The sequence below is a fragment of the Kitasatospora sp. NPDC001175 genome (assembly GCF_053598215.1).
In genome coordinates, this window is sequence record NZ_JBSFJU010000003.1 from 40,776 (window position 1) to 241,394 (window position 200,619).

Here is a 200,619-nt window from a genome sequence, read left to right on the forward strand (position 1 = left end):
TCCGGCGTCTCCGGCGTCTCCGGCGTCTCCGGCGTCTCCGGCGTCTCCGGCGTCTCCGGCGTCTCCGGCGTCTCCGGCGTCTCCGGCGTCTCCGGCGTCTCCGGCGAGGAGCATCCCATCCCGGTGCCCCGCTGTCGCCGGTCCCGGCGCCGCCGCTACTGCCGGCGCACCAGGCCGCGCAGGTACGCCGCCTGGCCGGCGTGCTGCAGACCGTCGGAGATCACGCTCACCAGCCGCACGGCCAGGGTGACCGGCGGGGTCCAGCTCTCGTCCACCACCCGGCGCAGGTCCGCGTCGCGCAGCCCGTCGACGAAGGCGATGGTGCGCTCGTGCACGGCGTCGTGGTAGTCGGTCAGCAGCTTGCGGGAGTTGACGCGTACGGCGGCCACCTCGTCGGCGCTCTGGCCGTAGCCGGTTGCCGACGCGGGGAAGGGCAGCCCGAACCGGTCGTACCAGCCGTCGGCGGTCCACAGCTGATCGGTTCCGGCGGCGTCGGCGACGTGGTCGTCCTGAATCCTCGTCAGATGCCAGATCAACCAGGCGATCGTGTTGGAGTGCTCGTCCGGGCGCACGGTCAGCTGAGCGGCGGCGAGACCCTTGACCGCTTCGTGGACGGTCTCGTTCACTCGGTTGAACGCATCGGCCAACAGGTCCGTCGCACTGGTCATCCGGGCCTCCGTACTCGGTGCTGGGCACCGCCGTCCGACGGTGCGACGCTCCGATTGTGCCGCTCCGACAAGTCGGTGCAGCGCAATGACGGTGCGGAGTCGACACGGCGTGCCCTGCGGAGAACGCCGTTCCGGAAAAGGCGATTCCATGCGGCCGGGCCGCCCCGCACAATGGGGTCCGAGCGGCACGACGGAACGGCGGGAGGACCCCCGGCATGGACCACCAGGAACTCCGGCAGCGATTCGCGGCACTGACGACCGCTCATGTGGCGGACGCCTGCATCCGCGCTCGGCTCCCCGTTCGCTGCGCACCCGCGGGGCTGCACGCCGCGGTGCCCGGCGGCCGGGTCTTCGGGCGGGCGTGTCCGACGCGGCATGTCGGCAGCGTCGACATCTTCCTGGAGGCCTTCGAGGGGGCGGCACCCGGTGACGTGCTGGTCGTCGACAACGGCGGCCGGCTCGACGAGGCGTGCGTCGGCGATCTCGTGGTGCTGGAGGCCCGGACCGCCGGGCTGGGCGGAATCGTGATCTGGGGGCTGCACCGCGACACCGCCGACCTCCGCGCGCTCGGGCTGCCGGTCTTCAGTCTGGGCGCGATCCCGACCGGGCCGCAGCGCCTCGACGAGCGGCCCGAGGACGCACTGGAATCCGCCACCGTCGGTGAGTGGACGGTGAGTTGTGACGACCTGGTCCTCGGTGATGACGACGGCGTGCTCTTCGTACCGGCCACCCGCGCCGAGGAGCTCCTCACCCTCGCGGAGTCGATCCGCGACACCGAGCGCCGCCAGGCCGAACGGATCCACGCGGGCACCTCCCTGCGCAGCCAGGTCGGGTTCGACGCCTACCTCTCCGCGCGCCGGGACGACCGGTCACTGACCTTCCGCGACCACCTGCGGTCCGTGGGCGGGGCGATCGAGGAGTGAACTGACGTACCGCCAGTCATCGTAGGTCGGGGGTTCGGGCGAGCGGGGTCTCATCGATGGGCGCCCGAACGCGCCCTCGCGCGGGGCCACTCAAGCATGCGCCCGCGCGCAGGCCCCCGGCGGTCGGACTGAGGCATACGCCCCTGGCATCCCGCTCCGCGCGCCGTTGGTGTACGCCCTTTCGGTGGCCGCCGCCACCCAGCAGACTCGACGGCGCCGCCGGGCCCCTCCCGGCCGTCGATCAGAAAGGGACAGCCGCCATGCGCCGTACCGCCAAGCTCGCCGTCACCCTGACCACCTTGCTCGCCGCCCTGAGTGCCGGGCCCGCCGCCACCGCCGCCACCGAGCCCGGACCGGCCACCGCCACGTCCCGCGGCCTCTCCTCGTTCAGCTGCGATCCCGGGCACTTCTGCATCTACAGCGACTGGAGCGGGGGCGGAACCCGGTGCCAGTGGACGGAGAGCAGGAATCCGAACACCGCGGACGACTGCTCGTTCATCCGGAAGGGCTGGCCGGTCCGCTCGGTCTGGAACGGCACCGGGCATCGCGTGCAGTACTACACCCAGACCAACTACAAGGCGCGCGTGGGATCCACCGCCGCCGGGAGCGGCGGAAACCTGATGGGCAACTACCAGATCCGCTCCTTCCAGCCCCAGTAACCGCCCCGCACACCGTGGCGGCCGTACGGAGCCCGACCCCCTGCGGCCGCCCGCGCGCCGTTCCCGGACCGCGGGCCCGGCGGGCAGCACCCTGGTGCAAACCGGTCGACGGTACCCCGAGACCGGACACCCACGGCGGCCCGTCTCCCACCACGGGTGGAGAGTCCGGCGGCCGCTTCTCCACGCACCTCTCCCCCCGTCGGCCGATCCCGCCCGCCGGGCCCGTTCCTAGCCTTTCGGTCATGACAACTCAGCAGACCGTCATCGGCACCGGCACCGAAACCGCCACCAGGGCCAGGATCATCGGACTGGCCTGCGATCTCGGGCTCTCGCCCGCCGTCTTCTACGGCACCCAGGCCGCCGGGTGCACGGTCACCACCTCGCTGTTCGCCGCCGCCGGAGCCGCCGGCACCCGGCTGCTCCGGACGTCCGTGCGCAGTCGGCGGGTCGACGCGCCGGCCGGCCTGATGCTCGGCACCTACGCGCTGATGCTGGTCATCGCGCTGCTGGCCCGGGACGAGCGGATGCTGCTCGCCCGCGACCCGGCCACAAGCGGACTGACCGGGCTGGTGTTCCTCGCCAGCTGCGGCACCCGTACGCCCGCGCTCGGCTACCTCACGCGGCGCATGCACCCGGGCCGCGCACCGGACCCTCCTCGGGTGCGGCGCGCGGTACGACTGCAGACCGCGGTGTGGGGCGCCGCGCTGACCGCCGAGGCCGTGATCCGGCTGGCACTGCTCTGGACCCTGCCGATGACGGCGGTGGCCGGACTGTCCACCGGGGTGGAACTGGCCGTCGTCGCGGTGCTGCTGGCATGGACGGTGTGGTACCGGCGGCGGCTGCGGACCGTCTGAGGACGGGCGGCGACACGGTGTGCCGCCCCCGGTCAGAGGACCCGCTGCCCGGCCTCGACCCGCTCGACGGCGGTACGCACCGCGTGCACGAAGGACCAGAACAGCGGCAGGGTGTTGGCGGCCCGTCCGACCAGGTTGTTCCTTCCGTCCGCGAACATCGCGGCGCGCAGCTCGGTGGTGATCTCCAGCTGGGCACCCATACCGAGCAGGGTGCGGTTGCAGATGTTCTCCGGGGAGAGGCCGGCGATCTCCTCGTCCCCCGAGGCCGCCACCGCCCGGATGCCGGCCGCGGTGAACTCGTCCATCAGATGCTGCCGCAGGGTGGCGTTGAGCCCGCCCACCAGCACCACCGCGGCCCCGGCCGGCAGGCCCGCCCGGGCGGGCGTACAACCGTGCAGCGAGACCACGTTGAGGCTTCCTGCGCAGAGCGATCGGGCGATGGTGTCGTCGCAGTGTGTCGAGGTGACGTGCAGTGCGCTGTTCCCGGTGGCGCGCAGGCCCTCGAACATCCAGTAGTCGTGCAGCGGTCCGGCGGCCGTGGTGGTGGAGGCCGGCTCCGCCGGGTGGTATCCCGCTATCGCCAGGCAGAGTTCGGAGGTGCCGCCCTCGATACCGCCGCCGTGCGGGGCGATCACGGCGGTCCGTACGAGGGCCGAACGCCCGGACGAACCGGTGTCGTCGATCGGATGTCGCCGGTAGCGCCGGCGGTAGTCCACGCCCTCCACCAGTGCTATGTCCGCGTAGAGGGCGGTGTTGGAGGCGTAGGTGTCGCCTGCGGCCCTGGCCGGAGAGCTTCCCACGACACCGGATGCCGTGCTCAGAACCGGTGCCGTCGCCAGCGCCGTGATCAGTGTGCGGCGATTGAGGATCATGTACAACGAGCATGGCAGGGGCAGACCCTTCTGACAATCAGGTTCACCGGCGAGCCCTAGTCGGACAGCGCCACGGTGCTGACCTGCCTGCCCGCCTTGAGCATCAGCCCCAGCAGGAACTTCCGGTTCAGCAGCCCGTTGCGGATCCGCAGACCGGCCGCCCCGGGAGCGAGGAACCTCCCGGTCCGCTCGCCGCCCTTCTGGCAGCCCCTGGCGTAGTCGCGCAGCAGCCGCTCGTACCGGGTGAACGCGGCGCGGTGGTCACCACCGGAGCAGGCAAGTTCACCGGCCAGTACGTAGGCGGCCACAATCATGTGCGCGGCATCGTTCAGCAGAGCCGAGCGGCGGGCGCGGCGAGCGGGCCGGAGGCGCAGTTCCTCGCCCCGCTCGCCGAGTTGATGCGGACCCACGGCGCGGACTACCCCGCGATGACGGCCGCGCTGGCCTCCACCGCCGAGACCGGCGGGCAGGACCAGGCGCTGGACTTCGGCCTGGACCGGATCCTCGACGGACTGGGCGCCCTGATCGCACAGCGTGCGGACCGGGCCTGACCTCCGGTCGCGACGCCGCGGGGGCGGTCGCCGACCGCGTGATCGGCCCCGCCCCCGCGACCGACCGCCCGCCCAGGGGTCAGTAGGCCCTCAGGAAGCGGTCCAGGACGCGGAGCCCGAAGCCGAGGCCCGCCACCGGGACCCGTTCGTCGACGCCGTGGAACATCCGCTGGTAGTGCAGGGTGGCGTCGAGACGCAGCGGCGCGAAGCCGTAGCAGTCGATGCCCAGCTGGGAGAAGGTCTTGGCGTCGGTCCCGCCGGACATCAGGTACGGGACGGGGTGCCCGGCGGGGTCCTCGGCCCGCAGTGCGGCGGCCATCGCGGCGAAGGCCGGGCCGGTGTGGTCGCCGGTGGCGGCGTCCTCCAGGTTGATGAACTCACGTGTCACCCGGGGTCCGAGGAGTTCCGCCACGGTGGCCAGGTACTCCTCCCGGGTGCCGGGCAGGAAGCGGCCGTCCACCAGCGCCCGGGCGGTGCCCGGCATCACGTTGATCTTGTGGCCGGCCTGCAGGACGGTGGGGTTGGCGGAGTTGCGGACGGTGGGGGCGAAGAGGTCGCCGGCCCGGCCGAGGCGGGCGGCCTCGGCTTCCAGCCGGTCGCGGTCGATGGTGGTGCCCAGGATGCGTTCGAGCTCGCCGAGCAGGGCCTCGACCGGCGGGATCAGCCGGGTGGGCCAGGGGTGGGCGGCCAGCCGGGACAGGGCGTGGACCAGGGTGGCGACGGCGTTGTCGGCGGCGGCCCTGGAGCCGTGCCCGGCGGGGCCGGTGGCGGTGAGCTGCATCCAGGCCGTGCCGCGCTCGCCCAGCGCGATGGGGTAGAGCCGCAGTTCGGCGCCGTCCGCGCCGGGCTGCGGCCGGATCGGCACCGAGAAGCCCCCGGACTCCCCGATGGCCTCGGCGCAGTCCGCGAAGTGGTCGCGGTGCCGCGCGGCGACGAAGCGCGAGCCGAGCTCGCCGGTGGTCTCCTCGTCGGCGAGGAAGGCGAGCACCAGGTCCCGGCGCGGGCGGCGGCCGGTTCTGGCCCAGGAGCGCACCAGGGCGAGAGTGGTGGCGACGGCGCCCTTCATGTCCACCGCTCCCCGGCCCCACAGGCAGCCGTCGTGCAGTTCGCCGGAGAGCGGGTGCCGGGACCACTCGGCGGCGTCGAACGGCACGGTGTCCAGGTGCCCGTGGACGAGCAGCGCCGGGCGGCCCGAGGCGGTGCCCGGGACGCGCGCCAGCACGCTGGCCCGGCGCGGCGCCGACTCGGTGATCAGCGCTTCGATCCCGGCCTCGGCGAGCCGGGCCGCCACGTACTCGGCGGCGGCCCGCTCGCCCGGCCCGCTGTCGTCGCCGGGATTGGTGGTGTCGATCCGCAGCAGGTCCTGGCAGATCCGGACCACGTCGGCTCCGGCGTGTGCGTCGTCCGGGTGCGGGGTGTCTCCGAGGACCGAGGAGGGCGGGGTGACGGTCATCGACGTGCTTCTTTCGGGTGCGGTGGAAAGCCGGGCGAGGCAGGGTCAGCGCAGCTTCGGGTCGTAGGCGTCGCGGACCGCGTCGCCGATCAGGATGAAGCTCAGCACGGTCGCGGACAGGAACAGCGCCGGGAAGAGCAGCAGGTGCGGGAAGTCGAGGAAGTAGCTCTGCGCGGCGTTGAGTTGCAGCCCCCAGGAGAGCGCGGGGTACTGCAGTCCGACGCCGAGGAAGTCCAGGGTCGCCTCCCCGGAGATGACGTTCCCGATGTTGAGCATGGCCACCACCACGACCGGCGTCACGGCGTTGGGCAGGATGTGGCGGACCATCAGCCGTAACGGTCCCGCCCCGGTGGAGCGGGCGGCGTGCACGTAGTCGGCGTCCTTCAGCGCGATCACCTGGGCGCGCATCACCCGGGTCATGGTGGTCCAGCCGAGGCCGACCAGGACGAGTGTCATGGCGCCCAGTCCGTGTGAGGGGAAGGCGACCAGGATGACGGTGGCGCCGAGGACGAACGGCAGGCCGAAGAACACGTCGGTGACCCGGGACAGCAGGGAGTCGACCCAGCCGCCGTAGAAGCCCGCGAGCAGCCCGAGCAGCACGGACAGCAGCAGCGCGCCGCAGGTCACCGCCAGTCCGATGAGTAGCGACGGGCGGCTGCCCCGCACCACCTGGGCTAGGTAGTCGCAGCCCTGCAGGTCGAATCCGAAGGGGTGGTCGAGGCTGGGGCCGACCCGGGAGTCGGCGAGTTCGCAGCGTCCGCTGTCGTGGGTCAGCAGGGCGATGAACGGCCGGGGTACGGCGGCCATCAGGACGATCAGGAGCACCACGCCCGCGCAGAGGGCGACCAGCGGGCGGGAGCGCAGTTCGCGCCAGGCGTCGGAGGAGAGCGAGCCGGAGGCCTTCCGGCCGCGCGGCTCGGGCGGGGCGGCGGGCGGTGGCAGGACGTCGTCGACGCGGGGGGTGCCCGGGCTGTCGTCCAGGTCAGTCATGGCGGATCCTTGGGTCGAGTACGCCGTACAGGACGTCCACCACCAGGTTGGCCAGGCAGAAGACCAGGACCAGCACGGTGGTGATGCCCACCACCGTGGGCCCTTCCCGGAGCTGGATGGACTGGAACACCTGCTGGCCGATGCCGGGCAGGTTGAAGATGTACTCGGTGACGACGGCCCCGGCCATCAGCGAGCCCAGTTCGACGCCGAGGAAGGTCACCACCGGGACGAGCGAGTTGCGCAGGGTGTGCAGGACCACCACCCGGCGCCGGCTGAGGCCCTTGGCCTCGGCGGTGCGGACGTAGTCGGCGCGGAGGTTCTCCAGCAGCGAGGAGCGGGTGAGCCGGGCGACGTAGCCGACCCCGAACGAGGCCAGCACCAGCCCGGGCAGGACGTACGCGGCGGGCCAGCCGTCCTGGTCGCCGGAGACCGGGAACCAGCCGAGCCGGACGCCGAGGATCAGCTGGGCCAGGTAGCCGACGATGTAGACGGGTACGGCGATGGCCAGTGTTGTTCCGGCGAGGACGATCCGGTCCGCCCACCCGCCGCGGCGCAGTCCGGCCAGCACGCCGAGCGCGATGCCGAGCGCGGTCTCCAGGAACCAGGCGGTGAGCCCGAGCCGTACGGTCACCTGCCAGCGTCCGGCGAGGACGTCGGCGACCGGTTCGCCGGTGAAGGTCCGGCCGAGGTCCCCGGTGAGCAGCCCGCCGAGGTACTTGGCGTACTGGACGGCCAGCGGGTCGTCCAGGTGGTAGCGGCGGTGCAGTTCGGCGAGGACTGCGGGCGGGACCTGGCGGTCGCCGGCCAGGCCCTGGATCGGGTCGCCGGGCAGGACGAAGACGAGCGCGTGGATCAGGAAGGTGGTGGCCAGCAGTACGGGTAGGGCGTACAGCAGGCGGCGGGCGATGAACCGTCCCATCGGACCTCCGTTTCTGGTGTCTCGCTTCTCGTTCCGGCCCTCTCGGGGGCCGTGGCGTCAGTGGCGTACGGTCACCCTGTCCAGGTGCAACCCGGCGACGTACGGATCGGTCACGATGTTGCCGACCCGGCTGCTCCAGACGGACTGGTCCTGCCAGTTCCACAGCGGGATCAGCGGCAGTTCGGCGAGGGCGATGTCCTCGGCCTGCTGGTAGTAGGCGGTGCTCTGCTGCCGGGTCAGGGCGGCGTCGCCCTTCGCGAGCAGCTCGTCGAAGCGCGGGTTCCGCCAGCCCATGCGGTTGTCGTGGTTGTAGAGGCCGGCCAGGTAGTTCTGCATGCTGGGGTAGTCGATGACCCAGTTCTGCCGGTAGGGGCCGGTGGTCTTCCGGCTGTTGAGGATCGGGCCGAGGTCGGCGGCGGCCATCTTGCGGAAGGTGACGTCCCGGATGCCGAGGTTCTGGCGGAGTTCGTTGGCGACCGCGGTCATCCACTGTTCGTACGTGGGGTCGGAGTTGGCGAAGTAGAGCTCCATCGGTCCGCTGAATCCCCCGGCGCGGTCGAGGAGTTCCCTGGCCTTCACCGGCTGGTAGCCGCAGGTCTCGCCGCAGGCGCCCGCCCGGTGGCCCGGGATCATCGCGGCGACCACCGAGTCGGCCGGGATGTGCACCTCGTTGTAGATGGCTCGGGTGATGCCCCCGCGGTCGATGGCCATCGAAATGGCGCGGCGCACATCGGGGTTGGCGTAGCGGTGGTCCCACAGCGGCAGGCCGAGGTAGTCCATGGTGCCGCTGGGCCGGACCGAGTAGCGCTTGCCGAAGGTGCGCTTGGCCTCGTAGGCCCGGGCGGCCGGGACGGTGCTCATGAAGTCGAGGTGTCCGGCGCGCAGTTCGGTGAAGGCGGTGTCCTTGCTGGTGAAGATCCTGAAGTGCACGGCGTCGGCCGTCGCCGGGCGGGTGCCGGTGTAGGAGGCGGCGCGCACCAGGTCGATCCGCTGGTTGTGCTGCCAGTCGCCGTCCATCGCGAAGGGTCCGTTGCCGACCGGGTGCCGGTCGTAGCCGTCCGGGTCGGTGAACGCGGCCCTGGGCAGCGGTGCGAAGGCGGGGAAGGCCAGCAGCATCGGGAACTGGCTGAACGGGGCGGCGAGGGTGACCTGGAGGGTGGTCGGGTCCAGTACGCGCAGGCCGGAGAGGCGGTCGGTGGCGGGCCGCCGTCCGTCGGCGGGGTTGAGGGCGGCGTAGCCGTCGATCTGGGCGAAGTAGGAGTTGGCCTCCCAGCCGTTGGGCCCGTAGGCGGCGGCGTCCCAGGCGTCGGCGAAGCTCTGTGCGGTGACCGGTTCGCCGTTGTGGAAGGTCGCCCCGGGGCGGAACCTGAGGGTCCAGACCCGCTGGTCGGGAGACTGCACCGAGGTCGCGGCCTGCGGGATGACGTGGCCGTCGCCCGGGTCGAGGGCGACCGGGGTGTCGAACAGGCCCTGGAGGACCTGGAGTGCGTAACTGCTGGTGGTCCGGCCGGGGGTGAGGTGGTCGGGCTCGGTGAGGCCGACCGAGAACGCGCCGCCGGGCACCTGCGGGACCGGGCTGTCGTCGCCCTCCCCGGCGCGGGTGCACGCGGGCACCGCGAGCAGGACCAGTGCTGCCAGCAGGGCTGCGGTGCGGACGGACCGGTGGTGCGGCATCGTCGTCATGGGAATCCGTTCCGGGTGAGAACAGCCGCGGGGTGGACGGGTACGTGAACGACCGGGCACTTCGGTGGAGCACTTCCCACCCGCCGGCCGTACGACTCACCTGCGGGGCGGCGACGGGTCAGTCCCAGCCGTGGGGAGCGCGGCCGGGGTGCCCACCTGCAGCCGCCCGGGTGCGGTCGCCGAGCAGGCGCAGGACGAAGGCGTCGATGACCGGGCGGGGGCCGGCGCCGGCGAAGTTGTTCAGCAGGACGGTGAAGACCAGCCGGTGCCCGTCCGGGCGGTCCAGGTAGCCGGCCAGCGCGTCGACCCCGGTCATCGAGCCGGTCTTGGCGTGGAGCCGGCCCTGGGCCGCGGTGCCGCGCAGCCGGCCGGCGAGGGTGCCGCCGACCATCCGGCGCGGGTCACCGGCCACCGGCAGTGCGTCGTACCAGGTGCTGAACCAGGGTCGGCTGCGGGCGAACTCCAGCAGCTGGCAGAGCCGTTGTGTGGTCATCAGGTTGTGCCGGGACAGACCCGAGCCGTCGGCCTGACGGGCGGGGGTGACGTCCAGTCCGTTGCGGTGGACGAAGGCGGTGATCTGGTCGAGCCCGGCGGACCAGCTGCCTGATCCCGCCCTCACCCGGCCGATCTCCTTGACCAGGTGCTCGGCGATGCCGTTGTTGCTGAGCTTGAGGAACGGCACCAGCAGCGCGGACAGCGGCGCCGAGTCGTGGTGCGCGAGGACCGCGGCGTCCGCCGGAGCACGGCCCGCCCGTACCTGGCCCCGTACGGTCACTCCGTGGCGCGCGAGGGCGGCGGCGAAGACCGTGGCGGAAACCTCGGCCGGGTTCTCCACGGCGACCCACTCCTCACTGGTGCCGCCGTCGGACGGGACGCTGCCGGTGAGGACGAGGTCGTTGGTCCCGGGCTGCCTGCCCACGTCCACGCTGCGCTCGCTGCCCGCCGAGCCGGTGTCGATCCGGCCGCTCAGCCGTACCGGGGCCTCCTGAGGGGTGAGCCGCACCGCGGCGGGCAGGCCGGCCTGCCCGCCGGGCGTCAGGGTGAGCCGGACGGTGCCCGGGTCGTAGTCGGTGTCGGTCGCCAGCGTGAGTGCTGAGATCTGCGGGCTGTAGTAGGCGGCCTGGTCGTCCCAGGCCCAGTTGGGGCCGAGCGGCACGCCGTCGTAGCGGGAGGCGTCGGCCAGCAGGGCGCCGGAGACGGTGGTGATGCCGGAGTCGGCCACCCCGTGGGCGAGCGTGTCCAGGTCGGCGGGCAGCAGGCTGGGGTCTCCCCCGCCGCGCAGGACCAGGTCGCCCTCCAGCGTGCTGCCGGCGTGACGGCCCGCCGCGAGCACGTCGGTGCCGAAGCGGTGGCCGGGTCCCAGCAGTTCGAGGGCGGCGGCCGCCGTGACGGTCTTGAGGGTGGAGGCGGGCAGCAGCAGCGCGCCGGGCGAGCGCCGGTAGAGCACCTGGCCGGTGGCGGTGTCGGTGACCAGGGCGGAGGCCTGGGCGCCGGTCAGTCGCTGGTCCTCGAACAGCCGGTCCAGGTCGGCGGAGAGCGATTCCGGTACCGTGGTGCGGGACCTGCCCTCGGCCAGCGGCCCCGAGCCGGTGAGCAGCAGGGCGGCGAGAACGGCGGCGAGCGGCACGCACAGCCGCCGTACCGGATGGCTACGCACAGGACCTCCACAAGGCGGGTGGGCGACCACCACCTTGGCGCCGGAAGGCCGCGGTCGCGGCTGGTGACACGCCCGCGGCCGGAATTCCCCCGTACGGAGCACGGCCCGTGGTCCGGGCCGCGAGGGTGCCCGTTCTGACTGACCAGCCGTCGAGTCGCTAAGGTACGTCAGCACTCTTGTCTAGCAGTCACCACATCGGGGGAAACACCGTGGCTACTCCGCCACCGCCCAATCCGTTCGGAGGCCCGCCACCCGGCGGCCCGACGGGCCCGTACGCCGCCCCGCCGGCCGCGCCCTTCGGGCAGCCGCAGCCAGGGGCGCAGCCGTACGGGCAGCCGCCGCAGCCGGGCCCGGGGGCACCGGGCTTCCCGCCGCCGCCCGGCACGTACCCGCCGCCCGCGCCGGCCGCCCAGGAGAAGCCGCGCACGGGGTGCGGGCTCTGGGTGCTGTGGGGTGCCGTCGGCCTGGTGGTCCTCGTGGCCATCATCGCGATCTTCGACAACAAACCGGAGAAGGCGCGCGTCGGCGAGTGCGTGACCAACCCCGGCAGGGGTGTGTTCGCCAAGGTCAACTGCTCCTCCGCCAATGCGGAGTTCGTCGTGACCAAGCACTACAGCGGCACCTCGACCCTCTCCTGCGTGCTCAGCAGCGCCGCCAGCAAGTCCTACAAGGGCACCAGCCGCGTGTTCGGCATCAGCAGGCACTACGTTCTGTGCCTCGGTCCCCACCGGCCCGGCGACCCGACCCCGTCGGTGACCAAGCCGCAGACCTTCCACTGAGCGGCGCTCCCGGCCCGCAGCACCAGCTTCCGCACCGTCACCAGCCAACAGGATCAGAAACTTGAGCTCGCCCTACCCGCCGTCCAACCCCTACAACTCCGCGCCCCCGCAGCCGGCTCCGGGCTACGCGCCGCCCCCGCCGCCCCCCGGCGGCTACGGCTACCCGGCCGCGCCCCCGCCGGCCGGCGGTTACGGCTACCCGGCCGCCCCGCCGCAGCCCGGCCCGTACGGCGCCCCGCCCCAGCAGCCGGCGCCGTACGGTGCGCCCGGCTTCGCCCCGCCGCCGCCCGGCGGGCTCACCTGCCGCTTCTGCGGCGGCTTCCCGGCCGTGGACGTCACCGTCCGGGGCCACCAGGGCATCATCGTGATCATGCGGTTCCTCCGCCAGCCCGGTCCGTACTGCCACACCTGTGGTATCGCGATGGTGCGTGACATGTCGGCCCGCTCGCTGGTGCAGGGCTGGTGGAGCTACTGCTCGGGCATCATCAACATCATCACGCTGCTGCGCAACCTGGGCGCCTACAACAAGATCAAGGCACTGCCGCCGGCCGCGCCCGGTCCGCTCGGGCCGCAGCTCAACCCGGGCGTTCCGCTGACCAAGCGTCCGGCGATGCTGATGTTGCTGTTCCCGATCCTGTCGTTCGCCCTCGTCTTCGCCCTGCTGCTGGTCGGCGCGCTCGCGGACAAGCACACCACGGACTACCACTACGGCGGCAGCGGCTCCAGCACCTCGTCCGGGGCCGACCCGCAGACCGGCGACTGCCTGCACAACGACGGGACCAGCTTCACTCCCAAGATGAAGGTGGTCGGCTGCTCCGACCCGACCGCCGAGTACAAGGTGGAGGCGCGGGTCAACGGCACCACCGACGACCACACCGCCTGCGAGGCCTACCCGGACGCCGAGAACACCTTCGTCCACATGGAGACCGGCAAGAACTACGTGCTCTGCCTGAAGTCCACCAAGCCCGCGGACGACGGCGGCGCCTCCTCCGCCCCTTCCGCGGCCGCTCCCTTCGGCAGCTCCTGACGGCCGGTGGCCCCGGCCGCCCTCCGGTCCGAGGACCGCGAGCGGTGGCCGGGGCCACGGCTTTCTTGGAGCGTGCCCGCCAAAGCGGGTCAGAACGTGCCCTGGGTGAGCGCCACGCTGTCCGGGACGGCGACCACCTCGGGGACGGTGAGCGGAATGAAGCCGAGGATCTGCTGGGTGACGAAGTGGGCCGACATCATGGCGCCCTCCTGCCAGCCCGGCAGCGGGGAGATCTGGTCGCCGGTGACGTAGAAGACGTCACCGCCCTCGGGCTGGAGCAGTTGCCGGTAGGCCTCTTCGTGGTCCGGGTTGCCCGGCTCCCAGTGGGCCCAACCGCCCAGCTGGTAGGGCACCTTGTGCCAGGCGATGGTGACGCCCTTGCTCGCCGGCACCAGGTCGTCGTTCTCGAACTCGGGGTGCAGCTGGATCGCACCCTCGCGGGCCAGCTCCAGCCGCTCGTTGACCGGCAGGTCGCCGAGCTCCTCGGCCTCGTCGCCGAAGTTGTAGGCGCCGGTCAGGGTGCCCTTCTCGGTGAAGTAGTCGTTGGAGGGGTACCACAGCTGGGTGATGTTGTGGGACGTCCAGCTGATGCCGCCGTAGATGCCCTCGAGGTCGTTGCCGCCGTCGAAACCGCCTTCCCAGAAGCGCTTGTTGGCCTGCCAGCCCACCTTGCAGGTCTTGTCGAACTCGACGACGTCGATCACGGCCTCGAACTCGTCCGAGAAGCCGTCCCGGCCGATCTGCTTGAGCGCCGGGATCGGGATGTTGCTCACGCAGTAGCGGGCCTCGGTCTCGTACGCCTCGCCGTCCTTCCAGTAGGTCACGGTGACCCCGGGCCCGTCCGGGTCGATCTCGATGTCGGTGACCTCGGCCTCCAGCAGGATCTCCGCACCGGCCAGCCTGGCCTCGCGGGCCAGCGCGTCGACGATCCTGTCCATGCCGCCCACCGGCTGGAACATCGTGGCCTGCCACAGGTAGTCCACCGGCTGGTAGAACCGGGCCCGCCAGAAGCCCGACTCCACCAGGTCCTCGAAGTCCAGCGGCGGCGCCGGCTCCGGGGCCGGCTCCTCGATCACCGGGTCGTACAGGTATCCGGAGCGGGTGGAGCCCTCGTACTTGCCGTTGGTGTCGAGCTTGCCGAACGCCCGCAGCAGGTCGCGCAGTTCACCGGTGAACCGGTCCTTGGCCGTCAGCGTCTCGGCCAGCTTCGCCGCGATGTACCCGCGGGTGTCGTTGGCCACCCGGCGGTTGGGCCAGGTCACCTCCAGCCCCGCCGGCCGGACCAGGTTGGCCGTGGTCTCCATGACGTACGGTTCGAGCGCCACCTTGAAGTCCCGACAGTACTTGAGCACCCGCCGGTGGTGGTACGGGATGCGGCCGGGGCCGAGGTTGAGGTACAGCCCGTCGTCGAAGCGGCAGGTGTGGGTGTGGACGATCTCGCCGGTCTCGTCGTCGATCTCGTAGAGCTTGTCGCCCTTGCGGGCGGTGCGGTTCCGCCCGCCGACCCGGTTCTGGGCCTCCAGGACGGTGCAGTCGAAGCCGAGCAGGCTCAGCTCGTACGCGGCGGTCAGGCCCGCGACGCCGGCGCCGAGGATCAGGACCTTCTCCCCCGGTCTCGGCGGCGGCGCGATCTCGAGCGGACCGGTCCACCCGGTCGCCGCCGGGCCCGTGCCGCCGATCATGGCCTGGTACAGCGCCTTCGCCGCGCCGCCCTGGGGCGTGGTCGCCGACGCGGACGGGCCGCTCCTCTTCCTGCTGGTCTTCTTGGCCGGCTTCCTGGCCTCTTTACTGGTCATCTGGGTGCCCTGTTCTGGTGGTGGTGTGGATCGTGACCCGGGTACCTTCGGCGGCCTGGCCGGCATATCGGCGGGGTGCCGTGACCGGTCCGTGCCGGCCACGAGCCGGGGCGGGCCGGCGGCGCTGCGACGGGAACGGACGGCGCTGGGCCGGGACGGGGGCGAGGGCGCGCGAGGACGGGGCCGCCGTCGGTGCCGGCGTACTGTCGATCTCCCGGACCGAGGACGCGCTGACGGCCCGAGGCGCGCCCACACCCGCGGACAGAACCCCGCACAGTCACACCCCTCATGAGGATCCGTATGCGAAGCCCGAAACTACCGGCCGCATCCCGGTTTCCCCCCGCACCACCCCATGCTCGAACGGGTGAATCCCCTCAACCAGCCGTGGCGGTACGGATGTTCCGTCCGCCGCCGGGAGCGGGGTGCGGACACACCAGGTGGATCCCATCCGGCATTTGTGAACAACCGTACTTCGCATGTCAGTTGGGGATCACGGAGAGCCGGCTGGGGGTCATCTGACCGCTCCGGGGAGAGATCATCGGCGGGTCCGTCCCGGGAGGCCCCGCCGTCCGGACGGCGGGGCCTCCCGGATGCACGTCCGTCCGCTCCGCCGGCACCGATCGGGACGCGGCCGCCGTCGGGCACTGATCAGCACGGATGAATTACCGGGGGTACCGGACCCCCTCCGGTGTGCCCGGCCGACCGATCGGGTACCGGTGCCAGGTCCACCCCGTCCGTCTCCCGATCCAGCCCGCACAGCCCAGACCGGAGATCCTCATGTCCACCGGAGCCAGCGCACGGAACTGCCCATTCGACTTCGCCGAGGCCCTCGAGTTCGACCCGACGCTCAGGGAGCTCATGAACGACGCACCAGTGTCCCGCATCCGCCTGCCCTACGGCGACGGCGAGGCCTGGCTGGTCACCGGCTACGAGGACGTGCGTACGGTGACCACCGACCGTCGGTTCAGCCGCCACGCCGTCATCGGCCGGGACTTCCCGCGGATGACCCCCGAGCCGATCGTCCAGGCCGAGGCGATCAACGTCATGGACCCGCCGGCCAGCAGCCGCCTGCGCAGCCTGGTGTCCAAGGGCTTCACGCCCGCCAACATCGAACGCATGCGGGTCCGCACCCAGCACGTGGTGAACGGCCTGCTGGACGCCATGACGGAGCACGGCACCCCGGCCGACCTCATGGAGCACATGGCCCACCCGCTGCCGCTGATCACCATCTGTGAGGTCCTGGAGATCCCCGAGCCCGACAGCGCACAGCTGCGTGCCCACGCCCGGACCATGATGAACGTCAGCCTGGAGAACAAGCCCGACGCGGTCCGGGCCAAGGCCGACCTGCGGGCGTACTTCGCCGACCTGACTGCGCAGCGGCGCAGGAACCCCGGCGAGGACCTGATCAGCGCGCTGGCCACGGCCCGTGACGGGGACGAGCTCCTCGACGACCAGGAACTCACCGTGATGGCCATGGTCCTGCTGATCACCGGCCAGGACACCACGACGTACGAGCTCGGCAACCTCTCCTACACCCTGCTCACCCGGCCCGACGTGCTGTCCGTGCTGCGCGAGCGGCCCGAGATGCTCCCGCAGGCGCTCCAGGAGATGCTGCGCTTCATTCCCTTCCGCAAGGGCGTCGGCATCCCGCGGGTCGCCCTGGAGGACGTCGAGCTGAGCGGGGTGACGATCCGGGCGGGCGACATCGTGCACGTCTCCTACCTGACCGCCAACCGGGACGGCGACAAGTTCGACCGGCCCGACGAGCTGGACCTGGACCGGACCAGTCCGCCGCACATGACGTTCGGCTGGGGCGCGCACCACTGCCTCGGTGCTCCGCTCGCCATCACCGAGCTCGAGGTCGCCTTCGGCACGCTGCTGGAGCGCTTCCCCCGGATCGCCCTGGCGAAGCCCGCCGAGGAGATCCAGTGGAACACCACGTCGATCTGGCGCTATCCCCTGGAGCTGCCGGTGACCTGGTGACGGAGGTCGCCACGGCCGGGGAACACGGCCGGAGGGGCTCCGGCGGCAGCACGTGTCGGCCCGCGCACCCGGTGGGTGTGCGGGCCGACGTGCGCGATCGCCCCGGTCCGCTTAGGCTGGGTTGACCTGGCCCGAGCCGACTCGTGGCCGGCAAGACCGCCCGCACAGCGAGCATCCGATCCTCAACTGTCGGCCCGTCTGCCTTCCCCTGGTGAGTCCCACCGCCGCGCCACCTCCGCGCGCCCGGTCCGCAGCGGCTGCCGTCGACTGGTGAATCCCCTCGATCCCCCGGGATCGCACCGGGAGCACCGCCCGTCAGGAGGAAATCCCCATGGCAGTTCTGTGCAAACCGGCGATTGCTGTCCCCGACCATGTCATCACCAACGAGGAGACCCTCGACCTGGCCCGGAGGCTCCATGGCGACCATCCGCAACTGGAGCTGGCGCTACGTCTGATCAAGAACACCGGAGTGCGGAAACGCCATCTGATCCAGCCGATCGAGGTGGTGCTGGAACACCCGGGCCTGGCCGAGCGGAGCCTCGTCTTCGAGGCGGAGTCCAAGGCGCGCGTCCCGGCCGTGGTGTCCAGAGCCCTCGACCAGGCCGAACTGGAGCCGCAGCAGATCGACTTGATCGTGTACGTGTCCTGCACCGGCTTCATGATGCCGTCGCTGACGGCCTGGCTGATCAACAAGATGGGTTTCCGGTCGGACACCCGGCAGCTGCCGATCGCCCAGCTCGGCTGTGCCGCCGGCGGTGCGGCCGTGAACCGGGCGCATGACTTCTGCGCTGCGTACCCCGACGCCAACGTGCTGATCGTGGCCTGCGAGTTCTGCTCGCTCTGCTACCAGCCCACCGACCTGGGCGTGGGATCGCTGCTGTCCAACGGTCTGTTCGGCGACGGAATCGCCGCCGCGGTGGTCCGGGGCGAGGGCGGCACCGGAATGCGCCTGGAGCGCAACGCCTCGTACCTCATCCCCAACACCGAGGACTGGATCTCATACGCGGTCCGCTCGACCGGCTTCCACTTCCAGCTGGACAAGCGGGTGCCGGGGACGATGGAGCCCCTCAGCCCGGCGCTGCGCGCACTGGCCGAGCAGCACCAGTGGAACGTCGGCAAGCTCGACTTCTACATCATCCACGCGGGCGGTCCCCGCATCCTGGACGACCTGAGCCACTTCCTGGAGGTGCCGTCCGAGGCGTTCCGCTTCAGCCGGGCCACCCTGACCGAGTACGGCAACATCGCCAGTGCGGTCGTGCTCGACGCGCTCGCCCGGATGTTCGACGAGCAGTCGGCCCTCGACGGCCACCACGGACTGCTGGCCGGCTTCGGCCCGGGCATCACCGCCGAGATGTCCCTGGGCAGCTGGACCGCTCCGGAGGGCTGAGCCCTGGCGCACCGCAGGCAGCGGAACACCGCTCCCGGGGGAGCGGGATGCCCCTCGACCGGGTGTCCCGCTCCCCCGAGCCGTGCCACCGTACGCATCTGACGCTCCATCACATCGCGCTGGTCGCTCCGGAGGGTCACCGGCGCCCCCACCGCCGTGGCTACGACGCGGGAGGTCGTTCCTGTGTTTGCATCGGCCCCTGGAGGTGTGCCCGTGACGACCGGAGACGACTACCGCGAGAAGCCCGCCCGGACCGGTGTACCACGACGCCGGCTGCTCACCACGGCCGGGCTGACCGTGGGCGGCCTGGGACTGGCCGCCTGCTCCGCATCGACCGACCACCACGACATGGGCAGGGGGCAGAAGCTCAGGCCGGTACCCACCAGCGAGGAGCACTGGAAGGACGTCGTCAAGGCACTCGGCCGGCCGGGGAACCTCATCCGCGGGACGTACCATCACACGCCGTTCCCGCGCGGGGACCTGCATCTGGTCTCCCGTGGCGTCCCCGTCAGCACGGGACTGGCACTGGGCTCGCACGCGTCCTTCGTCCGGTACGACGACGGCATGGTGATGCTGATGGGCGACCTGGTGGTGACCGAGGGCGAGCTGCAGGGGATGACCGATGCCCTGCAGGCCCAGGGCATCGCGCAGACCGCCATCCACAAGCACCTGCTGTCGCACACACCCGAGGTCTGGTGGACCCACGTCTGCGCCCACGGCCACGACGCCGGGGAACTGGCGCGCGGCCTGCGCGCCGCGCTCAACCACACCGCCACCCCGGCGCACGTCGCGGCCGCCGCTCCGCCCAAGCCGCTCGAACTGGACACCGCCGGAATCGACGCCGCGATGGGCGCCAAGGGTGCCAACAGCGGCGAGGTGTACACCACCGTGTTCGTCCGCCGCGAGACCATCGTCAACGACGGCCGCGTGCTTCCACCCGGCCTCGGAGCGACCTCGGCCTTCAACTTCCAGCCGCTGGGCGGGGGTCGGGCCGCACTCAACGGAGACCTCGTCATGGTCGCCGGCGAGGTCCAGCGGGTGCTCTCGGCGCTGCGGCACGGCGGGATCGAGATCATCGAACTCCACAACCACGGCCTGACGGACGAACCGCGCCTCTTCTTCACCCATGTCTGGGCGGTGGGCGACGCCGTCACACTGGCCAAGGCGGTCCGTCCCGCGCTCACCGCCACCAACGTCGCCGCGTCCTCCGCCTGAGCCCGGGCCGGCGGTTGCTCCCAGCCCCGGGCGTGACCCGGCAGTACCCCTGCTGCGCCGCCCGCCTTTCGACCGCGGGCGGGGAGGCGGACGATCGCGGTCGATACGGCGGCGGCCGAAAGCGGTAGCCGGTCCCCAGCGGTGGCGGCTACAGTCTTCGCAACAGGCAACTCGGATCCGAGTAATTGCTTCCTAGTAGTCGTTTCCGAGCCGAAGACCGTATGGAGTGAGATGACCGTCAAACGACCCGCGAACCCCATGGCCCTCGCGGTAATGGGCCTGCTGCTGGAGCAGCCCATGCACCCCCACGCCATGGCGATCACGCTGCGGGAGCGGCAGCTGGACCTGGCCTTCAAGCTGACCACCGGATCGCTGTACGACACGGTGCGGGCGCTGGCCCGCGACGGCTGGATCGAGGCGGCCGACACCGAGCAGGTGGGCGGCCGCCCGGCACGTACCGTCTACCGGCACACGCCGCAGGGGCAGCGGCATTTCACCGAGTGGCTGGACGAACTGATCCGCGAGCCGTCCCAGGAGTACCCGAGGTTCCTGTCCGCCATCAGCTACCTGGGCGCGCTGGGACGGCAGCGGGCGGCACAGGCGCTGCGCGAACGGGCGGCGGCGCTGGAGGTGCGGATCGCGGCGGGTGAGCGGGCGTACCGGGAGGCCAGGGAGCAACACAAGGCGCCCCGGCTGTTCGTGATCGAGGCCGAGTACGCGCAGGCGATGGCCCGGGCGGAGCTGCAGTGGGTGCTGCACACGGCCGAGGAGATCGAGCAGGGCGGCCTGGAGTGGCCGGAGGTCTCCCCCGATGCCTGAGACTCCTGTGACCGCGCCGGTCCCGGCCGGGCGGCCCCTGTCCGACGCGCCGTCGTCCGCCCCGTACTCGTCCGGAGCCGGCGAGGACGCCCAGGTGCTGGTGGCCGGCGCCGGGCCGGCGGGATTGATGCTGGCCTGCGAGCTGGGGCTGACCGGGGTTCGCACCCTGGTGCTCGAACGCCACCCGGCCCCGCCCGGCTACTGCCGCGGCTTCAACCTCAACGCCCGCAGCCTGGAGCTGCTGGACCTCCGGGGCCTCGCGGACCGCTTCCTGACCGAGGGCCCGACCGTGCCGGCCACCGCGTTCGCCGGTTCGGCCCAACTCGACCTGACCGCCATGCGCACCCGGCACCCGTACGTCCTGGGGATCCCGCAGACCCGGGTGGAGGAGCTGCTCGCCGAGGCTGGTCCGCCCGGACGGCCACGCCGCCTGGGTGGGCACACCGTCGGCGTCCCCCGCCGCCGCTGCCGCCGGGTTGCGTGCGGCGCTGGGTGACTGGTTCGGGCCGCAGCACCCGGTGGCACCGGTGCGAGCCGGGCTCGGCGGCTGACCCCTCGGCCCGGCGGGACGGTGCCGCCCAGCGGTTGCAGGGGGCCCGCGGCCGGGCCGACGCTGGCTGAGGGGCGCGAAGACGCGTCCCGGGAACCTCGGCGTTAAGGACGCAGGCCATGTCCAGGATCACCACTTACCGCGAGGGCGTCCCGTGCTGGACCGACCTCACGACGCCGGACGTCACCGCCGGCAAGCAGTACTACGGCGAGCTGTTCGGCTGGAAGTACGAGGACACCGGCGAGGCGGGCGGCGGTTATCAACTGGCCACCCTGCACGGCCTGCGCGTCGCCGGCATCGGTCCCCGGCAGCCCGGGGACCAGGCTCCGCCCAGGTGGACGGCCTACCTCGCGGCCGACGACGTCGACCAGGTCGCCACCAGGATCCGGGAGGCGGGCGGCACCGTGCTGATGGAGCCGACGGACGTGACGGACCAGGGCCGGATGGCGATGGCCGCCGACCCGGCGGGCGCGGCCTTCGGCCTCTGGCAGGGCAAGTCGCACGGCGGCTCCGGGCTCGCCAACGAGCCGGGCACCTTCACCTGGAACGAGAACCTGTCCACCGACCCGGCCACCGCCCGGTCCTTCTACCAGCAGGTCTTCGGGTACGAGTACGAGGCCATGCCGGACATGGACTACACCGTCGCCAAGGTGGCCGGGAACCCGGTCGGCGGCATCGGCGAGCAGCCGTCGGGTGTCCCGGCGGGCGCGCCGTCGTTCTGGAACACCTACTTCTCGGTGGCCGACACCGACCGGTGCTGCTCACGGGTGGTCGAGCTCGGCGGCCGGGTCGAGGTCGAGCCGTTCGACACCCCCTATGGCCGGGTGGCCGTCGTCCGGGACGACCTCGGCGCGGCCTTCTGCCTCATTTCCCAGCCGGAGAAGTAGCCTGCGGCAGCCGCACACCGCCCCGGGCGGAGCCGTCCGGGGCGGTGCGGCGGTCACTGCCCGGGGAGCGTCGGGATCCGGTCCAGTGCCAGGCCGAAGTGGTCCCGGTAGGCGGCGAGCAGCGCGGCCTCGGCGAGCTCCTCCTCTTGGCGCTCCCCCGCGACGGTGGTGACCAGGGTGCGACCGGAGAGCGTGATCCGGCCGTGCTCGGTGAGGCGGGAGCAGACCAGGGAGCGGCTGAAGTGCGACTTCGGGGAGGTGCGCTGCCACCAGCAGGTGGGCTCGAAGTCGGCCAGCACGCGCGGGCGTTGTTCGAGACGGTACTGCGGCTCGCCGTCCCGGTACACGTCCAGGTCCCCGGCGGCGGTCTCGGTGATCCGGAAGACGCCGCCGGGGTCGGCCTGGTCGTCCCGGCGGTCCAGCCGGAGCGGGAACTCGGTGTGCCGTCCGAACCCCACGTCCACCAGCCACGGTTCGGGGGTGTCGACCCGCAGCGCGAGGTGGTCGAAGGGCGGCCCGTACCCGCCGTTCTGGAAGACCCGCGCGGAGAGCAGGCTGACGGGGTAGCCCAGTTCGCTGAGCAACGCGGCGAAGGCGCCGTTGAGTTCGTAGCAGAAGCCACCGCGCCGCGCCACGGTCACCTTCTCGACCAGCGCCTTCGGCTCCAGCACGATGTCCTCGCCGAGATGGATGCTCAGGTTCTCGAACGGGACGCTGCGCAGGTGTCGTTGGTGCAGTTCACGGAGGGCGTCCGCATCCGGCCGGGACGGGCGGGTGGCACCGATGCGGTCGAGGTAGGCGTCGGCCGATGACGCGTCGATCCGGGTCTCACTCATGGATCTTTTCTGCCAGTCCGCGGGAAGCGTTGTCATCGGGCCGGGGACCTACGTCCTCGGGCGGTGGGACGGGGTGGACCACCCTTCCGGCGCTACGCAGCAGCACCGCCGCCAGGCAACCGCCGACCAGCACGGCGGCCGCGCCGAGGAGTTGGCTGGTGGAGATCCCGGCCGTGAAGGCCTCCAGGACGGCGGCGCGGTCCGCCTCCGTGCGGGCGGCCGCGAGTGCGGCCGGCAGGGAGCCGGCGCCCGCCGCGGCGGCGGGGAGCAGCGCGGCGAAGCGGGCGTTCAGGACGGCGCCCAGGGCGGCGACTCCGAGGCTGTTGCCGATCTCGGCCATGGTGCCGTCGACGCCGGCGCCGGCGCCCGCCCTGTCCGGGGGGATGGCGCTCATGACGGCCTCGACGATGGCCGGGTTGGCGAAGGCGCAGCCGGTGCCCATCAGGAGCAGGCCGAGCAGCAGCGGGCCGTAGCCGGCGGAGAGTGCGACGGCCACGAAGCCCCCCGCGAGCAGGCTCATGCCGGAGGCGATGGCGAGCGGGTGTCCCAGTCGGCCGACCACCCGGGCGGTGAGCCCGGTGGCGTTGAGGACGACCACGGTGAGTGCGAACGGCGCGAGGTGCAGTCCGGCCGCCAGCGGCGAGTAGCCGTGGACGAACTGGAGCTGCTGGGTGAGCAGGAAGAGCACCCCGGCGCTGCCGAAGGTGATCAGGACCACGCCCACCACCGCGCCGACGAAGCGGCGGTCCCGGAAGAAGTGCGGGTCCAGCATCGGGTGGCGGACGTGGTGTTCCCACCGTGCGAAGGCGGCGAGGACGAGCAGCCCGCCCGCCGCCGGCAGCAGCACCCGGGGCGAGGACCAGCCGGACTCCGGGCCCTGGGTGATCGCCAGGACCACCGCCGTCATGCCGACGGTGGACAGCAGTACGCCGAGCAGGTCGGGCGGACCGCCGCCGGGTGCCCTGGACTCGGGGACCAGCAGCCGCACCGCCAGGAGGGCGAACACCACCACCGGGAGGTTGGCCAGGAAGAGCGCACCCCAGTGGAAGTGGGCGAGCACCAGGCCGCCGATCGGCGGCCCGGCGGCGAAGCCGAGGGCGTTGACCGCGCCCCAGACGCCGATCGCCCGGGGGCGCTCCGCGGCATCGAAGACCTGGACCACCACGGCGAGGGTGGTGGTGAGCAGCAGTGCGCCGCCGATCCCCATGCCCGCCCGGGCAGCGGTCAACTGGCCGGTGGTGTCGGCGAGTCCGGCGGCCAGTGAGCCGGCGCCGAAGACCGTGAGGCCGGCCAGCAGCAGCCGTTTGCGGCCGTAGCGGTCGGCGGCGCTGCCCGCGGCGAGCAGCAGCCCCGACTGGACCAGGGAGTAGGCGTTGACGATCCACTGGACGTCGCTGGTGGTCGCGTCCAGGTCCCGGGTGAGCGAGGGGATCGCCACGTTCAGGACGGTGTTGTCGAGTACCGCCGCGAACTGGGCGAGGCAGATGACGGCGAGGATCGCCCACCGGGCCGGGGACCGGGTCTGTCCGGTCCCCGGCCCGGCGGTGGTGCCGGTGGTGAGCGTCACGGCGTCGGGGCGAACCGGGCGATGGGGTTGCGCAGGGTGCCGACCAGCTGGAGGGCGCCGGACGGGTCCGCGAGGTCCACCATCTGCTGGTTGTTGCGCAGTTGCAGCCGGTTGAGGCAGGAGAGCGGGAACTCCTCGGCGAACAGGTCGTACCTGGCGAGGCGGTCGGCGAGCTGCGGCACCGAGGCCCGGTAGTCGGCCGCGCACTCGGCGACGGTGCGCCAGAAGGTGTCCTCGTCCAGGGTGCCCCCATCCGCCAGGATGGCGTTGAGGTAGCGGAAGAAGCAGTCGAAGACGTCGGTGAAGACGGAGAGCAGCTTCATGTGCTCCGGGACGTCGGCCCTGATCCGCGCGACCTGCGGGGGCAGGTCGGCGTCCGGGTTCATCACCACGATCTCCTCGGCGATGTCCTTGAAGATCGCGCGCTGTACCGTGCCGTCGGCGTCGAGGACGAGGATGACGTTCTCGCCGTGTGGCATGAAGGCCAGGTCGTGGGCGTAGAAGCAGTGCAGCAGCGGCGTGAGGTAGGCGTCCAGGTAGCGGCGCAGCCACACCTCGGGGGCGAGGCCGGACTGTTCGATGAGCGCGGCGGCCAGCGAGCGGCCCTCGCGGTCGGTGTGCAGCAGGCTGGCCATGGTGGCCAGCCGCTGTCCGGGCCGCAGGCCCGCGACGGGACTCTCCCGCCAGAGCGCGGCGAGCATCTTGCGGTACGGGGAGTACCGGTCGGTGGCGGCCTCGAACTGGGGGTGGCGGTAGCCGATGGCGGCCCTTTCGCGGATCACCGTCAGCCTGGTGGCGCGCAGGACCTCGTCGCTGGCGATCAGTTCGGCGAGCCAGTCGTTGATGGCGGGGGTGGCCTCCATGTAGGCGGCCGAGAGTCCGCGCATGAAGCCCATGTTGAGGACCGAGAGGGCGGTCTTCACATAGTGCTTCGACGGGTCGGTGGTGTTGAAGAAGGTGCGGATGGACTGCTGGGCCAGGTACTCGTCGTCGCCGGGGCCGAGGCAGACGATCCGCCGCTGGGCGACCTCGGCGGCGAAGGTCACCGAGAGCTTGTTCCACCACTGCCAGGGGTGGACGGGCAGCAGGTGGTAGTCGGCGGGGTCGAGGCCGAGGGAGGCCATGGTGCCGGCGAAGCGGCCGAGCACTTCCTCGCCCAGCTCCTGCCTGACGAGGGTGTCGTAGTCGAGGTCGGCACAGGAGGTGAAGGTGGAGTGGTCGCGGTGGGCGGCGAGCCAGATCAGCCGGACCGGGCGGGCGGCCTCGGGCGCGTAGGCGTGGTACTCGTGGATGCCGAAGCCGATCCGGCCGTTGTTGGCGACGAAGCCCGGGTGGCCCTCGGTCATCCCGGTTTCGATCGCCTGGAAGCCGGCCTTGGCGAGTTCGGCGGCGCAGGTCTGCGGCTTGCCGAGCTTGTAGGCGCTGCCGGCGAGGGTGGAGGCGATCTCCTCCAGGTAGACCGGCAGGATCTGCGGGGTGAGGCCGAGGGTCTCCTGCAGCTCGATGATGAAGTCGGTTGCGTCGAGCGGGAGTTCGGCGCCTTCGCGGTTCCGGGTGATGCTTCCGGCGTCGATCTGCCAGTGGTCGAGGGAGAGCAGCCGGGCGGTGAAGCGGTACTCGACGGCGCCGTCGTCGCTGCGGACGCCGTACCGGCCGTCGGCCTGCTGCCGCGGGGTGAGCAGGCGCTCGTGGGCGAACTCGGCGAGCGCCTTGCGGACCAGCATCCGGTTGGCCAGGGCCCAGTGCTCCGGCGTCAGATGGGCGACGGCGTCGATCGGGCCCGGAGTGCGGGGGTCTGCCCCCGGAAGGTTCAGCACGGGGTCACTCCTTGGATAGCGGCGAGGAACTGCTCGCGGGTGCAGACGCTGAGCAGCGCCTCCTTCTCGGGCTTGGTGACCGGGCCGACCACCTCGAAGCCGACGGCGGCGTTCAGCGCGTGGACCGCCGTGTTGCGGACGTCCGGCTCGACCACCACGCGGCGGGCGGCCGGATCGGTGAGGACGAACGCCATCACGGTGGTGATCACGGCCCGGGTGAAGCCGTGCACCGGTTGGTCGGTGGGTGCGCAGAGGAAGTGCATGCCGACGTCTCCCGGCTGGGCGTCGTACAGGCCGACGAGTTCCAGCCGGGCCGGGTCGTAGCGTTCGACGAGGAAGGCCGCCTCGCCGTCGACCAGGCCGATGTAGGCGTCGTGGCACGGGTGTTCGGCTATCTTGCGGTACTCGCTGCGGACCTCGGACACATCGGCGTCCTGCATCATCCAGAACGCCGCCTTGGGGTGGGTCACCCAGCCGTGCAGCAGCTCGGCGTCGGCGTCGGGGTCGAGCGGGCGCACCGCCATGGTGCCGAGCCGCGCGTCGGTGCGGGAGAAGAGGATGCCACTCATGCGACCAGCCCCTCCGGCGCGCCGAACTCCTGGAAGGCGATGGACTTCTCTATCGGGTAGACCTCGCGGCCCAGCAGCTCGCGGATGATCCAGGAGTTGCGGTACGGGCCCATGCCCAGGTCGGGTGAGGTGATGCTGTGGGTGTGGGTGCCGGCGTTCTGCAGGAAGATCTCGCGGCCCGTGGTGTCGATGCTGTAGTTGCGGGCGACGTCGAAGCGGCCGTGCCCGTCCCAGCGGATCCGCTCGTGCAGCGGCGCGAGGAAGGCCGGGGTCCGGTAGCGGTAGCCGGTGGCCAGGACCAGTCCGTGGGTGGCGAGGCGGAAGTCCCGACCCTGCTCCTCGTGGCGCAGTCCGAGGGTGTAGAGGCCGGTGGCGGGGTCGTGGACGGCGCTGTGCAGCGCGGTGTTGGTCATCAGCCGCGTGGGCACCGGGCCCTTGACGCTCTTCTGGTAGAGCAGGTCGAAGATGCCGTTGATCAGGTCGGCGTTGATGCCCTTGAACAGGCCCTTCTGTTCGGACTCCAGCCGGTGGCGGGTGTCCTCGGGGAGGGCGTGGAAGTAGTCCACGTACTCGGGCGAGGTCATCTCCAGGGTGAGCTTGGTGTACTCCAGCGGGAAGAACCGCGGCGACCTGGTCACCCAGTTGAGCCGGTAGCCGTGGGCGTCCATCTCGGACAGCAGGTCGTAGTAGATCTCGGCGGCGCTCTGGCCGCTGCCGACGACGGTGATGCTCTCCTTCGTCTGCAGGGCCGTCTTGGCCTCCAGGTAACCGGAGTTGTGCACGGCGTCGCCGGCGAGGCCCTGGCAGGCTTCGGGAACGTACGGCGGGGTGCCGGTACCCAGGACGAGGCGCCTGGCGCGGTACGTGGTGGTCTCGAAGGTGCCGGGCCGCACCGCGTGGACGAGGTACACGCTCGCGCGCGGGTCGTACTCGACCGAGGTCACCTCCTGGTCGAAGCGGATGCCGCGCAGCTTGGCGGCCGCCCAGCGGCAGTACTCGTCGTACTCGCTGCGCACCGGGTAGAACATCTCGCGGATGTAGAAGGGGTACAGCCGGCCGGTCTCCTTGAGGTAGTTGAGGAAGGAGTACGGCGAGGTCGGGTCGGCCAGGGTGACCAGGTCGGCCATGAAGGGGGTCTGCAGGGTGGCGGACTCCAGCAGCATGCCGGGGTGCCAGTCGAAGTCCGGCTTGCTCTCCAGGAACAGGCCGTTCAGCTCGTCGAGCGGCTCGGTCAGGCAGGCCAGGCCCAGGTTGTAGGGGCCGAGCCCGATCCCGATGAAGTCGTAGGTGGTCATGCGCGTCTCCGGGGTGGGTGTCGGGGGTGGGCGGGGGTCAGCCGGCCTGGCGGCAGAGCTCGGGGGCGGCCTTCCGGCTCAGGTAGTCCTCTGCGTGGCCGGCCAGCAGGTCGAGGACGTGGGCGATGTCCGCGAGCGTGGTCTCGGGGTTGAGCAGGGTGAACTTCAGGTAGTGCCGGTCGTCCACCTTGGTGCCGGCGACCACCGCCGCGCCGGAGGCGGCCAGCGCCTCGCGGGCGAACAGGTTGGCGTCGTCGGCGAGTTCGCGTGCCGGCCCGGCCTCGGGCAGGTAGCGGAAGACCACGGTGCTCAGCTGGGACCTGGTGACCACCTCGAAGCGCGGGTCCTCGGTGAGCAGTTCCCAGGCCTGCGCGGCGCGGTCGACGACCTCGTCGAAGAGTTCGCCGATCGCGTCGGCGCCCATGATGCGCAGGGTGAGCCAGAGCTTGAGGGCGTCGAACCGGCGGGTGGTCTGCAGGCTCTTGTCGACCTGGTTGGGGATCTTCTGCTCGGCCATCCGGGCCGGGTTGAGGTAGTCGGCGTGGTAGGTGGCGTGACGCAGCACGGCGGCGTCGCGGACCAGCAGCGCACTCGAACTGACCGGCTGGAAGAAGGACTTGTGGTAGTCGACGGTCACCGAGTCGGCCCGCTCGATCCCGTCCAGCAGGTGCCGCCTGGTGCGGGAGGCGAGCAGTCCGCAGCCGTACGCGGCGTCCACGTGCAGCCAGGCGCCCGCGGCGGCGCACAGGTCGGCGATCTGCGGCAGCGGGTCGATGGAGCCGAAGTCGGTGGTGCCGGCGGTGGCGACCACGGCCATCACCGTCAGGCCCTCGCGGCGGCAGCGGTCGAGTTCGCGGGCGAGGACGGCGGGGCGCATCCGGCGGTCCTGGTCGGTGGCGACCGGGATGACCGCGTCCGGGCCGAGGCCGAGGAGCTTCGCGGACTTCTGGACGCTGAAGTGGCCGGCCGCGGAGGCGAGGATGCGCAGCTTCGGGAGGAGCTCGGCCCTGGTCGGCGATGTGTCCGAACCGGCGGCGGCCCGGGCACGGGCCTCCTCGCGGGCGAGCAGCAGGGCGTGCAGGTTGGACTGGCTGCCGCCGCTGGTGAACACGCCGTCGGCCGCCGGGCCGAGGCCGATCCGCTCGGCGGTCCAGTCGATCAGCCGGCGCTCGATCAGGGTGCCGCCGGCGCTCTGGTCCCAGGTGTCGAGCGAGGAGTTGACGGCGCTGAGGATGGCCTCGCCGAGCAGGGCCGGGATGACCACCGGGCAGTTGAGGTGCGCCAGGTAGCGCGGGTGGTGGAAGTACACGGCGTCCCGCAGGTAGACGTCCTCCAGCTCGGCGAGGGCGGCGGCGGGGTCGTGCAGCGGCTGTTCCAGGTCGACGGCCGATATCTCGGGTGCGAGCCGGTCGGGGGTGGTTCCACTGAAGGGGCGTTCGGTGCGGGCGATCCGGGCGGCCACCCGGTCGATCCCGGCGGTGAGCGAGTGCCGGTATCCCTCCACCGTACGGCCGTTGAAGAGGTGCTCCCTGGCGCCTGCCGGCCGGGTCTCGACGGGGTGTCCCTGGAAACTCATGAGTGGTCCTCAACAGTCGCTGCTGCCATTGCTTAGGTAAGCCTATCCTAACTTTTACCAAGAGTTCGACCACGTTCGTGATGGATCGTCACGATTGACCGATCCGGCGTCAGACATGCGTGAGGGGCGCCGTGCGGGCGACCCGCCGCCACCGCAGCAGGGTTGCCCACACGGCGCCCCTCGGAAGAGAACTAGGCTCGTGCCTCGACCCGGAGGTCCTCCTCGGAGACGCCCTTGCGCCAGTAGCCGGAGAAGTTGACCAGCCGCCGGTCGATCCCCAGCTCGCCCACCAGGTACCGCCGCACCGCCTTCACCAGGCCGGACTCGCCGGCGATCCACGCGTACGGCGAACCGTCCGGGAGTTCGGCCGCCCGGATCGCGTCCGGCAGTGTGCTCCGGCCGTTGCGGATCAGCCAGGTGATCTCCACCTCGCCCGAGCTCGGCAGGTCCTGGATGTCCTCGGGACTGGGGACCTCGATCCACACCCTGGCCCTGGTCCCGGCCGGCAGCCAGTCCAGGATCCCGCCGACGGCTGGCAGGCCGGTCTCGTCGGCGGCGAGCAGCACCCAGTCGGTGCCGGCCGGCGGACGGAACCCGACACTGCGGTTGTCTGCCATCGCCGGGCCCAGCAGGCAGACCCGGTCGCCGGCCGACGCCCGCGCGGCCCAGCGGGCCGCCGGCCCCGCCGCCGCACCGGCCGCCGGCCCCTCGGCGCCGTGCAGCGCGAAGTCCACGTCCAACTCGGCGAGTTCGGGCCGCTGCGCGCGGATCGTGTACGAGCGCATCACCGCCCGCCGCTCCGGGTGGATGGCCCGCCAGTCGGCGTACCAGCTCTCGCCGAACCGCGCCGGCACCACCGGCTCGCGCTGCCCGGGGCGCGGCAGGAATAGCGAGAAGCTCTGGTCCCGGCCGCCCGAGGCGAAGTCCTTCAACTGCTCACCGCCGAAGGTGATCCGCGTCATCGTCGGTCCGAGGCGGCAGGTGCGCACCACCTCGGCCGCGAAGAGCCGGAACTGCGAGGTCACCGGGGCGAGTTCGGTCGCCATCGGTCAACTCACCTTCTTGGCAGCCTCGATGGCCTTGGCCAGGCTCTCCAGCAGCGGCGCGGCACCCGCGTAGGAGAACCGCGGCACCGAGTTCCACGGGGTGATCTGCCCCGCCCGGACGGCGGGCAGCTGGGACCAAGCGGGCTTGGACGCGAGGTCGGACGGCTGCAGCGCGGTGTTGCGCTCGTCCAGCAGGATCAGGCCCGCCGGGTACTTGCCGGCGTTCTCCCAGCTGAGGCTCTCGAAGTAGCCGCCCTCGTCCAGCTTGTCCGGGACGATCAGGTCCACGCCGAGTTCGGCGAAGTACATCAGATCGGTGCTGATCTTCGGGTTGGAGGCGTAGAAGACGTCCGAACTGCCGGACGCGGCGAGCACCCTGAGACCGCCGTTCGCCTTGGCCGCCTTGCGCACGCGCTCCGCCGCCGCCTCGAACCGCGCCTTGGCGTCGGTGACCTTCCTTGCGTTCAGGTCCGCACCGAGCGCGGCGGCGAGCTCGGCATAGCGCTTGATCGGCTCGGTCATCGGCAGCCGGGCGGTGGCGATGGCCACGCTGGGGGCGAGCTGGAGGATCTTGTCCTTGCTCTCGTCCGGGACGTACCAGAGCGCGTCCGGGTTGTACATGTGGGTCACCAGCAGCTCGGGCCGCAGGCTCGCGTACTTCTCGATGCTGAACTCGCCCCAGACGTTGCCGAGGACCGCCACCTTGTCGACGTCGAGGTCGCCGGCCTGCGGATCGGGCTTGCCGTCCGCCAGCTTGGTCTCGCCGAAGACGCCGACGATCTGCCGGTCCAGGCCGAAGTCGACCAGGGCGGCCGCCGTACCGGTGAAGGCCACGATGCGGATGGGGGTGGTCTTGGCGGTGACCTCCTTCTTCCGGTCGTCGGTGAAGGACCACGGGCCGGAGGATCCGCCCTTCGCGTCGGTCGAGTCCTTCCCCGCCGAGCTCGAACTCCCCTTCCCGCCGCAGGCGGTGAGCAGGGTTCCGACGGCGGCGGCACCGCCGGCGGCCAGCAGGCCGCGACGGGAGAGGCGGGCGGAGGTGGTGGAACGCGGCATGACGGACTCTCGCTCGTGTGATTGAAATACGGTCAGAACCAGACGGCAGGATTAGGTTAACCTAACCTAAGTCCCTGTCCAGTGGGAGTGCCCGTCACCTCCCCGTCCGCTCCGGAGCCCTCCTGTGTCTGCCACCACGTCACTTCAGGCCCGCCGGGACCCGGAGATCCCGCAGTCACCTCGCGGGCGCCCGCCGAGCCGGCGCAACACGGTGCGGGCCGCTGGACTGCTCGGCTGCCTGCTCGCCCTGCTCCTGGTCCTGCTGCTCAGCATCGCCTTCGGCGCCAAGCAGCTCCCACCCGGCGAGGTCTGGCACGGGCTCTTCGACAGCGACTCGCCCGGGTACACCGCCGTCCACCGGATGCGCCTGCCGCGCACCCTGCTCGGACTGCTGGCCGGCACCGCCCTCGGGCTGGCCGGCGGCATCATGCAGGCGCTGACCCGCAACCCGCTCGCCGACCCCGGGCTGCTGGGCATCAACGCCGGTGCCGCGGCCGCCGTCGCCGCCGCGACCACCCTCCTCGGTGTCACCGGCTTCACCGGCTACGTGTGGTTCGCACTGGCCGGGGCCGCCCTGGTCTCGGTCCTGGTCTACGCGGTCGGCGGCGGACGCGGGGCCACCCCCGCCCGGCTGGCCCTCGCCGGCTCCGCGCTCAACGCGATGCTCTACTCGTTCGTCAGCGCCGCCATGCTGCTCGACACGGCCTCACTGGAGCAGATGCGGTTCTGGACGGTCGGCTCGCTCGCCAGCGCCCAGCCGGCCACCATCGCAAGGCTGCTGCCCTTCGTCGCCGCCGGAGTGCTGCTCGCCCTCGCCCTGGCCCGGCCGCTCAACGCCATGGCCCTCGGCGACGACTCGGCCCGCGCCCTCGGCGCCCGGCCCGCACTGGTCCGGGCCGCCGCGATCCTGGCCGTCACCCTGCTGTGCGGAGCGGCCACCGCCGCCTGCGGCCCGATCGTCTTCGTCGGCCTGATGGTCCCGCACCTGGTACGCGCCCACACCGGCCCGGACCTGCGCTGGCTGCTCCCCTACTGCGCGCTGCTCGCCCCCGTCCTGCTGCTCGGCGCCGACGTGCTCGGCCGCCTGCTCGGCCGGCCGGGCGAACTCCAGGTCGGCATCGTCACCGCCGTCCTCGGCGGCCCGTTCTTCCTCTACTTCGCCCGACGCGGAAAGGTGGCGCGAGCATGAACGAACGCGAACTCTCCATCAGCAAAGGCGCGTTGGCCTCGCGCCCGACGGACCAGGCCGGGAGGGCCGGATGAGCGTGCTACGGATCGGCGACACCCTCTCCCTGCGCTACCGGCCCCGGGCACTGGTGGCCGGGACGCTGTGCGCGCTGCTGGCGCTCGCGGTGGGCGTGGTCGCCCTCGGCAGCGGCGACTACCCGATGAGCCCGGCCGAGGTGCTCGCCACCCTCACCGGTGGCGGCTCACCCGCCCAGGACTTCATCGTCAACGAACTACGGCTGCCCCGCCAGGTCACCGCCCTCGCCGTCGGCGCGGCGCTGGCACTGGCCGGAGCGCTGTTCCAGTCCCTGGTCCGCAACCCGCTGGGCAGCCCCGACATCCTCGGCTTCACCCAGGGCGCCTCCACCGGCGCCCTCGTCGTGGTGGTCACCGGCGGCAGCAGCCTGGCACTGGCCACCGGAGCGGTGGCCGGCGGCCTCGTCACCGGTGCCGTGATCTACGCCCTCGCCTGGCGCGGCGGCGTGCACGGCAGCCGGCTCGTCCTGGTCGGCATCGGCAGCGCCGCCATCCTCACCGGCGTCAACGGCTACCTGCTCACCCGCGCCCAACTCATGGACGCCGCAAGGGGAGTCCTCTGGCTCACCGGCAGCCTCGACGGCCGCGGCTGGGACGACGCACTGCCCGTGCTGGCCGCACTCGCGGTGCTGGCCCCCGTGGTGCTGCTCGGCTGCGGACGCGCCCTGCGGATGATCGAGATGGGCAACGACGCGGCCGCCGGAGTCGGCGTCCCGGTCGAACGGCTGCGCCTGGTCCTGCTGGCAGCCGCCGTCATCCTCGCCTCCCTCGCCGCTGCCGCCGCCGGCCCGGTCTCCTTCGTCGCACTCACCGCACCCCAGGTCGCCCGCCGGCTCACCCGCAACCCCGGGCCCAACCCGCTCGCCTCGATGTGCGTCGGCGCGGCCCTGCTGATCAGCGCCGACCTGGCCGCACAGCAGCTGTTCACCGGACGCCAGCTGCCGGTCGGCGTGGTGACCGGCGTACTCGGCGGCGGGTACCTGATCTGGCTGCTCGCCACCCAGCGCAGGGCGGGCCGGATATGAGCGACACAGGGCGGAACCGGGACGGGCGCCGCCGCACCCACCGGCCATGAGCGACACACCTACGCACCGAAACGGAGCACCTGCCTTGGAGCACGATCAGGCGCCGGACCCGGCCCGGCTGACCGGCCGGGAGCTGACCCTCTCCTACGAGCAGCGGGTCATCGCCGAGGACCTCACCGTCACCATCCCCGACCGGTCCTTCACCGTCCTCGTCGGCCCCAACGCCTGCGGCAAGTCCACCCTGCTGCGCGCGCTCTCCCGCACCCTCAAGCCCGCCGCCGGCACAGTCCTGCTGGACGGGCAGGACATCCACACCCGGCCGGCCAAGCAGGTAGCCCGCACCCTCGGCCTGCTCCCCCAGTCCTCCGTGGCGCCCGGGGGCATCGCGGTGTCCGAACTGGTCGCCCGCGGCCGCTACCCGCACCAGAGCCTGCTACGCCAGTGGTCCGGGGAGGACGAACGCGTCGTCGAGGAGTCGATGGCCGCGACCGGCGTCGCCGAACTCGCCGACCGTACGGTGGACGAGCTCTCCGGCGGACAGCGCCAGCGCGTCTGGATCGCGATGGCGCTGGCCCAACAGACCCCGCTGCTGCTCCTGGACGAACCGACCACCTACCTGGACATCGCCCACCAGATCGAGATCCTCGACCTGTGCGCCCGCCTGCACGAGGAACAGGGCCGCACGCTCGTCGCCGTGCTGCACGACCTCAACCACGCGGCGCGGTACGCCACCCATCTGATCGCCATGCGCGCCGGACGCATCGTCGCCTCCGGAGCCCCGAAGGACATCGTCACCGCCGAGCTGGTCGAGGAGGTCTTCCGCCTCCCCTGCCGTGTCATCGACGACCCCGAAACGGGCACACCGCTGGTCGTCCCGGCGGCCAGGACGGCCAGGACGGCGCGGACGGGCGCGCCCGCCTCGACCTGGCAACGCCTACGTCCCGCCCACGGAGCAGAGTCGAATCACCATCAGGAGAACCGTTGAGCATCGAGGTCTACCGCGACCCCTGGGGCATACCCCACCTGCGCGCCGGCAGCCCACTCGAACTCGCCCGCGCCCAGGGGCGGAACGCCGCCACCGACCGCGCCTGGCAGCTCGAGGTGGAGCGCCACCGCGCACAGGGCACCAGCGCCGCGCTCCTCGGGCCGGAGGCCGTCCCGTGGGACCGCTTCGCCCGCCGGGCCCGCCTGGCGGACACCGCCCGCCGCTGCTTCGACGCCCTCGACGCCGACACCGCCGCGTGGGTACGGGCCTATGTCGACGGCGTCAACGACGCCCTCCCCCAACAGGCCGATCACGCACCGGAGTTCGCCGAAACCTCGGTCGAACCCGGCAGCTGGCGACCCTGGACCCCGCTGGCCCTCTGGCTCTCCCACCACATCCTCTTCGCCGGCTTCCCGGCCAAGCTCTGGCGCGACCTGGTCGCCCACCGGCTCGGCGACCACGCGATCGGCCTGTTCGCCACCGACGGACCGGCGACCTCCGGCAGCAACGGCTGGCTGGTGCCCGGTGACCGGACCGCGACCGGCGCGGCCCTGATCGCGGGCGACCCGCACCGCTTCATCGAGGCACCGGGCATCTACCAGCAGATCCACCTGGTCTGCCCCGAGTTCGACGTGGTCGGACTGGCCGTGCCGGGCGTGCCCGGCATCGCGCACTTCGGCCACACCGGCAAGGTCGCCTGGGCGATCACCAACGCGATGGCCGACTACCAGGACCTCTACCGCGAACGCCTCCGGCGCACCGGCGACCGGACCGAGGCCCTCGGACCGGACGGCTGGCGGCCCGCGGCGACCCGCACCGAGACCATCGAAGTGGCGGGCGCCGACCCGGTCACGGTGCGGATCGTCGAGACCGAACGCGGCCCCGTCGTCGCCGGCGCGGACACCGAGGACGGCGAGGCGATCAGCCTGCGGTACCCACCCAGGGTCCGCGCGGACCTGGGCTTCGCCGCACTGCCCGCACTGCTGCGGGCGACCACCGTGGCCGACGTCGACCGGGCCTTCGACCACTGGGCGGAGCCCGTCAACGTGGTCCAGGCGGCCGACACCGAGGGCGGCATGCTGCACCGGGTCGCGGGCACGGTACCGCTGCGGCACCCGGACAACCGCCTTCGCGTGGTGGACGCCTGGCGGCCCGGCCACCAATGGCGTGGCTGGTACGGGCCGATGCCGCGCGAGGTGGTGACGGGCGTCGCGGTGATGGCGAACCAGCGCGGCATCGCCGAGCCGCTGGGCGTCGAGTTCGCCCCATCGCACCGGGCCGATCGGATCGGCGAGTTGCTCGGCCGGCACTCCGCCTGGACGGGTCCGGACATGGCGGCCGTCCACACCGACACCCACCTCGGTTCGGCCCGCCCGCTGCTCGACCCGCTGGCCGCGCTCCCCGGCCTGAGCCCGGAGGCCGCCCGCCTGCGGGACCGTCTCCTCGCCTGGGACCGGCGGATGGCGGCGGACAGCACCGACGCCACGTCATACGCACGCCTGCGCAGCGCGGTGGTCCGCAGACTGGCCGCCCATCCCGCGCTGTCCGCGCTGTCCGGCCCGGTGCCGTACCCGGAGGTCTTCCTACCCTGGCTGGCCCTCGTCCCGCGCGTGGCGTACGGCCTTCAGGCGCTGCTGGGCAGCGACCTGCTGCCCGAGTCCGACCGGGCCGAGCTCATCCGCGCGGCCGTCGAGGAGGTGGCCACCGCCGGGGAGCCGGACACCCCCTGGGGCATGCTCCACCGGCTCGCGCCCTGGCAGGCGCTGCCCGGCGGTCCACCTGAGGGCGCCTGGCCCGCCCTGGCCGGCGACCACGACTGCGTGCTCTCCACATCGAGCGTCCCCGGTGTCACCGACCTCAGTGCCCGAGGGCCCGCCGCCCGCTACGTGTGGGACCTGGCCCGCCGCGAGGACAGCCTCTGGGTGGTACCGCTCGGCGCCAGCGGCAGACCCCGAAGCGCCCACCACCACGACCAGTTGCCGCTCTGGCTGCGCGGCGACCTCGTCCCCGTGATCACCGACTTCACCCTGCTGACCGAGGAACGAACATGACTGACCCCCTGGCCCACCGTCGCACGGCCGTCCACGAGCGGACCGTCGAAGGCTTCGGCACCGTCCGCGTCCTCCCGCTCGACCCCGCGACCGACGCCGAGGTGGTCCACGGCTGGGTCACCCAGGAGCGGGCCCGGTTCTGGGGCATGCTCGACGCCGACCGGGCACGCGTCCAGGAGATCTACGAGTACGTGGACTCGCTGAGCACCCACCACGCGTACCTGATCCACCACGAGGACCGGCCCGCCGCACTGTTCCAGACCTACCAACCGGAGCACGACCCGGTCGGCGAGTGCTACCAGGTCCGGCCCGGCGACTTCGGCATCCACCTGATGATCGGCCCCGTGCTCGGCGACCCGGTGCCGGGCTGGACCGGCACCCTGCTCTCCGTCTTCCTCGGCCACGTGCTGGCGGACCCGGCCCGGCTGCGCCTGGTCGCCGAACCCGACGCCCGGAACGACCGGGCGATCGCACGGCTGATCCGGACCGGTTTCACCCCCGGGCCGGAGATCCAACTGCCGCACAAGCGCGCCCGCTTGCTCTTCCTCGACCGGGCCGACTTCACCGGCGCGGGCTGACCGACGGCCCGGGCCACCGGGTTCCACGACCGCCTACCAGTAGCGCGCCGCGCGCGGGCGCGTGGCGGACCGGGCATCCGCCGCGGCGGGGCTACCCGGTCACGGCCAGGGACTCCAGGGCTGACAACCGCCCCTCAGCGGCCGGCCGTGGCAGCACCCACCGCCGGCCGCAGAAACTCCAGGACCACCTCGGCGAACTCCTCGGGCATGGTGTTGTGCACCATGTGTCCGGCCTCCAGAGTGACGATCCGACAGTCCGGCAGCCGCCAGGCCAGTTCCGCGATCCGGTCCTGCGGCACATGGCTGCCGGACCCGCCGGCCACCACCAGGGTGGGCACCGTGATCTCCGGCATCCGCGTGAGCCACCCCGAGTCGGGGCTGTCCACCTGCCCCCTGATCGCCGGGACCACCGCCCAGTCGAAGACCGTTGGCTCCTCGGGCTTCGTCGGGGTGGACGGCTCACGCGGGAACGGTGGCGGTACGTCCTCCAGTACCAGCCGCCGGATCCGCTCCCCGTGTTCCTGGGCGAGCAGATAGGCCACCACCCCGCCCATCGAGTGCCCGACCAGATCCACCCGGTCGAGGCCCAGCTCGTCCAGGAACCCGAGCACGTCCTCCCGCATCAGCTCGAAGGAGTACTCCCCCGGCTGGTCACTGCACCCGTGCCCCCGCAGGTCCAGCGCATGGACCCGCCAGTCCCGCGCGAACGCGGGCACCACGCCCTCCCACCCCGAGGCCTCCTCTCCCAGCGCGTGCAGCAGCAACAACGCCGGTGCCCCCGCCGGCCCGGACACCTGGTAGGCCAGCCGGAGCCCGCCACTCACAACCACCTCGTGACGCTCAGTCATGTCGCCGCACCTAACCCGGTCTGCCCGTCGGCGGCCACCTGTCCGCATTCAGCCGTTCGCGTTCATCGACCGGCGTGCACGCCGTCGACGCCCACGGTTCGGTGCCACCCGTCAGTGTGCGCTCGCCGCGCCCGCCGGTGCTGCGCCCGCCGTGACCGACGGGGCGAAGGCTGGCAGTTGCTCCAGACTCTCCGCGACCGCCGCGAAGCCGTACTCGAGCATCTCGCGCTCGTACCGCTCGACGGCCGGCAGCAGCTCCGCCTCGCCCCGCTCGACCGCGGTGAGCGCGCGGCAGAGCCCTGCCGCGTCCCGGAACGCGGTGTTGGCGCCCATGCCGCCGCTCGGCGGCATGACGTGGATGGCGTCGCCGAGCAGGGTGACCCGGCGGGTGCCCCAGTGCGGCACCGGCTTCGCGCAACGGACCGTCAGCACGGAGCTGTTCACCACGTCCGACTGCCGTACCAGCTCCACCAGGTCGGGGTGCCAGTCGGCGATGCCGGCCAGCAGCAGGTCGCGGACCGCCGGCCAGTCGGCGGGCAGCGGCCTGATGTACTCGGGCAGGAACGCAGCCCAGCGCAGGTAGCTTCCGGTTTCCGGGAGTTCGACATCGGGGGCCAGTTCGGCGGCGACGAGGTGCGGCGGGCGGCGGAACTCCATCTTGCCGAGCAGCATCCGCACCTCGGGGCCGTGGACCACGGTGCCGAAGCCCGGGACCAGGCCGGCGAACCGCTCGGTCAGCGGCGTGCGGCCGAGCAGGCCGTTGCCGTCCAGGGTGACCACCTCGGCGTCGGGCAGGAGTTGCCGGCGCACGGGGGAGTTGCCGCCGTCCGCACCCACCAGCAGGTCGCCGGTGGCGCTGCTCCCGTCGGCGAACTCGGCCCGGACGGTGCCGTCGGTCAGCTCGGTGTAGCGGATCAGCCGCTTGCCGAACTCGATCCGGTCGGTGAGCCCGGCCAGCAGCAGATGCCGCAGGACGTGCCGGTCGGTGGCCGTGCCCCCGTGCAGCGCGCCGAGTTGGCGGATCTCGCGCAGCTGCTCGTCGACCACCCGCCGCTCACCCGAGAGCTCTCCGGTGCTGGCCTCCAGCAGCGGGTGCAAGCCCTGCGGCAGGCATTCGCGCAGCGCGGCCAGTCCCGGGCCGCCGATGCCGATCCGGAAGCCCTGGTACCGGGCCCGCACGCTCGCCTCGCGCTCGTAGATCCGCACGTCGATCCCGGCCTGCCGCAGCCCCTGCGCCAGGCACAGACCGCCGATTCCGGCGCCGATCACCAGAACCCGCATGTCGATCCCCCGAACTTGGACACCGTAACTTGAACACCGTTCACTTGGTCGCCGTTCAAGTTACTTGGCCGGTGTTCAAGTGGCAAGATGCTCCGGTAGCAGGAAGGGATACGAAAGGGGGACCCGATGCCGCTCCGGCAGGCCGATGTGCTGCAGGGCGCGATGGAACTGCTCGACGAGGACGGCCTCGACGAGTTGACCACCCGTCGCCTGGCCCAGCGGCTCGGCGTCCGCGCCGGTGCCCTGTACTGGCACTACCCGAGCAAGGCGGCACTGCTGGACGCGCTGGCTGACCGGATCATCGGCGAGATGCTCACACAGCCGCCCGCCAGTGGCCCGGGCGCCGCCCCCGTCGCCGAGCAGGACTGGCCCGACCGGCTCCGGGACCTGGCCACCCGGGCCCGCGCGACCATGCTCGCCCACCGCGACGGCGCCCGGCTCGTGGTCTCCTTCACCGCCCCGCCGCCCAACGCCCTCGCCTACTTCGGTTCCCTGGTCGACGCCCTGCGCTCGGCCGGTGCCGACGACTCGGCCGCCCACCTCGGCGCGGACGTGATCACCAGCTTCGTCAACGGCTACACCCTCGAGGAGCAGGCCCGCCAGGCTGCCCTGATCCCCCTGGACCAGCGCGACGCGACCTTCCGCCTGGAGCTGGACATCGTGATCGCGGGCATCCGCGCGCGGCTGCTGCGCGACTGAGCGGAACTCGCCGCCGGTCGGTCGCCATGCGGGTCGGCGCGGCCACGGACCCCGCTCGTTCGGACACGTGGCCGAAATTCCGGGTGAACGTGCCAGGCGCCCGGATCGGAACAGCTAGGAGGCCACGCAGATGGGCGCGGTGGTGCGTCCCGGCAACCGCCGGCTCCATCACCGGAGCCCCGGGCGGTGGTGATGTCGCAGGGCGGTCGCCGGTCGATCGCGGTGAACAGGGCTTGGAACGCTCCGGCATGACGGATGGTTGTGGAATCCCGTTGGGTCGCGTGCTGGCCGGAGACGCCCGAACCGCCGTCCATGACAGGCGCCGACCTTTGGGCCAAGCCGGGCATCAACCAGCCCGATGCGGTCGCGGCACCGCTGACCCACTCGGCGGTGTTCCCGACACTGGCATCGGATCGGCTTCCGTCCTTGCCCGAGGCGGTGCCCCCCGGGCGCGGCCCCACACCTCTCGCGCGTTCACTGCTTCAGGAGTTCAGCGAAGCGGTCCAGCGCACGATCGGTGCGGTGGCGGTCGCCGGTGGCCGTGAGATCGAACAGTAGACCCCGGACAACGGCCATGACCAACGTGGGCGTGACGGTGTCGTCAGGACCGGTGGAGACGTCGCGGAATGCGGCACCGAGAGTGTCGAACCAGTCCGTGATCGCCTCGCCCTGGTCGGGGTAGTTCTCGGGGTGGACCAGGCCGTCGGCGTGCACCTCGAAGAACAGCCGGACGAACGGCGCACGTTCGTCTGCGCTGATCCACGCCCAGATGCCACGCAGCCGCTCCTGCACGGAACCCGTCTTCGGCGGAAGGTGCTCGGCCAGGCGCACCGCACCTCGGCGGCGGGCCTCGGCGAGGACCGCCGCGACCAACTCCTGTTTGCTGCCGAAGTCGTAGAGCAGCATCCGTGGGCTGGTATCGAGGGCCTCGGCCAGTGGTCGCAGGCTCAGCCCGCCCAAGCCGTGTGCCAGCACGTAATCGGTCGCCCGCGCCAGCGTGCGCTCGCGACGGGCGGGATCTGCGGGTCGCCCCACGGTGGATCTCCTCTCAGCGACTCGGAAGTGAAACAGTATTAGCGAGTATATGGTACGACTGTTTCAACAACGAGGGGAGACCACCATGCACACCTTCGACCGAGTACTAGTCCTGGGTCCCGGGAGTCACGTTGGCACGGCCTGGATGGCCGGGCTGGCCTACGGTTTGCGCCGCGACGGCGTGGATCTGGGCGAGGCCGACCTGATCGTCGGGACGTCGGCCGGCGCGATCGTCGGCGCACTACTCGCCACTGGGCAGGACCCGGGGCGGCTCGCGACTTCGGCTCGCCCGGCCGCTCACCGGCTCGAGGCGGCCCCCGGGCGGATGGGCGCGGTGTTCGCCGTGCTCGGCGACCGCAGCCTGGAACCCGGGGAGGCCAGGCGTCGCGTCGGCCGCCTCGCACTCGAAGGCATCGACCCCCAGGCCGAGGAGGCGCTGATCGCGGGGCGCGCTGCCTTGATCGGTGCGGACGCGTGGCCGGAGCGACGACTGCTGATCACCGCCGTTTGCGCAACCACCGGTGAGCCCGTGGTGTGGGACCGCGACAGCGGCGTGCCGTTGGTGCCCGCGGTGGCGGCGAGCAGCACCTTCCCCGGGGCCGCGCCGCCGGTTGTCATCGACGGTCGGCGGTACATGGACGGTGCGCTGCGGGCGGGCACCAACGCCGATCTCGCGGCCGGAGCCCGCACGCTGGTCGTGGTCGAGCCGATGGCCCACCTGTTTCCCCGCGAGCCGCTCAACCAGCAGTTGGCGGCAGTGGGGGCGGACGCCGTGGTGACCATCGGCCCCGACCCGGCCTCGGTGCGCGCTTTCGGCTCGGACCCGGGCGACCTGGCAGCCTGGGAACCGGCCTACCGGGCGGGTCTTCGCCAGGCCGGCGACGTCGGCGCGCAGCTCCGCTCCGCGTGGAGGACAGAAGCAGACGCGGGCTGACCGCCGATCAGGTCAGGCCGACCGCTCGGGCAGCCCAGCGCCGAATTGACCCCGAGGCGGTTCGGCCAGCCATGCTGGAAGTACAGGCACAGGTCTCCCCGGTGATCACAGAGCGTCGCAACTCCATGATCGCCAAGACCTGTGCCTGCGCTGCTACTGGGGTGCCATCGCCGCGCCCATCTGCGCCACCTCCAAGTAGCCCCACTACGACGAAGCACCCCGGCGGGTCGGCCGGGCGGCACGGCGACGGAGGCGCCCGGCGCACCCTGCCGCTCGCGCAGCTCCCAGCCCAAAAAGCCGTCCGCAGTGCGGGGCGGAACTCGCCTCGCACTGCGGACGATCGGCCGCTGCGGACAGCCGGCGGTCGGCCAGGTGGCCGGCTAGCGGGGTGGATCTGGTCTCCGCCGACAGCTGGTCACACCGGAGGCTCGCTCCAGCAGCTCACACCGGTTGCTCACACCGAGCCGGCCGGCACCTCCTCCGCCACCGGCTCACTGTCCAGCCACGCCTGCGGCCGTCGGCCGTCGCCCCGCCCGGGCAGGATCAGCAGCACCAGCACCGCACCGGCCGCCATCACGATCCCGCCGATCAGGCTGGTGTGGGCGACGGCGTCCGCGAAGGAGCGGTGGGCGGCGGCGACCAGTTGCGCGGCCGCCTGCGGTCCGCCGGCCGGGTCGGCGGCGACCCGCTGGGCGACCGCGAGGGCGCCGCCGACCGAGTCCTGGGCGAGGTGCAGCGCGGCGGGCGGCAGGTGGTCGCCGGCCGCGGCAGTGAGATTGTGGCGGTAGGACGTGGCGAGGATCGAGCCGAGCACGGCGATGCCGAGCGACCCGCCGAGTTCGAGGGCGGTGTCATTGAGGCCGCCGCCGACACCGAGTTCACTCTCCGGGAACAGGCCCATGATGGTGTCCGTGCAGGGGGCGACGCTGAGGCCGATAGCGAAGCCGAGCAGCAGGAACGGGGCCAGGAAGTCGGCGTAGGTCGAACCGGCGTCGATCCGGGTGAGCAGCAGCACGCCGGCCGTGCCGATCGCCATGCCCGCCACCACCATCGGCTTCATCCCGAGCCGGGGCGTGGCCACACCTGTCAGCGCGGCGCCGGCGAAGACCGCGCCGGCCAGCGGCAGCAGCCGCACCCCGGTGGCGAGCGGGGCGTAGCCGAGCACGAACTGCAAGTGCTGGGTGGCGTAGTAGAGGGCGCCGAAGGTGCCGAGGAAGAACATCAGCACGGCGAGCATCGAGCCGCTGAACGCGCGGAGGCGGAACATCCGCACGTTCACCAGCGGCTGCGGGTGCCGCAGCTCCCAAAGGACGAATGCCACCAGGCCGGTCCCGGCCACCGCGGCCGCGGTGACCGGTCCGGCACCCCAGCCGAAGTGCGGCCCTTCGATGATCGCGTAGACCAGCGAACCGACGGTGGCGATCGACAGCACTCCGCCGACCAGGTCGAGCCGGCCCTGCCGCTCGGCACGGGACGGCGGCACCAGGAAGAGCGCGGCGACCAGGGCGACGGCCGCGATCGGGATGTTGATCAGGAAGGTGGCGCCCCAGGCGTGGTCCTCCAGCAGCCAGCCGGCCACCAGCGGGCCGACCGCGACCGCGAGTCCGGAGGTGGCGGTCCAGGCCGTGATCGCACGGGCCCGCTCGACCCGCGGGAAGGTCGCGACCAGCAATGAAAGGGTCGCGGGCATGATGGTGGCCGCGCCGACGCCCATGACCGCACGGGCGGCGATCACCGCGCCCGCGCTGTGTGCCGCGGCGCCCAGCACCGCGCCCCCGGCGAACACGGCCAGCCCGGCCAGTAGCCCGCCCCGTCGGCTGTAGCGGTCGCCGACTGCGCCGAGCAACAGCATCAACGCGGCGTACGGGACCGTGTAGCCGTCGATCACCCACTGCAGCTGACTGCTGTCCAGGCCCAGGTCACGGGTCATGTCGGGGGCGGCGACGATCAGTGAGGTGTTGGCCATCACCACGATCAGCAGGCTGAGGCAGAGCACCAGCAGGGCCCACCAGCGGCGTGGATAGGGGCCGTTCATCCGGTCGACGGGTGTGGAGGCGAGGACGGGCATGGGTCGCTCCTTCGGGAGAGCGCGAGCACTGGTGGCGAGGACACGGACGGGAAGGGCACGGGCAGAGAAGCGGCGCCGGACGGGCCGAGCACGGGTCGGGGCGGGTACCTGCCGTGGCAGGCCCCGACCCGAGTTACTTGCTCACTCATGTGCAGGTTAGCTACTTGCACATTGGCGTGCAAATACTGCTCCGGCCTCCGGCTCGCGATCGCATAGGCTGACTCCGCCCCACCCCACCGCATTTCCTGAGAGGTCCCTGGCATGGCGGATCCCGCCGACGGCACTCCCCAGCGGAGCCACGCCCGCTCCAACCGGGCCCGCATCCTCGAGGTCGCGCGGCGCGAACTCGGCGCCCGGCCCGATGCCACGCTGGACGAGATCGCCCGCGCGGCAGGGGTGGTCCGCCGCACCGTCTACGGCCACTTCCCCGGCCGCGCCGCACTGCTCGACGCGCTCGCCGAGGAGGCGGCGACAGCCCTGCGGGAGGTGCTGACCACCGCCGGAGGTCCCGCACCGGGCCCCGAGGAGGCGTTCGCCCGGTTCCTGCTGGCGCTCTGGCCGATCGGCGACCGCTACCGGATGCTGCTCTCGCTCGCCCGCCGCGACCTGGGCGAGGAGCGCGTCGCCGAACTGCTCGCCCCCACCTCCGCTTACTGCACCGCCATCCTGGCGCAGGGTCAGGAGAGCGGGGCCTTCCACCGCCAGCTGCCCGCACCGGTCCTCTCCAATGCCCTCCAGGGCCTGACCTTCTCGCTACTGGAGAGCGTCAACCTCGGCGAATGGCAGGACGACGGGACCAGGGCCACCACCGCCACCCTGATCGCGGCGGGTGTCAGCCCCGACCGTGCCGCCACCGTGGTACGCGAGCTGAACTGTCCCGGCACATAGGGACGTTCGCCCCGTCGGACGGTCCGTCGAGGCGGATGCGAGGCAGCCGGAGGCGGCGCTCCACCGCGCCGCGCACCCGGAGCACCGCCGCTTCGAACCCCGGGCAGGCGCACCCCTGACGCCGCTCCGGCACGGACCCCCGAGCACAGCGGAGGGAGTTCATCCCGATGCAGCATCCCGCCGATCCCCCACAGCCGGGCATGTCAGCCGCGATCCATCCGCTTGAGTGACTTCTCGTCATCCACTCCGACTCCCTGCTGTAACAGCCTCCTGACTCACCGTCTGACGATCACAACTCCCGCCCACCGCCTTCGCAGAATGTTTCTGCCACGTTACGCCGCGGGACTTCATCAGCCTCCTACCTGTCGGTAATATCCGCCCGGGCCGACCCTGCTCGGCCATTCGTTCGAGTGGACCCGGGTGTGCCTCCTGGTACTGCCGGGCCGTCAGGAGGGGTTTCGATGCCTGCAATGACCAGACGGGCCTTCGTCGGCGGGGTCTCCGCCACCGCCGCCGGGGCCGCACTGTCCCTGGCTGGTGGGACGTTCGCCTCGGCGGCCGCGCGCGACCGCGCGCTGGCGGCGACGGCGGCCCGCGCCGTCCGGGTCGAGGGCACGACGCTCGAACAGGCCGCCGCCCCCACCGGGGGCTCCGGCTACCAGCGCCTGGCCGCCGGCCCGGGCTGGCCGCTGGTGGTCCGCGGCGAGCTCGCCGGCCCCCAGGCCGGGCGCGACGACCGGCGCACCGCACTCACCGGGTTCGTCCAGTTCACCGACCTGCACCTGATGGACACCGAGTCGCCGTTCCGGTTCGAGTACCTGGCCCGGTGGAACGGCAGCGCCCACCGCCCGCAGGAGACGCTGACCGTCCGCGGCGCCTCCTCGCTGGTCGAGCGGGTCAACTCGCTGTCCGCCGGCCCGTACACGGGCAAGCCGCTCGACCTGGTGATGACCACCGGTGACAACACCGACAACCACGAGCAGATCGAGCTCGACTGGTACCTGAAGGTCCTGAGCGGCGGCCGGATCACCCCCAACTCCGGTGACCCGACGCGCTACGAGGGCGTGCAGAACTCGGGCAGCTCCGCGTACTGGAACCCCGAGATCTCCTTCCTCGACGACTACAAGGCCAAGGGCTTCCCGCAGGTCCCGGGCTTCCTCGGCGCCGCCGGGCGTCCGTTCGACGCGCCGGGGCTCAACGTCCCGTGGTACAGCACGGTCGGCAACCACGACGACAGCCTCGAAGGCACCCTGCCCGACCTCGGCCTGCTCGACGCGCTGTACACCGGCAGGCACAAGCTCGAGGGCTGCGACGACGCGGACGCGGCGAAGATCATGGAGGCGCTGCGGCGCGACCCGGCCGGTGCGGCTGTGCTGCTCGGCCACCTGTTCGCCGACGGCAACTTCGTCCGTGAGATCACCCCGGACGAGCGCCGCCGCCCGTTCAACCTCAAGGAGTTCGCCAAGGCCCACCTGGACCCCGCCGTCACCGGCCCCGGCCCGCACGGCCACGGCTTCACGGCGGACGCGGTCGCCAGCGGCAAGCTCTACTACACCTTCCGCATCGCCGACGGCGTCCTGGGCATCAGCCTGGACACCACCAACCAGGCCGGTTTCGCGGACGGTTCGATCGGCACCGCCCAACTGCGCTGGCTGGAGCAGACCCTGCAGGCGCACAGCGGCCACTGGTACGACACCGACGGGCACACCGTGCGCGGCGGCCAGGGCAACGACCTGATCGTCATCTTCAGCCACCACACCAGCACCACCATGGGCAACCTGGTCCTGGACCCGCGCAACATCTTCGAGAAGCGCCACGACGGCAACGAGCTGGTCGCGCTGCTCCAGCGCTACCCGAACGTGGTCGCCTGGGTGAACGGCCACACCCACGAGAACCGGATCACGCCGCACGGCCACGCGGTCCCCGAGCGCGCCTTCTGGGAGATCAACACCGCCTCGCACGTCGACTTCCCCCAGCACGCCCGCATCATCGAGATCGCCGACAACCGCGACGGCACCATCTCGCTCTTCACCACGCTGATCGAGTCCGCCGCCCCGTACGCGACCGACTTCAACGACACCTCGGACGCGGGCCTCGCCGCCCTCTACCGCGAGCTCTCGTTCAACGACCTCTACGGGCACCCCACCGCGAAGCTCGGCGACCCGGTCGACCACAACACCGAGCTGCTGCTCACCAAGCCGAACGCCTGACCCGCGTAGCGCGCCATGCGCACGCCGCCGGTCCGGGCTCCGCACTCCCGGACCGGCGGCGGCGCGGCCGATGGGTGACACGGCAGGTCCGGCGGCGCGGGCTGCGACGCCGGGGTGCGCCCGGCGGCACTCAGCGGGTCGGCTTGTGGAGCCGGCGGTAGGTGGGCCGGTGCGCGCCCTTGCCCGAGGTGAGCTGGCGAACCAGCTGGTGAAGGGAGACCAGCGCGGTGATCGGGGGCAGTCCCGCGACGATCACGTCGGGGAGCGTCGGCGCGACGTCGGCGACGCACAGCCCGGTCGCCACGCTGGAGAACACCACCACCACGACCCAGGAGTGCACCGGCCGGCGCCCGTCCAGGGCGGCGCGCAGGACCGACAGGCAGCCCACGATCCACGGGCCGTAGACGATGAGCGGCCACAGCTGGGACAGCCCGTGCGGCACCCGGGACTCCGCCAGGTCCTGCAGCGGGTGGTAGGAGAGCGCCCAGCCCAGCAGGCACATGGCGGTGACCGTCACGGCGGTGAGCACCCCGAACAGCGAGCTCAGGATCTGCGACCAGGTCGCCGCGGGCGGGTGGTCCCGACGGCGGTGCCGCGGCACCGGTGCGACGGCGGACTCGGCGACGACCGTCCCGAACTCGTCGGCGGGGACCCGGGGATGGGGGACGAACAGGCCCTCGGGATCCCAGCTGCCCATCGCCTCGACGGTCGGGTACGGAGCCCCCGCACCACCGGCGGCGACCCCGCCGTACCAGCCGCCCTGCTCGTACGCGTCGGCCACCGGGTGGTCCTCCGGGCCGCAGTACACGGTGGCCCCGTAGGACGGGAAGAACTCGCCCATCGGGTCATACATGACGGCGGGCCATGCCGGTGTCGGCGCCGCAGCGCGCGGCGAAGTCCTCCTCGATCCGGCGGATCGTCCGGACGAAGTCGGCCAGCAGGCGGGAGCAGTGCTGCAGGACGACCCGCTCGCCGTTGCACGACAGGTAGCCGGTCCGTACGTCGCCCGCGAAATTCCTCCGGTCGGGGACGAAGAGCCACTTTCCGAGACTGGTCACCGGATCGTGTTGCGGGAGTGGTACGGCCATTGGCCGGCGCATTGAACTCATGCCCCGTCAACGAACGTCGACCCGCCGCGCATGTGCGACAGACGGGCGTCCTTCCATATTCAGCATTCCCGATGCTCGGCGAAATTACCCGAAGCGGCGAGGCCGGCGGGATTCGGCAGTCCACTGGCGTTCCCAGGGCACGGGGTCGGCGCGGCGGGCGCCTGGCCGGAGTGCGGGAACCACCCCTCCGAGCCGATCGGCTGCTCTGTCGGATCAAGGAAACCACCCATCCGGCCCCCAGCCCGACCCCCGTCCGATCCGTACTAATTTCTCGCCATGCTCTGCGATTTTCCCCAGTGGCGCGGGGGGTGGCGCAAGCCGCGCCACGGTGGCGCTGCTCACTGAAATTCCCCAGAGGTGCGCCATGGACGGACCGCCGCTTTCCCTTATTTGATCTTTCCGGCATCGTGTAGCATTTGCCGCCGCGTGGGGTTCGTGACCATTTGCGCACCCGCACGTGAACTGTGTCTGGGGCGTGAGGGGAGCCGATGCTCACCAGGGAGGAATACTCGGATGCACAGGAACTGCGTCGTCAGGGGTGGTCCATCTCGGCGATCGCCAGACAGTTGGGGCGCGACCGCAAGACGGTGAGGGCCTACCTCGACGGGGACCGGATCGCGGGGGTCCGCAGCCCTGTCCAGGACGAGTTCTCCCGGTTCTTGCCGTACTCCCGGCAGCGCCTGACGGACGATCCGCACCTGCCGGCGTCCGTCCTGTTCGGCGAGGTGGTCGCGCTCGGCTACCCGGGCGGCTACTCCACCTTCACCCGCGCGCTGCGAAGACGCGAGGTCCGGCCGCCGTGCGGGCTCTGCCGCCGCGACCGGCAGCAGGGCGACGGCGCCTGGCCGCCGGCGGACGAGGAAATCCGCTTCGAGTGGCTCAGGCTGCCCGACCCGCCCGCGGGATGGGACTGCGGAGGCCACGCGTTGCTGCTGACGGGCTCGCTGACCCGCCAGGGCCGCTGGCGCGGGGTGCTGGCGGAGAGCACGGACCTCCCCGAACTGGTCGAGGCCATGGACCAGGTGATGAGACGTCTGGGCGGTACCGCGGGACGCTGGCGGTTCGACCGGACGCCGACCGTGTGCTGCCCGACCACCGGCCGCCCGACGCAGGCGTTCGCGGAGGTGGCCAGGTACTACGGCGTCGCGGTCGAGTTCCCACCGCCCGGCCGGGCCGACCGGGCGGACGGGACGGGGAGCCCCCATCACCAGGCCGTCCGGCGCTGGTGGCGCGGAGTACCGGACGGGACCGGCCTCTGGGACGCGCAGGACGGTCTCGACCGGCTGGCCCGCCGGATGGACGCCCGCCGCAGACCGGTCGACGAGGAGGGCGCGCCACCGGATGCCCGGGAACTGCTGGATCTGCCGGACACCCCCTTCCCCGCTCGGCTCCGAACCCGCAGAACCGTCACTTCTCAGGGACGGGTCTCCTTCCGGGGCAACTGGTATCCCGTCCCCGCCGACCTGTCGGGCGCCGTGGTGCAGGTCTGCCGCCGCCTTGACGAACCGTTCCTGTCGATCACCACCGGGGGCGGAGCGGTGATCGCCCGCCACCCGCTCGCGCCCCAGGGAGCGGGGCTGACCCTGACCGGCAGCGGAGGGGCCATCGTGCTGGAGCGCCCCGCCCGCACGGGCCGTACCTCCCACCCCGACATCCCGCCCTGCCAGCGGGAGACCGGCGCCCGTCCGCTGTCCCGGGAGGCACTGGCCGAAGCCGCCGCCCTGCGCGAGCCCCGCCCGGCGCCGGCGGCCGGCAGGGATGAGCCGGACCACCCGGCCGTGGCACGGCCCGTCGGCGACACCGCTCCTAGACTGGACGAAGGGGTGCCGAGGCTTGCGAGGAGTACGCCATGCGTCGCCGCCACAGTTACCACCGGGACGAGTACGGGCACTCGGTGACCGTGAACGTCCGCTCCGGGCGGCTCACCGAGACCGAACTGCTCGTGGACGGCAAGGAGGTCGGATTCCTGCGCGAGCGCGGCACCGGCCGGCTGCCCCGGCTGCTCTCCGGCGAACTGCCCGGCTTCCCCGCCCGGCCGTTCACCGTCCGGCTGGAACGCCCGAAACGGGGCGCGCGCGAGACGGCCTGCGTCCTGGAGCTCGATGGCCGGGACCTGCCGATGCCCGACCTGGTCGCCCACCCGGCGCCGAGCCGCTTCCTGTCGTGAGACGCACGGCCGGCCGGCCTCCCGGCGGCCGAGCGCGAGCGGGCGGCCCGGCGCAACGAGTGCACCCGGTTCACCGACCGCACGATCAGCGACGCCGCCGCCCCGGTCGCCGAGCTGACCCCGGTCGCCGCACAGGGGTACGCGGTGGACGACACCGAGCACGAGACCTTCCTGCGTCGCCGCGCCGGTGCGCGACGCCGGCGGCGGCGTGGTGGCCCGGTCCTCCCTCTCGGGTACCCGATGTGGTGCTCGACCGCGCCCGGCCCGGGTCCTGCTGCCCGGGCTGCACCGGACCGCCCTGGAGGTCTCGGCCGGCTGCGGCCACCACGGCGCGAACGGCCCGGCCGACGGCGGTGCTTGAGAACGACTGCGACGTTCCGGGCCCACGGCGGCGCTTGAGGCCGAGGCCGGCGCGCGGGCGGTACGGGCGCGCTCTCACCGGGCGCCGCTTGCCGGGCTAAGCGCCCGTCTCTGCCTACCCTGGTCCGTGACGACCTGACCTACCGTCACCGCCGAGGAGAGCAGCCGATGGGCACCAGCGCACAGGCACGCGAAGTCTTGCAGACCGTCCGCCGGGAGCTCGCGCCGGACGAGCGGCAGAACCGGCTGCTCCCGCTGATCGCCGAAGGACGGGCCCCGGTCGCCGTCCTGGCCGAACTCGCCGCGCAGCAGCACCGGATCATCACGAGTGACCGCCGCAGCCTGCTGGTGCTGGCCGCACGCTGCGCCGACGGCCCGCTGGGCACCTGGTTCGCCGAGGTCGCCGCAGGTGAGAGCCAGGCGCTGCGGGCGCTCGGCCCGTTCTCCAGGCGTTGCGGCCTGACGCCCAACGGCACGGCCGCCCGCGAGCCGCTCCCCGGCTGCCAGGCCTATCCCGCCTTCCTCGCCTGGCTCGCCCTCAACGGCGAGCCGGCCGGCACCGTACTCGCGCTCGCCGCCAACTTCGCCGCCTGGGGCGGCTACTGCGCCACCGTCGCTCAGGCACTGCGCGACCACTACGACTTCCCCGACGAGGCCTGCGCGTTCTTCGACTTCTTCGCCGAGCCCGCGCCCGAGCTGGAGGAACTCACCGTCGAGGTCCTCGCCGCGGTCGGCCTGGACACCGAACGGATCGACGGCGGCCGCCGCTTGGGACGCCAACTCCAGGCGTACGAGCAGATGTTCTGGAACTCCCTCGCCGACGCCCACCCGGTCGACTGACCGGCCCCGGCGCAGCCGCACCCACGACCCTCCCGCCGCCCGACCGGCAAACCGTCGATGGGATCCGGCACTTGGCCCGACGCCCGTACCGTCACCGCCCAGCTCCCCCGGGTGCGTCCACCCGCCTGCGCACCGCCTCGACCGCCCGGGCAGCCGGGCGGTGCCGGGCCGAACGCTGCTCTGGAGGCCCTGTCAGCGGGGCAGCGGCGGGCGGCCGCCGAGGACCTCGACTGCGGCGGCGCCGGTGCGGCAGCCCGCCTCCGTGGCCTCGACCAGGTCGGCGCCCGCGAGGCGGGCGGCGAGGAAGCCACCGGTGAAGGCGTCGCCCGCGCCGGTGCTGTCCACCGCCCGGGCGGCGACGCCGGGCACCCGGGCCAGCAGGGTGCCCTCGCGGGCGGCCAGCGCGCCGGCGGCGCCGAGTGTGACCACCGCCTCGCCGTGGCGTGCGCTCAGCCGCTCGGCGGCGGCCACCTGGTCCGGCGTCCCGGCGAGCAGCCGGGCCTCCGCGAGGTTGGGCAGGATCAGTCCGACACCGTCGACGGCGGCCAGGAAGACGAGCAGGCCGAGCCGTTCGATGAAACCCGTGGACGCCGGGTCGACACTCACCGGTATGCCCGCCTCACGGGCGGCCGCATGGACGGTGGCCGCCAACTGCCGCCCGCGTTCGGTGAAGTAGAGATAGCCGGAGAGGTGGACGTGGGCGGCACCGTCCAGCAGCGCGGCATCCCAGTCGCAGCGGCCGAGCCGGACGGCGGCACCGCTGTCGGTGACCAGGGTGCGTTCGGCGGCGGCGTCCACCAGCGAGATCACCACCGCCGTCGCGGCCTCGCGGTCCACCACCAGGTGCGCGCCCACCCCGGCGACGCGCAGCTCGTCCCGGTGCCAGTCGGCCGAGTTGGCGCCGACCCGGGCCAGCAGCCGCACCTCGGTACCCGAACTGGCGGCCCAGGCTGCCGTGTTGGCGCCGGAGCCACCGGGCCGGAAGGCGATCCGGGCAGCGGTGTCGGTGTCCGGGGCGAGTGCGTTCGCATGCAGGGCGACGATGTCGGTGACCACGTCCCCGATCACCAGCAGGGCACCGCCCAAGGCCTGCCCGCTCATCGCGCGGCCCCCTGCCCGGCCCAGTGGACGGCGATCTCCGCGCCGAGCCGGACGTTGCCCCGCACCGCCGCGACGTTGGCCTCCAGCGAGGCGCCGCCGGTGTGCTCGACCAGATAGGAGAGCAGGAACGGTGTGATGGCCTGGCCGCTGATCCCCGCCCGGTCGGCCGCCGCCAGCCCCTCGGCCAGGACCCGGTCGTGCAGGACCGGGTCGAGCTGCTCCGCGGCCGGCACCGGATTGGCCACGATCACCGCCGAGTCGAGTCCGCCCAGCGCGTCCTGGGCCGACATCACGGCCGCCACCTCGGCGGGCTCGCTCACCGTCCAGTCCACCGGCCGACCCGAACTGGTCAGGTAGAAGCCGGGGAACTCGGCCGTGCGGTAGCCGAGTACCGAGATCCCGAGCGTCTCCAGCCGTTCCAGGGTGGCGGGTACGTCCAGCACGGACTTCACGCCGGCGCAGACCACGGTGATCCGGGTGCGGGCCAGCAGGGCGAGGTCGGCGGACTCGTCCTGGGTGACGGTCCACTGGCGGTGCACACCGCCGAGCCCCCCGGTGGCGAAGACCCGGATCCCCGCGCGGGCGGCCAGGAACGCCGTCGCCGAGACCGTGGTGGCCCCGCTCGCTCCGCTCGCGAGCGCCGGGGCGAGGTCGCGGAAGCCCAGTTTGCGCAGCGACCGGTCGCTGGCGACCCGCTCCAGGCCGTCCTTCGCCAGCCCGATCCGCGGCACCCCGTCCAGCACCGCGACGGTCGCGGGCACCGCACCGGCCGCCCGGACCGACTGCTCCAACTCGATTGCCACGTGCAGGTTACGGGGCCTGGGCAGACCGTGGGCGATGATCGTGGACTCCAGCGCAACCACGGGCGCGGCGCGCTCAAGGGCCTCCCGCACCTCGTCGGAGACCCGGACCGCAGGCAGCGAAGATTCCGTCATCTCCGAATCCTGGCGTTCGTTCGGCCGGTTCAAACCCGCCCGGAACCATCGGACTCCTGACTGAAGGCTCGAGAAGTCCGTCCGCGACGGTCGAACCCCGCAGAGGCCCGGCGAGCGCTCGGAGGTCGCCCCGGCCCGCGGCGCTCCGAATCGCCCCCGTCCACGGGATCACCCGAGCGCGCGCAGTAAGGTGTCGAATGTGCCCGAAGAGCCTTCCGCCACCGAGGTGTTCCGCGAAGTCACCGCCGTAGGGCCGTACTTCGCGGTCGAGGCCGCGGTCGGGCCCGGCCGGCCAACCGGTTTCAGGCCGCTCGGCGAGTTGTACGACGGCGGCCCGGAGGGCTTTCTGGCCGAGCGGATCGCGACCGTCTCCGCACGGCTGGGCACCGCGGAGTCCCGGGTCGCCGCCTCGATCAGCCAGCTCGGCCTCGCCGCCCGGCTCTGGTCGGTCACTCTCGGTGCGGCCGTGCTCACCGGAACGGTGCCGGACCTGGCCCCCGACCGTGCTTACTGGCACCACCCGCCACACGGCATGCTCGAACTCCGCCTGCCCGCCCCCGTCCGCACGGCGGACCTCGCCGGCGCCCTCCGGGACGGCGTCGTCACCGGGGCTCTCGCCCCGCTCGCCACCGCCGTCCGTGCGGCGACCCCGACCCCCGTCTCGGAGCGCCTGCTGCGGGGCAACGCCGCATCGGCCCTGGTCGGCGCGGTACGCCAGCTCGCCGCGCACCGCCCGGACGCGGGTCGTACCGCCTGGTCACTCGCCGGTGAGCTGCTCGGCCACGCCCCGCTGGCCGGCACGGGCACGCTGCACCAGACCTCGTTCCGCCGCTCCACCTGCTGTCTGTACTACCGCCTGCCGAACGGCGGCCTGTGCGGCGACTGCGTCTTCCGCACGCCGCCCGCACGCCCTTGACGTACGCCGCCGACGCACGGGGCACCCATAACCCGTCGGTAACCTCTTGTCACGCTCAATTACGTAAAGCTTCCGTGGTTACCAGGGCAACAATTTGTGCCTAAAGCTTCCGTTGGTCCGTTTTAGTAGCTACGTTTCGACCCAACGCGTGGAACCTGTCCCCCCTCTGTCATCGCAGACCGAGAGCCCGCGCGTTGGGAAGGCAGTCACACCTGATGAGCATGGAAACCACCAAGGTGCCTCAGCAGACAGGCGAACCAGGCCAGGGCCCGGCGACCCCGGGCGGCCACGGCGGAGGCCACGGTCACCTTCAGGCAGGCCTGAAGAACCGGCACCTCTCGATGATCGCGATCGGCGGTGTGATCGGCGCCGGGCTCTTCGTCGGCTCGGGCGCCGGTATCGCGTCCACCGGCCCCGGCATCCTCCTCTCCTACACGCTGGCCGGCGCCCTGGTCGTCATGGTCATGCGGATGCTCGGCGAGATGTCCGCCGCGGACCCGCAGAGCGGCTCGTTCTCCGCCTACGCGGACCGGGCGCTCGGCCGGTGGGCCGGGTTCTCGATCGGCTGGCTGTACTGGTTCTTCTGGGTCGTGGTGCTGGCCGTGGAGGCCACCGCGGGTGCCAAGATCCTCAACGGCTGGATGCCGGGGGTGCCCCAATGGGCGTTCGCACTGATAGTGATGACCGTGCTCACCGCGACCAACCTCTTCTCGGTCTCCTCCTACGGCGAGTTCGAGTTCTGGTTCGCGGGCATCAAGGTGGTCGCGATCATGGCCTTCATCGTGATCGGCGCCCTGGCGATCCTGGGCGTGCTGCCGGGGACGCACTCCCCGGGCATGACCAACCTGACCGGTAACGGAGGCTTCCTGCCGCACGGCATCGGCGCCGTCTTCACCGGCATGCTCACCGTCGTCTTCGCCTTCATGGGCAGCGAGATCGTCACCCTCGCCGCGGGCGAGACCGCCGACCCGAAGACCGCCGTCCGCAAGGCCACCAACAGCGTGATCTGGCGTATCGGCGTCTTCTACCTGGGCTCGATCGCCATCGTGGTGACCCTGCTCCCGTGGAACTCCGCCGCCGTCAAGGGCAGCCCCTACGTCGCCGTCCTCGACCACGTCGGCATCCCGGGCGCCGGCCGGGCGATGGACGTCATCGTCCTGACCGCCGTGCTCTCCTGCCTCAACTCGGGCGTGTACACCGCCTCGCGGATGGCCTTCTCGCTCAGCCAGCGCGGTGACGCCCCGCGTGCCTTCGCCAAGGTCACCGACCGTGGCGTGCCGCGCACCGCGATCCTGGTCTCGACCGTCTTCGGCTTCCTCGCGGTGTTCTTCAACTACATGTGGCCGGCCACCGTCTTCCAGTTCCTGCTGAACTCCTCCGGTGCGGTGGCGCTCTTCGTCTGGCTGGCGATCGCCGTCTCCCAGCTGCGGATGCGCCGGATCCTGGAGCGTGAGGAGCCCGAGAAGCTGTCCGTCCGGATGTGGCTCTTCCCGTACCTGACCTGGGCCACCATCGGGATGATCACCTTCGTCATGGTCTACATGTGCACCGACCCCGACGGCCTCACCCAGATGATCCTCTCGCTGGTCGCCGCCGCCGTGGTGCTCGCCGCCTCGTTCGTGGTCGGCCGCCGCCGCAAGGCCGCCGCCGTGGAGGCGCCGGCCCAGGCCTGATCCCCTCACCCCCCACAGCTTCGCCCGCTGCCGCCGAGTGCGGCGGCCACGATCGACTCGAGTCGCCGGTGATGAGCACCGTGCCAGTAGACGTGGCCGCAGTCCCGGCAGCGGGCGAAGCTGTCGTATGTCCGCCTGGTACCCGGGCGCAGCGCCGACGCCACCTCGGCCTTGGCCGCCGGTTCCAGCAGCCCGTTGCAGGCGGTGCAGCGGGTCCACGGCGCGGCCCGCGGCGCGAACCGGTCCAGGACGTCCACCAGCTGGGCCTCCACCCCGGCGCCCCGGACGTAGCCGCCGAACCAGAGCGCCCGGCGGCGCAGCAGTCCCCGGTCCTGGGTGAGCAGGATCCGCCGTTCCGCGTTCGCCCGGCGGACCAGCTCGTCGTCGTCCAGGTCGTTGCGGTAGGCGGTGTCCACGCCGAGCAGGCGCAGGCGCCGGGCGAGCGCGCCGAGATGGACGTCCAGCAGGAAGCCGGCCGGCCCGCCCGGCACCGGTTGCGGTCTGCCGACCGCCGCCACCCGGATCACCTCGCCACCGCTCGGCCGGTACCCCGGAGGCACCGGCCGGCCCGCCGTCTCCAGCGAACCGACCTCGGTCAGCGGGACCCCGAGCGACTCCACCAGGTGCCCGAGCGAGGCGGTTCCGTCGTGCGCCACCCGGACCGGGTCGCAGCGGTTGCCGCTGCGCAGGAACAGCCACAGCTCGGGGGCGAAGCGCAGCGAGACCACCGGCGTCGGCGACTCGGTCACGGGACCAGTCCAGCACACCGGGCCGCCCGCCGGTCAGCGGGTCACGGCTTGCGGGCCGCACCCGCCCAGTAGTACGCGGCCTGCGGGTCGGCGGGCGGCTCGCCGTCCGGGCGCCGGGCCAGCACCGGGGCCACATCCGCCTCCACCGGTTCCACCGGTTCCCAGCCGGCGAAGTACTCCTCGATCTCGGCCCGGGCGCGCGGGACCAGCGTCACATGGCCGTCCTCGGCCATGCCCGCGACGGCCTTCACGACCTCGGCGGCCGTCAGCCCTCGGCGGCCGCCGGACCCGCCGCGGTCGGCAGGTGCTCCGCGAACCACTCCGCGGCCAGGTCGGCGGCGGCGGCCAAAGTGCCCGGTTCCTCGAAGAGATGGGTGGCGCCGGGCACCACGGAAAGCCGGTTCTCGCAGCGCAGTTGGAGCTGCGCCTCGCGGTTCAGCTCCAGTACCAGCTGGTCGTCACCGCCGACGATGAGCAGTGTGGGAGCCGTCACCTCGGGCAGCCGCCCGCCGGCCAGATCGGGGCGACCGCCCCGGGAGACCACTGCGCCGACCGACGTCCCGGACTCGGCGGCGGCGACCAGCGCGGCGGCCGCGCCCGTACTCGCCCCGAAGTACCCGACCGGCCGCCCCTCGGCCCCGGGCTGCGCGCGCAGCCAGCGGGTGGCCTCGGTCAGGCGCTCGGCCAGCAACGGGATGTCGAAGACCTTGGCGCGGTCGGCGGCCTCACTCTCGGTGAGCAGATCGAAGAGCAGGGTCGCCAGTCCGACGCGCTGGAGGCGCTCGGCGACGAAGCGGTTGCGCGGGCTGTGCCGGCTGCTGCCGCTGCCGTGCGCGAACAGCACCACACCCGCCCCGGAGTCGGCCGGAAGCGTCAGAGTGCCGCCTGACCGGCCACCGCCCAGCGGAAGTTCGACCTCCCGGGGCCCGGTGGAGCCAGTTGTGGCAGGCGGGTCGTCGCTTCCACCCGGGTCATCGCCACCGTTCGAGTGCCCGTGTGAGCTCTGGTGCGTTCCCAGCCTGAAGCGGCCGTGGCGGGTGGCCGGAGGATCGTCGGCATCACTCTCCGGCCCGCCGAAATGGCCGGCCGGACCTCGTCCGGAGCGACCGTGGTGCGCCTTCCCGCCGTCGTCCTCGCCTCCTGCCTCGTCCTCACCGCCTGCGGCCACCGCCGCCCACCGGGTCGCGCGGTCCAGGCAGTCCGCGACCTCCCGGTCCGAGGTCTGCTCGAAGTCCTCGTAGAACTGCCCGATCGCGTAGAAGGCCACCGGAGTACGGACGCACACCAGCTCGTCGGCGTCCTCACCCAGCCGGGCCACCCAGTCCGTCGGCGCCACCGGCACCGCGAGCACCACCCGCGCGGCGCCCAGGCGCCGGACGATCTGGCAGGCGGCGCGCGCGGTGGAGCCGGTGGCCACGCCGTCGTCGACCACCACCACGGTCCGCCCCGAGAGCGGGATGGGGGGGCGGTCCTCCCGATAGCGGGCCACCCGTCGGGCGAGTTCGGCCCGCTCGCGCTCCTCGACCGGCGCGAGCTGCTCCTCCCTGACCCCGGCGAGCCGCATCACCTCCCGGTTGAGCACCCGTACGCCACCCTCGCCGATCGCGCCCAGCCCGAGTTCGGGTTGGAAGGGCGCACCCAGCTTCCTGATCACACAGATGTCCAGCGGTGCGCGCAGCGCCTCGGCGACCTCGGCCGCCACCGGTAGGCCGCCGCGCGGCAGGCCGACCACCACCACGTCCTGGCCGCGCAGCTGCGTCAGCCGGGCGGCCAGCTGCCGGCCGGCGTCCCGTCGATCGGTGAAGTACACGGCCCGACCTCCGATCCGCTCGTTCTCCCCCTTCCAGCCTGCGCCTGTCCGCTCCCGCCGGCGTACGCGACCCTCGTGCCCGGCTCAGGGCCCCCGACGCGCGCGGGACCGCGTCGCTACACAGGGTGGCGAGTTGGAGGTGAGCCGGCCGTCCGACACAGCGGTTTCGACGTCCGTCCGCCGAGCAGCGCGCTCAGGCTGAGCAGCGGCGGTACGGCCCTGTGCCGTTCCCGCTCCCCGTGCCACCCGCCGGGCGCACAGACACCCGGGCCAGCCGACGCCGGACGTGCCGCGCACCGGCCAGGTATCAAAAACCGCCGACTCCCCTGCCAGTGTCAACCGGGTTGACTGACCTTCAAGTTGTTTTTCTTATCTTGCAATTACTCACGGACTGAACGAGATTCGGACTGACGTGTGATCAGTATCCCGCGTACGACCGCGAATCGCGGCAGGATGTCGAAGCACCGAACAGCTTGAAATCGAAGCAGCGGCCAACCGCGCCAACTCGGCGATTCCGGCGTGCGCACTCCTCCATGGCCGCGGCTGCTCGGACCTGTTCGGGTTCCGGCCACCGTCCCACTCGCCGTGCACTCCACGCACGATCGGCAGCCGAACAGGCCTGCAATCGGCCGATCACACTGCGCAAGCACTGCCGTGCGCCCACTGTGAGGCCGCCCACACCCGTCCTGCCGACTACTGCCCTCGATAGTGGCCGGGCCGGCGACGGCCGGGTCGCCCCACCTGCCGGAGTGTCTGCCCGCCACCCGACCGTCGAGAACGTTGCTGGTCAGGGCCATGATTACGGGCTGTCATCACATCCTGGTTCCGGCCGCGCGGCTTCCGGGCTCGACACCCTGGCCGTCCGCCGGATGCTCCGCCGTCCTACGATCGCCGGTAGTAGCAACAGCCGTTGAAACGGTCGAAAGCCTCTGCAAAGAATGTCCCGGTCGCAACGCAGTGTCGTCGGACCGTGCCGCAAGGCTGATCCGTCGCGCCGCCCGCCAGCTCGCTCCCCCGCCAGGTGCGAGGCCGTCCGGCACGGTACGCGGGCTGTTCTCCCCGAGCACGCTTCGCGATACCCGTGCGTCCGCGCACGGTGTGTCCACGCACGGTCCCACCGACGGAATGAGGTCAGTTCCTCCATGCAGCTCCCGAAGCTCCCGCAGCTCTCGCAGCTGAGCAAGAACCACCGCAACGCCATCGTCACCGGCGTCGCCACCCTCGCCGTCGCAGGCTCCGCCACCCTCGCACTGGCCCTGCCGCAGGACGCCACCTCCGCCTCAGCCGCCGCACCGAACGCCGCCGCCAGCGGCGCCGCCGGAACCCAGCAGCCCGCCGACGCCCAGGCCAAGGCTGCCGCCGCCGCCAAGGCCCAGGCCGACGCCCAGGCGAAGGCACAGGCCGATGCCCAAGCCCAGGCGCAGGCCAAAGCCGCCGCCGACGCCAAGGCCCAGGCCGACGCACAGGCCCAGGCCCAGGCCAAGGCGCAGGCTGAGGCCCAGGCACGGGCGGATGCCCAGGCCAAGGCCGCCGCCGCATCCCGCTCCGAGCAGCGCGGCAGCCTGAACACGACCTACTCCGGGGCTCCGCAGCAGATCGCCGCGCAGATCGTCCCGGCGAGCCAGCTCCAGTGCTTCGACAACATCGTGGCCCACGAGAGCAGCTGGAACGTCACCGCCACCAACCCGAGTTCGGGCGCGTACGGCCTGGTGCAGGCACTGCCCGCCGGCAAGATGGCCTCGGCCGGCGCCGACTGGCGCACCAACCCGGCGACCCAGATCAAGTGGGGCCTGAACTACATGAACGAGGTCTACGGCAGCCCCTGCGACGCCTGGTCGTTCTGGCAGGTCCACCACGCGTACTGAGCCCCTCGGGGCGCGCGGGACGCTCCCCGCGCGGGCGCCTGCGGACCTCGACCCGCCCCGGGGTGCGACTGCCGAAGCTCCGGGCGCGAGCTGCACGGCGACCTCCGCGACACCCTCGCGCTCCGCGCGCGGGCGCGCGGACGTCGCTGACTGTCTCTCAGGTTCGCAGGGCCTGGTGGCAGCCTGGTGAAGATATCGCGCACACCAGCCGCACTTTGATCGGTTTTGGGTGGTTTAAGGGTCATTTTGACCCTTGCTCGGACGTGTACACGCCTTTAGCCTCCCGCCCATGCCCTCCCCACTGTTCTCCGTCGTACTCCCCGCCTACGACCAACACCAACAGCTGAAGGACTGCCTGGACTCGCTCCTGTCGCAGTCCTTCCGCGACTTCGAGGTCGTGCTGGTCGTGGACAAGTCCCCGGACGCCCCCGAGCGCCTCAGCGAGGCGTACGAGATGCGCGATCCCCGGGTGAGCGTGCTGCGGCTGGACGCCGCCGTCGGCGTCGGGCGCAGCCGCAACGCGGGGGCCGCGCACGCCAAGGGCGAGTACCTGCTCTTCCTCGACAGCGACCACGTGGTGCAGCCCGAGGCGATGCAGGCGCTGGCCGACCGGCTGGACGAGACCGGCGAGGTAGACGTCCTGCTGTTCGGGCACTCGCGCGAGTACCGGGAGCGGGTCTGGCCGGGCGGTGCGGCGAAGACCCTGGCCTCGCTCGGGTCCGAGGTCTTCGCGCCGCAGGACCGCCCCCAGGTCTTCGGCGCGCCGCCGCTGATCTGGGACCGCCTGCTGCGCCGGGAGGCCGGGCTGCCGGGCTTCCCCGACGGCCACTACGACGAGATCCCGGTGGTCCACCAGTCGCTGCTCACTGCGAAGCGGGTCGCGGTGCTGGAGCAGGACTGCGTACGGATCCGCCGCCGGCACACCCTGCACCCGACCGGCTCCCCCGGCAGCAGCCACTTCGACATCTTCGACCAGTACGGCCGCAGTTTCGAACTCCTCGACGAACACCAGGAGTTGGCCGTAGCCCGGCCGTTCCTGTTCACCCGGATGATCCGCAACTTCCTGTTCGTCTTCGACCTCGCCGGCTGCGTCCCGCGCGCCGAGCGCCCGCAGTTCTTCCACCGCGCCAACGAGTACTACCGCTCGTACCTGCCCGAGAACTACCACCGTCCGGAGGGCCGCGAGGGCATCAAGTTCTCGCTGCTGGCCAGTGGCGCCTACGCCGCCTTCGAAGTGGCCAAGCTCTCCCAGATCGCCCGCAACGCCGTCGCCCGCTCATGACCCCCGGTCCGGCCGCCCCGCTCGGGGGCATCGGGCGGCCGGACCACCCGACCTCGGCCTTCCCGGCCCAAAGCGTTGGACGCTCCGCTCCGGGGTCGGCTAGCGTTCCGCAATGACCAACCTGGAAGAGCTGCTGCACCAGCGGCTGACGACGGCGTACGAAGCGGTTTCGGGACTCTCGATCGACCCGCTCGTCCGACGATCGCAGCATGCGCACTTCCAGTCGGACGCCGCTCTCCCGCTCGCCCGCAGGATCGGCGGGAACCCACGCGAACTCGCCGCCGCGGTGGCGGCCGAGGCCCAGCTGGACGATCTCTGCTCCTCGGTCGGGATCTCCGGCCCCGGCTTCGTCAACCTGACCGTCTCCGACGCCGCGCTGGGCCGGCTGCTGGCCAAGATCGCCGACGACGACCGGCTCGGCGTCCCCCTGGTCGAGCGGCCCGAGACCGTCGTCGTCGACTACTCCGGGCCGAACGCCGCCAAGGAGATGCACGTCGGCCACCTGCGGTCCACCATCATCGGCGACGCCGCCGTCCGGCTGCTGGCGTGGCAGGGCCACACCGTCATCCGCCAGAACCACATCGGGGAGTGGGGCACCCCGTTCGGCATGCTGGTGGAACACCTGCTGGACCTCGGCGAGTCGGAGGCCGCGCACGAGCTCTCGGTCGGCGACCTCAACGGCTTCTACCAGGCCGCCCGCACCAAGTTCGACGCGGATGACGCCTTCAAGGACCGCTCGCGCAGGCGGGTGGTGCTGCTGCAGGGCGGCGACGAGACCACCCTGCGGCTGTGGCGGACCCTGGTCGAGGAGTCCAAGAAGTACTTCATGACCGTCTACGGGCTGCTGGGCGTCCGGCTGACCGCGGACGACTTCGTCGGCGAGAGCCGCTACAACGACCAACTCCACTCGGTGATGGACGAGTTGGAGGAGCAAGGTCTGCTCCGCGACAGCGCGGGCGCCCGCTGCGTCTTCCCCGGTGACCACCGCAACCGGGACGGCGAACCGCTGCCGGTCATTGTCCGGAAGAGCGACGGCGGCTTCGGGTACGGCGCCACCGACCTGGCCACGATCCGGCACCGGCTGCGGAACCTGGCCGCCACCCGGCTGCTGTACGTGGTCGGGCTGCCCCAGCAGCAGCACCTGGAGATGGTCCACCAGACCGCCCGGGAGGCCGGCTGGCTCGCGCCGCCCGCCCGCGCCGAACACATCGGCTTCGGCTCGGTGCTGGGCAGCGACGGCCGGATGCTGCGCACCCGGGCAGGCGCCTCGGTCAAGCTGGTCGACCTCCTCGAGGAGGCGGTGGCCCGGGCCTCGGCCGTCATCGCCGAGAAGAACCCCGGCCTGGACGAGGAGACCCGCTCCCGGGTCGCCCGCGCCGTCGGGATCGGCGCGGTGAAGTACGTCGACCTGTCCACCGACCGCCGCAAGGACTACGTCTTCGACTACGACCGGATGCTGTCCTTCGAGGGGAACGCCGCGCCGTACCTCCAGTACGCGCGGGCCCGGATCTGCTCGATCCTGCGCAAGGCCGGAACCGACCCCGTAAGCGGCCCCGACCGGCTGGTCATCACCGAACCGGCCGAGCGCGCCCTCGCGCTGGAACTCCTCGGCTTCGGCGGCGTGATCGCCGAAGTGGGCGAGAGCCTGGAGTTCCACCGCCTGGCCGGCTACCTGTTCGGCCTGGCCAGCGCCTTCACCGGCTTCTTCGAGAACTGCCCGGTCCTCCGCTCCGAAGGCGCCGTCCGCGAAAGCCGCCTCGCCCTCTGCGACCTCACCGCCCGCACCCTGGCCCTCGGCCTCGACCTCCTCGGCATCGAGTCCCCGGACCGGATGTGACGGACCCGCCCGCGACAGCGCCGCCCGGCCGGATCCCCGGGCCGGGCGGCGCTGCACAATGCGGGGCGCAAGGCTTGCCCCCGTCACTCGGGACCCAGCACACCCAGCCCGACCTCTTCGAACACCCTCGACCACCAGGCGTCCTCATCACCGAACGCGGCTGGATCTTCCTGCTGGGCCCGGTCCAACAACTCGGCGACGTAGTCCTCGTAGTCTTCATCGTCCTCGCTGCGGCCGGACCGGACGAAGGACTCCCACAGCCGGAGCAGACGTTGGAGCCCGTCGACCGAGGAGTTGACCAGGGCGAACCGTTGCGGACCGCCTTCGTAGCCGTAGGCCATCCACACTTCGCCCGAGTCGATCAGCACCCAGTAGGAGTTGACTCCGTCCTCGAAGACGCCGAGGCAGACGGCCTGCCCACAGGGCAGATCACGAACACGGAGCTCCAGCGCGGAGTCACGCACGAACATGCCGGTGCAGTTGACCGGAAGCCCCGGATCCACCAGCGCCCGCCCCACCTCGGGACTCACATCCGCGGAGCGAACCGCCTCCACCTCGTAGGGACGCCACGACACGGCCTCGGTGTGCTGCTCGGGACAGTCGGGCTGACCAGGCCGCTCGCTCGCACGCCATGGCGATCAACTCCGGATGCCCCAGAGCGTGTGCGGCGGTGTGAGCGAACTTGCAGCAGATCGCGTAGATGGCGAATGCTTCCTCCCGCTCCCGGCCGGTCGAGACCTCAGCCAGCGCGCGGGTCTCCCGGAGCAGATCGGGCAGTACCTTCAGGAGGGCGACGTTCGCGGCGCCATCACGTAGGCGGTGCAGCCGAACCGTCTCCTGCCACAGCTCCATGGTCGGGCGCGGCCGTCCGTCGAAGACCGGCGCAGGTCGTAGCGGCGCAGCTCTCGGAGGATCGCCGCAGCCGACACCTGCCACTGGTTCTCGGACGCCTTCCCGGCCACGTACGGACGCTCTATCAGATCGTTCGGGTGGCAGTGCAGTACGGCGGCCAACTGGTTGATGATCCCAGCGCGGTCCAGCTCCACCCTGCCGTTCTCGACCTTGGACACCCATCCCTGGGTCCTGCCCATCGCGACGGCGAGATCGGCTTGTGCCACCCCAAGGCGTAGCCGCTTACGGCGCACCCGCCTACCGATGGTCTAGCGTTCCTCCAACACGGCGCCCTCCCTGCTGTTGCCGACTAAGAGGGACGGGGTACCCCCATTGTGGCAGTGCTCGGTTGACGCGGCCGCGCAGGCAGATCGCGCTGCTCTGAACTGGGCTCACGCCCCTCGGCGCGAGTACGGTGCCACTCCAGCAGCATGGGTTCGATGAGCTCCTACCGGCGCCGTTCCGTCACAGTCGACCAGTACTGCTGACACCGAACCGGCGAGTAATTGTCAAGAGTTGTGGATTGAGTGACGTGCGATCAGCTGCAGCGGTCGTGGGACGCTCGATCAAGCGGCGGTTCTCCGACCTGGCGGCGGGGCCGACGTGCGACCAGCGGTGATGTGAAACGGTTCGCCTGGGGTCCCCCGCGCGGGGGACTCGATGCCCATCGCAGAGATGACCACCGAACCCGTCTTGAGTCGGATCCCGGGCGTTCACCGAGCAACGAAGATCGACTCATGAGAATCAAGACGCTTCATCCCTCCCCGCCGGTCGGTGACACCGCGCGGCCCGTCCCAAGGTGGGCTATCCGCTGCGCCCAGCTCATACCCCTCGTCGTCCTCCCGTCGTGCCTGTGGCGTCTACCGTTCGCATTCGACTACGAGATGGGCCAGGTCTACGCGGTCCACAAGACATGGCACTGGTGGGTGATCCTGTACGTCTTCGGACTCAGCCTTCTCTCCGAGGGACTGGCCTATCTCTCCTTCGGCCTGGTGGCCCGGTGGGGCGAAGTGGCACCCTCATGGCTCCCGGTCATCGGCGGCAAGCGCATTCCACCGCTCGCTGCGATCATCCCGGCCACTCTGGGCGGTCTGGCGCTGATCGCGCTGTGGGATCCGCTGCCTCTTGGCTTCCTCCACATCGGTGGGGTGGCCCAGGTCCCGTACTCGAATGGATGGTGGAAGGCGCTTGCAGCAGTGGCCACTCTCCCACTGACTCTGTGGGGCCCTCTTCTCCTGGCCGTGACGTACGCGTACTACAGGCGCCGCCGCGGAGAAACAGTCGCTTGACACGTGCCGATGCCCAAGCGCGCCCGCGAGGCGCTGGCCGTCGCGGGCCAACGAAGGTTCCCGTTCACGATGGACCAGGGCTTGTGGACTTCTTGGCTCTGTCGCGGGCAGGTCGGACAGGTCGGCTGCGGAGACCCGCTCGGCCGCGCAACGGCGTGGATAGGCTCTGACCTGGCGCGGGTCAAGTTCGAGCTCGACCTGTGATCAGGCCGCGGCGGCCTCGGGACGTTCGACCAGGATGCCGTTCTCGAACCTGGCGCCGGCGCGGACCACGGGCACGAGGGGGGCACCGGTGATCGCGCGCCAGCGGGCCTGGGCGGACTCGACCAGCTTGAACACCATCGCCAACGCGGCGGCGAGGCTGCCGGCCCCGCGGGTGACTTTGGTCCGCAGCTTGACGGTGGAGAACGTGGACTCAATCGGGTTCGTGGTCCGCAGGTGGATCCAGTACTCGGCCGGGAAGTCGTAGTACGCCAGCAGTTCCTCCCGGTCCTCGGTGATCTTCGCGACGGCCTTGGGCCACTTCGCCCCGTAGGTGCGGGCGAACACCTCGATCGCCTGCTCGGCGTGCGCCCGGTCCTCAGCGTTGTAGATCTCCCGCATCGCCTTCGTCGCGCCCGGCTGCGCGGACTTTGGCAGGGCGTTCGCGACATTCCGGGCCTTGTGCAGCCAGCACCTTTGATGCCGGGCGGCGGGGAACACCTCGGCCAGCGCCTTCCGGAGCCCCGTCGCGCCGTCGCCGACGACGAGTTCGGGGTCGTGCATGCCCCGGCGGCGGCAGTCGCGCAACAGATCCGCCCACGACTCGGTGCTCTCCCGCAGGCCCTCCGCAAGGGCGATCAGCTCCTTGGTTCCGTCCAACCGCACCCCGAGCAGGACCAGCACGCACGAGTGCGCCTGCCCGAGGCGGACCTTGGGGTGCACGCCGTCGGCCCACACGTAGACGAAGTCGCGGTCCGACAGGTCACGCTCCTGGAATGCGGCGTGGTCGTCGCCCCACTGCTTCGTCAGCCGGGTCACCGTGGCCGGCGACAGCCCGACCGCCGAGCCGAGGAACTGCTCCAGCGCCGGGACGAAGTCCCCGGACGACAGTCCGTGGAGATAGAGCAGCGGCAGCACCTCGGAGATCTTCGGCGACTTACGGCACCACGGCGGAAGGATCTTCGAGGAGAACCGCTGTCGCTCGCCCGTGGCCTCGTCCACGCGGCGGTCGTTCACGCGTGGTGCGGTGACCTCGACGGGGCCGGCCGCGGTGACCACGGTGCGGGGCCGATGGTGGCCGTTGCGGACCACGAGGCGTCGGCCGGCCTCGTCGGTCTCGGCTGCCAACCCGGCTATGTACTGGTTGACTTCCGCCTCCAGCGCGGCGGCAAGCATCCGTCGGGCGCCCTCGCGGACGATCTCGTCGATCAGGGAGCCGGACTGGGTGGAGCCGTCATCGGTGACTACGCCGAGCACGGGCGCACCTTCCCGACCCGCGCTGCAACGCGGGCCTACTCGGTGACCGTCGAAGGATCATTCGGGAAGGTACGCCCTCCGCGTGCCCTCTCGGAACCGATCCACAGGTCTTGAGCATTGCTCGCGAACCGACCGCTACAGGGTTCTGGAGTCGAGTCCGTGCCGCAGCAACAAAAGCCGGGTAGTTGGGGAGATTCCCCTATCGGATGCCCTCCCATGCGCCGCCTCACGAAAAGGATGCCTGTATGACGAACGGCGGCCGGATCTTTCGCGAGGCATGGATCGCCGGAGTGACCAAGCACTACCCCGGCGAACCCAAGCCCGGCTACGTCGCACCGTGGGACGATTCCCCGGACTGGGAACGGCAGTGCGCTGCCGCCGTGTTCGGCCAGGTCCGGGACTTCGTCCGGGTGAGCGCGGGCAACACCGCGAAACTCAGCCGCGAGCAGAAGGGGCGCTTTGTCGCGCTGTGCTGGATTGCGCAGATCCACAAGCACATCGAGGCGCCGAAGCCGGGCTATGTCGCCAACTGGGACGACCTGCCGAAGTGGCAGCAGGAGACGGACGCGGACATCTTCGAGCACATCGAGCGGACTGTCTGACCCTGCCGCGCTGGCCACGGCAGGAAACCCGGCCGGCCAAGTCCCCGGCGACGCCTGCCGATCCGGGTCGAGCCGTCCCCAGCTGCCTCGCTACCTGCAGGAAGGACGCTTCATACGCGTGGGTATCACGGTCACCGCGGGCTGAGCGGCGAGTTGGAGCGACAGGTCCGGCGCCCGCTCGACCAGGAGGTGCGCGAACTGGCCTCCTTCGGGCTGACGGCAGTGTCCTGCGTCGCGGACGGCCCGGACACCTGGCTTGCCGAGGCGGTGCCGGCCCGTGGCGGGAGGCTGGAGGTCGTCGTCCCCGCCGCCGAGCCGTGATCTCGCTGGCTGGCGAGGTGCTGCTGGTGGAGACCGTCCGCCAAGGCGGCCTGGATGCCGCGCTGTCGGCGGCACTGGAGCCGCGGCGCAAGCCGGCGGAGGGTCCACGGCCCGGGCGGGATCTGCTCAACCTCGCGCTCGCGGGCGCACTGGGCGGGGACTGACTGGCGGGCGTGACGACAACTGCCTTCCCAGCCCGGCGCGTTCGGGCCCGCCGTGTACGACCCGACCGTCTCCCCCCGTCGACACGCTCGCCGCGGCCAGTCCCCGCGTGCTCGCAGCCGTGCATCGGACTCGAATGTCGACGTGATGCTTCACAGCCGCCGGACGCGCAGCACGCCGGTCAGCATCGGCAGAATGAACTCGCCGTGGGCGGTCTCCGGCCTGCTCGCGAGGAATGCGCGGATCCGGTCCAGCGTGGCCTCTTGTTCCTGTTCTGGCATGACGAGCATCCCCGCGCGCGTCGCGATGGTCGCGACGAGGGAGTCGGCGGTACGGCGCTGCCCGTGCGGGAACTCGGCCTGCTCCGGCGAGCCGAACCGGGCGGCCACGGCGGACTTTGGAAGGTGCATGTCCGCCGTCTCGGCGCGCCAGCTGGTGGGCGTGTCGCGCGGGCCGATGGCCGCGCTCCCGCTGACCCGCGCGAGCCCGGCAACCCACTCGACCTGGTCGTCCATGAGGTTCCACAAGCCGGCCAGGATGCCGCCGGGTGCGAGGACCCTGGCGATCTCAGGTCCCGCGACGGCCATGTCGAACCAGTGCATGGCGTTGCCGGCCAGCACGGCATCGACGGAAGCGTCCGGCAGCGGTATCGCCTCGGCACTACCCGGCAGGGCACGGACAGCCGGCAGCGAGCGGCGCAGCTCGGTCAGCATCGCCGGGTCGGGCTCGACTGCGATGACTTCGACACCCAGCGCGACCAGCGCGGCGGTCAACTTGCCGGTTCCGGCGCCGAGGTCAAGCACACGCGGGCCGGGCGCGGGTTCAAGCGCCCAACGCACCGCAGCCTGAGCGTAGTTGGGGCGGTGCTCGGCGTATGCGACCGCCGCTGCGCCGAACGACGAGGCGTGAAGTAGCCGTTCATCCTGATCCATGCGGTCACGCTATCGGTGCTGCCGGCGATCAGCGACCCCCTCACCACTTCGACGGCCCGCGTCCGATGCACTGCGTGCGTCGGCCTGGGCGAAGCAGGGCGGTGAAGACTCGTTCCCACGAGCCGTCGATCGCCCACGAACGCGGCCTTCCCGTGCCGGTCGATGCGCTCGCGATTCGGGCCGTCCGGATCGTCGACGCTCACGCCGATGCGGACCTCGCGTTCGGCGATGAACTCGCACCACGCGTCGGTGACGAGCGTAGCGATGGCCTGCATGTAGTGGTGGAGCCGCCTCACCTGGCGCAACTGTTCCTGCCAATGCGAAGCTTCCGGGCATTTCGCGTCATGCACTTGGCGACGAATACGATAAAGCTGATCAAAACACTGTTGGTTCGAGTCGGGTGCGATGCCCTTCGCCCAGGTGCACTACCCGTTCGAGAACGCGCAGTGGTCCGCGAACAGATCTGGCGCGGGCTCACCGGCGGGCGTTCGGTGCACCTGACCGACTGGCCCGCTGCAGGCGAGCTGCCGCACGACCCCGGCCTGGTCGCGGCGATGGACCGGGTGCGGCAGGCCGCGTCGGCCGCGCTGTCGCTGCGCAAGGCCTGCGGCCTGCGGGTCCGCCTGCCGTTGGCGAAGCTGACCGTCGCGGCCGCCGATGCGGCCCTGTTCGAGCCGTTCGCCGACCTTCTGCACGATGAGGTGAACGTGAAGGCGGTCGAGTTCACCACCGAGGTCAGCACGCACGGCCGCTTCGAACTGGCGGTCAACGCGCAGGCCTGCGGGCCTCGCCTCGGCCGGGACACCCAGAAGGTGATCCGGGCGGTCAAGGCGGGGGAGCGGTGCCAGGACGCCGAGGGTCGCGTGATCGCGGCCGGGATCGAGCTGCTGCCCGGCGAGTACACGCAGCGGCTGGTGGCCTGCGACCCGGACGAGAGCGCCGCGCTGCCGAACAGCAGTGGGCTGGTCGTGCTGGGCACCGCGGTGACGCCGGAACTGGTGGCCGAAGGCCTGGCCAAGGATGTCATCCGATTGGTGCAGCAGGCCCGCCGCGACGCTGACCTCGACGTGTCCGAGCGGATCGCGCTCGCCCTGGAGGCCTCCGACACCGTGCTGGCGGCGGTGCGGGCGCACGAGGAGTTCCTGGCAGGCGAGGTGCTGGCGACGTCCGTCACCTACGGCGCGGCGCCGGAGCCGACCCTGTTCGGCGCGGTGGCGGACGGCGCCAAGGTGAAGGTGCGGCTCCAGCCGGTGCAGCTTCAGCAGGACTGATCCGCCCGGCGGCCCGGGACACGGCTCCGCACGCCTCGGGCCGCCGGTCGCGTCCGACGCCGCGTCCGGCGCGGGCACTGCGGGTGCCTACAAATTCGCGATGGTCAGGGACGCTTCGCCGCCGGGGACCACTACGCGGTGGCTCCGGCGGCGGTCGAGCGGCGCAGTCCGCGGGTGGTGACGTAGGCGGCCACGGCAAGCGCGGGGACGGGGAACAGGGTGAGGGCGACGTCGTCCAAGCCCCGGCCGCTCAGCAGGAGGTTCATCAGCAGCGAGAGCACCATGTTGTTGCCCGCGTGGGCCAGTGCGGCCGGCCAGATGCTGCCGCTGCGGGTGCGCAGCCAGGCCAGCAGGCACTCCTGGCAGAGGATGGAGGCCGTCCACACCACCAGCCCGGCAGCCAGATGGGCGAAGTGCAGATAGCCGAGCAGTGCCAGCGGGTAGTGCCAGCCGGCCCAGATCAGGCCGGTGAGCAGGACCGAGAGCAGCGGCCGATCGGGCAGCAGCCGCAGTCGCAGGTAGCCGGTCCATCCGAACTCCTCGCCCCAGTAGAGCGGTGTCAGCACGGCGGCCAGCACGGTCAGCAGCAGTGGAATCGACCAGCCTGGCAAACCCGGTGCCGCGCCGGCGAGTTGGCCGAGGTCCGGACGGTGGCCGAACACTGCGGCCAGGCCGACGGCCGCACCGGCGAGCAGCAGCGGGCCGAGCCAGGCAGCCAGGTAGTACGGCCATGCCTGGCGTAGCCGTAGCGCCAACGCCGCGTCCCGGAACCCCTCGTGGGTGACCCAGCGGCGGACCACCACCGCGGCCACGGCCGGCAGCAGGGCGAACGGCAGTTGAGCCAGCGGGTTCACCAGTGAGAGCCGGAGTATCAGCCGGGCCAGCAACAGCCAGGCCCAGCCGGCGCCGAAGGTGAGGGCCAGAAACACCGCCACGCCCCTGTTCCGAGGGTTCATCAAGCATCCTTCCGTCAGTCGTTCCGGCACGATCCTGGTTCTGGAAGGCGCGGACGACATCGCGGAATGGTGGGAGATCCCGGTCCCCCGATCGGGGGAGGTAGGCCGCCCGGGCCGTGGCGATACTGGCTCCCATGGTGAGGGGAATCCGCATTCCAGGATCGGGGGCGTTGCTGCGCGGCACCACCTACAGGGGGGCGCTGTTCGCGCTGGTCGCCGTGCCGGCGAGCGTTCCGCTGATGGTTCTGGCGCTGGTCCCGGCCCTGGCCTGGCACCGTGGGCCGGATGCCGTGAAGGCGCTGGTCTTCCTGCTGCTGTGGGCGGCGCTGCTCGGCGTGCTCGGACTGGCTGGCGTCACGCGGCGGGTGCTGCTGAGGGCCGGACGGCGGCTGCTCGGCGTGCCGCTGTCGGCCCCGGCCGGCCGGCCGCGCGGGGCGGACCGCTGGCGCACCCCGCTCTGGGTGCTGCTGCACGCGGCCCTGGGCTGGGCGACCGCCCTGCTGGCCGGGATGCTGCTGCTGGCCGGACTGGTGCCGGTCGGCAGCTGGCTCGGCCTGCTGGGCAAGCCGGTAAGCGGCGAACAACTGGTCTGGTTCGGCCAGGTGGTACGGGTGCGCCAGGGCTGGCCGGGGGCCTGGGTCTGGCCAGTGGCCGCCGGTTGCCTGCTGGCGGCCGTGGCCGTCTGCGCCAAGGCGGCGGCGGTGCTGCGGCTGCTGGCACCGCGGTTGCTCGGGCTGTCGGCGGCGGAGCGGCTGGCCGCGGCGGCGCAGCGGGAGTTGCTGCTGGCCGGCCGCAACCGGCTGGCGCAGGAGCTGCACGACTCGATCGGCCACACCCTGACCGCTGCGACGATCCAGGCGGCGGTGGCCGGCGAGCTGCTGTCGGCGGATCCGGCGGCGGCCCGGGCGGCGTTGCTCGGCATCGAGCAGTCGGCCCGCGCCGCGCTGGACGATCTGGACTATGTGCTGGGCGTGCTGCGGGCGGAGGCGGCCGGTACGGCGCCGGCGCGCGGTCTGGCCGACCTGCCCGAACTTCTGGACCGGTTGCGCCACACCGGGGCGGTGGTGGACTCGGAACTGTCAGGGGACTGGGCACGGTTGCCGTGCACCTTGTCGCGCGAGGCGTACCGGATCCTGCAGGAGGGCCTGACCAATGCGCTGCGGCACGGCGGTGGCGGGCCGATCGCGGTGCGGGTGGTGGCCGGGCCCGGCGAGTTGGTCCTGGCCATCGTCAACTCGCTTGCTTCAGGGAATAGTTCCAACGGCCAACGCGGCCAACGCGGCCTGCTCGGGCTTCGGGAGCGGGTGCGGCTGCTGCAGGGCGAGTTGACGGCCGGCCCGGACGGTTCGCAGTGGCAACTGGCGGTCCGGCTGCCGGTACGGAGGTCGGCGTGACCGACCGGCCCGTCTCACTGCTGATCGCCGACGATGACGAGGTGACCCGCAACGGCCTGGGCACCCTGCTGGGTGCTCAGCCCGGTATCACGTGGCAGGCTGCCGACGGGGTCGAGGCCGTGGAGCTGGCCCGACTGCCGTCCCGAGGTCGCGTTGATGGACGTCCGGATGCCGCGCCAAAACGGCATCGAGGCCACTCGGCAGCCGCTCCAGGCCGACGGCCCGGTGCCGAAGGTCGTGGTGATCACCACGTTCGAGAACGACGGCTACGTCACCGCCGCGCCGAGCGCCGGGGCGAGCGGCTTCGTTCTCAAGCGGCTACCGGTCCGCCGTACGAAGAGCCGCGACGCCGTGACCGACGCACGTGCGGCGGCGGGCGGCGGGCTCCACGCCCGACTGCGCGCCCTCACCCGGGTGAACCCCCACGCGTCGGCCGCCCTCCGCTGCCACTCGTACGGCTCCCCGGTGTGTGCGAAGGCGCCGCCTAGGGGTGTCCCGGAAACGCCCCTGAGAGCGGCCGACGTCCTCTCCGGGGGATCCCTTACACCCCTGAGTTGACGTCAACTTCGGTGTCCGTGGCCTACCGTCCTAGCCATGACCGGAATTCGTCGTACTGCCGCGGCGGCGCTCTTACTCGCCCTGCCGTTGTCCGTCGTCGCCGCAGCTCCCGCGCTGGCCGCGCCCGGCACCTCCACCGCCGCGGCCTCCGCGCCCGCCTCGGCCACCGCGCCGGCGGGCGTCCACGTCGATCTCCCGCGCCCGAGGGGACCGTACGCGGTCGGCCGGGAGATCCTGCACCTCGTCGACCAGCACCGGCCCGACCCGTGGGTCCCGTCGGCGGGCCCGCGCCAGCTGATGGTGTCGATGTACTATCCCGCCAAGGCCGGGACGGGCGGCCCCGCCCCGTACATGACCCCCGAGGCCGCCCGGCTCATGCTGGACACGAAGTTGCCCGGCAACACCATCCCCACCGAGGTGGTCACCGGCACCCGGACGTGGGCCAGGTCCGACGCGCTCCCGCAGCACGGCCGGTTCCCGCTGGTGGTGCTCTCCCCCGGCTTCACCATGCCGCGCACCGAACTGACCAGCCTCGCCGAGGACCTGACCGGTCGCGGGTACGTCGTCGCGCTCGTCGACCACACCTACGAGAACACCGGAACGACCTTCCCCGACGGGCAGACGCTCACCTGTGTCATGTGCGGCAAACTGAAGACCAAGGAGGCCTGGGCGGCCCTGAACGAGAGCCGGGCGAAGGACGTCTCCTTCGTCATCGACCGGCTGACCACCCACCGGAACCCGGCCTGGCGCTACGCCCGCATGATCGACCGTGACCGAATCGGCATGGCCGGGCACTCGGTTGGCGGCGCCGCGACCGTTCCGTCCCTGCTCACCGACGACCGGATCCGGGCCGGGGTGGACCTGGACGGCTCCATGGACTTCCCGGTGCCCGCCACCGGGCTCAACGGCAAGCCGTTCCTGATGATCGGTCACCCGTTGGACGACGGCCAGGAGGACCCCAGCTGGACGGAGAGCTGGGCCAACCTCGACGGCTGGAAGCGCTGGCTGACCGTCGCCGGCTCCGATCACGGCACGTTCACCGACAACCCGCTGTTCTTCGAGAAGCTCGGCCTCCCCGAGCCTCCCGGCACCACGATCGGCGCCGAGCGCGGGGTGCAGCTCACCCGGGAGTACGTGGCGGCCTTCTTCGACCTGCACCTGAAGGGCATCGACCAGCCGATCCTCGACGGGCCGACCCCGGACAACCCCGAGATCAGCTTCCACCCGTAGCCATGCCTGTACGAGGCCGCCGGCTTGCCGCCGGCGGCCTCGTCGGCGTTCGGGGTCCCGCTACTCGGCCTCGGCCGCCGAAGCGATCGGTCCCTCCCGACGCTCCGGCCAGGTCGGCGTGGCCGCCGCACCCGCCCGGTCGCACACGTGAACCCGCGGCGGCGTGGCGCGAGGCTTCCGGGTGACGGCAAGTCAGCCGCCCGCCGTGGCGCCCCCTCCCCCTTCCGGGCTGCCGCTGCGATGATCCCGCTATGGCGATCACTCCTGCTTCCGACGGTCTCGCCCGGGCCCTGCGGGAAGAGCTCCGCAGGGCCGTCCGCGGTGAGGTGCGCTTCGGCGCGGCCGAGCGCACGGTCTACAGCCACGACGCGTCCAACTACCGCCACCTGCCGCTCGGCGTCGTCAAGCCCGCCGATGCCGACGACGTCCGGGCGACACTCGCGCTCTGCCGGGAGTTCGGGGTGCCGCTGGTGCCGCGTGGGGCGGGTACCAGTGTCGGCGGGCAGGCGATCGGGCCGGGGGCGGTGGTGCTGGACTTCCGGCGGCATGTCGACCGGGTGCTCGAGGTGGACCCGGAGACCAGGACCGCCCGGGTCGAGCCCGGTGCCGTGCTGGACGATCTGCAGGCGGCGGCCCGCCCGTACGGGCTGCGGTTCGGGCCCGATCCGTCCACGCACAGCCGCTGCACGCTCGGTGGCATGATCGGCAACGACTCCTGCGGCGCCCACTCGGTGGCCTGGGGGCGCACCTCGGACAACCTGCACTCGCTCGACCTGCTGCTCGCCGACGGCACCGAACTCACCGTCACCGGGCCGCTCTCCCCCGCCGAACGGGCCCGGCTGCGCGAACGTCCGGGCCGCGAGGGCGAACTGCACCGGGCCCTCCAGGACCTCGCCGCCGCCAACCTCGGCACGCTGCGCCAGGGCATGCCGGATCTCCCCCGGCGCACCTCCGGCTACGCCCTGGACGCGCTGCTACCCGAGCGCGGTCACGACCTCGCCCGTGCCTTCACCGGAAGCGAGGGCAGCCTGGCACTGCTGCTCGGGGCCACCGTGCGGCTGGTCGAGGCGCCCGCCGCCCGGGCACTGGTCATCGCCGGGTACCCGGACGAGACGGCGGCCGCCGATGCCGTGCCCGCCCTGCTGCCGCTGCGCCCGCTCACCGTCGAGGGCATGGCCGCCGACCTGATCGCCGCGCTGCTGGCCGCAGGCCGCCGCCCGCCCGCGCTGGACCGGCTGCCGGCCGGCGAGTGCTGGCTGTTCCTGGAGGTAGGCGGTGCCGACGAGCCCGAAGCCCTGGGCAGCGCGAGGGAGTTGGCCCAGGCGGTGCGCCGCGAGCGGTCCGCCGCCGTCAGTGTGGTGCTCGACCCCGGTGAGCAGCGTCAGCTGTGGGCCGTCCGGGAGGCGGGGGCGGGGATCGTGACCAGGCTGCCCGGGGGCAAGGAGGCCTGGCCGGGGTGGGAGGACTCGGCGGTCCCGGTGGAGCGGCTCGGCGGGTACCTGCGCGAACTGCGCGCCCTGCTCGGGCGGCACCGGCTGCACGGCGTCCCGTACGGGCACTTCGGCGAGGGCTGCATCCACATGCGGCTGGACTTCCCGCTCACCGAGCGCGGGCGGTTGCCGGAGTTCCGGGAGTTCATGGTGGAGGCGGCCGATCTCGTGGTGGCGCACGGCGGTTCGCTCTCCGGTGAGCACGGTGACGGGCAGGCCCGCTCGGAGCTGCTGCCCAGGATGTATCCGGCCGAAGTCATCGACCTGTTCGGGCGGTTCAAGCGGATCTGGGACCCGGCGAACCTGCTGAACCCCGGCGTCCTGGTCGACCCGCGCCCGCTCGACGCCGATCTGCGCTTCACCGGCCGTGACCTGCCGCTCGCCCTCCCCTACCCGCAGGACGGCGGCAGTCTGCTGAAGGCGGTGCACCGCTGCGTCGGGGTGGCCAGGTGCGTGGACACCAAGAGCGGTGTGATGTGCCCGAGTTACATGGTCACCGCGGAGGAGCGGCACTCCACCCGGGGCCGGGCGCGGCTGCTCGCAGAGATGCTGCGCGGCGCCGTGCCCGGGTCGGACGGCGCGGTGACGGACGGCTGGCACTCGGAGGAGGTCCGGGAGGCGCTCGACCTCTGTCTGAGCTGCAAGGGCTGCGCCGCCGACTGCCCGGTCCATGTCGACATGGCGACCTACAAGAGCGAGTTCCTGTACCAGCACTACCGCCACCGGCCACGGCCCGCCTCGCACTACTCGATGGGCTGGCTGCCGCTCACCCTGCGCGCCGCCGCGCTCGCCCCACACCTCGCGGGCCGCCTGCTCGGCTCACCGCACAGCTCGGCCGTACTCAAGCGCCTCGGCGGCATCGACTCCCGGCGCCGGCTGCCCGACCTGCCGGGCGAAACCTTCGAGCGCTGGTTCCGCCACCGGGTGCGCCGTGCCCGGCGCGGGGCCGCACCGGTGTTGCTCTGGCCGGACACCTTCAGCAACCTGCTGGACCCCGAACCGGCCAAGGCCGCCGTCGAGGTACTCGAGCACCTGGGCTTCGCGGTCCGCCTCCCGCAGGGCCCGGTCTGCTGCGGGCTCACCTGGGTCTCCACCGGCCAGCTCGGTGTCGCCCGCCAGGTCATGCGGCGCAGCCTGCGCGCCCTGCCGCCGGGCCTGCCCGTGATCGGCCTCGAACCCAGCTGCACGGCCGCACTCCGCGAGGAACTGCCCAGACTGATCGGCCGGGCGGCCGGAGACGTCCCCGGCCGGGTCCGTACCCTCGCCGAGTTCCTCGACCAGAGCGGTGTGGAACTGCCCGCCCTACGGCCGCCGTTGCAAGGGCTGACCCAGGTGCACTGCCATCAGCACGCGGTCCTCGGCACTGCCGCCGACCGCCGGATCGAGGCCCGGATCGGCCTGGCCAACCAGGTCCCCGACTCCGGCTGCTGCGGCCTGGCCGGCAACTTCGGCTTCGAACGCGGCCACTACGAGGTCTCCGTCGCGGCCGCCGAGCGCGTCCTGCTGCCGGCCGTCCGGGCCGCCGGCCCCGACACCGTCCTGCTCGCCGACGGCTTCAGCTGTCGCACCCAGATCGCCCAACTCGCGGGCGGCCGCCGGGCGATCCATCTCGCCGAGCTGCTGCGCCGGGCCATCCGCGAGCAGTCCAGGCCGGAGCGCACCTTCCGGTAGCCGCTCCGGGCGCCCGCGCCTCGGTGACCGGGCCGATTGGAGCGAAGGGCTGGCGACAGCAGGGTCTCCTGACGGCGGCCGGCTCCGGCCCGGCCCGCGGCCGGACATGGCGACTGTGCCGGTGCGGCCCGGTCGGGCCCGGGTTCACACCGACCCGACCGGGCCCGGGTTCACACCGGCCCGCTGGGCTCCGGCGGCCAGACGCCCGGCGCGAGGACCCCCGTCACATAGGCGCGCGCGACCAGGGCGGTCCGGTTGGCGGTGCCCCAGCGGCGAGCGAGGCGGCCCAGGTGGTAGTTGACCCCGTCGACGGTCAGCCCCACCCCGGCGGCGATCTGCGCGGTGGTGGCGCCGCCCGCGGCCAGGGCGAGGATCCTCGCCTCCACGGGGCTCACCCGGGCGGTGGCGGTGGCGGGCGGTGAGGATTCCTCCAGTACGCGCAACAGCAGGAGCAGGTGCGGCGGGGCGTCCGGGGTGTCGCTGACCAGGTCGACGGTGAGCTCGCCGTGCCGCTCGGCGCCCTTCCCGGTGGACCAGGACACCTCGATGGGGTAGCGCGACCGGCGGCGCAGCCGGACCGCCTCCACGATCGGGTGCAGCCGGGTCGGGGTCTTGAGCTCGAAGAGGTCCAGGGCGCCCCGGCCGACCAACCGGCCGGGCAGGGTGCCCCACTCGGCGGCCATCGCGGGGTTGGCCAGCAGCACGGTGCCGTGGGCGTCGCACAGCGCGGTCGGTATCGGAAGGTGGTCGAAGAGCAGCAGGGCCCAGTTGCGCCAAGTGACCGCCCGGTCGCGCTCCGGCGGCCGGGGGGTGTCGCCCGGTCCGCCCGGGCACTGCCCGGCGGGGTCCGCCTGTCCTCGGGAATCCACTCCGTGCCCCTGCTCGTACTGCTGCTACACCCGGGAGCCGGGCGGTGCAAGCCCGACACTCCGGCAGCCACTACACAATCATGTAGTACGGACCGGTCGCACGGAAGCCCCGCTGCGTCAGGGTGGAGACAGCCGCCTGCACCGTGGCGGCGGCAGCCCGGAATCCCATACCCCGGAGGGCAGTTCACCCATGACCGAGACCCTGCTGACAGCGCGGGCCGGCGGCGGTGACGACGTTCCCGTCATCGATGTTCCCTCTCTCGGCGTCCCCGTCGTCGACCTCTCCGCCGCCGGCCTGACCGACACCCCGGTCCTGCGGCTCATGGAGCTGGCCCGGCGGCACGGCCCGGCCTTCGTGCAGCGCCTGCACGGCCACGACACCCTGTTCGTCAGCAGCCTGGACCTGGTGACGGAGCTGGCGGACGAGCGGCGGTTCACCAAGGCGGTCGGCCCGGCGCTGGAGAACGTCCGCGAGTTCACCGGCGACGGCCTGTTCACGGCCTACAACGACGAGCCCAACTGGGCCAGGGCGCACGACATCCTGATGCCGGCCTTCGCCCTGGGGTCGATGCGCACCTACCACCCGGTGATGCTGGAGGTCGCCCGCCGGCTCATCGCCTCCTGGGACCGCCACGCCGCCGACGGGACTTCGGTGGACGTGCCGGAGGACATGACCCGGATGACCCTGGACACCATCGGGCTGGCCGGGTTCGGGTTCGACTTCGGCTCGTTCCGGCGGGACGAGCCGCACCCGTTCGTCGCCTCGATGGTGCGCTGCCTGGACTGGGCGATGACCCGGCTCAGCCGCGACCCCGGGCTCGACCACCGCGAGCGCGACGAGGCGATGCGCGCCGACGCCGACTACCTCGCCTCGGTGGTCGACGAGGTCATCGCCGCCCGCACCGCCACCGGGAGCACCGAGCAGCGGGACCTGCTCGGTCTGATGCTCACCGCGACGCACCCGGGCGACGGCACCACCCTGGACCTGGCCAACATCCGCAACCAGGTGATCACCTTCCTGATCGCCGGGCACGAGACCACCTCGGGCACTCTGGCCTTCGCCCTGCACAACCTGGTCAAGCACCCGGCCGTACTGCGCCAGGTGCAGCGCGAGGTGGACGAACTGTGGGGCAGCAGAGCGGAGTTGGCGCCGACCTTCGAGGACGTCGGCCGGCTGCGCTACACCCGTCAGGTGCTGAACGAGACCCTGAGACTGTGGCCGGCCGCCCCCGGCTTCGGCCGCGAGGCCCGCCAGGCCACCCTGCTGGGCGGCCGGATCCCGGTGCACGCGGGGCAGGTCATCGGCGTGGTCATCCCGATGCTGCACCGCGACCCGGCCTGGGGCGACAACCCGGAGCTGTTCGACCCCGCCCGGTTCGCGCCGGAGGCGGAGGCGGCCCGCTCCCCGCACGCCTTCAAGCCGTTCGGCACCGGTGAACGCGCCTGCATCGGCCGCCAGTTCGCACTGCACGAGGCCACCATGCTGCTGGGCATGCTGGTCCACCGGTACCGGCTGATCGACCACACGGACTACCGGCTCGCACTCAAGCAGTCGCTGACCATCAAGCCGAACGGTTTCACCCTCACCCTGCTCCCGCGCACCGACCGCACGCCCCGGGCGGCGTCCGCCCCCGCCGACCGCGCACCGGGCACGGACACCGCGCTGCCCACCCGGGCCCGCCAGGGCACCGGCGCACTGCTGCTGCACGGCTCCAACTACGGCACCTGCCGCGGCTTCGCCTCTTCACTCGCCGAAGAGGCGGCCGAGCTCGGCTTCGGCACCGCCACCGCACCGCTCGACGCGTACGCCGGCGGCCTGCCCACCGACCGGCCGGTCGTCATCACCGCCGCCTCCTACAACGGGCAGCCCACCGACGACGCCGCCGCCTTCGTCCAGTGGCTGGAGAGCGCCGGGCCCGGGGCCGCACAGGGCGTCAGCTACGCCGTCCTCGGCGTCGGCGACCGCAACTGGTCCGCCACCTACCAGCGCGTCCCGACCTTCATCGACGAGCGGCTCGCCGCCCTCGGCGGCACCCGTCTGCTGGACCGGGCCGAGGCCGATGCCTCCGGCGATCTGGCCAGCAGCGTCAAGGAGTTCGCCGGCGCGCTGCGCACCGCCCTGCTGCGGGAGTACGGCGATCCCGACACGGCCGGCGCCCGGCCGCGGGCCGGGCAGGACGGCCCCGCGTACACCGTCACCGAGGTCACCGGCCAGGCACTCGACGCACTGGCCGCCCGGCACGGCATGACGGCGATGACCGTGACCGAGACCGGCAGCCTCACCCGGCCGGACTATCCGCGGGTCAAGCGGCTGGTCCGGCTCGCCCTGCCGGAGGGGACGGACTACCGCACCGGGGACCACCTCACCGTGCTGCCCGCCAACGACCCGACCCTGGTCGAACGCGCCGCCCGGCTGCTCCGCACCGACCTGGACACCGTGCTGAACATCGTTCAGAACCGGCCGCGCCGCAACGGCCTCGCCGTCGACCGTCCACTGACGGTGCGCCAATTGCTCACCCATCACGTTGAGTTGCAGGACCGACCGACCGCCGAGCAGCTCACCGTACTGGCCGAGCTGAACCCCTGCCCGCCCGAGCGCTCCGCACTGCGCTCGCTCGCTGAGGACTCCCACGCCCGGGCCGCCGACCACCGCAGCCTGCTGGACCTCGTCGAGGATCACCCGGCCCTGGCGGTGGCGCTGACCTGGCCGGTGCTGCTGGAGCTGCTGCCGGCGATCAGGCCGCGGCACTACTCCGTCTCGTCCTCGCCGATCACCGACCCGCACCACGTCGACCTGATGGTCTCGCTGCTCCAGGCTCCCGCACGCTCCGGCCGCGGCACCTTCCGCGGCACCGGATCCGGCTACCTGGGTTCGGTCAGGCCCGGAGACACCGTGCTCGCCCGGATCCAGCCGTGCCGCGAAGCCTTCCGGATCCACCACGGCGCCGGCACCCCGGTGATCATGATCGCTGCCGGAACCGGCCTGGCCCCCTTCCGCGGCGCCATCGCGGACCGCCGCGCCCACCTGGCGGACGGCGGCCGACTCTCCCCGGCGCTGTGCTACTTCGGCTGCGACGCGCCCGACGCCGACTACCTGTACGCCGCCGAACTGCACGCGGCGGAGCGGGCCGGGGCCGTCTCCATGCGTCCCGCCTTCAGCGCGGCCCCCGCCGACGGCCGGCGCTTCGTCCAGGACCGGCTGGCCGGCGACGCCGACCGGGTCTGGGAGCTGCTGACCGCCGGCGCCCAGGTCTACGTCTGCGGCGACGGCGCCCGGATGGCACCCGGTGTCCGGGACGCCTTCCGGGCCCTGTACCTGGAACGCACCCCCGGCGCCGACCTCGCCGACGCCCAGGGCTGGCTGCAGACCCTGATCGCCCGGGGACGCTACGTCGAGGACGTGTACGGCGGCTGACTTCCCCTCACCTCGCCGGCCGGGGCTGCCGAGGCCTCGGCCGGCCGGAGCACCGGACCGGCGACCCGGCCCCCCTCGTCCTGGCCTGCTGATCCGTCCGGGTGAAGCCCCGGTGTGAAGGTGGAACTCGCGGCGCTCGCGAACCGGGCTCGGCTAGCTTCGCGCTGTGGATCGTCTCGTCTCGTTCTCCCAGCTGCTGCAGCGCCCACTGGTGGGGCGCGGCGGCGAGGTGGTGGGCCGCCTGTCCGATGTGATCATCCGGCTACGGGGTCGCGACTACCCGCTGGTGACCGGCCTGGTCGTCCGGATCGGCAGGCGCGAGGTGTTCCTGCCCATCGAGCAGGTGGCCTCCTTCGACGGTGGGAGCACCCGGCTCACCAGCGAGGTGGTGGACCTGCGGCCGTTCGAACGGCGCGAGGGCGAGGTGCTGTTGCGCGCGGACGTGCTCGGGCACCGGGTGATCGACGTGGTCGGCGTCGAGTTGGTCCGCGCCCACGACCTGGAGCTTCGCGAGCGGCCGGACGGCTGGGTGGTCGACCGCCTGGACACCCGTCCGCACCGCCCCCGCTGGTTCTGGCCCACCCGGACGGAGCCGCACTGGCGGGACTGGAAGTCCTTCGAACCGCTCATCGGACACGCCCAGTCGGCCCGGGTGCGCGGTCCGTTCGGCCGCCTCGGCCGGCTCAAGGCCGCCGATCTCGCCGACCTGCTGGAGGACGCCAACCGCACCGAGTCGGAGGAGATCCTGGAGACCGTCCACTCCGACCCCGAGCTGGAGGCTGACGTCTTCGAGGAGTTGGAGCCCGACTCGCAGACCCGCCTGCTCGCGGAGAAGGACGACGCCGAGATCGCGGCGGTCCTCGCCCGGATGCGGGCGGACGACGCCGCCGACGCCATCAACGACCTGCCGCAGCGCCGCCGGCAGCCCGTCCTGGACGCGCTGCCGGCCGGACAGCGCGCCAAGGTCCTCACGCTGATGGGCTTCAACCCGTCCAGTGCGGGCGGGCTGATGGCACTGGACACCGTCACCGCGTCCCCGACCGCGACCGTCGCACAGGCGCTGGAGCTGGTCCGCGCCGCCCGTACCCTGCAGCCCGAGGCGATCACCAGCGTCTACGTCGTCGAACAGGCCCGAGCCACGGCCCGGTTGATCGGCACCGCGACCCTGGTGGCCCTCTTGCAGAGCGATCCGGGCGCCCGACTGGAGCAGGTGATGGCCACCGAGCCGGTCCGGGTGCTCCCGGACACCGACGTCGAGGACGTCACCCTGCTGATGGCCGACTACAACCTGCTGACCGTACCGGTGGTGGACGAGCAGGACCGCATCCTCGGGGTCATCACGGTCGACGACATCCTGGAGACGGTGCTCCCCGAGGACTGGCGCCGCCGTGAGCCCGCGCCGCACCCGGCGCGCCGTTCCGACGACAGTACGGCTCCGGACGCATGACCGGCGCCGGGAAGCCGCCGGAACGACCGGAGCGGCCCGGACCGGACACCCCGCCCGAGCCCGGCCCGACCCCGCCGCCGTCCCCGGCACCGGCACCGGCACCGGCACCGGCGGCGGAACCCGCACCGCGCGCGACGCCCACACCGCCTCCGGGACCACCGGCTGTGACGCCGACGCCGACGCCGTCCGGGCCGGCCGCCGGCCCCGCGGCCCGGCCCAGGCCGCGCCCGGCCGCCTCCCCACGCCCCGGCACCGTCGCCGACGAGGCCCGACTCGGCGACATCGAAGGGGCGTTCGGGCGGATTCCCCGGGAACGCGTCGAGGAGCGTCCGGGTCTCAGGGCCCGGCTGCTGACCCTGCTGGCGATCGTCGGTCCCGGCATCATCGTCATGGTCGGCGACAACGACGCGGGAGGCATCGCCACCTACGCCCAGGCGGGGCAGAACTACGGCTACTCGCTGCTGTGGGTGCTGCTCCTGCTCATCCCGGTGCTGATCGTCAACCAGGAGATGGTGGTCCGCCTCGGCGCGGTCACCGGCATCGGCCACGCCCGGCTGATCAACGAGCGCTTCGGCCGGTTCTGGGGCTGGTTCAGCGTCGGCGACCTCTTCGTGCTCAACTTCCTCACCCTCGTCACCGAGTTCATCGGCGTCACGCTGGCCGCGGCCTACCTCGGCGCCTCCAAGTACCTCGTGGTGCCGATCGCCGCGCTGCTGCTGATCGCGGTCACCGCCGGCGGCTCGTTCCGCCGCTGGGAGCGGGCCATGTTCGCGCTCATCGCGATCAGCCTGCTGCTCATCCCGCTCACCCTGCTCGCCGAGCCCCACTGGGGCCGCGCCGCCCACGACTTCGTCGTCCCGAGCATCCAGGGCGGCATCACCGGCGACGCCGTCCTGCTCATCATCGCGATCGTCGGCACCACGGTGGCGCCCTGGCAGCTGTTCTTCCAGCAGTCCAACGTCATCGACAAGCGGATCACACCCCGGTTCATCAACTACGAACGCGCCGACACCGTGATCGGCTCGGTCGTGGTCGTGATCGGCGCCGCCGCGCTGGTCATGATCGCCGACTTCGCCGCCCGCGGGACGCCGTTCGCGGGCGCGTTCACCGACGCGGCGGGCGTCGCGTACGCCCTCGAACAGCACAGCCAGGTCCTCGGCGTGATGTTCGCCATCGTGCTGATGGACGCCAGCATCATCGGCGCGGCGGCCGTCACGCTCGCCACCAGCTACGCCTTCGGCGATGTGTTCAACCTGCGCCACTCACTGCACCGCGGCTTCGGCGAGGCCAAGCAGTTCTACGCCTCCTACAGCCTGATGGTGGTGCTGGCCGCCGCGATCGTGCTCATCCCCGGCGCCCCGCTGGGAGTGATCACCGAGGCGGTCCAGGCGCTGGCGGGCCTCCTGCTGCCCTCGGCGAGCGTCTTCCTGCTGCTGCTCTGCAACGACCCCGAGGTACTCGGCCCCTGGGTCAACCCGCGCTGGCTCAACCTGGTCGCCACCCTGATCATCGCGGTCCTGCTGCTGCTCTCCGGCACCCTGATGCTCACCACGCTCTTCCCCGCCGTCGACGTCAGAACTCTCACCGTCTGGCTGGCCGTCACCCTGGTGACCGGCCTGACCGTGACCGGCGCCGTCCTGTGGCTGGCTGGCCGCCGCCCGGGCGCCCGGCGGGCGCCGGTGCCGGTCCTCTCCACCGCCGAGAAGCTCGCCTGGCGGATGCCGCCGCTGGCCCTGCTCAAACCCGTCCGCTGGTCACCGGGTCTGCGGCTGGGGATGCTCGCACTGCGCGGCTATCTCGTCCTCAGCACCGTCCTGCTCCTGGTCAAGGCCATCCGCCTCGGCAGCGGCTGACCACCGACCAGCAGCACCGCGAGCGCCGCGAGAGTGAGCAGTCCACCCGCCAGGAAGGTCTGCCGTACCGCCGTGCCGTGAAGGACCAGCCCACCGAGCAGGGCGCCGGCCGCGATACCGGCGTTGTAGGCACCGGAGTTGGCCGCCAGCGCGATCTCGGTGCGGCCGGGCGCACAGCGCAGCATCTGGTTCTGGGTGGCCGTGAACACCGGTCCGAGCGAACCGCCCAGGACCACCAGGGCCGCGACTGCCGCCGGTCTGGACCCGCCCGCCGTGTACAGGCCCAGCATGCCCACCGCCTGGGTGGCCACCGGGGTGATCAGGGTGCCGCGCGGGAAGCGGTCCAGCAGCGGCCCCACGGCGCTCACCCCGAGCACCCCCGAGACGCCGGAGACCAGCAGCAACGCGCCGACGGCGCTGTCGGAGAAGCCGCTCGTTCCGAGGAGGTCCACCAGGTAGGTGTAGCCGGTGAACGCTCCGGTGACGGACAGTGCGGTGGTCGCCAGGACGATCGCGAACCGGCGGGTGTCGCGGGTGGCGGCGTAGGCGGCGTGCCCCTGGTCCGGGCGGGTGGTCGGCAGCAGCAGTGCGATGACCAGCAGGGAGACCAGGCCGAGTCCGGCCACGACCACGAGCGGAAGCTGCCAGCCGCCGCGCCGGCCCAGCCAGGTGCCCGCGGGGACGCCGAGGACCAGGGCCAGCGACCCGGCGGCCGACAGCACCCCGACCACCCGCCCGCGGGCCTCGGGCGGGAACAGACCCACCGCCACCGGACCCATCACCGCCCAGAACAGCGCCTGGGCGAGCGCGGTCACCAACCGGGCGGCCAGCAGCAGCCGGTAGGAGGAGCCCGCCGCCGGCAGCAGGCTGGCCAGCGCGAGCGCCGCCAGCAGCGCGCTGAGCACATGCCGGCGCGGCACGGCCCGGGTGGCGTGCGCGAGCGGCAGCGAGGCCACGGCGACCGTCAGCCCGTAGCCGGTGACCAGGTACCCGATCGCCGGCAGTGACACCCCGAGGTCCGCCGAGATCAGCCTGAGCAGCCCGATCGGCAGGCTCTCCGTGGTGTTGAAGGTGAAGGCCGCCAGCATCAGGGCCGCCAGTACCGCCACTGCGCGCCGGCGGTCCGGCTCTGCCGCCGCCATACGGTCCCCTCTCTGCGCCGGACGCCGGTTCGCTTCCAACGTACCCACAAGTCGGCGCTCTCCCAGGGTGTTCTACCGCCTCCGGGCGGGTCGGCACGGCGGTTCACGCCCCGGCGGCGCCGTCCCGGCCGAACCGGGTTGAGGGCACATGACACGCACGCCACTGCACCGCCGCCCCGCCCGTAACAGGTACGCGTCAAGCCGGCCGGCACCCCCACCCGGTGTACAGGCAGTGGGTGACGTCCAGGAATCCGGGATCGTCCAACATCGCCAAACCTTCGGCCAATTGGGCTTCGGTGAGCCGGTTCTGGGCGATCAGCTCTGGACCGATCTGCTCGAAGAACAGCCTCATGAAGGCGTCGACGGCTCCGCCGTCACCGACGATCAACGGGTGCACGGCCAGGCCGAGTTCGGTCAGCCCGGCCTCCGCCAGCGCGGCCGTCTGCCGACGGCGGGCCCAGGTCAGATCGCCGCCCTGGGCGGCCAGGATCTCCTCCAGCGCGCGCATCGCGCGCCGCCAGGCCGGATACGGCGAGGAGTCCGTGGTGAAGTTGACGGGATCCTCCAGGACCAGCCGGCCGCCCGGGGCCAGCCAGCGGGCCGCCCTGGCGATCATGCGCTCGGGGTCCGGCAGATGCATCATCAGCGCGCGGGCGTGGACCAGGTCGAAGGAGCCGGGCGGGAACTCGGCCTCCCGCAGATCCCCCTGGACGATGTCGAGGTTCCCGAGCCGGCCGGCATCCAGAAAGCGCGTGTCCACATCCAGGGCCACGACCCGGCCGTCCGGACACTGCCCGGCCAGCCAGCGGGCGATTCCCCCGGCCCCGGCCCCCAGTTCCAGGCACCGCCAGTCGCCGCGCAGCCCCCGGTCGGCGAGGACCTGCCGGGTCCACCCGTCGGACATCCGCTCCAGCGCCTGCAGCCTCTTCAGCTCGGTCGGCCGCTCATGGCTGAGCACCCCGGCGCTGTACCTGTCGAGCGCGGCCGCCTCGCCCACCGGGCGCTCGGGACCGCCGTCGGCCTGACTCATCGCCACCTCCGTTGCAGGAAGTCCGGTGCCGGCCGCCACCACGGCCCGCGCCGGGGAACACCGTCCCGGAACCCGCTACGCCTCGCCCATCCGGAGGCGGGCTTCTCCGCCGCCCGTGTCGTTCGTGCGGCAAGGCTGCGGGCCGGGGCCTGAGGACGTTCAGGGGTGTACCCACCGGGCTAATGTACCGCCGTACCCCTCGGGGCCGGCCGACGCGGCGAGGAAGGAGGAGCGCGAAGGCGACTACCGGTCAACTGTCACCAGTCGGAGTGCGGAGTGCGAGGATGGCCGACGTGATCGAACCGCAACTCGACATCCGTATCGCGCGTCCGGTACTCGACCTGGACGCCAGCGAGGACTTCTACGTCCGGGGCCTGGGTCTGGATCTGCTCTGCCGGATCGCCGGACGGCCCGAGGCCGGTGAGCGCGACCTGCTGATGGTCGGTCCGGCCGATGGCTTCTGGCACCTCGAACTCACCGCGAGCAGCGCCGACCCGGTGCAGCCCACACCGACCCCGGAGGACCTGCTGGTCGTCTACCTGGGCCGTCCTGTGCCCGAGGAGGCCGTCGCGCGGGCGGTCCGGCACGGCGGGACGGTCGTCCCCTCGCACAACCCGTACTGGGACCGCTGCGGCGTCACCTTGGCCGACCCGGACGGCTACCGGGTCGTCCTCACCGACCGGACCTGGCGCTCGGTGACGTCGGACCGGACGGCCACCGGGTCCTGAGTCCGGCCCGACGCCCCGGACCGGCAGGCCACTGCCCTCTTCCCGACCATGCCCCCGGGCCGCCCGCGGGCCCGCCGCACGCCTTCGGCCGACGGACCCGCGGATCACCCGGCCCGACCGACCGGGAGCCACAGTTGTCCGTACCGCTCACCACCACCGCGGCCCAGCCCGCCCGGCTCGCCCAACTCGCCCAGGCCATGACGGAATCCGGCGCTGACGGGCGGGCGAGAGCCGACGGGGCCGCCGCATGAACCACGACCTCGCCCGACTGGCCCGGCTGCTCGGCGCACCGACCGGGGCCCGGCCCAAGGACTGGCCCGCCGTCGCCCGCCGACTGGGCATCGAACTCCCCTGGGACTACCGGGAGTTCATCGACACCATCGGCGGCGGGCACCTCGACGACCACCTGTACGTCCTGGAGCCGGACTGCGCCAACGAGAACTACGATCTGGCGGACAACATCGAGGAGCGCGCCGAGGCCCTCGAGTACCTCTGGGACGGTTCGGAGGATCCGCCCGCCCAGCTGGACGAGCCGGGCGCACGCCTCATCGCCTGGGCGTCGACCGACAACGGGGAGTTCCTCTACTGGCTGGCCAGACCCGGGCAGCATCCCGACGACTGGACCGTCATGGTCAACGAGGCCCGCGGCGACTGGTGGGAGCACTTCGACCTGGGCTTCGCCGAGTTCCTGCTGTCCACCCTCGCCGGGAACGTCCGATCCGAGATCATCGCCTACGCCTTCCCGAGAGATCCGCACAGCTTCCGGCCACTACACGGCGGCGGATAGCGGGCCGCTCCGGGCTCCAGCCACTCCGTAATCGATTGCGCATCCGGATACAGATCTGTATTCATATACGCAGCTGCATACGAGTCTGCCCGAGGGAGGAAGCCGGACGCGGGTGCCCGCCGGTCGGCGGACCGCCGCGTTCTGCCGCGAACATGGACACCGAACTGTGGAGACTGAGCGCGACGGCGCTCGCGGGGGCCGTCGCCGACGGCGAGGTCAGCGCCCGGGAGGTGACCGAGGCCCATCTGGAGCGGATCGCCTCGGTGAACCCGGCCCTCAACGCGATCACCGGCCCGCTGACGGAGAGCGCCCGCCGGGCGGCCGCCGAGACCGACCGCCGCCGCGCGGCCGGCGAGCCGCTGGGGCCGCTCGCCGGCGTGCCGTTCACCGTGAAGGAGAACATCCACGTCGCCGGCTCGGCGACCACCTTCGGCGTGCCGCGCTTCCGCGACCTGGTACCCGCCTCGGACGCCCCTCCCGTGCGGCGCCTGCGGGCAGCGGGAGCGATCCCCATCGGGCGAACCAACCTGCCGGACATGACACTTGGCGGCCTGCACACCGTCAGCACCCTGTACGGGGACACCCGCAACCCGTGGGATCCCGCGCTGACTCCCGGCGGGAGCAGCGGCGGCGACGCCGTCGCGGTGGCCGCCGGGATGGCACCGCTCGGGCTCGGCAACGACTCCGGCGGCTCACTGCGCATCCCGGCCGCGTTCAACGGTGTGGCAACGCTCAAGCCCAGCTACGGCAGGTTCCCGATGGACCACCGGATCGGCCCTCAAGATCCCTCCCTGTCCTCCCAGTTGTTCCCCGTCGACGGGCCGATCGCACGGACGGTGGCGGACCTGCGCGCCGTCTGCGAGGTCCTGTCCGGCTCCGACCCGCAGGACCCGCGAGCCGTCCCCGTACCGCTCGACGGCCCGCCGCCGGCCCAAGGGGTCCGGGTCGGTGTGGTCCTCGACCCGGCCGGGCCCGGTCCCGCCCCCGAGGTGCTCGCCGGGCTCGACTCGGCGGCCGCCGCCCTGGCGGACGCCGGGTACCGGGTCGAGCACGTCGAGGTGCCCCGGCTGCAGGAGGCCGTGGAGGGCTACCGCGACCTGATCTACACCGAGTTCGCGCTGATCTGGCCGGCCGTGCGGCAGTTGCTCACCGACGACAGCAGCCGGCACATCGAGTACTCGCTGGCTGAGCGACCGCCGGTCGGCCTCTCCGAGTACATCGCGCTGCCCGGCCTCCGCCTCGGCATCCAGCGCGACTGGGCCGACCTCCTCGAACGGTTCCCGCTGCTGCTCGGCCCGGCGTACGCCGGGCTGCCGCCCGCGCCGAAGACCCTGCTGCGCGACGTCGAGGACAACACCCGGACCTTCGCCGCGGCCCGGCTGTGCCGGGCGAGCACCTTCGTCGGGGTGCCGTCGGTCGGGGTACCCGTCGGCATCGCAGGCGGGCTGCCGCTGGGCGTCCAGGTGATCGGCGGGATGTACCGGGAGGACCTGTGCCTGCGGGCCGCGGCCGCGATCGAGGCACGGCTCGGGGTACTCACACCCGTCGAACCACGGTCCTGACGGAGCCGGCCCGGGAGGGGAATCCCGTCGCGGCGGGCGGCCTGGACAACCGCCGCGCACGGCAGCCGCCCGGAACCCGGTCACCCCGCCGGCCGCCCCTGCCAGGCCGCCGCGCACAGGGCGGTGGCCAGCTCCTCCTGGTAGCAGGCTGCGGCGAGCCATGACAGTGCGAAACCGACATGGTCGTCGGCGCGCAGCCGACCGAACACGTCGCGCTCCTGTTCCGCCGCCGCCGACCGGAGTCCGGCGAGGAGCTGCTCGCCCGTACCGAGCCCGGCCTCGCGCAGCAGGCGGGCCTCGGCCGCGCCCTGGGTGAGGTTTGCGGTCAGGGCCCGGCGGCCGCTGGTGACGACCTGTTCGAGCCGACGGGTGAGCAGGTGGACCGGCGGCTGCGAGGCTTCGAGGGCCTGCGACGGCGTCGGCCGCTCGGCGTCGGCGTCCGGCGGCAGATCCGCCCGTTGCAGCCGCTCCAGTCCGAGGCTGACCCGGTGCTGACGCTCGTTCGACAGGCCGAGCGTCGGGGCGTCCTCCCCCCGCGCGGTACCGACCGCCAGCAGCCTGATGCGCGGGTGGGCGGCGCGCTCCAGGCGTCCGATCACACGCAGGCGCAAGCCGGGCGCGGCGGCCAGCAGCGCGAGGTTGCTGCGGAAGGCGAGCTTCGGATGGTCCTGGGCGGGGAGCAGGGCGACCGTCAGCCCTGCGCAGTCCGCCAGCAGCTGCGGGGTGGTGAAGCCCGGGACCGCCCCGGGGCCGAGCAGGGTGACGTCGAGGAAGAGCAGTCCGGTCCCGGCGGGGCGCAGTTCGTACGGTGTCCGTTCGGCAGCCAGGGCACGTTCGGCCTGGACCGCCGGCGGCTGCTGCCAGAGCCCGGCGACGGGCGGCTGGTGCCAGTCGGCACCGGCCGCCCGCACCGCGCGGACCTTGGCACCCGCGCCGAGGCGGCCGGAGACCGTCCGGGTGGCGCCCTGGACGACCAGGCCGGCCCGGGCCAGCTCCCGGTGGGAGAGCGTGGCGTCGCCCAGCCGTACCGACCGGGTCGCCGCTGCCTGGGCGAGCTGCGCGGCCTCGACCGGATCGCTGTGCGGGGTGATGTCGGAGACCGTGGAGAGCCGGCCGTCGGCGTCCACCGTCCACACCGTGACTCCGGCGTGGGTGGCGCTCACCAGCGGTTCGGCGAACAGCCCGTAGAGGCGCAGCGATCCGGCCTCCTGGTAGGTCTGGCGAGCCGTACCGCGCAGCTCGCCCCCGGTGCCGATGGTGGTGACCGCCAGCAGTTCGCGGTAGGCGGTGGCCAGGTCGGCGAGCCGGTGATCGGGTTCGCCGGCGCGGGCCGCGCGCAGCCGGGTGACCACGGTGGCAGCCAGGACGGCGGGCCGGTGCAGGCCGAGCAGCCGGGCCTGGTAGGCGGTGCGCAGCAGCTCGGCCTGCGGGACACCGCCGGCTCCGCTGACGCCGGCCGCCAGCGCGGCTGCAGCGGAACGGCGCAGCCGCTGGACGGCTTCGGTCTCGGCCGGGGTGAGCCGGTCACCCGGGTCTTCCCCAGGGCGCTCACCGGTCGCCGGGGTGGGGGTAGCTGCTGCCTCGTCGGGCTTCGCGGTACCGGTCGGCGGTGTGTCCGGGCCCGGTGGCGCACCCGTGGACGCGGTGGTTCCGGGGCCGGCGCCGTCGCCGTCGGGTTCGGCGGCGGGGCCGGGTTCGGCGAGGTCGGTGTCGGCTGCGGCGAGCGGTGCGGCCGTGACGACGGCGGCCCGGTGCAGGCAGGCGGGGGCCAGCAGGCAGCTGCAGCGCACGTCGGCGGCGGTGCGGATCACGCCGTCCGGGGCGTGCAGGACCAGTACGACCTCCTCGTCGACCTGGATACGCCACTCGTCGCGCGCCGAGTCGCCCGTCCCATCACCCGTCCCGTCCTCCGCGCGGACGGACGACCGGACCGCCGGCCGGTCGGCGAGCTTGGCGGCGGCGCCGTCCAGCCGCTTCTGCAGCCTGGGCGACAGCGCGGAGACCAGCTCCGCGACCGCCTCGGCCCGTACGGCGGGCCACTGTGCCGGAGCAAGCGTCTGAGAGTCTGTCAACGGATCTTCTCCCCCACCCAACGGGCCAGTTCCAACGGGCTAAGCGCCGCCACCGGCATTCCGGCCGCGACGAGTTGCCCGGCCACCGCCTTCGAGTAGCGCGCCTTCCCGGTGTCGTCCAACGCGGCGCAGCCGAGCAGGTGGCATCCTTCGCCGATCAGGGCTCTGGTCTCGGCGAGCAGGCCGCCGAGCGGGTAGCCCTCCTCGAAGTCGCTGACCACCGCGATCAGTGTCCGGGAGGGCACGGTGACCAGCTCCCTGGCGTGCCTGAGGCCGGCCGCGATGTGCGTGCCGCCGCCGACCCGTACCTCCAGCAGCAGCCCGAGCGGGTCGTCCACCCGGCCGCTGAGGTCGACCACGCCGGTCGAGAACGCCACGAAGTGGGTGGTCAGGGACGGCACCCCGGCCAGGACGGCGGCCGTCAGCGCGGCCCAGACGGTCGAGGCCTCCATCGAGCCGGAGACGTCCACCACCAGGATCAGCCGCCAGTCGTTGGACCTGGCGGCCCTGGTCCGGAAGACGGGCCGCTCCGGGACGATGACGGTGGAGCCGTCCGCGCCGGGCCGTGCGGTGGCGAGGTTGGCCCGGATGGTTCGGGCGAGGTCCAGCCGGCCGCCGGGGCGGCGGCCCGCCCGGGGCAGGGTGAGGCCGGTCAGGGCTGGCCGCAGGGCGGTCGCGAGCTGCCGGGACAGCTCGTCCACCAGGCGCCTGACCAGCGGGCGGAGGGCGGCGAGCCGCGACTCGGGGAGCCCTCCGGCGTGCTGGAGCACGGTGCGGAGCAGTTCGACGGAGGGCCGGGCGGCCTCCGGGGAGAGCGTCGCGAGTACGTCGGTGCGGCCCTGGCCGGCGGCCGCGGCGAGCACCTCCTCGCGGATCCCGGGCCCGAACAGCGCGGCCAGTTCCTCCGACCACTCCCGCACCCCCGGGTACGGCGCCTCGCGGCCGCCTCGCCCGCCGCCGGTCAGTTCGGGGCCGCAGCCCTCACCCCGGCCGGTGCCGTACAGCTCGTCGAGCGCCGTGGCGAGGCGGGCCGCACGCCCGGTGAGGGCGCGGCTGCCCGGGCGGCCGAGCACCAGCCGCCAGCGGTCGGCGGGCGGGAGCGCGGGGGCGGACGCGGGGTGTCCGGACTCCTGGGGTGAGCGGGGCGGTGGCTCGGGCGCCGGGCGCAGCACGGCAAGGGACGACGGCAGGGCGGGTGTCGGCACGTGGGCCGCGGCCTCCATCGGCCCCTCGATCGCACCGTCGGCCGACATCGGCGGCAACAGGCCCTTTTCGGCGAGTATTTGACGCACCGTCATGTCAGCCCGGGCCCAGGCGGCGAGGGCTGTCGGCGCAACCTCGATGGGCAGGGTGTCGACCTGTTCGCCGAGGCGTTCCTCGATCAGGGTGAGCAGCCGGTCGCGGGCGGCGGGGCTGAGCGTGTCGAAACCGGCGCGCAGGGCGGGCAGCCGGTCCAGGAAGGCGTCGTCGGGGAGTTCGGTGACGCGCCCCAGCAGCGGTTCGAGCGCGGCCGGCGCGGTGGCGAGCAGGCCCTCGGCGGCGGTCAGCAGACCGGTCAGGGCCCGACCGAGGGCCGCCCGGCCGTCGGGTATGGTGGCGGCGTCCGTCCAGGAGGCGACCCGTTCGCCGAACCGGGCGGTCCCCTGGTGGCCCAGCAGCACCCGGACGGCTCCGGCTGCGCCCCTGACCAGCGGCGATCCCTGGTCGGCGAGGCGCCGCAGGGTGTGGTCGAGGCGGATCCCGCCGTGGGTGTCGGCCCGGCGGGCGAACTCCACCAGTGCCCGGGCGTCGGCCGGGTCGTCGGAGCCGGTGAGCCCTTCCAGGCCCCGTACGGCGGCGGTGGTGAGCAGCTCGGTGGCCTCGGCGGCCGGGCCGAGCAGGTCTGCGACCGCCTCTCTGCCTGCGATGTGCCCGGCGGTCAGCCGGTCGAGCAGGGCGAGGCCGTCGAGGAGTTCGGTGAGAGTGGCGACGGCCGGGAGCACCTCGGCCAGCTGTGCCAGCCGGGTGGCGGTCAGCGTCGCGAGGGCGCATCCGGCGGCGTCGGCGAGGCCGTCGATGATCTGCCGGGCGGTCGGACCGCCGGCCTCCTGCTCGCGGCGCAGCCGTTCGCCGAGGACGCCCTCGGCGGCCTGGTCCGGCGTCACGCCGCGCATGCCGGCGACCGTCAGCATGGCGGCGACGGCGGGTGTCCACTGCACGCGCCAGCGCGATCCGAGTGCGTCGGTGCCGCCCGCACCGCTGACCGCAAGCCGCTCGCCGTACGGCACGCCGCAGACCTCGAGTCGGCGCAGCAGCAGCTCGCGGCGGGCGTCGAGCGGTGAGCGCAGCGGGTCGAGCCGCAGCTCGCGCTGGGCCTGCCCGGGGGTGTCCGCCGGGCCCGGCAGGCCGAGTTCGGCGAGCAGGGCCTCCACGGCCGGGCCGAGGCCGGTGCGCGGGGCGGCCGGGGTGGGGCTGCCGGTACGGGTGCCGACCAGGACCCGCTCCAGGGCCTGGGCGACGGCCCTCCCCCGGCCGAGCGGCTCGCCCTGGGTGAGCACCGTCTGGACGGCCTCCACCAGTTCGCCGCGGCCCGCTGCCGGCAGGCCGCGCAGCCGGGCCAGGTCGCCGGCCAGCCGCACGATCTCCCGGGCGTCCGCGGGTCCGGCCGGGTGGCCCTGGCCGCGCAGCGCCTCGCAGATCCGGACGGCCGTCCGGACGAGCTCCTGGGCCAGGAGCTCCGGATCCCCGGCGGCGGCCAGCACGGTGTGCTGCCACTCGGGATCACGGATCCCGGCGGGGTAGCCGGAGCGGGCGTCGAGCAGCGGGTAGGTGTACGGGATCAGGGAGATGACCTGCCGCGCCGGGCCGTCGCCCGGCGACGGCCGCTCGCCGGGGCCGGGACGCTCGGTACGCCGGGGCTCCGCGCCGCCCGGGCCGGGGCTGCTTCCGGCGGACGCGCCGGGCTCCGGGCCCCGGGCCGGGCCGTCGAGCAGGGCGGGTGCGTGGAAGGCCCCGATGACGGCGGCGACGCGTTGTCCGTCCGCCGACGCGGCGCGGATGCGGTCGCGCATCCAGGCCTCGCGGCGCAGGTCCAGCGGATCGATGCCGGTGCCGGCGTCCTGTCGCATGGCCCAGCCGACCAGCAGCGCGGCACGGCGCACCTGCTCGGGTGTGCAGCCGGGAGCCGGGGCCTCGACCAGGCGGTCCCAGAGGTCCTCGTCCGGCCTGCCGGTCAGCCGGCGGCGCAGCGCCTCGGCGAGGCCGCGCGTCTCCCGGCCGCCGGTGCGGGCCTCCGGTCCGCGCCGGGCGAGCGGCAGGTCGCAGGCGACGGCGGGCACCCCGTGGCGGGCCGCCCAGCGCAGGGCGGCGAGCTCCGGCGAGAAGTCCGCGAAGGGGTAGAACGCGGGGGCCGCGCTCTCCTCCCCGGTGGCGGCGGCGAGGGCCACCGGCGCTGTGGTGCGCTCGTCGGCCAGCAGGCCGAGCCAGGGCTGGAAGTCCTCGGGCAGCTCGACCAGCAGCACCTGCGGGCGGGCCGCGTCGAGCAGAGCGGGGACCGCCGCGGCGATCGAGGGCGCGTGGTGGCGCACCCCGATCAGGTACGGCCCGGGGGTGCCGAGGCCGGAGGAGGCGAGCCTGTCCCGGCCTTCCCTGGTCTCGGCCTCGACCAGCGGGCGGACGTCGGTGGTCACGGCGCTCAGCCCTCCAGCGCCGAGCGCAGGTCCCACAGGGTGCGCCAGGTCGCGGCCCCCTGCTCGGCCCGGCGGCGGACCGCACCGTCCCAGTAGCCGAGCAGCCGGGCGGTGTCGGCCGGATCGTCCTTGCGGACCACGCCGATCAGCTGTCCGGGCAGCCGCCCGAGCAGGTCGCCGTCGCCGTCGAGGTAGGCGGCGGTGACGCCGAGCGCGGTGGCCACCGAAACGGCCTCGGCGGTGCTCATCACGGTGGACGGCCGCTCGACGTCCCAGCCCTCGACGGACCGGCCGGTGCGCAAGTCCCGGAAGGCCGTCACCAGTGCCTCCAGCACGGTGTCGTCCACCGCGTAGGGCGCGCCGGCCCGGGCGACGGCGGCGGTGGACTGGCGGCGGACCAGCTCGACCTCGGCGGCGAGGTCGGCGATCGGGCCGACCGTCTCGAAGTTGAAGCGCCGCTTGAGGGCGGCGGACATCTCGGAGACGCCCTTGTCGCGCAGGTTCGCGGTGGCGATCAGGGTGAAGCCGGGTGCGGCGTGCAGCTGGCCGTCCTCGCCGGCGGCCAGCTCGGGGACGGCGATCCGCCGCTCGGAGAGCAGCGAGACCAGCGCGTCCTGCACCTCGGGCAGGCAGCGCGTCACCTCTTCGATCCGGGCGACCGCGCCGGTGGTCATCGCGGTGAGCACGGGCGAGGGCACCAGGGCCTCGCGGCTCGGGCCCTTGGCGAGCAGCAGGGCGTAGTTCCAGCCGTACTTCAGCTGGTCCTCGGTCGTGCCTGCGGTGCCCTGGACGGTGAGCGCGCTGGTGCCGCAGACGGCGGCGGCGAGCAGCTCGGAGAGCATGGACTTGGCGGTGCCCGGCTCGCCCACCAGCAGCAGGCCGCGCTCACCGGCCAGGGTGACGACGCAGCGCTCGACGAGCGCCCGCTCGCCGACGAACTTCGGTTCGATGGCCATGCTCTTCCGGCCGCACCTGAGCTTCCCGCCGTCACTGCCGAGGACGAAGGTCACCACGGCGCGCGGGGTGAGCCGCCAGCCGGGCGGGCGCGGGCCCGAGTCGTAGGCGGCGAGGAACTCCAGTTCGGCGGCGTACTTCTGCTCGGGCGGGACGATCTGGCGGTCCCGGGTGGCCGCCCCGTCCGCCGGAGCGGCCTTGGCCGTCCTGCGGTCGGACGGGGCGGTCCTGGCGGTACTGCGGTCGGACGTGGTGGTCTTGTGGTCGGACGGGGTGGCGGGGGTGCTCATCGGCGGCCTCTCCTGCGGTTGTCGGTCTTGAGCTCTTCGTAGCCGGGCAGGTCGCCCTCGGTGATCCGCTGCCAGGCGCGGACGAACAGTGCCGGTGCCGTCAGGTGCGGCAGGATCGCGTGGTTCGCCGGCAGGTCGTACAGGCCGGACTTCCAGGTCTCCACCGGCAGCCCGGGGGCCTTGGCCTCCTGCCAGCCGCCGGGCAGGAAGAGGCTGCGACCGGCCCGGGCCCGCTTGGCCTCCAGGACCAGGTCGGTGGCGGCGAGTTCGGCGCGGGCCTGCTTCAGTCTCGCGGGCTTCCAGCCCGTCCAACGGGCGGTGTTGCGGTCGGTCGGGTCGGGGAGGGCGAGCAACTGGAGGTAGAGGGCGGCGGCGTCCGCGCCGAGCCCGCGGGCCTCGGCCACCTCGGTGACCAGTGCCGGCGCGCTGCGCTGCGGGTCCTGCGCCCAGCCGGCCGGCTCACCGGGCGGGAAGTCGGCGGCCACCAACTGCGCCAGCTCGTCGTCGAGCAGGGCGCGCAGGGCGGGAAGCTCCTGCCTGACGTAGTAGCCGCCGACCAGGCCCGAGAGCAGGTCCACCAGCGGGTCACTCGCGCCGGTGAGCGCGGCCGGACGCAGGAAGGCGGTCTCGCCGTAGCGACTCGGGGCCAGGACGATCGCCTCGCCGCAGGCCACCAGGCCGTCGCTGCCCGCACCGCCCTGCTCGGGCAGCCCTGCGTGGGCGCGCAACACGGCCGCGAGCGGCTTGCCCGCGGTGAAGTGCAGTTCGAGGTTGAGCAGCAGCTGCGGGTCGGCGAGCCGCTTGCGGATCGCCGCCAGCGCGGCCGGCAACAGCGGGCGCAGCCCGTCCCCGTACGGAAGGTGGTAGGCCAGCCAGCGCAGGGCGCTGACCGCCTCGGTCATGCTCTGTCCGTCGGGCATGGCGTGCGGGTCGTCGGGCAGCAGCTCCTGGCCGTCGTCCACCTGGCGCAGCCGCATGGTGGTGGTGCGGGCCAGCCATGGGGTGGTCACCGCGTTGAGCATGTCCTCGATCGCGCCGATGGTCGTCCCGTTGACGGTGGCCTGGGCCTCGTCGGGGAGGGTCACCAGCCGGCCGCGCCGCCGCGTCCAGGCCTTCGCGGCGGCGGCCGTCGCCAGGCCGGTGCGCCACAGCTCGGCCGGCTCGGCGGGCAGCAGGGCCGCCGAGGCGGCGTCCCGGTCCGCCCGGTCGACCGCGCGCAGCCACTGCCGGGCGGCCTTGGCCTGCGCGGTCTTCAGCCCGAGCAGGCCGAGCTGCTCGGCGCCGAGGAAGTCGCCGGACCAGCCGTACAGGCCGGGCGGGTTGGCCAGCAGCAGGGCTGCTCGGGCCCGGCCGATCCCGGTGGCCGCACCGAACTCCTCAACCTGCTCGGGCCGCCAGGCGAGCGGGCCGTGCTGCTCGAGCCGGGCGGTGAAGCCGGTGACCCAGTCGGCCGGCAGGTCGTCGCTGACGCGCTGCTCCTCGCACGCGCCGAAGTGGGCGACCCGGGTGAACTCGCCGGACGGGTCGTGGTCCAGCGCGAGCCAGTCCACCTGCCGGCCCTCGCCGTAGTGGCGCTGGCAGGCCACCACGACCACGGTGCGCTCGCCGCACCGCAGCACCTGGCCCACCCGGGCGGAGCTGTCGCGGGTGCCTTCCTGCTTCTCGGTGAGCGTCACCTGGCGGAGCGCCGGGCCCCGGTCGGCGAGCCAGCCGCGGGTCAGCTCGGTCAGCAGCAGGGCGAGCGCGGACCTGGCCGGCTCGCCGGTGGTGGGTGAGGCGGCGGCCAGCACCAGCGGAGCGGTACGGCCGAGTAGCTGGAGCCAGCCGTGGTGCCGGCTGTCGCCGTGCAGCTTCAGGCGCTCGGGCTCGGCCGTCCATTCGGCCGGGCCGGCCTCCCGGCCGGCGGCCAGCAGTCCGGTGACGGCCCTGAGGTTGGCGAGCACGTGCCAGTGCCGGGACTGGTTCCCGCTCCAGCTGTTGCCGAAGCCGTCGACGGAGCCGAAGACGCCCTGGAGTGCCTCCCGGAGCAGCTCGTCGTGCCCGTGCTCCGGCTGGTAGGCGGCGGGCATCGCGCTGTCGGCCGCGTCGGCCCGGGTGGACGCCGCGGGCTGTGGCAGCGGCGTGTAGCGGGCCGCGCGGGTGGCGGTGTCGGTGGCCAGCCGGGCGAGGCCGGCCACGCCGAGGACCAGCAGCGGATGGGTCAGGCCCGGCAGCACCCGGGCGACGGCCTCAGCCGGGGTGGCCTCCCTCGCCCTGGCGCCCGCGACCTGCCGGGGCTTGCCCTGGATCAGCAGCAGCTCGGGGTGGTGCGGCGGGGTGGCGTCCTCGTCGTCCACGGGCCAGGCGGCGTCGACCAGTTCGGCTGCCTGCCGGTCCGTCACGGCGCGCAGCAGCCGGGAGCTCTCCACGTCGCGGGGACGCAGCGCGTGCCAGTGGTCGAGCGGCGGCACCAGGGACGTGCCTGCGGCATGCAGCTGGCCGGGGCCGCCGCTGGTCAGCTCGGTGTACACCTCGCTCTGTGCACCGGTGCCGTCGGCCGGGCCGAGGGCGAGGTCGCGGTTCTCCGCGATCAGCGCCGGACAGGCGCCGCCGGGCAGGACGAGGCGGCCGGCCGGGTACCGGTCGTAGCGGGAACGGGTGACCGGCAGGGTGACCGTCCGGCCGTCGGTGCCGTGGAAGGTCATCGTGCTGCCGTCGCCGCGCACCGAGCCGCCGAGCGTGGTGCCGTCGGTGCCCAGTGGGCTGTGTTCGAGTCCGGGCTGGAGCGGGAGCAGCCGGGAGAGCTCCGGTCGGAGCGGGCCCGCCTGGTCTCCGGCGGAGGCGAACGCGGGCGGGACGCAGCTGCGGCCGTGGCTGCCGGTCGCCGGGTCGTACTCGGCCAGGGCGAGGCGGTCGCCGGTGCGGTGGAGCGTCCAGTACCCGGTACCGTCGCCCATGATCGTCCGCTCGTGCGGCAGGGTGGTGTCGCCGGCGTGCAGGGCCCGGGCGCCGGTGGCCCGGCCGCCGCCGGGCAGCGGCAGTGAGGTGGGAGCGAGTTCGCGGACGCCGTAGTAGCCGCCGACCAGGCGCTCGCCGGTCAGGGTGAGGACCTCGGCGGGCCGCCCGGACCAGTAGCCGCGCTGCTCGCCGTCCTCGTACCAGGCGACCAGGAGTTCGCCGTCGACGTAGCGCAGCCGCGGGTGGTTCCACTTGGGCAGGTCGGCGGGCAGGCGCAGCTCGTGCTCCAGGAGGACGCCGTCCGGGCCGACCACCACGGCCTTGCGCCCGCGGGAGAGGATCAGCGCGGGCCAGGCGTCCTCGATCTGCAGCTCGTTCTTGGCCGACCGGCCGGGGGCGGCCCCGGGGAGGTCGTAGCCGAGCCGGTGCAGCCCGTCCTCCAGGGCGGGCCAGCCCAGTTCGTCGAGGATGCCGGCCCGCAGGGTGCGGCCGAGCAGGGCGGCCACGTCCAGTCGGGCGATCCTGGCGGCGGCGGCCGGGCTGGCGTCGATGATGGCGTGGCGCACCGGGCCGAGCGAGAGCAGCAGCTTGTGGGCGCCGGCCAGGCCGCGCGCGGTCAGCAGTTCGTCGGCCCGGTCGTCGGCCCAGCGCACGAACTGCTCCTGCAGCACCGGGTACCGGGTGATGAGCCCGCTGAGCTTGCCGGCGTCGGCCGATCCCCAGACCGGCGCGATGGCGTCCTGCAGCATCCGGCAGAAGCGCGGGTCGGCCGCCACGGCTGCCAGGTCGCGCCGGCCGGGGCCGCCGTGCGCCAGCCAGACACCGAGGTTGACGGACATGGCCGACGGCGGGTCCGCGACCGGCACCCGCTCGGCGAGCAGCAGGTCGAGCAGGTTGAGCGCGGTCGGGTGGCTCTGCGAGATCTCCACCGGGACGGCCTCGGCGCGCAGCCGGTCCGCCATCTGCGCGGCGAGTTCCAGTGTCGCCGCGCAGCTGGGGCGGGAGTGCCAGCCGCGGTTGAGGTGGGTGAGCCATCGCTGCAGCCAGCGGGCCGCGGGCTCCGCCGCCGCGGCCGCCGGGTCGGTCAGGAGCCGGTCCGCGCCGCTCTCGCGGAGGATCGCCAGCCAGCCCTCGTCGACGGCGGCATGGTCCCCGCCGCCGGGCGGGGTGGGCAGGATCTCCAGCAGCCGGGCCCGGACCGTCTCGTCGCGGCGGGCCAGCTCGATCAGTGCCGGCCGCCAGGACTTCCAGAGGGCGGCGGGGGCGCGGACGACGGCGGGGACGGGCAGCAGCTCGGCGAGCAGTGCCTGCTCCTGCTCGCGCTGGTCGAGCCCGGCGGCCTTGATCAGCGCCCGGGCGTCCTCGGCGATGCCCGCGTAGGGGGCCATGCCCGCACCGGAGCGCTCGGCGCACAGCTGACGGAACCGCTGCCAGGCGGTCATCGCGTCGAGCCGGCCGGCGAGGTCCTTGACGTACTGGCGCAGGGCCTTGACGGTGAGTGCGCCGCCCAGGGCGAACTCCAGGAAGACGGCGCGCAGCCGCTCCTCGTCGATCTCCAGGCTGAAGGTGCGCTCGGCCTCGCGGGCCTTGCCGAAGAAGGTGGCCGCGTACGTCTGGTTGCCCTGCTCCAGGAAGATCCGGCCGACCTGCTCGCAGTACGTCGGAAGGAAGTGCGGCACCGCGCGCCCGAGGCGGACGGCCAGCCGCTCGAAGCCGTCCTTGGCGTTGCCGGGCTTGGACCTGGCCTGGCGGGCCAGGCGTTCCATCTCCTTGACCACATCCAGCGCGTGGTGGCCGTTGGCGGGGTCGTGGACCAGGGCCCAGGCCGGGAAGCCGAGGGCCTCCTGGCGGACCTGGCCGACCTCGGCCGGCTCTTCGGCCGGCGTCAGGTCGAGGAACTCCAGGGCGAGGTCCTCGGCCTGGCCGAGTGCGCCGGGCACCAGCCGGACCACCGTGCGCCCGTCCAGGGCCGGGTGCCGGTAGGCGCGGGCGGTGAGCACGTCCACGGTGCTCTCGGGGTGGCCGGTGTCCGCCGGGGTGCCGGCCGGGAGGATGCCGCCGCTGTCGAGCAGGCCCTCCCGGTAGCGGTCGTCCGTCGGCCGCGTGGTCGTCGTCCCTGTGGTCGTCATGCCGATCCCTCCCCTTCGATCGTGCGGCCGGCGTACAGCGCGGCGGCCATCCGCATGCCCTCGGACCAGGCCACCGGGCCGACCTCGGCGAGCGGCACCGGCCGCCCGTCCGGGGCCGCCCAGCAGAGCGGGCCCGTCTCGCACTCGTCGTACTCGTAGTAGTCGCCCACCCAGAGGCGGGCCTCCAGCGCCCGGCCGTCCTCGACCAGGGAGGCGACCGCGTAGCCGCCGCGCACCCGGTACCCGAACCGGGCACAGCGGGCGACCAGTTCGCGCAGCTCCCGGTAGCGGCCGCCGGCGTAGGTGTCCGTCTGGACCGCCCTCGGGTCGAGGTCGGCGGGGCGGTGCCAGACCTCCCGGTGCAGCTGCTGGAGTTGCTGGGATACGCCCAACTCGGCCGCGAACTCGCGCAGTTCGTCCAGGTCATCGAGCAGGACGGGGTGCGGTATGCGGATCTCGGGGCCGGCGAGGCGGACCGTGTCGCCGTCCAGGTCGACCACGCCGATGCCGCGCTGCGGGTCCGCGCCGCGCAGGAAGCCCGCGAGGGCGCCGTCGGCGCTCGTCACCACCAGGTCGCGGAGCACCGACTGCCAGGCCTCGTCGGCCCAGACGGCGGTGAGCACCGCGGCGGGCACCGGGAGCGAGCGGACCATCCACCGCTCCGCCTCCAGCAGGCACTGCCGCTGGTGCGCGTCGAGCCACTCGGCCAGCCGGCGCAGCCCGGTGACGGCCGGGTCGTCCTTGAGTTTCGACGGCACCGTCTTCAGCCGGCGGCCGGCCGCGTTGCGGCACGCGACCTTCCCGTCGGATTCCAGGGTGACCTCGTAGCCACCCGCTGCCAGCCATGCCACGACCGTGCCCTCCCAGCTGCCGTTCCTGAGCTGGGTGAAACGTAGCGAGCCGTACTGACAATCGATCACCGTCCCCAGGCTGCGGCCTGCGGAGGACCTGGGTACCGGGCGGCACGGGTACTTCGGCGATCTCCCGGCGGCCCGCGGGCACACCGGTCCGATGGCCGGCCGGGGCGTCACCGCCCGCGCGGCGGTGTGTTGTCCGCGCGGCCGCGGCCCGGACCCCGGAGGCCGAGGTCGCCGGGCTCCAGCCGGAGTGTTGTCCGCGCGGCCGCGGCCCGGGTAGGCCAGGCTGGAGGCCGCGAGGGCGCGGCGTGCCCGCCGCCGACCCGTGCGCCCCAGGCGCACGCCGCCGGCCCGTCGGCGCGCGGGCGGTACCCGAAAGATGGCAGTGCTTAAATGAGCATATGGTCCGGTTTCTGGGCCGCTGGGCCCAGTCGGCCCCTTCTTCCGCCGGCCTGCGGCCGAACCGTCGGCGCGCGCGTCGACGTCCGGGGAACGCTTCCGTGGACGCTCGGCAGCCGCAGGGTGAGTACGGCGGTGCCGGTCCGCCCGCACGGCCCCCGGCCACGCTGATCGGCGTGCACAGCATCGCCGGCCAGGTCTTCGTGCTGCAAGTGGTGATCGTGCTGCTGCTGATCGTCGCCGCAGTGGTTGAGTTGCTGGCGCAGGCCCAGCGGGACAGCACCCAGGAGGCCCGCAACCGGTCACTGGCCGTGGCCCAGACCTTCGCCCACTCGCCGGGGATGCTGGCCGCACTGGCGGCGCCCGATCCGACCGCGATCCTGCAGCCGCGGGCCGAGGCCGCCCGGCAGGCGTCCGGGATGGACTTCATCGTCGTCATGACACCGGAGGGGATCCGCCTCACCCATCCGAACCCGAGCGAGATCGGGAAGCACTACATCGGCACCATCGCGCCGGCAGTGGCTGGCGGCACCGTCACCGAGACCTATGTCGGCACCCTGGGCCCGTCCGTACGCTCGGTGGTCCCGGTGGCCAGGCCGGGCGGCTCGGTCGCGGGGCTGGTCTCCGCCGGCATCACGATCAGCAAGGTGAGCGGAGTGGCCGACCGTCAGCTGCCGCTGATGCTCGGCTCGGCCGCGGCCGCGCTGGCGCTGGCCACCGGCGGCGCGGCGCTGGTGAGCAGGCGGCTGCGGCGGCAGACCCGCGGCCTCGGTCCCGCCGGGATCACCCGGATGTACGAGCACCACGACGCCGTGCTGCACGCCGTCCGCGAGGGTGTGCTGATCGTCGACGGCGAGCGCCGGCTCACCCTCGCCAACGACGAGGCGCGGCGGCTGCTCGACCTTCCCGCGGACGCCGAGGGCCGAGCCGTCACCGACCTCGGGCTCGACGCCAGCATGGCCGGACTGCTGATGTCCGGGGAGACCGCCACCGACCAGGTATACCCGGCCGGGAACCGGCTGCTGGCCGTCAACCTGCGGCTCACGAAGCTCGGCGACGGGCCGCCCGACTTCGTGGCCACCCTGCGGGACACCACGGAACTGCAGGAGCTCGCCGGGAGGGCGGACGTGGCGCGGCAGCGGCTGAAGCTGCTGTACGACGCGGGCGCGGCGATCGGCACCACCCTCGACGTGGTGCGGACCGCGGAGGAACTGACGGAGTTCGCCGTTCCCCGCTTCGCCGACTTCGCCACCGTCGACCTGGCGGATCCGGTGCTGCGCGGTGACGAACCGACCGGTACGAACCTGGACATGCGGCGCACCGCCGTCCACGGCCTCCGTCCGAACGCGCCGCTGTACCGGGTGGGCGACCTGATCACCTGGTCCCCGGCCACACCGCAGGCCCGGGGCTTCCGGACCGGGCACGCCGTGCTCGAGCCCGACCTGCGCCTGGCGCCCGACTGGCAGGCGCAGGACCCCGACCTGACCGCACGGATGATGGCCTACGGCTTCCACTCGCTGATCACCGTGCCGCTCCAGGCGCGCGGAATCATCATGGGCATGGCCAACTTCTGGCGCTCCGCCAAGCCCGAGCCGTTCGAGGAGGACGACCTGTCGGTGGCCGAGGAGCTGGCCACCCGGGCAGCGCTGTGCGTCGACAACGCCCGCCGCTACACCCGCGAGCACAGCATGGCCGTCACCCTGCAGCGCAGCCTGCTGCCGCGCGACCTGCCCGCCCAGGACGCCCTGGACATCGCCCACCGCTACCTCCCGGCGCACTCCAGAATGGGCGGCGACTGGTTCGACGTCATCCCGCTGCCGGGCGCCCGGGTCGCGCTGGTCGTGGGCGATGTGGTGGGCCACGGCGTGCACGCCGCCGCCACCATGGGACGGCTGCGGACCGCGGTCCACAACTTCTCCGCCCTCGACCTGCCGCCCGACGAGCTCCTCGGGCACCTGGACGAACTGGTCCACCGGATCGACCAGGAGGAGACGGCCGCCGGCGACCGCACCGCGGTCACCGGCGCCACCTGCCTGTACGCGGTCTACGACGCGGTCTCCGGGGAGTGCGCGCTGGCCCGGGCCGGCCACCTCCCGCCCGCGCTGGTCCGCCCCGACGGCACCGCGGAGTTCCCCGAACTGCCGGCCGGACCGCCGCTCGGCCTGGCCGGACTGCCGTTCGAGACCGCGCACCTGCGACTGCCCGAGGGCAGCCGGCTGGTGCTGTACACCGACGGGCTCGTCGAGCGCCGGAACCACGACATCGAGACCGGACTGGAGCTGCTGCGCCGGGCCCTCGCCGAGCCCGGCAGGTCGCCGGAGGAGATCTGCGACGCGGTACTGGACGCCCTGCTGCCCGCCGAGCCGAGCGATGACATCGCCCTGCTGGTCGCCCGCACCCGGGTGCTGGCGGACGACCGGGTCGCCAGCTGGGACGTGCCGACCGACCCTGCCGCGGTCTCCCACACCCGGGCCGCCGTCACCCGGCAGCTGGACGAGTGGGACCTGGCCGACCTGGCCTTCAACACCGAGCTCATCCTCAGCGAGCTGACCACCAACGCCATCCGGCACGCCGGCGGCCCGATCCGGGTGCGCCTGCTCCGCGACCGCCAGCTGACCTGCGAGGTCTCGGACGCCAGCAGCACCTCGCCCCATCTGCGCTACGCGGCCAGCACCGACGAAGGCGGGCGCGGGCTGTTCCTGGTCGCGCAGTTCGCCGAGCACTGGGGCACCCGCTACACCGCCACCGGCAAGGTGATCTGGGCCTCGCAGACACTCCCGCAGCCGTAGGGCGCCGTCCGTACCCGGGGCCGTCCGCCCCTGGCCTCTCGGGGGTGGCCCGCTTCACGTGGTGCCGATGCGCCGGCCCGTGGTCCGCTCCGGCCGGATCCGGACCCACAGCGGGTGGCTCCCGCCGGCCCACGACTCGGCCCCGGGCAGCCGGGAGATGCGCGCCACGGTGTCGGCGTCCTCGATGTACTCGGCCGTGCCGGTGATCAGCACGCTCCAGCCCTGGCTCAGGCGGTCGTCGATGTGGTCCGCCTCGAAGGACATCGCCGTGCCCGCCTCGGGGGCGGAGCCGCCCGGCCGGTCCGCGGGGTAGACCACGGTCCCGGAGTCGATGGTGTAGTTGACGGGGTAGATCGCCGGGCCCGGCCGGACCGGCAGGGCGATCCGGCCGACGCCGTGGGTACCGAGCTTCTCCCAGCACTCGGGTTCGGCGAGGTGGATCAGGACCGGGCGCGGCGCCGGGCCGGTCTGCCCCGGCGGGGCGTCGGTCCGCCCTTCGACCAGCTCCCGGTACGTCAGCCGCAGCGCCGCGGCGATCCGGAGGAAGCCTCCGGGGTCGAAGTCGGGCCCCATCCTGATCAGGTGCCGCAGATAGCCGGGGGCCATCGCGGCATGGTTCGCCAAGTCGTCCTCTGTCAATCCGAGTTGACGCATCCGATCGGTGATGCGCTGTGCGACGGCAACCCGATCGGCAGACCGGACGTCGGCGACTTCGGACTCGGTCTTCTCGTTCACCGTGGCCTCTCTCCCTCTGCGGGGCGACGCGGCCGGGTCCACTCGGCACGGTCAGACCCGCGGTGGCCGGGTCGGAACCCGCCGTGGCCGGTCCGTCCCGGTCGGCCTCACTCCGCGCGGACGATCACCACCGGGCAGGTCGCATGCAGCGCGCACTGCTGGCTCACCGAACCCAGCAGCGCACGGGCGAAGCCGCCGCGCCCCCGGCTGCCCACCACCAGGAGCTCGGCACCGACCGCCGCGTCGAGCAGTACGGCGGCCGGGTTGCCGAGCACCAGACGCGGATGCACCTGAACCGGGCACTCCTCCCCGAGCACTTCGCGCAGCTCGTCGGTGAACAGCCGGCGAGCGTTCTCCTCGTCGAGACTGGTGTCGACCACCGGCGCGTTCCAGCCGTACGCCACCGGCGGCTCCCAGGCACTCACCGCGTCCACCGCCCCACCGATCAGCCCGGCCTGCTGGACGGCCCACCGCAGCGCGGCACCCGACGACGGCGAACCGTCGACGCCGACCACGACACGGGGAGCCGCGTCACGGGGAGCCGATTCGTTCCCGTTCACAGGGCACCACCTCACCGCACTCGCGGACACTCTCCACGCTGCGCCCCCGGAGCCCGATCCGCGAGCCGTGCGCCTGGGTCCAACCCGGCGCGGCTGCCGAGGCGGACCTCAGCGCGCGGGCGGGGCCGGGTGCCAGGGAGCGTCGGGCCGGGTCGCCACCGGGGATCCGGTGATCCGCAGCGCGAACAGCCGCTGCTCGTCGTCGAGCGGGCCGAGGTATGTGTGGCCGGTCATGTGGCACCAGGCCGGCAGGTCGAGCGGTGCGGCCGGGTCGGTCGCGATGACGTGCACGATCGTTCCTGCCGGGGCGCCGTCGATGGCGGCGCGCAGCCGGAGCAGGAGGGCGACGCACAGCAGGCCGGTGCCGTCGACGGTGATGTCCGGCCGGGGCCGGGGCCAGGTGTTCATCGGCTGCTCGCGCTCGTGTCGCCGGCCGAGGCGGCCGCGGTCAGAACGTCCGCCGCGGTGGCGACGTCGCCTGGCGTGGCCCAGCGGCCGAGCGACAGGCGCAGGGCTCCCAGCGCCCGGCCGGTGGCCATGCCCATGGCGGTCAGCACGGGCGAGGGCGTGTGGGTGCCGCTGTGGCCGGCGGATCCGGTGGAGGCCGCGATGCCGGGTGCGGCCGGTCCGCCGGCCAGGCCCGGGCGGCCGGGCGAGGGCTGGATCATGCCAGGGCCCCGGTGGCGACGGGGAGTTCGGCAAGGCGCCACTCCAGCATGCCGTCGTTGAGGCGGATCGCGCGGCGCCCCCGTGCGGCCAGCAGCCGGACGGCGTCGTAGGCCAGCACGCAGTACTCGCCGCGGCAGTAGACGACGATCTCGGTGTCCCTGGGCAAGTCGTCGACGCGGTCGGCGAGTTCGTCGAGGGGGACGGAGAGGGCACCGGGGATGTGGCCGGCCAGGTACTCCTCGACCGGGCGCACGTCGAGCACGACGACGTCTCCGGCCGCCGCGCGGGCGCGCAGTTCCTCGTTGCCGACCTCTGTCGCGCCGTCCTGACCGAGGTAGGCGTCCAGAGCGGCGGGCACGGCGGCCTGGTGGCGTTCGGCGACCTTGCGCAGCAGCACCAGCAGCTGGCCGACGTCGTGGCCGGAGAGCCGGTAGTGGATGCGCACGCCCTCGCGGCGGGTGGCGACGAACCCGGCCTGCTTGAGCGCCTGCAGGTGCGCCGAGGCGGTGGTCAGATTCAGCCCGGCCGCCTTCGCGAGCGCGTCCACGGTGCGCTCGCCCTGGGCGAGCAGGTCGAGCAGTTCCAGGCGCTTCCCGCTGGCCAGGGCCTTCCCGCTGGCCGCGAACGCCTCGTACAGCTGCGCCTTCGCGCCGTTCTGGGGCATGGCGTCCTCCACGCTTTAATCCATGAATCCATGGAATATCGTAGCGCAGGCGCGGCAGCGGGCGAGGAAGGCGGCAGCCTCGATGACCAGCCGAGGGGAACCAGGACCTGCTCCGCACCCTCCAGGTCGGCGAACCTCCACCCCCAGAGCCTGGGATGAGCCCGCAGCTGACGCAGCGGCCGCCGGCCGCCGTCGACACCCAGGCGAACACCGGGGAGGCGCGGACGACAACCCTGCAACCCCGACTCGCGCCGGCGTGCGCACCGCGCGTCGACAGGGCGCGGATGGGGCCCTCACCCCATCAAGCCGGAACAGAGCTTCCCGACGGCAGCGCACGGCAACCGCGCGAAAACCCGCAACACTGCCCCAACCAGGGGGAATACCTCACAGAGAGGCTCCCAACCCCTGCCCTCTAGGCATTCTCCACAAATCCATGGAATATCGCAGATAGAACGGGCGCCGAACCCGGATGCAGACCGCACCGGGGTCTCATGGAGGACTGAGATGGGCTTCACCGACGAACACCTGATACCGCTGGTCGACCAGGGGCTGGGCAACAGTGCCTACCTCGTCGACCTGGGCAACGGCAGCGCCCTGGCCGTGGACGCGAGCCGGGACCTGCGCACCCTGCGGGCCGCGGCCGAGCGGCGCGGCCTGACCGTCGCCTTCGCCGCGGACACGCACCTGCACGCCGACTTCCTCTCCGGCGCGGTCCAGCTCGGCCACGACGCCGCGGCCACCGTCCTGGCCTCCGCGGCCGGCCACCGCACCTTCCCCCACGTCGCACTGGCGGAGGGCGACGAGGTCGACCTGGGCGGGCTGACCCTGCGGGCGCTGGCCACCCCCGGCCACACCGACGAGCACCTGTCCTTCCTCCTCCTCGACGGCGCGGTCGAGCTCGGCGTGTTCACCGGCGGCTCGCTGATCGTGGACTCCGCCGCCCGCACCGACCTCCTCGGCCCCGAGCGCACCGAGGAACTGGCCCGTGCCCAGTACCGCTCCCTGCGGCGACTCGCCACCCTGCCCGACCACCTCCCGGTGTGGCCCACCCACGGGGCGGGCTCCTTCTGCGCGGCCCCGCCCGGCGCCGCGCGCACCACCACCATCGGCGCACAGAAGCAGTCCAACCCCCTTCTGGCAGCCCCCACCGAGGACGCCTTCGTGGCCGAGCTGCTGGCCGGCCTCGGCACCTACCCCGTGTACTTCGCACGGCTCGCCGAACGCAACCGCACCGGACCTCGTGTACTCAGCGGCCCCCCGCTGCTCCCGCTGCTGGACGCCGCCCGCATCAAGCAACTCCTCGCGGACGGCGGGCACGTCGTCGACGTGCGCCCGGCCGTCGAGTTCGCCGCCGGGCACATCCCCAAAGCCCTGTCCATCCCGCTGCGCGACCAGTTCGCGACCTGGCTCGGCTGGCTCCTGCCCGACACCGCCCCGCTGGCCTTCGTCACCGGCGCCGGCCAGGACTTGAACGAGCTCGTCTGGCAGGCGTACAAGATCGGCTACGAGCGCCTGGCCGGACACCTGGACGGCGGCATGCGGGCCTGGCGCGACGCCCAAGGCCCCGTCACCGCAACCACGTTGGTCACCGCCGACCAGACCGGCAGCCGCCCCTACCTCGATGTCCGCCAGTACGCGGAGTTCACCGCCGGTCACGTGCCCGGGGCCGCCCACATCGAACTCGGCGACCTGGCCGGCCTCGCCGCCGAGGCCCCGCACGGAGCACTGGTCGCCTGCGGCCGCGGCGAGCGCGCCATGACCGCCGCCAGCATCCTCGAACGCGCCGGCCGTACGGACCTGGCCGTCCTTTCGGGCGGGCCCGCCGACTACGCGCGTGCCCACGGCCGGCCCCTGGTCGACGGCACGGAGGCCGCGCACTCATGAGTACGACGTCCTACGCCGCGCCGGCGAAGCCGTCCCGGCCGGTCCGGCTCGGCCTGCGGGAGAACCGGCTGCAGTTCACCCTCCCGGTCATCGTCAACACCTGCGTGGGCGGCCTGGTCGGGCTCGAGCGCACCACCGTCCCGCTCATCGACGCCGACACCTTCCACCTGGCCAGCGACCTGGCCGCCTTCACTCGCCTCCGGGCGCTCTGACCCGGCGCCGACAGTCGTCGCTCCCGCGCTCCCTCCCTCGTCGTCCGCGACACCGCCGCGCACGTCGCCCTCGAACTCGCCCAGCACCCCAGGCCCGCAACCGGGGAGCAGGGTCCCGGCCTGCGGCCGACCTTCGTCCGCACCACGTGGCGCAACCGCTCCCTGCGCGGCGCCAGCCAGGCCGGGCTGGTCAACAACCTCAACGACGGTCTCACCTGGGGCGTTTTCCCCCTGTTGTTCACCCAGCACGGCCTCGGACTCGCCGCCGTCGGCCTGGTCAAGGGCCTGTACCCGCTGCTGTGGAGCTTCGGTCAGATCCCCACCGGCCACCTCACAGACCGCATCGACCGCAAGCCGCTCACCGTCACCGTCACCGTCACCGGCATGCTGGTCCAGTCCGCCGGCTTCGCCCTCGCCCTCGTCCTGCTCGACCGGCCACTGCTCGCCGGCATCGCCGCCGCCGCCCTCCTCGGCATCGGCACCGCGATGGTCTACCCCGCGCTGATCGCCTCGGTCTCCGACCATGCCCACGGCATGGTCACCGCCGAGGCCCGCCCCGGCTCACCGGGCCGGGCGGCTCGCGGCCAGCAGGTCGTGCAGCAGCGGCAGCAGTTCCCCCGGCTCCGCCTCGGCCAGTTCACCGAACGCCCCGCTGGAGCGGGCCAGGACCACTCCGGCGAAGGCCGCCGCCGCGAGCTCGGCCCGCAGCCGGGGTCGGTCCACCTGCTCGGCGGCGAACCGGTCGCACAGCGGCTGCACCAGCCGCTCGTCGAGGTGACCACGGGCGGCCTGCTGCACCTCGGTGTTGTCACTCGGCAGCACAGCGGCCTGGAAGGAGGGTCCGGGACCGCGCCGGTCGAACCGCTCCAGCAGGCCGCGCAGCCGGTCCTCGTCCAGCAGGTCGGCCGGCACCGCGTCCCCCTGCTCGACCCGTACGGCGGCCAGGTAGAGCTGCATCTTGCTGCCGAAGTAGCGGGCGATCAACGCCGGGTCGACGCCCGCCCGTTCACCGATCTCCCGGGTGGTGGTGCGCTCGAAACCGCGATCGGCGAAGAGCTCCATCGCCGCCTGGACGAGTAGTTCCCGGCTGCGGGCGGCGTCGCGGCGCCGGCCCGGCGCGGGCGCCTTCCCACCGTCCGCGGCCGCCCCGTCGCGCCCCCGTCCCGCCTCGGTCACCGCTCGGCCCGGGTGTGCAGGACCGGCACCTCGGCCTCGCCGGGTGCGATGTCCGCGATGCTCTCGTCCACCATCAGCTCCTCGTCCACGCTGGCCCGGTCGGCCGCCGGGGCGCTGCGCCGCGGCAGGACGATGGTAACCAGCCCGATCACCACCCACACCGCGCAGCTCAGCAGGGCGGCATCCCGGTAGCCGCTGTCGGCGGGCAGCAGCCGTCCTGGCGCGGTGTGCGCCTGCAGCACGGCGCCGCACAGGGCACTACCGGTGGAGTAACCGACGTAGCGCAGCACCTGGTTGAAGCTGACCGCACTGCCGACCTCGTCGGCGGGCACCGCGGCGACGATCAGTCCCGGCATCACCGCGAAGGTGCAGCCGACGCCCAGCCCGGCGACCGCCATCACCACCACGAGTTCCCACAGCCGGCTGCGGGCGGACAGGAAGAGCAGCACCGAGACCAGCGAGACCGCGCAGCCCAGCGGCAGCACCAGGGCGGTGGAGGTGCGCCGGGCCAGCACCGGGACCACCTTGCTGGAGAGTACGGAGAGCACGGAGAACGGCAGCAGCACCAGGCCCGCGACCACCACCGATCCGCCCAGGCCGTAGCCGGTGCTCACCGGGGTCTGCACATACCGGATCACCAGCGACATCAGCAGGTACATCCCGACGCCCGCGACCAGGCCCGCCACGTCGGCGGTCAGCACCGTCCGGTTGGCCAGGGTGCGCAGCTCCACCAACGGGTGGGCGGTGCGCAGTTCGTGCCGGATCCAACCGGCGATCAGCAGCACCGCAGCGGCCGCGACCACCCACAGGCGGCTACTTTGCCCAGCCCCAGGTCTCCCCTTCGCTGAGCACCAGCAGCAATCCGGCGAGTGCCAGGCCGAGCAGCACCGCGCCCGCCGTGTCGAGCGGGTGCCGCACGCGCCCGGTGGCCGGGGGCAGCACCAGGGCGGCCAGCACCAGGGCCAGGGCGCTGATCACCGCGCCGAACCAGAAGCCGGCGTGGATGCCGAAGGACTGCGCGATCAGGCCGGTGATCGGGTAGCCGAGGCCTACGCCGGCGACGGTGGTGATCGAGAGCAGCGCGACGGCCGAGCGGGAGGCCGCGGCGGGCAGGCTGTCCCGGGCGGTGGCGATGGCCAGCGGGGTCAGTCCGAGCCCGACGCCCTGCAGCCCGCGGCCCGCGACCAGCCATCCGAACCCGAGCGGCAGCGCGGCCAGCACGCTGCCCAGCACCACCACGGCGGCCGCGACCAGCGTCACCGTCCGACGCCCCGGCCCGTCGCCGAGGCGGCCCAGCACTGGGGTGGCGACGGCCCCGACCAGCATGGTGATGGTCAGTGACCACTGGGCTTCGGCGAGCGATACGTGATCGGCGGTGGCGATGGTCGGGATCAGCGGGGCGCCGAGGCTGCTGATCACCGCCACCACGGTGCCGAGGAAGACCAGTACGGGCACCAGAGCCCGCTGCCGTCGCGTCGGCCGGCCCGTCTGGGTGTGCATGGACGCGCCCTCCCTTGTCGGAGATCGAGTTGTCATCAAGTGATGTCATCAGACGATGTCTTCAGATGATGACATACTCGCACCGCGCGACAGAAGCCGTCCGGACCAGGCGAACCCCCGGACGCCCGACCCAACCGCACACCGTCAGCGACCAGTTGGTGACTCTCCAGAGTCGACCCAGGGCAAATGGGAAGCGGCCGACGCCCGTTCGGGCATCAGCCGCTTCCCCTGCACCGGCGGCGGGCCGGTCGAGTGCCGTGCCGTCGTCGACCGACAAGGCATTGAACGTTCCCACCCCGGCCGTACGGGAGCCGGGCTCGGCCTGGCCACCCTCCGCCTTCGACCTACTGGTCCCGCTTCGCAGTTCGAAGAAGCTGCAGTGGCTTTGACATCCTCCCCCGGCTAAACCCGGGGGAGGATGTCAACGACGGATCGCGACCGCCCCGTAGCAGGAGGCCTCGGCATCGCTGACCGGATCGGCGGCGGAGGCCTCGTCCGGCCGCCACCTCGGAGTGGAGACGACACCCGGATCGAGGAGTTCCCAGCCGGTGAAGAACCGGGCGAACTGTTCCTTGGTGCAGGCGTGCACCGGGGTGCCGGCCGAGGTGTAGACCTGGATCAGCCGCGCGGCTTCCTCCGGCGCGAAGTCCGGCGTGAAGTGGCTGATCACCAGGGCGCTTCCGGCGGGCAGTTCGGCCTTGATCTCCTCGGCGATCCGGTGCGCCCGCCCCGGGACGAAGTGCAGCAGCGCGTTCATGCTGAGCGCGATCGGCCGGGAGAAGTCCAGCAGTTCCCGGGCCGCGGCCAGTACCCTCCCCGGCTCGCGTACGTCGCCGGGCACGTACGCGGTACGGCCCTGCGGGGTGCTGAGCAGCAGCGCCTGCGCATGAGTGAGGACGATCGGGTCGTTGTCGGCATAGACCACCCGGGCCTCGGGGATCTCCCGCTGGGCTATCTCGTGCAGGTTGGGCGAGGTGGGGATCCCGGTGCCGATGTCGAGGAACTGCCGGATGCCGGACCGGGCCAGCGCGCGGGTGGAGCGGTGCATGAAGGTGCGGTTGGCGCGGGCGGCGGCGCGCGCCCAGGGGAAGACCGCCAGGGCCCGGCCCGCGGCCTCCCGGTCGGCGGCGAAGTTGGTGGTGCCGCCCAGGTAGTAGTCGTACATCCTCGCCGAATGCGCCACATGCACGTCGAGGTTCACCTCGACATCCGATTCGGTGCCTGCTCGCACGGTGTCGTCCGCCACCCACTCCCCCAAGTGTCCGTGGTTCCCCATGTCCCGCGCCCGTCCCCGCGCGCAGGTCCGCCCCGCCGAGCCGGCCTGGCGAACCCTGGCGGACCCTGGCGCGACCCCTGCCACTATGCCCACAACGGGCCCCGGAGAATCAAGGGCCGCATCGACACGAACGATGTGCACAGGCACGGTTGATCAGGAACGAGGCCCGATGGGACACTTGGTGCGTCGGTATGACGAAGTATCAAGTGATGATCAATCAGTCCACCGTTCGCAAATGTCTTTGTGTGATCACTTTCACAACAGCCCTCCAAATGAGCTCCAATGGTCTCGAGGGAACTCCGGTTCCCCTTGAACCGGCCGCACGCCGGAGCACCACGCGGCCAAAGGAGCAGCGGACCGGGCGGCCATCGGAGGGCCCGCCGGGGAGGATCGGGACGTGAACGAAAACGACTGGGCCGTACGGCCGAGTCGGCCCCGCCTGACGTTCGAGGCGTTCTGCGAGACACACGAGCGGGCATGGACGGGATTCGCCCGGGCGCGACTGCGCGACGGGGCGGACGCGGCCAGGGCGGTCGCGACGATGAAGGACCACCTGTGGAGCCACTGGGATCTCGCCCTGCGCCAGGCGGTTCCGGCGTGCTACGCCTGGATGCTCATCAAGGAGCACGTGGCCGACGCCCTCGCGGACGCCGTGCTCAAGGAAGCCCGGCTACCGCCGGAGTCCACCGTGCCGGACTGGGCGAGGGTGGTGCGCCACTTCGCCGACCAGGCCAGGATCAGCCTGGAGTCGCTGGAGGAGCGCGAGGATCTGTACGAGGCGATCCGGCGCCTGCCCGAGCGGCAGCACGACGTGGTCGTCCTGCGCTACCTGCTCGGTCTGCAGGACGCCCGGATCGCGGACTACCTCGGGATCACCGAGGCGAACGTACGCTCCACCGCGAGCCAGGCCGTCAAGCGGCTCGCCCGGGTCCTCGGCCGCGAGGCCGGGTGGGGGGAGGTGCGGTGAACCCCGGATCGGACCGCCTCGCGGGACGGGATCGCCCGGTGCGCGAGAACCGGCGGCCCGCACCTTCCCCGGCCGGCCGGGACGCGCCGGCCGGCCTGCCGCCGAAACAGCCCCCCGGCGCCTCCGGGTTGGCCTGGCGGCGGCTGATGACGGCGCCGGCACCGCTGCCGTCCGAGCACCAACAGGCCGCGCACGAGCTGGACTTACTGGCCTCACTGGTGCTGGCCGCCCCGGCGGCGGCGGCCTCGCTCGACCGGCTGGTCAACGACCGGCGGGTCCACCCCGAGGGCGCGCTGGTCCTCGGGGCGCTGCTGCTGATCACCGGGAACCGGGATGCGGCGCAGTTCTGGCTCCAGTTCGCGGCGGGCGGCGGCAACTACACGGCGGCGTCCTGTCTGAACCTGCTGCACCGCAGCCGTGGCGAGATCGAGGACGCCGACTTCTGGCGGCTCCAGGCGGAGGAGCTGGCGGCCCACCCGCGTCCCCGGCAGCGGGTGCTGGACGCGCCGTACGAACTGCTGCCCGCGCAGGTGCGCGCGGACATAATCGCGCGCTGCTACCACGGCCTGGACGTGCGGCTCCCCCCACGGCTGGCCGCGGTGATCAACCAACTCACCGTGGACGGCGACGACGAGGACCACGGCGAGATCCCGCAGCTGTCCGCCGATCTGGTCCGGAACCTGGCCTCGGCGGCGGGCTGAACGGACCGGCGTGGGGGCGGACCGACGCACGGGCGGTCAGGCGTGGGGGCGGACCGGCGTGGGGGCGCTTCGGACGTCGGCGACGCCGTCACCGCGCAGATCGAGCGGTTCGCACCGGGCTTCCGAGACCTGGTGCTGACCCGGCGGGCCGCCACCGCGGCCGAGGCCGAGCGGTACAACCGCGACAATGTCGGCGGGGACATCGCCGGCGGGCCCGAATTCGGCTACCGCACAAGGAGTCTGATCGACCGGGACGGGCGGATGTCCGGAAGTTCAGGCCTCGGCGGCCACGGGCGGGTGCGGCTCCGTACCGCCCCGGTCCATCCTGAGCGGCGGATACTCGTCCGTCAGCAGGAAGGCATAGGCAAGGACCCTGATCAGCCAGCGGTCGAACCCGACGAGCGCGTCGAACTGGCGCTTCGGATAGCGCCCGGTGCACAGCAGGACCACCGCGGGGCTGGTGAACACCATGGCCACGAGGGCGGCCAGGGCGAGGACGGGGAGGAACCCGCCGATCCACCACAGCAACCGGAAGCTGCCCAGGGAGAGCACGATCAGGAGGTACTGCGGGGTCGCGCGCAGCCACCACTTCACCAGCGCCGCCCCGCGCGGCAGCCGTCGCGGGTAGCCGATGTACAGACGGGCGGGGTAACCGGGCTCGGCGCCCAGGCTGAGCGGCGGATAGCGGTCGGTGGCGAGGGCCCCGTACGAGTAGTACGCCACCCGCCAGGTCCAGCGCAGCACGCCGGTGGCGAAGTGGAACAGCCTGCGCGGATAGCGCCCGGTGCGCAGGACCACGACCGAGGCGACCACGCCGACCGGGACGAAGGCGAGCCAGAGGATGCTCAGCGCGATGTGATGCGGGACCAGGAGGAGCCACTTCACCAGCCACAGCCAGCGGGACAACGGCTCGTCGAGCACCGCCTCGACCCTGATCGGCCGGTCCGCCGCTGTGGTCGTCGCCATGGCCCTGGGCTCCTTCTCGGTCACGAGGGCCGATGCCCGCGCCCGACGGGCCCCGTCTCCCCCGCCGCACTTCCTCGGCCGTGCCGCCGCGGACGCACGGCACCCGGCTCGGCATGACGCCGTACCGGACCGCGCCTCCGGGGTTCCTCTCCGTCCACCGTCTCACGCACGGCATCCAAGCTCCACCGCTCCGGCCGCCGCCAGGAGCGCGGGACGGCCGTGCCGCGGCCGGGGCGCCACTCCGTGTACCGAGTTCCGGGCGTCGATGCACCCGGGCTCCGGCATCGGCGCACCCGGGCTCCCGGAGGTGCTACCGCGACCTGGTGCGGAGCGTCGCCCCCGGCCGTCCTAGACTGCATCGGGTCAATGAGCGGATGGTCATGTCATGTGATCGCCTTTCGGGGTGTCCTGAGGAGCTGATCGGCCAGCCGTGTGATCTCCGGCCCGCTGAGAAAGCAAGCGCATGTACACACCCACATCCCCGGCCGGCCCGCCGCCGACCTTCCAGGCGCTGTCCGCGGACGACCCGTCGGAGGTGGGCGGCTACCGCCTGATCACCAGGCTGGGCGCGGGCGGGATGGGCCGGGTCTACCTGGCCCACACCCCGGGCGGACGGCCCGTGGCGGTCAAGGTGGTGCGCCCCGAACTCGCGGAGGACGCGGAGTTCCGGCGCCGGTTCGCCCAGGAGGTCGCCAACGCCCGGCGCATCCACGGTCTCTACACCGCCCAGGTGGTGGACGCGGGTGTCGACGCGGCCACCCCGTGGCTGGCCACCGCGTACGTGCCGGGTCCCTCGCTGCAGCAGGTGGTGCAGTTGCACGGTCCCCTCCCGGAGCGGACGGTGTTGCTGCTGATGGCCGGCGTCGCCGAGGCGCTCCAGGTGATCCACGACGCCGGCGTGGTGCACCGCGACCTGAAGCCGGCCAACGTCCTGGTCGCCGCCGACGGTCCGCGCGTCATCGACTTCGGCATCGCCCGCGCCGCTGACGCCAGCGCGCTCACCGGCACCGGCATCCAGATCGGATCGCCCGGCTTCATGGCGCCCGAACAGGCCATGGGCGCACCCGCGACCTCCGCCACCGACATCTTCGCCCTGGGCGCACTGGCCGTCCACATCGCGGGCGGCACACCGCCGTTCGGCAACGGCCCGGCCTCCGTCTCGCTGTACCGTGCGGTGCACGAGGAGCCGGACCTCACCCGGGTACCGGCGTCCCTGCATCCGCTGCTCCGGCACTGTCTGGCCAAGCAGCCGGAGCATCGGCCGTCCGCCGCCGAGGTTATCGAGGCGGCTCACCGCCACCCCGCGATCTCGGGGCAGCTCCTGTTCACCGAGGACTGGCTGCCGTCACAGGTCAGCACCGAGATCTCCCGCCGCTCGGACCTGCCGACCGCCCCCGACGCACCGCCCACCGCCCCGGCCGCGCCACCCACGGTCCTCGACGCGGCGCCCACCGCCCTGGCCGCGCCACCCACGGTCCTCGACGCGGCGCGTTCCCTCGCCGACGCGCCGACCGCGCGCGCCCACCCGCTGCCGGCTCCGGCCGCGCCCCCCGAAGCCGCCCCTGCCGGGCGGGCCGGATCCAGGCGCCGGGGCGGCCGCGTGATCGCACTGACCGCCGCCGCGGCGCTGCTGCTCGGCGCCGGCGGCGCGTACGTCCTGCTCGACCGGGCCGGCAGCGACACGACCGCCGCCACCGACTCCTCGGACGACCCGGCAGAGCCGGCCCCCGGGAACTCGGCCGCCGACCCGGACGCCGACCCGGCCGAAGTACCGGGATACGCCGAGGACTACACCGGGGCCGAGTTGGCCTCGCCGGACCACACCTACGAGTTCGACCTCAAGGCCGGCAAGGTGCTACCCGCGGGCGCCGCCACCTGGTACCTCGGCCGCTCCGCCACGGAGTTCTCCCTCGCCGAGGAGAACGACGCCTACATAGCCCGGGGCGACCAGCTCACCCTCGCCGGCTGCATCAAGGGCATCGAGACCCAGCCGGTCACCAAACTGCCCTTCAGCGCCCTGCCGTCGGGCCGGGCCTTCTGCGTCCGGGCCGAGGCCGACCTCGGCATCGCGATCGTCAGGGTGATCTCGACGACCACCGACGACGGGCCCGTCAAGGTCTCCATCGACTACTACCGGAGCGGCAGTTGAGCCGGTGAACCGGAAGGGGTGACGCGGGATCACCGAGGCGGCCCGCCGCGGGCGTTCCGGCCCGGCTCACGGCCGTCGTCACGCGGGGCCTGGCGTACGCCGACGTGTCCCGGAGCCCGGCCGGCGGATCCGGCGACGCCCACCGGCGCGAACAGGCGGGCGCGCTGCCGACGGCGTTGCTCCGGAAGGCTCAGTCCTCTGGCGCGGCGGTGCCGCCGTGGCCACACTGGTCCCCGTGGCGCCCCGGCCGGGCGCGAGTCCATACGACTGAAGGACGCCTCCATGCCCACGGACAACCACCCCGGCCCGCTGCGGGTCCTGGTCTTCGGTGCCTCGCTGCGGGCGGGGTCGGCCAACGCCCGCCTCGCCTCGCTGGTGGCTCGACAGATCTCCGACACCGGTGCCACGGTCGACCTCGCCGCCATGCACGAGTTCGACATGCCGCTGTACGACGGCGACGTGGAGGCCGCCCACGGCCTGCCGTCCGGCGCCCTGGCGCTGCGCGACCGGCTCGAACGGAACGACGCCTTCGTCATCTCCTCCCCCGAGTACAACGCCTCTGTCCCCGGTGTGTTGAAGAACGCGGTCGACTGGGTCTCGCGCGTCCAGCCGCAGCCGTTCAAGACCAAGCACGCGATGCTGGTGTCCGCGTCGCCCTCCCTGGTCGGCGGCAACCGCGGGCTGTGGGCCCTGCGGGTCCCGCTGGAGCACCTCGGCACCCGCGTCTACCCGGACATGTTCAGCCTGGCCAACTGCTACCAGGCCTTCGCCGAGGACGGCACGCTGAAGGACTCCGGCCTGCAGCAGCGCCTCACCGAGACCGTGTCGGGCTTCCTCAGCCTGGTCGAGGCCGACATGCGCTACGTCTGCCTGGAGCGCCGGTGGTACGAGTTCCTCGGGGACCGCACCGATGCGCCCATCACCCAGCGGGCCGAGCAGTAGCGGCAGGCGCCGACCAGCCGACCGGGGCGCCGGAACCCGCGGACCGCCCCGGGCACGCCGCCGTCTCCCGTGCACGCCGGGCGAGTTCGAGCAGCGGGCCGAAGCCGACGCTGTCGTCCGGAGTGCGCTCGGCGCCGTAGCGGATCCGGGTCCGCTACGGCGGTTTTCGTGCTGCACCACTCCCGGCTCCCGCTCCCGTCCTCTGCGCCCGTCTCCCGCACCCCCGCTTCGCGCGCGCCCCCGGGCGCACGGGTTCGCGCACGGAGTGCTCGCGCGCCGTCCGGTGCGACACCTTCACCCGCGCGCCCCCGCCGGCGCCGATCCCCGCGCGCCCCCGCCCACCTGCAGCGCTCGCGGAAACGCCTGGCAGAATCGCCCCGCACTGCTGACCGAAAGTCGCGCGATCCCATGGAGGACTGATGCAGCGTCGGGCCCGTACCGTTCTGGCCGCCGTAGCTCTCGTGCTGGCCGCCACCGCCGGGTGCTCGTCGAAGACCGGGCACACCGCCAAGTCCGGTGATCATCACACCGCACCGCCCCCGACAGCGGCCTCAGCTCCCGCCTCGGGTGCCCAGGCCGGGGGAGCCGTCCCGGTCGGGGCCGGGCCGCAGCCGAAGTACACCGCTGCGGCGCAGCCGACAGCGGGCAGCTGTCACTACCGGTACACCTCGGACCGGCAGCCGCTGCCGGACCCGGCGTGCACTCCGGGTGCGGTGAGCCCGGCCGTGACCCAGGCCGACCTCAAGGACACGATCTGCCGGACGGGCGGGTACACCTCCACGATCCGGCCGCCGGTGAACATAACCGGCAAGGAGAAGACCGACAACGCCAAGTCGTACGGGTACACCGGCCCCATGGGCGACGCCGAGTACGACCACCTGATAAGCCTTCAGCTCGGTGGTGACCCGAACGATCCCAGGAACCTCTGGGTCGAGCCGCCGTCGCCGGACCACGTCGCGGGCAAGGGCCCGAACAACCCGAAGGACAGCGTCGAGACCCACCTGCACACGGCCATCTGCAAAGGCAAGGTGACCCTCGCCGCGGCTCAGCAGGCCATCGCCACGGACTGGACGACCGCGGAGACGAAGCTCGGCATCAAGGACACCGACCCCGCCGACCCGGTCGACTCCGACTGACGGCTGCGGCGCCGCTGCTCGTGGGCCGGTTCCCCTTCCCCCCGTCGCTCCAAGTCCTGCTCCCACCGGACGAGTCGGCCGTTCGACGGCAACGGGTGCTGCCACACCGGCGCGAACCGGTGGCAGGGCCCGGTCGGAACCGGCCGACCGCCTCGGCCGCCCAGGGCCGTCCCGGCACGGCCAGTACGCTCAGTCGTATGCGCAGTGATCACCTGTCAGCCCGCCGCTGGCGCCGTCAGCGCCGCATCTGGAGCAGCGTCGCCGCCCTGACGATGCTGTCGCCTACGGTCATCGCACCGCTCGGCGCACTGCCGCTCGCGGTCGCGGCCGGTGCGGCGGTGGCCGGTGCTCTGCTGCCCTGGCCGTCCGGGCGGGTGCGGCTGGCCACGGTGGCGAGTGCGGTCGCCGTGGTGTCGCTGCTGGTCGACCTGGGGTACGCGTGGCAGCAGGGCCCGGTGCTGGTCTGGTTGCCGTTCGAGTGGGCCGCCCTGCTGGTGCTGCTCCACCGGGTGGTCCGTCGGGTGCCGGGCCGTCGGGTGGCGGGGTTCTCGGTACTCACCGGGGCCGTGGCGGCCGTGTTGCCGCTGCGGTTCACGCTCCGGGCGCCCGTGCTGCATCCCGGGCCGTCGGCGGTTGCGGTCGCGCTGTCCCTGCTGGGCGTCGCCGGTGCGGCCGGGGTCGGTGCCTATCTGCGGGCCCTGGACGGGCGCAGGGTGCGCGCGGTGGCGCGGGCCCGGCGCGAGCAGCGCCTCGAAGTCGCCCGCGATCTGCACGACTTCGTCGCCCACGAGATCACCGGCATCGTGCTGGAGGCGCAGGCCGCCCAGCTCTCCGGCGACGACCCGGCAGAGACCCGCGCTCTGCTCCACCGACTTGAGGAGGCCGGGCTGCGCGCCCTGGACGCGATGGACGACACCGTACGGGCGCTGCGCGAACCGGCGGACGCCGACGGCACGGCGGGCGCGGCGGACACGGCCACGCACGAGCCGCCACCCACCCGCGTCTACGGGCTGGCCGACCTGGCGGACCTGACCAGCCGGTTCTCCACCACCGGCACGACCCGCGCGAGTCTCGACCTCGAGCCCGGTCTGGCCGGCGCGCTCCCGCGCGAGACCGAGGGCGCCGCGTACGCCGTGGTCCTGGAGGCATTGACCAACGTCCGCCGTCACGCCGCCGGTTCGCGGCGGGTGGCCGTCCGGGTCGAGCGCGCCACCGGTGCGGACGGCCGCCCGGCCGTCGCCGTGAGCGTCACCGACGACGGCGGGCCCGGCGCTCTCGCCCGGCGCCCGCGCAGCGGAGGCGGCACCGGACTGGCCGCCGCCGCCGAGCGGATCGCCGCCCTCGGCGGCACCTTCGTGGCCGGCCCGGTGAACAGGTCCGTGGCCGGAGCGGCTGCGACGGACGCGGGGGCGACGGAACCGGCCGGAGCGGGACCGGCCGCGGACGGCCGGACCGCCGCACCAGGACGGACGGGCTGGCAGGTCAGCTGCCTCCTGCCGCTGCGGGCCGACGCCCAAAGAGTCCGGCCCCCGATCGCCGACACCGAAGATGGCCGGCCGCCGATATCTGCCGAAAGGTAGATGGCAGCGAGCCCGTGACCGACGAAGCTGACGGGCATGCCTCACCCCATCACCACCGCATGGCAGCCGTCGCCCACTGCGGCCGACACCGTGCTCGAACTGTCCGACATCACCAAGGTCCACCGCGGCGGCAAGCGGGCCGTCGACGGCGTCACGCTGCGGCTCGGCCCCGGCATGCTGGGCCTGCTCGGCCCCAACGGCGCGGGCAAGTCCTCGCTGCTGGGCATCGCCTCGACCGCCACCCGTCCGACCTCCGGGCAGCTGCGCTTCGCGGGCAACGACGCGCTGGCCCACCCCGACCTGCTCCGCCGCTCGCTCGGCTACCTCCCGCAGGACTTCGGGGTCTACCCGAACCTGACCTCGCGTGAGTTCCTCGGCTACCTGGCCGCGGCCAAGGGCGTGGCGGCCCGCGCGGCCCGTACCCGGATCGACGAGTTGCTCGAACTGGTCAACCTCACCGAGGCGGTCCGGCGCCCGCTGCGCGCCTACTCGGGCGGCATGCTGCGCCGGGTGGGCATCGCCCAGGCGCTGCTGGCCGACCCGCGGGTGGTGATCGTCGACGAGCCGACCGCCGGGCTCGACCCACAGGAGCGGGTCCGGGTCCGCAACCTGCTCAGCAGCCTCGCCACGGACCGGGTGGTGATCTTCTCGACGCACATCGTCTCCGACATCGAGTCGGTGGCCGGTGACATCGCGATCATGACCCAGGGGCGGCTGCGGCGCCGGGGCACCCCCGACGAGCTGCTGCGCGAACTGGCCGGCCAGGTCTGGGAGGTCGTGGTCGGCCCGGCCGAGGTGGCCGCCGTCCAGGCCCGCCACCTGGTGAGCCGGCAGGTGCGCACCGCCGACGGCGTCCGGGTACGGCTGCTCGCGCCCGCACCGCCGTACCCGGGCGCGGTGCAGGTGGCTCCCGGCCTGGAGGAGACGTATCTCGCCGTCGTCAACCAGCAGGCGGACCAGACGACTTGGGCGGTGCGGTGATGACGCCCCGGGCGCTGCTCACGCTGGCCCTCGGCGACTTCCGCTACCGGGCACGCCGGCCCGCGTACGCGATGACCCTGCTGGCGGCCGTCGGCCTCGGCGCTCTGGCGGTTCCGGCCGTCGGCACCCGCTGGTCGGTGCTCAACCTCGGGGACTACCGGGGCGTCTACAACAGCGCCTACGTCGGCTGGTCGACCGCGCTGGCCGGCGCGCTCTGGCTGACCCTGGCCGGCTTCTACGTCGTACGGGGCGCCGTGGCCCGGGACGAGAGCACCGGGGTCGGCCGGCTGCTCGCCACCACTCCGCTGCGCTCCACCGCTTATCTGGCCGCCAAGTTCCTCGGCAACCTGGCGGTCCTGGGCTCGATGGCGGCCGCACTGGCCGGTACCGCCCTGGTACTGCAACTGACCCGAGGGGAGTCGACCGACGTCGACCCGGTCGCCCTGCTGACCCCGTACCTACTGGTCACGCTGCCGCTGCTGGCGGTCACGGCCGGCGCCGCGCTGCTCGTCGAAACCGTGCCGGGACTGCGCGGCGGTCTCGGGAACGCGCTCTGGTTCTTCGTGGCGCTGGCGGTGGCGCTCGGCGGGCAGTCGCCGACCGCCCCGCTCGGCGGGCTCGGGGTGCGGCCGTTCGTCGCCTCGATGCGCGATGCCCTGGTGGCCCGGAACGTCGACCTGAGCGATGCCGAGTTCAGTCTCGGTCTGACCTCCCGTGCCCACCCGCTGCAGACCGTCCAGTGGAACGGCATGGGTGTCGACCCGACCTTCGCCGCCGACCGGCTGCTGCTGGTCCTGGTCGCGGTGCTGCTGGCCCTGCTGCCCGCGTTCTGGTTCCACCGCTTCGACCCTTCGCGCGGCGCCGCTCCCCTCCGGTTGACGGACCCCGCCCCGGAGCCGCTCGCCGCCCCGGTCCCGCACCGGCCCGCGCCCCCGTACACCGCGCTGACCCCGCTGCCGCAGGCCGCCGTCGTACCGGGCCGGACCTTCGGCCGGCTGCTGGCGGGCGAGGTGCGCATCCTGCTCCAGGGCCTGCCACGCTGGTGCTGGCTCCTCCTCGCGGCACTGGTGCTGCCCGCCCTCGTCCTGCCGTACCCGGCGGGCACCCGGGGCGTGCTGCTGCTCGCCTGGCTGCTGCCGCTGCTGCTCTGGTCGCGGCTCGGCACCCAGCGGGAGGAGTACGGCGTCGACACGCTGCTCGGCGCATATCCGGCGCCGCGCGGCCGGGTGCTGGCGGAGTGGGCGGCCGGGGTGGTGCTCAGCGCGCTGACCGGCGCGGGTCCGGCGGTGCGGATAGTGCTGGCCGCGGACTGGCCGATGCTGGCCAGCTGGGTCGGCGGGGCGCTGTTCGTGCCCGCGCTCGGCCTCGCCCTGGGCCTGGTCAGCCGCTCCCACCGGCTCTTCCAGATGCTCTACCCGCCGCTCTGGTACCTGGTGCTCAACGGCACGGCGGCGCTCGACTTCATGGGCGTGGTCCGTCGGCACGGCCACCTCGCCGGGCCCGGACCGCTGGCGGTCACGGCACTGACCGCCGCCCTGCTGGCCGTCGCCCTGGTCGCCGACTCCGCCCGGCGGACGGTCCGGCGCTGACGGTCCGGCGACCATGACGAGACGGTGAGGGCGGCACGGTGACGGCCGGGAGGTGACGGCGGCTCGGTTGCCCGGGCAGGCATGGCAGACTCACCTCCCGTGACGATACGTGTGCTGATCGCCGACGACCAGGAGATGGTCCGCCGAGGGGTGCGCCGCATCCTGGAGACCCAGCCGGACATCGAGATCGTCGGAGAGGCCGCCGACGGCGCCACGGCGGTCGAACTGGCCCGTCAACTCCGGCCGGACGTCGCGCTGGTGGACATCCGGATGCCCCGGATGGACGGCCTGGAGGTGACCCGTCGGCTCGCCGGACCGACCGCCGCGGATCCCGTCCGGGTCGTCGTGCTGACCACCTTCGACCTCGACGAGTACGTCTACCCGGCTCTGCGCCACGGCGCGTCCGGCTTCCTGCTCAAGCGGTCGGGGCCCGCCCTGCTGGTGGAGGCGGTCCGGGCGGCGGTGGCCGGTGACAGCCTGATCAGCCCGTCCATCACGGTACGGCTGCTGAGCCATCTCACCCCCGGCCGGTCCTCCGCCGCCCGCCGGACCCCGCCGGGCGGAGCGCTCACCGAGCGGGAGATCGAGATCGCCGGACAGGTCGCGGCCGGCCGGACCAATGCCGACATCGCCGCCCAGCTGTTCATCTCGGCGGGCACCGTCAAGACCCATGTCGCCAGCATCCAGCGGAAGTTGGGCGTGCAGAACCGGGTCGGGATCGCGGTGCACGCGTGGGAGATGGGCTACGCCCGCAGGTAGCCCGTACGGACCGTACGGACCACCTGCGGGCCGTCGGCGCGGGTCCTGCCGCCGGTTCAGGCGCGCAGGCCGCCGTCGACCCTGAGGACCGTGCCGGTCACGTAGGAGGCCCGGTCGCTGAGCAGCCAGGCGGCGGCCTGGGCGATCTCATCGGGGTCGGCCGCCCGGCGCAGCGGGGTATTCGCGTTCAACCGCTCGATGACGCCGGGCGAGTCCTCGTCCCACTGGCGCAGCATCTCGGTCAGCGTGGTGCCGGGGGCGATGGCGTTGACCCGGATGCCCTCGGGGCCGTAGGTGACGGCGGCCGTCTCGGTGAGGCTGTTGACCGCACGCTTCATCGCGGCGTACGCGGGCAGCTCGGGGTTGCCCATCAGACTGCCGACGCTGGAGGTGTTGACGATGGCCCCCGTCCCGGCGGTGGCCCGGATGGCGGCGACCTCGGCGGCCATGGCCAGCCAGGTCCCCTTGAGGTTCACGGCGTAGACGTGGTCGAAGTCGGCCTCCCGCACCCGGTCCAGCGGTCCGGGCGGCGTGCCCGTCGCGCCGTTGTTGAAAGCGACGTCGAGCCTGCCGTACAGGTCCACGGCACGGTCGACGGCGGCGCGCACGCTCGCCGCGTCGGCCAGGTCGCAGACGACGTGGTCCGCGATGCCGCCCGACACCCGTACCTCCTCGGCCACGGCCTTCAACTGGGCCTCCGTACGGGCCGCGAGCAGCACCCGGGCGCCCTCCCGGGCGAACAGGCGTGCCGCGGCCGCGCCGATGCCGCGCCCGGCACCGGTGACGAGGGCGACCTTGCCGGCCAGCAGGCCCGGGCCGGCCTGGGTGGATGTGCTGGTGTTCTGCGTGTTCTCCATGACGACGAGCCTGCGCCCGACCGCGGAACCCATCCAGGTACCGGCAGTACCTGGATGGTGGCGGCGGCTCCCGTTACACACTGGGGTGTGGACAGACGAGAACTTGCCGGTTTCCTGCGCAGCAGGCGCGAACGGATCACCCCTGCGGACGCGGGTCTGCCCGCCGGGCCGCGCCGCCGCACCCCTGGGCTGCGCCGCGAGGAGGTGGCGCAGCTGGCATTCATCTCGACCGAGTACTACACCCGGCTGGAGCAGGCCCGCGGCCCGCGCCCGTCGCGCGAGGTGCTGGCCGGGCTGGCCCGCGCCCTGCGCCTGTCGGATGCCGAGCGGGGCCATCTCCACCATCTCGCCGGCGCCCCGCCGCTCCCGCCGACCGGGCCCTCCCGCGAGGTGCGGCAGAGCATCCTCGACCTGTTGCACCGGCTGCCGCAGGCCGCCGCCATCGTGCTGTCCGCGACATACGAGGTGATCGCCTGGAACGATCTTGCAGCCGCCCTGATGGAGGACTTCTCCGCCCTGTCGCGGCGTGAGCGCAACCTGGTGCACCGCGCCTTCCTCGGGCCGGGCCCGGACGGGTGCCGACTGTACGGCCTGTCGGACGCGGAGGAGTTCGCCCGCAGCGCGGCCCGGCACCTCCGCGCCACCGCCGCCCGCTACCCCGACGATCCCGAGGTGACTGCCCTGGTGCGCGAACTCCTCGCCGGAAGCGAGGAGTTCGCCCGGCTGTGGGCCTCCCACGACGTGTGTGCCGAGCCCGCCCTGTGCAAGACCCTCCGGCACCCGCTGGTCGGTCCCGTCACCGTCGACTGCGACGTTCTCGAGATCACCGACCGGGACCAGCGGCTGGTGATCTACACCGCCGCCCCCGGCTCGCCGTCCGAGGAGGCGCTGCGGCTGCTGTCGGTGATCGGTACGCAGCGCATGGACGTGCCCGGCTGATGCTCCGCGGCGCGGAGCGGCAACGACCGTCGGCTACCCGGCTGCACGGCTACTCGGCGGCCGAAGCGCCCTGTCGGCGACGGTAGTCGGCAGCCGCCTCCTTGTACCGCTGGTGCTCGGCCGCGTGGTCGGGGATGTGGGAGCCGGAGGCGAAGAACCGCTCCAGCGCCTGGTTGGCGCCGACGGCGAGGGGCCCCGAGCGGGCGAACATGGCCGTCTCGTAACGGGTGACGGCGGCGTCCAGGGTGGGCTCCTCGGCTATCGCCCGGGCGAGTTCGGCCGCGTCGAGCATGGCGAGGTTCGCGCCATGGCCGCCGAAGGGCGACATGAGGTGGGCCGCGTCGCCGAGCAGCGTGACCCCGGGGGTGCGTTCCCAGGCGAGCGGGGCCGGCAGGGCGTGGAGAGGCCGGTTGGTGTAGCCGTGGTCGCTGTCGATGAGGAAGGGCAGCAGCCGCTCGGCCCAGCCGCTGAACTCCTCGAGCAGGAAGCCCCGGACGGCCGCCGCGTCGCCGAGGTCGACGCCGGCGGCGGTGTGCCAGTCGAGCGGAGCGCGCATGCCGACGTAACCGCGGACGACACCGTGGCCGTTGCGCTGACCGATGATCGCCTGGCCGTTGCCGTTGCTGGCGAACATGTGGCCGTCGCCGACGAGTTCGGTGATCCGCGGGTGGCGGCGCTCGACGTCGTCGAAGCGGACTTCGAGCAGTGAGACACCGCTGTACCGGGGCACCGCGTCACTGACGAGCGGCCGCACCCTGGACCAGGCGCCGTCGGCCCCGATCACCAGGTCCGCCTCGACCGCGGCGCCGCCCGCGAACTCGAGACGGTGTCCGCCCTCCCCCACCGCCACGGCTCGGACGAGCTTGTGGCCCCACCGTACGGTGCCGGGCGCGACGTGCGCGGCGAGCATCGCCCGCAGCCGGCCACGGTCGATCTCGGGCGCGGCGTCGTCGTCCCCGTCGGGGACGAACGAGGCGAGCACGGCACCGTGCTGGTCGAGCCGGAGGTGGGCCTGCCCCTCGGGCCGGGCGAGCTCGGTGAACGCCTCCATCAGGCCGGCGTCCTCCAGCGCGATCTGACCGGAGTCGGCATGCAGGTCGAGGGTGCCGCCGGCGTCCCGGGCGTCGACGGACGCGTCGGCGTCGTACACCGCGACGTCGACACCGCGCAGCTGCAGAACCCGGGCGCACACCAGCCCGGCCGGCCCCGCGCCGATGACGGCGATGCGTGGCGTGGTCTTCATGGGGTCTCCTTCACTCATGGCAGTGGCTGTCCCACCTCATGGCGGCAGCCTCGCGACCGGCCGGTCCGACATTTACTGAACGGGCGGTCGGTAAGTGAAGTTAGCTGAACGGGCGCCCGGTAAGCAACTACTGAACGGGCGGTCGGTAAGACGCGTAGGATGGCGACGACGGAGAGGGAGTGACCATGACGTCCACCAGCAGGAGTGACCGGCGCTCGGGCGCCGAGACGCGCGCGGAGATCCTCCGCGTCGCACTGAAGCTGTTCACCGAGAAGGGCTATGAGGCGACGTCGACCAGGGACCTCACCGAGGCACTCGGGCTGACGAAGTCGTCGCTCTACTACCACTTCCGCAACAAGGAGGACATCGTCGCGAGCCTCATGGCGGGTCGCCGCCGTGACCTCGACGACCTCGTCGACTGGGTCGCCGCGCAGCCGAGGACACCCGACCTGCCGCAGCGGGCGGCACTCCGGTGGCTGGACGGCACCACCCCGGACCACCTCCGGGCCATGCGCCTCGCACACGCCAACCAGCCGCTGATGCGGCGGCTGGCGGAGAGCGGCAAGGACGTCCGCACGGCCTTCGACCGAGTCATCGACCTACTCGCGGAGGACGGCGCGAGCGCGCAGGACCGCATCCTGCTGCGGATGACCTTCGACACCGCGAGCGCCGCACTCCTCGCGGCGCTGGGCACCGACGCCGACCCCGCGGACGTCATCGCCGCCGCCCGCCGCGCCAGCCTCGCGCTCACCCAGGCGACCACGGACCGCGCCCCGCACCCCTCGGACGCCTCCGCGTAACCGCCCCGACCACGCAGCCGAGCCGGACGACCGCACAGCCGACCCGCTCCCCGACCCGCCTAGCGACAGGAGCGTCGGTGCGCACCGGCCCGTCCGCAACCGCCCGGACCCGGCGGAAGGACGCGATAGCACCGAACTGACGCATCGCCAGATCAGGCAGTACCGCATCACCGGCGTTGCGGGCGCCATTCGAAGAGCAGGATGGTGGCGTCGTCCCGCAGTTGGTCGCACTGGAGATCGAGGATGGCGTGGATGAGCAGCCGCAGCACCTCGGCCGGGCGCTGGCCCGCGGCGGAGGAGCGGATGATGAAGTCGGTGAACCGGTCGAGGCCGAACTCCGCACCGTCCGCGTCGCGTGCCTCCACCACGCCGTCGGTGTAGAGCAGGACGCGGTCGCCGGGTTCCAGTGTCGTCTCGTGAACCTGCCGGGCCACCGGGGCGAGTTCACCGGCCAGGCCGATCGGGGGCTGCGGGGGGCTGTCCAGCGCCCCGTGGAGCACCCGCTCGGCACGGATCAGCAGCGGCGCCGGATGACCGCAGTTGACCCAGTTCAGCACCCCGGTGTCCGCGTCGAGCCGGCACAGCACGCCGGTGGAGAAATGGTCGGGCAGCCAGTGGGCGAGCGCCTCGTCGACGGAGCCGACGATGTCGGCCAGGTCGCCACCACCGCGGCGGGCGTTCCGCGCCGCGGCCATGGCGACCGAGGTGGTCAGGCCGGAGGCCAGATCGTGACCCATGGAGTCGAGGACCATGGTGTGCAGCACGTTCTTGACCACCGAGTGGTCGAAGGCGTCGCCGGCAATGTCGTACGCCGGTTCCAGGACCGCGGTCGAGACGCACTTGCTGCTGCCGACGGTTCCGGGTGGCAGGAAGGCCCGCAGCATCTCGGCGGGCAACCGCATGACCGCGGTGCGGGAGCGGGCGGCGAGCCAGTCGCTGTAGGCGCGCTTGGAGGTGATCAGCATGGCGAACAGATGGGCCAGGATCCGGCAGCGGCGCATCCGTACACCGTCGAGCGCGGCACACCGGACCGCCAGCACACCCAGCCGCTCCGCACCGTCGACCAGGGGCATCCAGACGATCACTTCGTCGTCTGCGTCGACCACCCGAGAGGAGACCGTGCGGTACGCCCAGCCGGCCAACGAGTCGGCCACCAGCAGCGGCTCCGAGGTCTCGTCGAGTGGAATGAGCAGCCGCTGCTGCAGGTCGGCGAGGTAGATCAGTGCGGCGCCCAGGCCGAGGGCCGAGGCGCACCGGTTCGCCAGGTCGGGCAGCTCGAACGGCAGGGCCGTCTGCGCCTCGATGACCAGCTCTTCCAGCCGATTCTCGTCGATGGTGGCATCCGGACCGGCGGGCGCGTGCGGTGGCTCCGACACGGGGATCACCCCTTCCGCGCCCAGTCTCACACCGATCCCGACCGCTCTCACGTCAGGCACGGCCGCGCCGGGAGCGGTCGCGGCGAGGGCGGGAGCGGCTGCGGCGAGGGCGGGAGGGGCGGCTGCGGAAAAGGCGGGAACACCGGCCAGAGCGGTCAGCCGAGCTCGACCGGGCGCACCTCGTGCGCCGCTCACCCGATCAGCCGTGCTCGTCGGCCCCTGGAGGATCGTGCCCGATTTCAGCGGTGGCGGTCAGCCCCTCGGAATATCGCCAGCCGGTCTACTAGGCCGTGTCTCATGATTGATCTTGTGGTGGGTCACTGTTCCTCGGCTCGCAGCCACAGGATCAGTGAGGCGAGGACGACGCCGGCTCGGTAGCGGTTGGCCAGTTTGTCGAACCTGGTTGCCACTGCCCGGAACTGCTTCAGCTTGGCGAAGCACTCATGAGACACGGCCTAGCCGTCAACTCCGGCCATGTACAAGGGTGTATGGCCGGTCCTAGGCTGAGTGTCCACGGATGACTGCCGACTCGGGGGAGCGAGCATGCCGGAGGCATCGGGGCAGGACCGGACGTTACCCGGGCAGTCGGTGCCGGGGCAGCAGATGCCCGGCTGGCGGGTACCGGGGACGACGGAGATACGACCGCTCGGCACCGGTCCGTGCCGGGTCGTGCTGGTGCGCTCGGACGCCACCGGTGCGCTCGCCGTGGTCAAGTACCTCCTCGCGGCGCCCGCCGGGGGCACCGCGCTGCGACACCCGAATCTCGTCCGGATCGACCAGGTGCTCCCCTCGCCGGACGGCGAGGGCGTCGCCGTGGTCATGGCGGCGGTGGAGGGCGCGAGCCTGCAGGCGTTACTGGCCGTCCGTCGTCTCCCGCCCGAGGCCGGGCTCGCGGTGCTGCGCGACTCACTGCTCGGTCTGGCCGCCGCCCACGAGCAGGGCGTGGTGCACGGGAGTTACCGACCGAGCGACGTCCTGGTGGACCTCACCGGGCACTGTCAGGTGCTCAACACCGGCCGCCCGGCCGCTGCGGCGACGGCGGACCTGTCGGAGACGGACGCGGCGTACCGCGCCCCTGAGTTGCGACGCGGCGAGCCTGCCTCGCCCGCCTCCGACGGGTACGCCGCCGCGCTGGTGTTCCTTGAGTGCCTGACCGGCGGTCAGCCCGCCACGGTGGGCCACTCCCCCGGTGCGGCGGCGCCCGACGACCTGCCCGAGCCGCTGCGCCGGGTGGTGGTACGCGCCACGGCCGAGGCGCCGGAGGCCCGGTACCCCGATGCCCGGTCCTTCCTGGCGGAGTTGGAGGCGGCCGCTGCTGAGGTCCACGGCCCGCAGTGGCCGGAGCGGGGCGAGCGCCTTCTCGCCGACGCGGCCGCGGCGACGGCCAGCGCCCAGCCGCTGCTGGGCCCCGACGGGCCCGGGGCCGGGCCGTGGTGGCGGCGTCGGCGGAGCCGGCTCGCGGTAGCGGGCGCCGTAGTCATGGCCGTCCTGGCCGTTGTCCTGGTGCTCCTGCTGGACGGGGGCAGCCCGAAGCAGGAGGTGCGCGAGCCCTTCACCCAGGCGCTGGCCGCGCTCGCCCGGACGCCTGGGGTGCGGTACCAGGACCACGACCAGTACACCGGCTACTACGACGTCACCGTGACCGCCGCCGCCGAGCGGTTCGGCTCCGTGGGCGAGGCTGCGGACTTCTCGGACAAGGTGGACGAGGACCTGGTGACGGTCGCCGGGCACGACTACCTGAGCTACCGGAACGACACCGCGCTCAAGGGCTGGACCTACGACCCGGGCAACGACGAGAAGAACATGGCCTCGCTGCTCAAGACCTACGTGACGCCCGCGCAGCTGGCCGCGACGCTGAGTTCGGCCCTCGACCAGCAGCCCCGCCTCCCGGTGGTCGGCGACAAGGCCGCCGCCGCCGTCACCGTGGACGGGCAGCCGGCCTGGCGGGCCGACACCGTCCAGGGTTATCTGTACGTCACGCAGAAAGCCCCCTACCGGGTGCTCCGTTGGGAACCGGCGAACCTGATCACGGCGCTGGCCGGGCTGAAGGCGATGGCGAAGAACCCGTCGAGCCAACAGCCGAGGTCGCTGGAGGCGCACACGCCGCTCACCAACTCGCTCGGCATCACCCTCACCCCGGTCACCGACGCCGCCGGGCTGTACGGCAAGGTCGTGCAGTACACCAAGGAGCTCACTACCGCCACGACCGGCGCCTCGGTCCAGATCCTCCAGCAGAACGACGGTGCGAGCAACGTCGCCTGCAGCCACACGGGCTGCCTGGTCAACGTCGCCTTCTCCGGCCCCGTCTACAACGCCTCCTCGGCGGCCTACGTGCTGGACAAGGTGTACATCGAGCTGAAGGTGGGCTCCATCACCACCGGCGGCCGGGAGGTCGGCGGGTGCACCAGCGGCCTGCAGCCCTACCAGCTGACCGGGACGAGCCTGAGCGGGAAGCTCACCTGCAACAACCCCGCGGGCGGTCCGCTCTTCGACCAGGCCGCCGCCGAGAACCAGGCCAGGGCGAACGCCTCCGGAAGCTCCCAATTCTGGGACTACGCGGACCGGCTCGACCTCGTCGTCCACCCCCTCAGCCCCACCGACGTCGACCAGTTGGTCGCCAAGGAGCAGCATGAACTCCAGTCCCTCGGATGAGCACCTGCCGGAGCCGTCGGCCGCGGACCTGCGGGACGCCATCGTCACCGCGGTGATCGCCCGACTCGCCCCGGCGGAGCTGCCGTTGGCCGAGTCGCTGCACGGGCTGGACCCCGCGACGGCGCTGGAGCGCCTGGGCTCCCGGCCCACCCGGGGCGAGCCGCTGGGCTTCGGGTTGGAGGAACTCGGCGTCCTGCTGACTCCGGCCGTCTGGATCGTCGTGGACGAGTCCGTCCGGCGGGTCGTCGACACGGTGGTGGAGCGGGCGGGCCGGTCCGGGCTCGCCCGGCGCGGGTTCTTCCGCCGCCGCCGGACTCCGGTGCCCGTCGCCCTGCCCGCCCTCACCCCCGAGCAGTTGGCCTCGGTCGAGCAGTGCGTGCTGGAGGCGGCGCGGCAGGCCCGCCTGTCCCCCGAGCGGGGCGAGCGGATCGCCGACGGCGTGGTGCGGCGGCTCGCGCTCCTGCCGCAGGCCCTGGAAGGGCCCGAGCGGAGCGCCGAGGGCGAGGGGTGACCAGGCGGCGCAGCGGGGGAAGCGGATGACCGGGCGGCGTGCCGAGGGCCGCCGATGAGCGACCGGAGTGCCCGACTCCTCCTCCCCCGGCCCGGGGCCGGGACTACCCGGCGTTTCGTCCTGCTGGCCGGGGTGTTCACGGCCGGTTCGCTGGCCATGCTCTCGGACTTGCTGCTGCTGGTGGTCGACCCGCTCAACACCACCGGGGGCTGCGCGCTGGCGGCCGGCGCCGACCCGGACCACACCAGCCTGGCCAACTACCTGCCGCTGAGCGTTCCGGCCTACCGCCGGTGCGTCGACACATACCTGGGCCCGTGGAAGCTGTTGGGGCTGCCGCTGCTCGGCACCGTCGGCGTGCTGGCCCTCGCCGTCCTGGTCCACCTGCTCATCCCACGCTGGAAGCAGCACCGCACCCAGGCCGTCCCGCTCGACCAGGCCGAGCTGACCGAGTGGTTGACCGCACTGGCCACCCGCTGCGGGCTCCCGAGGACGCCCGCCTTCGTGGTGGACCGGGCGGCGCCGTTCAGCGTGAACGCCGTCGCTCTCGGACGGTTCGGACGGTACAGCCTCCGGCTGGACCTGGGCTTGGTGACGCTGTACCGGACGGACCGCCGGGCCTTCGAGGCGACGCTGCTCCACGAGTACGCCCACCTGCGCAACCGGGACGTCGACCTGACCTACCTGACCATCGCGCTCTGGCGCGTGTTCCTGGTCTGCGTGGTCCTCCCCTTCGTGGTGGCCGTCGGGTGGAAGCTGCTGCCCGCCGTCCTCGCGCCGACCTTCCACTCGCCCCCGCCGGCGCCGCTGGCCCGGGATCTGGCCCTGGCGGCGGCCATGGTGCTGCTGATGCAGCTCACCACCGCCGAGTTGCTGCGGGCCCGCGAGATCCACGCCGATCTCGACGCCGTCGCCCACGGCGCCGACCCGGGCTACTGGACGCGGCAGCAGCGTCGCCGGACGGCCGAGCGCCGCCGGGGCCCGGTGGCGGCGGCGGGCCGGGCGGTGCGGGCGCTGCTGCGCACCCATCCGTCCTGGGAGGCCCGGGCCGCCGCGCTGGCCGACGCCGCCGCGCCGGTCGCCGTCCGGCCGCCCCAGCTGGTGCTGACCGGGGTGTCGGTCGCCGTCCTCGGCTACCTGCTCACCTTCACCCCCGGCCTGAACACCTACCTGCCGACCTGGCTGGGCGACCCCGGGGTCTGGCCGGCGGCGTTGCTGGCCGCCGTCGTGGCGGCCGGCGCCGTCCGGCGCAGCGTGGTCCACGCCCCGCCGGGGGCCGCCCGGCCGTCCGGGATACGCGCGGGGCTCTGGTTCGGGGCCGGGCACCTGCTGGGCGAGCTGGTCTGCAGCCAGTTCCTCGGGCTCGACTGGGCGCCCCGCTTCCCCGAGGCGCTCCTGCTGCTGCTACCGGTGCTGGTGCCCGCCGCCGTGCTCTGGTGGACGGCGGGCTGCGCGGCGCTCTCCACCGGGCTGCGGCCCGGGCTGCGGCGGTCGGCGGCCGGGGTGGCCACCGTCTCCGTCGCCGCTGCGGCCTTCGCCTGGTGGTACGGCTGGTGGCAGGCGGCCGGGACCTCCTTCGCCGCCGGGATGCCGTACTCCTCCGCCACCGCGCTCTCGTTCCTGAACGCCGGCTTCGAGCCCTCGGAGCAGTTGTCGCCCTCGCCCACCTCGGACGTCATCGCCAACCTCACGCTGATCGTCGTCCTCCTGGCGCGGTTCCGGTGGACCGTCTGGCTGACCGTCGCGCTGTGGCTCGTCCCTCTGGTCATCCCGCTGCTCGGCGGGGTGCGCGCCCGGGCGGCCGGTGTCCTGCCCGGTCTGCTGTGCGGCGCGGCCGTCGGCGCCGGGGCCCTCGCCCTGACGCACCGGGCCCAGGTGTGGATCTGGCGGGACGAGCAGCCGTTCGTCCCGGCCCTGACGGTCTACACCGGCTGGATCTTCGTACTGCTGCTCTGCGGTGCGGTCCTCGCGGCGGCGAGCGGGGCGTTGATGGGCCGGGGCAGCGGTGCGGCGGCGGCCGTCGGCGCGGGCACGGCGACGGCCGCCGGCCTGACCGTCCTGCTCGCCGTGAACGCGACCGACGGCTGTGTGCCCGCGCTGGAGACGGTGCGAGCCTCCTGCGGCTTCCCTGCCGGGAACGGCCGGCAGCTGCTCGCCTTCTTCCTTCCCCAATTCCTTGCCGTGGCGGGGATGGTGAGCATCGTGGCAGCGCTCCCGTTCGCAGCCGCTGCACGGCTCCGCCGGCGGGCCCCTGTCGCTCCCCGTTGCCCCGAGGCCGAGCCGAGCCCCAAGTACCGTGTGGTACGCCGTATTTGCGGTGCTGTCGGCTGCCTGGCCCTGCTCGGACTTGGCCTGGTCGGCTACACCACGCCCGGAGGAGCCAGGTCCGGCCCGGTCGGGTCCGGCCCGGACCCGACCGTCACTGCGCTGCAGCGCAGACCGGTGGACAGCCTGACGGCAGGTCTGCAGGTTTGGGCCTGGGGCTACTTCGGGGGGCGCAGCATCATGCAACAGTACGAGCACGCCCTCGCCGCCGCCGACCGCAGCGTCGGCCCGGACGGCAACGTGGATGCCGCGGCGCTGCGGCACGCCTGCACGGACCTGCTCAACGCGGCCGACCGGGCCGACGCCTACTTCCCCGTCCCGGTCGCCTCGGAGCAGGCCGCCTGGACGGCCGCCCTGGCCAACACCCGCACCCAGGCAAGACACTGCCTCGACGCCCCACCCCCGGCCGGCCCGGCGGAGATGGACCGGTTCTTCACCGCCCTCGACCCGCAGCCGGACCCGGTGGCCGCCATCTTCGACCACTTGCTCAGCCTCTCCGGACCGACCCAGCGACTCCTGCTGCCTTAGGCCTGTATGCTGCCCGCCGTCCTCGACGCCATCCGCGTCCCGCGGGCCGGGACCGGGCGGCCGAGGACCAGGCCCGACCGGGTCGTGGCCGGCAAGGCATACTCCTCCCGGAAGATCCGCAACCTACTGCGACGCCGACGGATCAAAGCGACCATCCCCGAACGCCGCGACCAGATCGCCAACCGCGCCCGCCGCGCAGGCCGCGGCGGGCGACCACCGGCCTTCGACAAGACCACCTACAAGGGCCGGAACGTTGTCGAGCGGTGCTTCGCCAAGCTGAAGCAGTTCCGGGCAGTGGCAACCAGGTTCGACGAACCGGCCAACCGCTACCGAGCCGGCGTCCTCCTCGCCTCACTGATCCAGTGACTGCGAGCCGAGGAACAGTAACCCACCACAAGATCAATTATGAGACACGGCCTGGCTTGTCGCCGTACGTCGCCTCATTTCGAGCAGCCGTAGGTGGTTGACCAGGTTCGGGAGGAGGTGTCCCTGATAAGGGAATTACCCGACCCACACAGTGGGCGGCGTGTAGACGGGGCCCTTCAGATCGGCGAGGCGGTCCTCGATGGCGACGGCCGCACGTGGGCGGCCCGTTGCCCGTAGTACCTCCACGAGACGTCCGGCGGTCGCGGATAGGGACGGCTCGTCGTCCCTGGTCTGCTGCCAGCAGTGCAGTGCGTTGCGGACGGCGAGCTGGACCTGGGCGGTTTCGGGTCCGGTCCAGGTGAGCCGGTGCTCGGCGCAGGCCAGCCAGCGGTCGGTGGCCTGGACGATCGCCCCGGCGGCGACGGCCAGGGTGGCCTGGACCTCCAGCACGTCGCCCATCGCCGGCGAGTTCGGGCCGGCGGTATACGCGATGGCCTGTTCCCACTGGGCGGTGAGGTCGGCCGCCGTGCGGTGGTCCCCGCCGCGTATCGCCTCCGCGATCGTCGGCCGTGGGTCGGCGACCAGGCCGGAGACCCGTGGAGCGGGTGGAGCGGGCGGAGCGGGCGGCGTTGCCGCGGCGACGGCCGGGGCCGGCCCAACCGGATGGGACAGGGGCCTGGGCGGGGCCGCGGTGGCTTCGGGCCGGTCCGCGGTGGCTTCGGCCCGGTCGATCCGGGGGCCGATCACAATGCTGCCGGGCGGAAGGCCGGCGTGGCCGGCGGCGATCGGGTGGAGTTGGGCGAGGTGCTGCCGGTCCGGTGTGTTCCGCAGCAGGTGCGAGAGGGCTGCGGTGTAGGCGGGTGACTGCCAGGGGCCGCGCCGGGCGGGCGGGCCGATCACGCCGAACCGGGCGATCTGCGGTGGCAGCGCGAGGTCGGCGGGTTCGAGTGGCAGGCAGCCGGGGTCGCTGAGCAGGTCGAGCACGACGGAGGTGGTGCCGGGCCGACGGACGGCCAGTTCCCGGGCGAGCCAGGTCCAAGGGAGTGCCGTGTAGCGGATCGTGGTGTCCGTGGTGTCGGCGAGCGCGAGGTGGACCTGATGCTGCCGGTCGTCCCTGACGAGCAGGCCGCACAGGTACAGCATCAGCGGTCCCGGCACGGTGGCCGCGGCCCGCATCCGGGCCAGCACGGCCTGTGCGCCGCTGGGGTTGACGAGGGTCTCGACCTCAACCGGGTGCTCCCAACCGGGCAGCAGCGAACGAGCCGGTACCGCGGCGAGCTCACCGACAGCGACCTCCGGATCGAGAAGCCTGCGGCGGGATCCGACCGGCGCGGCGGCCAGCAGCAACACCCGGCCGCCAGCGGCGTCCTGGTCCTCCCCGGTGATCGTCATGGTGCCTACCGTAGTGCTCACCAGCACCGGCCCCATCGCGCGGACGCTCCAAGGCTCGCGGGAACAGCCCTCGTCGATCGCTGGCGGCATGGCCACCTTGTCCGGGACGCTCGCGGCCGTGCTCGGCGCGCGCCTAGCGACGAGCCTGCACTCCCGCGCGATCGGCCTGCCCCGGAGTGCTCAGGGGTGTCCCGGTGCCGCGCAGAGGGCCACGATCCGGCGCCGGTCCTCGGGATGCTCCGCCAGCCACAGCCCGAGCGTGTGCTGCGAGCCGGGGAACACGATCCGGTCGAAGGCGGCGTGCCTCCGGAGGGCGGCCTCGATGCGGGAGGTCACGCCGGGCGGGATCACCGAGTCGTGGTCGGGGACGATCAGTACGGCGCGGCCGGTGAAACGCGCGTAGGTGTCGAAGGCGGGGCTGGCCCGCCAGCTGTCCGCGGTGCGGATGATCTCGGTGAATCCGGAGCCGAAGGGCACCTTCCATGCCGCTGCCGAGTAGGCCGCCGGCGCGCCGAGGACGATGGTGGTGACGCGATCCCCGAGGTGCTCGACCACATCGGCGATGGTCTGGCCGCTCATGCTGAAGCCGATGAGCATGACCGGCCCGTCGGGGGCGAACTCCGCGATCACGCTTCGGGCTTGGAGGAACCGACGCTCCAGGCTCAGCAGCGGGAGCTCGCCGGTGCTCCGGCCGTGACCGGAGAAGTCGAAAGCGAGTGACCGGTACCCGGCGCGCGCGAACTCGCGCGCCAGCGGCAGGTTCCGCTGCTTGCTGCCCGTCCCGGCACCGTGCATGATCACGACCCGTTCGAGCCGCTCGTCGCCCGCCGGGATGCAGGCGGTGCAGCTCAGCTCCTCGCCATCGGCACGGTGGACGAACTCCCGCTGTTCCAAGGCTGATTCCTCCTCGTCGCCGGTGGGGCGGCCTGCCCCGACGGTCGCGGCAGCCGCGGCTCTTGCCGTGTCGGACGGCCGTTCCTGGCGACCACACGAGGGCCGGGCGGATCTTCCCCAGCAAGCCGCGCACGCACCAGGGTTCACAACGTACTGGACGAATCCGATCGGCTCCGGCCAGGCCGTCGGCAGCCCCGCCGAGCCCTCCCGCTTCGAGGGCGTCATGCGGCGGGACAGCGGGGCTCGATGATGAGGGCGATGCCGTCGAGGAGTGACTTGAGGCCGAACTCGAACAGCGTGTCCAGGTCGAGGTCGTAGCCGTGCTTGAGGCTGCCGGCGATCCTGGCGAACACCGGGTACCGGGTTGCCGCGACGATCGCCTCGTAGGCGGGAGTCTGACGGTCCATCCACTGGTCCTCCGACAGGCCGGTGGCGGCCTCGGCCTGGGCCTCCCGCTCCAGGTGCACGGCGATCCCCTGAACATAGCTGTAGAACAGGACGTGCAGGTCGAACATGGTCGTCGGATCGAGGCCGTGGCCGTCTAGGGCGGCGAGCGCCCATTCCGCGTGGGTCATCAGGGCGGGCAGCATCAGGGGTCGGGTGAGCGAGCCGACCTGCGCGAGCCAGGGGTGCCTGCGGTAGATCCCCCACAGGGTGCGCGCACCGAGCTCCAGCCGGACCCGCCACCCGTCCGGCGGCTCGACCGGATAGGCCTTCTCGCCGAACACCGCATCCGCCATCAGCAGAACCAGGTCGTCCTTGCTGTTGACGTACCGGTACGGGGACATGGCGGCGACACCGAGCCTGGCGGCAACGGTCCGCATGGACACCGCTGCCAGTCCTTCGCCGTCCGCGATGCCCACGGCGACCCGGACGATCCGCTCACGGGTCAGTTCGTTCTCGGAGGAGGCGGTCGTCGGCGAACGGCGCCTGGACGGGGGCCGGTTCTCGGTCGGCACCGCATGCTCCTTGGCCGCCACCACGGTGCCGATCCGGGGACGGGCCTCGACCAGCCCTTCCAGGCGGAGCACGGTGAGGGCCTTGGTAGCCGTGGCGAGCGCGACTCCCCACTCACGGGCGATCTGACGCGTCGACGGCACGCGTTCGCCCGGGGCGAGTGCGCCCTCGGTGATCCGCCGTGCGATCTCGTCGGCGATGCGCCGGAACGGCGGATCGGACTTCGAGGCCATGCTGCCGACTCCTTGGAATTTTTTTTCGCGCGCACTGAACCTGTACTAGCTCAGAACCTACCAGCACAGAATGCCGAAATGCGGCCCCTGCCCTAGAACAGAGCGGAGAAATCACCAGTTTGCAGCACTGCACATACGCCGTACATTCAGCTGCGTACAGCGTATTAACGAGCTTGATACAGCGCATGAAGGAGCTTGCATGAAGACTGTGCTCATCTCCGGCGCCGGTGTCGCGGGAGCCGCACTCGCGCACTGGCTGCACCGTGGCGGTGTTGCCGTGACGGTTGTGGAACACGCACCGGGCCGCCGCTGTGGCGGTCAGGCGGTCGACATCCGCGGCGCCGCGCTCGATGTGATCGAGCGGATGGGGCTGCTGGACCAGACCCGAGCCCACCGCACCCGGATGCGCGGCATGTCCGTCCTGGACGGCGCCGGGAAGGAGATCCACCGGTCCACCGAGATGACCTTCAGCAGCGGCCGGCTCGCCAACGACGACATCGAGCTGCTGCGCGAGGACCTGGTACGCCTCCTGCACGAACGGGCGTTGGGCGAAGTCGAGTTCGTGTTCGGGGACGGCATCACCACGCTCGACCAGAACGAGCACGGGGTACGGGTCGGCTTCGAGCACGGCCGCTCGCGAACCTTCGACCTGGTCGTGGGGGCCGACGGCCTGCACTCGGCCGTGCGGCGGCTGGGCTTCGGACCACAGGAGCAGTTCGCCCGCCACCTGGGCATGCATCTGGCGATCTTCACCGCGGACAACTTCCTGGCCCTGGAGGACTGGCAGCTGTGGCTCAGGGACGGCGAGGCCGGCTACGGCATCTACCCGGTGCGCGACAACAGCGAGTTGAGGATCTCGTTCGGCTTCGCGGGCGAGTCGCTCCCCGCCGACCGCGGTGACACCGAACAGCACAAGCTGTTCGTCGCCGATCGGATGGCAACGCTGCACTGGGAGACCCCCAGACTGCTGCGGGCCCTGCGGGAGGCGCCCGACTTCTACTTCGACACGATGACGCAGGTCCACATGGACCGCTGGTCGAACGGCAGGACCGTCCTGCTCGGTGACGCCGGCTACTGCGCCTCTCCGCTGTCCGGCCAGGGGACCAGCCTCGCTCTCGTGGGTGCCTACGTACTGGCCGACGCCCTGCGACGGGCGGACGGCGACCACCACGCGGCCTTCGCCTGCTACGAGAGGCGCATGCGCCCGTTCGTCGAACTCAACCAGGCACTCGCCACCGAGAATCCCGGCGGACCGGCCTCCGAAGCCTCCGTCGAACGGGCCAAGAACGCGATCGAACTCGACGGTTGAATTACGCGGCAACCCCGCGCCCGTCACGGCGTTACTCCACAGATGTAAACCCACTGGCCAACGCCCGCCGCCGGCGGATCACCCGGTGGTCGGATGTGCACGGGTACGTCGCATGGCAGCGCCGCCCATGCGCGACAGCCATCCGACGGATCGTCAGAGGCGGTTCCAGGACTGGTGGATGCCAAGCACGGTGGACGTGCTCGGCATGACCGCGCCCGAGCTGGCGCTGCCGCCGGATGCCCCGGACCGGCCACAAAATCCGGACGTGAACCGTCGACGAGGTGCAGCGACACCGTGCCCACCGGGTACGGTCCGGTGGGCACAGGCAGGGTGAGCCGCGTCGGGCCCGTGGAGGCCGGAGCCGTAGTGGCCGGGGCCGCGGTGGCCGGACCCGCGGTGGCCGGACCCGCGGTGGCCGGAGCCGCCCATGCGGGCCGGCGGACTTCGCCGCGGACATCCGGTCCGTCCTCGACCGCTGCGTCGAGGACCTCGCCGCCGGGTGCGATCCCGACGCCGAACGGCGGCCGCTGCCGGTCGGTCTGCTCGGCTCCCTCGATCGGGACCGCATCGGCGTGTTCGGCTGGTCGAAGGGCGGAACGGCCACCGCCGGCCTCATGCTGGAGGACCGGCGCGTCCGGGCCGGGCTGAGCCTCGACGGCCCGATGCAGCCGACGATCCACTGTTGTGCCACGCCACCCACTGGAACCCGGCCCGCTCGACCTGGCCGAAGTCCCGTCCCGTCTTCTGACGCTCGATCAACTCGGGCACGGTGGACCCGTGAACGTACGGGTCGCGCTCGCCGCGCAGTCCGGCAAGGCACCCTCGGAAGGGTCGACTCGCACGAAAGGTGACCAAGTCAGCTGAAAATGAACAACTTTGACGGTGGGTTAATACTTTGTTCCTCATTGCAAGACGATCTTGACATCGCCGAGACCGGCCCTCGATGATCGCTTGTAGGCGAAAGAACGGCTCCTGCGCCGGTGGAGTGGGCCGTGGCGTGCCTTTCGACATCAAGAGGGGGAGTTGTGCGCTTACTTCTCATCGGGGGAGGATCCGGCCAGCAGCCGAGGCTCCGGCGCCTGGCCGAAGGTGTCTCGACGGTCGTACTCTGCCGGGCCGCCGTGCTCGACTGGGTGCACCAGTTGCACGAGAACGACGCGGTGGTCGTCCTGAACGACGACTCGCCGCTGGAGCGATGGCTCGCCGCGGCGCACTTCCTGCACCAACAGTGGCCGTTGGACGGCATCGCGGCGCTGGCCGAGATCGACCAGGACAAGGCGGCCGCCATCGCCGAGGAACTCGAACTCGCCTATCACTCCCCCGAGACCGTCCGTGCCGTGAACGACAAGACGGTCATGCGCGAGCGGCTCAACGCGGCGGGCGTCGAGCACATGCCGTTCCGGCAGGTCTCGTCGATCACCGAGTTGGAGGCCTTCCAGCGCGAGGTCGGCGGCCCGCTTCTGCTCAAGCCGTCGCGCGGCCGGGCGAGCACCGGGATCGCCGTGGCGCACGACGCCGGCGAGCTGGCCGCGGCGCTCGAGGTGGCCATGGGCGCCAGCGCGCCGCGACTGGAGCCGTCCCCGCCGATCGCCGAACGGTACGTCGCGGGGCCCGAGTTCAGCATCGAGGCGATCACTCACCGCGGTGTCCACTATGTCTTCGCGGTCACCGAGAAGTTCAAGGACGACGGCAGCAAGGTGGAGACCGGCCACGTCGTGCCGGCCCGGATACCGCAGAGCACCTCCGACCAGCTCGTCGCCCACGTCCGGGCCTGTCTGGACGCGCTCGGTGTCGAGCGGGGCATCACGCACAGCGAGGTGATCCTCGGCTCCGACGGTCCGGTGCTGGTCGAGACGCATCTGCGCCAGGCGGGCGACTCGATCGTCCAGCTCACGGAGTCGGCCACCGGGGTCAACCTCACCGACCTGGTGCTGCGGCAGCTGCTCGGAGTGGACCTGGCCGCGCTGCCCGAGGTGGCGAGCCGCACCGACGGGCCGCACTACCTCGCGAGCGGCGCCATCCGCTACCTCACGCCCGAGCTCACCGGACGGCTGGCGGGGATCGACGGGCTGGCTCAGGCCCGCGCCATCGAGGGCGTCATCCACGTGGACCAACTAGTGTCCGACGGCGCAGAGTTGAACGGACTGCAGAGTTCGTACTCCCGGTTGGCCTCGGCCCGGGTCGAGGCGAAGGACGCGGACGATGCGGTCCGACTGGCCGAGGAGGCCCTGAACCGGCTGTCAGCCCGAGCCGTCGCGTCGTCGTGAAGCGCGGGCTGTCGACCGGCCGCGGCGTCACGATCTACCTGATCGGCTTCTTTCTCACCAATGTCGGCGTAGGTGGCTTCACCCTGGCCATCGGCCTGGCCCTGTACAGGCAGACCGGCTCGGCGGACACCTTCGCGCTCCTGGTGGGGGTCGAGTACGCGCTCGGTCTGGCCGGCCAGTTGCTGGGCGGGAGCATCCTCGACCGGCGTGACGTCCTGACGGTCGGGCTGGTCTCCAACAGCATCCGGGGCGTCGCCGTGCTGGTGGGCGGGGCGCTCTTCCTCGCGTCGGATTCCCAACTCGTCCTGGTCTCCGCCTTCCTGGTCTCGGCCTTCATCCGGCCGCTGTACCGGGCCGCCAGTTTCGTCATGGTCCGGCAGGTGGCCGACGTGGCCGTGATGCCCCAGGTCAACACGCTGCGCTTCGGGCTGCTTCAGGTGGCCCAGCTGGCCGGGCTGGGCGTGGTCTCCGGGCTGTTCGTGGTCCTACCGAGCGGGGCCGTGCTCTGCGCGGTCGCCGTCTTCTTCCTGTCGGGCACGGCGGTGCACTTCCTGCTGCGGGGCATTCCCGACCGCAGCGCCGCGCAGGGCGCGGGTGAGCCGAAGTCCCCGGCCCCCATGACTCTTCGGGAGAACTGGCGGCAGCTGGGCCAGGTGCTGCGGAGCAATCCGGGGCTGTGCGTCCACCTGGTCATCGGGGTGATGCCGTCCGTGATCACCTCGCTCGCCAGCGTGCTGGTGGCACCGGTCAACCAGGCGCTGCGCGGCGGGCCGCTGGGCATCACCGTCCTGGACGGCGGTGCCTCGGTGGGCGCGCTGCTGACCGTCCTGGTGGTGCGCCGGATCGACGCCCGGCGGCCGTACCTGGTCGGCGTTGCCTGCGCCACGGCGGTACTGGCCCTCGGCCTGCTCGCCGGAGCGTCGGCGCTGCCGGTGGCGGGGCTGGCCTTCCTCGGTATCGGTGTGGCCACCACGCTGGGCGCGACCACCTCCGACACCATTCTGCAACTCCGTTCCGCACCACAGCTGTTGGGCCGGCTCTCGATCACCCGGGAGAGCGCCACCTCGATCACCGCGATCGCCATGATCCCGCTGACCGGCCCGGTAACCACCGACTGGGGCGTGCACGTCACCGCACTGGTGTTCACCGGTGTCGCCGCCGCCTACCTCTCCCTGTTCCTCGTCACCGCAGCCGTGCTGCGCGGCCGGTTCTTCGGCCAGCGGGCGGAACTGCGACCCGACCGCGCGTCCACAGACCGCCTGGAGGCTTCCGTATGACCACGCTCGACTGGGCCACCGTCCTTGACCGGCTGTTCGACGCGCCCGATGATCCGGCCACCCGCAGCTGGGCCGAGGAGGCCCTCGCCGCCGGATCCGGTACGCCGGGCCAGCGCCGCGCCTACGACCTGCTGGTCGCCGGGCACGATGTGATCGACCTGCTGGCCGAGACCCCGGCGGCCGTCGCCGGGTTGCTGGCAGCCGCGGACCCCGGCCGGATCACCGTGGCTCCGGCCGAGAACGAGTGGAGCGCGCTTCACATAGTCCACCACGTCGCGGACAACGAAGCGGTGAACGCGGTCCGGATCCGCTCCATCCTCACCGAGGACACACCGACCATCTTCGGCTACGACTCCCACCCCTGGACCAGGTTCTTCGCCCTGGAGACCTGGCAGGACGCGCTGGAGCGGTTCAGCACCGCCCGCCGCAACACCGTCGCACTCGCCAGGTCGCTCGACGCCGAGGACCTGGACCGGCGCGGAGTGCTGTCCTACCGGGGCGCCGAGTCGCTGCGCGTCCTGCTGGCGGTGCTGGCCGGCCACGACCGGGACCACCTGGACCAGCTCCGGTCCGCGCTGGCCGCCGCCGAGTAGCACCTCATCACCCGGGTCCGGCGAACTCCCCGGCCGGATCCGACCTCTGTCACGAAGCCCGGCGTGCGGCGCGACGACACGCCGCACGAAGGCCACGAACACAGCCATGATGCGAGGGGATTCCTTAGCCATGAGCTTTTCCGAGCTCAGTCAGTCCGTACTCGAAGCGTCCCTGTGCGCCAGTTGTGGCGCCTGTGCCGCCGTCTGCCCCGAGAGCGTCCTCGTCGTCTCGCCCGATCAGCCCACCCCCGTCCTCGCCGCCGGTGCGAGCGCGGACGGGTGCGGCAGCTGCACCCTGTGCGTCGATGTCTGCCCGGGCCGGGAGACCGCGGTGCCCGAGTCGGAGCGCCGGATCTTCGGCCGGACCAGGTCGCAGGACGAGCGCTGGACGGGCATCGTCCGTTCCACCTACTCGGCGCGCGCCGCCGATCCCGCGGTCAAGCAGGCCGCCTCGGCCGGCGGTGCGGCGACCGCGCTGCTGGTGTCCGCGCTGCGTCGCGGACAGATCGAGGCGGCCCTGGTCATCGGCCGCGACGAGGAGCGCCCCTGGGTGCCGGTGCCCCGGCTGGCGACCACCGTCGCCGAGATCGTCGAGTGCGCCCAGGCGAGTTACTGCCTGACCCCGAACCTGCAGATCCTCCGGGACGCGCCGTACGACCGGATCGGCGTGGTCGGTCTCGCCTGCCAGATCGAGGCGGTGAACCGGATGCGCAATCTGCCGCAGCAGCCCGCGGTGGCCGAGAAGATCGCCTTCACCATCGAGATCGGCTGCGCCTCCAACACCCGCCGGGAGGGCACGGAGTACCTCATCGAGGAGCGCCTGCGCCTGCCGCTGGTCGACGTCACCCGGATGAAGTACCGGGCCGGCGACTACCCGGGCGAGTTCACCGTGTGGGACCGCTCCGACCGGCGGCGCTCCCTGCCGTTCCACGAACTGGTCACCGAATTCAAGAAGTTCAAGACCCACCGCTGCCTGGCCTGCCCCGACTGGTGGAGTGGCCTGGCGGACGTCTCGATCGCCGACGGCGACCCCAACATCTTCCGGACCAGCCGGGAGGGCGAGCAGACCGACAAGGCCTCGCTGGTGGTGACCCGTACCGAGACCGGCCAGGCACTCGTGGCGGACACCGTCCGCCACGGCGACCTCGAGGTGGCCGAGAACGTGTTCCTCCCCGAGGAGAGCCTCGGGCTGCAGCGCAAGCGCCATCGGTACGCGAGCTACGCGGCCGACAACCCGGGGGCGGTGCCCAGCCCGCCGGTGGCCGGCGTCGAGGTCGAACGGCCGATAGGCGACGACGAATTGATCGAACTCATGAGTAGGGACCCTCAGTCATGACCGTGCCGGACGATCGGTACGCCGGCCTGCTGGACCAGGCACGAGCCCTTCCCGAGCGCATCCTGGTGCGCTCCGTCCACCCCGCCGAGGCCGGCGGCCCAGCGCTGCAACCCCATCCCGACAAGGCGATCAGCCAGCGCGCCACCGTACTGGCCGCCGTCGCCGACGGCACGTCACGGCTGAGCAACGTCGCCGACTGCGCCGATGTCCGCTGCAATCTCAGAGCACTTGAGAAGCTCGGCATCCAGGTCCGGGTCACCGGACCGGGCGAGCTGATGGTGACCGGCACCGCCGCGTCCGGGATCCGGATCACCGACCGCACCCTGGACGCAGGCAACAGCGCCACCACCTCGCGGCTGCTGCTCGCCGTACTGGCCGGCAGCACGTCTGACTGCGTGGTGACCGGGAACCGGCTGCTGCGCTCCCGGCCAATGACGGAGGTGCTCGACCCGCTGCGCGAACTGGGCGCCGAGATCGAGGAACTCGGCGAGCCGGGCCGGCTCCCGCTGCGGGTGCGCGGGGCGCGGCTGCGCGGCGGCGAGGTGAATGTCACGGTGGACTCGGCCCAGCCGGTCTCCGCGCTGCAGTTCGCCGCACTGAACGCCGCCGGACCGGTGCGCATCCGCCGGCGGACGATGGCGCGGGACCACACCGAGCGGCTGCTGCGCTGGACGGGCGTCCCGGTGGCCCAGAGCGAGCTGGACCTGCTGGTCACCCCGCGCCGCCCGCGCGCCTTCGATCTCACCGTGCCCGGCGACCCCTCGGGCGCCGCGCTGCTGGCCGCGCTCCACCTGGCCTCCGCCCAGCCGGGACAGGAGCTGACCCTGACCCGGGTCGGGCTGAATCCGCTGCGCACCGGCTTCCTGCGGATCCTGGCGGCGATGGGCGCCACCGTGACCGAGACGGTGACCTCCCAGGACGGGCCGGAACCCGCGGGCGACATCCGGATCGTGCTGCCCGGTCCCCTGCGCGGCACGGTGGTCGAGGGTCGGCAGCTGGTGCAGAGCGCCATCGACGAGCTGCCGCTGGTCGCCGCGCTGGCCGCGGTGGCCAAGGGCCGTACGGTGATCCGGGACGCCGCCGAGCTGAAGGGCAAGGACACCGACCGGATCGCCAGCACCGTCGAACTGCTCGCCGCGTTCGGCATCGCCGCCCGGGCCACCCCCGACGGCCTGATGGTCGAGCCCGGCACGCCGGTCGCCCCGGAACAGCTCCGGCTGCCCGCCGACCACCGGGTGATCTTCGCCGCTTTCGTGCTCGCGCTGCTGGCCGGCGGCGGCTGCGAACTCTCGGGGGTCCGGGCGGCCGCCACCTCCCACCCCGGTGCGATCGACGACCTCGCCCGCTTCGCCCGACTGGAGATCCGATGAGCGACGGCTACGCCGTCATCAGTGGCGGCTCGGGGCACCTCGGCTCGGCCGTGGCCGCCCGCCTGCTGGCGGAGGGCCGCCGGGTGGTGGTCCTGGACCGGGTCCCTCCCCGCGCTCAGGGAGCCGAGTTCCACCAGACCGATCTCGCCGACGAGCAGGCGACGGACGAACGGCTGGCGCGGCTGCTGGAGCTCCGGGGCGCACCGGACGGGCTGGTGATGTGCCAGGGCTGGTCGCCCAAGGGGCCCGACGGCCGTCCGCTGCCCGAGGCCGAGGTGCCGGCCGCGCTCTTCCGGCAGGTGCTGGACGCCAATCTGACGAGCTGCTTCCTGCTGATGCGCACCCTGGTGCCGGCCATGGCCGAGGCGGGCCGCGGCCGGGTGGTGGCCGTCGGCTCGGCGGCGGCGCACACCGGACGGACCACGGCCGGAGCGGCATATGCCGCGGCCAAGGCCGGTCTGGCCGCGATGGTGAGCACCTTCGCGGTGCGCCACGGCGGGGACGGTGTGCTGATCAACACCGTGGCCCCTGGCAAGGTCGCCAATCCCGACTGGCCCGACTCCGCCGAGGAGATCGACCGGTACCGGCGCGAGATCCCGGTCGGACGGCTCGCGCACAAGGAGGAAGTGGCGGATCTGATCGCCTTTCTGGTCTCCGACCGCAACAGTTATCTCACGGGTCAGACCGTGATCGTCGATGGAGGACGTCTGGCATGACGACGAAGATCGCTCAGCCCATGCGGCTCGAGGACTTCACATGGACCGAGTTCGAGGCGAGGGCGTCGCAGGTGCCCTACTGGATCCTGGTCGCCGGCAGCACCGAGCAGCACGGGCCGCATCTCCCGTTGGCCGCCGACACGCTGGTGGCCGAGCGGCTGGCCGACCTGTCCGCCGAGCTGCACGGCGCGGTCGTCCTCGGCAGCATCCGGACGGGCGTGCTGCATGCCTTCCAGGACTGGCCGGGCAGCCAGAGGATCCCGGTGGACGTGCTGATCGGCCAGGCCGCGGGCATGGCCGAGACGGCGGCCCGGTACAGCAACCGGGTGCTGGTGCTGAACGGCCACGACGAGAACCACGAACCGCTGATGATCGCGGCCCGTGCCCTGAACGAGCGTCACGGCACCGACGTGGTGGTGGTCGAGTGGGCGCAGCTGGTCAGCGACGTCGTCCGGGAGGTCTCCGAGTCCACCAGCGAGTCGCACGGCGGCGAGGGGCTGACCTCCCTCTTCCTGCACTGGTACCCCGAGCGGGTGCGCACCGACCTGATAGCGCTCGGGACCCTGCCCCAGGGCGACGTCACCCGCGCCGACCTGCACGTGCGCAAGCGGTCCCACCTGGTGGAGCGCCTGCGGCCGCAGGACATCCCGTCCGGCGTCCTGGGCGATCCGCGCCTGGCGAGTGCCGAGAAGGGAAAAGTGATCGCCGAGGCCCTGCTGACCCGCGTGGACGCGATCGCCCGGGAGCGCTCATGGCTGTGACCACCAAGAGCAGCCTCGAGGTGCTGCAGCGGCGCGAGAGCCCGTCGATGGCCAAGACGATCGGCGCGGAGATCGGGATCACGCCGGTGCGCGGTCTGGGCAGTCGGTTGTGGGACGAGGAGGACCGGGAGTACCTGGACCTGACCGCGGGCTCCGGCGTCCTCGCGCTCGGCCACAGCCACCCGGCCGTGCTGGCCGCGATGCACGCCCAGTTGGACCGCTACGCCCACGGTGGCTGGCAGTTCGGCTGCGCCGCCCGGGCCGAGCTGAGCGAGCGGCTGGCCGAGCTGCTCCCGTGGCCCGACCCGATGCTGCTGTGGTGCACCACCGGCACCGAGGCCGTCGAGGCCGCGCTCAAGACGGCCCGGTGCGCCACCGGCCGCCGACAGGTGCTCGGTTTCCTCGGCGGCTACCACGGCAAGACCGCGGGAGCCCTGGCCGTGACCGCCAACTCGGCCTACCGGTCCGGTGCGACCGAAGTGCCGGTGGCCGGCCTGTCGTTGCCCTACCCGGTGGCCGCCGGCCATGTGCCGCCCGGGGCGCGGCCCGGACGCGGGCAGCGGTTCGGCCAGGAGATCCTGGAGCACCCCGACTTCGGTTCCGCCGACGTCGCCGGCCTCATCGTGGAGACGGTGCAGGGCGCTGGCGGCATGAACGCCGCCGCGCCGGGCCTGCTGCAGGACCTCCGGGAGTTCTGCACCGCGCACGGCATGCTGCTGATCGTCGACGAGATCTTCACCGGTTTCGGCCGCACGGGCGCGTTGTTCGGTTTCCAGCACGAGAATGTGGTTCCCGACCTGGTGGTGCTCGGCAAGGCGATCGGCGGCGGTCTGCCGGTGTCGCTGGTGGCCGGACCGCGTGAGCTGCTGGCGGCCCTCCCGCCGCTTCGGCAGACCAGCACCTTCTCGGCCAACCCGGTCGCGTGCGCGGCGGGCCTGGCCGTCCTGGACACCCTGCTGGAGCAGGACCTGTCCACCGGCGCGGGCGTCCTGGGCGACCGGCTGGTCGGCGCGGTCGCCAAGCTCGCCGTGCCGGGCGTACGGCTGGAGACGATCGGCCGCGGGCTGATGACGGGCGTGCGGATCGCCGAGGCACCGGTCGCGGACCGGACCGCCTTCACCTGCGCGGTCATCGCGCGGATGCGGGCGCTGGGCGTCCTGGCACTGCGCGGCGGCGCGGACGGCACGGTGGTCAAGTGGACCCCGCCCCTCACCATCACGGCGGCGGAGCTCGACCGGTCCGTCGACGTCCTGAGGGAGGCGCTGGCAGCGGAGTGCGCCGGTGCGGAGGCGGTCGGATGACCGAGGTGCACGCGTGGTGGGGCCGAGTGTTCGCGCAGGGGAGCCCGGGCGGCAACCACACGGTGATCGTCCTGCCCGGTGTGCAGGTGGTGGACCGGGCGGCGGTCGCGGCCCGGTTCGCCGTCCCGGACACCGGTTTCGTCACCGGCGTCCACGGCAACGAGATCACCCTGCGGACCTTCTCCCCGGTCGAGGAACTGGCCCAGTGCCTGCAGACCTCGCTCGCGGCCCTGACCGCCCTCGGCGTCCCCGAGGGTGAGCGCCGGCTGGTCCGCCACGAACGCGGCGAGCAACTGGAGCTGTACCGCGAGGGCGCGGTCACCTGGGCCCGGGAGACCGCACCGGGCTCGCTCGCGCTGGAGCACACCGACTGGCCCAACTTCGTCATGGCCGAACCGGCGCCCGGTAGCGGCCCGGTGATCCTGCGGCAGGCCCGCAGCCGGGTGCATCTGCGTTGCGCCGACGCGAAGCAGCTGGACGGCCTGGACATCCGGGCCGCGGACGTGCTCGAGCTGTGCGCCCGGACCGGCACGAACGGGCTGGTCCTGTCCGCCCCGGCGGACGACGGGCTGCGGGTACGGGTCTTCACCACCTCGCTGTCCGGGCGGGAGGACAGTGCCACCGGCGGAGCCGTCCTCGGCGTGGGCCGGCTCACCGCGCTCGACGGTGTCAGGGGCGACCTCGCGGTCGTCCAGGGTCCGGCGCGCGAGGAGCAGCAGGGCCGGCTGCACCTGCGGCTGACCGGCCGCGGCGAGGTCCTGCTGGGCGGCACCGTGGAGTCCCTGATGACCGGAAGGACGGCCTTCGTATGACGACCGTCCCCCCCGGCATCCGGGTCCACGACCGGGTCGACGACCTGCCGCTGGACGAACTCGCCGCGCTCACCGGCACCGGCGCGCTGTACGACTCGCCCGACTGGCTGCGGTACTGCGAGCAGTCGGCCGCCGGCGGCACGCGCCATCTGACCCTCACCGACGAGCGCGGCCGCCTGGTCGGCCTCACCTCGTTGCGCATCGTCCCGGACCAGAACGTACTGGGCCTGTACAACCTCGCGTCGCTCATCGGCGCGCAGGAGCCGACCGAGGAGCTGGCCCGCCGGGGTCTGTTCCCGAACGGCGTGGCCGCCGTCTCCGGTGCGCACTGCGTCCTGCTGACGGCCGGGGACGGCGGGCCGGCCGAGCGGTCCGGGCGCCGTCGGCTGCTCGTCCGGGCCGCGGCCGGGCTGGCCGAGGACGAGGGCTGCCGCACGGTCGGGTTCCTGTACCTGACCGACGCCGACGCGGTCCGGGATGTCTCGGCCGTCCTGGGAGCGGCGGCCGGCCCGCCCTTCCTGGCCGCGGCGCACACCGAACTCACCACCGACTGGCCGGACTTCGACGGCTACCTGGGCACCCTGCACCGCTCCCGGCGCAACAAGGTCCGCCGGGAGCGCCGGGAGTTCCTGGGGTCCGGCCTGACCGTCCGGGTGCTGCACGGCACCGACGAGCTCGACGAGACCACCGCCCGGCTCCAACTCGCCGTGCGCAAGCGCTACTCCGCGCCGGGCTCAGTGGAGTCCGTGCTGGCCGACTACGACCATCTGGGCCGCACGGTCGGCGACCGGGTCCGGGTCTTCCTGTGCGAGCGGGACGGGAAGCCGGTCGGCCTGAGCCTGGCGCTGCTCGACGGCGATCGGCTGCACCTGCGGCTGGTCGGCTTCGACTACGACGCCACCGGTTCCGACTTCGCCTACTTCAACCTGCTCTTCTACGAACCGATCCGGTGGGGTCTGGAGCACGGGATCAGGACGTACTCGTTCGGGACGGGCAGCTACCCGGCCAAGATCGCCCGGGGCGCGAGCCCGGTCCCGGCCTACGGGGTGGTGCGCTGGCCCGCCGAACTGCGCGAAGCCGCGGCCCAGGCGCTCGCCGAGCGTGAAGCGGCGCTGCGGGAGCGACTCCCCCAACTGCCGCCCGCCCCCTTCTCCTCGGCTTCTTCGCCCTTCGGAACAGGAGTTCCCTCGTGACACAGCGTCGACGCATCGTGGTGGCGGACGCGCCGGGTGGCCCCCATCCGTCCAGCTATCTCCCCTCCCTGCTCACCGAGTTCGACGTGGACGCGGTATGGCTCGCGGTCGAGGCGGCCGAGGCCCGCGCCGACCGGGCGACGGCCATGCGGCAGGTCGCGGCCACGGGCGGCACGGTCACGGCGGTGAGCACGCCCGAGGAGGTCGCCGAAGCACTGGCCGTGCTGGTCGTGCCGGGCCGTACCGCCGGCGTGGTGGCCTTCAGCGAGCGGGTGGTCCACCTCGCCCAGCAGGCCGCCGTCCGGGCCGGCCTGCCCGGCAACCCGCCCGCGGTGCTGGAGGCCCTCCAGGACAAGCGGGTCCAGCGTGCCCGTCTGCGCAGCCACGGTGTTCCGGTGCCCCGGCAGTGGGAGCTGCGCGAACCCGCTGACGTCGCCGAGGCCGAGCAGCAGGCGCCGTTCCCGGCCGTACTGAAGCCGTCGGTGGGCATGGGGAGCCTGGCCACCTTCCGGGTGGCGAGTGCCCAGGAGCTCGCTCCCGCCTGGCGGCGGGCCCGGGAGTTGGCCCTCGCGGACCCGCGGGTGGCCCATCACCGGCCGGTCATGCTGCTGGAGGAGGAGCTCGTCGGGGATCCGGCCCGGGCGACCGGCGGCCTCGGCGACTACCTGTCCGTCGAAGTGCTGGTGGTGGACGGCGAGCCGGCCGTCCTGGCGGTGTCCGACAAGCTCCCGTTCTCCCGGCCCTACCGGGAGAACGGGCACATCATCCCGACCCTGCGCCCGGCCGCGGAGACCGACGAGGTCGTGGCGCAGGTCCTGGCGGCGCACGCGGCGCTCGGCATCCGGTTCGGCGCGACCCACACCGAGGTCAAGCTGACGGCCGACGGCCCGCGCATCATCGAGGTCAACGGCCGCCCGGGCGGCAAGGTCGCGGACCTCCTGATGCTCGCCGCCGGGTACGACCTTCCGCTCAACCTGGCCCGGCTGTCCGCCGGGATGCCCGCCGACACCGCCGTGACGTGCGAGCGCTGGGCGCTGTACGCGACCCCGCAGCCCCCGGTGGGCCGTCACCTCGTCGATGTCGCCCCCGCGCGGGAGGACCTGCTGCGGATTCCCGGCACCCGGGGCGTGCACCACCTGGTGCCGGCCGGCCAGCTGGTCGACTCGGCCAACGGCACGGCCTGCCAGCTGGCCAAGATCTCGGCCGTGGCCGACACCGCCGAGGAGCTGATGCGGATCGCCGGCCGGCTGGCGGACCCGGCGCTGTTCAAGCTGCACGCCGCCGCGACCGGAACCGGCTCGGCCGCTGAGGAGCGGGACAGCGTACGGGTGTTCATCGGTGAGCCGTCCTCGGTCGACCCGAGCAACGGCTTCGAGCACGACGGCGCGCTGCTGCTCCGCTTCCTCGCCGACCCGCTGGTCGACTACAGCGCCGACACCGGTGAGGCCCGGCCGGCCGCCGCCGAGAGCTGGGAAGTGTCGGCCGACGGCACCCGGGTCGACTTCCGGCTGCGGCCGGGCGTCCGGTTCCACCACGGCCGCGAGGTCACGGCGGCGGACTACGTCTACTCGCTGTCCAGGGTGGTCCGCCCGGCCACCGGATCGAAGCTGGCGTACCACCTCTCCTGCATAGAGGGCTTCGATGCCGTCCGCTCGGGCGAGGCCGACACACTCAGCGGCGTGACCGCGGTGGACCCGCGGCTGCTGCGGGTCCGGCTGAACCGCCCGTTCCACGAGGTCGCGGCCGTGTTCGGACACCGGGTGACCGCGGCCGTACCGCAGGAGCTGGCGGACGGGGACCGGGAGCTGTTCCGCGTGCACCCGGTCAGCACCGGCCCGTACCGGATCATCCGCCCGTGGGTGCCGGGCCAGGGCCTGACCATGGCCCGCTTCGACGGCTACTACGGAGCCAACGAGGCCTTCCCGGACGGCGGTTCCGGCTACCTGGACCGGCTGGAGTTCCGGATCTACGAGGAGCTGGAGGACGCGTACCGGGACTGGCACCGCGGCGAGCTCGACGTGGTGAAGGTACCGCCGGCCCGGATCCCGGACGCGCTGCCGTTCGGCGAACGCTTCCGCCGCACCCCCTGCGCGCTCATGCAGTACGTGGGCTTCCCGACCGAGGTCGCGCCGTTCGACAACCCGGTGGTCCGCCGGGCCGCGGCGATGGCGATCGACCGCCAGGGCGTCATCGACTCGGCGTTCAGCGGGACGCGCCCGCTGGCGCAGCGCATCCTGCCTCCCATGCTGCGCACCGACGACGACGCCGACCTGACGGGCGTGCGCTACGACCCCGAGGGCGCCCGGGCGCTGCTGGCGGAGCACGGCATCGCGCCGGTCACCACCTACTTCACCTACAACGCCGGTCTCGGGCACGACGGTTGGGTGGAGAGTGTGATCGACCAGCTCAACACCAACCTGGGCTGGCGGATCACCCCCCGCCCGATGGTGTGGCCGGAGTTCCTCGCCTGGCTCAAGCAGGCCGACACGGTGTTCCGGATGACCTGGGCGATCGACTACCCGTCGGCGGACAACTTCCTGTTCCCGCTGTTCCACTCGGCCTCCGTCGGCAGCAGCAACTACACCCGCTACCGGAGCACCGAAGCGGACGCGCTGATCGACCGGGCCCGTGGCACCGCGGACCCGGTGAGCCGGCGCAAGCTCTACGCCGAGGCGGAGGCCCGGGTCTGCGCGGACCTGCCGCTGCTGCCGCTCTGGTACGGCGTGCAGTACCACCTGGTCAACCTCGACGAGTTCGAGGTCGAGGGCCCGGTGGTAGACCTCTTCGGCGAGCCGGTCCTGCGCTCCTTCCGCCCGCGCGGCTGACCGGCGCCGCGGGTGTGACGGCCGTCGCCGCCGGCCGTCACACCCGTGGAGTGGCGCGACGGTCGTCACCGGAGGCTTCGAGCCTCTGGCCGGTTCTCCGCCACGTGGTGCGACGGAGAACCGGGCGGCGACGGGTGTGGATCGCGGCCGCGCCCCCGGCACTCGCTCGACCCGTCAGGGCCGGATGTTGTGGTTGACGTGGAAGAAGTTGTCCGGATCGTATGCGCGTTTGATCTCGATCAGGCGGGTGTAGTTGTCGCGGTAGTCGTCCGTGACCCGTTCCTGGTCGTCGTCGGCCACGAAGTTGACATAGCCGCCCGCCGAGGAGTGTGGGGCGATCGCCCGGTAGTAGTCCTTCACCCAGGCCGTGTTGACCGCGTTCTCGGCCGGATCCGGCCACATCCCGGCGATCACGGTCGCGAACGTGGCGTCGCGGTAGGAGAACGCGGTCTCCTCCGGGGCGATCCGGTGGCAGGCGCCGTTGATCGGGTAGATGTGGCAGGCGCTGACCGACGGCACCTTCGGCCCGTGCGCGGCGTGGGCGGCGATCGCCTCGTCGGTGAGCCGGGCGGCGAAGGCCGACTTCCAGTAGTGCTGCAGGCCGGGCGGCAGCAGCTGGTCGAACATGGTCTGCAGCACCGGGTACGGCAGCGGCCCGACCGACTCGAAGGCCACCGGGGCGGCCTCCCGGAACGGCTGGACGGCCCGCTCGCCCTCCGCCATCGGCCCGGACCAGCAGACCACCACCGCGATCAAGGGGTCACCGTGCCGTTCCTCCGGGACGAACGGCAGCGGCGGGGCGTTGTGGAAGGCGGGGAAGGCACCCAGCTGCTCCGGTGCGACGGCGATGTACTCGCGGTAGTGCCGCAGCACGGATTCCGTGTGCTCCAGCTCGAAGAACATCAGGCCGCCGAGCACCTCCGAGACCGGGCTGAGCCGGAACTCGAAGGAGGTGACCACGCCGAAGTTCCCGGTGCCGCCGCGGAGCGCCCAGAACAGGTCGGGGTGCTCGTGCTCGGTCACCATCAGGAACCGGCCGTCCGCCGTCACCACGTCCGCGGAGAGCAGGTTGTCGCAGGTCAGTCCCAGGTGGCGGGCCAGGTGGCCGAAGCCGCCGCCGAGGGTGAGCCCTCCCACGCCGGTGGTCGAGACGACCCCGCCGGTCACCCCGAGTCCGAAGGCGTGCGTCGCCGCGTCCAGATCGGCCAGTGTCGCACCGCCTTCGACCCGCGCCGTCCGCCGTACCGGGTCCACCCGCACCCCGCGCATCGCCGACAGATCGGCCACCACGGCGTCGTCCCACGTCCCGTAGCCCGGCACGCTGTGGCCGCCACCGCGGATCGCCAGGTCGAACCCGTTCTCCCGGGCGAACCCGACGGCGGCGAGCACGTCCCCGGCGTTCACACAGCGCACGACCGCCGTCGGCTTCCTGTCGATCATGGCGTTGTACACGCGGCGTGCCTCGTCGTACCTGGCGTCACCCGGAGTGATCACCGCACCGTGCACCCGGCTCGTCAACTCTTCAACCGACTGCTTGCCCATGACGCTCTCTCCAGCCCTGCGGAAGCCGCGCGGAAACCCTACGGAAGCGCCGGCCGGCCGGATCACGCCACGGCCGACGGTCGGGTCGGCCCTCCTCCACGCTACGCCCGGCCCCGTGGCACTGCTCACCGCCAGGAGGCGGCCGCATCCGGGGCAGGCGTCCGGGTCGCCGGGTCTCTCGACACGGCATCATCGCCCGGTGGCCCCGCCACGTCGAGGCGGGTGGGGTGCCGCAGTTCGGACGGCGGGCGCCCCACCGCTCACCGGAAGTCGGTTCTTCAGGCTGCGGTTTGCCGTTGCCCCCAGTCGGACAGCGATCGCCAACTCCGCACCGACGTACCGGTATGGCGTGGTATCGCGCCACCGAGCCACCGCCGTTCCACTCCCGGTTCGGGCCCCTCGAACTGCGCCCGCAGCCGCTCGAGGTACCGGCCGACCCGCCGGCCGGCAAGAACGGCTCGACCAACCGCCGCTCGTAACCGGTGAGTTGTGCACGCGGCACACCCGGATTCAAACCTGGCCACCCGCCTCAGATGGGACCGAAACGGATTTGACCACAACCGAAGACAGGTGCTGGTGCCGTGCCGGTACGGCGGGTCAAGTTACCGTGTTGAGCAGGACGTGGGGGGGACGGGAGGGCCTGTCATGCGCTTCGGGTTGCTGGGACCGCTGGAGGTCGTCACAGGTGGTGGCGTTCGCATCGCCGTAGCGGCGCCGAAGCAGCGCACCATCCTGGCCAGTCTGGCGCTCCGCCCCAACCGCACCGTCTCCACCGAGGCCCTCATGGAGGCGTTATGGCCCGATGAGAAGCCGCCGAGCGCCAGGGCGGCGGTGCTGAACTACGTGGCCCGGCTGCGACGCGGACTCCTGGACGCCGCCGAGCGGTTGCAGACGTCCACGGGTGGCTACCGGCTCGACATCCACGAGAACATCGAGCTCGACCACGTGTACACCGCCGAGCTGGAGAAACGGGCCAGGACGGCGCTCTCCGAGGGGGATTGGCGGGCCGGCGAGCAGCAGGCCGACGCGGCGCTGCGCGCACCTTCCGCTGGCGCTGTCGGTGGCTGCGGCGCGCGCCGCGTCGATGACCGCGGTCCCGCTGTCGGTGCTCGCCGACCAACTGGACGGCGGGGCGCTCGGCATGCTCAGCGCCGGGGACGAGGTGAGCAGCGTCCGCAATGTCCTGTCGTGGTCGTACCTGAGGCTTCCGGAACCCGCCGCGCGCGTCTTCCGCTTCCTGGGCCTGCACCCCGGGCCGGAGATCACGGCGGCGGCCGCGGCGGCACTGGCCGACGTCCCGTTGTCCGAGGCGGTGCCGCTCGTCGGCGAGTTGGCCGCGATGAACCTGGTGGCCGAGCGGGCCCCGGGGCGGTTCTCGATGCACGGCCTGCTGCGGGCCTTCGCGGCCGAGCTGCTGGCCGACGAGACCGACGGGCCGGTGCGAGCCGCCGCTGAGCACCGGCTCTACGACTACTACCTGCGTTGGGCGATCGCGGCCGACCGCAGCTACACCGCGCTGCCGATCGACGTCGAATCCGACCATGTGCCCCTGCCACCGGGGCTGGAGCCGCCGGGCTTCACCGACCGCGATGCGGGCCTGGCCTGGATGGCCGCCGAGCAGCAGGTCCTCACGACCCTCGTCTCCCATGCCGCGGGGCACGGCGCGGACGCCTACGCGTGGCGGCTGGCGGCGTCGCAGTCCTGCGGTCTGACGATCCGCGGCCGGTACGACGAGGAGCTCCGGCTGTCCTGCATGGCCCTGGCGGCCGCGAAGCGCCTGGACGATCCGATGGCGCAGGCTTGCAGCTACTTCCAGATCGGCCGGTCCTTGACGGCCATGGGCGAGATCCTGACCGCGCGCTTCCAACTGCACCGCGCGCTGCGGCTGTTCCGCGCGGTCGACGCCGCGGGGCGCATCGGCGAGGTCCACCGCACCCTGGCCACCTGCGCATGAGGGCCGGGCGACCACCGGCCGGGCGCACGACACCCGCGCGACCGGCCGGCCGTGGCTGCAACGGGCCGACCTACCTGCCTCACCTGGCCGGGGAATCGGAACCGGGCACGCTGAGCGCAGGCCTGCCGAATGCCGGGCCGCGGACGCGGCGATGACGCGACGTCAGGGACCACCGCCCCCCAGCCCGACGGCCGGCCCCCCGACGACGACCCCACGCGCCGCCGCACCCCCACTCTTCATCCCGTGCCCTTGGGAACAAGCTGACGCACGCCTCCCGCCGACCTCACTCCGCGCACGCACGGTCCCGCGCCGCTCCCGCCTCGCGAGTCGCGCGGGCGAGCGGGCCGTGAAAGCCTGAAGTGAGTCAGGCAGGTGGACCCACACGCCTCGGCGCGAGGCGGGCGGCCGTCCACCGATCGTCCGTGTGCCACAACCGGGTTGCCCGAATGCTGCACCAAGCCCTGTACGCACTGGCCCTGGGCGTCGTGGTCTTCTGCGCCACGAACATCGACACCTGGGGACTGCTGGTCGCACTGTCCCTGGCCGACCGGCAGGTGCGCACCGGCCTGCTGACGGCGGCACTCCTCCTGGCCCTGGTCGTGACACTCGGCCTCGGGGCGCTGGGCGGCCTGGCGGGCCGACTGCTGACGCCCTCGGACCTGCGGCTACTCGGTGTCATTCCGGTGGCACTGGGCTTACACGGCCTGCTCAGGAGAGGCGGTGCCGCCGCACCCGCGTCGGCGCTGGCGGGCTGTCGTGATCTCGGGTGGCACTTCCTTCTGGTGCTGGCCACCGGCGCCGACAACGTGAGTGTGTTCGCCGTGGCGTTCGCACGGCTGACTCCCGGCGAGGCGGTACTGCTGGCCGCAGTGCAGCTCGCCCTGGCACCGGCGCTGGTCACGGTCGCGACCGGTGTCCGCGCCTGCTGCGGCCGCAGCCGGCTGGTGCGAAGGTGCCGACCGTGGCTGTCGTCGGCGGTGCTCGTCCTCGTGGGAGCGACGGTCCTGGCGGCGGGCTGAGGCCCGGGGCGCGAACTGCGGTGCGCGGGGAACGGGCTGCGGGTCGGACCGTCAGACCAGGACCACGACGGCGATCAGCGCGAGGAGGGTGACCACCGTGGCCGCGGTGATCACCGCGGATCGCGCCGGAGCGTAGACACCGGCCTCCAGCTGCTCCCCGACCGACCGGTAGCGGGCCGTGCCGTACCCGCTCACCAGCAGGCCGGCGAAGATCAGGATCATTCCGGAGACCACGGCATGCAGCCCCCGGTGAGGGGCGAACTTGGCGACGGCCACACCGAGCGCGGCCACGCTGATGCCGGTGCGCAGCCATGCCAGGTAGGTCCGCTCGTTGGCCAGGTGGTCCCGGGCGCGGCTGCCGGTGTTCGGAGGTGCGTCCTTGGGAGTGTCGTGGCCCATCTGTCTCTCCTGTGCCTGCGCTGTGGTCCTGTGCCCGTGCTCTGGCGCGCCACCGCCGTGCCCCTCAGAAGAGAGCCTGACGGAGTGTGAGGATAACGGCGTGTTCCCTCTCCCGGTGGCAACCGTGCGGACGTGGACACCGGCCCCGGTGGTGGTGGCCCGCGGCTCCGTCCGTCCGGCAGCACGGGATCACGGAGTGTCACGTGCACCCGGGGACCGGCGGTCAGCCAGCAGCAGCAAGCAGCTGACGGCCAGGATCCAGACCGGGAACACCAGCTCGGACCAGGGCACGACGCTGGCGAGGAACATCAGGTAGAACGCCGCGAGGTAGCCCAGCCAGGCGAGCCAGCGGGGGAAGATCCCGAGTTGCCGGCCGATCGTCGTGGTGGAGACGGTGAACACGGCCGCCATCCGGGTGGAGTAGCTCGAGAGCATGGCGATCGTGAGGTGTCGCCCGTACTGCCAGGACGGTGGCGGGCCGGCTGCCCGGGACGGATCGGTGACGGCGAGCACGCTGTCGGCCGCCGAGGCGAGGACGAAGAGCATCGCCACGAACAGCAGTCCGCTCCCCAGGAACAGGGTGGCGAAGAACCTGTCCTCCGCCTTGCCGACGCGGTCGCGTACGACGCCCATGAACCAGAGGAAGAACACCCCGGCGAACGGCACCAGATTCAGCACCACCTGCAGGGTGTCCCGGTGCGCGGAGCCGGTGAGCCGGCCGGCGCTCCCGGCCGGTCCGGCCGGGAGCGCGATGCGGATCAGCACGATCGCGGCTGCCAGGACCAGCGCGCACAGGATTCCGGCGACGCCCGCGGCGCGCGGTGTCCGCAGTGCCTTCTCCGGTGTCCCCTCGGCGGTTCGCATGGGGTCCTCCTCTACAGGGCTCCGCCCACGGGCGTAGCGGTCGGCGGGTCGCTCAAGGGCGGTCCCGGCTCAGGCCCGGTCCTCGTTGAGCCGCATGCCGGGAACGGCCAGGTCCGGGCCGAGCAGCCGCGCCTGGCGGACGGCCACGTCCTCGAAGGTGAGCGTCCGCTCGGGTGAGTGCGGCGCCGAGGGGTCCGGACCGTAGAGCCACTGCGGAACGGCGTCCGGGGTGACCACCGCCGAGCGGTCCGCCGGGAGCGGGCCGTCGTCCAGGCCGGTGATCCTGCCGGAGAGTGACTCCGCGTACAGCGTCACCGAGCCGCCGGCCAGGGTGGAAGTGGATCCGGGCCCGGCCCGCAGGTGCCGGGCCGAGCCGTCCTCGTCGATCGCCAGGTCGAGGTCGCCGATGTCCACCGACCGTGCGGTGAACTTCAGCACCCGCCGGGGCTCGGTCGGGGTGCCCACGGTCACCACGCTGAGCACACTCTCGTGGAGTACCAGCCTGCGTGACTTCAGGCTCCACCGGGCTTGTGGCATCCCACCGGGCTCTCCGTCCTTCGGCGCGCCGGGTCTGACACTCCGCCCGGGGTCGGCGCTCTCCGACCGTGCGGGGGAAGCGGAGCTCCGGCCGGTGGTCGCGCTGCTTGCGGTACGGGTCGGCGTGGGAGAACCGCACGCCGGACTCGGGATGCCCGTACCGGTCGCCCCGGGCCGGCCCTGGCCGCCCGCACCGGCCGGCTCCGGGGCGCCGGACCTCGGCTCCTCCCGATGCCGGGTGCCGCTCGACGCCGAGCCGCTCACCTCCGGGGTCGCCGACGAGGACGCGACGGGAACGGTGGGCGCCGGTGGCCCCTCCGCGGTGGGGTCGGCGCCGCGCTGCGAGGGCACCGCCGGGCCGGGGGCACAGCCGTCCTCGTGGTACCCGTCGGCGGATCCGGACCGGGCGGCGACCGTGCCGCGCGGAGCCGGCTGACCGGCGGCGGACAGCGCCTCGGGCGGAGCCGTCGCGGCCATCAGCAGCGCCGCCGGTACCGCGGTCAGTGCCAGCACGCTCCCCACGGGTCGCCGCGACCGGGTGCACTGGCCGGCCACGGGCCGCGCGGCGGCGCGCCGTGCGCCCGGCACCGCGTCCATCCGGCCGTCCCGGCTGCGGTCACTCCCCACCGTGTCCCCCGCTCACCAGGTTCGCGGGGGCCGGTCCCGCCGTCTCCACGTCGTGCCCCGCGAACCGCTCCACCACCGTCGCCGGTCCGGAACCCTCCCGTACCTCGTCCGGCAGAGCCCACGCGCACGCGAGCGAGCCGCCGACGAGCCCGGGGAGCATGCCCAGCAGGAATCCGCCGAAGTTGGCGACCGGGACGGAGACCAGCGCGAGCACGATCACCGCGACTCCGGCGAAGATCCGCACCTGCTGCTGGAGCCACAGGGTGACGCCCAGCACGATGAGCAGGACCCCGATGAGCAGTGATCCCGCCCCGGCGGTGGTGGACAGTGCCATCGGCAGTCCGCCCAGGGAGAGGTGGACGTAGGGGAAGTACATGATCGGGACGCTCGCCGAGATGGTCAGCAGCCCGGCCCAGAAGGGGCGGGTGCCGCGCCAGGTCCGGAACCTTCGCCACGCTCCGGCAGCGCGGCCGGGCAGCCCGGACAGGTCATGGGTGGTCGTGTTCCTCACGTGGCAGCTCCTGGTACGCGCCGTGCCCGGTGGTCCGCCACCGGCTCAGAAGCACTCGTCCTTGCCGGGCCTGAGCGACAGGTGTGTCTCGGGCAGGTCGAGGGTGGCGGCCGAACCGGCGACGCCGGTGGCGCGCACGTCGGTCAGCGTCGCCGAGCCGCTCTGCGCCGCGAAGCCGTTGGGGTCGAAGAACGGCGAGCGGCGGTCGCCCGGGCTGACGGGGCCGGTGGTGAGCGAGCCCGCCGCGATGCCGATGTCGACGTCGTGGAGGGACGCGTGGCCGGCGCGCCCGTCGGTGATGTCCAGGAAGAGGTCCTTCGCCCTGGCGGGAGTTCCGTCCTCGGCCGACGTGAGCCTGAGCGTGTACGGGCCGAGCAGCGGGATCGGAACCACCAGGGACTGGCACAGCCCGTTGATCTTCGCCCTCTCGATCCCCGCGACCAGGACCGGAATCAGCTCGCCGCTCCTGGTCCGGTCCACCATGCCGTACAGGCTCACCCCCTCGCCGGTCAGCGTCCTCGTGAAGACCTTGAACCTCTCGCCCGAGATGAAGAACGAGACCGCCAGCGCCCCCTGGGCCAGGCTGACGGTGAGGGCCGCGGCGGCCAGCATGCTCGGTGCGAGCACACAGGCGAAGCGCTTCCAGCGGGTTCCGCCGAGGTCTCTGGGCATGGCCTTCTCTTCTCCTCGGGTGCCAAGGCATCCGTCGGCACGGACTCTCCGGCGGCAGGCGGGCCGCTGGTCGTGCACTTCCGCGCAGAACCCTGGACCGGAAATTCCGGAGACCGCTTCGGAGCGACGGCAGGCGGCCGCGGCACTACGGGGAGTGGAATGACCAGGAGGGCGAACGGCCGCGTAGTCGACTGACCACGGTCCGTCACGGCCGATCATGGGTTAATCAGTGCGGTCATGCAAGCGCTGGTGCCGAACCGGTGCTCCAGGCCACTCGGTCGGCCCATGTCGCACGGACCGGCGCGGGCGCGCCCGCGGAATCCGGCGTCCCGGCCCCTTCCGGCGGCCTCTTCCCCCTGTCCGGACCACCGCTGGTGTCCCCGGCCCGCGCAGCGGACGAGTGCCTCCGCCGATGCCGTGACAAGGAGTTGGAGGCTCCTCGTCCCCGCTGGGCGGAGGCACCTTCCGGTCGCATGAGCACCGGTCACGCCGGCGTACGGTCAGTCACGCGAGAGCATGGCGGCGGCTTCACGTTCCAGGTCGACGTACGCCTCGCCGCTGAGGTCGACGGCGACCCGCTTGAGGGTTCCTCCGGTGAACGCCCAGGGGGCGGCACCGGGGTAGTCGTCGGTGACGGGGTCACCCCGGTCGCAACCGATGTTGAGGCCTTCACCCGCGATGCCGAACTTGCCGGGCTGGGTCCTGATGCTCCGTTCGCCGACCTTCCGTTCGCCGTAGTAGAGGCTGAGGGTGCCACGGGCGACACCGGGGCTGTCCTCACCCTCCCGGTCGAACGAGGCCGCGAGAATCAGGTTTTCACCGGTCGGCAGGTCCTCGGTGGCGCTGAGGTGCTGCAGTTCCCTGCCGAGGAAGTTGTACACGTAGTGCAGCCGGTTGTCCTTGACGTAGAGGCTGTGGCCGCCGAAGCGGCTGCCCTGCGCGAACAGCACTCCGGACGCGCCCGGTACGGACAGGTCGACCACGGCTCCGACCACGTACGAGCGGTTGCGGACGCTCGGGCTGGCCGACTCCGACACCTCCGAGCCGCCGGGGCGGTACACGTAGCGGTTGCGCGGCGCCGTCATCTGGGGGCGCGGGGTGGTGAGGATCTCGACGGCGGAGCGGTCGTCGAGCGGGTACGCCTGGTTGGCGCCGGCCTCGTGGAACCACAGGCCGACGAGCTCGGCGAGCTTGCCCGGCTCCTGCTCGGCGAGGTCGTGCATCTCGGAGCGGTCCTGGTCGGTGTGGTACAGCTCCCAGGTGTCCTCGCTGAAGTGGCCCCAGCCGCTGATGGCGGGGTGGGTGGTGACGGCCTTCCAGCCGTCGTGCCAGATGCCGCGGGTGCCGAGCATCGAGTAGAACTGGGTGTGCTTGGCGGTCGGGATGTTCGCGGCGTCGAAGCTGTAGCGCATGCTGACACCCTGGATGGGGTGCTGGGTGTAGCCCTTGACCGTCTCGGGCTGTTCGACGTCCAGGCAGTCCAGCAGGGTCGGCACGATGTCGATCGCGTGGTGGTACTGCTCGCGGATCTCACCGTGGGCCGTGATGCCGTTCGGCCAGGAGATGACGCACGGGTCGCAGATGCCGCCGTTGAACGAGTAGCGCTTCCACATCTTGAACGGGGCGTTGAAGGCCATCGCCCAGCCGTTCGGGTAGTGGTTGTAGGTCTTGGTGCTGCCCAGGTCGTCCAGCATGGCCATGTTCTGGGCCAGGTCGTCGGGCATGCTGTTGGCGATGTTGTTCTCGTTGACCGAGCCGTTGGGGCCGCCCTCGCCGCTGGCGCCGTTGTCGGAGACCACCACGATGACGGTGTTGTCCAGCTGCTCGATGTCCTCCAGATAGGCGAGCAGGCGGCCGATCTGGTCGTCGCAGTGCGAGAGGAAGCCCGCGTAGGTCTCGGCCATCCGGGCGAAGAGCCGCTTCTCGTCGTCGTTCAGGGTGTCCCACGGCCGGGTGTGGTCCAGGGGCGGGAACGGCTGTCCGTCCGGGCCGGTGCGGGTCTCGGGGGTCCCGATCGGGTTGACGGGCGGCATCTCGGTGTTCTGCGGGAGCAGTCCCATCTCCTTCTGCCGCTCCAGGGTCTGCCGGCGGATCTCCTCGTACCCGGCGTCGAACCGGCCGCGGTAGCGCTCGACCCACTCCTTGGGCACCTGGTGCGGGGCGTGCGCACAGCCCGGTGCGTAGTACAGGAAGACCGGGCGGTCGGGGGTGATGGCCTTGACGTCGTCGATGTACTGGATGGCCTTGTCGGTGATGTCGACGCTGAAGTGGTAGCCCTCCTCCGGTGTGGCGGGCTGTTCGACGGGGTGGTTGTCGTGGACGAGGTTCGGGTAGTACTGGCTGGTCTCCGCGCCGAGGAAGCCGTAGAAGCGCTCGAAGCCGCGGCCGAGCGGCCAGTCCCGTTTAGTGGAGGCCAGGTTCATCTCGTCCTCGGCGCACAGGTGCCACTTGCCGACCATGGCCGTGCTGAAGCCCTGGTCGACCAGCATCTCGGCGAGGGTGGCGCACTGTGGCGGGACGTGGCCGTTGGCGCCGGGGAAGCCGACGGCGCACTCGCTGATGCACGCCATGCCGTTGACCGTGTGGTTGCGGCCGGTGAGCAGGCAGGAGCGGGTCGGCGAACAGAGCGCGGTGGTGTGCCACTGCGCGTAGCGCAGACCCTTCGCGGCGATCCTGTCGATGTTGGGCGTCTCGATCGGGCCGCCGAAGCAGCTCATGGCGCCGTAACCCACGTCGTCCAGCACGATGTAGAGGACGTTCGGTGTGCCGGACTTCGCCTTCGGCTGCTCGTACGGGCCCCAGTCCGGGATCGAGTCGCGGATGTCGGGGTTGACGACACCTCGGAATCGCTTGGTCATGGAGGACGCCTCCTCGCACGCCGTCCGGTTCCGGCCTCACCGGCAGTGCGCCTCACGAGCGGTCAGGACGGCGACGACCGGTGACCGCCGAGCTCCCGGGCGGCCGAGTTGGGAAATTCACTTGATCGCGCGGCACGGCCCGGGAGGCAGTCGCCGACGGCCCGACCCCGCCTGAGGAGAACTGCCCCGTGCGCCGCGCGTACTCGTGTCGTCGGTCTCGTACGGGCGTACTCGTCAGAACCTGCCGCAGACGGCACCGAATCACCCGGACCACGTGGTGCGTGCGCCGGCGAGCGGCGTAGCAGGCGGGTCCGGTGTGCGCTTGACCGTGTCCCAGCCTATGAGGCTGAGGGGGTGTCGGCAACGGCTGGGTTGGGACCGGCCGGCGGAAGGGCCCGCGGCGGCGCGTGCCGGCCGGTCCCGACCCGCGCGGCATACCCGAGTTGCGGGAACCGGTCGGACGCGGCAGACCGGTGGGTGGACCGGCCGTCGGCTCTCCGGTGGGAGGGCACGGCCCGAGACCCGCGGAGGACCGCCCATGACACCCGACACCCCTGTCTGCTGCACCCCGGGGCGCGACGCCGGCGCTCCGCGCCCCCGTCCCGCCTCCTCGGCGGGGACGAGCGGTGGGCCCGCCGGCCCGGGCGCCGTCCACCTGGACGGCGGCTGGTTCACCATGGGCAGCGACGACGCGCTGGCCTACCGGCAGGACGGCGAGGGACCGGTACGACGCGTCCGCGTCGACCGGTTCTCCATCGCCGCGCGGTGCGTGACCAACGCACAGTTCGACGCCTTCGTCGGGGCCACCGGGCACGTCACCGACGCGGAGCGGTACGGGGCGTCGTTCGTCTTCGGCGGGCTGCTTCCCGACGGCTTCCCGCCCACCCGGGCGGTGGCGGCCGCCCCGTGGTGGCGGGAGGTGCCCGGAGCCGACTGGCGGCACCCGGAGGGGCCGCGCTCGGACCTGGCGGGGCGCGCGGACCACCCGGTGGTCCATGTCTCGTGGTACGACGCCGTCGCGTACTGCGTCTGGTCCGGTCAGCGGCTGCCCACCGAGGCCGAGTGGGAGTACGCCGCACGCGGCGCTCTCGAGGGCCGGCCCTTCCCGTGGGGTGAGGAGCTGCGGCCCGGCGGCGAGCACCGGATGAACGTCTGGAACGGCGACTTCCCGGCCCGCAACACCCTGGAGGACGGCTATCTCGGCACCTGTCCGGTGGACGCCTTCCCTCCGAACGGCTACGGCCTGTACAACACGACCGGCAACGTCTGGGAGTGGACCGCCGACTGGTTCCACCCCGCCTGGCACGCCACCGGGCCCCTGGAGAACCCCGCCGGCCCGCCCACCGGCACCGCCCGTGCCCTGCGTGGCGGTTCCTACCTCTGCCACGCCTCCTACTGCCGCCGCTACCGGGTCAGCGCCAGGATGCCCAACACCCCCGAGACCTCCACCGGCAACATCGGCTTCCGCTGCGCGGGCCGGGCCTGAGTGGACGGTCCGCCCATGGCTCGGCACACTGCAGGGGATATCCCGGACACGGGGCCCCGGACGCCGACGAGGATCCTGCTGGAGGGGCGTCCCGGCATCGGCAAGACGACCGTTCTGCGTCGGCTGGCCGCGCTGCTCCCCGCCCGCGGCGTCGTCGGTTTCACCAGCGAGGAGATCCGGCAGGGCGGCAGCCGGGTCGGTTTCGCGTTGGAGACGCTGGCGGGCCGGCGGGCGGTCCTCGCCCATGTCGGCCTTCCCGGGCCGCCCCGGGTCGGGCGGTACGGCGTCGACCTGGCCGTGTTGGAACGGCTGGCCGTGCCGTGTCTGGAGCAGGCGGCGTCAACTCCCCGGCAGCTTGCGCTCATCGACGAGCTCGGGCGGATGGAGCTGGCCTGCCCGGCGTTCCGGGACGCCGTGCAGGCCCTGTTCGCGGCGGACACCGATGTGGTCGCCACCGTCCACGCGCACCACGATCCGTTCACCGACGCCCTCAAACGACGGGTCGACGTCGAGGTCGTCCGGGTGACCTCGGCCAACCGGGCCTTCCTCGCGCAGGAGTTGGCGGCGCGGCTCGCCGGGAGGTGAGGACGCCTGGTCCAACGCCGTTGATGCGGGACGAGTCGCCGAGCACCCGGGCGCGGATCCGGTGGACCGCGGTGTGCCGCTCCCAGACGTCGTCGCGCGGCAGGGTGCGGGCGTGCGGCTCCGGCGGCCAGGACCGCTACTCCGACCCGTAGTCGGGGCCGGCCTTCCCAGGAAGACCGACCGGCCGGGGTCCTCGCTCAGGCGGGCCGCCAGCACGCAGCCCGTCACTCCCCCGTCGAGGATGACGACGTCGTAGCCGAGCCGGTCATGCGCCCGCCCCTGCCGGTTCGGCTCCGCCGGGCCGCTGAGCGGCCGGTGCTTTCGCCAACTCCGCTTCCCTGGCGAGGAGTTCGTCGCGGCTGATGGCGTCCATCCGGGTACCCGGCACGGTGCAGGCGTAGGCTCCGGCGATCGCGCCGTAGCGGCCGCACCGCTGCGGCGGCTCGCCGGCCAGCCAGCCGAAGAGGAAGCCCGAGGCGAAGGCGTCACCGGCGCCGTTGGAGTCCACCACAGGTCCGGGGGGTGCGACCGGCGGGATGTGCGTCAGTTCGCCGTCGGTCAGCAGGAACGCCCCGTCGGCCCCGGCGGTCGCGACCACCGTCCGCGCCCGGCCGCGCTCGACGATCTGCCGCATGGTCCGCTCCGGGTCCGCCAGGGCCGTGGTGGAGACGAAGACCAGGTCGGCCTGGTGGGCGAACGGCTCGTGGTACGGGTTGACGCCGTCCCAGTTGTGCAGGTCGGTCGAGATGGTCATCCCGGCCTCGCGCAGCACCGGAAGGGCGAAGGAGCACGGGTAGGTGATGGAGACGTGGGCGTGCCGGCTCACCGAGGCCAGGGCCCGGACCTTCTCCTCCGGCAGCCGGTCCGCCTCGTGCGAGCGGGTGTCGTCGTACAGCGAAAGCCGCCGCCCGTCGGGGCCGACCAGGTTCACCGCGCGCTTGGTGCCGCCCGGCAGCGGGACCTCGGTGAGTGCGATCCCCCGGTCGCGGTGCAGCGTCCGCACCAGGTCGCCGTGGTGATCGTCGCCGATCATGTCGAGGTGGTGCGTGCGCAGGCCGAGGGCGCTCACGCCCACCGCGACGAAGTCCCCGGTCTGGCCCGCCCGGGTCTCTATCCGGGGCACCATGTAGCCGTCGGCGAACGGAAGCGGCAGTTCGGGCACGTACACGATGGTGTCGACACCGGCACCTCCCAGGACGAGGACGTCGGTCTCAGTGCTCATCGGTGCTCCTCCCGGATCTTGGGACGGGGCCGGAGTCGACCGTCCGGCTACCGGCGCTTGACGGCCCCGTGCGCCCCGGCCGGGCCGCGGATGCACGGGGCGCCGCGGCCGCTCGGCCCGTCACGATTCTCGGCCGACCACCCGGCCGACCGGACGCAACGTCAACTGCGGTCAACGACAGGTGAGTCAAGCAGGCGATCAGTGGGTTGGCAAGAATTTGCAGAAGCTTCCCGCAAGTCCTCGCAACCTTCGAAGGGCAGTTCACGGTAGAGCTCGGCGACGGCGCGAGGGCCCGGCTGGCCCGGCTGCGCACGAACTCCAAGCCCGTGCAGCAGCCCGACTGCGACGTGCCGCCGCGCCAGGGTCGCGCAGCGCACCCCACAGGAGGGGTGTTCGAGGTCGAGCGGGCAGCGGTAGCAGTACGGGGACCAGCCGAGCACGCTGTTGCCGGCGAAGCCCTGGTCGCCGATATCCCAGTGCACCGGCGTCCTGACGCCTGCTCGGCCGCCGCCCCTCCCGCGGGGTACGGCCACCGGGAAACCGCTGGCAGCACTCGGCGCTCCACTGGCATGCTGACCGCGTGGAGAGACCGGAGATCTGGCTCAGGTTCGCCCCTGAGCTGCACATATTCGTCGCCGTGGCACAACGGGCAGAGCGGTCGCCGGTGCGCACCGACGGCGTCTCGACGCTCGGGCACGTCGTGGAGTCCCTCGGGGTCCCGCTCACCGAGGTCGGCGCCCTCCTCGCGGACGGGCAGCCGGTGCGCACCTCGTACGTCCCCAGGGGCGGCGAGGAGGTCTCGGTGCATGCCGTGACCAGGCCGCAGCGGCTCGCGGGACCGGCCCGGTACCTGCTCGACGTCCATCTCGGCACCCTCGCCAGGCGGATGCGCCTGCTGGGGATCGACGCCGCGTACGAGAACCCGGACATCGGCGACGCGGCACTGGCCGCGCGCTCGGCCGCCGAGCAACGGGTGCTGCTCTCCCGCGACCGCGGGCTGCTCAGGCGTCGGGAGATCTGGGCCGGCGCCTACGTCTACAGCCACCGCCCCGCCGACCAACTCCGGGACGTACTCTCCCGCTTCGCACCCGCCCTCGCTCCCTGGACCAGGTGCACGGCCTGCAACGGAACGCTCCGAACCGCCGCGAAGGAGTCGGTGCACCAGCAGCTGAAGGACGGCACCGAGCGCTCGTACGACACGTTCGCGCAGTGCGCCGACTGCGGGCAGGCCTACTGGCGCGGCGCCCACCACGCCCGGCTGAACGCGATCGTCGACGAGGCCGTACGCGAGTTCGGTACGCAGTCGCGGCCTGCCACCACTACGAACTGACGGTCAGTCACACAACCTTTCCACCTGGGCGATCGGTGTCGGTATACGCGTCCCCGGGCCGGGAGCGGACGGCGAAGGACGGACGGGAGCGGCCGGCGAACACCGCAGGTCACCGCCCGCTCGCGTCAGACCTTCGCCTGCCCGGTCACGTCCTCTCCGCGCACACCGCAGAGACGAACTCCGCCACCCGTTCCTGCGGAAGTCCCCGGGCGATGTCGGCCTCACTGATCATGCCGACCAGCTTGTGCTCGGGGTGGTTGATCACCGGCAGCCGGCGGATCCGGTGCTCCTCCATCACCTGCAGCACCTGCTCGACGTCCTCGTCCGCCTCCACCACCAGCGGCCGCCCCAGGGCGAGTTGACCGGCGGTCGTGCGTGCCGGATCCAGCCCGTCGGCGACGCACCTCAGGACGATGTCCCGGTCGGTGATGATGCCCAGCAGCTTCTGGTTCTCACCACAGATCGGCAGCGCGCCGACATCGCGTTCCTTCATGATCCGGGCCGCCTCGGCGAGGGTCTCGTGTTCCCGGACGCACTCGGCACCGGAGTGCATGATGTCTTTTGCGGTGGTCATTGTCCGGCCTCCTGCCGTGGGTGCACAGCCCCGTTACTCCATCGTGGTCCGGGCCCTCCGGCACCGCCACCGGGCTCGGCGCCGTCCCGCGCCGCCCACTCCCCTTCGTCCTCCGCACCGGGCCGTCCCTGCTCGGCGAGCCCGGCGGGCTCGGCGGGCTCGGCGGATCCGCCAGGCGTGCCGGACATACCGGATGCGGCAGCTGCGGCGGCGTCAGTGCGCGCGGGATCGATCGGGACGGTGTCGGGCAGCGGAGAGCGCGTGAGCACCTCGTCCAGCGACGGCAGTTCCAGCTGCTCCACCCCACGGGCCGCGGGCGGCGGCGCGGGCATCTCGGGCCCAACCGCCGCCGCGCCGCCGCCCTTCTCCTCCCCGCCCCCGGTTACGGTCCTCTCCCCGCGCCGGCTCGCGTTGTCCAGGAAGCGCAACAGCTCCACCGGGAAGGGCAGGACCAGGGTCGAGTTCTTCTCCGCCGCGACCTCGACCACGGTCTGCAGCAACCGCAGTTGCAGCGCGGCCGGCGCCTCGCTCATGATGGTCGCGGCCTGGGACAGCCGTGCCGAGGCCTGGTACTCGCCGTCCGCCGTGATGATCCGGGCCCGCCGCTCGCGCTCGGCCTCCGCCTGCCGGGACATGGACCGCTTCATCGACTCCGGCAGCGCCACGTCCTTGATCTCCACCCGGTCGATCTGGATGCCCCAGCCGAGCGCCGGGCTGTCCAACATCAGCTCCAGTCCCTGGTTGATCGGCTCGCGGTTGGCCAGCAGGTCGTCCAGCTCGCTCTTGCCGATGATCGAGCGCAGCGAGGTCTGCGCGACCTGGGAGATCGCGAACTTGTAGTCCTGGACGTTCACCGCCGCCCGCACCGGGTCGACCACCTTGAAGTAGACGACGGCGTCCACCCGCACCGTGACGTTGTCCCGGGTGATGCCCTCCTGCGCCGGGATCGGCATGGTGACGATCTGGACGTTCACCTTGCTCATCCGGTCCGCCACCGGCATCAGCATCACCAGCCCCGGCTGCCTGACGTGCTCCCGCACCTTGCCGAACCGGAACACCACACCGCGCTGGAACTGCTGCACGACCCGGATACTGAGCCCCGCCCACAGGCCCAGCACACCGGCCGCGCCCAGAATCGCGTCAACGATGAGCATCGCCGTCACCTCGGCCTACCCGACTTAAGCGCTGGCCCATTCCACGCTACTCCGCCCAGGCCCCCGGCGATCACCGCTGCCCGCCGGCCACCGCCCTCCGCCCGAGCGGTCGCCGCACCTCGCCCGAGTGGCCACCGCACTGCGCCTAGGATTCGCCCATGACCGCCGTCCCGGCCCCGCCACCGTCCCCCCGCCACCCGGCGGACTCCATGCGCAGCCTCGCCGAGCTGGACGCCGCGGTCACGCGCTGCCGGGCCTGCCCGCGACTGGTCGAGTGGCGCGAGGAGGCGGCCCGGGTCAAACGCCGCGCCTACCAGGACTGGGAGTACTGGGGCCGCCCGATCCCCGGCTTCGGACCGCGCGACGCCGCCCTCGTCCTGGTCGGCCTCGCCCCTGCCGCGCACGGCGCCAACCGCACCGGCCGGATCTTCACCGGCGACCCCTCCGGCGACCTGCTCTACGCCGCCCTGCACGCCATCGGCCTGGCCTCGCGGCCGACCGCCGTCAGCCGTGACGACGGACTGGAACTGTACGGCGTCCGGATCACCGACCCGGTCCGCTGCGCGCCCCCGGACAACAGGCCGTCCGTGACCGAGCGGGACACCTGCCGGCCTTGGCTGGCCCGGGAGTTGGCCTTCCTCCGGCCGACCGTACGGTCCGTGGTCGCCCTCGGCGGCTTCGCCTGGCAATCCCTGCTGCCCGCCCTGGCCTCGGCCGGCTGGGAGGTCCCGCGGCCGCGCCCCGTGTTCGGCCACGGCGCCCGCGTCCTGTTCCCGGCCGCCGACGGCGGCCCGCCACTGGAGCTCTTCGGCTGCTACCACGTGAGCCCGCGCAACACCAACACCGGCCGCCTCACCACCGCCATGCTGCGCCAACTCCTCACCGACGCCGCCCACTCCGCCGGCCTCTCCACCAGCCCCCCGCCGCACTGACCGGGCGTGCCCCGCCGGACACGTGGGCGGCGGGCCTCGCGCCGCTACTCGAACCCCGGTGACTTCCGCGCCTGGCGCCACACCTCCGGCAGCCGCTCCCGCGCCCGTTCGGCCACCGCCAGCTGCCCGCCGTACAGCACCCCGTACCCGAACGCCTGCCCGACCCCGGCCCCGGCGGCCAGCTCCCGCAGGGCGGCCCGCGCCACCACGCTGTCCTGGTGCGCCCCGAGCACCTCCTGCAGCGCCTTCATCCGCGCCGTGAACGGCTCCCCCTCCGGCCCGGCCGTCTCCCCCGCGTACCTGGCCCACTTCGCGGCCTTCCGCGCCTCGTGCAACGCGAGGTCGGTCTCCTCGCCGGGCACCGCCCGCCTGGCCGCCCTGATCCTGGACGCGATGCGGCGCTGTTCCCGCTTCGCCACCTGCCCGATCGTCGGCAGCCCTGCGGCGGACGGCGGCCGCTCCGCCAACTCCCGCAGTGCGGCGAGCAGTGCGGCGTAACGCGGGCTGTCCAGCGCGGCCGGCACCGCGGGCCAGGCACGCCGGTGCCGCTCGCGCCACCAGCCCTCGAGCGCCGCCACCAGCGCCTCCGGTTCGCACTCGGCCGGCAGCTCGCGAGCCTGGGCGATCAGCAGTTCACCGAGCACCTCGGTGTCCCTGGCCGGTCCGAGGCAGTTGGCGAGCCAGCGCAGTTCCCCACCGGTCTCGGCGAGCCTGGGCCGGTAGGGGCGCAGCGCGGCGCGCAGCCGCCTGCTGGCGACCCGCATCCGGTGGACGGCGTCCGGCGCGTTCGCCCGGACGTCGGGCTCGAGCCCGGCCAGCTCCTCGGTCTGCTCAGCGATCCGGGCATGCAGCAGGTGCCCCGCCGTCCGAACCGCCGTGCGTGGCATGCCGTCCGCCTTCTCCCGGGCTGCCAGCTCCTGCTGGGGTTCCAGGCTAAGCCGACCGGCCTGGCGGCTGCCCGGCGGCACCATGAGCGTGCACCGGCGGTCACAGCCGGTTGATCCCCGCACTCCGCACCGGTCGCGCGACCGGGCCCCGACCCGGCGGCCGGGACCCCGTCGCGGCAGCCGCCTCGGGCGTCGAGGACTACGGCCGCAGCTGCACCGCCAGCGAGAGCGTGTAGCCGACGAGTGCACCGAAGAAGGCCACGGCGGTGGCGTGCCGGGCGGTGAACGGGAGGGCGGCGAGTGACGGATAGAGCAGTACGGCGATCGCGGCGGCGCCGTCGGCGACGTACAGCCCGGTCGGCGGGACCACGGAGGTGGTGCGCGCGGCCCAGCCGGTGGCCACCAGGAAGCCGGTGAGCAGCACGAAGCCGGAGAGCAGGCCCGCGCCGATGCTGGAGAGTGCGGGGTGCGGCGAGTCGTCCTCGCCGTCCGGGTTCGCGGCGGGACGCAGGCGCTGGGCGATGGCGAGGCTGCCGAGCGCGACGGTGGCGGCCGCGGCGGCGCCGATGATCGGGATGGGGTTCAACTGCGGCTCCGGATGACGGGGAACGAGTGCGCGACGGCCGCCAGCGCGGCCGGAAGGAGGACGGCGACCAGGACGACCGCCGTCCACACCACCGGATCCAGGTGCGGCGCGGGGGCCGGCGGTGGCGGTACGGCCGCGGCGGTGGTCGCCGCCGGGGCTGCCACCGGGGTCGGCAGAGCGCTGTACGTGGGGGCCGGGTCCGGTTCGGGCGGCACGGAGGGCTTCCGTACGTGCAGTACGGCTGCCGCCGTGCTCCTGGCCGGCTTCGGAGTGTGCGTGTGCGTGGGCGAAGGGTGGTGATGCGTCGGGCTCGGCGGCACTGACGGCGTCGGCAGCGGAGCGGGTGTCGGCGGCGGCGAGGGATGCGGAGGCGTCGGGTGCGGTGGCTCGGGCGGCGTCGGTGGAGGCGAGGTCGGCGGAGGCGTCGGGACCTCGGTCGGACAGTCGGGGGGATCGTCCATCGGCTGATTGTCGCTCCGTACCCGGCAGCCCGGCAGCGGATCCTCCGTCCATCGCCGGATCATCGCCCCCGCGAGTGATCGCACCCGAACTGGTCTGCGGGCAAAGGCACCTGACCTGCAAAGAACGTTCGACCGGACCTCATCCCACCCTGCAGAGCACCACCGCGCACCCCCGGGCGCCCGTCCGCCCCCGGGCGGCTTCGTCAGCGGCTACACGCCCGTGAAATACTCCGAGCACCATGACTGACGGCCGGACGACCAGAGCGCTGCGAGCAGCGGTGTTCACCGCCCTCGCCGTTCCGCTCTCCGCACTCGGCCAAGTCGTCATCACCGGACGGCCGTTGCCGCTCAGCCTGGTGGCGGTGGCGACGGCGGCCGTCTTCCTGGCCGCGCTGCCCGCCTGCGGCGGCCAGCGGCGCTTCCTGCACATCTCGGCGGTCCTGGTACCGGTCGAACTGCTGCTGAACACCGCCTTCAACCTCGGTCAGGACGCCTGTGCCGCTCCCTCACGCGGCGTCGATCTGCTGGTCTGCGGCGGGAGTTCGGTCAAGCAGTCGCTCCTCACCGCGAGCGCCCCGGGCACGGCCCAGGCGCTGGTCCTGGTGGTGCACCTGCTGCTCGCCTTCGCCGCCGCGCTCTGGCTGCGTCTCGGCGAGGCCGCCCTGCACGACCTCACCGAGGCGCGCCGCGCACTCGGCGAACTGCTCACCGCTCCACTGCGGATGCTGCTGTTCGCGCCGCTGCCGAACTGCCCCGTCTCCCTCGCGCCCGCACCGCAGGCCCGGCACTCCCGCCTCCGGCGGGTGGCCGTGGTGCTCACCCCCGCACCCCGGCGCGGCCCGCCAGAGACGGCGTTCGCCCTCGCCCGCTGACGGCGCCCACCGCCCCCGGGTCCAGGCCGGGCCACCGGCCCGCATGACCCGCCAGGCGCGTATCTGACGGACAGTCAGCTTCTTTGACCGCTTCCCCCGACGGGCGGGCCCCGGCCTCGGCCGCCACGCACCGGTTCTGCGATCCCGCACGACCGGCGCCGCGCCCTGCCCCTGCTCCCAGGAGTCGACCACCGCATGAGCACCCAGCAGTCCCAGCAGTCCGGCCGGCCCACCCCGCGCGAGCGCCTGCTCGAGGCCCGGATGCGCGAGGCCCGTACCGCCGCCTTCCGCCGCCGGGCGGTGATCGGCGGATCGGTCGTCGGCGCCCTCGCCCTGGCCGCCGCGGCCACCCTCGCGGTCACCGCCGCGAGCGACGGCGTCGGCAGCCACGACGACAAGTCCGAGACCATAGCGACCTCCCCCACCGTCGCCACCCCCGCCAACACCTCTGGCCACAACGGCACCGTGATCGTCTACGGCAAGACCGACGCCCCGCACACCCTCCAGGTGTTCGAGGACTTCCGCTGCCCGATCTGCAAAATCTTCGAGAACTCGACCGGCAAGGCCGTCCAGCGGCTGGCCGACGACGGTACGTACAAGATCGAGTACCACCTGGCCGCCTTCCTCGACGACAATCTCGGCGGGCGGGGCTCGAACACCGCGCTGGCCGCCGTCGGCGCCGCCCTCGACCAGGGCGGTCCCGAGAAGTTCAAGCAGTTCCACGACGTGCTGTACGCCAACCAGCCCGAGGAGCGGGTGGACGGCTTCGGTGACGTCAACCGCATCCTCGAACTGGCCGGCCAGGTGCCGGGGCTGAAGACCGACGCGTTCACCAAAGCCGTCACTGAGGGCACCTTCCGCCCCTGGGCGAGCAAGGTCGCCGCCGACTTCAACAGCAGCGGTGTGCGAGGCACTCCGACCATCAAGCTCGACGGCAAGCCGCTCGAGCTCTTCGACTCCCAGGGCACCCCGATGACCGGCGAGCAGTTCACCGCCGTCGTCCGCCAGGCCGTCGGGAACTGACGCCCGCGCGGCGGCTGCGACCGCCGGACGGCCGGCGTCCGGGAAAACGGTGTTGCGACCACCGGACGTCGGCCGTAGCCTCTGCGACAACGCGTTGAGGGAGACGAGTACCTCCGGGTCCGCATGAGCACAGAGAGCCGCCGGCAGCTGGGAAGGCGGTCTCACGCCCCGGTGGGAAGACACTCCTGAGTGCGAGGAGGAAATGCCTCGCCGGCCGGCCCCCGTCACCGGGCCGCAATGAGGCCGCGGCCCCGGGGCTGCGGCGCAGGTGCGGTGGCACCGCGAGTCCCCCTTCTCGCCCGCACCCCGAAGGGATCATGACGACGCCCCTGGAGGGCAGCGATGATCCACCCTACGACCCGCGTACTGGCCGCCGAACTGCCCGGCCACGTGGGAGAAGAAGTCGAGATCTCCGGCTGGCTGCACCGCCGCCGGGGGCTCAAGTCCGTGACCTTCCTGGTGATCCGGGACCGCTCGGGCCTCGCCCAGGTGGTGGCCGGGCCCGGCGTGGACTTCCCCGAGGAGACCGTGCTCCGCGTCCGGGCCACCGTCACCGCCAACCCCCAGGCCCCTGACGGCATCGAGCTCACCGGTCCCGAGTTCACCGTGCTGTCCGGCCTCGCCGTCCCACCGCCGGTCAGCCTGTTCCGGCCGACCGTCCCGGCCGCCCTACCGGTGATCCTGGACAGCGCCCCCGTCACCCTGCGGCATCCGCGGCTGGCCGCGGTCCACCGGATCTCCGCCGCCTCGGTGGCCGGCTTCCGCGGAACCCTCGACGAACTCGGGTTCACCGAGATCCAGACTCCCAAGGTGGTCTCCTCGGCCACCGAGTCCGGCGCGAACGTCTTCAAGCTCGACTGGTTCGGCAGCACGGCGTACCTGGCGCAGTCCCCGCAGTTCTTCAAGCAGACCATGGTGGGCGTCTTCGAGCGGGTCTACGAGACCGGCCCGGTGTTCCGCGCCGAGCCCCACGACACCGCCCGCCACCTCGCCCAGTACACCAGCCTGGACGCCGAGTTGGGCTTCATCACGGACCACCGCGACGTGATGGCCGTGGTGCGCGAGGCGGTCGCCGGGATGACCGCCGCGGTCGCCGGACGTGCCGCCGGGGCGGTGGAGTCGCTGGCGGTGAAGCTGCCCGAGGTGCCCGCCGAGATCCCCCAGGTGCACTTCGCGGAGGCGATGCGGATGCTGGGGACGGACGAGCCCGACCTCGCCCCGGCGCACGAGCGGTGGCTCAGTGAGTGGGCGCTGCGGGAGCACGGCAGCGAGTTCCTCTTCGTGGTCGGCTACCCGATGGCCAAGCGCCCCTTCTACACCCACCCGGACCCGGCCAGGCCCGCCTACTCCAACAGCTTCGACCTGCTCTTCCGCGGTCTGGAACTGGTCACCGGCGGCCAGCGGCTGCACCGCCACGAGGACTACCTCGCCGCACTGGCCGCACGCGGCGAACCGGTCGAGCCGTACGCGAGCTACCTGCAGGCCTTCGCCCACGGGATGCCCCCGCACGGCGGGTTCGCGCTCGGCCTCGAACGCTGGACGGCCCGGCTCACCGGTGCCGACAATGTACGGCGCACCACGCTCTTCCCCCGCGACCTGCACCGTCTGACGCCCTGAGCGGAGCGGTGAGGCCGGCCGCCGCAGTCTCCGGCGGCCGGCCTCAGCCGGCCTCGGGCACCAGCGGCTTGCCCATGCAGACGCTCTGCGGGTGGTCCTTGTAGACGCCGAACTTGGTGATCGCCTCGTACCCCTCGGAGGCGTACAGCGCCAGCGCCTCGGGCTGCTCGGTGCCGCTCTCCAGGATCACCCGGGTGCGCCCCGCCTCGGCGGCGGTCCGCTCCAGATGGCGGAGCACCGCGCGGGCCAGGCCGCGCCCACGGGCCGCCGGCGTCACGTACATCCGCTTGAGTTCCGCGTCGCCCTCGCGCACCCCGGCGCCGTCCGTCTCCTTGGCCCGCCAGCCGCCGCAGGCGACCGGCTGCCCGTCGAGGTAGCCGACCACGAAGATCCCGGCCGGCGGCTCGAAGTGGTCCGGGTGCATGACGGTCACATCCGCGTCGCCGTAGCGGCGGACGTACTCCTGCTGGACCTCGGCGGACAGCCGTACGGCATCCGGGTGCCCGTAACCGGTGGTGCGTATCTCCATGGCCGGCAAGCCTACGTCGCCACCACCGCCGGCCGGCGCCCGGGTCAGCGGCCCTCGAAGCGGGCCACCAGCTCGTCCTTGCCGAACATCAGGGCGGTGTCCACGGCGGACGGGGCGCCTGCCCGCGGGTCGGCGCCGCCGGCCAGCAGGGCGGCGATCACCTTGTCCTCGCCCTTGAAGACGGCTCCGGCCAGCGGGGTCTGGCCCCGGTCGTTGACCCGGTTCGGGTCGGCGCCGCCGGCCAGCAGGGCCTCGACGGTCTCCGCGTGGCCGTGGTAGGCGGCGAGCATGATCAGTGTGTCGCCCCGGTCGTTGGCCAGGTCGGCGGGGGCGCCGGCCCGGAGGTACCCGGCCAGCAGCGCCGTGTCGCCGTTGCGGGCGGCGTCGAAGAGCCTGCCCGCCAGCTCGATCACCTCGTCGTCCGGCACGGCGCCCTGCACCTGCCCGGCCTGTGGGTTCTGGGAAGTCTGCGGAGCTGAGTCGGTCATGACGGCCTTTCGGATCCGGTGCGCAGTGTCGTACGCACCGTAGCGGATGACGCGTTAGTACGGATGCAACGCATCCGTACGAGTGATCTTCTCCCGGCGGATGCGCGCGGGAGACGGCGCACTGGGGACCCGAGAGAGCGGAATTCCGGTGCGGGCGAAGGGCCGCACGTACACCTCCCACGCTCACCCGAGTGCCAGGTACACCCATTTGCCCCGTTCCGTCATCTATTACTTTTTGTCACGATTAGATCGCTTTCGGTAGCCCATTTTCGCTCCGTCCCCTGTCCCCCCTCACCGAGGAGCAGAACACGTGATCCTCTCGATTTCCGGCATCGTCCTGTTCGGCACCATCGCATTCCTCTTCTTCCGACGGGACGGCCTCAAGGTCTCGCACGCGCTGGTCTGCGCCCTGTTCGGCTTCTACGTCGCGGGTTCCTCGATCGCCCCGAGCATCACGGCGGGCGGCGCGAGTCTGGCGACCCTGTTGAGCGGCCTCAAGTTCTGACCGATCCCCCTCAGTCACGGCCCGGGCGCGGATCCCACCGCCCCGGGCCTTGTCGGCACCGTCCCGCTCGTCCCACCCGCCCGGGGAGTCAGGAATGTCCCTCACCCGCCATTTCAACCGAGGCCGCGACCTCGCCCGCTCGGCAAGCGACTGCGCCTCCGACATGTTCGCCCCGCTGACCGTGATCGGGCGCGGTCTGCGCGTCCAGGCCGACTGGGCCAGGGGCCGGTGGGCGGCCACCCCCAAGGACCGCCGGGGCCCCACCCTGTTCCTGTCCGCAGCGGTCCTGCTCGGCATCTACCTGTTGCCGCACGGTCCGCTGATCGCCGTGCTCGCCCTGATGGCCAGCGCCGCCTGGGCCGGCCGCGCCCCCAAAGCCGCCCCCGCCGAGCCTGAGCCGGACGCCGCCGACCTCAGACTGACCGCCCTCTACGCCGCACTGACCCCCTATCTGGGCGGGGTGGACGAACCCTCGCCCCTCTACAGCCTGGACGGCAGCTACAAGTCCGCCTTCAGCGCCTGGGAGTTCGACGCCGCGGGCCGGATGACCGCGCTCGACCTGGCCTACCCGGCCTACTTCACCGACACCGAGGCGAGTGCCCGGGCCAAGATCGAGCAGGTCGTCCAGAGCAAGGCCGGCCGTGCCAGGGAGTACCGCTTCGACTGGGACGAGGAGTCGAACCGGCTGCGGATCACCGCCCTGGCGCCGCTGCCCACCGACATCGCCGCCCAGCACTTCGTCACCACCCCGGGCGAGATCGTGCTCGGCTTCACCGACGAGCTCGGCAGCCACCGGACCATCCCGGTGCACCAGGGCGGCGACACCGTCCAGCAGCCACCGGTGATCTGGCGGACCGGCCCGCGCTCCGCCGAGCCGCACCTGCTGGCCCTCGGCGCGGCCGGCCAGGGAACGTCCACGCTGATCCGCTCGATCGCGCTCCAGGCACTTCCGTACGGCGATCTGGTGCTGATCGACGGCGCCGGCACCGGCGAGCACGCCTGCCTGGTGAACCGCCCCGGCGTGTACACCGTGGAAACCAGCCTGCACGGCGCGCTGGCCGCGCTGGAGTGGGCCGCCAAGGAGACCGAGCGCCGGATCGCCGCCCTCAGCACCGCCCGCCATCACGGCGTCACCCCGCCCGAGGACGTCAGCCGCCCCCTCTGGCTGCTGCTCGACCACCCCACCGAGCTGAGCGAACTCGCCCACGCGGAGGGCCGCCCCGACCCGCAGGATCTGCTGGAGGTCCCGCTCCGCCAGGGCCGGGCCGCCCGAGTGACGGTGGTGATCGCCGACGACCTGGCGGCCCGCGACCGGATCTCCACCACCGTCCGGGCCACCACCAGGGCCCGCGTGGTACTCGGCCCGCCCGGCGCCGAGGCCGCCGAGGCGGCCCTTGGCGTCCCACTGGACATCGCACCCGCCGCGCAGATGCCACCCGGACGCGGCTACGCCCGGATCGGCACGGCGCTGCCGGTACGGCTCCAGGTCCCGGCCACCGTGGACCCGCTGGACGAGGAGGCGCCGCCCCAGCTGCGGGACGCGGTGATCACCCTGCTGCCGCACCGGGACACCAGGACCGAGGCGGATGCCGACGTGGAACCGGCTCCCACCCAACCTGCCGCACAGGCTTCCGTGCCGGCCGAGGCGGCGGCCCGCGGCCCGGTGGTCGAGCTGACCAAGGACACGGCGCCGGTGCGCCCGCGTACGGCCTGGCGAGTGTGAGCGGATAAACTTGGGCGGCCGCCACTGGGCTGAATTGCTAGCTGTGTGCACAATTGGTGACACTCTGGGTGATATTCGGGCCCAGATGTGACAAATCGGGCGGGGATGGGTACAAACAGGGGCGGCACGACAGGCGACGCATGTCCCGGGACGGGAATCTTCGTCGGCGGCCGAGCGTTGACCGAACGACGATGACAGCGACCACTAGTCCTGTGGGCCATAAGCCCGGGAGGCACGATTCATGAGCGAGCGAGCTCTCCGCGGCACGCGACTCGGGGCCACTAGCTACGAGACCGACCGTGGAATCGATCTGGCTCCCCGCCAGACCGTTGAGTACGCATGTCAGAACGGACACCGATTCGAGGTTCCTTTCTCCGTTGAGGCGGAGATTCCCTCGATCTGGGAATGCCGTTTCTGCGGGCAGGAGGCAGTCCTGCTCGACGGCGATGAGCCGGAGGAGAAGAAGACCAAGCCGACGCGTACCCATTGGGACATGCTGATGGAGCGTCGCACGCGGGAGGAGCTGGAGGAGGTGCTGGCCGAGCGGCTGGCAGTGCTCCGCTCCGGCGGGATGAACCTCGCGGTTCACCCGCGTGACACCCGCAAGAGCGCGTGATCACACCCTCCGCCTCGGCGGAGGACTTCGAAGGGGCCCCGGGCAATCGCCCGGGGCCCCTTCGATTCGACCCGAGTCAGTCGCCGCGCCGCACACGGGGGTACGGGGGCTGATCCGTGGAGCCGCCGTCCCATGACACGCTGCCCGGCGGGCGCGCCGACCCGACCGGCCGGTGGGCCCCGGTCAGCCGGTGATCGGCGGGCGGTAGTCGGTGTCCGGGCCGGTGGGACCGGTCCGGGGATCGACGACCTCACCCTGGACGACCTTGCCGTCCGGGCGGTGGATGCGCAGCTGCTCCTGGATTCGCATGGCGTCCGCGAAGTGGCCCGCCCCGGGCCGGGCGGTGGAGCGCAGCGCCGTCCTGGCGAACCGGCGCCCGAGCGCGCGCCACATCGCCCTGGTGGGCGGCAGGAGCAGGGTCAGACCGACCAGGTCGGACAGGAAGCCGGGCAGGATCAGCAGCAGGCCCGCCAGGACGGTCAGGCTCGTGCCGGTCCGGGGCTGCTGCGACTCGGGGTCGCGGCTCTGCGCGACGACCGCCGAGAATGCCTTCAGCCCGGCCCGCTTGATCAGCGAACCGCCCAGGAAGGCCCCGGCCACCAGCAGGACCAGTACCGTGAACCAGCCGGCCGCGCCCGCGACGACCGTCAGCAGCCAGATCTCCAGCACCAGCCAGGCGGCGATCAGCAACGGCAGCACCCGCCGCAGACGGCTGCGCGGGGCCGGACGGACCTGGGATGCTTGCTGGGTCACGGTACGAATCCACTCCAGCGCGGTGCTCTCCGCGCAGATCGGCGACGGCCTAACGGGGGACGGCAGCCGCTGCCGCGTCCTCCACCTCGCTCAACGGTTCGACCTTGGCCGGTGTTCCGGCCGTCTCGCCGCCACCGCGCCGCCGCCGGATCCCGCCGGCCACCGCCGCGCCGCACGCCAGCAGGCCGGTGATGGAGAGCACCCACTCGGGCGCGGCACCCACCCGGTCGGCCACCGTCCGGCCGTCGAGCAGCGGCACGGTGGCGCTGAGTTCGGCCGGGGTGAGCTCCTGGGTGCGGCTCTCCACCGAGCCGTCCGGGGCGATGATCGCGCTGATCCCGCTGGTCGCGGCGATCAGGACCGCCCGGCCGTGCTCGACCGCGCGCAACCGGGACATCGCCAGTTGCTGCTCGGGCTGCCCGCTCTTGGCATACGTGGCGTTATTGGTCTGGACCACCAACACCCGGCCGCCGTCGTTGACGGTGTCTCGGACGATCTCGTCGTACGCGACCTCGAAGCAGATCACGTCGCCGATCCGGGCCGGGCCGAGCTGCATCACACCGTCGTGGGTACCCGGGTAGAAGTCCCGGGCCACCCGCTGCAGTCGGGTGATCACCTTGGAGAGTTCGGCGCGGAACGGCACGTACTCCCCGAACGGCACCGGGTGCTGCTTGACGTAGTAGTCGCCGGGGCCGTTCTTCGGGTCCCAGACGATGCCCTCGTTCTGGACGTGCTGGCTGTCCGGGCCGTCCACCAGGGCGCCGACCAGGGTCGGCACGCCGACGGCCTTCACGGCCCGGTCGATCCGGTCGTACGCCTCCGGGACCGCGAAGGGGTTGAGGTCGGATGAGTTCTCCGGCCAGATCACCACGTCCGGGCGCTCGGCCCGGCCGGCGGCGACGTCGGCCGCGAAGCGCTCGGTGGCCGAGGCGTGGTTGTCGAGCACCATCATCGGGCGGCCGAGGAAGTCCATGCCCGGGTGCGCCACGTTGCCCTGGATGACGGCCACCTTGAAAGTGTCGGCGGCGTGGGCACCGGTCGGCACCGGAACGAGGTATCCGACGAGGACCGTCGCCGCGATGCCGGCTCCGGCCAGCACGGCGGCGCGAGCGGGGCGGGGGGCTGTCCGGACGGCGGGGGCGGGGGCGTCCCCGGTGTCCGCGGGGGCGGCGTCAGCGGAGTCGACGGGAGCGGAGTCAGCGGAGGCGGTGCCAACTGCGGGATCACCGGGAGCCGTCCCCGGCGCCGGGCCGAGGCGGACGGCGGTGTACGCCAGCAGGGCACCCGCCAGGGCGACGGCGAAGGTCACCAGCGGGGCGCCGCCGAGCGCGGCCAGCGGCGTGAACGGGCTCGCCGTGTTGGCGAAGGCCAGCCGGCCCCACGGGAAGCCGCCGAGCGGAAGCCGGTCACGCGCCCATTCCTCGGCCACCCAGAGGCAGGCCGTCCACAGCGGCCAGGTGCGCAGCCGGGAGGTGACGGCGAGGCCGGCGCCGAGCGCGACGAGGAACAGGGCCTCCAGGAAGGCGAGCCCGGCCATCGCGTCCAGGCCGATGACCCGCATCCAGTCGAGCAGCAGCAGGAAGAACGGGAACCCGAACGCGAAGCCCGTCCACGCTCCCTGGCGGGCCGTCCGCCCCCGGGTCAGCAGGGAGAGGGCGGCCGCGCCGGTGATGGACAGCGGCCAGAGGTCGAACGGCGGGAAGGCCAGGGCCAGCATCAGCCCGGCAGCCGCGGCCAGGGCGGTTCTGGGCAGGCCGGCCCGGATCCTGCTCCAGCGGCGGCCCAGCCGTCCCGGGCTCTGCTCGGGGACCGCCGGGGCAGCCGCCTCCGAGTCCGCCGTCGGCTGCCCCTGGTTCTCGGGCAGTGCCACCTGCGCACCACCTCTCTGGCTGTGCCGTTCGCTCGCTCTGCGAGTGCCGTCTGGTCGACCGGGCCACTCGGTGCCGAGAGCCGTCGGAGAAAGGTACCCCGGACGGCTACCGGCCGTCCCTCAAGGGTGCCTGATCAGCGACGACATCCCCGCGGGCATGGCGCGGGGCCCGTTGGAGCGGCCGTACGCCGTCGCAGCGGGCCCCGCGAGGTTCGCGCCCCGGTCGGTGCCCGGTCGGCCCGTCCTGCGGCGGATCAGCGCTGGTGGACGGTGCGGCCGCGGACGACGGTGCGCAGGCAGGTCGGCAGCGGCACGCCCGGGGTGAGGTCCGGGAGTCCGGGGGTGCCGGAGCGGGGGTCGGTGGACCAGCCGGCGACCCGGTCGTCCGGGGCCTGCACGACCAGGTCGGTGACCTCCCAGATCGCGTAGCTGGCGACGGCGCCGGGTACCAGCACGCCGTCCTGGTCGCGGCCGAGCGCGCGCCAGCCGCCCCGGGTGTGTGCCGTGAACGCCGCGCGGACCGAGATCCGGTGCTCCGGGGTCTGGTGGAAGGCGGCCGCCCGTACCGTGCCCCAGGGGTCGAGCGGGGTGACCGGGGCGTCCGAGCCGAAGGCCAGCGGGACCCCGGCGCGCAGCATCGCGGCGAACGGGTTGAGCCCGGCGGCCCGTTCCGCGCCGAGCCGCTGGACGTACATGCCGTCCGGACCGCCCCAGCAGGCGTCGAAGGCGGGCTGCACGGACGCGGTGAGGCCGAGCTCGGCGAAGGCGGCGATGGTCTTGTCGTCCAGCGCCTCGGCGTGCTCGACCCGGTGGCGCAGCGAGCGGACGCGGGCCAGGCCGACCCGGTCGGCCGCTGCCCGGACGCCCTCCAGGACGGTGGTCAGCGCGGCGTCCCCGATCGCGTGGAACCCGGCCTGGAGCCCGGCCTCGGTGCAGGCGGCGACGTGGTCGGCGACCTGCTCCGCCGTCAGGTAGGCGGTGCCGGTGTGCTCGGCGTCCGCGTACGGGGTGTGCAGGCAGGCGGTGTGCGAGCCGAGTGCGCCGTCCACGAAGAGGTCGCCGCCGGCGCCGACGGCTCCCAGCCGGCGGGCGGTCTCGATGCCCCCGAGTTCGCCCCAGTAGCCGAAGACCTCCGGGCCCTCGCCCTCGGCCGCGAGGGCGAGCAGCGCGGCCAGGTCCTCGGCGGAGGAGATCTCCGGTCCGGCGCACTCGTGGACTGCGCCGATCCCCAGTTCGGCGGCCCGGCGCAGGGCGGCGCGCTGGGCGGCCCGGCGCTGCTCCGGCGTCAGGTGCGCGAGGGCCGCCTGCCGTACGGCGTGGTGGGCGTCGCGGGTGAGCGGCGCGGTGGGGTGGTGGCCGGGCAGTTCGGCGAGGCCCTCGGTCAGCTCGCGCAGTGCGGTGCTGGCCAGGGCCGAGTGGACGTCGGTACGGGAGAGGTAGACCGCGGCGGTGCCGGCCGCGGCGTCCAGTTCGGCGAGCGTCGGCGGGCGGCCCTCGGGCCAGCCGCTCTCGTCCCAGCCGTGGCCGAGCAGCACGCCGTCGTCCGCGGACCGGGCGAAGGCGGAGATCCGCTCCAGCGCCTCGGCCAGCGAAGGGCAGCCGGTGAGGTCCAGACCGGTCAGGGCCAGTCCCGCCGAGGTGGCGTGGACGTGGGCGTCCACGAAGGCGGGGGTGACCAGGGCTCCGGCCAGCTCCACCACCTCGTCGGCGGTCTCGGCGTACGCCTGGGCGGCGCCGTCGCTGCCGACCCAGGCGACGTATTCACCCTCGACCAGCATCGCGGTGGCGAACGGGTCGGCGGGGCTGTAGACGGCGCCGCCGCGGAGGAGCACGGTCCGGTTGGTGCGTTCGGTCATGGGCCCAAGTCTGCACCCGACCGAATGCGGCCGGAGCGCCGGGGCGCGTCTCAGAGCCTCGGCGGGCGTGCCTCGTACGGAGTGGAGAGCACCACCGTGGTGCGGGTGGAGACCCCGGCGGCGCTGCGGATGCGGGCCAGCAGGTCCTCCAGGTCGCCGGGGGCGGCGACCCGCACCTTGAGGATGTAGTTCTCGTCGCCCGCGACGCTGTGGCACGCCTCGATCTCGGGCAACGGGGCCAGCCGCTCCGGGGTGTCGTCGGGCGCGCTGGGGTCGAACGGTTTCACCGAGATGAAGGCGGTCAGCGCGAGGTCGACCGCGTCCGGGTCGATGATCGCCGTGTAGCCGCGGATGACACCGCGCTGCTCGAGCCGGCGCACGCGCTGGTGCACCGCCGAGGTGGACAGGCCGGTGGCCTTGCCCAGGTCCGTGTAGCTCATCCGGCCGTCTTGCAGGAGCAGCCGGACGATGCGCTGATCGAGATCCTCCACAAGGCGCAAACCTACTTCCCCTTGGGCCGGCTTGCCGAGCCGGTGTGCACTCTTCCGTTTTCGGTGAGTGATCGGCCGCGCATATCGTGGGGCCCGCACCCGATCTCCGGCGCCATCGGTGAGCACCACCGCGGTGCGACCGGCGTACGAGCTCCAGCAGACGCGGCGCATGAACGGGGCATGTGCCGCTGGAATGTGGCGAACGACACATCCCGTGCATCACAGTGCACCGCAGTGCAGGGTTATGACGCTGTGGCGCAGGGAAGGGCTGCTTGTGGCCAGGGCCGACGCGAGCCCGGCCCGATCCGAGGGGGATCAAGATGCTTGCTACTGACCAGCGTTCCCGCGCCGTGGAGGATGACGAACGCCTCGACCGCGACGCCGACTTCGACCTCGCCGGGTCCGGGTTCCCGGGGGTCGACCCCGGCGACATGGACAGCTGGGAGATCGCCCGCGTGCACTGCCCCGCCTGCGACCGTCCGATCGCCCTGATCGGCGACGAGGAGCGGCTGCCGCAGCACGCCGTACTGCCGACCGCCTGGCACCCCTTCTCCCCCGCGCTCTGCCCCGGTTCGGGTGCGCCCACCGAGGACTTGGCCGAGTGCGACGACCTGGCCGCCGACCAGGCCGCGCCCGGCGCCGAGGCCCTGCTGGCGCTGCCGGCCGAACTCGACTGGCGCACCCAGCCGTTCTCGCACGTGGGCGGGCCCGGGGCGGTGCCGGTGCGCCGGGTGCGGGTTCCGGCGCAGCGCGGGCGCCTGGTGCGGCGCTGACGCCCTTCGCCTCGCACCGGTGAACTCCCGCCGCACCGGGGGAACTTCGGTCAGGGGTGAGCTCTTCAGGGGCGCGGGGACCGCGCGGCCGGCCCTCGATGGAAGTGGCCGGTCCGCGCGCGGTTCCCCGCGTCCCTGCTGATTGCCATCCGCCGCGGGGGGTGGGATCCGACGGCGGTTCCCCTCCCCGACAGGCCCTAGCGGCTCAGGTGGCGGCCGATGACCAGGCGCTGGATCTGGTTGGTGCCCTCGACGATCTGGAGCACCTTGGCCTCGCGCATGTAGCGCTCGGCCGGGTAGTCCTGGGTGTAGCCGTAGCCGCCGAGGACCTGGACCGCGTCCGTGGTGACCCGCATCGCGGCGTCGGTGCAGAACAGCTTCGCCATCGCCGCCTCCTTGGAGAACGGCAGTCCCGCGTCGCGGCGGCGGGCGGCGGACAGGTAGAGCGCGCGGCCGGCCTCGATCCGGGTGGCCATGTCGGCCATCATGAAGGACAGCCCCTGGAAGTCGGCGATCGGGCGGCCGAACTGCTGCCGGGTGCCCGCGTAGTCGACGGCGAGGTCGAGCGCGGCCTGGGCGACGCCGATCGCACAGGCGGCGATGCCGAGCCGGCCGGAGTCCAGTGCGGACAGGGCGATCTGGAAGCCCTGGCCCTCCTCGCCGATCCGCCGGTCCCGGGCCACCCGGACGCCGTCGAAGTGCACCTGGGCGGTGGGCGAGCTGTTCATGCCCATCTTGTGCTCCGGCTGCGCCGCGGAGAGCCCGGCGCTGTCGGCCGGGACGAGCAGGCAGCTGATGCCCCGCGCGCCGTCCTCACCGGTCCGCACCATGGTGCTGTAGAAGTCGGCGCGGCCGCCGTGCGTGATCCAGGCCTTGGTGCCGTTCACCACGTACTCGTCGCCGTCCGCCTCGGCCCGGGTGCGCAACGCGGCGGCGTCGGAGCCGGACTGCGGTTCGGAGAGGCAGTACGCGCCGAGCTGCTCGCCGCCGAGCATCCCGGGCAGCCAGCGCCTCCGCTGCTCGTCGGTGCCGAAGGCGGCCAGCCCGTAGCAGGAGAGGGTGTGCACGCTGACGCCGAGGCCGACCGCGAGCCAGCCGGCCGCGAGCTCCTCCAGGACCTGCAGGTAGACCTCGTACGGCTGCTCGCCGCCGCCGTAGCGCTCCTCGTACGGGAGGGAGAGCAGACCGGCCTCGCCGAGGGTGCGGAAGACCTCGCGCGGGAACCGGCCGGCGGCCTCGTCCTCGGCGGCGCGGGGCTTGAGTTCGCGCTGGACCAGGTCCCTGGTGAGGCTCAGCAGCTCGCGGGCCTCGTCACTGGGGAGCTGACGGTCGACGGGCTTGGCGGGAGCGGGGCTCATGACGGGCGGGCCTCCTCGGTCGGGGTGCCGGGCCCACGGGTGGTGGGGCACGGCACGGCAGGCGTGTCGGACCGGGCACCGGGTTGCGGTGAACGGTCGTTCACGGGCGTGGCGAAGTGAGTATGCCCGATACCGGCCGGTCCGTCACGACCTGCGGGAACGCACCGCCCGTAGAGTGGGTGCGTGGCTGTTCGGGACGGGAGTGCGGAGCTCGGCGACGGCTCGGCCGTTGCCGGGGCCGGTGTTCGGGCTTCCGTCGCACCGGCGGGTCCGTCGGGGGACGGCGGGATTCCCGTACGGCTGGCGCGGCAGCTGCTCGCGCTGCCGCCGTCCTGCGGCCCGGTCCGACTGGTGGCCGTGGACGGTCACGCCGGGGCCGGGAAGACGACCTTCGCCGCCCACCTCGCCGCCGCGCTCGGCCGGGCACCGGTGGTGCACCTGGACGATCTCGCCACCCACGCCGAGCCGTTCGGCTGGGTGGAGCTGCTGCGGACCGAGGTGCTGGAGCCGCTGGCGGCCGGGCTGACGGCCCGGCACCGCGTCTACGACTGGACGTTGCGGCGCTTCGCGGACTTCCGCACCGTGCCGCCCGCCCCGGTGGTGCTGATCGAGGGAGTCGGCGCCGGCCGGCGTGAACTGAGGCCACTGCTGAGCCGGTTGATCTGGATGGAACTGGACGCGACGGCCGCCCGGGCACGCGGGGAGCTGCGCGACGGACCGGAGTTGGCCGAATTCTGGGTCGGCTGGACTGCGGCCGAGCAGGCGCACTTCGCCGCGAACCCGAGCCGTCCGTACGCGAATCTGCGGGTGGACGGACTCACCGGCCGAGTCCTTTTCACTTCTCTTGGTGAACCCTTGTCCGATTTTTGACCTGGGAGGTCCTCAACCCGTAGGTTCTCACCGTCGCGGGCCGTATGGATCTCGCAACACCGGACGCGGCGCCTCCGGCTCGTTCCCCCGTGGGCCGGAGGCGTCGCGCTCCGCATCCGTCGCGCCACTCTCCCCACCTGCCGCGATCGACGCCGACCGTCGGGTTCCGGTCGGACTCCAACAACCCGGCGGGTACTGCGATTTGACACCGTGCGACACCCTTCCGGATCAGCCCCGCGCCGGTACGATTCGTGGCAGGCACGGATGCGTGCCGGGGGCGTCGGCGTGGGCGGGCACCACCCTGGCCACGCCCCTCGGCCGCCGAGCCTCGGTGCACCGAGCGGGGGGCGTGAGTGACGGTGGAGAGTTCCAGTACGACCGGGCCGGATCGGCTCGCCGACCGCGCCTGGCTGCGGGCGATGGACGCCTACGCCGCAGGTGCCTATGTGAGGGCGGAGGAGGAGTTCCGCACCGCGGTACGGCTCGACCACGGCATGGCGGACGCCTGGCTCGGGCTGCACGCGCTGCGCTGCGACACCTCGGGCGCCCTGCTGGCCATGCACCGCCATCAGGACCGCTTCGGCGAGCAGCGCGCCAGGCACGGGCGGCCACTCAGTTCGTGGTACTGGCTGGGCTGGTGGGTCCAGCCGGTGCTGGAGGACACTCGCGACCTGGCCCTGGCGCACGCCTCGCACTGGCTGGACGGCCGTCACCTGACCGAGCTCGACCGGGCGCTCACGGCCTGCCCGCCGCCAGACCTGGATCCGTCGGTGCGCTTCCTGCACGCCTGCCGCTCCTACCTGTTGAAGGACTGGGAGCAACTCATCCGCGACACCGACCGGTTGCTGGACGACCCGATGCTCGGCATCGAGGCCGGGCTGTTCGCCGGCATGGCCAGGGTCCGCCTCGACATGTGCGCCCAGGCGCAGCGGCCGCTGGCCGCGTCACTGGCCCGCTGCCGCTCGGAGCAGCCGCAGCGCAAGGAGTTGCGGTACTGGCTGGCCCGGGCCTACGAGGGGGCCGGACGCAGCGCCGCGGCCCTGCCGCTGTACCGGGCGGTGCACCGGGCCGACCCGGCCTTCATGGACACGGCGGCCCGGCTGGCGGCGATCACCACCGAGGACGGGGTGGTCGAGGGCCTGCTCGGCGACGGCCGGGACGATTCCACGCTTCCTGGTGAACTGGCCATCGCGGAGGCCGGCTTCGAGTCGGCCGGGGCGCCGGGCAGCGGGCCCGTGGCCGAGTTCGGGCCGGACGGCGAGTACCAGCCCGGATACGGCCCCGCCGCAGGGTACGACGGCGAGAGCGGGTACGACCGCGGGAGCGGGTACGCCAAAGGTGCCGGCTACGACGGGGAGTTCGCCGACGGCGACGGGTACGGTCCGGGCGACGGGTACGGTCCGGGCGACGGGTACGGTCCGGGCGACGGGTACGGCGGCGAGGGCGACTTCGGTACGGAGGCCGACTACCGGATCGGCGAGTCCGGTGCCGCTCCGGCCGCCACCGGGGCGCCGGCACCCAAGGCGGCACCCGAGCGCTCCGGCGCGGCGGCCGACCCCGCCCCCGGGCCGCCGCCCAGAGGGGACGGCGGTGAGCGCGCCGCGCCGCCGGCCGGCTCCCCGCACCGGGGCGGACTGCGCGGTCAGCAGGGGCTCGACGCGGCGCTCGGCGCGCTGGAGCAGATGGTCGGCCTGGAGCCGGTGAAGCGCCAGGTCCGGGCGCTGTCGGCGCAGTTGCGGATGTCGCGGCTGCGCGCCGAGCAGGGCCTGCCGGTGCAGCCGCCGAAGCGCCACTTCGTCTTCTCCGGCCCATCGGGCACCGGCAAGACCACCGTCGCCCGCATCCTGGGCCAGGTCTTCCACTCCCTCGGTCTGCTCTCCGGCGACCACCTGGTGGAGGCCCAACGGGCCGACCTGGTGGGCGAGTTCCTCGGCCAGACGGCGGTCAAGGCCAATGAACTGATCGACTCGGCGCTGGACGGCGTCCTCTTCATCGACGAGGCGTACAGCCTCTCCAACTCCGGTTACAGCAAGGGCGACGCGTACGGGGACGAAGCGCTCCAGGTGCTGCTGAAGCGGGCCGAGGACAACCGCGACCGGCTGGTGGTGATCCTGGCCGGTTACCCCGAGGGCATGAACCGGCTGCTGGCCACCAACCCCGGCCTCAACTCCCGCTTCACCACCCGGGTCGACTTCCCGAGCTACCGCCCCGCCGAGCTCACCGCCATCGGGCGCGCCCTGGCCTCCTCCGGGGGCGACGGCTGGGACGCGGACGCCGCCGACGAACTCGCCAGCATCTGCGGCCATGTGGTGCACGAGGGCTGGATCGACGAGCTCGGCAACGGGCGCTTCATCCGCACCCTGTACGAGAAGTCCTGCGCCTACCGCGACCTGCGGCTCTCCTCGCTCCGCTCCCTGCCCACCCGCGAGGACCTGGCCACCCTCCGCCTGCCCGATCTGCTCCAGGCCTATGGCGAACTGATCGACGGCCGCCGGTAGCCGGGGGTACGCGATCGCGGGACCGGCCGTCCAACGCGACGTCCGAATGCCGCCGGAGATCCGCGTGCCGGCGCGGCAGCATCGTCATGTCCGCGAACCCGACAGGAGGATCGAGCGAGCATGACTGCGGTACTCGACGGCAAGGTGGCACTGGTGACCGGCGGCAGCCGGGGCATCGGCGAGGCGGTGGCGCTCCGGCTGGCCGAGGACGGGGCCGACGTAGCACTGACCTACCGGGACGGCGCCGAGCGCGCGGCGGAGGTGGTCGACAAGGCCCGGGCGCTGGGTCGGCGGGCCTGGGCGGTGCGGGCCGACGGCGCGGACGCGTCGGCGGTGCAGGAGGCGGTGGACCGGGCCGCCGCGGAGTTCGGACGGCTGGACGTCGTGGTGAACAACGCGGGGATCGGTGTGCTGGGTCCCCTCGAGGGCCTGCGGCCGGCGGACGTCGACCGGGTGCTGCAGGTCAACGTGCGGGCGCCGTTCCTCGTCTGCCAGGCCGCGGTGCGGCACCTGGGCGAGGGCGGGCGGATCATCAACATCGGCAGTTGCATGGCCGAGCGGGCCGCGTTCGGCGGCGGTTCGCTGTACGCGCTGAGCAAGACCGCCCTGATCGGCCTGACCGGGTCGCTCGCCCGCGAACTGGGCCCGCGGGGCATCACGGTCAACCTGGTCCACCCCGGACCGATCGACACCGACATGAACCCCGCCGACGGGCCGTCGGCCGACCTGCAGCGGAGCCTCACCGCGCTCGGCCGGTACGGGCAGCCCTGGGAGGTCGCCGCGACCGTGGCCCATCTCGCGGGAGACGGCGGCCGGTACATCACCGGCGCCGCCATCTCAGTGGACGGCGGCTTCGCCGCCTGAGCCTCGCGGGGGCGGCATCCCGCCGCCCCCGCGAGGCCTCCGACCGGAGGCTGCCGCCGGAGAGCAGTCGGCCTCAGGCGCGGGCCGTCTGGCGGTGGTCGGGGTCGTGCATCTCGCCGACCAGTTCCTCCAGGACGTCCTCCAGCGCGACCAGGCCGAGCCGACGGCCCTCCTGGTCGACCACGGCGGCCAGGTGGGCGGCGGCCCTGCGCATGGCGCCGAGCGCGTCGTCCAGCGGCATGCCGGCGCGCAGCACGGTCACCGGGCGCCAGAGGCGGGCCGGCAGCGGGGCCTCGGGGTCGTCCACGTCCAGGATGTCCTTGACGTGGAGGTAGCCGTGCAGGGTCCCGGCCTCGTCGATCACCGGGAAACGGGAGAAACCCGTCTCCACCGCCCGCCGCTCTATCTCCAGCGCGGTCACCGAGGGGCCCACGGTGACCAGCTGGTCGGCCGGCAGCAGGACGTCGGTGACCGGTCGGCGACCGAGCTCCAGGGCGTCCTCCAGGCGCTCCTGGCGGCGTTCGTCCAGCAGTCCGGCCGCCCGGGAGTCGGCCAGCAGGTGGAGCAGCTGCTCGTCGGTGAAGACCGAGGCGACCTCGTCCTTGGGCTCGACCTTCACCAGGCGCAGCACACCGTTGGCGAATGCGTTCAGCAGCCGGATGACCGGCCCGAGCCAGCGGGCGAGGCGGTCCAGCGGCGGGCCGAGCCAGAGCGCGGCCTTCTCCGGACCGGCGATCGCGATGTTCTTGGGGACCATCTCGCCGACCACCATGTGCAGGAAGACCACCAGCGCCAGCGCCAGCGCGTAGCCGACCAGCTGGACCAGCGACTCCGGCAGGCCGACGACCTGGAAGGGGCCTTCCAGCAGTCCGGCGATGGTCGGCTCGGCCAGCGCGCCGAGCAGCAGCGAGCAGACGGTGATGCCCAGTTGGGCGGCGGCCAGCATCGCGGAGACGTTGGAGAGCGCGTGCAGCACGGTGCGGGCGCGCTTGTCGCCCGCCTCGGCGAGCGGTTCGATCTGGCTGCGCCGGACCGAGATCACCGCGAACTCGGCGCCGACGAAGAAGCCGTTGCCGAGCAGGAGCAGCAGGGAGGCGACCAGTTGCAGGGCGGTCATCGGTCGGTCTCCTCGGCCTCGTCGTCAAGGCGGCGTTCGATCAACACCCGGCTGGTGCGGTGCCGCTCGACCTCCAGCACGGTGAACCGCCAGCCGGGCAGGCTCGCGCGCTCGCCGGGGTCGGGCAGCTTGCCGAGCAGGTCGGCGAGCAGGCCGCCGAGCGTCTCGTACGGTCCGTCCGGGGCCTGCAGGCCGATGGCCTCCAGCTGGTCGAGCCGGGCGCGGCCGTCGGCCTCCCAGACCGGGTGGCCGTCGGCGGGCGGCAGTTGACGCAGTTCGGGGATGTCCTCGGGGTCGTGCTCGTCCTGCACCTCGCCGACGATCTCCTCGACGATGTCCTCGATGGTGACCACGCCGGCCGTGCCGCCGTACTCGTCGACCACGATGGCCATCGGCTGCTGGCGGCGCAGCTGATCGAGCAGGCGCTCGGCGGGCAGCGTCTCGGGGACCAGCAGCGGTGCCGAGGCCAGATCGGCGACCCGGATCCGGGCGCGCCGATCGGCGGGGACGGCGAGGGCGTCCTTGAGGGTCACGGTGCCGCTGACCTCGTCCAGGCTGTGCCCGTAGACCGGGAACCGGGACAGGCCGGTGGCCCGGGTGAGGTTGAGGACGTCGGCGGCGCTGGCGTGGCGCTGCAGGGCGACGACGTCCACGCGCGGGGTCATCACGCTCTCGGCGGTCAGTTCGCCGAGGCCCAGGGTGCGGACGAACAGCCGGGCCGACTGCTCGTCCATCACTCCGGCCCTCGCGGAGTGCCGGGCGAGCGAGACCAACTCGGCCGGGGTGCGGGCGTGGCCGAGCTCCTCCTGCGGCTCGATGCCGAGTGCCCGCACCATGCGGTCGGCAGAGCCGTTCAGGAAGCTGATCAGCGGACGGCAGACGGCCGAGAAGAGCCGCTGCGGTCCGACCACGGCGTACGCGACCTGGAGCGGCCTGGAGATCGCCCAGTTCTTGGGGACCAGCTCGCCGATCACCATCTGCAGCACGGTGGCCAGCACCATGCCGCCGGTCACGGCGGCGGTGGCCGCGGCGGCCCGGGGCAGTCCGACCCCGGTGAGCGCGGGGGTGAGCAGCGTGGAGAGCGCCGGCGCGGCGAGCATACCGACCACCAGCGAGGTGACGGTGATGCCGAGCTGGGCACCGGAGAGCTGGAAGGAGAGCTTGCGCAGGGCCTTCGCCAGACCGGCCGCCCTCCGGTCACCGGCCTGGGCGGCGCGTTCGACGCTGCCGCGGTCCACGGTGATCAGGGCGAACTCGGCGGCCACGAAGAGGCCGTTGGCGAGGATGAGCAGGAAGGCTGCGAACAGCAGCAGCCAGGCGGTGATCACAGTGCCGCCCGCCTTCCGGGGGCCGGAAGTGAGGCGGCGCGGGTACTACCGGACGGATCGTCCATCGAGGGGAGGTGTCACTCCTCAGGTCATGGGGTGAAACGGTCTCGCCTTCGAAGGCCACGGGGCCGGAAGGCATGCGAAGACCGGCGGGGCCTTTGCCCCGGCTTTACCAGCGTAGACGATACCGGGGCGCGGGTAAGGATCTTGCAGGGTGCTGCCTGCCCCGGCCGGTGGAAGCCACCTCCCCGGCAGGCTCCGGGCACCGTGCTCAGCGCGAGGTACCGCGCTCCTCGACCAGGTCGCGCAGTGCGCGGGCGGCGCGGACCGCCTGGTCCCGGCCGCCGGCGGGCTGGATGCCGACCGCGGCCAGCGCGGTGCCGTCCGCCAGGTCGAGGGTGACCCACGGGTCACCCTGGCGCAGGTTGACCCGGAGGATCTCGGCCCAGGCCAGTCGGCGGCTGCGGACGAAGTTGACCACCGTGACGCCCTGCTCGTCCGCGCTCACCCGGGGCCGGGCCAGCATCAGACCGACCGCGGCGAACAGCAGACCGCTGCAGACCATCGCCACCCGGTCGTTGAGCTGCCAGTTGTCGGGCATCGCGAAGGCGATCGCGGTGAAGAGCACCAGCAGTACCGAGCAGAGGGTGAGCAGCACGGCCCGGTTGCGGCGCGGCGCCCAGGTGACCGGGAGCGCGACGGACTCGACGGGCGTGGTGGTGGGCTGGGTGGAGGTGGTCACGGTGCTTCTCCCGAGTGCGGGCGGGGGCCGGTCCCCGCCCGATGGGTCGTCCAAGACCGGCCGGCGACAGGGCCCGCGGCGTCGCGGGGGCCGACCAGGGTGACGTCCACGGCGGTCTCGATGCCGTGCTGCCAGCGGTCGTCCAGCAGGTGCG

The 200,619-nt window shown here is 72.8% G+C and carries 170 protein-coding genes and 8 pseudogenes; 97 read left to right on the forward strand and 81 right to left on the reverse strand.

The window, feature by feature from the left end; translation table 11 throughout:
* Positions 1-155: 155 nt before the first annotated feature.
* On the reverse strand, positions 156-668 hold the full coding sequence (locus ACWDAK_RS03500) for a mycothiol transferase (RefSeq protein WP_344634534.1): 513 nt from the start codon (positions 666-668) through the stop codon (positions 156-158).
* 215 nt (positions 669-883) lie between these two features.
* Between ACWDAK_RS03500 and ACWDAK_RS03505 the strand changes: the two genes are divergently transcribed.
* The 3 genes from ACWDAK_RS03505 to ACWDAK_RS03515 all read left to right on the forward strand — a co-directional run bounded on the left by ACWDAK_RS03505 (position 884) and on the right by ACWDAK_RS03515 (position 3,104).
* Positions 884-1,591, forward strand: a complete 708-nt coding sequence (locus ACWDAK_RS03505; protein WP_344634535.1) for an RraA family protein — start codon at positions 884-886, stop codon at positions 1,589-1,591.
* Positions 1,592-1,851: 260 nt separating this feature from the next.
* The gene (locus ACWDAK_RS03510) at positions 1,852-2,250 is read left to right on the forward strand and encodes a peptidase inhibitor family I36 protein (RefSeq protein WP_344634536.1); all 399 of its coding nucleotides are present in this window, start codon (positions 1,852-1,854) and stop codon (positions 2,248-2,250) included.
* Positions 2,251-2,492: 242 nt separating this feature from the next.
* Positions 2,493-3,104, forward strand: a complete 612-nt coding sequence (locus tag ACWDAK_RS03515; RefSeq protein WP_344634537.1) for a VC0807 family protein — start codon at positions 2,493-2,495, stop codon at positions 3,102-3,104.
* A 32-nt stretch (positions 3,105-3,136) separates the two neighbouring features.
* On the opposite strand, the gene ACWDAK_RS03520 is transcribed toward ACWDAK_RS03515, so the two are convergent.
* Entirely contained in the window at positions 3,137-3,976 is an 840-nt protein-coding gene (locus ACWDAK_RS03520; RefSeq protein WP_344634538.1) for a poly-gamma-glutamate hydrolase family protein, read from the reverse strand.
* A 56-nt stretch (positions 3,977-4,032) separates the two neighbouring features.
* A complete protein-coding gene (locus tag ACWDAK_RS03525) occupies positions 4,033-4,290 on the reverse strand; it encodes a hypothetical protein (protein WP_427394358.1) in 258 nt (85 codons plus the stop codon).
* Here ACWDAK_RS03525 and ACWDAK_RS03530 point away from each other — a divergent pair, their 5' ends adjacent.
* On the forward strand, positions 4,291-4,527 hold the full coding sequence (locus ACWDAK_RS03530) for a TetR/AcrR family transcriptional regulator C-terminal domain-containing protein (protein WP_427394359.1): 237 nt from the start codon (positions 4,291-4,293) through the stop codon (positions 4,525-4,527).
* Between the two features lie 79 nt (positions 4,528-4,606).
* On the opposite strand, the gene ACWDAK_RS03535 is transcribed toward ACWDAK_RS03530, so the two are convergent.
* From ACWDAK_RS03535 to dacB, 5 genes are all read right to left on the reverse strand, one after another.
* Positions 4,607-5,980, reverse strand: a complete 1,374-nt coding sequence (locus tag ACWDAK_RS03535) for a M20/M25/M40 family metallo-hydrolase (RefSeq protein WP_427394360.1) — start codon at positions 5,978-5,980, stop codon at positions 4,607-4,609.
* Between the two features lie 45 nt (positions 5,981-6,025).
* A complete protein-coding gene (locus ACWDAK_RS03540; RefSeq protein WP_427394361.1) occupies positions 6,026-6,970 on the reverse strand; it encodes an ABC transporter permease in 945 nt (314 codons plus the stop codon).
* Entirely contained in the window at positions 6,963-7,889 is a 927-nt protein-coding gene (locus tag ACWDAK_RS03545; protein WP_427394362.1) for an ABC transporter permease, read from the reverse strand. Before ACWDAK_RS03545 ends, ACWDAK_RS03540 begins: the two co-directional genes overlap by 8 nt.
* A gap of 57 nt (positions 7,890-7,946) precedes the next feature.
* Positions 7,947-9,572, reverse strand: coding sequence for a peptide ABC transporter substrate-binding protein (locus tag ACWDAK_RS03550; protein WP_344634542.1), 1,626 nt, complete (start codon positions 9,570-9,572; stop codon positions 7,947-7,949).
* 118 nt (positions 9,573-9,690) lie between these two features.
* Positions 9,691-11,229: a D-alanyl-D-alanine carboxypeptidase/D-alanyl-D-alanine endopeptidase gene (dacB, locus tag ACWDAK_RS03555; protein WP_427394363.1), complete on the reverse strand. Its 1,539-nt coding sequence runs from the start codon at positions 11,227-11,229 to the stop codon at positions 9,691-9,693.
* Between the two features lie 209 nt (positions 11,230-11,438).
* Between dacB and ACWDAK_RS03560 the strand changes: the two genes are divergently transcribed.
* Both ACWDAK_RS03560 and ACWDAK_RS03565 read left to right on the forward strand, forming a co-directional pair.
* Entirely contained in the window at positions 11,439-12,008 is a 570-nt protein-coding gene (locus ACWDAK_RS03560) for an LppU/SCO3897 family protein (protein WP_427394364.1), read from the forward strand.
* 61 nt (positions 12,009-12,069) lie between these two features.
* Positions 12,070-13,035, forward strand: a complete 966-nt coding sequence (locus ACWDAK_RS03565; RefSeq protein ID WP_344634545.1) for an LppU/SCO3897 family protein — start codon at positions 12,070-12,072, stop codon at positions 13,033-13,035.
* An 89-nt stretch (positions 13,036-13,124) separates the two neighbouring features.
* On the opposite strand, the gene ACWDAK_RS03570 is transcribed toward ACWDAK_RS03565, so the two are convergent.
* Positions 13,125-14,831 (reverse strand): flavin monoamine oxidase family protein, encoded by a 1,707-nt coding sequence (locus ACWDAK_RS03570; RefSeq protein WP_344634546.1) that lies wholly within the window; start codon positions 14,829-14,831, stop codon positions 13,125-13,127.
* Between the two features lie 777 nt (positions 14,832-15,608).
* On the opposite strand from ACWDAK_RS03570, the gene ACWDAK_RS03575 reads away from it, so the two are divergent.
* The 7 genes and pseudogenes from ACWDAK_RS03575 (at position 15,609) to ACWDAK_RS03605 (ending at position 21,672) form a co-directional block, all read left to right on the forward strand.
* The gene (locus tag ACWDAK_RS03575) at positions 15,609-16,814 is read left to right on the forward strand and encodes a cytochrome P450 (protein WP_427394365.1); all 1,206 of its coding nucleotides are present in this window, start codon (positions 15,609-15,611) and stop codon (positions 16,812-16,814) included.
* Positions 16,815-17,145: 331 nt separating this feature from the next.
* The gene (locus ACWDAK_RS03580) at positions 17,146-18,201 is read left to right on the forward strand and encodes a type III polyketide synthase (protein ID WP_344634548.1); all 1,056 of its coding nucleotides are present in this window, start codon (positions 17,146-17,148) and stop codon (positions 18,199-18,201) included.
* A 213-nt stretch (positions 18,202-18,414) separates the two neighbouring features.
* Positions 18,415-19,416 carry a DUF1259 domain-containing protein gene (locus ACWDAK_RS03585; RefSeq protein WP_427394366.1) on the forward strand — a complete coding sequence of 334 codons (1,002 nt, stop codon included), beginning with the start codon at positions 18,415-18,417 and terminating at the stop codon, positions 19,414-19,416.
* Between the two features lie 231 nt (positions 19,417-19,647).
* Positions 19,648-20,235 (forward strand): PadR family transcriptional regulator, encoded by a 588-nt coding sequence (locus ACWDAK_RS03590; protein WP_344634550.1) that lies wholly within the window; start codon positions 19,648-19,650, stop codon positions 20,233-20,235.
* Positions 20,228-20,629 (forward strand): annotated as a pseudogene (locus tag ACWDAK_RS03595) (FAD-dependent monooxygenase); the annotation flags it as partial. The gene ACWDAK_RS03590 and the pseudogene ACWDAK_RS03595, both read left to right, overlap by 8 nt.
* A gap of 40 nt (positions 20,630-20,669) precedes the next feature.
* A complete protein-coding gene (locus ACWDAK_RS03600) occupies positions 20,670-20,786 on the forward strand; it encodes a hypothetical protein (protein WP_344634551.1) in 117 nt (38 codons plus the stop codon).
* 118 nt (positions 20,787-20,904) lie between these two features.
* Positions 20,905-21,672, forward strand: a complete 768-nt coding sequence (locus ACWDAK_RS03605; protein ID WP_344634552.1) for a VOC family protein — start codon at positions 20,905-20,907, stop codon at positions 21,670-21,672.
* Between the two features lie 53 nt (positions 21,673-21,725).
* Here ACWDAK_RS03605 and ACWDAK_RS03610 read toward each other — a convergent pair whose 3' ends face one another.
* From ACWDAK_RS03610 to ACWDAK_RS03645, 8 genes are all read right to left on the reverse strand, one after another.
* On the reverse strand, positions 21,726-22,508 hold the full coding sequence (locus ACWDAK_RS03610; RefSeq protein WP_344634553.1) for an arylamine N-acetyltransferase family protein: 783 nt from the start codon (positions 22,506-22,508) through the stop codon (positions 21,726-21,728).
* The gene (locus ACWDAK_RS03615; protein WP_427394367.1) at positions 22,501-24,075 is read right to left on the reverse strand and encodes an MFS transporter; all 1,575 of its coding nucleotides are present in this window, start codon (positions 24,073-24,075) and stop codon (positions 22,501-22,503) included. Before ACWDAK_RS03615 ends, ACWDAK_RS03610 begins: the two co-directional genes overlap by 8 nt.
* Positions 24,072-25,799, reverse strand: a complete 1,728-nt coding sequence (locus ACWDAK_RS03620) for an IucA/IucC family protein (RefSeq protein WP_344634745.1) — start codon at positions 25,797-25,799, stop codon at positions 24,072-24,074. The genes ACWDAK_RS03615 and ACWDAK_RS03620 overlap by 4 nt, the downstream gene beginning before the upstream one ends.
* Before the next feature lie 86 nt (positions 25,800-25,885).
* A complete protein-coding gene (locus ACWDAK_RS03625) occupies positions 25,886-26,461 on the reverse strand; it encodes a GNAT family N-acetyltransferase (protein WP_427394368.1) in 576 nt (191 codons plus the stop codon).
* Entirely contained in the window at positions 26,458-27,756 is a 1,299-nt protein-coding gene (locus ACWDAK_RS03630; protein ID WP_427394369.1) for a lysine N(6)-hydroxylase/L-ornithine N(5)-oxygenase family protein, read from the reverse strand. The genes ACWDAK_RS03625 and ACWDAK_RS03630 overlap by 4 nt, the downstream gene beginning before the upstream one ends.
* 37 nt (positions 27,757-27,793) lie before the next feature.
* Positions 27,794-29,332, reverse strand: a complete 1,539-nt coding sequence (locus ACWDAK_RS03635) for a pyridoxal phosphate-dependent decarboxylase family protein (protein ID WP_427394370.1) — start codon at positions 29,330-29,332, stop codon at positions 27,794-27,796.
* A gap of 191 nt (positions 29,333-29,523) precedes the next feature.
* Positions 29,524-30,378, reverse strand: coding sequence for a siderophore-interacting protein (locus ACWDAK_RS03640; protein WP_344634558.1), 855 nt, complete (start codon positions 30,376-30,378; stop codon positions 29,524-29,526).
* A 3-nt stretch (positions 30,379-30,381) separates the two neighbouring features.
* Entirely contained in the window at positions 30,382-31,434 is a 1,053-nt protein-coding gene (locus tag ACWDAK_RS03645) for an ABC transporter substrate-binding protein (RefSeq protein ID WP_427394371.1), read from the reverse strand.
* Positions 31,435-31,558: 124 nt separating this feature from the next.
* Between ACWDAK_RS03645 and ACWDAK_RS03650 the strand changes: the two genes are divergently transcribed.
* The 5 genes from ACWDAK_RS03650 (at position 31,559) to ACWDAK_RS03670 (ending at position 37,336) form a co-directional block, all read left to right on the forward strand.
* Positions 31,559-32,623, forward strand: coding sequence for a FecCD family ABC transporter permease (locus ACWDAK_RS03650; RefSeq protein WP_427394372.1), 1,065 nt, complete (start codon positions 31,559-31,561; stop codon positions 32,621-32,623).
* A 70-nt stretch (positions 32,624-32,693) separates the two neighbouring features.
* Entirely contained in the window at positions 32,694-33,722 is a 1,029-nt protein-coding gene (locus ACWDAK_RS03655; protein ID WP_427394373.1) for a FecCD family ABC transporter permease, read from the forward strand.
* Positions 33,723-33,768: 46 nt separating this feature from the next.
* Entirely contained in the window at positions 33,769-34,707 is a 939-nt protein-coding gene (locus tag ACWDAK_RS03660; RefSeq protein WP_427394374.1) for an ABC transporter ATP-binding protein, read from the forward strand.
* Positions 34,704-36,758, forward strand: a complete 2,055-nt coding sequence (locus tag ACWDAK_RS03665) for a penicillin acylase family protein (protein WP_427394375.1) — start codon at positions 34,704-34,706, stop codon at positions 36,756-36,758. Before ACWDAK_RS03660 ends, ACWDAK_RS03665 begins: the two co-directional genes overlap by 4 nt.
* On the forward strand, positions 36,755-37,336 hold the full coding sequence (locus ACWDAK_RS03670; protein ID WP_427394376.1) for a GNAT family N-acetyltransferase: 582 nt from the start codon (positions 36,755-36,757) through the stop codon (positions 37,334-37,336). The genes ACWDAK_RS03665 and ACWDAK_RS03670 overlap by 4 nt, the downstream gene beginning before the upstream one ends.
* A 134-nt stretch (positions 37,337-37,470) precedes the next feature.
* Here the strand turns inward: ACWDAK_RS03670 and ACWDAK_RS03675 are convergent, their stop codons facing one another.
* Together ACWDAK_RS03675 and ACWDAK_RS03680 are read right to left on the reverse strand one after the other, a co-directional pair.
* On the reverse strand, positions 37,471-38,184 hold the full coding sequence (locus ACWDAK_RS03675; protein WP_427394377.1) for an alpha/beta fold hydrolase: 714 nt from the start codon (positions 38,182-38,184) through the stop codon (positions 37,471-37,473).
* 111 nt (positions 38,185-38,295) lie between these two features.
* Positions 38,296-39,465, reverse strand: coding sequence for an FAD-dependent oxidoreductase (locus ACWDAK_RS03680; RefSeq protein WP_427394378.1), 1,170 nt, complete (start codon positions 39,463-39,465; stop codon positions 38,296-38,298).
* Between the two features lie 126 nt (positions 39,466-39,591).
* Here ACWDAK_RS03680 and ACWDAK_RS03685 point away from each other — a divergent pair, with 126 nt between their 5' ends.
* On the forward strand, positions 39,592-40,164 hold the full coding sequence (locus tag ACWDAK_RS03685; RefSeq protein ID WP_344634566.1) for a TetR/AcrR family transcriptional regulator C-terminal domain-containing protein: 573 nt from the start codon (positions 39,592-39,594) through the stop codon (positions 40,162-40,164).
* Positions 40,165-40,325: 161 nt separating this feature from the next.
* Positions 40,326-40,466 (forward strand): annotated as a pseudogene (locus ACWDAK_RS03690) (IS5/IS1182 family transposase); the annotation flags it as partial.
* A 172-nt stretch (positions 40,467-40,638) separates the two neighbouring features.
* On the opposite strand, the gene ACWDAK_RS03695 reads toward ACWDAK_RS03690, so the two are convergent.
* A complete protein-coding gene (locus ACWDAK_RS03695) occupies positions 40,639-41,199 on the reverse strand; it encodes a TetR/AcrR family transcriptional regulator (protein WP_344634567.1) in 561 nt (186 codons plus the stop codon).
* 85 nt (positions 41,200-41,284) lie between these two features.
* On the opposite strand from ACWDAK_RS03695, the gene ACWDAK_RS03700 reads away from it, so the two are divergent.
* A complete protein-coding gene (locus ACWDAK_RS03700; RefSeq protein ID WP_427394379.1) occupies positions 41,285-42,133 on the forward strand; it encodes a patatin-like phospholipase family protein in 849 nt (282 codons plus the stop codon).
* A gap of 454 nt (positions 42,134-42,587) precedes the next feature.
* On the opposite strand, the gene ACWDAK_RS03705 is transcribed toward ACWDAK_RS03700, so the two are convergent.
* Complete coding sequence (locus tag ACWDAK_RS03705) at positions 42,588-44,201, reverse strand: MFS transporter (RefSeq protein ID WP_427394380.1); 1,614 nt, start codon at positions 44,199-44,201, stop codon at positions 42,588-42,590.
* A gap of 261 nt (positions 44,202-44,462) precedes the next feature.
* Here ACWDAK_RS03705 and ACWDAK_RS03710 point away from each other — a divergent pair, with 261 nt between their 5' ends.
* Together ACWDAK_RS03710 and ACWDAK_RS03715 are read left to right on the forward strand one after the other, a co-directional pair.
* A complete protein-coding gene (locus tag ACWDAK_RS03710) occupies positions 44,463-45,089 on the forward strand; it encodes a TetR/AcrR family transcriptional regulator (protein WP_427394381.1) in 627 nt (208 codons plus the stop codon).
* A 461-nt stretch (positions 45,090-45,550) separates the two neighbouring features.
* Positions 45,551-47,299: a TIGR03767 family metallophosphoesterase gene (locus ACWDAK_RS03715; RefSeq protein WP_427394382.1), complete on the forward strand. Its 1,749-nt coding sequence runs from the start codon at positions 45,551-45,553 to the stop codon at positions 47,297-47,299.
* A gap of 130 nt (positions 47,300-47,429) precedes the next feature.
* Here ACWDAK_RS03715 and ACWDAK_RS03720 read toward each other — a convergent pair whose 3' ends face one another.
* Both ACWDAK_RS03720 and ACWDAK_RS03725 read right to left on the reverse strand, forming a co-directional pair.
* Positions 47,430-48,152 carry a DUF2637 domain-containing protein gene (locus tag ACWDAK_RS03720; RefSeq protein ID WP_344634572.1) on the reverse strand — a complete coding sequence of 241 codons (723 nt, stop codon included), beginning with the start codon at positions 48,150-48,152 and terminating at the stop codon, positions 47,430-47,432.
* Positions 48,145-48,357, reverse strand: a complete 213-nt coding sequence (locus tag ACWDAK_RS03725) for a hypothetical protein (RefSeq protein ID WP_344634573.1) — start codon at positions 48,355-48,357, stop codon at positions 48,145-48,147. The genes ACWDAK_RS03720 and ACWDAK_RS03725 overlap by 8 nt, the downstream gene beginning before the upstream one ends.
* A gap of 539 nt (positions 48,358-48,896) precedes the next feature.
* On the opposite strand from ACWDAK_RS03725, the gene ACWDAK_RS03730 reads away from it, so the two are divergent.
* From ACWDAK_RS03730 to ACWDAK_RS03745, 4 genes and pseudogenes are all read left to right on the forward strand, one after another.
* The gene (locus tag ACWDAK_RS03730) at positions 48,897-50,306 is read left to right on the forward strand and encodes a Mu transposase domain-containing protein (RefSeq protein ID WP_344634574.1); all 1,410 of its coding nucleotides are present in this window, start codon (positions 48,897-48,899) and stop codon (positions 50,304-50,306) included.
* Positions 50,258-50,575, forward strand: a complete 318-nt coding sequence (locus ACWDAK_RS03735; RefSeq protein ID WP_344634575.1) for a hypothetical protein — start codon at positions 50,258-50,260, stop codon at positions 50,573-50,575. Before ACWDAK_RS03730 ends, ACWDAK_RS03735 begins: the two co-directional genes overlap by 49 nt.
* 30 nt (positions 50,576-50,605) lie before the next feature.
* Positions 50,606-50,974 (forward strand): annotated as a pseudogene (locus tag ACWDAK_RS03740) (hypothetical protein); the annotation flags it as partial.
* Positions 50,975-51,103: 129 nt separating this feature from the next.
* The gene (locus ACWDAK_RS03745; RefSeq protein WP_344634576.1) at positions 51,104-51,775 is read left to right on the forward strand and encodes a thiaminase II/PqqC family protein; all 672 of its coding nucleotides are present in this window, start codon (positions 51,104-51,106) and stop codon (positions 51,773-51,775) included.
* A gap of 192 nt (positions 51,776-51,967) precedes the next feature.
* Here the strand turns inward: ACWDAK_RS03745 and ACWDAK_RS03750 are convergent, their stop codons facing one another.
* Both ACWDAK_RS03750 and ACWDAK_RS03755 read right to left on the reverse strand, forming a co-directional pair.
* Positions 51,968-52,876, reverse strand: a complete 909-nt coding sequence (locus tag ACWDAK_RS03750; protein ID WP_427394383.1) for a carbohydrate kinase family protein — start codon at positions 52,874-52,876, stop codon at positions 51,968-51,970.
* A complete protein-coding gene (locus ACWDAK_RS03755; RefSeq protein ID WP_344634578.1) occupies positions 52,873-53,811 on the reverse strand; it encodes a pseudouridine-5'-phosphate glycosidase in 939 nt (312 codons plus the stop codon). The genes ACWDAK_RS03750 and ACWDAK_RS03755 overlap by 4 nt, the downstream gene beginning before the upstream one ends.
* A 199-nt stretch (positions 53,812-54,010) precedes the next feature.
* Between ACWDAK_RS03755 and ACWDAK_RS03760 the strand changes: the two genes are divergently transcribed.
* Both ACWDAK_RS03760 and ACWDAK_RS03765 read left to right on the forward strand, forming a co-directional pair.
* Entirely contained in the window at positions 54,011-54,727 is a 717-nt protein-coding gene (locus ACWDAK_RS03760) for a (2Fe-2S)-binding protein (protein ID WP_427394384.1), read from the forward strand.
* 221 nt (positions 54,728-54,948) lie between these two features.
* Positions 54,949-56,400 carry an amino acid permease gene (locus ACWDAK_RS03765; RefSeq protein WP_425557528.1) on the forward strand — a complete coding sequence of 484 codons (1,452 nt, stop codon included), beginning with the start codon at positions 54,949-54,951 and terminating at the stop codon, positions 56,398-56,400.
* A 5-nt stretch (positions 56,401-56,405) separates the two neighbouring features.
* Here ACWDAK_RS03765 and ACWDAK_RS03770 read toward each other — a convergent pair whose 3' ends face one another.
* Genes ACWDAK_RS03770 through ACWDAK_RS03780 form a run of 3 tightly spaced genes read right to left on the reverse strand, consistent with a single transcriptional unit; the run spans position 56,406 to position 58,959 of the window.
* Positions 56,406-57,149 carry a Mut7-C RNAse domain-containing protein gene (locus ACWDAK_RS03770; RefSeq protein WP_344634581.1) on the reverse strand — a complete coding sequence of 248 codons (744 nt, stop codon included), beginning with the start codon at positions 57,147-57,149 and terminating at the stop codon, positions 56,406-56,408.
* Positions 57,150-57,190: 41 nt separating this feature from the next.
* A complete protein-coding gene (locus tag ACWDAK_RS03775) occupies positions 57,191-57,400 on the reverse strand; it encodes a hypothetical protein (RefSeq protein WP_427394385.1) in 210 nt (69 codons plus the stop codon).
* Positions 57,401-57,414: 14 nt separating this feature from the next.
* Positions 57,415-58,959, reverse strand: coding sequence for a phosphoribosyltransferase family protein (locus ACWDAK_RS03780; RefSeq protein WP_427394386.1), 1,545 nt, complete (start codon positions 58,957-58,959; stop codon positions 57,415-57,417).
* A gap of 1,142 nt (positions 58,960-60,101) precedes the next feature.
* Between ACWDAK_RS03780 and ACWDAK_RS03785 the strand changes: the two genes are divergently transcribed.
* The 3 genes from ACWDAK_RS03785 to argS all read left to right on the forward strand — a co-directional run bounded on the left by ACWDAK_RS03785 (position 60,102) and on the right by argS (position 63,943).
* A complete protein-coding gene (locus ACWDAK_RS03785; protein ID WP_344634584.1) occupies positions 60,102-60,824 on the forward strand; it encodes an aggregation-promoting factor C-terminal-like domain-containing protein in 723 nt (240 codons plus the stop codon).
* A 289-nt stretch (positions 60,825-61,113) separates the two neighbouring features.
* Positions 61,114-62,106, forward strand: a complete 993-nt coding sequence (locus ACWDAK_RS03790; RefSeq protein WP_427394387.1) for a glycosyltransferase family 2 protein — start codon at positions 61,114-61,116, stop codon at positions 62,104-62,106.
* A gap of 112 nt (positions 62,107-62,218) precedes the next feature.
* Positions 62,219-63,943, forward strand: coding sequence for an arginine--tRNA ligase (gene argS, locus ACWDAK_RS03795; RefSeq protein WP_344634586.1), 1,725 nt, complete (start codon positions 62,219-62,221; stop codon positions 63,941-63,943).
* A gap of 83 nt (positions 63,944-64,026) precedes the next feature.
* On the opposite strand, the gene ACWDAK_RS03800 is transcribed toward argS, so the two are convergent.
* Positions 64,027-64,518, reverse strand: a complete 492-nt coding sequence (locus ACWDAK_RS03800) for an SUKH-4 family immunity protein (RefSeq protein WP_344634587.1) — start codon at positions 64,516-64,518, stop codon at positions 64,027-64,029.
* 19 nt (positions 64,519-64,537) lie between these two features.
* Positions 64,538-65,100: pseudogene (locus ACWDAK_RS03805) on the reverse strand (helix-turn-helix domain-containing protein); the annotation flags it as partial.
* Positions 65,101-65,571: 471 nt separating this feature from the next.
* On the opposite strand from ACWDAK_RS03805, the gene ACWDAK_RS03810 reads away from it, so the two are divergent.
* A complete protein-coding gene (locus tag ACWDAK_RS03810) occupies positions 65,572-66,123 on the forward strand; it encodes a hypothetical protein (RefSeq protein ID WP_427393694.1) in 552 nt (183 codons plus the stop codon).
* Between the two features lie 204 nt (positions 66,124-66,327).
* Here ACWDAK_RS03810 and ACWDAK_RS03815 read toward each other — a convergent pair whose 3' ends face one another.
* A complete protein-coding gene (locus tag ACWDAK_RS03815; protein WP_427393695.1) occupies positions 66,328-67,581 on the reverse strand; it encodes an IS256 family transposase in 1,254 nt (417 codons plus the stop codon).
* Between the two features lie 245 nt (positions 67,582-67,826).
* Between ACWDAK_RS03815 and ACWDAK_RS03820 the strand changes: the two genes are divergently transcribed.
* The 3 genes from ACWDAK_RS03820 to ACWDAK_RS03830 all read left to right on the forward strand — a co-directional run bounded on the left by ACWDAK_RS03820 (position 67,827) and on the right by ACWDAK_RS03830 (position 68,668).
* A complete protein-coding gene (locus tag ACWDAK_RS03820; protein WP_427393696.1) occupies positions 67,827-68,183 on the forward strand; it encodes a hypothetical protein in 357 nt (118 codons plus the stop codon).
* 153 nt (positions 68,184-68,336) lie between these two features.
* Entirely contained in the window at positions 68,337-68,504 is a 168-nt protein-coding gene (locus ACWDAK_RS03825) for a hypothetical protein (protein WP_427393697.1), read from the forward strand.
* Complete coding sequence (locus tag ACWDAK_RS03830) at positions 68,501-68,668, forward strand: hypothetical protein (RefSeq protein ID WP_344634591.1); 168 nt, start codon at positions 68,501-68,503, stop codon at positions 68,666-68,668. Before ACWDAK_RS03825 ends, ACWDAK_RS03830 begins: the two co-directional genes overlap by 4 nt.
* Positions 68,669-68,818: 150 nt before the next feature.
* Here the strand turns inward: ACWDAK_RS03830 and ACWDAK_RS03835 are convergent, their stop codons facing one another.
* Positions 68,819-69,598 (reverse strand): class I SAM-dependent methyltransferase, encoded by a 780-nt coding sequence (locus ACWDAK_RS03835; RefSeq protein ID WP_344634592.1) that lies wholly within the window; start codon positions 69,596-69,598, stop codon positions 68,819-68,821.
* A 101-nt stretch (positions 69,599-69,699) separates the two neighbouring features.
* On the opposite strand from ACWDAK_RS03835, the gene ACWDAK_RS03840 reads away from it, so the two are divergent.
* The gene (locus tag ACWDAK_RS03840) at positions 69,700-70,869 is read left to right on the forward strand and encodes a DUF5915 domain-containing protein (RefSeq protein ID WP_427393698.1); all 1,170 of its coding nucleotides are present in this window, start codon (positions 69,700-69,702) and stop codon (positions 70,867-70,869) included.
* A 131-nt stretch (positions 70,870-71,000) separates the two neighbouring features.
* Here the strand turns inward: ACWDAK_RS03840 and ACWDAK_RS03845 are convergent, their stop codons facing one another.
* A complete protein-coding gene (locus ACWDAK_RS03845; protein ID WP_344634594.1) occupies positions 71,001-71,825 on the reverse strand; it encodes a CPBP family intramembrane glutamic endopeptidase in 825 nt (274 codons plus the stop codon).
* A gap of 134 nt (positions 71,826-71,959) precedes the next feature.
* Between ACWDAK_RS03845 and ACWDAK_RS03850 the strand changes: the two genes are divergently transcribed.
* From ACWDAK_RS03850 to ACWDAK_RS03865, 4 genes are all read left to right on the forward strand, one after another.
* Positions 71,960-73,219 (forward strand): sensor histidine kinase, encoded by a 1,260-nt coding sequence (locus ACWDAK_RS03850; RefSeq protein ID WP_427393699.1) that lies wholly within the window; start codon positions 71,960-71,962, stop codon positions 73,217-73,219.
* 168 nt (positions 73,220-73,387) lie between these two features.
* Positions 73,388-73,777, forward strand: coding sequence for an alpha/beta hydrolase (locus ACWDAK_RS03855; RefSeq protein WP_427393700.1), 390 nt, complete (start codon positions 73,388-73,390; stop codon positions 73,775-73,777).
* 36 nt (positions 73,778-73,813) lie between these two features.
* Positions 73,814-75,007, forward strand: a complete 1,194-nt coding sequence (locus ACWDAK_RS03860; protein ID WP_427393701.1) for an alpha/beta hydrolase family protein — start codon at positions 73,814-73,816, stop codon at positions 75,005-75,007.
* A gap of 251 nt (positions 75,008-75,258) precedes the next feature.
* The gene (locus ACWDAK_RS03865; RefSeq protein ID WP_427393702.1) at positions 75,259-78,168 is read left to right on the forward strand and encodes an FAD-binding and (Fe-S)-binding domain-containing protein; all 2,910 of its coding nucleotides are present in this window, start codon (positions 75,259-75,261) and stop codon (positions 78,166-78,168) included.
* Positions 78,169-78,338: 170 nt separating this feature from the next.
* Here the strand turns inward: ACWDAK_RS03865 and ACWDAK_RS03870 are convergent, their stop codons facing one another.
* Positions 78,339-79,037 carry a PAS domain-containing protein gene (locus ACWDAK_RS03870; protein WP_425557524.1) on the reverse strand — a complete coding sequence of 233 codons (699 nt, stop codon included), beginning with the start codon at positions 79,035-79,037 and terminating at the stop codon, positions 78,339-78,341.
* A 190-nt stretch (positions 79,038-79,227) separates the two neighbouring features.
* Between ACWDAK_RS03870 and ACWDAK_RS03875 the strand changes: the two genes are divergently transcribed.
* The 3 genes from ACWDAK_RS03875 to ACWDAK_RS03885 all read left to right on the forward strand — a co-directional run bounded on the left by ACWDAK_RS03875 (position 79,228) and on the right by ACWDAK_RS03885 (position 85,752).
* Complete coding sequence (locus ACWDAK_RS03875) at positions 79,228-82,452, forward strand: bifunctional cytochrome P450/NADPH--P450 reductase (protein ID WP_427393703.1); 3,225 nt, start codon at positions 79,228-79,230, stop codon at positions 82,450-82,452.
* 166 nt (positions 82,453-82,618) lie between these two features.
* The gene (locus tag ACWDAK_RS03880) at positions 82,619-83,899 is read left to right on the forward strand and encodes a magnesium transporter MgtE N-terminal domain-containing protein (protein ID WP_344634599.1); all 1,281 of its coding nucleotides are present in this window, start codon (positions 82,619-82,621) and stop codon (positions 83,897-83,899) included.
* Complete coding sequence (locus ACWDAK_RS03885; protein WP_427393704.1) at positions 83,896-85,752, forward strand: NRAMP family divalent metal transporter; 1,857 nt, start codon at positions 83,896-83,898, stop codon at positions 85,750-85,752. Before ACWDAK_RS03880 ends, ACWDAK_RS03885 begins: the two co-directional genes overlap by 4 nt.
* Here ACWDAK_RS03885 and ACWDAK_RS03890 read toward each other — a convergent pair.
* Together ACWDAK_RS03890 and ACWDAK_RS03895 are read right to left on the reverse strand one after the other, a co-directional pair.
* Positions 85,692-86,894: an MFS transporter gene (locus ACWDAK_RS03890; protein ID WP_427393705.1), complete on the reverse strand. Its 1,203-nt coding sequence runs from the start codon at positions 86,892-86,894 to the stop codon at positions 85,692-85,694. The two genes, ACWDAK_RS03885 and ACWDAK_RS03890, sit on opposite strands and share 61 nt — an antisense overlap.
* Positions 86,895-87,090: 196 nt before the next feature.
* On the reverse strand, positions 87,091-87,924 hold the full coding sequence (locus ACWDAK_RS03895; RefSeq protein ID WP_427393706.1) for a class I SAM-dependent methyltransferase: 834 nt from the start codon (positions 87,922-87,924) through the stop codon (positions 87,091-87,093).
* A gap of 293 nt (positions 87,925-88,217) precedes the next feature.
* Here ACWDAK_RS03895 and ACWDAK_RS03900 point away from each other — a divergent pair, with 293 nt between their 5' ends.
* The 3 genes from ACWDAK_RS03900 (at position 88,218) to ACWDAK_RS03910 (ending at position 91,001) form a co-directional block, all read left to right on the forward strand.
* Positions 88,218-88,652, forward strand: coding sequence for a VOC family protein (locus ACWDAK_RS03900; protein WP_427393707.1), 435 nt, complete (start codon positions 88,218-88,220; stop codon positions 88,650-88,652).
* Between the two features lie 247 nt (positions 88,653-88,899).
* Positions 88,900-89,439: an SMI1/KNR4 family protein gene (locus ACWDAK_RS03905; protein ID WP_427393708.1), complete on the forward strand. Its 540-nt coding sequence runs from the start codon at positions 88,900-88,902 to the stop codon at positions 89,437-89,439.
* 152 nt (positions 89,440-89,591) lie between these two features.
* Positions 89,592-91,001 (forward strand): amidase, encoded by a 1,410-nt coding sequence (locus ACWDAK_RS03910; protein WP_427393709.1) that lies wholly within the window; start codon positions 89,592-89,594, stop codon positions 90,999-91,001.
* Positions 91,002-91,081: 80 nt separating this feature from the next.
* Here the strand turns inward: ACWDAK_RS03910 and ACWDAK_RS03915 are convergent, their stop codons facing one another.
* From ACWDAK_RS03915 to ACWDAK_RS03935, 5 genes are read right to left on the reverse strand one after another with little or no spacing between them, the layout of a single operon-like run.
* Positions 91,082-93,073: a hypothetical protein gene (locus tag ACWDAK_RS03915; protein WP_427393710.1), complete on the reverse strand. Its 1,992-nt coding sequence runs from the start codon at positions 93,071-93,073 to the stop codon at positions 91,082-91,084.
* On the reverse strand, positions 93,070-96,741 hold the full coding sequence (locus ACWDAK_RS03920) for a DUF5682 family protein (RefSeq protein ID WP_427393711.1): 3,672 nt from the start codon (positions 96,739-96,741) through the stop codon (positions 93,070-93,072). Before ACWDAK_RS03920 ends, ACWDAK_RS03915 begins: the two co-directional genes overlap by 4 nt.
* A 5-nt stretch (positions 96,742-96,746) precedes the next feature.
* Positions 96,747-97,985 carry an ATP-binding protein gene (locus ACWDAK_RS03925; protein WP_427393712.1) on the reverse strand — a complete coding sequence of 413 codons (1,239 nt, stop codon included), beginning with the start codon at positions 97,983-97,985 and terminating at the stop codon, positions 96,747-96,749.
* Complete coding sequence (locus ACWDAK_RS03930; RefSeq protein ID WP_427393713.1) at positions 97,982-103,051, reverse strand: hypothetical protein; 5,070 nt, start codon at positions 103,049-103,051, stop codon at positions 97,982-97,984. The genes ACWDAK_RS03925 and ACWDAK_RS03930 overlap by 4 nt, the downstream gene beginning before the upstream one ends.
* Positions 103,048-103,902 carry a DUF4132 domain-containing protein gene (locus tag ACWDAK_RS03935; RefSeq protein WP_427393745.1) on the reverse strand — a complete coding sequence of 285 codons (855 nt, stop codon included), beginning with the start codon at positions 103,900-103,902 and terminating at the stop codon, positions 103,048-103,050. Before ACWDAK_RS03935 ends, ACWDAK_RS03930 begins: the two co-directional genes overlap by 4 nt.
* A gap of 407 nt (positions 103,903-104,309) precedes the next feature.
* On the opposite strand from ACWDAK_RS03935, the gene ACWDAK_RS03940 reads away from it, so the two are divergent.
* On the forward strand, positions 104,310-107,096 hold the full coding sequence (locus ACWDAK_RS03940; RefSeq protein ID WP_344634609.1) for a SpoIIE family protein phosphatase: 2,787 nt from the start codon (positions 104,310-104,312) through the stop codon (positions 107,094-107,096).
* A gap of 54 nt (positions 107,097-107,150) precedes the next feature.
* Here ACWDAK_RS03940 and ACWDAK_RS03945 read toward each other — a convergent pair whose 3' ends face one another.
* From ACWDAK_RS03945 to ACWDAK_RS03965, 5 genes are all read right to left on the reverse strand, one after another.
* Positions 107,151-107,831, reverse strand: a complete 681-nt coding sequence (locus ACWDAK_RS03945; RefSeq protein ID WP_344634610.1) for a helix-turn-helix domain-containing protein — start codon at positions 107,829-107,831, stop codon at positions 107,151-107,153.
* A gap of 107 nt (positions 107,832-107,938) precedes the next feature.
* Complete coding sequence (locus tag ACWDAK_RS03950) at positions 107,939-108,391, reverse strand: universal stress protein (RefSeq protein WP_344634611.1); 453 nt, start codon at positions 108,389-108,391, stop codon at positions 107,939-107,941.
* 108 nt (positions 108,392-108,499) lie between these two features.
* Complete coding sequence (locus tag ACWDAK_RS03955) at positions 108,500-108,799, reverse strand: sulfurtransferase TusA family protein (RefSeq protein ID WP_344634612.1); 300 nt, start codon at positions 108,797-108,799, stop codon at positions 108,500-108,502.
* Positions 108,796-109,059 carry a hypothetical protein gene (locus ACWDAK_RS03960; RefSeq protein ID WP_344634613.1) on the reverse strand — a complete coding sequence of 88 codons (264 nt, stop codon included), beginning with the start codon at positions 109,057-109,059 and terminating at the stop codon, positions 108,796-108,798. The genes ACWDAK_RS03955 and ACWDAK_RS03960 overlap by 4 nt, the downstream gene beginning before the upstream one ends.
* The gene (locus ACWDAK_RS03965; protein ID WP_344634614.1) at positions 109,056-109,736 is read right to left on the reverse strand and encodes an ArsR/SmtB family transcription factor; all 681 of its coding nucleotides are present in this window, start codon (positions 109,734-109,736) and stop codon (positions 109,056-109,058) included. The genes ACWDAK_RS03960 and ACWDAK_RS03965 overlap by 4 nt, the downstream gene beginning before the upstream one ends.
* 492 nt (positions 109,737-110,228) lie before the next feature.
* On the opposite strand from ACWDAK_RS03965, the gene ACWDAK_RS03970 reads away from it, so the two are divergent.
* From ACWDAK_RS03970 to ACWDAK_RS03980, 3 genes and pseudogenes are all read left to right on the forward strand, one after another.
* Positions 110,229-111,608 carry an MBL fold metallo-hydrolase gene (locus ACWDAK_RS03970; protein ID WP_427393714.1) on the forward strand — a complete coding sequence of 460 codons (1,380 nt, stop codon included), beginning with the start codon at positions 110,229-110,231 and terminating at the stop codon, positions 111,606-111,608.
* A complete protein-coding gene (locus ACWDAK_RS03975; protein WP_427393715.1) occupies positions 111,605-111,820 on the forward strand; it encodes a hypothetical protein in 216 nt (71 codons plus the stop codon). Before ACWDAK_RS03970 ends, ACWDAK_RS03975 begins: the two co-directional genes overlap by 4 nt.
* Before the next feature lie 186 nt (positions 111,821-112,006).
* Positions 112,007-112,336 (forward strand): annotated as a pseudogene (locus ACWDAK_RS03980) (MFS transporter); the annotation flags it as partial.
* A gap of 45 nt (positions 112,337-112,381) precedes the next feature.
* Here the strand turns inward: ACWDAK_RS03980 and ACWDAK_RS03985 are convergent.
* The 4 genes from ACWDAK_RS03985 to ACWDAK_RS04000 all read right to left on the reverse strand — a co-directional run bounded on the left by ACWDAK_RS03985 (position 112,382) and on the right by ACWDAK_RS04000 (position 115,772).
* Positions 112,382-112,882: a TetR/AcrR family transcriptional regulator gene (locus tag ACWDAK_RS03985; protein WP_344634750.1), complete on the reverse strand. Its 501-nt coding sequence runs from the start codon at positions 112,880-112,882 to the stop codon at positions 112,382-112,384.
* Between the two features lie 110 nt (positions 112,883-112,992).
* Positions 112,993-113,799: an MFS transporter gene (locus ACWDAK_RS03990; protein WP_427393716.1), complete on the reverse strand. Its 807-nt coding sequence runs from the start codon at positions 113,797-113,799 to the stop codon at positions 112,993-112,995.
* 10 nt (positions 113,800-113,809) lie between these two features.
* Positions 113,810-114,496 (reverse strand): MFS transporter, encoded by a 687-nt coding sequence (locus tag ACWDAK_RS03995; protein WP_427393717.1) that lies wholly within the window; start codon positions 114,494-114,496, stop codon positions 113,810-113,812.
* Between the two features lie 421 nt (positions 114,497-114,917).
* Positions 114,918-115,772, reverse strand: a complete 855-nt coding sequence (locus tag ACWDAK_RS04000) for an SAM-dependent methyltransferase (protein WP_344634618.1) — start codon at positions 115,770-115,772, stop codon at positions 114,918-114,920.
* 397 nt (positions 115,773-116,169) lie between these two features.
* Between ACWDAK_RS04000 and ACWDAK_RS04005 the strand changes: the two genes are divergently transcribed.
* Both ACWDAK_RS04005 and ACWDAK_RS04010 read left to right on the forward strand, forming a co-directional pair.
* Positions 116,170-116,739, forward strand: a complete 570-nt coding sequence (locus ACWDAK_RS04005; protein ID WP_344634619.1) for a sigma-70 family RNA polymerase sigma factor — start codon at positions 116,170-116,172, stop codon at positions 116,737-116,739.
* Positions 116,736-117,440 (forward strand): hypothetical protein, encoded by a 705-nt coding sequence (locus ACWDAK_RS04010; RefSeq protein WP_344634620.1) that lies wholly within the window; start codon positions 116,736-116,738, stop codon positions 117,438-117,440. The genes ACWDAK_RS04005 and ACWDAK_RS04010 overlap by 4 nt, the downstream gene beginning before the upstream one ends.
* A 273-nt stretch (positions 117,441-117,713) precedes the next feature.
* On the opposite strand, the gene ACWDAK_RS04015 is transcribed toward ACWDAK_RS04010, so the two are convergent.
* The gene (locus ACWDAK_RS04015) at positions 117,714-118,406 is read right to left on the reverse strand and encodes a DUF4389 domain-containing protein (RefSeq protein ID WP_344634621.1); all 693 of its coding nucleotides are present in this window, start codon (positions 118,404-118,406) and stop codon (positions 117,714-117,716) included.
* A gap of 463 nt (positions 118,407-118,869) precedes the next feature.
* Between ACWDAK_RS04015 and ACWDAK_RS04020 the strand changes: the two genes are divergently transcribed.
* The 7 genes from ACWDAK_RS04020 (at position 118,870) to ACWDAK_RS04050 (ending at position 127,542) form a co-directional block, all read left to right on the forward strand.
* The gene (locus ACWDAK_RS04020; RefSeq protein WP_344634622.1) at positions 118,870-120,555 is read left to right on the forward strand and encodes a serine/threonine-protein kinase; all 1,686 of its coding nucleotides are present in this window, start codon (positions 118,870-118,872) and stop codon (positions 120,553-120,555) included.
* A 282-nt stretch (positions 120,556-120,837) separates the two neighbouring features.
* Entirely contained in the window at positions 120,838-121,497 is a 660-nt protein-coding gene (locus ACWDAK_RS04025) for an NADPH-dependent FMN reductase (RefSeq protein ID WP_344634623.1), read from the forward strand.
* Between the two features lie 419 nt (positions 121,498-121,916).
* Positions 121,917-122,633: a hypothetical protein gene (locus tag ACWDAK_RS04030; protein ID WP_344634624.1), complete on the forward strand. Its 717-nt coding sequence runs from the start codon at positions 121,917-121,919 to the stop codon at positions 122,631-122,633.
* Between the two features lie 197 nt (positions 122,634-122,830).
* Positions 122,831-124,213, forward strand: coding sequence for a sensor histidine kinase (locus ACWDAK_RS04035; RefSeq protein WP_344634625.1), 1,383 nt, complete (start codon positions 122,831-122,833; stop codon positions 124,211-124,213).
* Positions 124,214-124,303: 90 nt separating this feature from the next.
* Positions 124,304-125,194 (forward strand): ATP-binding cassette domain-containing protein, encoded by an 891-nt coding sequence (locus tag ACWDAK_RS04040; protein ID WP_344634751.1) that lies wholly within the window; start codon positions 124,304-124,306, stop codon positions 125,192-125,194.
* On the forward strand, positions 125,194-126,783 hold the full coding sequence (locus ACWDAK_RS04045; RefSeq protein WP_427393719.1) for an ABC transporter permease: 1,590 nt from the start codon (positions 125,194-125,196) through the stop codon (positions 126,781-126,783). Before ACWDAK_RS04040 ends, ACWDAK_RS04045 begins: the two co-directional genes overlap by 1 nt.
* 99 nt (positions 126,784-126,882) lie before the next feature.
* Positions 126,883-127,542, forward strand: a complete 660-nt coding sequence (locus tag ACWDAK_RS04050; RefSeq protein WP_344634627.1) for a response regulator transcription factor — start codon at positions 126,883-126,885, stop codon at positions 127,540-127,542.
* Positions 127,543-127,598: 56 nt separating this feature from the next.
* Here the strand turns inward: ACWDAK_RS04050 and ACWDAK_RS04055 are convergent, their stop codons facing one another.
* Positions 127,599-128,399, reverse strand: coding sequence for an SDR family NAD(P)-dependent oxidoreductase (locus tag ACWDAK_RS04055; protein WP_344634628.1), 801 nt, complete (start codon positions 128,397-128,399; stop codon positions 127,599-127,601).
* Between the two features lie 87 nt (positions 128,400-128,486).
* On the opposite strand from ACWDAK_RS04055, the gene ACWDAK_RS04060 reads away from it, so the two are divergent.
* Positions 128,487-129,338: a helix-turn-helix transcriptional regulator gene (locus ACWDAK_RS04060; RefSeq protein WP_344634629.1), complete on the forward strand. Its 852-nt coding sequence runs from the start codon at positions 128,487-128,489 to the stop codon at positions 129,336-129,338.
* Positions 129,339-129,387: 49 nt separating this feature from the next.
* Here the strand turns inward: ACWDAK_RS04060 and ACWDAK_RS04065 are convergent, their stop codons facing one another.
* Positions 129,388-130,581: an FAD-dependent oxidoreductase gene (locus ACWDAK_RS04065; protein ID WP_427393720.1), complete on the reverse strand. Its 1,194-nt coding sequence runs from the start codon at positions 130,579-130,581 to the stop codon at positions 129,388-129,390.
* Positions 130,582-130,766: 185 nt separating this feature from the next.
* Between ACWDAK_RS04065 and ACWDAK_RS04070 the strand changes: the two genes are divergently transcribed.
* On the forward strand, positions 130,767-131,381 hold the full coding sequence (locus ACWDAK_RS04070; protein WP_344634631.1) for a TetR/AcrR family transcriptional regulator: 615 nt from the start codon (positions 130,767-130,769) through the stop codon (positions 131,379-131,381).
* A gap of 167 nt (positions 131,382-131,548) precedes the next feature.
* On the opposite strand, the gene ACWDAK_RS04075 is transcribed toward ACWDAK_RS04070, so the two are convergent.
* Entirely contained in the window at positions 131,549-132,766 is a 1,218-nt protein-coding gene (locus ACWDAK_RS04075) for a PP2C family protein-serine/threonine phosphatase (protein WP_425557526.1), read from the reverse strand.
* 308 nt (positions 132,767-133,074) lie between these two features.
* Positions 133,075-133,197 (reverse strand): annotated as a pseudogene (locus ACWDAK_RS04080) (IS5/IS1182 family transposase); the annotation flags it as partial.
* A gap of 103 nt (positions 133,198-133,300) precedes the next feature.
* On the opposite strand from ACWDAK_RS04080, the gene ACWDAK_RS04085 reads away from it, so the two are divergent.
* From ACWDAK_RS04085 to ACWDAK_RS04100, 4 genes and pseudogenes are all read left to right on the forward strand, one after another.
* Complete coding sequence (locus ACWDAK_RS04085; protein ID WP_344634633.1) at positions 133,301-135,409, forward strand: serine/threonine protein kinase; 2,109 nt, start codon at positions 133,301-133,303, stop codon at positions 135,407-135,409.
* Positions 135,387-135,920 (forward strand): hypothetical protein, encoded by a 534-nt coding sequence (locus tag ACWDAK_RS04090; protein WP_344634634.1) that lies wholly within the window; start codon positions 135,387-135,389, stop codon positions 135,918-135,920. Before ACWDAK_RS04085 ends, ACWDAK_RS04090 begins: the two co-directional genes overlap by 23 nt.
* A gap of 54 nt (positions 135,921-135,974) precedes the next feature.
* Positions 135,975-138,770 carry a M48 family metalloprotease gene (locus ACWDAK_RS04095; RefSeq protein WP_427393721.1) on the forward strand — a complete coding sequence of 932 codons (2,796 nt, stop codon included), beginning with the start codon at positions 135,975-135,977 and terminating at the stop codon, positions 138,768-138,770.
* Between the two features lie 18 nt (positions 138,771-138,788).
* Positions 138,789-139,136: pseudogene (locus ACWDAK_RS04100) on the forward strand (transposase); the annotation flags it as partial.
* A gap of 135 nt (positions 139,137-139,271) precedes the next feature.
* On the opposite strand, the gene ACWDAK_RS04105 reads toward ACWDAK_RS04100, so the two are convergent.
* The 3 genes from ACWDAK_RS04105 to ACWDAK_RS04115 form a co-directional block, all read right to left on the reverse strand.
* On the reverse strand, positions 139,272-140,528 hold the full coding sequence (locus tag ACWDAK_RS04105) for a hypothetical protein (RefSeq protein WP_427393722.1): 1,257 nt from the start codon (positions 140,526-140,528) through the stop codon (positions 139,272-139,274).
* Between the two features lie 180 nt (positions 140,529-140,708).
* Positions 140,709-141,422 (reverse strand): alpha/beta hydrolase, encoded by a 714-nt coding sequence (locus tag ACWDAK_RS04110; protein ID WP_427393723.1) that lies wholly within the window; start codon positions 141,420-141,422, stop codon positions 140,709-140,711.
* Between the two features lie 221 nt (positions 141,423-141,643).
* On the reverse strand, positions 141,644-142,612 hold the full coding sequence (locus tag ACWDAK_RS04115) for a TetR/AcrR family transcriptional regulator C-terminal domain-containing protein (RefSeq protein WP_427393724.1): 969 nt from the start codon (positions 142,610-142,612) through the stop codon (positions 141,644-141,646).
* A 199-nt stretch (positions 142,613-142,811) separates the two neighbouring features.
* Between ACWDAK_RS04115 and ACWDAK_RS04120 the strand changes: the two genes are divergently transcribed.
* The 12 genes from ACWDAK_RS04120 (at position 142,812) to ACWDAK_RS04175 (ending at position 158,372) form a co-directional block, all read left to right on the forward strand.
* Complete coding sequence (locus tag ACWDAK_RS04120) at positions 142,812-143,921, forward strand: FAD-dependent monooxygenase (protein WP_344634639.1); 1,110 nt, start codon at positions 142,812-142,814, stop codon at positions 143,919-143,921.
* A gap of 1,025 nt (positions 143,922-144,946) precedes the next feature.
* A complete protein-coding gene (locus ACWDAK_RS04125) occupies positions 144,947-146,188 on the forward strand; it encodes an ATP-grasp domain-containing protein (protein ID WP_427393725.1) in 1,242 nt (413 codons plus the stop codon).
* On the forward strand, positions 146,185-147,465 hold the full coding sequence (locus ACWDAK_RS04130; protein ID WP_427393726.1) for an MFS transporter: 1,281 nt from the start codon (positions 146,185-146,187) through the stop codon (positions 147,463-147,465). Before ACWDAK_RS04125 ends, ACWDAK_RS04130 begins: the two co-directional genes overlap by 4 nt.
* Positions 147,462-148,058, forward strand: coding sequence for a DinB family protein (locus ACWDAK_RS04135; protein ID WP_427393727.1), 597 nt, complete (start codon positions 147,462-147,464; stop codon positions 148,056-148,058). The genes ACWDAK_RS04130 and ACWDAK_RS04135 overlap by 4 nt, the downstream gene beginning before the upstream one ends.
* Positions 148,059-148,188: 130 nt before the next feature.
* Positions 148,189-149,394, forward strand: a complete 1,206-nt coding sequence (locus tag ACWDAK_RS04140; protein ID WP_427393728.1) for a Coenzyme F420 hydrogenase/dehydrogenase, beta subunit C-terminal domain — start codon at positions 148,189-148,191, stop codon at positions 149,392-149,394.
* The gene (locus ACWDAK_RS04145; protein ID WP_427393729.1) at positions 149,391-150,764 is read left to right on the forward strand and encodes a 3-phosphoshikimate 1-carboxyvinyltransferase; all 1,374 of its coding nucleotides are present in this window, start codon (positions 149,391-149,393) and stop codon (positions 150,762-150,764) included. Before ACWDAK_RS04140 ends, ACWDAK_RS04145 begins: the two co-directional genes overlap by 4 nt.
* Positions 150,761-151,480, forward strand: coding sequence for an SDR family NAD(P)-dependent oxidoreductase (locus ACWDAK_RS04150; protein ID WP_344634645.1), 720 nt, complete (start codon positions 150,761-150,763; stop codon positions 151,478-151,480). Before ACWDAK_RS04145 ends, ACWDAK_RS04150 begins: the two co-directional genes overlap by 4 nt.
* Positions 151,477-152,241: a creatininase family protein gene (locus tag ACWDAK_RS04155; RefSeq protein ID WP_344634646.1), complete on the forward strand. Its 765-nt coding sequence runs from the start codon at positions 151,477-151,479 to the stop codon at positions 152,239-152,241. Before ACWDAK_RS04150 ends, ACWDAK_RS04155 begins: the two co-directional genes overlap by 4 nt.
* The gene (locus ACWDAK_RS04160; protein ID WP_427393730.1) at positions 152,232-153,542 is read left to right on the forward strand and encodes an aspartate aminotransferase family protein; all 1,311 of its coding nucleotides are present in this window, start codon (positions 152,232-152,234) and stop codon (positions 153,540-153,542) included. Before ACWDAK_RS04155 ends, ACWDAK_RS04160 begins: the two co-directional genes overlap by 10 nt.
* Positions 153,539-154,354, forward strand: a complete 816-nt coding sequence (locus ACWDAK_RS04165) for a hypothetical protein (RefSeq protein WP_427393731.1) — start codon at positions 153,539-153,541, stop codon at positions 154,352-154,354. Before ACWDAK_RS04160 ends, ACWDAK_RS04165 begins: the two co-directional genes overlap by 4 nt.
* Complete coding sequence (locus ACWDAK_RS04170; protein WP_427393732.1) at positions 154,351-155,547, forward strand: GNAT family N-acetyltransferase; 1,197 nt, start codon at positions 154,351-154,353, stop codon at positions 155,545-155,547. The genes ACWDAK_RS04165 and ACWDAK_RS04170 overlap by 4 nt, the downstream gene beginning before the upstream one ends.
* Positions 155,544-158,372: an ABC transporter substrate-binding protein gene (locus ACWDAK_RS04175; protein WP_344634650.1), complete on the forward strand. Its 2,829-nt coding sequence runs from the start codon at positions 155,544-155,546 to the stop codon at positions 158,370-158,372. Before ACWDAK_RS04170 ends, ACWDAK_RS04175 begins: the two co-directional genes overlap by 4 nt.
* Positions 158,373-158,546: 174 nt before the next feature.
* On the opposite strand, the gene ACWDAK_RS04180 is transcribed toward ACWDAK_RS04175, so the two are convergent.
* Positions 158,547-159,914, reverse strand: a complete 1,368-nt coding sequence (locus ACWDAK_RS04180) for an FAD-binding oxidoreductase (RefSeq protein WP_427393733.1) — start codon at positions 159,912-159,914, stop codon at positions 158,547-158,549.
* Positions 159,915-160,258: 344 nt separating this feature from the next.
* Here ACWDAK_RS04180 and ACWDAK_RS04185 point away from each other — a divergent pair, with 344 nt between their 5' ends.
* From ACWDAK_RS04185 to ACWDAK_RS04200, 4 genes and pseudogenes are all read left to right on the forward strand, one after another.
* Entirely contained in the window at positions 160,259-160,393 is a 135-nt protein-coding gene (locus ACWDAK_RS04185) for a hypothetical protein (RefSeq protein ID WP_344634652.1), read from the forward strand.
* A gap of 166 nt (positions 160,394-160,559) precedes the next feature.
* A pseudogene (locus ACWDAK_RS04190) lies at positions 160,560-160,817 on the forward strand (AfsR/SARP family transcriptional regulator); the annotation flags it as partial.
* Positions 160,818-160,974: 157 nt separating this feature from the next.
* The gene (locus tag ACWDAK_RS04195; protein ID WP_427393748.1) at positions 160,975-161,868 is read left to right on the forward strand and encodes a hypothetical protein; all 894 of its coding nucleotides are present in this window, start codon (positions 160,975-160,977) and stop codon (positions 161,866-161,868) included.
* A 446-nt stretch (positions 161,869-162,314) separates the two neighbouring features.
* Complete coding sequence (locus tag ACWDAK_RS04200) at positions 162,315-162,887, forward strand: hypothetical protein (protein WP_427393734.1); 573 nt, start codon at positions 162,315-162,317, stop codon at positions 162,885-162,887.
* Positions 162,888-162,938: 51 nt separating this feature from the next.
* On the opposite strand, the gene ACWDAK_RS04205 is transcribed toward ACWDAK_RS04200, so the two are convergent.
* The 3 genes from ACWDAK_RS04205 to ACWDAK_RS04215 all read right to left on the reverse strand — a co-directional run bounded on the left by ACWDAK_RS04205 (position 162,939) and on the right by ACWDAK_RS04215 (position 164,687).
* Entirely contained in the window at positions 162,939-163,286 is a 348-nt protein-coding gene (locus ACWDAK_RS04205; protein ID WP_344634655.1) for a YidH family protein, read from the reverse strand.
* Between the two features lie 189 nt (positions 163,287-163,475).
* Positions 163,476-164,150 (reverse strand): hypothetical protein, encoded by a 675-nt coding sequence (locus tag ACWDAK_RS04210; protein ID WP_344634656.1) that lies wholly within the window; start codon positions 164,148-164,150, stop codon positions 163,476-163,478.
* A gap of 69 nt (positions 164,151-164,219) precedes the next feature.
* Positions 164,220-164,687, reverse strand: coding sequence for a hypothetical protein (locus ACWDAK_RS04215; protein WP_344634657.1), 468 nt, complete (start codon positions 164,685-164,687; stop codon positions 164,220-164,222).
* A 94-nt stretch (positions 164,688-164,781) separates the two neighbouring features.
* On the opposite strand from ACWDAK_RS04215, the gene ACWDAK_RS04220 reads away from it, so the two are divergent.
* A complete protein-coding gene (locus ACWDAK_RS04220) occupies positions 164,782-165,123 on the forward strand; it encodes a hypothetical protein (protein ID WP_344634658.1) in 342 nt (113 codons plus the stop codon).
* Between the two features lie 180 nt (positions 165,124-165,303).
* Here the strand turns inward: ACWDAK_RS04220 and ACWDAK_RS04225 are convergent, their stop codons facing one another.
* The 3 genes from ACWDAK_RS04225 to ACWDAK_RS04235 form a co-directional block, all read right to left on the reverse strand.
* Positions 165,304-165,801: a DUF6114 domain-containing protein gene (locus ACWDAK_RS04225; protein ID WP_344634752.1), complete on the reverse strand. Its 498-nt coding sequence runs from the start codon at positions 165,799-165,801 to the stop codon at positions 165,304-165,306.
* A 69-nt stretch (positions 165,802-165,870) separates the two neighbouring features.
* Positions 165,871-166,497 carry a DUF6230 family protein gene (locus ACWDAK_RS04230; RefSeq protein WP_427393735.1) on the reverse strand — a complete coding sequence of 209 codons (627 nt, stop codon included), beginning with the start codon at positions 166,495-166,497 and terminating at the stop codon, positions 165,871-165,873.
* Positions 166,498-166,997: 500 nt separating this feature from the next.
* Entirely contained in the window at positions 166,998-169,355 is a 2,358-nt protein-coding gene (locus tag ACWDAK_RS04235) for an arylsulfatase (RefSeq protein ID WP_427393736.1), read from the reverse strand.
* Between the two features lie 538 nt (positions 169,356-169,893).
* On the opposite strand from ACWDAK_RS04235, the gene ACWDAK_RS04240 reads away from it, so the two are divergent.
* Together ACWDAK_RS04240 and ACWDAK_RS04245 are read left to right on the forward strand one after the other, a co-directional pair.
* Positions 169,894-170,841 carry a formylglycine-generating enzyme family protein gene (locus ACWDAK_RS04240; protein ID WP_344634661.1) on the forward strand — a complete coding sequence of 316 codons (948 nt, stop codon included), beginning with the start codon at positions 169,894-169,896 and terminating at the stop codon, positions 170,839-170,841.
* A gap of 15 nt (positions 170,842-170,856) precedes the next feature.
* The gene (locus ACWDAK_RS04245; RefSeq protein ID WP_344634662.1) at positions 170,857-171,426 is read left to right on the forward strand and encodes a nucleoside-triphosphatase; all 570 of its coding nucleotides are present in this window, start codon (positions 170,857-170,859) and stop codon (positions 171,424-171,426) included.
* Positions 171,427-171,691: 265 nt separating this feature from the next.
* On the opposite strand, the gene ACWDAK_RS04250 is transcribed toward ACWDAK_RS04245, so the two are convergent.
* Positions 171,692-172,648 carry an adenosine kinase gene (locus ACWDAK_RS04250; protein ID WP_427393737.1) on the reverse strand — a complete coding sequence of 319 codons (957 nt, stop codon included), beginning with the start codon at positions 172,646-172,648 and terminating at the stop codon, positions 171,692-171,694.
* 580 nt (positions 172,649-173,228) lie between these two features.
* Here ACWDAK_RS04250 and ACWDAK_RS04255 point away from each other — a divergent pair.
* Positions 173,229-173,978, forward strand: coding sequence for a Mut7-C RNAse domain-containing protein (locus ACWDAK_RS04255; RefSeq protein ID WP_427393738.1), 750 nt, complete (start codon positions 173,229-173,231; stop codon positions 173,976-173,978).
* A 145-nt stretch (positions 173,979-174,123) separates the two neighbouring features.
* On the opposite strand, the gene ACWDAK_RS04260 is transcribed toward ACWDAK_RS04255, so the two are convergent.
* On the reverse strand, positions 174,124-174,552 hold the full coding sequence (locus ACWDAK_RS04260) for a CBS domain-containing protein (RefSeq protein ID WP_344634665.1): 429 nt from the start codon (positions 174,550-174,552) through the stop codon (positions 174,124-174,126).
* On the reverse strand, positions 174,549-175,706 hold the full coding sequence (locus tag ACWDAK_RS04265; protein WP_427393739.1) for a slipin family protein: 1,158 nt from the start codon (positions 175,704-175,706) through the stop codon (positions 174,549-174,551). Before ACWDAK_RS04265 ends, ACWDAK_RS04260 begins: the two co-directional genes overlap by 4 nt.
* A 158-nt stretch (positions 175,707-175,864) precedes the next feature.
* On the opposite strand from ACWDAK_RS04265, the gene ACWDAK_RS04270 reads away from it, so the two are divergent.
* Positions 175,865-176,638, forward strand: coding sequence for a uracil-DNA glycosylase (locus ACWDAK_RS04270; protein ID WP_427393740.1), 774 nt, complete (start codon positions 175,865-175,867; stop codon positions 176,636-176,638).
* A 44-nt stretch (positions 176,639-176,682) separates the two neighbouring features.
* Here the strand turns inward: ACWDAK_RS04270 and ACWDAK_RS04275 are convergent, their stop codons facing one another.
* The 3 genes from ACWDAK_RS04275 to ACWDAK_RS04285 all read right to left on the reverse strand — a co-directional run bounded on the left by ACWDAK_RS04275 (position 176,683) and on the right by ACWDAK_RS04285 (position 178,326).
* Positions 176,683-177,525: a CHAD domain-containing protein gene (locus ACWDAK_RS04275; protein ID WP_344634668.1), complete on the reverse strand. Its 843-nt coding sequence runs from the start codon at positions 177,523-177,525 to the stop codon at positions 176,683-176,685.
* Positions 177,526-177,724: 199 nt separating this feature from the next.
* Positions 177,725-178,111, reverse strand: coding sequence for a hypothetical protein (locus tag ACWDAK_RS04280; RefSeq protein WP_344634669.1), 387 nt, complete (start codon positions 178,109-178,111; stop codon positions 177,725-177,727).
* Positions 178,108-178,326, reverse strand: a complete 219-nt coding sequence (locus ACWDAK_RS04285) for a hypothetical protein (RefSeq protein WP_344634670.1) — start codon at positions 178,324-178,326, stop codon at positions 178,108-178,110. The genes ACWDAK_RS04280 and ACWDAK_RS04285 overlap by 4 nt, the downstream gene beginning before the upstream one ends.
* A 485-nt stretch (positions 178,327-178,811) precedes the next feature.
* Between ACWDAK_RS04285 and ACWDAK_RS04290 the strand changes: the two genes are divergently transcribed.
* The 3 genes from ACWDAK_RS04290 (at position 178,812) to aspS (ending at position 182,084) form a co-directional block, all read left to right on the forward strand.
* A complete protein-coding gene (locus tag ACWDAK_RS04290) occupies positions 178,812-179,444 on the forward strand; it encodes a hypothetical protein (protein WP_344634671.1) in 633 nt (210 codons plus the stop codon).
* Positions 179,445-179,639: 195 nt separating this feature from the next.
* Positions 179,640-180,467 (forward strand): DsbA family protein, encoded by an 828-nt coding sequence (locus ACWDAK_RS04295; RefSeq protein ID WP_344634672.1) that lies wholly within the window; start codon positions 179,640-179,642, stop codon positions 180,465-180,467.
* Positions 180,468-180,809: 342 nt separating this feature from the next.
* On the forward strand, positions 180,810-182,084 hold the full coding sequence (aspS, locus tag ACWDAK_RS04300; protein ID WP_344634673.1) for an aspartate--tRNA(Asn) ligase: 1,275 nt from the start codon (positions 180,810-180,812) through the stop codon (positions 182,082-182,084).
* A 43-nt stretch (positions 182,085-182,127) separates the two neighbouring features.
* On the opposite strand, the gene ACWDAK_RS04305 is transcribed toward aspS, so the two are convergent.
* Both ACWDAK_RS04305 and ACWDAK_RS04310 read right to left on the reverse strand, forming a co-directional pair.
* Positions 182,128-182,613 carry a GNAT family N-acetyltransferase gene (locus tag ACWDAK_RS04305; RefSeq protein ID WP_344634674.1) on the reverse strand — a complete coding sequence of 162 codons (486 nt, stop codon included), beginning with the start codon at positions 182,611-182,613 and terminating at the stop codon, positions 182,128-182,130.
* A gap of 44 nt (positions 182,614-182,657) precedes the next feature.
* Complete coding sequence (locus ACWDAK_RS04310; RefSeq protein WP_344634675.1) at positions 182,658-183,101, reverse strand: ankyrin repeat domain-containing protein; 444 nt, start codon at positions 183,099-183,101, stop codon at positions 182,658-182,660.
* A gap of 310 nt (positions 183,102-183,411) precedes the next feature.
* Between ACWDAK_RS04310 and ACWDAK_RS04315 the strand changes: the two genes are divergently transcribed.
* From ACWDAK_RS04315 to ACWDAK_RS04325, 3 genes are all read left to right on the forward strand, one after another.
* A complete protein-coding gene (locus ACWDAK_RS04315; RefSeq protein ID WP_344634676.1) occupies positions 183,412-183,606 on the forward strand; it encodes a hypothetical protein in 195 nt (64 codons plus the stop codon).
* 94 nt (positions 183,607-183,700) lie between these two features.
* A complete protein-coding gene (locus ACWDAK_RS04320; RefSeq protein WP_427393741.1) occupies positions 183,701-185,329 on the forward strand; it encodes a P-loop NTPase family protein in 1,629 nt (542 codons plus the stop codon).
* A 241-nt stretch (positions 185,330-185,570) separates the two neighbouring features.
* Positions 185,571-185,945 carry an RNA polymerase-binding protein RbpA gene (locus ACWDAK_RS04325; protein ID WP_045300891.1) on the forward strand — a complete coding sequence of 125 codons (375 nt, stop codon included), beginning with the start codon at positions 185,571-185,573 and terminating at the stop codon, positions 185,943-185,945.
* A gap of 183 nt (positions 185,946-186,128) precedes the next feature.
* Here the strand turns inward: ACWDAK_RS04325 and fxsA are convergent, their stop codons facing one another.
* The 4 genes from fxsA to ACWDAK_RS04345 all read right to left on the reverse strand — a co-directional run bounded on the left by fxsA (position 186,129) and on the right by ACWDAK_RS04345 (position 190,915).
* Positions 186,129-186,698: an FxsA family membrane protein gene (gene fxsA, locus ACWDAK_RS04330; RefSeq protein WP_344634678.1), complete on the reverse strand. Its 570-nt coding sequence runs from the start codon at positions 186,696-186,698 to the stop codon at positions 186,129-186,131.
* 49 nt (positions 186,699-186,747) lie between these two features.
* Positions 186,748-188,562, reverse strand: coding sequence for an apolipoprotein N-acyltransferase (gene lnt / locus ACWDAK_RS04335; protein ID WP_427393746.1), 1,815 nt, complete (start codon positions 188,560-188,562; stop codon positions 186,748-186,750).
* A 260-nt stretch (positions 188,563-188,822) separates the two neighbouring features.
* Positions 188,823-190,424: an amidohydrolase gene (locus ACWDAK_RS04340; protein WP_427393742.1), complete on the reverse strand. Its 1,602-nt coding sequence runs from the start codon at positions 190,422-190,424 to the stop codon at positions 188,823-188,825.
* Between the two features lie 50 nt (positions 190,425-190,474).
* Positions 190,475-190,915, reverse strand: coding sequence for an Lrp/AsnC family transcriptional regulator (locus tag ACWDAK_RS04345; protein ID WP_344634680.1), 441 nt, complete (start codon positions 190,913-190,915; stop codon positions 190,475-190,477).
* A gap of 320 nt (positions 190,916-191,235) precedes the next feature.
* Here ACWDAK_RS04345 and ACWDAK_RS04350 point away from each other — a divergent pair, with 320 nt between their 5' ends.
* Positions 191,236-191,688 (forward strand): hypothetical protein, encoded by a 453-nt coding sequence (locus ACWDAK_RS04350; protein ID WP_344634681.1) that lies wholly within the window; start codon positions 191,236-191,238, stop codon positions 191,686-191,688.
* A gap of 197 nt (positions 191,689-191,885) precedes the next feature.
* On the opposite strand, the gene ACWDAK_RS04355 is transcribed toward ACWDAK_RS04350, so the two are convergent.
* Complete coding sequence (locus ACWDAK_RS04355) at positions 191,886-193,046, reverse strand: acyl-CoA dehydrogenase family protein (protein ID WP_427393743.1); 1,161 nt, start codon at positions 193,044-193,046, stop codon at positions 191,886-191,888.
* Positions 193,047-193,334: 288 nt separating this feature from the next.
* Between ACWDAK_RS04355 and ACWDAK_RS04360 the strand changes: the two genes are divergently transcribed.
* The 3 genes from ACWDAK_RS04360 (at position 193,335) to ACWDAK_RS04370 (ending at position 197,278) form a co-directional block, all read left to right on the forward strand.
* Positions 193,335-193,916, forward strand: coding sequence for a uridine kinase family protein (locus ACWDAK_RS04360; protein ID WP_344634754.1), 582 nt, complete (start codon positions 193,335-193,337; stop codon positions 193,914-193,916).
* A gap of 419 nt (positions 193,917-194,335) precedes the next feature.
* Entirely contained in the window at positions 194,336-196,414 is a 2,079-nt protein-coding gene (locus ACWDAK_RS04365) for an AAA family ATPase (RefSeq protein WP_427393747.1), read from the forward strand.
* 120 nt (positions 196,415-196,534) lie between these two features.
* On the forward strand, positions 196,535-197,278 hold the full coding sequence (locus ACWDAK_RS04370; protein WP_427393744.1) for an SDR family NAD(P)-dependent oxidoreductase: 744 nt from the start codon (positions 196,535-196,537) through the stop codon (positions 197,276-197,278).
* A gap of 73 nt (positions 197,279-197,351) precedes the next feature.
* Here ACWDAK_RS04370 and ACWDAK_RS04375 read toward each other — a convergent pair whose 3' ends face one another.
* The 3 genes from ACWDAK_RS04375 to ACWDAK_RS04385 form a co-directional block, all read right to left on the reverse strand.
* A complete protein-coding gene (locus tag ACWDAK_RS04375; protein ID WP_344634684.1) occupies positions 197,352-198,395 on the reverse strand; it encodes a hemolysin family protein in 1,044 nt (347 codons plus the stop codon).
* The gene (locus ACWDAK_RS04380; RefSeq protein WP_344634685.1) at positions 198,392-199,723 is read right to left on the reverse strand and encodes a hemolysin family protein; all 1,332 of its coding nucleotides are present in this window, start codon (positions 199,721-199,723) and stop codon (positions 198,392-198,394) included. The genes ACWDAK_RS04375 and ACWDAK_RS04380 overlap by 4 nt, the downstream gene beginning before the upstream one ends.
* A 271-nt stretch (positions 199,724-199,994) precedes the next feature.
* Positions 199,995-200,465: a PH domain-containing protein gene (locus ACWDAK_RS04385; RefSeq protein WP_344634686.1), complete on the reverse strand. Its 471-nt coding sequence runs from the start codon at positions 200,463-200,465 to the stop codon at positions 199,995-199,997.
* Positions 200,466-200,619: the final 154 nt, after the last annotated feature.

Excerpts from the sequence above, each read along its gene's own strand:
- ACWDAK_RS03500 (WP_344634534.1), bottom strand. The coding sequence starts at position 668 with ATGACCAGTGCGACGGACCTGTTGGCCGATGCGTTCAACCGAGTGAAC.
- ACWDAK_RS03505 (WP_344634535.1), top strand. The coding sequence starts at position 884 with ATGGACCACCAGGAACTCCGGCAGCGATTCGCGGCACTGACGACCGCT.
- ACWDAK_RS03510 (WP_344634536.1), top strand. The coding sequence starts at position 1,852 with ATGCGCCGTACCGCCAAGCTCGCCGTCACCCTGACCACCTTGCTCGCC.
- ACWDAK_RS03515 (WP_344634537.1), top strand. The coding sequence starts at position 2,493 with ATGACAACTCAGCAGACCGTCATCGGCACCGGCACCGAAACCGCCACC.
- ACWDAK_RS03520 (WP_344634538.1), bottom strand. The coding sequence starts at position 3,976 with ATGATCCTCAATCGCCGCACACTGATCACGGCGCTGGCGACGGCACCG.
- ACWDAK_RS03525 (WP_427394358.1), bottom strand. The coding sequence starts at position 4,290 with ATGATTGTGGCCGCCTACGTACTGGCCGGTGAACTTGCCTGCTCCGGT.
- ACWDAK_RS03535 (WP_427394360.1), bottom strand. The coding sequence starts at position 5,980 with ATGACCGTCACCCCGCCCTCCTCGGTCCTCGGAGACACCCCGCACCCG.
- ACWDAK_RS03540 (WP_427394361.1), bottom strand. The coding sequence starts at position 6,970 with ATGACTGACCTGGACGACAGCCCGGGCACCCCCCGCGTCGACGACGTC.
- ACWDAK_RS03545 (WP_427394362.1), bottom strand. The coding sequence starts at position 7,889 with ATGGGACGGTTCATCGCCCGCCGCCTGCTGTACGCCCTACCCGTACTG.
- ACWDAK_RS03550 (WP_344634542.1), bottom strand. The coding sequence starts at position 9,572 with ATGACGACGATGCCGCACCACCGGTCCGTCCGCACCGCAGCCCTGCTG.
- ACWDAK_RS03570 (WP_344634546.1), bottom strand. The coding sequence starts at position 14,831 with ATGACCAGTAAAGAGGCCAGGAAGCCGGCCAAGAAGACCAGCAGGAAG.
- ACWDAK_RS03575 (WP_427394365.1), top strand. The coding sequence starts at position 15,609 with ATGTCCACCGGAGCCAGCGCACGGAACTGCCCATTCGACTTCGCCGAG.
- ACWDAK_RS03580 (WP_344634548.1), top strand. The coding sequence starts at position 17,146 with ATGGCAGTTCTGTGCAAACCGGCGATTGCTGTCCCCGACCATGTCATC.
- ACWDAK_RS03590 (WP_344634550.1), top strand. The coding sequence starts at position 19,648 with ATGACCGTCAAACGACCCGCGAACCCCATGGCCCTCGCGGTAATGGGC.
- ACWDAK_RS03605 (WP_344634552.1), top strand. The coding sequence starts at position 20,905 with ATGTCCAGGATCACCACTTACCGCGAGGGCGTCCCGTGCTGGACCGAC.
- ACWDAK_RS03610 (WP_344634553.1), bottom strand. The coding sequence starts at position 22,508 with ATGAGTGAGACCCGGATCGACGCGTCATCGGCCGACGCCTACCTCGAC.
- ACWDAK_RS03620 (WP_344634745.1), bottom strand. The coding sequence starts at position 25,799 with ATGCTGGTCCGCAAGGCGCTCGCCGAGTTCGCCCACGAGCGCCTGCTC.
- ACWDAK_RS03625 (WP_427394368.1), bottom strand. The coding sequence starts at position 26,461 with ATGAGTGGCATCCTCTTCTCCCGCACCGACGCGCGGCTCGGCACCATG.
- ACWDAK_RS03630 (WP_427394369.1), bottom strand. The coding sequence starts at position 27,756 with ATGACCACCTACGACTTCATCGGGATCGGGCTCGGCCCCTACAACCTG.
- ACWDAK_RS03635 (WP_427394370.1), bottom strand. The coding sequence starts at position 29,332 with ATGAGTTTCCAGGGACACCCCGTCGAGACCCGGCCGGCAGGCGCCAGG.
- ACWDAK_RS03640 (WP_344634558.1), bottom strand. The coding sequence starts at position 30,378 with ATGGCGACCGAACTCGCCCCGGTGACCTCGCAGTTCCGGCTCTTCGCG.
- ACWDAK_RS03645 (WP_427394371.1), bottom strand. The coding sequence starts at position 31,434 with ATGCCGCGTTCCACCACCTCCGCCCGCCTCTCCCGTCGCGGCCTGCTG.
- ACWDAK_RS03655 (WP_427394373.1), top strand. The coding sequence starts at position 32,694 with ATGAGCGTGCTACGGATCGGCGACACCCTCTCCCTGCGCTACCGGCCC.
- ACWDAK_RS03660 (WP_427394374.1), top strand. The coding sequence starts at position 33,769 with ATGAGCGACACACCTACGCACCGAAACGGAGCACCTGCCTTGGAGCAC.
- ACWDAK_RS03670 (WP_427394376.1), top strand. The coding sequence starts at position 36,755 with ATGACTGACCCCCTGGCCCACCGTCGCACGGCCGTCCACGAGCGGACC.
- ACWDAK_RS03675 (WP_427394377.1), bottom strand. The coding sequence starts at position 38,184 with ATGACTGAGCGTCACGAGGTGGTTGTGAGTGGCGGGCTCCGGCTGGCC.
- ACWDAK_RS03680 (WP_427394378.1), bottom strand. The coding sequence starts at position 39,465 with ATGCGGGTTCTGGTGATCGGCGCCGGAATCGGCGGTCTGTGCCTGGCG.
- ACWDAK_RS03685 (WP_344634566.1), top strand. The coding sequence starts at position 39,592 with ATGCCGCTCCGGCAGGCCGATGTGCTGCAGGGCGCGATGGAACTGCTC.
- ACWDAK_RS03700 (WP_427394379.1), top strand. The coding sequence starts at position 41,285 with ATGCACACCTTCGACCGAGTACTAGTCCTGGGTCCCGGGAGTCACGTT.
- ACWDAK_RS03705 (WP_427394380.1), bottom strand. The coding sequence starts at position 44,201 with ATGCCCGTCCTCGCCTCCACACCCGTCGACCGGATGAACGGCCCCTAT.
- ACWDAK_RS03710 (WP_427394381.1), top strand. The coding sequence starts at position 44,463 with ATGGCGGATCCCGCCGACGGCACTCCCCAGCGGAGCCACGCCCGCTCC.
- ACWDAK_RS03715 (WP_427394382.1), top strand. The coding sequence starts at position 45,551 with ATGCCTGCAATGACCAGACGGGCCTTCGTCGGCGGGGTCTCCGCCACC.
- ACWDAK_RS03720 (WP_344634572.1), bottom strand. The coding sequence starts at position 48,152 with ATGTATGACCCGATGGGCGAGTTCTTCCCGTCCTACGGGGCCACCGTG.
- ACWDAK_RS03730 (WP_344634574.1), top strand. The coding sequence starts at position 48,897 with ATGCTCACCAGGGAGGAATACTCGGATGCACAGGAACTGCGTCGTCAG.
- ACWDAK_RS03735 (WP_344634575.1), top strand. The coding sequence starts at position 50,258 with ATGCGTCGCCGCCACAGTTACCACCGGGACGAGTACGGGCACTCGGTG.
- ACWDAK_RS03745 (WP_344634576.1), top strand. The coding sequence starts at position 51,104 with ATGGGCACCAGCGCACAGGCACGCGAAGTCTTGCAGACCGTCCGCCGG.
- ACWDAK_RS03750 (WP_427394383.1), bottom strand. The coding sequence starts at position 52,876 with ATGAGCGGGCAGGCCTTGGGCGGTGCCCTGCTGGTGATCGGGGACGTG.
- ACWDAK_RS03755 (WP_344634578.1), bottom strand. The coding sequence starts at position 53,811 with ATGACGGAATCTTCGCTGCCTGCGGTCCGGGTCTCCGACGAGGTGCGG.
- ACWDAK_RS03765 (WP_425557528.1), top strand. The coding sequence starts at position 54,949 with ATGGAAACCACCAAGGTGCCTCAGCAGACAGGCGAACCAGGCCAGGGC.
- ACWDAK_RS03785 (WP_344634584.1), top strand. The coding sequence starts at position 60,102 with ATGCAGCTCCCGAAGCTCCCGCAGCTCTCGCAGCTGAGCAAGAACCAC.
- ACWDAK_RS03790 (WP_427394387.1), top strand. The coding sequence starts at position 61,114 with ATGCCCTCCCCACTGTTCTCCGTCGTACTCCCCGCCTACGACCAACAC.
- argS (WP_344634586.1), top strand. The coding sequence starts at position 62,219 with ATGACCAACCTGGAAGAGCTGCTGCACCAGCGGCTGACGACGGCGTAC.
- ACWDAK_RS03810 (WP_427393694.1), top strand. The coding sequence starts at position 65,572 with ATGAGAATCAAGACGCTTCATCCCTCCCCGCCGGTCGGTGACACCGCG.
- ACWDAK_RS03820 (WP_427393696.1), top strand. The coding sequence starts at position 67,827 with ATGACGAACGGCGGCCGGATCTTTCGCGAGGCATGGATCGCCGGAGTG.
- ACWDAK_RS03835 (WP_344634592.1), bottom strand. The coding sequence starts at position 69,598 with ATGGATCAGGATGAACGGCTACTTCACGCCTCGTCGTTCGGCGCAGCG.
- ACWDAK_RS03845 (WP_344634594.1), bottom strand. The coding sequence starts at position 71,825 with ATGAACCCTCGGAACAGGGGCGTGGCGGTGTTTCTGGCCCTCACCTTC.
- ACWDAK_RS03850 (WP_427393699.1), top strand. The coding sequence starts at position 71,960 with ATGGTGAGGGGAATCCGCATTCCAGGATCGGGGGCGTTGCTGCGCGGC.
- ACWDAK_RS03855 (WP_427393700.1), top strand. The coding sequence starts at position 73,388 with ATGCCGCGCCAAAACGGCATCGAGGCCACTCGGCAGCCGCTCCAGGCC.
- ACWDAK_RS03860 (WP_427393701.1), top strand. The coding sequence starts at position 73,814 with ATGACCGGAATTCGTCGTACTGCCGCGGCGGCGCTCTTACTCGCCCTG.
- ACWDAK_RS03865 (WP_427393702.1), top strand. The coding sequence starts at position 75,259 with ATGGCGATCACTCCTGCTTCCGACGGTCTCGCCCGGGCCCTGCGGGAA.
- ACWDAK_RS03875 (WP_427393703.1), top strand. The coding sequence starts at position 79,228 with ATGACCGAGACCCTGCTGACAGCGCGGGCCGGCGGCGGTGACGACGTT.
- ACWDAK_RS03885 (WP_427393704.1), top strand. The coding sequence starts at position 83,896 with ATGACCGGCGCCGGGAAGCCGCCGGAACGACCGGAGCGGCCCGGACCG.
- ACWDAK_RS03890 (WP_427393705.1), bottom strand. The coding sequence starts at position 86,894 with ATGGCGGCGGCAGAGCCGGACCGCCGGCGCGCAGTGGCGGTACTGGCG.
- ACWDAK_RS03895 (WP_427393706.1), bottom strand. The coding sequence starts at position 87,924 with ATGAGTCAGGCCGACGGCGGTCCCGAGCGCCCGGTGGGCGAGGCGGCC.
- ACWDAK_RS03905 (WP_427393708.1), top strand. The coding sequence starts at position 88,900 with ATGAACCACGACCTCGCCCGACTGGCCCGGCTGCTCGGCGCACCGACC.
- ACWDAK_RS03910 (WP_427393709.1), top strand. The coding sequence starts at position 89,592 with ATGGACACCGAACTGTGGAGACTGAGCGCGACGGCGCTCGCGGGGGCC.
- ACWDAK_RS03925 (WP_427393712.1), bottom strand. The coding sequence starts at position 97,985 with ATGAGCACCCCCGCCACCCCGTCCGACCACAAGACCACCACGTCCGAC.
- ACWDAK_RS03930 (WP_427393713.1), bottom strand. The coding sequence starts at position 103,051 with ATGACGACCACAGGGACGACGACCACGCGGCCGACGGACGACCGCTAC.
- ACWDAK_RS03940 (WP_344634609.1), top strand. The coding sequence starts at position 104,310 with ATGGTCCGGTTTCTGGGCCGCTGGGCCCAGTCGGCCCCTTCTTCCGCC.
- ACWDAK_RS03955 (WP_344634612.1), bottom strand. The coding sequence starts at position 108,799 with ATGAACACCTGGCCCCGGCCCCGGCCGGACATCACCGTCGACGGCACC.
- ACWDAK_RS03960 (WP_344634613.1), bottom strand. The coding sequence starts at position 109,059 with ATGATCCAGCCCTCGCCCGGCCGCCCGGGCCTGGCCGGCGGACCGGCC.
- ACWDAK_RS03970 (WP_427393714.1), top strand. The coding sequence starts at position 110,229 with ATGGGCTTCACCGACGAACACCTGATACCGCTGGTCGACCAGGGGCTG.
- ACWDAK_RS03975 (WP_427393715.1), top strand. The coding sequence starts at position 111,605 with ATGAGTACGACGTCCTACGCCGCGCCGGCGAAGCCGTCCCGGCCGGTC.
- ACWDAK_RS03985 (WP_344634750.1), bottom strand. The coding sequence starts at position 112,882 with ATGGAGCTCTTCGCCGATCGCGGTTTCGAGCGCACCACCACCCGGGAG.
- ACWDAK_RS03995 (WP_427393717.1), bottom strand. The coding sequence starts at position 114,496 with ATGCACACCCAGACGGGCCGGCCGACGCGACGGCAGCGGGCTCTGGTG.
- ACWDAK_RS04000 (WP_344634618.1), bottom strand. The coding sequence starts at position 115,772 with ATGGGGAACCACGGACACTTGGGGGAGTGGGTGGCGGACGACACCGTG.
- ACWDAK_RS04015 (WP_344634621.1), bottom strand. The coding sequence starts at position 118,406 with ATGGCGACGACCACAGCGGCGGACCGGCCGATCAGGGTCGAGGCGGTG.
- ACWDAK_RS04020 (WP_344634622.1), top strand. The coding sequence starts at position 118,870 with ATGTACACACCCACATCCCCGGCCGGCCCGCCGCCGACCTTCCAGGCG.
- ACWDAK_RS04025 (WP_344634623.1), top strand. The coding sequence starts at position 120,838 with ATGCCCACGGACAACCACCCCGGCCCGCTGCGGGTCCTGGTCTTCGGT.
- ACWDAK_RS04030 (WP_344634624.1), top strand. The coding sequence starts at position 121,917 with ATGCAGCGTCGGGCCCGTACCGTTCTGGCCGCCGTAGCTCTCGTGCTG.
- ACWDAK_RS04035 (WP_344634625.1), top strand. The coding sequence starts at position 122,831 with ATGCGCAGTGATCACCTGTCAGCCCGCCGCTGGCGCCGTCAGCGCCGC.
- ACWDAK_RS04045 (WP_427393719.1), top strand. The coding sequence starts at position 125,194 with ATGACGCCCCGGGCGCTGCTCACGCTGGCCCTCGGCGACTTCCGCTAC.
- ACWDAK_RS04055 (WP_344634628.1), bottom strand. The coding sequence starts at position 128,399 with ATGGAGAACACGCAGAACACCAGCACATCCACCCAGGCCGGCCCGGGC.
- ACWDAK_RS04065 (WP_427393720.1), bottom strand. The coding sequence starts at position 130,581 with ATGAAGACCACGCCACGCATCGCCGTCATCGGCGCGGGGCCGGCCGGG.
- ACWDAK_RS04070 (WP_344634631.1), top strand. The coding sequence starts at position 130,767 with ATGACGTCCACCAGCAGGAGTGACCGGCGCTCGGGCGCCGAGACGCGC.
- ACWDAK_RS04085 (WP_344634633.1), top strand. The coding sequence starts at position 133,301 with ATGCCGGAGGCATCGGGGCAGGACCGGACGTTACCCGGGCAGTCGGTG.
- ACWDAK_RS04090 (WP_344634634.1), top strand. The coding sequence starts at position 135,387 with ATGAACTCCAGTCCCTCGGATGAGCACCTGCCGGAGCCGTCGGCCGCG.
- ACWDAK_RS04095 (WP_427393721.1), top strand. The coding sequence starts at position 135,975 with ATGAGCGACCGGAGTGCCCGACTCCTCCTCCCCCGGCCCGGGGCCGGG.
- ACWDAK_RS04105 (WP_427393722.1), bottom strand. The coding sequence starts at position 140,528 with ATGACGATCACCGGGGAGGACCAGGACGCCGCTGGCGGCCGGGTGTTG.
- ACWDAK_RS04115 (WP_427393724.1), bottom strand. The coding sequence starts at position 142,612 with ATGGCCTCGAAGTCCGATCCGCCGTTCCGGCGCATCGCCGACGAGATC.
- ACWDAK_RS04120 (WP_344634639.1), top strand. The coding sequence starts at position 142,812 with ATGAAGACTGTGCTCATCTCCGGCGCCGGTGTCGCGGGAGCCGCACTC.
- ACWDAK_RS04135 (WP_427393727.1), top strand. The coding sequence starts at position 147,462 with ATGACCACGCTCGACTGGGCCACCGTCCTTGACCGGCTGTTCGACGCG.
- ACWDAK_RS04140 (WP_427393728.1), top strand. The coding sequence starts at position 148,189 with ATGAGCTTTTCCGAGCTCAGTCAGTCCGTACTCGAAGCGTCCCTGTGC.
- ACWDAK_RS04145 (WP_427393729.1), top strand. The coding sequence starts at position 149,391 with ATGACCGTGCCGGACGATCGGTACGCCGGCCTGCTGGACCAGGCACGA.
- ACWDAK_RS04150 (WP_344634645.1), top strand. The coding sequence starts at position 150,761 with ATGAGCGACGGCTACGCCGTCATCAGTGGCGGCTCGGGGCACCTCGGC.
- ACWDAK_RS04155 (WP_344634646.1), top strand. The coding sequence starts at position 151,477 with ATGACGACGAAGATCGCTCAGCCCATGCGGCTCGAGGACTTCACATGG.
- ACWDAK_RS04160 (WP_427393730.1), top strand. The coding sequence starts at position 152,232 with ATGGCTGTGACCACCAAGAGCAGCCTCGAGGTGCTGCAGCGGCGCGAG.
- ACWDAK_RS04165 (WP_427393731.1), top strand. The coding sequence starts at position 153,539 with ATGACCGAGGTGCACGCGTGGTGGGGCCGAGTGTTCGCGCAGGGGAGC.
- ACWDAK_RS04170 (WP_427393732.1), top strand. The coding sequence starts at position 154,351 with ATGACGACCGTCCCCCCCGGCATCCGGGTCCACGACCGGGTCGACGAC.
- ACWDAK_RS04180 (WP_427393733.1), bottom strand. The coding sequence starts at position 159,914 with ATGGGCAAGCAGTCGGTTGAAGAGTTGACGAGCCGGGTGCACGGTGCG.
- ACWDAK_RS04185 (WP_344634652.1), top strand. The coding sequence starts at position 160,259 with ATGGCGTGGTATCGCGCCACCGAGCCACCGCCGTTCCACTCCCGGTTC.
- ACWDAK_RS04200 (WP_427393734.1), top strand. The coding sequence starts at position 162,315 with ATGCTGCACCAAGCCCTGTACGCACTGGCCCTGGGCGTCGTGGTCTTC.
- ACWDAK_RS04205 (WP_344634655.1), bottom strand. The coding sequence starts at position 163,286 with ATGGGCCACGACACTCCCAAGGACGCACCTCCGAACACCGGCAGCCGC.
- ACWDAK_RS04210 (WP_344634656.1), bottom strand. The coding sequence starts at position 164,150 with ATGCGAACCGCCGAGGGGACACCGGAGAAGGCACTGCGGACACCGCGC.
- ACWDAK_RS04215 (WP_344634657.1), bottom strand. The coding sequence starts at position 164,687 with ATGCCACAAGCCCGGTGGAGCCTGAAGTCACGCAGGCTGGTACTCCAC.
- ACWDAK_RS04230 (WP_427393735.1), bottom strand. The coding sequence starts at position 166,497 with ATGCCCAGAGACCTCGGCGGAACCCGCTGGAAGCGCTTCGCCTGTGTG.
- ACWDAK_RS04235 (WP_427393736.1), bottom strand. The coding sequence starts at position 169,355 with ATGACCAAGCGATTCCGAGGTGTCGTCAACCCCGACATCCGCGACTCG.
- ACWDAK_RS04240 (WP_344634661.1), top strand. The coding sequence starts at position 169,894 with ATGACACCCGACACCCCTGTCTGCTGCACCCCGGGGCGCGACGCCGGC.
- ACWDAK_RS04245 (WP_344634662.1), top strand. The coding sequence starts at position 170,857 with ATGGCTCGGCACACTGCAGGGGATATCCCGGACACGGGGCCCCGGACG.
- ACWDAK_RS04250 (WP_427393737.1), bottom strand. The coding sequence starts at position 172,648 with ATGAGCACTGAGACCGACGTCCTCGTCCTGGGAGGTGCCGGTGTCGAC.
- ACWDAK_RS04260 (WP_344634665.1), bottom strand. The coding sequence starts at position 174,552 with ATGACCACCGCAAAAGACATCATGCACTCCGGTGCCGAGTGCGTCCGG.
- ACWDAK_RS04265 (WP_427393739.1), bottom strand. The coding sequence starts at position 175,706 with ATGCTCATCGTTGACGCGATTCTGGGCGCGGCCGGTGTGCTGGGCCTG.
- ACWDAK_RS04270 (WP_427393740.1), top strand. The coding sequence starts at position 175,865 with ATGACCGCCGTCCCGGCCCCGCCACCGTCCCCCCGCCACCCGGCGGAC.
- ACWDAK_RS04275 (WP_344634668.1), bottom strand. The coding sequence starts at position 177,525 with ATGCCACGCACGGCGGTTCGGACGGCGGGGCACCTGCTGCATGCCCGG.
- ACWDAK_RS04290 (WP_344634671.1), top strand. The coding sequence starts at position 178,812 with ATGACTGACGGCCGGACGACCAGAGCGCTGCGAGCAGCGGTGTTCACC.
- ACWDAK_RS04295 (WP_344634672.1), top strand. The coding sequence starts at position 179,640 with ATGAGCACCCAGCAGTCCCAGCAGTCCGGCCGGCCCACCCCGCGCGAG.
- aspS (WP_344634673.1), top strand. The coding sequence starts at position 180,810 with ATGATCCACCCTACGACCCGCGTACTGGCCGCCGAACTGCCCGGCCAC.
- ACWDAK_RS04305 (WP_344634674.1), bottom strand. The coding sequence starts at position 182,613 with ATGGAGATACGCACCACCGGTTACGGGCACCCGGATGCCGTACGGCTG.
- ACWDAK_RS04310 (WP_344634675.1), bottom strand. The coding sequence starts at position 183,101 with ATGACCGACTCAGCTCCGCAGACTTCCCAGAACCCACAGGCCGGGCAG.
- ACWDAK_RS04320 (WP_427393741.1), top strand. The coding sequence starts at position 183,701 with ATGTCCCTCACCCGCCATTTCAACCGAGGCCGCGACCTCGCCCGCTCG.
- ACWDAK_RS04325 (WP_045300891.1), top strand. The coding sequence starts at position 185,571 with ATGAGCGAGCGAGCTCTCCGCGGCACGCGACTCGGGGCCACTAGCTAC.
- ACWDAK_RS04340 (WP_427393742.1), bottom strand. The coding sequence starts at position 190,424 with ATGACCGAACGCACCAACCGGACCGTGCTCCTCCGCGGCGGCGCCGTC.
- ACWDAK_RS04350 (WP_344634681.1), top strand. The coding sequence starts at position 191,236 with ATGCTTGCTACTGACCAGCGTTCCCGCGCCGTGGAGGATGACGAACGC.
- ACWDAK_RS04355 (WP_427393743.1), bottom strand. The coding sequence starts at position 193,046 with ATGAGCCCCGCTCCCGCCAAGCCCGTCGACCGTCAGCTCCCCAGTGAC.
- ACWDAK_RS04365 (WP_427393747.1), top strand. The coding sequence starts at position 194,336 with ATGGACGCCTACGCCGCAGGTGCCTATGTGAGGGCGGAGGAGGAGTTC.
- ACWDAK_RS04370 (WP_427393744.1), top strand. The coding sequence starts at position 196,535 with ATGACTGCGGTACTCGACGGCAAGGTGGCACTGGTGACCGGCGGCAGC.
- ACWDAK_RS04375 (WP_344634684.1), bottom strand. The coding sequence starts at position 198,395 with ATGACCGCCCTGCAACTGGTCGCCTCCCTGCTGCTCCTGCTCGGCAAC.